This is a genomic window from Streptomyces sp. DSM 110735 (assembly GCF_016482685.1).
Classification (GTDB): Bacteria; Actinomycetota; Actinomycetes; order Streptomycetales; family Streptomycetaceae; genus Streptomyces.
Window position 1 is genome coordinate 113753 of record NZ_JACYHF010000007.1, and the last position, 228281, is coordinate 342033.

A 228281-nucleotide genomic window follows, 5' to 3' on the forward strand; every position below is an offset into this window, starting at 1 on the left:
GGGGCTGTCGCCGCCGCCCGTGACCGCCTCGGCGTCGCCGGATGGCGTCTCCCCCGTGCCCGACTCCCCGCCGAGCAGCCGCTCCAGTTGCGCGCGACCGGGCAGATCCGCCGGACGGACGACGTCGCCGGTGCGCACGTACAGGAACGCGGCGGTGACCGACTCGGGCCGGACGCCCTGCTGCTCGGCCCAGGCGAGCCGGTAGACGGCGAGCTGGAGCGGGTCGGCGCTCTGGCTGCGGCCGGTCTTCCAGTCGAGGATCTCGTACGTCGCCTCCTCGCCCTCGCCGTCCTTGTAGACGGCGTCGATGCGCCCGCGCACGACCCGGCCCCCCAGCGTGAGCTGTACGGGGACCTCGGCGCGGTAGGGCGTGCGGTGGGCGTAATCGGTGCGCTCGAAGGCCGCCTTCAGCTCCTCCAGGTCCGCCTCGTCCGCGATCTCGGCGTCGGCGCCGGGCAGCTCGTCCGGTTCCAGCAGGGGCAGGGTCAGCTCCTCGAAACGCGCCTCGACCCAGGCGTGGAACCGGGTGCCCCGGCGTGCGGCCGGGCGCGGGGGGCGCGGCATGGGGCGCGCGAGTTCCTGCGCGAGCCCGTCGGGGTCCTCCGCGAGCTGGAGCACCTGGGTGGCGGTGAGCGTGGCCGGCAGGGGGACGTCCGTGACGGCGCGCCTGCCGCGCAGCAGTTCGGCGGCGAGCGCGTCGAGGTCGCGGTCCCAGGAGGCGAGGGTGCGGGCCTCCTCGGGGGTCAGCGGGTCCTCGAAGTCCAGGGGTTCCGCGGGGGCGGGGGTCGGCTCGGGCGCCGGGGGTTCCCCGGGGATCTCCACCAGGGGTCCGGTGTCCTCGGGGGCGGGGGTCTGGTGCGGGATCAGGGGACGCTCGGTGCTCAGCCGCTCCCAGTCCTCGGGGTCCTCGGGGTCCGGCCCGTAGGGGCCCTCCTCGTACGGCGGCTCGTCGTAGGGCTCGTCGTACGGCTCCTCGTCCCGCGGTGCCGTCGGCCACTCGGGGTCCTCGTACACCGGCGGCGGTCCGTCCGGCGCGTCCAGGTGGGCGCGGACGACGCGGGCTGCCTCCTGGCGGCGTTCGAAGGCGGCGCGGTCCAGCGGGAGCGGCCAGACCTGGTCGTCGTCCGCCGTGTGCAGGGCGGGGTTCTCCTCGCCCTCGGCGGGCTCCGCCGCCCACGCCTCGATCTCGCCGTACCCGGCGGCGCAGTGGTCGTGCAGCGCCTGGAGGAAGTCGGAGGGTCCGCGCGGCTTCTGCTGGCTGGGTCCCCACCAGTGGCCGGAGCCGAGCAGGAGGGAGCGGGGGCGGGTGAAGGTGACGTAGCCCAGGCGCAGCTCCTCGGTGTGCTGGTGCGCCTTCATGGACTCGTGGAAACTCTTGATGCCCTTGGCGTCCCAGGTCTCCACGTCGGGCAGCGTGTCGGTGTCGCCGCGCAGGGCGTGCGGGAGCACCTTGGCCTGCGCGGTCCACTTGTCGCGTCCCTGCGTACTGGGAAAGGTGCCGGTGACGAGCCCGGGGACGGCGACCACGTCCCACTCCAGGCCCTTGGACTTGTGCGCGGTGAGCACCTTGACGGTGTTCTCGCCGCCGGGCAGCGCGTTGTCGAGCCCCTTCTCGTACTGCGCGGCGGTGCGCAGGAAGGCGAGGAAGGCGAGCAGGGTGGCTTCGCCGTCTCCGGCGGCGAAGGACGCGGCCACGTCGAGGAAGTTGGCCAGGGTCTCGCGGCGGCGGGCGGCGAGCGCGTGCGGGGAGGCCGACAGCTCCACCTCGAGACCGGTGACGGCGAGGACCCGGTGCAGCACGTCCATGAGCGGGTCGGACAGGGAGCGGCGCAGGTCGCGCAGTTCGGCGGCGAGCCGGGCGAAGCGCACGCGCGCGTCCGGGGAGAACGGCAGCCCGTCGTCGTCCTCGGCGCCCGCGTCCAGGAAGGTGTCCAGGGCGTCCGCGAGCGAGGTGACCTCGGCGGGGTCCACGCCCTCCACCGCCTGGGCGAGTCTGCGGTCGGGGTCGTCGCCGCCCGCGTCCGCGTGGGCGACGAGCAGCCGGGCGCGGCGGCCGAGGAGGGCGAGGTCGCGGGGGCCGATGCGCCAGCGGGGTCCGGTCAGCAGGCGGACCAGGGCGGCGTTGGCGCCGGGGTCCTGGAGGACCTCGCAGACGGCGACCAGGTCCGCGATCTCGGGCAGGTGCAGCAGCCCGGACAGCCCGACGACCTCGACCGGCACGTCCCGGGCGACCAGCGCGCCCTGGATCTCCGCGAAGTCGCCCGCCGTACGGCACAGGACGGCGATCTCGCCGGGCGGGGTGCCGGTGCGCACCAGATGGGCGAGGGAGTCCGCGAGCCAGGCGATCTCCTCGGCGTGGGTGGGCAGCAGGGCGCAGCGGACCATGCCGTCGCGTTCGGCGCCCGGTGCCGGGCGCAGGGCTTCCACGCCCTCGTGCATGGCGCGCAGGGGCGCGGCGAGTCCGTTGGCGAGGTCGAGCAGGCGGCCGCCGCTTCGGCGGTTCTCGCTGAGCGCCCGGCGCCCGGCGGGCGTGCCGTCGGCGTGGGCGAAGTGCTCGGGGAAGTCGTCCAGGTTGGCGACGGAGGCGCCGCGCCAGCCGTAGATGGCCTGGCAGGGGTCGCCCACGGCGGTGACGGGGTGCCCGGTGCCCGCGCCGAAGAGTCCGGCGAGCAGCACGCGCTGGGCGACGGAGGTGTCCTGGTACTCGTCCAGGAGGACCACCCGGAACTCCTCGCGCAGCACCCGGCCCACCTCGGGGATACCGGCGAGGCGGGCCGACAGCGCGATCTGGTCGCCGAAGTCGAGCAGGTCGCGTGCGCGTTTGGCGGCGCGGTAGCGCTCGACGAGCCCGGCCAGTTCCCGGCGTGCGGCGAGCGTCTCCGGAACCTTGCGCAGGTCGGCGTTGCTGAGCTTGACGCCCTGGAGCGTCTCCAGGAGCCCGGCGTCCCAGGCGCGCAGCTCCTTGGGGTCCACGAGGTGTTCGGACAGCTCGGAGTCGAGCGCGAGCAGGTCGCCGACCAGGTCCGCGAAGGAGCGGGTGAGGGCGGGATACGGGCCCGGTGCCTCGCGCAGTACGCGTGCGGCGAGCTGGTAGCGGGTGGCGTCCGCGAGCAGGCGGGAGCTGGGCTCCAGACCGAGGCGCAGACCATGGTCGGTGAGCAGCCGTCCGGCGAAGGCGTGGTAGGTCGAGATGACCGGCTCGCCGGGCGGGTTGTCCGGGTCGATGGCGTCGGGGTCGGTGATCCCTGCCTTGACGAGCGCCTTGCGGACGCGCTCCGCGAGTTCGCCCGCCGCCTTGTTGGTGAAGGTCAGCCCGAGCACCTGCTCGGGGGCGACCTGTCCGGTGCCGACCAGCCAGACCACGCGCGCGGCCATCACCGTCGTCTTGCCCGAACCGGCTCCGGCCACGATCACCTGCGGGGCGGGCGGCGCGGTGATGCACGCCGTCTGCTCCGGGGTGAAGGGGATGCCGAGCAGCTCTTTGAGCTGTTCGGGGTCGGTGATGCGCGCGGACATTCGTCAGAGGCTAGCGGCGGGCACCGACAACTGGGCGCGCGGGACGGCGTCCGCGCAGGTCAGGAGGTGCGCCCAGTGCCGTACGTCACTCCGCGCGTCCTCACTCGATCACGTGCCGCCCCTCCGGGCGGGCGCTGCACGAGGCACGGAAGTCGCAGTGGGTGCACTGGCGTCCGGTGGTGGGGGTGAACCGTTCGTCCAGGACCTTTCCGGCGGCGGTGGCCAGCAGGTCCCCGACCCACTCCCCCTCCAGCGGCTCCTGGGTCTGCACCTTGGGCCGGCTCTCGCCGCCGTCCTTCTTGACCGCGCCCTGGCGGAGCTGGACGAGTTCGGCGCCGCCGGGCTCAGGGCGGGTGCCGCCGAAGGCGTCGTCCACGGCGCCCTCCGCCACGGCCAACTGGTACACGGCGAGCTGCGGGTGGCGGGCGACCTCGGCGGAGGTGGGGGCGTTCTTGCCGGTCTTGAAGTCGACGACATAGGCGCGCCCCGCGCCGTCCGCCTCCACGCGGTCCATCTGACCCCGGATGCGGACCTTGTACGCGCCCGCCTCCAGGGTGACGTCGAAGTCCTGCTCGCTGGCGACCGGGGTGCGCGTGGCGCGGTCCAGGACGTGCCAGTTCAGGAAGCGTTCGAGAGCCGCGCGCGCGTTGTCCTTCTCCTGCGCGGACTTCCATGGCGCGTCGAAGGCGAGCGCGTTCCACACCGAGTCCAGGCGCTCCATGAGGACGTCGAGATCGGCGGGCGTACGCCCCGAGGCGACCTCGTCGGCCAGGACGTGCACGACGTTGCCGAAGCCCTGGGCGACGGTCGCGGGCGCCGCCGCCTTGACCTCGCGGCCGAGGAACCACTGGAGCGCGCAGGTGTTGGCGAGCTGGTCGAGGGCGCTGCCGGAGAGCACGACGGGCTGCTCGCGGTCGCGCAGCCGCACCTTGCTCTCGGTCGGCTCGTACATGCCCCACCAGCGGTCGGGATGCGCGGCGGGCACCAGGGGACGCCCCTCGTCGTCGCTGAGCGCCGCAAGGCGGGCCAGACGGCGCGCGGCCGCCTCCCTGAGCGCGGGCGAGGCGTCCGGGTCGACGGTGGTGGCGCGCAGCTCGGCCACGAGCGCGGACACCGACAGCGGGCGGCGCGGGCGCCCGGTGACGTCCCGGGGCTCGACGCCGAGTTCGGTCAGGAAGCGGGAGGGCTGGTCGCCGTCGTCGGAGGCGCCCTTCACCGCGGTGACGACGAGACGGTCACGCGCGCGCGTGGCGGCGACGTAGAACAGCCTGCGCTCCTCCGCGAGCAGCGCGCCCGGGGTCAGCGGCTCGGCCAGTCCGTCCCGGCCGATGCGGTCGGCCTCCAGGAGGGAGCCGCGGCGGCGCAGGTCGGGCCACACGCCCTCCTGGAGCCCGGCGACGACGACCAGGCGCCACTCCAGACCCTTGGAGCGGTGCGCGGTCATCAGACGTACGGCGTCGGGGCGTACGGCGCGGCGGGTGAGGGTGTCGGCGGCGATGTCCTCGGCCGCCAGCTCCTCCAGGAGGTTGAGGGCGCCGCGTCCGCCGACGCGCTCCTCCGCGCGCGCGGCGGTCGCGAACAGCGCGCACACGGCGTCCAGGTCGCGGTCGGCGTTACGGCCCGCCGCGCCGCCGCGCCGGGCGGCGCGCTCCAGCCTGCTGGGCCACGGTGTGCCGTTCCACAGGTCCCACAGCGCCTCCTCGGCCGTACCGCCCTCGGCCAGGCGCGTGCGCGCCTTGCGCAGCAGCGCGCCGAGCCGCTGCGCCCCGCGCGCGTACGCGGGGTCGTGCACGGCCAGCCGCTCCGGCTCCGCGAGCGCGCGCGCCAGCAGCTCGTCGGAGGGCGGCGGCACCGGGTTGCCCCCCGCCCGCTCCTCCTCCCGCAGCGCCCGCCCGAGCCGCCGCAGATCGGCGGCGTCCATCCCGGCGAGGGGGGAGGTGAGGAGGGTGAGCGCGGTCTCGGCGTCCAGCCAGGTCCCGCCGGGGGTTCGCGGGGTCTGGTCGGCCGGGGTCGGGGCGGGGTGGTTCTCGCCCCTGCCCACCCCGGCGCCGGACGCGGTGCCGACCGGTTCCCCGGCGTCCGTGCGCGCCGATGCGCCGGGTTCCGGGCGCGCGTCGGCGGCCGATGCCGCCGGGTCGGCCGACTCCGCCGGGTCGGCTGCGTCCGCCGGGGCAGCCACATCGACCATGTCGGACACGGGCCGCTCGGCCGCGCCCGGAAGCGGCTCCCCGTCGACGACGGCCGCCACGGCTCCGCCCGCCGCTCCCCCGCCGGACGGCGACCCCGTCGCCTCCGCCGTCGCCACCACCTTCAGTGCCGTCAGCAGCGGAGCGACCGACGGTTCGTGGCGGAGCGGGACGTCGTCGCCGTCCGTGTCCAGGGGGACGCCCGCCGCCGTGAGGGCGCGGCGCAGGACCGGGATGCTGGCGCCCGCGCGGACCAGGACGGCCATGTCGCTCCAGGCGACGCCGTCCTCCAGGTGGGCGCGGCGCAGGATGTCCGCGATGTTGTCCAGCTCGGTGCCGGGCGTCGGGTAGGTGTACGCCTCGACGCGACCGCCCTCGCGCACCGCCGTCGGCTCGCGGTGGGCGCGCACCTTGTCGGCGGGCAGGCGGCGCAGCGGCATCCGCTGGGTGATCAGGCGGGTCGCGGCGAGCAGGTCCGCGCCGCTGCGGCGGGAGGTGCCGAGCACCTGGACCGGCGCCGGGGCGCCGCCCGCGCGCGGGAAGACCTCGGGGAAGTCGAGGATGCCGTTCACGTCGGCGCCCCGGAAGGTGTAGATCGACTGGTCGGGGTCGCCGAAGGCGACCAGCGTGCGCCCGCCCCCGGCCAGCGCGCGCAGCAGCCGTACCTGCGCGGGATCGGTGTCCTGGTACTCGTCGACGTACACCGCGTCGTACCGCGCGGCGAGACCGGACGCGTACTCGGGGCGGTGGGCGAGGAGCACCGCGCGGTGGACGAGTTCCGCGTAGTCGATGACGCCCTGGAGGTCGATGACGTCCAGGTACTCGGCGAGGAAGGCGGCGGCGGCGCGCCAGTCGGGACGGCCGATGCCGCGCGCGAAGGCGTCCAGCGCCTCGGGACCGAGCCCCAGCTCGCGGGTGCGCGCGAGGACGGCGCGCACCTCGTCGGCGAAGCCGCGCGTGGTCAGGCAGGCGCGCAGCTCGTCGGGCCAGCGCACGTGCGCGAGACCCAGCCGTTCCAGCTCGGGCTGGCCCGCGAGCAGTCCGCGCACGGTGACGTCCTGCTCGGGTCCGGAGAGCAGCCGCAGCGGCTGGGCGAAGCGGTCGGCGTCCTGGTGGGCGCGGACGAGGGCGTAGCAGTACGAGTGGAAGGTGGTGGCGCGGGGCGCGCGGGCGGCGCCCATGCGCCGGGCCATCCGGTCGCGCAGCTCGACGGCGGCCTTGCGGCTGAAGGTCAGCACCAGGATGCGGTCGGGGTCGCCGCCCCGGGCCACGCGCGCGGCGACGGACTCGACCAGGGTGGTGGTCTTGCCGGTGCCGGGTCCGGCGAGCACGAGCAGCGGTCCCGCCTCGTGCTCAACCACGGCGCGCTGTCCGGCGTCCAGGCGAGGGGGGTCGAACCGCGCGGGCGGGGTACGCACCAGTCGGTAGGCGCCACGGATCGCCTGCCGCCCCTGGGGGTGCGGCAGGCGCCCGGTGGAGGAAGAGGAGCTCAAGTGGTTCGCCGGTCCTGGTGGTCCTGGTGGTCGTACGGGTGGGCGGAGGCACGCGGCACGCGCGGCGCGCAAAGCCCCCGCCCCACGAACGTACGCCATCCCTCGGACGTGCCCGGTGTCTCCCGGACGCGCCGGGTACGTCCCGTAAGGGACCGGGTGCGTGCCGTAGGGGGCGGAGTGCGTGCCGTAGGGGGTGGGGTGCGTGCCGTAGGGGGTGGGGTGCGTGCCGTAGGGGGTGGGGTGCGTCCCCTACGGGTTCCGGTGCGCCGTTCGTGTGTCCCCCGCGGGCCGCGCGTGCCCGTCGGCGGCGTGCGATGCCGGAAGCTGTCAGGTGTGACCTTCCGTGCCCGTTTCGCCGTCCCACCGCGCCCGCCGCATGTCGAGCCGGGGCATCCGGCCGCGCCCGCTGCCGCCCGGCTCCTTCAGCGGGGTGCCCTCGGCCCGGTAGTGGTCGAGGGCGCGCCGCTCGTGGCCCGGCAGCAGCGCGCCGTCGGCCCGCACCACACGCCACCAGGGCACCGCGCCGCCGTAGAGAGCCATCACACGCCCCACCTGGCGCGGTCCGCCCTCGGGGCGCCCGGCACCGGCCGTGCGCTCCCGGCGCTCGTCCTCCAGCCACTCGGCGACGTCGCCGTACGTCATGACCCGGCCGGACGGGATCAGCTCGGCCACCTCAAGGACGCGCTCGGCGTACTCGGGAAGGGCGTCGCCGGACCCTTGGCGGGCGCCGTCGGACCCTTCGTGGGCGTCGGCGGCGGGGCTCTGCTCGCTCATCCGCCCCATCCTGCCGCACGGCGCCGACAACGGGTACGGAGGACCACCGACCCCACCACCGACCCCCTGATTCGCACCCTGATGCCCCCTTGTGCCGGTCGGACGTGCCACCATCGTCCGGGCGGTGACCGGTGATACGAGACCAAGAAGAGACCATGAAGCAGCAGGGTGTGCACCCCGAGGACGCGGAGGGCACCCCTGGCGCGGCCGCGCGTCCAGACACCTCCCGCAAGGGTTCCGACGATTCCCGTACGGGTTCGAACGACTCCCGTAAGGGTCCGGTTGACGACACGGACCGGGGACGCGACCCGGGCGTGCCGGAGGACCGCGAACCCGAAGGGCGCGAGCCGGAGAGCCGCGAGCCGGAGGGGCGCCGCTTCTGGCCGCCGCAGATCCCGGCCCGTCAGCGCCACTCCGGTGGCGACGACGCGCACCCCGGTGAGGTCGAGGGCGACGAACCGCTGCTCCCCGCGCGCGTGCACCGCCCCTCCGACCTCATGCGGCTCGGCATCGGTCTGCTGGCCATCGCGCTGCTGCTCGCGCTCGCCGCGTTCGCGCACGGCACCACCTCGGGTCTCGAACAGGACATCCACAAGGGCACCGGGCAGGCGCCCGACCTGCTGATCAAGATCGCGGGGCTGGCGTCCAGCATCGCGATCCTGCTCGTCCCCGTCGCCTTCGCCATCGAGCGGCTGATCAAACGCGACGGTCTGCGCATCGCCGACGGCGTGCTCGCCGCCGTCCTCGCGCACGGCGTGACGCTCGCGACCGACCTCTGGGTCGCGCGGGCGGCGCCCGCCTCCATCCAGGAGGCGCTGACCCAGCCCGCGCCGGGCGACATCCACGCGCTGACCGACCCGGTGCACGGCTATCTCGCGCCGGTCATCGCGTACATGACCGCCGTCGGCATGTCCCGCAGACCCCGCTGGCGGGCGGTGCTGTGGATCGTGCTGCTGCTCGACGCGTTCTCGATGCTGGTCACCGGCTACACCACCCCGTTCGCGATCATCCTGACCGTGCTGATCGGCTGGACCATCGCCTACGGCACCCTCTACGCGGTCGGCTCGCCCAACGTACGGCCCACCGGGCGCACCCTGATGGCGGGCCTGCGGACCGTCGGCTTCCACCCGGTCAGCGCGGTCCGCGAGGAGGTCCCGGAGTCGGAGAACGGCGACCGGGGGCGGCGCTACTTCGTCACCCTGGAGGACGGTCCCCCGCTGGACGTCACGGTCGTCGACCGCGAGCAGCAGGCGCAGGGCTTCTTCTACCGCGCCTGGCGCAACCTCACCCTGCGCGGCTTCGCCACCCGCTCCAGCCTCCAGTCGCTCAGACAGTCCCTGGAGCAGGAGGCGCTCCTCGCCTACGCGACCGCCGCCGCCGGGGCCAACGCCCCCAAGCTCATCGCCACCTCCGAGCTGGGTCCCGACGCCGTGATGCTGGTCTACGAGCACACCGGCGGCCGCACCCTGGACGCCCTGCCCGACGACGAGATCACCGACGAGCTGCTCCACAAGGTCTGGCACCAGGTGCGGGCGCTGCAGTCCCGGCGGATCGCGCACCGCAGGCTCGCGGGCGACGCCGTACTGGTGGATCGTTCCGGCAAGGTGATCCTCACCGAGCTGCGCGGCGGCGAGATCGCGGCGGGCGACCTGCTGCTGCGCATGGACGTCGCCCAGATGCTCACCACGCTCGGTCTGCGCGTCGGCGCCGAGCGTGCCGTCGCCTCGGCGGTCAAGGTGCTCGGCCCGGACGCGGTGGCCGGCTGTCTGCCGATGCTCCAGCCCATCGCGCTCACCCGCTCCACCCGCGCGACCCTGCGCAAGCTGGCCCGTGAGCGGGCCGAGCGCGAGCGCGAGGCGGTCCTGGAGTCCTCCCGGCTGGCCAAGCAGGCGCGGCTCGAAGCGGCGTCCAAGGAGGGCACGGCTCTTCCCGAGAAGCCCGACAAGAAGACGGTCCGCGCCGAGCAGCGCGCCGAGAAGCGCGCCATCGACGAGGCGATCGACGAGGCTCGCGAGGAGGACCTGCTCACCCAGATCCGGCACCAGGTGCTGCGGATCCGGCCGCAGGCGCCGGTGGAGCCAGCCCGCCTGGAGCGGGTGCGCCCGCGTACCCTGATCAGCTTCATCGCGGGCGCGATCGGCGGGTACTTCCTGCTGACCCAGCTCACCCACATCGAGTTCGGCACGCTGTTCGCGCAGGCGCAGTGGGGCTGGGTGGCGGCGGCGGTGGGCTTCTCCGCGCTCAGCTACGTGGCCGCCGCGATGGCGCTGCTCGGGTTCGTGCCGGAGCGGGTGCCGTTCGTGCGGACGGTGGCGGCGCAGGTCGCCGGGTCCTTCGTGAAGATCGTCGCCCCGGCGGCGGTCGGCGGTGTCGCGCTGAACACGCGTTTCCTCCAGCGGCAGGGCGTACGGCCGGGTCTCGCGGTGGCGAGCGTCGGTGCCTCGCAGTTGTTCGGGCTCGGCTGTCACATCCTGATGCTGCTGTCCTTCGGCTATCTGACCGGTACCGAGAAGACGCCCTCGCTGTCGCCGTCCCGCACGGTCATCGCGGGTCTGCTGACGGTGGCGGTCCTGGTGCTGGTGGTGACCTCGGTGCCGCTGCTGCGGAAGTTCGTGGTCACGCGGGTGCGGTCGCTGTTCGCGGGGGTCGTGCCGCGCATGCTGGACGTGCTCCAGCGGCCACAGAAGCTCGTCACCGGCATCGGCGGCATGCTCCTGCTGACCGGCTGCTTCGTGATGTGCCTGGACGCCTCGATCCGCGCCTTCGGCGACGAGTCGGCGCACCTCAGCATCGCGAGCGTCGCGGTCGTCTTCCTCGCGGGCAACGCGCTGGGCTCCGCCGCGCCGACGCCGGGTGGTGTGGGCGCGGTCGAGGCGACGCTGACCGTGGGTCTGATCGCGGTGGGGCTGCCGAAGGAGGTCGCGGCTCCGGCGGTGCTGCTGTTCCGTCTGCTGACGCTGTGGCTGCCGGTGCTGCCGGGGTGGCTGTCGTTCAACCACCTCACCCGCAAGGGGGCGCTGTAGGGGCTGCGGCGGGGGGCGTCGCGGCGGCTCGGGGCGGGGTCGTACCTCGTACGGCCCGTGCCCCGCGCGCGGTGGCGCGCACGCCGTGAGGATGGGGGCATGGCGATCCCCTCCCGGCCGCGCGCAGCGGCTCTGACCACCGGTGTCCTCCTCCTCGGGACGCTGCTGGGCGGCTGCGACAGTTCGCCGTCGACCGGGGATCTGACGAAGCAGAAGCTGGACTGGAAGGACTGCCCGGCACCCTCCGCGGCGGAGGGCGGCGGTCCGGCGCCCTCCCCGCTGCCCGGCGGCGCCGAGTGGCAGTGCGCGACCATGCGGGCGCCGCTGGACTGGGCGAAGCCCAAGGGCGACACGATCGGCATCGCCCTGATCCGCGCCAAGGCCAGCGGACCGGCGAACGAGCGCATCGGCTCCCTGGTGTTCAACTTCGGCGGTCCCGGCGGCAGCGGCGTCACCACGCTGCCCGCGTTCGGCGAGGACTACGCGGCTCTGCGCACCCGCTACGACCTGGTGAGCTTCGACCCGCGCGGGGTGGGCCGCAGCGATCCGGTGAAGTGCGAGAGCAACGCACAGCTCGACGTGTACTTCCAGCAGGACGCGACGCCGGACACGACGAACGAGGAGAAGCAACTCGTCAGCCGTACGAGGAAGTTCAACGACGCCTGCGAGCGGAACTCCGGGAAGGTCCTGCCGCACGTCCGCACCACCGACGCGGCGCGCGACATGGACCTCATGCGCCAGGTCCTCGGCGACTCCAAGCTGCACTACTTCGGCATCTCCTACGGCACCGAACTGGGCGGCGTCTACGCCCACTTGTTCCCCAAGCGGGTCGGTCGTGCCGTCTTCGACGCGGTCGTGGACCCCACCCAGACACCGGAGGAGGGAGCGCTCGGCCAGGCCCGCGGCTTCCAGCTCGCACTGGACAACTTCGCGGACGACTGCACGTCGCAGATCGAGGACTGCCCGGTGGGCGACACCCCCCAGGACGTGAAGGACCGCATCGCCGGACTCCTCAAGTCCCTGGAGAAGAAGCCCATTCCGGGTCTCCCCCCGCGCAAGCTGACCCAGACCGCCGCGACCAACGGCATCGCCCAGTCCCTGTACTCCAAGGACTTCTGGGAGTACCTGACCGAGGGACTGGAGGACGCCTACGAGGGCGACGGCAGAATCCTCATGCTGCTGTCCGACTCCATGAACGGCCGCGGCGAGAACGGCGAGTACAGCAACATCGCCTCCGCCAACGTCGCCATCAACTGCGCCGACGAGAAACCCCGTTACGACGCCGCCTACGTCCGCGGCAAGCTCCCCGCCTTCCGCTCCGCCTCCCCCGTCTTCGGCGACTACCTCGCCTGGGGCATGGTCGGCTGCACCGACTGGCCCGTCCCCGGCGCCGCCGACCACCCCGACGTCCACGCCCCCGGCTCCGCCCCCATCCTCGTCGTCGGCAACACCGGCGACCCCGCGACCCCGTACGAGGGCGCCCGCGCGATGGCCGACGCGCTCGGCGAGGGCGTAGGCGTCGAACTCACCTACAAGGGCCAGGGCCACGGCGCCTACGACAGCAAGAACCGGTGCGTACAGGGCGCGGTGAACGGCTACTTGCTCGATGGGAAGGTGCCGGAGGCGAACACGGTGTGCTCCTGAGGCGGTTGTCGTACCTTCGAGTGGGCTCCCGAGTCGACAGGAAGACCATGACGCAGGCCGACCGTCGGATCGAGGACCTTCTGCGCAGCGGCGTCCGTCAGCGGGTCCACCCCGGGGCGGTGTGGGCCGTGGGTGACGCGGACGGCACGCGGGACAGTGGTGCCGTCGGCCTGCTGGACCCCGGGCGCCCCGGTGATCCGATGCGGCTGGACACGCCATTCGATCTCGCCAGCCTCACCAAGATCCTCGCCGTGTGGTCCGTCATCGGCACCCTCGTGGAGGCGGGAAAGCTGGAGACGCGGATGCCGCTGGGGAGCTTCTGGCCCGAGGTCGCCGGACATCCCCTCGCGGCGGTCACCGCGCACCAGTTGCTCACCCACACCGCGGGACTGCCGCTGCGCGCCAACCTCCGGAAGCTCTACGGGTCCGACCCCCAGGACGTGCGCGACGGCGTGCTGCACGAGGCGCCGCGCCGTCCCCCGGGCGAAGCCGTCGAGTACACCGACCGTGCCGCCCTCGTCCTCGGCTACCTCGCCGAGCACCTCGCGGACCGGCCACTGGACCGGCTCGCCACCGAGCGCGTCTGGTCACCCCTCGGCATGACCTGTACCCGCTTCGGTCCCCTCCCCGCCGACACCGCCGCCCGGTGCGCCCCGACGGAGTACGACGACACCACCGGCGCCCATCTCCGGGGTACCGTCCACGACTTCTCCGCCCGCCTGCTCGGCGGTGTCTGCGGCATCTCCGGCGTCTTCTCCGTCGCCGACGACCTGGCCCGCTTCCTGCGACACCTCCTCTCCCCGGCGGAGGGCTCCTTCGGTCCCACCTGGGTGAAGGACTCGCTGCGCCTCCACACGGGCGAACTCACCCCGGCACGCGGCCTCTTCTGGCACCCCGCCCCCGGTACCACCCCCGGCGAGGACATCTGGACCCACTACGGCTTCACGGGGACCGGCATGTGGGTCAGCCCGAAGCAGGGACGCTGGGCGGTCCTCCTCACCAACAAGCTCTACTACGGCCGGGATCGAGCCCCGATCACCGTCATCCGCGACGGATTCCGAGCGGCGGCCTTCGCACGGCCGTAGGCTCTGCCCGATGAAGACCGGCAGCTCTCCGGACCGCGCCAAGCAGGCGGTACGCACGCAGATCTGGGACGCCCTGACCTCCGCAAACGCCGTTCACGACACCTCTGTTCACGGGCGCATCCCGAACTTCAAGGGAGCGCAGGCAGCGGCGGCCAGACTCGCGACGCTCCCGGAGTGGCAGCGGGCGGCCATCGTCAAAGCGGTGCCGGACAAGGCGCAACTGCCGGTGCGGGCGCGAGCCTTGGAAGAGGGGAAGACCGTCTACATGGCGGTGCCGAAGCTGGCCTCCGTCAAGCCCTTCTACCTCCTGGACCCCGCCACCCTCACCGTGCCGCCCGTCGAAGCCGCCTCCAGCCGCACCGCGGCGACCATCGCCCCGACGGTCGACGTCGGCTCCCTCCGCCCTCTGGACCTGATCGTGCTGGGGTCCGTCGCCGTCAACCGCGACGGCGCCCGCATCGGCAAGGGCGCCGGGTACGCGGACATCGAGTTCGCCCTGCTGACGGAGGCGGGGCTCGTGACACCGAGGACCCTCGTCGTCACAACCGTTCACCGAGTCCAGGTGACCGGGATTCCGATCCCCACGACACAGCACGACGTGGGCGTCGACTTGATCGTCACGCCGGACGAGACCATCGCGTGCCCGAACCCCCACCGACCGACCGGCATCGACTGGTCCGCCCTCACGGCGGAGCAGATCGCGGCAATACCGTCGCTGGCGGCGCGGTACCCAGCCTGAGTGCGGGCACACCAGCGGTCCTACAGCGCCTCCGGCGGCAAAATGAACAACCCCGCCACCTTTTCGTCGTCGTCGAAGGCGACCCGCGCCTTCATGTCGCCCGCCTCGTAGCGGAGGGGGACGTCGACGGCCGTGTGGTCGCCGATGCGGCGGACGAAGGGGGCTGCCTGAGCACCTGTTCCGCCTGGGAACGGCGGCAGCGGCAACGAGAGAGGCCCACCGCGCCCGCACGAATGCGGCGCCGTGGGCCTCTCTCAAGCAGACAGACTCAGTACACCGGCTTCTCCGGCTCCACCTGGTTCACCCAGCCGATCACGCCGCCGCCCACGTGGACCGCGTCAGCGAACCCCGCCGACTTCAGGACCGCGAGGACCTCCGCGCTGCGGACGCCTGTCTTGCAGTGGAGGACGATGCGCTTGTCGTGGGGGAGGGATTCCAGGGCGGAGCCCATGAGGAACTCGTTCTTGGGGATGAGCTTGGCGCCGGGGATGGAGACGATCTCGTACTCGTTGGGCTCGCGGACGTCGATGATCTCGATGTTCTCGCCGTCGTCGATCCACTCCTTGAGCTGCTTGGGAGTGATCGTGGAGCCGGTGGCGGCCTCCTGGGCCTCCTCGGAGACGACGCCGCAGAACGCCTCGTAGTCGATCAGCTCCGTGACGGTCGGGTTCTCGCCGCACACCGCGCAGTTGGGGTCCTTGCGGACCTTGACCTGGCGGTACTGCATCTCCAGGGCGTCGTAGATCATCAGGCGCCCGACCAGCGGGTCACCGATGCCCGCGAGGAGCTTGATCGCCTCGTTGACCTGGATGGAGCCGATCGACGCGCAGAGGACACCCAGCACGCCGCCCTCGGCGCAGGAGGGGACCATGCCGGGCGGCGGGGGCTCCGGGTAGAGGCAGCGGTAGCAGGGGCCGTACTCGGACCAGAAGACGGACGCCTGGCCGTCGAAGCGGTAGATCGAGCCCCAGACGTACGGCTTGTTCAGCAGCACGCACGCGTCGTTGACCAGGTAGCGCGTGGCGAAGTTGTCCGTGCCGTCCACGATCAGGTCGTACTGACCGAAGATCTCCAGCACGTTCTCGGCTTCGAGCCGCTCCTCGTGCAGGACGACGTTCACGTACGGGTTGATGCCCTTGACCGTGTCCCGGGCGGACTCGGCCTTGGAGCGGCCGATGTCGGCCTGGCTGTGGATGATCTGGCGCTGGAGGTTCGACTCGTCGACCTCGTCGAACTCCACGATGCCGAGCGTGCCGACACCCGCCGCCGCCAGGTACATCAGCGCGGGCGAGCCCAGGCCGCCGGCACCCACACAGAGCACCTTGGCGTTCTTCAGCCGCTTCTGCCCGTCCATCCCGACGTCCGGGATGATCAGGTGGCGGGAGTACCGGCGGACCTCGTCTACGGTGAGCTCTGCGGCGGGCTCGACCAGGGGTGGCAGCGACACGGGGACTCCGTTGGTCGGTCGTTCACTACGGTTGTTCTTCCCGTAACACTGCCACGCGTTTCTTCATTCCGAGACACCCGTTCCGACCCGCGAGACGATTTCGTCCCAGTAGCCGGGCATGGTCTCCCAGGGATTCTCCTGGCCGCCCCGGTCGGTGCGGTCGGTGAGGTAGACGGTGCCCGCGCCCTGCCAGCGGGCGATGCGCAGCGCCTCCTCCAGATGACCGCGCGGCACGCCGTGGACGACGTGACAGAAGCGGTCGGCCGGGTAGTCCGCCGTCCACTCCGCGACCTGGGACCAGCGGTACTCGCTCCAGGAGCCCCGGAAGGTCAGCAGTTGGTCGGCGTTCTCCGCGTACCCCGGGTGCGGATGGCAGCCGTGGCCGAGCACGATGTGGGCGCCCTCGCGCAGCGCGCGCAGGGTGGTGACCAGGCGGCGGACCTCCGGGAGCGCGGCGCGGTCGGCGGGGCAGCGCTCCAGGAGGAAGCCGTCGACCTGGTACCAGTCGAGGTGGCGGTGGGCATCGCCGAGCAGGTCGGCGTGGGAGCGCGTCCCGTGGGCCAGGTCGAGATGACCGAGGACGCGGACCCCGCCGTTGCGCAGCCGCCCCGACGCCTCCAGGCACTGCGAGTCGGGGCGGACACCCGGACCCGCCGCCACGTTGAGCACGACCCAGTCCAGGGGCGTGCCCGGGCGGGTGAGTTCCGCCCACTGGGACGGGGCGACCAGAGGATGGGCGAAGTCGTAGATCCCGAGACCGGTGCGGACAGCGGTCCCGGCGCCTCCCGCCTGCATCAGATCCGGTCCGCCCCGACCCGCCACGCCGGGACCGCCCCCACCCGCCAGGTCCGGCCCGCCGCCGCCCCCCGTCAGATTCGGCACGCCGCCTCCATCCAGATGTCGGCCAGGGACTCCTCCAGGTTGATCCGTGGGCGCCAGCCGAGCCGGTCGCGCGCCGTGCGCACGTCCGCCTGCTGCCAGCTTCCGCAGCCGTCCGGGTAGGGGAAGGCGACCGGCGCCGCGTGGTCGACGTCGCCGCGCGGATGACCGAGCGGACCGCGCAACGGGCCTGGCGGGGCGTCGAGTTCGTGCAGGGAGCCGCCGTATCCGGCGACCCGGGCGAGCACGGCGGCGGCGTCGCGCAGCCGGACCGCGCGGCCCGAGCCGATGTTGATGACGCCCTGCGCGGCGGAGAGCGAGGCGGCGTGCACGGCGCGCGCGACGTCGCGGACGTCCACGAAGTCGCGCTGGACGCCCAGTCCGCCGAGCTTCAGCTCGCCGTCGCCGGACTGCATGGCACGACGCATGGCCTCGGCGAGCCTGCCGAGCGGGGAGCCCGCCGGGGTGCCGGGTCCGGCGGGCGAGAACACCCGCAGGACGACGGCGTCGAGCCCCGAGCCGAGGACCAGTTCGGTCGCGGCGAGCTTGCTGACGCCGTACGGGCCGCCGGGGCGGGGTACGGCGTCCTCGGCGGTGGAGGAGCCGGGCTGGCTGGGACCGTACTCGGAGCCGCAGCCGATCTGCACCAGGCGTGCCCCGCAGCCGCTGCGGCGCAGTGCCTCGCAGACGGTGGCCACGGCGACCGTGTTGTGCCGGGTCAGCTCGCGGGCGCCGCCCCTGGTGGCACCCGCGCAGTTGACGACGACTCCGGGGTGGACCGCGTCCAGGAACCGGGTGAGCGCGCCGGGGCTGCCGGTGGCGAGGTCGAAGCGGACGTCGGCGTCGTCGCCCCGCCCCAGCGCGGTGAGCTGGACGGCGGGGTCGGCGAGCAGCCGGTCGGCGACGAAGCGGCCGATGTATCCGTTGGCTCCGATCAGCAGGACCCTCATCGGGCGGCTCCCGGGGTGCGCGGTGTGGCAGCTCCCACGGACCCGGACGCTCCGGGCGTTCCGTGTCGGGAGGTGGTCATCAGGTGTTCTCCTTCGCGGGGTCTGAGGGGCGGGGTCGGCCCCTGCGCGGGGCCTGGCGCCGTCCGCCGGGTACCGGCGCGCCCCGTACGGGCTGCGGCGGGACCGGTCGGAAAGGGCGGTGGGGGGTTCACTCGGCCGCTCCGGTGGGAGCGTGCGCCGAGGCGCGGGTGAGGGTGCGCAGCGCGTGGACCAGCAGGACCACCGCGGCGGCGCCGCAGACGAGGACGGGTACGGCGCCCGGTCCCCAGGCGTCCGTGAGGCGCTGGACGGGTGCGGCGGCGAAACCGCAGCCCGGCAGCCGTCCCGTCAGCACGAGGGCGGGAGCGGCGAGTTCGGCGGCCGCCGCCGAGCCGAGCACCACGGCGGGCGCGTGCCGGTGGTGGTACGCGGTGAGCAGCCGGGCGAGCAGCAGCAGCGCGCCGAGGGCGAGGGTCCGCGCGGGGGCGGAGGGCTCGCGCAGTACGGCGCCGGTGACGGCGAGCAGGGCGCCGAGCGCGGCCAGGTACAGCGCGAGGGTGCCCAGGAGCAGGGGGCGGGCGGCGGCGGTGAAGTCCTCCAGACCCCGGCTGCCCGCGAGCCTGCGGTGGGCGGTGGCGGCGAGGAGGTGGGCGCACCAGGCGGCCGGGGCGCAGGACAGCAGCAGGGCCAGGGTGGGCGCGAGGGCCACCGGCCAGGGTCCGTCCGGGGCGAGGGTCGGCGCGTCGTCGGGACCGCCGCTGATCACGGCGCCCAGGAAGCCGTCGCCGAGGAGGGCGTAGGCGAGCAGGCAGAGGACCGCCGTGCGGGTGCCGAGCGCGGGCTGCCGTACGGCGGTGCCGGGGCGGGTGGCGAGCGGGCCCCGGCGCAGGGCGGCGGCGACGGCACCGCCGACGAGGAGCAGGGCGCCGAGTCCGACGAGCAGCCGGGTCTGGCCGTGGGTGAGGAGCAGTCCGGCGGCGGCAGCGGCGGCGAGCGCGCCGGGCAGCAGGGTGAGCAGGACCCAGTCGGTGCGGATGCGGGGTCCGGGACCGGGGTCGGCCGGGGGCTGCGGGTCGTCGTCGCGGGGGACGCGGGCGTACAGCTCCTCGGCGAGCGAGAAGACGTCCCGGTGCCGGAAGCGGGCGGCGGTGCGGTCGGTGACGCCGTGCGCCTCCAGTCCGGCGGCGATCTCCAGCGCGTCGACCGCCCGCTCGCACAGGTCCCGGTGCTGGTGCAGCAGGGTCTTCACGGGGTCGGCGGTGCCGCGCCGGGGGGCGGGGCGCGGGGACACCTTCGGTGTCTCGGCGGCGACCGCCTCGACCGGTCCCGTGCCCTCGCCCCCGGCCGGGGCGTCCCCGTCCACGCGCGCGTCCATCGTCGTACCGCCCCGCTCTCCCGCCGTTCTGCCCGCGCCGCCGCTCATCGCGTCCCCTTTCCTGCCGTCGCCGCCACCGGGCGGGACGGGTCGGGGTCGGCCCAGGCAGGAGCCGGACGCGTGGTGGGGGCGGTGAGGCGGCCGGGGGCGTGGATCTCGGCCGGGGTGGCGAAGGGCAGGGGCTCGCCGGTGTCGTCGCGGCTGACCGGGCAGTGCGAGACGATCTCCAGGTAAATGCCGTGAAATGCCGTGATGTTCTGTTCGACGCCGAGCAGTTCGACCGCCCGCGCCCGCGCGGCGGCGCCCAGGCGCGCCCGCCGCTCCGGGTCGCGCAGCAGCGTCACGCACGCCTCCGCGAGCGCGCGGGGGTTGCGCGGCGGTACGACGAGTCCGGTGCCGCCGATGACCTCCACCACCGCGCCCACGTCGGTGGAGACGGTGGCCCGGCCGCAGAACATCGCCTCGGCCAGGCTGACCGGGAAGCCCTCGACCACGCTGGAGAGGACCACGACGGCACCGGAGGCGTACGCCTCGGCGAGGCTCGGCGCCTCGGGACCGCCGATCTCCTCGAAGGAGACGGGGTTGTCCCCGACCTCGTGCACGCCCTCCGCCTCGTCGGGGAAGAGCTGGGCGGCGAGCGCCCGGCAGTGACCGAGGTACGCCTCGCCCTCGGCGTCCACCGGCACGCCCACGATGCGCAGCCGCGCGGCGGGTTCCTCGCGGCGGATCTCGGCGAAGGCGTGCAGCAGCGAGATGAGGTCCTTGGCGGGTTCGATCCGCCCGACCCACACCAGGGTGCCGGGGTCGGAGCGGTCGGGTCCCTCCCCCACCTCGGTGAAGCGGGCGGCGTCCATGCCGGGGTGGACGGTCCTGATCCGGGCCCGGTCGGCGCCGCAGCGCTCCTGCCAGCGGCGGGCGTGGGCGTTGCCCGGGGTGAGGATCTCCGCCCGGCGGTAGACCTCGGCGGCGAGTCTGCCGTGGAAGGCGGCGAGCAGCGCGCGGACGGCGGGGGCGGCGGCGTCGGGTCCGAGGGCGAGGTAGCGCGAGCGCAACTGGACGCCGTACTCGGTGACGAGCAGGGGCACGCCGGAGAAGTACCGGGCGAGCAGTCCGGGGAGGGCGGCGGTACCGCCGGAGGTGGCGTGGCAGAGGTCGGCGGCGGCGAGGGCGTCCTCGCCGTACCAGTCGAGGGAGAGCGGGCGCAGGGCGCGCTCCAGGTGGTCGGTGACGGTGAGCAGGTCGGGCACCCGTGCCTCGCGGGCGGTGCGGGGCGCGCCGGGTGCGCGGCAGGCACGTTCCAGGGCGCGTACGGCGGTCTCGGAGCGGAGCGCCCCGGTCAGCGGTCCTTCCTCGCGGGCGAGTTCGGCGAGTTGGTACAACGCGTTGCCGAAACGGTCCGCCAGCTCTTCGCCGGCGACCGCGGGACCGGCGCCGGGCTCGGCCCAAATGGCCGCGAGGAGTTCGCCGTAGGACTCGGCCAGGCGCCTGCGGGCGCGCCTGCCGAGGGCGGGTCCCTCGTCCTCGGTGGTCCACAGCGGGGCGGTGCGCACCCGGTGGACCTGCGGCGGCAGCGTGACCCAGCCCGCGCGCTCCTGGTCGTGGTCCCGGCTGAGCGCGTAGACGTCGAACTCGTGCTGCCCGAGCCCGCGCACGAGCCGGTCGCACCAGATCCCGGCGTCACCGCTCACATACGGATAGCCACCCTCCGTAAGCAGTCCGATGCGCACGCGTGCACCCCCGATCTCCCGTGTGTGGGAGCCGCCGTCCTCCCGGCGGCTCGCAGCGGGACGAACGTATGCGGACAAGGCGGTGGCGCGACGGACGGTTGTCCATCGCGCCACCAAAAGGGGTGAACGGTCGTAACTTTCGCGTGCGGGTCGCGTTCCGACGCGCTAAGACAGGGGCGAAGCGTCGGTGCTCCGGCCGTGCCCCGGCACGTCCGCGTCAGGCGGCGGGGGCGGGCTCCCGTCGCGCCGCGCGCCGCTCGGCGGCCACCTCCGGGTCCAGCGCCGGTACGGCGGCCAGGAGTTCGCGGGTGTACGGGTCACTCGGGCTGTCGTACACCTCGTCGGCCGGTCCCGCTTCGACGACCCGTCCCCGGCGCATGACCGCGACCCGGTCGCTGACCTGGCGGACCACGGCGAGGTCGTGCGCGACGAACACCAGCGCCAGACCCAGTTCGCGGCGCAACTCGTCGAGCAGTGCCACCACTTGGGCTTGCGTGGTGACGTCGAGCGCGGAGACCGGCTCGTCGCAGACGAGGACGCGCGGGTCGGCGGCGAGCGCGCGGGCGATGCCGACGCGCTGGCGCTGGCCGCCGCTGAACTCGTGCGGGTAGCGGTCGCGTTGGGAGGCGTCGAGACCGACCCGCTCCAGGAGTCCGGTCACGCGTTCGCGGATGCGCGCCTCGTCCTTCTCGCCCTTCGCGCGCAGCGGGTCGGCGATCGACTCGCCCACCGTGCGGCGGGGGTTGAGGGAGGAGGCGGGGTCCTGGAACACCATCTGCACGGACGGGTCGACCCCGGTGTGCGGGCGCCCCCGGTACGTGATCGTCCCCGCGCTCGGCTCCAGGAGTCCGACCAGCATCCGTCCGAGCGTGGTCTTGCCGCTGCCGCTCTCGCCCACGATGCCGAGGGTCTCGCCCCGGCGCAGGGTCAGCGACACGTCGTCCACGGCGGTGAACGCCCGCTTCCCGCGCCCGAATTGGCGCCGCAGCCCGCTCGCCTCCAGGACGACCTCACCGGGCTCCTCGGCGGAAGCCTCGCGACGTACGTCCAACCTCGGTACGGCGGACAGGAGTTCGCGGGTGTACGGCTCGGTCGGGGCGCGCAGCACCTCGGCGACCGGACCGCGTTCGACGGCTCTGCCGTGCCGCATCACGAGCACGTCGTCCACGCTCTCGGCGGCGACGCCCACGTCGTGCGTGACGAGGAGCAGACCCATGCCGGTCTCCTCGCGCAGGGTGTGCAGCAGGTCCAGGATCTGGGCCTGCACGGTGACGTCGAGGGCGGTGGTGGGCTCGTCCGCGATCAGCAGCTCGGGCTCGCAGGCGAGCGCCATGGCGATCAGGGCGCGCTGGCGCATACCGCCGCTGAACTCGTGCGGACGCGAGCGGGAGCGCCGCGGCGCGTCCGGGATGCCGACCCGGTCGAGGACCTCGACGGCCCGCGCGCGGGCAGCCCGCCGGGAGGCGCGGGTGTGCACCCGGTAGACCTCCGCGATCTGGTCACCGACCGCGTAGTACGGGTCGAGCGAGGACAGCGGGTCCTGGAAGACCATGGCCGCCTTCGCACCGCGCAGCCGCCGCAACTCCTCGTCGCCGGCCGCCTGTACGTCGGTCCCGGCGACCCGGACCGCGCCGGTGACCTCGGCGCCGGTACTCCGGTGCAGGCCCAACAGGGCGCCCGCGACGGTGGACTTGCCGGAGCCGGACTCGCCGACGAGGGCCAGCGCGGCCCCGGGTTCCAGGCTGAAGGAGAGTCCGTCCACGGCTCGCAGACCGCCGAAGTCGACGGCGAGGTCGGTCACTTCGACCAGGTTCGTGCGCTGACCACTCATGCGATGACCACCCGTCGGTCGGCCACGGCGTACAGGACGTCCGCGACGGCATTGGCGACGATCACGAAGAAGGCGACCACCAGGACCATGCCCACGACCACCGGCAGGTCCACCACCTTGACCGCCCGCACCAGTTCCTGTCCGATGCCGGGCAGCCCGAACAGCGTCTCGGTGAGGACCGCGCCGCCGATGCCCGAGCCGAGGTTGTTCGCGTTGAGCGCGATGACCGGGGCGAGCGCGCCGCGCAGGGCGTGCCGTCCGACGATGGCCCGCTCGCTGACGCCGTAGGCGCGGAAGGTGCGGATGTGGTCCTCGGCGAGGGTCTCCAGCATCGCCGAGCGGGTGAGCCGGGCGAAGGGCGCCGACTCGATCAGGGCGAAGGACAGCCAGGGCAGCAGCAGCCCCCACGCCCACTGCTCGGGGTCGTCGGTGAGCTTCACGTACTGCGGGAAGGGCAGCAGTTGGAGTTCGCCGCAGACGACGATCACCAGGACCAGTCCGAGCACGAAGACCGGGGTGGCCCAGCCCGCGAGGGTGAGCGCGGTCAGCACCCGCTCGGAGAACCTGCCGCGCCGCCAGGCGGAGAGCACACCGGTGCCGACGCCGATGATCAGCCACAGCACCATGGCCCCGGCGACCAGCGAGAAGCTGACCGGAAGGCGGGTCAGGATGATCGACAGCACCTGCTGGTCGGTCTGGTACGACAGACCGAGGCAGGGCGCGGAGCAGTGCTCGACCGAGGTGCCGGTGGAGTAGTCCTGGCCGACCAGGATGCCCTGGAGGAAGTGCCAGTAGCGCAGATAGAGCGGGTCGCCGAGGTGGAGCTGGGTGGCGACCTGGTGCACCTGTTCCGGGGAGCAGCGCGGACCGCAGGTGATCTGGGCGACGTTGCCGGGGGTGGCGTAGAAGACCACGTAGACGAGGACCGAGACGGCGAGCAGGGTGACGACCATGCCCGCGGCTCGGCGCAGCAGGAATCCGCCGAAGCCGTTCATCGGGTGCCCTCCTTGCTCGTACCCGCCTGCTTCGCGGAAGCCTGTGTCGCGGCAGTCTGCGTCGCGGCAGCCTTCCTCGCGCTCCTGCGCCCCGTGCCGATCCGCAGCCGGGACGCCGCGCGCGGGTCCAGCGCGGTGCGCACGCCGTCGCCGAGGACGGTGAGGGCGAGGACGGTGACGAAGAGGGCACCGGCCGGGAAGAGCAGGTACTGCGGCGCGGACTGGTACCAGATGTCTGCCGAGGTGATCATCTGTCCCCAGGAGGGCGTGGGCGGCTTCACGCCGACGCCGAGGAAGGACAGGGCCGCCTCGGTGGAGATGTTGGTGGGCACGAGCAGCGCGGCGTAGGTGATGACGGGCGCGGCGAGGCCGGGCAGCAGTTCGCGGCGGGCGACGCTGACGGCGCCCCAGCCGCTGAGCCGGGCGGCGGCGACGTAGTCGAGCCCCTTGAGTCCGAGCGCCTGCGCGCGCACGATCTTGGCGAGGTTGCCCCACGCGATCAGACCGATGACGAAGGCGACCAGGATCGGGCGCGGGAAGCTCGTGGGCACGATGGCCAGCAGCGCGAGCGCCATGATCATCAGCGGCAGGGAGACGATGATGTCCGTGACGCGGCTGAGGAGCTGGTCCACCCAGCGGTTGCCCAGGGCGGCGGCGACACCGATGGTGACGCCGATGGTGACCTGGACGACGGTGGCGGCGAGGGCGACGCCGAGCGAGACGCGGGCGCCGTAGACCATGCGCGCGAACAGGTCGCGTCCGGTCTGGGGTTCGACCCCGAACCAGTGCTCGGCGCTGATCCCGCCGAGCGGTCCGACGGGCACGCCCCCGCGCGCGGAGTCGACGAGCGAGGGGTGGTAGGTGGTCGGGTCCTGGCCCTCGAGGGCGGTGAGCAGCGGCGCGGCGAGCGCGATCAGGACGAGCAGGGCGACGACCGCCGCGGCGGCCAGGGCGGCCCGCCGGGTGCGCAGCCGTCGCCAGAACAGACGGGCCCCCGAGGCCGCCGGGACGGAAAGGTCCGTCCCGGCGGCCTCGACGGCGACAAGAGCGTCACTCACGGGGTCACTTCACCGCGACCTGGGAGATGTCGAGCACGCCGGTCCAGTCGCTGATCACGATGTTCTTGACGTCCGAGCCGTACAGGCGCTTGTAGACGGGGTGGAACAGCGGGACGGTCAGAGCCTGCTCGCCGATCTTCTTGTCGAGGGCGCCCCACCGCGCGGCGGCGGCCTTGAGGTCGGTCAGCTTGTTGATGGCGTCGATCTCGTCGTTGACCGACTTGTCGTTCAGCAGACCGGAGTTGAAGTTGGCGCCGTCCTTGACGATCTGGCGGCCGTCGAAGATCGGGGCGAGGAAGGGACCGCCGGAGGGCCAGTCGGCACCCCAGTGCGCGAGGAAGAAACCGGGCTCGGTCTTCACGCCGTGGATCTTGTCCCGGTAGTCGTTGTCCTCCAGACCCTGGAGCTTGACGGTGATGCCCGCCTTCTTCAGCGCGTCCTGGAGCGCGGTGGCGATCTCCGGGCTGGTCTCGAAGTCCTTGCTGTTGGAGTGGGTCAGGGTCACGGTGAGACCCTTCTGGTAACCCGCCTGCTTCAGCAGCTCCTTCGCCTTGGCCGGGTCGCCGGACTTGCCGGCCGGGAAGGGGTCGTACGGTGTGTAGCCGAAGGACTTCTGGTCCGGCAGGAAGGTGGTCGCGGGCTCGGCGAGGGCGGAGCCGCCGGCCGCGTTGATCACCGAGGAGCGGTCCACGGCGTAGGCGATCGCCTCGCGCACCTTCGGGTTGTCGAACGGCTTCACCTTCGGGTTGAAGGCGATGTAGTTCGTGTAGCCGAAGTGACCGGTGCCGACGCGGTCGGCCAGCTTCTTGTCGCCGCTGACGCGGGCGAGTTCGGCCGGACCGAGGTTGGTGTCGGTGGTGACGGCGGCGGCGTCCGCGCCCTGCGAGGAGGCGAGCCGCTGGTTGATGACGGAGGAGTCGAGCCCGGAGCGCACGTCGATGGTGTCCGGGTACGCCTTGCGCTCGTCGTCGCCGCTCCAGTGCGGGTTGCGCTTGAGCAGGACGCGCTCGCCGTCGTTGTCGTTGCGCACGACGCGGTACGGACCGGAGGAGACCGGGTGCTCCTCGTACTTGGTGCCCTTGTCCTTGGCCTTGGGCACCGGCGCGAACTGCGTCTGGGTGGCCAGGTAGGGGAACTCGCCCTCGGGCTTGTTGAGATGGAAGACGATGGTCCGCGCGTCGGGCGTCTCGATCGCCGCGAGACCCTTCTTGTCCTTGTACGGACCCTGGTACTTGGCGGCGCCGGTCAGCCAGTCGCGCAGGTAGGGGGCGCCGCCGGAGAGTTCGGGGGCGAAGGAGCGCTCGATGCCGTACTTGATGTCCGCCGAGGTGATCGGCGTGCCGTCCTCGTACTTCAGCCCCTTCTTCAGGGTGTACGTCCACACGGTCGCGTCCTTGCTGGGACGCCCGGTGTCGGTGGCGAGGTCGGGGACCACCTTGGCGCCCGCGGCGCCGTTCTCGCGGTTGCGCGTGGTCAGGGTGCGGAAGACCAGCGAGGGGACGTTGCCGCCGCCGGAGGTGTAGAGGCGGGCCGGGTCGAAGTCCGACTGGGGCTGGGAGTTCAGCACGGTGAGGGTGCCGCCCTTGTGCGGCGTGGAGTCGCCGCCCGCGCCCTTGGCATCGTTGTCCTTCGGACCGCAGGCGGCGGCGCCCGCTGCCACGACCAGGCCGACGGATGCCGCTGCCACGCGGCGCGCTATGAGGGACGGTTGACGCATCGGATGAGACGACCTCTCGGGGAAACCCCCGGGAATTTCCCGAAGGGTGAGACACAGGGACGAGGAATGAGACATCCGCGAACAGATGTCGGCCCCGGCGTCGATCGTCGAGAGGTCCGCGACCCAACGGGTCGCAAACAGGGAGGAAAAGGGATATCCCGACGCGAACGCCGAAGCGGCGGCGTCAGCGACAGTGGATGTCGGCCACGCAGAGCGCGGTCACGCCGATGAGCGCCAGCTCGATGGCGGCGCTACGGGGTACGGCGGGACGGGACCACATGCGCAGAAATATGAACGAACATGCGACTCATGTCAATGTGACGTAAGGGGCGCCGGTCAACTCGTCGGGTACGGCCAGGGGTTGGGCAGGCAGTGGATTCCGTCGTGGTCGAGGAACTTGGTCTGCTGCTGCATGACCGGCGCGAGCGCGCCGTCCTTCTGGCAGGTGACATGGCCGTGGCCGAGGCGGTGGCCGACCTCGTGGTTGATGAGCATCTGCCGGTAGGCGTGGATCTTCGCGTCGCCGTAGGTCACGCTGCCCTGTGCCCAGCGGTAGGCGTTGATCATCACGCGCTCGGTGGCCGCCGAGTCGCAGGAGACGTTGTCCTCCGTGGTGTCCAGACCCGACTTCGCGCACCAGAAGGCGGTGGTGCCGGGGCTGGCGAGCGTGATCACGAAGTCCGGCTTGCCCTTCGAGACGCGCTCGAAGGTGCGGGCGCCGTCGTGGGACCAACTGCGGTCGTCGTTGAGCGTCTTCTGCACGGCGTCGGCGAAGAGGGCGCCGTCGAGACCGAGCCCCTGCTCCACGTCGACGCGGTAGGTCAGCTTCTGACCGGTGCCGGGCGCCTTGGCGAAACCGGGCACGGCGTCGAACTTCCCCGAGCCCTTGAGCTTCGCGCCCAGCGGATACAGACGGCTCATCTTCTGCTCGTACGTCAGCGGGACGGCGCTCGGCGCCGCCGACGGGGCTGCCTGCGCCGCGGTCCTCGCCTCGCCGGTGCCCTCGGCGGCGGTCCTCGACTGCCCGTCCGCCCGGCCGTCGGCCACCTGCCCGGCGACGACGACCGCGAGCACGGTGGTCACCGCCGCGGCCGCGACTCCGGTGAAGGTGCGCCCCTTGGTGCCGCGCCGCTGCGCGGGCAGCTCGAACGGCTCGGCGCCCATGCCGACCGGCTCGACGGGCGCGGTGACGCGCGGCGCGTCCGCGCCGGACTCCGCCTCGAAGGCGTCCAGATAGTCCTGCCGGGGTCCGCGCCCGGACCCTCCGGCGGGCGGCGCCGCCGGGACCGGCTCCGTGCGCCGCTGCCGGGGGAACGGCCGCCGCCCGCCCGGCGCCGCATCGGCACCGTCGCGCCCGGGCGGCGTGAACACGCCCCAGCCGCCGCCCTCTTCGCGCACCTCGGGGTGACCGCCGCGCGCCTGCCCGTCCCCGAACGGCGGTCCGCTCCGCGCTGCCGGACCCTCGGACCCGCGCCCGGCGCCCCGCCGCGACGCGGCCCTGCCCAGGGGTCCAGTGCCGAAGGGCGGCGCGCCGTCCGGAGTGGGAACCGGGGTGTGCCCGGCACCCATGGGGTCGCCCCCCATGTGCCCCGCACCCATGTGTCCCGCACCCATGTGTCCGGCACCCATGTGCCCCGCGCCCTGCGGCGAGGGATCGCCCGTGCCCGGAGAGCCCGGCGTCTGCGGCGCCGCGACGTCGTTGCGTCCGTTGCGCGCGCCCGGGATCCGTCCGCCGGGACCGGCTCCCGTGTCCTCGGCCCGCTGCGTCCGCGCAGGGGCCGTCGTGTCCTTCGGGGTCGGTCCCCGGCGGCTGTGACGTCCCACGCCTGACCTCAGCTCTCCGTATCCGAACCGGCTCCACTTGCGCCGGAGTTCACTTCCGCCGCGCCCAATCCGCCTCGCTCGTCGAGGAGTTCACGGAAAGCGGTCGCGACGACCTCCGGGTATTCCATCATCGCCACGTGCCCGGCGTCCGGCAGGGACAGCAAACGGGAGTCGCGGAAGGCGCGGGCGGCCTTGGCGGCCATACGGAAGCCTACGAGCTGATCGCGCCCGCCGTAGACCAGCAGGGTGGGCGCGAGGACGCGTTCGGCCTGGCGCCACAGCCCCTGCTGGCCACCGAGCGTGTACGCGTTGACGATGCCGCGCGCGGAGCGGGTCATCGCGTCCCAGAAGTACGGCAGCCGCAGCCGTCGTTCCAGCTCCTCGACCGCGTACTGGAACGCCTCGGGCGACACGCGCGTGGGGTCGCCGTAGCAGAGCGCCATGACCCCGCGCACCCGCTGCTCGGCCGTCCACTCGCGGGTGAGCCGGTTGAAGAGCGTGGCCACGCCCGGCACGCCGAGCAGTCCGGTGGGCGCGGCGCTGCGCTGGATGCGCAGTTCGGGCAGCGCCGGGGAGACCAGGGTGAGGGTGCGCACGAGATCGGGGCGCACGGCGGCGACGCGCGTGGAGACCGCGCCGCCCAGGGAGTTGCCGAAGAGGTGGACCGGACCGCGTCCGGCGGCGTCGAGGTAGCGGATGACGGCGCGCGCGTGCCCGGTGACCGAGTAGTCGCCGTCGTCCGGCGGCGGGGAGTCGCCGAAGCCGGGCAGGTCGACCGCCTCGCCGTCCACGAGACCGTCCAACTCCGCCATGAGCTGCGACCAGTTCTGCGAGGAACCGCCGAGTCCGTGGACGTACAGCGCGGGCGGCAGCCCCTCGCGCGCGCCGGGGCGGGAGCGGACCGAGAGCGTGACGCCCGGCAGTCCGACCGACCGCATCCGCTCGCCCTCGCCGACCCGTACGGGCGCGACCCTCGGCAGGACGCTGGCGGCCGGGAGCGACGGCGACTCGGTCGAAGACATGCGGCAATGTTACGAGACGATCACACCACGCTTCATGTGTTCGCCGTCACAGCCCTCGTCCCGGCGTTCACAGGTGAGGTCCGCCGTGCGGCGGGCAGATGGCATGGCGTCCGGTCGAGGTGTCTCCTAGGCTCGTACAGCGGGAAGCCGCGTGCGGCACCACCCCGCCGCCCTCGGTGCCGCCTCGACCGACGCTCTCAGGAAGCCGACGTCCTCAGGAAGGGAGCCCGCCATGGCTTACGACCCCACCGAGCCGGACGCGATCGAGGAGCTGGAATCCCGGGGCGAGACGGTCGAGGAGATCGGCGTCGAGGAGCCCGAGAACGACGCGGCCGAGCAGCAGACCGACCTCGCGGAGGACCGCGACGCGCCCCTGACCGACGTGGACCCGGCCAAGGGCAACGAGGCCGATCTGATCGAACAGGCGCGCGTGGTCACCCTCGACGAGGACGACTACCGCTGACCTCACCGGATCCTTACCGGACCGCCTCCACGCCCCTACCGGCGCGCACGGCCGTGCTCCGCGCCTTCCGCCCGCCGTCCGGTACGTGAAATTCTGCGCTCGCACCGCGCACACCACGATTACCGAAAAGTACGATGGCCGCGCGGCCCGTACCGCATGAGGACGACCTTGGGAGGCGGCGTGACAGCCATCGAGCAAACAGAGGCGGCACGCCCGCGCGGCACCCGTCTGCCGCGCCGCGCCCGGCGGAACCAGCTCCTGGGCGCCGCCCAGGAGGTGTTCGTGGCGCAGGGCTATCACGCGGCGGCGATGGACGACATCGCCGAGCGCGCCGGAGTCAGCAAGCCGGTGCTGTACCAGCACTTCCCCGGCAAGCTCGACCTGTACCTCGCGCTGCTCGACCAGCACTGCGAGGCACTGATCCACGCCGTGCGCACCGCGCTGGCCTCGACCACGGACAACAAGCAGCGCGTCCGCGCGACCATGGACGCCTACTTCGCCTACATCGAGGACGACGGCGGCGCCTTCCGCCTGGTCTTCGAGTCGGACCTGACGAACGAGCCCGCCGTGCGCGAGCGCGTCGACAAGGTCACCACCGAGTGCGCCGAGGCGATCTGCGAGGTCATCGCCGAGGACACCGGTCTCTCGCGCGCGGAGTCCATGCTGCTCGCCTCCGGGCTCGGCGGACTCGCCCAGGTCGTCGCGCGCTCCTGGCTGCACAGCGACCGCAGCGTGCCGCGCGACCAGGCGGTGCAGTTGCTGGCGTCGCTGGCGTGGCGGGGCATCGCGGGCTTCCCGCTGCACGGCACCGACCACCACTGAGACGGCTCCGCCGCGCCCTGTTCGCTGATGGCGTGCGGGCGCGCGGCGTACTCGTCCCCTCACCGGGCTAATGTGTGCAGCGTACGGCGCGGCAGATCGCGCACATCACTGACCGTCGGAGGGACATAGCCGTGGAGGTCAAGATCGGCGTGCAGCACGCGCCCCGCGAGATCGTTCTGGAGAGCGGTCAGAGCGTGGACGAGGTCGAGCGCCTGGTGGCCGAGGCGCTGGCCGGCAAGTCGCCGCTGCTGAGCCTCGTGGACGAGCGCGGCCGCAAGGTCCTGGTCCCGGCGGACCGCCTCGCGTACGTGGAGATCGGCGAGCCGACCGTCCGCAAGGTGGGCTTCGGCACGCTGTAGGACTCGCGTCGACGAGAAGGGCCCGGTGGCACCCGCCACCGGGCCCTTCGTCGTACGAACCCCCCACAACCGGTGCACAGGGGTGATTGAAATCCGCAGGTCACGGGTAAGACGGGCTACGACCTCAAGAGCACGCCCGACCGTGGAGGTACCTCGCGATGATCCTGGAAGTGCTCGTATCGGCCGCGCTCGGGGCGGGGCTGGCCTGGGCGGCGGCGCGCCGTCTGCCGCACCGGCTGCCCTCACGCGCACTGGTGTTCGCGACGGGTCTCGCGGGAGCCCTCTTCGGTGACTTCGTCACGCACAGCGCGCTCGGCGCGGCGCCCGTTGTGGTGACCCTGCTCGGCGCGGCGGTCGTCTCGGCCGCCTCGCTGTCGCTGCTGTTGCGCCCGGCCGGGCGGTTGCGTCGACGGTCCGCGCCGGCGTAGCCGCCCGTAGGGAAAGAGCGTCAGGCGGCGAGCCCGAGCGCGGCCATCCGCTTGGTGTGCGCCTCGGTGATCCGGGTGAACATCCGGCCGACCTCCGCGAGGTCGAAGCCGTCGGCCACGCCGCCGACCAGCATGGTCGAGAGCGCGTCGCGGTCCGCGACCACCCGCTGCGACTGGGACAGCGCCTCGCCCATCAGCCGCCGCGCCCACAGCGCGAGCCGTCCGCCCACGCGCGGGTCGGCGTCGATGGCGGCGCGCACCTTCTCCACGGCGAAGCCCGCGTGCCCGGTGTCGTCGAGGACGGCGAGGACCAGTTCACGGGTGTCGGAGTCGAGGCGGGCGGCGACCTCGCGGTAGAAGTCGCTCGCGATCGAGTCACCGACGTACGCCTTGACCAGACCCTCCAGCCAGTCCGAGGGCGCGGTCTGCCGGTGGAAGCCGTCCAGGGCGGCGACGAAGGGTTCCATCGCCGCCGTCGGCTCCTGGCCGATCTCGGTCAGCCGGTTCCGCAGCCGCTCGAAGTGGTGGAACTCGGCCGAGGCCATCTTCGCCAGCTCCGCCTTGTCCGCGAGGGTCGGCGCCAGCTTGGCGTCCTCCGCGAGACGTTCGAACGCCGCCAGCTCGCCGTAGGCCAGCGCGCCGAGCAGGTCCACGACCGCCGCGCGGTACTGCGGGTCCGCCGCGGCCGACGCCCAGTCCTTGGCCGCGACACCGGTGGGACCAGCGGTTCCGGCGGGTTCGACGGGAGCCGGGGCCGCGTTCTCAGGCTTGTCAGAGCTAGTCATGACGCGCACAATAGCCCGCTTGTCCTGCGTCTCCACCCCCCGGCAGAGCGGTGTGACGACGACTACGTGACCAAATCGGCCATCGCGAGTGCGGCAATCCGGGGTATGGTGGTAATGCGCCTGCTGGAGCGCGCTGACGTGTTCGGCGTGTCCTGCCAGGCCGCACGCATGAGGATGCCCGGTCGGTGGCCCGATCGGCTCCGACCCGACAGCTCTCCGTGGCCGTACGACCGTGTACGTACGACGACCGGAGGGAACCCTCAGCGGTACGAGCGCTAGAGCGTCGGCAGAGGTCCCCGTGTCATACGGCTCGCCCCAGTGGTGGGCGCGTACGGCGGCCGACGTCCCCGGCACGGTCGACTTGACCCCCGCGCTCGCCTCGCGCCGCGCACACAGAAGAGGCATAACCCTGACTACGACGTTCCGAGATCTCGGAATTCTCCCCGAGACCGCCGAAGCCCTTGAGGCCGTCGGCATCATCAACCCCTTTCCCATCCAGGAGATGACCCTCCCCGTCGCCCTCTCGGGCACGGATGTCATCGGCCAGGCCAAGACCGGTACGGGCAAGACTCTCGGCTTCGGCCTCCCGCTCCTCGAGCGCGTGATCGTCCCCGCCGACGTCGAGGCCGGCCGCGCCGCCCCCGAGGCACTGACCGGCGCGCCGCAGGCGCTCATCGTCGTGCCCACGCGCGAGCTGTGCACCCAGGTCACCAACGACCTGCTGACCGCCGGCAAGGTGCGCAACGTGCGCGTCCTCGCCATCTACGGCGGCCGTGCCTACGAGCCGCAGGTCGAGGCGCTGAACAAGGGCGTCGACGTGGTCGTCGGCACCCCCGGTCGGCTGCTGGACCTCGCGGGCCAGAAGAAGCTGGACCTCTCGCACGTGAAGTGCCTGGTCCTCGACGAGGCCGACGAGATGCTCGACCTGGGCTTCCTGCCCGACGTCGAGAAGATCATCAACCTGCTTCCGGCCACGCGCCAGACCATGCTGTTCTCGGCCACCATGCCGGGCGCGGTCATCGGTCTCGCCCGCCGCTACATGTCCCGCCCCACGCACATCCGCGCCACCGCGCCGGACGACGAGGGCGTCACGGTCGCGAACATCAAGCAGTTCGTCTACCGCGGTCACTCCATGGACAAGCCGGAGATGGTCGCGCGCATACTGCAGGCCGACGGCCGCGGTCTGGCGATGATCTTCTGCCGTACCAAGCGCACCGCCGCCGACATCGCCGAGCAGCTCCAGCGCCGGGGCTTCGCCTCGGGCGCGGTCCACGGCGACCTCGGCCAGGGTGCCCGCGAGCAGGCGCTGCGCGCCTTCCGCAACGGCAAGGTGGACGTGCTGGTCTGCACCGACGTGGCCGCGCGCGGCATCGACGTCGAGGGCGTCACGCACGTCATCAACTACCAGTCCCCCGAGGACGAGAAGACGTACCTGCACCGCGTCGGCCGCACCGGTCGCGCGGGCGCCAAGGGCACGGCGATCACGTTCGTCGACTGGGACGACATCCCGCGCTGGCAGCTCATCAACAAGGCGCTGCAGCTCGACTTCAACGACCCGGTGGAGACGTACTCGACGTCCCCGCACCTGTTCTCCGACCTCGGCATCCCCGAGGGCACGAAGGGCACCCTGCCGCGCTCGGAGCGCACCCGCGCCGGGCTCGACGCGGAGGTCCTGGAGGACCTGGGCGAGCCCGGTGGGCGCGCGCCGCGTGGCCGGGGCGGTCGGGGCGACCGTGATGAGCGCGGTGGTCGTGGTGGCCGTGGCCGTGACGAGCGCGGTGGCCGCGGTGAGTCCGCCGCCGCCGAGCAGGAGCGTCCGGCGCGCACCCCGCGCCGCCGCCGCCGTACGCGCAACGGTGCTCCGCTGGAGTCCGGCGCCGCCGCTCCGGTCGTCGAGACCGCCGCCACCGAGGAGGCGACGGCGACCCGTACGCCGCGCCGCCGTCGCCGCACGCGCAACGGCGCGTCGGGCGGGGGCGAGCAGCCGGTGACGACCGCCGCCGAGACCGCCGTGCAGACGGCGGAGGGTCCGGCTGTCGTGGACACCGCCGTGGAGACCCCGGAGCAGCCGCGCCGCCGCCGTACGCGCAAGCAGGCGGAGACCGTGGAGGCGCCGGTCGCGGTGACCGAGGCGCCCGCCGTCGAGGCTCCCGTGGCCGAGCCGGTCGCGGAGACCAAGCCGCGCCGCCGCACCCGCAAGACCGCCGAGGCGGTCGTGGACGCGGTGGAGACGCCGGTCGAGGCGCCGGTCGCCGAGGCTCCGAAGCGCCGGACCCGCAAGGCAGCCGCCGCCCCGGAGGCCGTCGAGGTCACCGAGACCGCGGCTCCCAAGCGCCGTACGCGCAAGGCAGCCGAGGCCGTCGTCGACACCGTCGAGGGCGCCGAGGCGGAGACCAAGCCGCGCCGCCGCACCCGCAAGACCGCCGAGGCGGTCGTGGACACGGCGGAGACGCCGGTCGAGGCGCCGGTGACCGAGGCGCCCAAGCGCCGGACCCGCAAGACGGCAGCCGCCGTGGAGGCCACCGACGCCCCCGAGGCGGAGGCTCCCAAGCGCCGGACCCGCAAGACCGCCGCCACGGCGCCCGCCGAGACCGCCGAGGTGGTCGCGGAGGCTCCGAAGCGCCGTACGCGCAAGGCTGCCGCCATCGCTCCTGAGGCGGGTGACGTCGCGGAGGTCAAGCCGCGTCGTACCCGCAAGGCGACCGCCGCGGCGGTCGACGGGGACGAGGCGCCCGCGCCCAAGGCGCGCCGCACCCGGAAGGCCGTGGCCGAGGCCGCGGAGATCCCGGCGCAGGCCACCGAGGAGCCGGAGGCCAAGCCGCGCCGCCGCACCCGCAAGGCGACGACGGCCACCGAGGTCTGATCCTCACCGCGATACGCCGACGGCCCGGTCCCTTTTCCTGGGGGCCGGGCCGTCGGCGTATCGGCGGGTCAGTACTGCGTCTGCAGGTGCTCCCAGAAGCCGTCCCGCAGCGCCCGGCGCAGATCCGCCTGGCCGCGCAGGGAGTACTGGAGCAGGTTCTCCGCCTCGACCAGCAGATCCTGGTCGACGGAACCGGGCAGATAGGGGTGGCCGGGGAGGAGTTCGCCGAGGGCGTCGCGCCCCCGGGAGGCGAGCCACTTGGCCGCGATCTGGGCGCCGACGAAGCGCACGTCCTCCCGGGTGGGCCGGTTCCCGGTCGCCTCGTACGCGGCGGCGGTACGGCGCGAGACGTACGGCTTGCAGAACTCCAGGTCGAAGGTGCGCTGGCTGTCGACCTCCCACAGCAGCGGCTCGGCCTGGTTGCGGCCCTCGGGCGCCTCGATGCCCCACAGATGGACGCGGGCGCCGTACCCCTGCGCCGCCTCGACCGCCGAGACCAGGTCCTCGTCGCCGCCGAGCAGCGCCGCGTCGCTGATGGCGCGGTGCCGGGCGAGGGACTCCAGGTCGGTGCGGATGAGGGAGTCGACGCCCTTCTGCTGGTTGTGCGCGTTGAGGTTGCCGAGGCGCACCTTGACGTCGGGCAGCTCCGCGATGGTCTGCTGCTCGGCGGTGTGGATGCGGCGGCGGGCGCCGTCGTACCAGTAGACGCGCAGCAGACGGCTGTCGGCGAAGATCGAGCGGGCCTTGTCGATGAGCGCGTCGATCAGCCCCTCGGCGTCGAGGTCGAAGGCGCGCCGGTCCTCCGTACCGGCCACGAGCCGGCCCGCGGCGGCGTAGAGATAGCCCGCGTCCACGAAGATCGCGTGGGTGGAGGGGGTCTTCGCCACCTCGGCGAGCATCCGCTGGAGCAGCTCGTTGGTGTGGTCGATGCGGGCGCCCAGGTCCGCCAGGTCGTCGTTCATCACGTCCATTGTCCCGGCCGTCACGCTGCGAACACAACCGGTCCCGGTCAGTCCACCCAAGGGCTTCTCCGGACGCGCTCCCTACCGGCGGGTAGTTAGTCGTTCGAAAAATTTCTTTAGCGTAGGGAATGTTTGTAACACGCAGTCCGTTGTCTAGGTATGCAACACCGCGACATCACTCGTCGCACCCAGTAGTTCTCCGCAGGAGGATGACCAGACGAAGGGAGAAGCCATGCGCTTCGAAATCATGCGACTCGACGAGGTGGACGGCACGACCGTGGACACCACCGTCGTGGACGCCGCCTCCGTCAATCGGATCGTGCAGCAGGCAGCCGCCATCGGGCAGCGCCTGTGGATCCGCCCGGCCGACACCACGGCCTCGTAGGGCGTACGCACGACACTCAAGCCTTCCGGGGGAGCCGAGGCTCCGTCTCAGCTCCCCCGGATCACCTGAGTGACACCGTTGATGATCTGCTGCACGGCGATCGCGGCGAGCATCATGCCCGCGAGCCGCGTCACGAGGACCACGCCCCCGTCCTTGATGACCTTGATGATGTGCAGCGAATACCGCATCACCAGCCACAGCACGACATGGATGGCGAGGATCGCCGCCCAGACCGAGACCTGTGTGGCGACACTGTCCGCCTTCTGCACGGCCAGGATCACGGACACGATGGCTCCGGGCCCGGCGAGCAGCGGCATCCCCAGGGGCACCAGTGCGACGTTGACGTCCTTGGTCTGCTGGGGCTCGTCGGTCTTGCCGGTGAGCAGGTCGAGCGCGATGAGCAGGAGCAGCAGACCGCCCGCGATCATCAGCGCCGGGACCGAGACATGCAGATAGTCGAGGATCTGGTGGCCAAGCAGGCCGAAGACCGCGATGACCCCGCCCGCCACGCAGACGGCCTGGAATGCCATCCGCTTCTGCGTCTTGGCCGGGCGTCCGGCGGTCAGGGCGAGGAAGATCGGGGTGATCCCCGGGGGGTCCATGATCACGAAGAGGGTCAGGAACAGGGAGCCGAAGACGGCGAGGTCGAACATGGTGTGCCTTGTGTGCCTTGCATGACGAGCCACCACCGCACGCGCACGTCCGTGACCTGGCCGTGGAAGACCGGGCCACGGCAGCGCGCGCGGTGGACGTGCGGAGTTGCCGGGGGAAATGAGGGGGAAAGCAGGGGGAGGGAAGGGCGCGGGCGCCCGGGGGTCAGATCCCGCCGGTCCCCGGGACGGGGAACGCGCCGGTGGCGCGGCGGATGATCTCCCCGTAGACCTCGGGGTCCGTGGTGTTCGCGCCGAGCGCGACGGTCTTGCGGCTGCCGTGGTAGTCCGAGGAGCCCGTGACCAGCAGCCCCAGGTCGCCCGCGAGGTCCCGCAGCCGGGTCCGGGTCGCGGGATCGTGGTCCATGTGGTCGACCTCGATGCCGTCCAGTCCCGCCTCGGCGAGCTTGGCGATCGTGGTCTCCGGGACCGTGCGTCCGCGCTTCACGGCGGCCGGGTGCGCGAAGACGGTGACCCCGCCCGCGTCCTTGACCAGCCGGATCGCCTCGAACGGGTCCGTCTCGTGCTTGGGCACGTACGCCCGCCCGCCGTCGGCCAGCCACTCGGGCGTGAACGCGTCGCTCACCGTGGGGACGACACCCAGCTCGACCAGCGCGGAGGCGATGTGCGGGCGCCCCACCGAGCCTCCGGCGGCGATCCGCTCGACCTGCTCCCAGGTGACCGGCACGCCCAGCGTGTTCAGTTCGCCGATCATCGCCTGGGCGCGCGGCACCCGGTCGTCGCGGACCAGCTCGCGCTCGGCGAGCAGGGCGGGCTCCTCGGGGTCGAAGAGGTAGGCGAGGAGATGCATCGAGACGCCGTCGGTACGGCAGGACAGCTCGGCGCCGGGGACGAGGGTGAGCCCCTCGGGCAGCGCGGCGCTCGCCTCGGCGTGACCGCGGGTGGTGTCGTGGTCGGTCAGCGCGACCACGTCGAGCCCCGCGCGGGCGGCGTTGCGCACCAGCTCGGCGGGGGTGTCTGTGCCGTCGGAAGCCGTGGAGTGGCAGTGCAGGTCGATGCGCACGGCGACTCCAGACGAGGACGGGGGCGGAGGGAACACCTAAGGATAGCCGCGCGCACCCGATGCCCTGTCACACCCGCACCTGCCCGGCGCCCCCTACAGCGTGCGGGGACCACATGGGCCCGCAGCACATGTGGCGCCGCCCCGTACGGGGTCTCCCTCAGGGGCGCATCAGCCGGGGCGACAGCGCCCCGCACGGCACCAGGTCGATCTCCGCGCCCGCGTCCCTGAGGTCGGTCAGCACCAGCTCCTCGTACATCAGCAGGCTCGACTGCTCGGGCCACATCACCGCCCACAGCCACATCCCGAGCGCCTCGCCCGCGAAGGCGGCGCGGTCGGTGGGGGTGCCGGAGACGTGCCAGAGCGGGGTCGGGCGTCCGGCCGCGAGGACCTTGGTCTGCGGCGGCTTCTCCACGTTCAGGTACGCGCCGGGATCGGGACCGTCCAGACCCGCGTACCGCGCGCCGAGTCCGACGCCCATCTCCTCCGCGACGAGGATCAGCTCGCCGGGTCCGCCGAGCGGTCCGGGACCGGAGCAGGCGACGGCGCTGGCACGACCGCCGCTGCGGTCGTCACCGGCGTGGGCGATGCCGGTGAACAGCCAGCCGACCGGCAGTGGCCACGGCATCCACACCGGGACACGCGTGCGCTGGACGACGGCGGTGAGCGCCTCGACACTGGGCGGGATCACGGGCTGGAGCGGCTGCACCGACCCGTGCGCGGCACACTGCCACGAGTCGGCGAACAGACCGGGAGCCCTGACCCGGCCACCGCACCTCGGGCAACTGGGTTCGCCCCTCATAGAGCCCCACGGTCCTACCCGCACCGGCCCACGTCAAGGACGATCACCCGTCCGGCGGCGACCCGCCGTCACGGGGGCGCCGGTATGCGGCGCAGCCGGAGCCGGAGAGCGGGAGCGGGGAAACCCGGCACTGGGAAACCGCCCCGGGAGCCCGGCACCGTCCGGCGGCGGACCGCCACCGCGGGGGCGCCGGGGGCGCCGGAGCGCGGCGCAGCCGGAACCGGACAGCGGGAGCGGGGAAACCCGGCACTGGGAAACCGCCCCGGGAGCCCGACACCGTCCGACGGCGGACCGCCACCGCGCGGGCACCGGAGCGCGGCGCAGCCGGAACCGGACAACGGGAGCGGAGAGCCCGACACTGGGAAACCGCCCCGGGAGCCCGGCACCGTCCGACGGCGGACCGCCACCGCAGGGGCGCCGAAGCCGCCGGAGCGCGGCGCAGCCGGAACCGGACAGCGGGAGTGGGAAACCCTGCGCCGACCGCGGAGCGTGGATGCACACGGCGCGGGCGAGCGCGTTCAGGTCCGGCGGCGGTCGCGTCGCACGCGACCGCGCTCCGCGCCCCAACTCCCCCGCGCTCCAGGCAGCTTGGTGAGCTTGCTCACCCCGGCGTTCAGTCCAGCGGGACGCCCGCGCGCAGCGGGTCGCGCAGATCGGTGCCGTGGGTCAGCCAGCGCTCCTGGAGAGCCTGCGCGCCGTGCACGCGTTTCCAGGCCGCCTCGTTCGGGGTCATCGGGAGCAGCGGCAGGAACCGTACGGGGTCCAGCGGGTCGTCGAGGTCCAGGTCCTCCACCAGACCGCCCGGCTCGCCGACCAGGACCGAGGTGAAGGAGGCGCCGGGCCACAGCGGCTCGCCGGTGTCCAGGGAGGCGCCGGGGGCGATCACCACGCCCTCGACCTGCGGGGACGCGGCGAGCACGGCGAGCGGTCTGAGCACCTGGTCGGTACCGGCGCGACCCGTGCGGACGGTGAGGACCAGCTCCGCGCGCGGTCCCCGGACGGGGTCGGCGACCATCGTCGTCGGGTCGGTCATGGGGTGCGCGGACATGCCGAGGCTGGCGTAGCGGACGAGGTCTCCCTCCAGGAAGCGGAGCACCTCCACGCGGTCGGCGCCGAGGAAGGTGACCGAGGCGCGCGCGTCCGGTTCGCCCAGGGCGGTGGTCAACCGGGCCTCGACCAGAGGAAGAACATCAACCATGCGGTGAGCATAGAACTCGTCAGTGGCAGGCAAAGCCGCGCCTTGACACCACAGGCGGCTGCTACGCTGAGCCGGTGGTTCGGGGCCGCGTGCAGAAGCACGCTGTCGAGTCCCGACGCCGATGAGACTCCCTTACGAGGGACCGGCCGGAGGAGGTGGGGCTGTCATGGATCGAAGTCGACCGTGCAGTACCACTCGCTCTTCCCGCCGTTGATGCCGTTCCTGGCCGGCTGCCACCTTCACGTTCGCGTTGCCGTTCGGAAGAGCACTTCGTTTCGCTTTGCCTGATCTGCCTGATCTCCATCAGTTCTGCATCAGTAGCGAAGTCGCCACCGCGACGGTGCGGTGCTCCCCGCTTTGTGGACGTGCCAAACCTACGGAGTCAGGACGTCCCCATTCCGGGTAGTTCCAGCCGTCGCGGGCCGCGCCCTTGCTGCCTGCCCGCGAAGGAGCCTGCCCATGTCGATGATCCGCGACCTGCGAGCCGTGGTCCGACCGTCCTCCCGCCCGACCCCGCGCGAGACGACGCCCGCGTACGACACCACGCGTGACCCGGCCACCCCGTCGGCCATCGTCGACTGCGCGGTCTACCGCGACGGCACCCGCGTCGAGAGCGACAAGCCGCTCGGCCCGCAGGAGGCGATGCGTCAGGTGCGGCGCGACGGCGGGTTCGTGTGGATCGGTCTGCACGAGCCGACCGAGGCCGAGTTCGCCGGGATCGCGAACGTCTTCGGGCTCCACCCGCTCGCCGTGGAGGACGCGGTGCAGGCGCACCAGCGCCCGAAGCTGGAGCGCTACGACGACTCCCTGTTCACCGTGTTCAAGACCATCCACTACGTCGAGCACGACCGGCTCACCGCCAACAGCGAGGTCGTCGAGACGGGTGAGGTCATGTGCTTCACCGGACGGGACTTCTTCATCACCGTCCGGCACGGCGGCCAGGGTTCGCTGCGCGCGCTGCGCCACCGCCTCCAGGACGACCCGGAGCTGCTCGCCAAGGGTCCCTCGGCCGTGCTGCACGCCATCGCCGACCATGTGGTGGACGGCTACCTCGCGGTCGCGGACGCCGTGCAGGACGACATCGACGAGGTGGAGACCGAGGTCTTCTCCCCCGGTCGCAACGGCGGTGTCTCGCGCGGTGTGGACTCGGCGCGGATCTACCAGCTCAAGCGCGAGGTACTGGAGTTCAAGCGCGCGGTCGCCCCGCTGCTGCGGCCGATGCAGTTGCTGAGCGAGCGTCCGATGCGGCTGATCGACCCGGACATCCAGAAGTACTTCCGTGACGTCGCGGACCACGTCGCCCGGGTGCACGAGCAGGTGGTCGGCTTCGACGAACTGCTGAACTCCATCCTCCAGGCGAACCTGGCGCAGGCGTCCGTCGCGCAGAACGAGGACATGCGCAAGATCACCGCCTGGGCGGCGATCATCGCCGTCCCCACCATGGTGTGCGGGGTGTACGGCATGAACTTCAAGCACATGCCCGAGCTGCACTGGAAGTACGGCTACCCGGTGATCATGGGCATCACGGTCGCCCTCTGCCTCGGCATCCACCGCACGCTGAAGCGCAACGGCTGGCTGTAGGCGCGCCTCGTTAGTCTGGGCGCATGAGTAGCGAGCTGCCCGGCCAGGACCTCTTCGACCAGGTCCTCATCGAGGAGGCCACCAAGAAGTCCGGTCTGATCTGGGTCCGGGGCACCGGGGTCGCCGCCGCGCGCCCGCTGTGGCACGTGTGGCACGAGGGCGCCGCCTGTCTGATCGGTGACGGTCCCGGTGAGCAGCCGCTGCCCGGTCTCACCGACGGCGGTGGCGCCGAGGTGACGGTGCGGAGCAAGGACAAGGGCGGTCGGCTGGTGAGCTGGCCCGCCACCGTGCACGCGCTGCCGCCCGGGTCGCCCGAGTGGGAGGCGGCGGTGGCCGAGCTGAAGGGCAAGCGGCTCAACGCCTCCGACAGCGAGACGATGACCGAGCGCTGGGCGCGCGAGTGCCGCGTGGTGCGCCTGGTGCCGACCGGCGCCGTGGAACCGCCGCCCACCGGCAGCCTGGCCGCCCCGCCGCTGCCCACCCCGGCGACGACCCGGCAGCCGATCCCGGCGGCGCTGCCGAGGCTGCTGACGCGCCGTCGCAAGAAGGGTTAGGAAGACGAGGGGCTTCGGCTCAGGACGCGGGCAGGCTGCTGCCGTAGTCCACGGTCTCCGAGGCGGGGGGCTCGGCGAGCGAGAAGCTCTTGCCCCAGTCGGAGAAGGTGAGCGTGCCCGCCCGTCCGGCGCGCACCAGGCGCAGCGGATAGGGCTTGCCCTCCAGGGAGACGTCGAGGGTGCCGCCCTGGCCGCCGTCACCGGTCACCCGGATCGTGCGGGTGCCGCCCTGCTCGTGGTGCCCGGCGGTGGCGAGCTTGCCGTGCAGGGTCAGCAGACCCGGCATCAGCACGTCCTTGTCGGTGAAGCCGATGAACTTCTTGTACGCCGCGTCCGCCTGCGGGACCTTCACGTACTTGCCCTGGAGCTTGGAGGCGGCCGAGGCGTCCCCCGCCCGCTTCCAGAAGTCGGCGTCCGCCTTGAGATACAGCTTCTCGCCGACGCGCAGCAGCCGGAACGCCGAGCCCTTGGCGGTGACCGAGCCGCTGGCGCCGCCCGACTTGAGCCGCATGTCGATCCGGTAGGTGTCCTTGCCGGTCACCACCGTTCCCGCCAGGTGCACGTCCTCGGCGCCGGCCGCCGCCGTCCGCGTACGCGACTGGATCTTGTCCGGGGGCAGCTTGCCGACACCGTTCGTGCCCGCGTCCGGGTCGTCGCCGCCGCAGCCCGCCAGCACCGTGGCCGAGAGGGCCAGGACGCACGCGCCGAGCGCGGTGCGACGGCGGGCGGGGATCCGGGGAATCGCAGTCACAGGTGGGGCTGCCTCTCTGTGGTTCCGAACGGCGTACGGCAGCGTACCGGGGGCTCCGGGCGGCCATGGAGCGAGCCCGTCCGGACCGTCCACCAGGGCGTGTCCGATCGGTACGGGCTAGCCTGAAGCGCACGCGAGTCGGCAAAACCGAGCGATCCCGAGCGATCGAGACAGATCGAGGCAAAGGAAGCGAAGCCATGGCAGCCGGTGCTCCCCGGATCTTCGTCTCGCACCTGGCCGGGGCTCCCGTGTTCGACCCGACCGGCGACCAGGTGGGCCGCGTCCGGGACCTCGTCGTCATGCTGCGCGTCGGGCGGCGTCCCCCGCGCGTCCTCGGTCTGGTCGTCGAGCTGTCCAACCGGCGCCGGATCTTCCTGCCGATGACCCGGGTGACCGGACTCGACTCCGGCCAGGTCATCTCCACCGGGGTGGTCAACGTGCGCCGCTTCGAGCAACGGCCCACCGAGCGGCTGGTGTTCGGGGAACTCCTGGACCGGCGCGTCCAACTGGTGGAGACCGGCGAGGAGGTCACCGTCCTCGACCTGTCCGTGCAGCAGCTCCCGGCGCGCCGGGACTGGGAGGTCGACCGCGTCTTCGTGCGCAAGGGCAAGAAGGGCGGCGCGTTCCGGCGGGCCAAGGGGGAGTCGCTGACGGTGCCCTGGTCGGACGTCACAGGGTTCTCGCTTGAGGAGCACGGGCAGGGCGCGGAGAGCCTGCTCGCCACCTTCGAGCAACTGCGCCCGGCGGACCTCGCCAACGTGCTGCACCACCTCTCCCCCAAGCGGCGCGCCGAGGTCGCCGCCGCCCTGGACGACGACCGGCTCGCGGACGTCCTGGAGGAGCTGCCCGAGGACGACCAGATCGAGATCCTCGGCAAGCTCAAGGAGGAGCGCGCCGCCGACGTCCTGGAGGCGATGGACCCCGACGACGCCGCCGACCTGCTCGGCGAGCTGCCCGAGGAGGACAAGGAGCGCCTGCTGAGCCTGATGCAGCCCGACGACGCGGCCGACATGCGGCGCCTGATGTCGTACGAGGAGCACACGGCGGGCGGGCTGATGACGACCGAGCCGATCGTGCTGCGCCCCGACGCCACCGTCGCGGACGCGCTCGCCCGGGTCCGCAACCCCGACCTCTCCCCCGCGCTCGCCGCGCAGGTCTACGTCTGCCGCCCGCCCGACGAGACGCCGACCGGCAAGTACCTGGGCACGGTGCACTTCCAGCGGCTGCTGCGCGACCCGCCGTACACCCTGGTCAGCTCGCTCATCGACGACGACCTCCAGTCCCTCGACCCGGACGCCACGCTGCCCGTCATCGCCGGGTTCTTCGCCACGTACGACATGGTCGCCGCGCCCGTGGTGGACGAGTCCGGCTCGCTGCTCGGCGCGGTCACCGTCGACGACGTGCTCGACCACATGCTGCCCGACGACTGGCGGGAGACGGAGTTCCATCTGGACGGCGCGATGGAACAGGGAGCCGCGAGCCATGGGGGCTGAGCGCGAGGGGAGCCGGGACGGTGGCCGCGAGCGCTCCCCGGCGGGCGCCACGGCCACCGCCCGCCCCCGTATGCCCCGTCTGGACCAGCCGCGCCCGCCGCGCAGGCGGGTGCTGCCGGAGTGGGACGCGGAGGCGTTCGGGCGCCTTTCGGAACGCATCGCCCGGTTCCTGGGAACGGGTCGCTTCCTGGTCTGGATGACGGTCGTCATCATCGTCTGGGTGCTGTGGAACATCGCGGCACCGGCGGTGGTGCGCTTCGACCCCTACCCGTTCATCTTCCTGACCCTGATGCTCTCCCTCCAGGCGTCCTACGCGGCGCCGCTGATCCTGCTCGCGCAGAACCGGCAGGACGACCGCGACCGGGTCAACCTGGAGCAGGACCGCAAGCAGAACGAGCGGTCGATCGCCGACACCGAGTACCTGACCCGGGAGATCGCCGCGCTGCGCATGGGTCTGGGCGAGGTCGCCACCCGCGACTGGATCCGCTCCGAGCTGCAGGACCTGATCCGGGACCTGGAGGAGGAGCGGCGCCGCGACGGTCACCCCTCCCGCATCGCATTCCCGGCGGAACGGGCGGAACGGCCGTCCGGGCGTGACGCAGACGACCGCTGAGGCGCTACACGGCGGCACCGCCTTGCGCCGTACCATCGACCTTATGGCTATGGAAGACGCGGTGCGCGAGGCACTGGCGACGGTGAACGACCCCGAGATCAACCGACCGATCACCGAACTCGGCATGGTCAAATCGGTGGAGATCGGCGCGGACGGCGCGGTCGCGGTCACGGTGTACCTGACGGTCTCCGGCTGCCCGATGCGCGAGACCATCACCGAGCGCGTGACCACGGCGGTCTCCCGCGTCGACGGGGTCTCCCGCGTCGACGTCGCGCTGGACGTGATGAGCGACGAGCAGCGCCGGGAGCTGGCCAACGCGCTGCGCGGCGGCCAGGCCGAGCGCGAGATCCCCTTCGCCAAGCCGGGCAGCCTCACCCGGGTGTACGCGGTCGCCTCCGGCAAGGGCGGCGTCGGCAAGTCCTCCGTGACGGTGAACCTGGCGGCCGCGATGGCCGCCGACGGTCTGAAGGTCGGTGTCGTGGACGCCGACATCTACGGCCACAGCGTGCCGCGCATGCTGGGCGCGGACGGCCGTCCCACCCAGGTCGAGAACATGATCATGCCGCCGTCGGCGAACGGCGTGAAGGTCATCTCGATCGGCATGTTCACCCCGGGCAACGCGCCGGTCGTCTGGCGCGGTCCGATGCTGCACCGCGCGCTCCAGCAGTTCCTGTCGGACGTGTACTGGGGCGACCTGGACGTGCTGCTGCTCGACCTGCCGCCGGGCACTGGTGACATCGCCATCTCGGTGGCCCAGCTCGTCCCGAACGCGGAGATCCTGGTCGTGACGACCCCGCAGCAGGCGGCGGCCGAGGTGGCCGAGCGCGCGGGCTCCATCGCGGTGCAGACCCACCAGAAGATCGTCGGCGTGGTCGAGAACATGTCGGGTCTGCCCTGCCCGCACTGCGGCGAGATGGTCGACGTGTTCGGCACCGGCGGCGGTCAGACGGTCGCCGAGGGCCTGACCCGCACCACCGGCGCGACGGTCCCGGTGCTCGGCAGCATCCCGATCGACGTGCGCCTGCGCGAGGGCGGCGACGACGGCAAGCCGGTCGTGCTGACCGACCCCGAGTCCCCGGCGGGCTCGGCGCTGCGCTCCATCGCGGGCAAGCTGGGCGGGCGCCAGCGCGGTCTGTCGGGGCTGTCGCTTGGGATCACCCCGCGCAACAAGTTCTGAGGCGGTACGGGGAAGGGGGGCACCGGCGGGTCGCGCCGGTGCCCCCCTTTCCGTGTCGTCAGGCGTAGGCGCCGATGTCCTTGACGACGGCGAAGCCGAGCCCGTAGGCGCTCATGCCCCGGCCGTACGCGCCGACGTGGACGCCCGCCTCGGTGGCACCGGCGAGCACCCAGCCGAACTCGGACTCCCGGTAGTGGAAGGGCGTGGCGACGCCGTCCACGGGCAGGGAGAGCGTGGACCACTCCGCGCCCTGGAGGTCGTCGGCGAGCGCCCAGGCGGTCTCGGTCTGCTGGTCCAGCCAGTCGTCGCGCAGGGTGTGGTCCATCTGGCCGGGCCAGGTGACCGACAGCAGCCCCACCCCGGCCAGCCACGCCGCCGAGGAGACCGAGGTGGCCTCCAGGAGCCCGGTGCCGTCCGCGCTGCGCCGCGAGGGGTTCACCGGGACGGTCACGACGACCGCGAACTTCTCCCTCGCCTCGTCGGCCGCCGAGGCGCTGTACTCGCCCAGCACCGAGGGCTCCTCGCCGTGGCCGATCGACCCGTGTTCCACGGCGCCGTCGGCGGCGGTGCCGACCTGCATCAGCCAGCGGGCGCCCGTGAACGCCTCGTCCAGGCCGTACCACGGGAAGGGCGCCCGCAGATAGCCGTCGACCGATCGGTGGCCGGACGGGCCCCGCTGTCCGCCCGCCGCGGCCGGCGTCTTCGCGCCCACCCGACTCGTCGTCTCCATGCCCGGACGCCTCCTCGCTCTCGTCGGACCGGGGCTGCCCGCCCCCCTTCGGGCGTACGCGCCCGGTCCGCACAACAACTCGGCAGCATATCCACACCGCTGAGAGCCGCTGGGAAACCGCCCTGCTCGTGGGTCGCGCGGGAAGCGGGCGGACGCGATGGGCGGCAGGTACGCGCCGTTCAGGGGGTCGTGAGGGACGGATACGGCCGCGTGTCGCGCGGTGGGCCGTACGGGTGAGCCGGGGCTCGGTGCGGGTGGGACGGGCTCAGGTGGCGTCGGCGTCGAAGGGCGGACGCTCGTCCGGGACCGGCGTGTCGGGACGCTTGGTCAGGTCGGGGCGCTTGGTCATGTCGATCCGCCCGCCCGACGGGGTCTGCGGGACGGCGGGTACGGCCGTGTCGTGACCGTTGACCGAGTCCGTGAGGTCGCTCATCTCGCGCTTGAGGTCGAAGCCGCTGCGGATCTCCTGGAGCCCCAGCTCGTCGTTGGCCAACTGCTTGCGCAGGAAGGTCTTGGGGTTCAGGTCCTCGAACTCGAAGTCCTTGAACTCGGGACCCAGCTCGCTGCGGATGTCCTGCTTGGCGCTGTCCGAGAACTCGCGGATCTTGCGGATCGTGCGCGTGACGTCCTGGATGAACTTGGGGAGCTTGTCCGGACCGAAGACGAGCACGGCGAGGACGATGAGCGTGACCAGCTCAAGCGGCCCTATGTCATTGAACACCTGAAGCTCCTTGGGATGTCCTCGGTCGCTCAACGGTACCCGGCGCGGTCGGCGGTCCGGTACCGCGCCCGGGTGAGACTTCCGTCAGTTCCGCCCGGAGGCACCCAGGACCAGCGAGACGGCGTGCTGGGTTCCGGCGCGTTCCACGGTGAGGCGAAGCCGGTCGCCGGGGCGGTGGGCGCGGATCCTGACGATCAGCTCCTCGCCCGAGTGGACCCGGTGGCCGTCGACCGCCGTGATCAGGTCGCCCGCCTTCAGCCCGGCCCGGTCGCCGGGCCCGCCGGGCTGCACGGCGGGACCGCCGGTGCCGCCCTTGGCGGAGACGCGGGCGGCGTCTCCGGTGTAGCCCATGTCGAGGGTGACGCCGATGACGGGGTGCGTGGCGTGTCCCTCGTTGATCAGCTCCTCGGCGACACGCCGCGCCTGGTTGGCCGGGATGGCGAAGCCGAGCCCGATGGAACCCGCCTGGCTCTCGCCGGAGTCCGCGTCGCTTCCGGCGGAACGGATGGCGGAGTTGATGCCGACGACCTGGGCGTGCGAGTCGAGGAGCGGACCGCCGGAGTTGCCGGGGTTGATCGGCGCGTCGGTCTGGAGCGCGTCGACGTAGGAGATGTCGCTGCCGTCGCCCTTCTCGCCCCCCGCGGTGATGGGGCGTTCCTTGGCGCTGATGATGCCGGAGGTGACGGTGTTCGCCAGGTCGAAGGGGGCGCCGATGGCGACGACCGGGTCTCCCACGCGCACGTCGTCGGAGTCCCCGAGCGGCAGCGGGGTGAGCCCGCTGACGCCGCTGACCTGGACGACGGCGAGGTCGTACCCGCTGTCCCGGCCGACGACGCGGGCCCGGGCGGTGTCGCCGCCGCTGAACGTCACCGTGATCTCGCCGCCGGAGGAGGCGGGCGCGACGACGTGGTTGTTGGTGAGGATGTGGCCGCGCGTGTCGAGGACGAACCCGGTGCCGGTCCCCGCCTCGTCGTCGCCGCTGACATGCAGGGTGACGACGCTGGGCAGCGCCCGCGCGGCTATCCCGGCCACACTGTCGGGCGCCCGCCCCGCGGGCACCTTCGCCGCCCGCGGCAGATGCACGTCCCCGATCCCGGCCCGCTCCAGCCACGCCCCGGCGAACCCGCCGACGCCTCCGGCGAGGAGCGCGACGGCGACCCCCCACCCGAGCAGCACCGTCCGCTTCGAGCGCCGTTCCACGGGCACGGCGGCACCGGTCTGCTGAAGGGGGGCGTGCGACACGGCCCAGGGGTCGTAGCGGCCCCAGGGGTCGGCGTGGGGTGCCTGGCGGGTCGCCGGGTCCGGGAGGGCGTCGGCGGCGGGATACGGCGCCTGCGGGGGCACCAGGGGCGTCCCGGGGGCGGGTGCCGCTCCGGGGTCCTGGAGGGGCGGGGCAGGAGATGCCCCCGGTTCCGCCGGGCCGAGCCCAGCCGCAGGCGTCCGCGTCCGCGGTCCCTCCCGCTCGTCGTCCGGGACGTACGGCGGGTTGCCCTCGTTCATGCTCTCCCCACGGCTGGCCGCGGCCGGGTGTGTCGGTGGTGGCCGCGGGACTCGGTCCCCTGGCGGTGCCCGGGGTTCAAGCGGTCCGGGCACGGCTCACAGGATTCAACCAGGTCTGGCGTGAGGAGTGCGGGCGGCGGTCAGGGCGTCTGCCGGAACGGGGACGTGGCGGGGGCGGGCGCGGCGGAGGGTCCGGGGACGGGGGCCCAGGAGGCCGTGGGCGCGGCGGAGTTGACAGAGAACGGGGTGATCTCGTCCAGCGGGCGTATCAGCGGGGTGGCGGCAGCCGAGGGCGTCGACGGCAGCGCGAGGTCGCGCGCGGTGTCCTGGGCGCGACCGTCCGCCGGGGAGGGCACGCCGGGCAGCAGGGGCGCGGAGACGGAGGTGGGGACCACGGGGAACTGGCCGAGCTGTCCGGCGCCCTGGGCGAGCAGCGGGGCGGTGGCGCGGCGGCGCTGGGCTTCCGGCGCGGCTGCCGTACCCGGTGTGCCGGTGCCCGTGCTCATGCCGGTGCCGGTACTGGCCGAGCGGGCCGGGGCCACGTTGCTGCCCGCGCCGGAGCCGCCGCGGGCGTCCGCCGTGACGTCGCCGGGGAGGGCGCCGCCCACGCCGCCGAGGGCGACCGCCGCGAGGGAGACCGCTCCGGCGGCGGCGACCGCGAACCGCAGCCCGCGCGAGGCGGACCGCTCCCCGACGGGGTGGATGCGGAAACCCTGCTCCTCGGGCACGGCCGCGTGGGCGGGGACGGCCGGGACGTAGCCGAAGGCGAAGCGGTCGGGGTCGCGCACGCCGAAGACCCCGGCGTCGGGACCGGGTCCGAAGGGACCGCCGGGCAACGGGTCCCCGCTGTCGGGACCGCCGCCGGGCAGCCCTTGGAGGCGGGCGAGGAAGCTCTCGGAGGGCGGCGGCGGGGCCGCCTGCGCGAACACGTTCTTCAGGCGCCGCTGCGCGTCCGCCTCCGCCTTGCACCGGCCGCAGGTGGCCAGGTGCGCGAGGACGCGCTCGCGCGTCTCGTGACCGAGTTCTCCGTCGACCAGGGCGGAGAGCCGGTCTCCCAGGTGCTGTTCCGCGAGGTGTGCCGTCGCGGGTTCGGGCCGGGATGCGCTCACGCGGGTGTGCCCCCTCCGCCGAGTGCGGGCACCGCCGCCACGAAGGAGCGGCGCTCGGCGCGGCGCGCCTCGGGCGAGCGGTGGGCGAGTGCCTTGCGGAGCTGGGAGCGGCCGCGGTGGATGCGGGAGCGGACGGTGCCGAGCTTCACGCCGAGGGTCGCGGCGATCTCCTCGTACGACAGCCCCTCGATGTCGCACAGCACGACGGCGGCGCGGAACTCGGGCGCGAGGGTGTCCAGCGCCTGCTGCACGTCCGCGTCGAAGTGGGCGTCGTTGAAGACCTGCTGGGGGGTGGGCTCGCGGCTGGGCAGGCGCTCGGCCGCGTCGTCGCCGAGGGCGTCGAAGCGGATGCGCTGCTTGCGCCGGACCATGTCCAGGAACAGGTTGGTGGTGATGCGGTGCAGCCAGCCCTCGAAGGTGCCGGGCGAGTACGTCGACAGCGAGCGGAAGACGCGGACGAAGACCTCCTGGGTGAGGTCCTCCGCGTCGTGCTGATTGCCCGTGAGGCGGTAGGCCAGGCGGTAGACGCGACCGCTGTGCGTGCTGACGATCTCCTCCCAACTGGGCGGAGTCCACGCCTGTGCGTCCGCGTCGGTGGCGAAGGTCGCGGTCTGCGCGGTCTGGGAGTCGCCGGCGGCGATTCCGGCGGGACGGTCAGCAGCGGTGTCGGTCACGGATTTCGGCCTGCCCGACCCGAGAAAGCGCCGCAGCACTCCTCCCCGGTCCCCGGGCGCGGCCGCACCTCCCCTGTCGGCTCTGGTGGTGTCCAGTGGAGCCCCTACCATAGCCACCTCGCCCGTTAGCTCCGGATAAGCGGTTTTACGAGAATTTGACGCGCGGCGCCCCGGGTCGTCCGGCTGCGTGCGCTTGTGTTCCGCACCCTGCGTCACCCTTCGCCCCCGTCGCGTTCCACCCGCCCGGCGATGTGCCGGCTCATCCTGTTGAACGCTCGGTCCCATCTGCGGGTTCCCGTCCCCAACGGATACAGTCACGCCGAGGCAATTACGGGGACAGGAGAGGGCCATTACCGGCAACCGGCAGACGAGCTGGGCGTTCGCCGACGCCTTTGTCGCCGAGGACGAAGCACTGCTCTGGGCCCGCGACCGGGCCCGGGACGCGGGGCTGCGCTCGGTGACGCCCAGCACGGGTGCCGCGCTGCGGCTGCTGGCCGCCTCGGTGGACGCCAAGGCGGTCGCCGAGATCGGCACCGGCTGCGGCGTGTCCGGGATCCACCTGCTGCACGGCATGCGCCCGGACGGGGTCCTCACGACCGTCGATCCGGAGCCGGAGCACCAGCAGTTCGCCCGGCAGGCGTTCCGCGCCTGCGGCTTCGCCAGCAACCGGGCGCGGTTCATCCCGGGTCCCGCCCTCGACGTGCTGCCCCGCCTCGCGGACGCGGGCTACGACCTCGTCTTCTGCGACGGCGACCGCCTGGAGTACTCCAGCTACCTCGCTGAATCGTTGCGGCTGCTGCGCCCCGGCGGTCTGGTGGTCTTCGAGGGCGTCTTCGCGGGCGGCCGTACGGTCGACTCGGGTCCGCAGCCGACCGAGGTGCTGCGGCTGCGCGAACTGCTGCGCACGGTGCGCGAGAGCGAGGAGCTGGTGACCTCGCTGCTGCCCGTGGGCGACGGGCTGCTCTGCGCCGTCAAGCGCTGAGCCGGTTCCGCCGGGCGTCGAGCCGTTCCCCGGCGTGCCGTACCCGCCCCAAAAACGCGATGACCCCGGCACCGCGAGCGGTACCGGGGTCATCAGGAGATCGGGAGCGCGTCAGACGACGACCTTCTTGAGGGCGTCGCCGAGCGCCTCGGCCTCGTCAGGGGTCAGCTCGACGACGAGTCGACCGCCGCCTTCGAGCGGAACGCGCATGACGATGCCCCGCCCCTCCTTGGTCACCTCGAGCGGGCCATCACCCGTCCGCGGCTTCATGGCCGCCATGCTCGTACCCCTTCCTGAAACCAGGCTCATCGTCTGCCGACGACCCCACGGAGGGCACCCGCGGTCCACTGAGGGGACACACGACACCGGCATCGAACACATTGCTTCCCAGCCATTATCCCGCATCGCAGGACCCGATGACCAACATCGGTCGGCATCGCTTGGGCAACGCGCGCGAGCAAAACCACTCAATTCGGGGATGTGCCTGCGATACTTCGCCGCCGCGCACACGGCTCCCGGGGCACTCCGTACCGGTTTTCTTTGACGCAGGTCACACGGACACCGCGGCCCAGGAGCGGCGATCTCCGCCATGCTGTCCTCGGACAAGGGCGTACCGGTCGGTACGTCACAGCCGCGACACCGGAGGGGACGCGCCATGGCCGACACCGTGCTCTACGAGGTGAACGACGGGCTCGCGACGATCGAGCTGAACCGTCCCGAGGCGATGAACGCCCTGGACATCGCCACCAAGAACGCCCTGCGCGAGGCGGCGGAGGCGGCAGGTTCCGATCCGGCGGTGCGGGCGGTGCTGCTGACGGCGGCGGGCGAGCGCGCCTTCTGCGTCGGCCAGGACCTCAAGGAGCACATCGGGCTCCTCGCCGCCGACCGGGAATCCGGCTCGGGGCAGACGATGAGCACGGTCAAGGAGCACTACAACCCGATCGTGCGCGCCCTGGTGGACGCGCCGAAGCCGGTGGTCGCGGCGGTGAACGGGGTCGCTGCCGGGGCGGGCTTCGGCTTCGCGCTCGCGGCGGACTACCGCCTCGTGGCGGACACGGCGTCCTTCAACACCTCGTTCGCCGGGGTCGCGCTGACCGCCGACTCGGGGATCTCCTGGACGCTGCCCCGCGTGGTCGGTCCGGGCCGCGCCACCGATCTGCTGCTCTTCCCGCGCTCCCTGACCGCCCAGGAGGCGCTGGAGCTGGGGATCGCGAACCGGCTGGTGCCCGCCGCCGAACTGCGCGCCGAGGCCGAGCGGGTGGCGCGCAGGCTCGCCGAGGGCCCGACGGTGGCGTACGCGGCGCTGAAGGAGTCGGTGGCCTACGGGCTGTCCCACTCCCTCGCCGAGACCCTGGAGAAGGAGGACGAACTCCAGAGCCGCGCGGGCGCCTCCGAGGACCACGCGATCGCGGTGCGGGCGTTCGTGGAGAAGCGGAAGCCGACGTACCTCGGCCGCTGACCGGCGGACGTCCCGAAAAGCCCGCCCGCGCCCGCTCAGGCGCCCCGGGTGATCCCTCTGCCGACGCAGGTCTCCAGGTGGTCGTCGACCAGCCCGCAGGCCTGCATCAGCGCGTACGCCGTCGTGGGTCCGACGAAGCGCAGACCCCGCTTCTTCAGCGCCTTGGACAGGGCGGTGGACTCGGGCGTCACGGCGGCCACGTCCCCGAGGACCCTGGGCACCGGGCGTCCGGCCGGGTCCGGGGCGTGGGACCAGATCAGCTCGTCCAGCTCGCCCTCGGACCACTCCGCGAGCACGCGCGCGTTGGCGAGCGTGGCGTCGATCTTGGCGCGGTTGCGGATGATCCCGGTGTCGGCCAGCAGCCGCTCGCGGTCCTCGTCGGTGAAGGCGGCGACCTTCTCGATGTGGAAGCCCGCGAACGCGGCACGGAAGCCGGGCCTGCGGCGCAGGATGGTGATCCAGGAAAGCCCGGACTGGAACGCCTCCAGGCTGAGCCGCTCGAAGAGGGCGTCGTCGCCGTGGACCGGGCGCCCCCACTCCTCGTCGTGGTAGGCCACGTACTCCTCGGCGGACAGCGCCCAGGGGCAGCGGAGCCTGCCGTCGGACCCCGCCAGTGCGGTGCCGTCGCTCATCACGCCTCCTCGGGTCCGGGCTTGTCCAGGCGGGTGGGTCCGGCGCCGCGGGCACCGGCGAGCGCGGACTCCAGGTCCGCGATCCGGGCGTCGCGCTCGGCAAGTTCGGCGGCGATCCGGCCGAGCGCGTCGTCCACGTCGGCCATGCGGTAGCCGCGCGGGGCCAGCGGGAAGCGCAGGCTCTCCACGTCGGCGCCGCCGACCGGACGGTCCGCCGGGAGCGGGTCCGTCAGCCGCTCGGGCGCGGCTTCCGGGAGCGGGGTGCTCTCCCCGCCGCCCACCACGGCGAGCGTCACCGCGGCCACCACGACGGCCAGCGCGACGACCAGGAACAAGAACATCAGCATCGCCAGGGTTCCCCAAGCTCGATGTGCCCGGCGCGGTGCCGGTGGCCCAATGTGTCTGGGTCCGATCGTGCCATGCGACGCTGACAGTCAGGGCCCACGGACGGGATCGCCGTGGGCGGGTGAGGAGAGGTCACAGGGGATGCTCAGGCTGGGCACGCGGGAATTCGGGCCGCACGAGCCGGTGGTGATGGCGATCGTCAACCGGACCCCGGACTCCTTCTACGACCGCGGCGCCACGTTCACCGACGACGCCGCGCTGACACGCGTGGAACAGGCGGTGGCCGAGGGGGCGGCGATCATCGACATCGGCGGGGTGAAGGCGGGTCCCGGCGAGGAGGTCACGGCGGAGGAGGAGGCGCGGCGCACGGTCGGTTTCGTGGCCGAGGTGCGGCGCCGGTTCCCGGACGTGGTGATCAGCGTGGACACCTGGCGCGCCGAGGTCGGGGAGGCGGTGTGCGAGGCGGGCGCCGATCTGCTGAACGACGCGTGGGGCGGCGCCGACCCCGGCCTGGCGGAGGTCGCCGCGCGGTACGGCGTGGGTCTGGCGTGCACGCACGCGGGGCGCGCCGAGCCGCGTACGCGCCCGCACCGGGTGGCGTACGACGACGTCATGGCCGACATCCTGGACGTCACCCTGGGGCTCGCGGAGCGGGCGGTGGCGCTCGGTGTGCCGCGCGAGTCGGTGCTGATCGACCCGGGGCACGACTTCGGCAAGAACACCCGGCACAGTCTGGAGGCGACGCGCCGCCTGGGCGAGATGACGGCGACGGGCTGGCCGGTGCTGGTGTCGCTGTCCAACAAGGACTTCGTCGGGGAGACCCTGGACAAGCCGGTCAAGGAGCGGCTGATCGGGACGCTCGCGACCACGGCGGTGTCGGCGTGGCTGGGCGCGCAGGTGTACCGGGTGCACGAGGTCGCGGAGACCCGGCAGGTCCTCGACATGGTGGCGTCGATCGCCGGGCACCGGCCGCCCGCGACGGCGCGGCGGGGTCTGGCCTGAGGAGCCGCCCCAGGACACGCCCCGCGTGCCCCCAGGGACGGCACCTCGCCGTCCCTGGGGCGGGGTTCAGCGGGCCGCCTCCTTGGAGACAAGGGCGACCGCCTCGTCCACGTCGTCCGTGACGTGGAAGAGCATCAGGTCCTTCTCCGACGCCTTGCCCTGGGCGACCAGGGTGCCGCGCAGCCAGTCGACCAGTCCGCCCCAGTACGCGCTGCCGAACAGGACGATCGGGAACCGGGTCACCTTCTGGGTCTGCACCAGGGTGAGCGCCTCGAACAGCTCGTCCAGGGTGCCGAGCCCGCCGGGCAGGACGACGAAACCCTGGGCGTACTTGACAAACATCATCTTTCGGACGAAGAAGTACCGGAAGTTCAGCCCGATGTCGACGTACGGGTTCAGCCCCTGTTCGAAGGGCAGCTCGATGCCGAGGCCGACCGAGACGCCGCCCGCTTCCAGGGCGCCCTTGTTGGCCGCCTCCATGGCGCCGGGACCGCCCCCGGTGATCACCGCCCAGCCGGCCTCCACCAGACCGCGTCCGAGGCGTACACCGGCGTCGTACTCCGGCGAGTCCACCGGGGTGCGCGCCGAGCCGAACACACTGATCGCGGGCGGCAGCTCGGCGAGCGTGCCGAAGCCCTCGATGAACTCCGACTGGATGCGCAGCACCCGCCAGGGGTCGGTGTGCACCCAGTCGGTGGGGGCGCGCTCGTCCAGGAGCCGCTGGTCGGTGGTGCTGGCCTGCACCTGGCCGCGCCGCCTGAGGACCGGACCGAGCCGCTGCTCGTCCGGCGGGCGCTTCTTCCCCTCGGGGTTTCCCGTGGCCATGTGCGCTCCCTCCACTTGCCGGTATTTCGTCCTCAGCCTAGATCCGCATCCGTTACGGCGGGGGGACGTGAGCATGTCCGGGACGAGGCGCCGTGTGGTGCGGGCTCGGGCGGCGGGTTTCAGGCGGTCAGCCAGCCGCGCAGCCGCTCCTCGCCCGCGAGGATCTTCGCGGTCTCCACGCGCTCGTCCCGCTTGTGGGCCAAGTGGGGGTTTCCGGGACCGTAGTTGACGGCCGGGATGCCGAGCGCGGCGAAGCGGGAGACGTCCGTCCAGCCGTACTTGGGCATCGGGACGCCGCCCACCGCGTCGATGAAGGCGGCGGCGGCCGGGTGGGAGAGACCGGGCAGCGCGGCGCCGCTGTGGTCGTCGATCACGAACTCCTCGACGCCGCAGTCCGCGAACACCTCGCGGACGTGCGCGATCGCCTCCTCCTCCGAACGGTCGGGCGCGTAGCGGAAGTTGACCGTGACCACGCACTCGTCGGGGATGACGTTGCCCGCCACTCCCCCGCCGATGCGCACCGCGTTCAGACCCTCGCGGTACTCCAGACCGTCGATCACCGGCCACCGGGGCTCGTACGAGGCGAGGCGGGCGAGGATCGGGGCGGCGGCGTGGATGGCGTTGGAGCCCATCCAGCCGCGCGCGGAGTGCGCCCGCTCGCCCCTGGTCTTCAGCAGGACCCGCAGCGTGCCCTGGCAGCCGCCCTCGACCTGCCCGTCGGAGGGCTCAAGCAGGACCGCGAAGTCCCCTTCCAGCCACTCCGGGTGAGCCTCCGCCAGCTTCTTCAGACCGTTCAGCTCGGCGGCGACCTCCTCGTTGTCGTAGAACACGAAGGTCAGGTCGCGGTTGGGCGCGGGGACGGTGGCGGCGATGCGCAACTGGACCGCGACACCCGCCTTCATGTCGCAGGTGCCGCAGCCCCACAGCACGCCGTCCTCGTCGAGCCGGGAGGGCACGTTGTCCGCGATCGGCACGGTGTCGATGTGCCCGGCGAGGATCACCCGTTCCGCGCGGCCGAGTCCGGTCCGGGCGACCACGTTGTTGCCGAAGCGCTCCACCGTCAGATGCGGCAGACCGCGCAGGGCTGCCTCGATGGCGTCGGCGAGCGGCTTCTCGGTGCCGCTCTCAGAGGGGACGTCCACGAGCCGTGCGGTCAGCTCGGCGGCGTCCAGCGTGAGGTCAAGCGAGGTTTCGGCCATGCTCCCGACCCTAACGCGGGCGCCGTCGCCGTCCCCGTGCGAACGGGGTTGCGTACTCCAGTACCTTGTACGCGTGTCAGAGCCGTCCCCCTCCCGCCCCAGGCGCCGCGGCCGTGTCGTGCGCGTCTGTGCGGCGCTGGTCGTCCTCTCCGCCGTCGCCGCCTACCTCGTGGTGCAGTACGTCACCGGAGGCGGAGCCGCACGCGGCTGCAAGGTGGTCTCGGCGACGGACGCGCGCGTCTCGTACGAGTTCACCCCCGAGCAGGCGGGCAACGCGGCCACCATCGCCGCCGTCGGCACCGGGCGCGGGATGCCGTTGCGGGCGGTGACGATCGCGCTGGCCACCGCGCTCCAGGAGTCCGGGCTGCGCAACATCGAGCACGGCGACCGGGATTCGCTCGGTCTCTTCCAGCAACGTCCCTCGCAGGGCTGGGGTTCCGAGCAGCAGATCATGGACCCGGCGTACGCGGCGGGCATCTTCTACGCCCATCTCGCGCGCGTGCCGGACTACACCGAACTCCCGCTCACCGTCGCGGCGCAGAAGGTCCAGCGCAGCGGTTTCCCCGAGGCGTACGCCAAGCACGAGTCGGACGCCGCGCTGCTCGCCACCGCGCTCACCGGCTACTCGGCGGCGACCCTGACCTGCGACGGACGCTCCATGCAGGCGTCCGGCGCGGTGGGTCCCGACGCCGTACGGACCGCGCTGGTACGGGACTTCGGGCGCGACGCGCTCCAGGAGACCGGCGCGGAGGTGGGCGGTACGAGCGTTCCCTCGCCCTCGCCGTCCCCGAGCGTGACCGCGACCGCGCGCGGGCGGACGGTGACGGTTCCGGTGCCGCAGGGCGACAGGACGGACGCCAGCGGGCGCGACGAGCGGGAGCGGGGGTGGCAGCTCGCGCAGTGGGCGGTCGCCAACTCCTCCGCGCTGCGGATCTCCCGGGTGACGTACGCGGGGCGGGAGTGGACCGCGTCCAACGGCGGGGGCGACTGGCATCCGGCGCCGGGCGGGGGCACGGCGGGCGCGGAGTCCTCTCCGGCGAGCGTACGGATCGTCACCGGGCCGTAGTTATTGTCTTTTTACCTTGGGTGTCCGCAACCTTCGGCGGGTTCGCGCGGTAGTCACGGCAGAGTTCATCGCCGTTGATTGGAGCGACCATGTCTGTGCCTGTGAGCCGTCGGATTGCCCGTGCCCTGCTTCTCACCGCGGTGGGGGCGGTGGCGGGGGTCGGTGTCGCCGGGACCGCGGGAGCGGCGGCCCAGCGCCCGTCCGCGGCGCCGGGTCTCGGGGGGCTCAGCGCGCTGGACGGGGTGTCCCACCTCGCCGGGAACAAGGTCGTGCAGGACGCGGTGCCGGCGGCGGGGGCGGTCAAGAACGCGGCGCCGGCTGCGAGCAAGGCGACGGGGACGGCCGGGGGGCTGCTGGGGAACGTGTCCAAGAGCGGGCTGCCGCTCGGCTGAGGTTTCTTGGCTCGCGGGGTCCAGGGGTGCTGCTCCTGGACCCCGTTCGCCTGTGCGGGGCGCGGTTACGCCTTGAGCCTGAGGATCGCCTCGTCGATCCGCTCGTCCGTCGCCGTCAGCGCCACACGGACGTGCTGCGCGCCCGCCTCGCCGTAGAAGTCCCCGGGCGCGACCAGGATGCCCAGGTCCGCGAGATGCGCCACGGTGTCCCAGCAGGACTCGCCCCGGGTGGACCACAGGTACAGGCTCGCCTCGCTGTGGTCGATGCGGAACCCGTGGGCGAGCAGAGCTTCGCGCAGACGCGTACGACGGGACTCGTAGCGGGCCCGCTGCACGCGCACGTGCTCGTCGTCCGCGAGCGCCGCCGCCATCGCCGCCTGGGTGGGCGCCGGGATCATCATGCCGCCGTGCTTGCGGATCTCCAGGAGCGGCGCCAGGACGGCCGGGTCGCCCGCGAGGAAGGCGGCACGGTAGCCCGCCAGGTTGGACCGCTTGGAGAGGGAGTGGACGGCCACGATGCCGTCGTAGGAGCCGCCGTTGACGTCCGGGTGCAGGACCGAGACGGGGTCCGCCTCCCAGCCCAGCTCCAGGTAGCACTCGTCGGAGACGAGCAGGACGCCGTGGTCGCGGGCCCACGCGACGATCCCCGTGAGGTCGTCCTTGGAGAGGACCGCGCCCGTCGGGTTGGACGGGGAGTTGAGCCAGAGGAGCTTCAGACCCTCGGGGTCCAGATCGCGCGGGTCGTCGTAGACCTCGTACCCGGCGCGGGCGAGGCGGGCGCCGACCTCGTAGGTGGGGTAGGCGAGGCGCGGGTGGGCGACGCGGTCGCCGGGGCCGAGACCCAACTGGGTGGGGAGCCAGGCGACGAGTTCCTTGGAGCCGACCACCGGCAGGACGTGGCGGTGGGTGACGTCGCGGGCGCCGAGGCGGCGCTCCAGCCAGTTGGTGATCGCGTCGCGCAGCGCGGGCGTGCCCCAGACCGTCGGGTAGCCGGGCGAGTCGGCGGCGTCGATCAGCGCCTTCTGGATCTGCTCGGGGACCGGGTCGACCGGGGTGCCGACCGAGAGGTCGACGATGCCGCCGGGGTGCGCGGCGGCGGTCTTCTTGTACGGCTCCAGCTTGTCCCAGGGGAAGGTGGGGAGCCGGTCGGAGACTGCGGACACGGGACTTGCTCGCTTTCGTGGGTAACGGCGAACGCCTCGGTCCCGTACGGCGGTGGTCCGGGGACCGGGGCCGTACGGGACCGAGGCGGTGCTGTCTTCGTGCGGACCGCGCGGGCGCGGCCCCGGCGTCACTCGCCCTGCGGCGGCAGCGCGGCGACGAAGGGGTGGTCGCGCTCGATCAGACCGAGCTTGCTGGCACCGCCGGGCGAGCCGAGCTCGTCGAAGAACTCGACGTTCGCCTTGTAGTAGTCCTTCCACTCGTCCGGGACGTCGTCCTCGTAGAAGATCGCCTCGACCGGGCAGACCGGCTCACAGGCACCACAGTCGACGCATTCGTCCGGGTGGATGTACAAGGACCGCTGGCCCTCGTAGATGCAGTCGACCGGGCACTCCTCGATGCACGCCTTGTCCTTGACGTCTACACAAGGCTGCGCGATGACGTAGGTCACGCTGTCGTTCCTCCTCGATAGGGCGCTGGCGGGCCTCCTCAGGCTCCGCCGCCTGGCGCGCGGGAGCGCGGCGTCGTCGATGCCCGCCCCTAGTATCTCCGTTCCGGGACGTGATCCGAACAGAAGGGGTGGACCGACCAGTGGAAATATCGGCGCCAGGACGCCTCGAGGTCCGAATTGCCCCTGCTGACGTGGGCAAACGGGTCTCGGTGCGACGGTTGACGCAGACCGGGAGGCCGGGTGAGAAGTTCACCGACACGGTAGGTGTTCTCACATCATGGGACAACGGCGTGCTCATGATCACACAACGGGACGGCCGAACGGTACGGATTCAGGAATCCGGGCTCGTCGCGGGCAAGGTCGTTCCGGCTGTTCCCGCACGTCGGCGGGGTCCGGCGGCGGGGCAGGCGGAGCTGGCCCAGGTCGCCGCGCGGGCGTGGCGACCGGTGGAGAGCGAGCGGCTCGGGCAGTGGGAGCTGAGAGCCGCCGGGGGATTCACCCGGCGGGCGAACAGTGTGCTGCCGCTGGGTGAACCGGGTCTTCCGCTCGACGCGGCCCTGCTCGCCGTAAGACGCTGGTACGACGAGCGCGGTCTGCCCGCCTACGTCCAGACCGCGAGCGGCCCCGACGGTGTGCCGGAGCCGCTGTGCGCGGAGCTGGAGCAGCGCGACTGGACCCGGGAGGTCACGGCGGAGCTGTGGACCGGGGGTCTGGCGCCGGTCGCGGACCGGGCGGAGGGCGCCGGTGTGGTCCTCTCCCGCGAGGCGGACGAGGCGTGGCTCGCGCGGTACCAGCGCAAGGGAGTGAGCGACGTGGCCCTGCGGGTGCTCGGATGGGGGTCCCCCCGGTCGAGCGAAGTCGAGAGTGGGGAAGGACCGTCGGTGTGGTTCGCCACGGTGCCCGGCGCGGCGGGTGAGGCGCCCGCGGCGATCGGGCGGTGTGTCGTGGACGGACGCTGGGCGGGTTTCGCGGCGGTCGAGGTCGATCCCGCGCGGCGGCGGCAGGGTCTTGCCACCGAGGTGATGGCCGCGCTGGCACGGCGTGCGCTGGAGGAGGGCGCCTCGGCGGCGTGGCTCCAGGTGGAGGAGTCCAACACGGGCGCGCGGACGCTGTACGACCGTCTGGGCTTCGCCCCGCACCACGCCTACCACCACTACCGGGCACCGGACGGCTCCGGCGCCGGGCGGCCGTAGGAGGCGCCGTGGACGGCCAGGAACCGGCGAAGCGCCCGCCCTACCTCCCGCCTCCGTACCCGCCGCCCGCCGAGCGGTCGGCGGAGCTGCGGCGGAGGTTCGCGGAGGAGGCGCGCTCGTCCCGTCCGGACCTGTCCGCGCTGTGCCTGCTGATCGGCGCGGAGGCGGACGGCTCGCTGGACGAGGCGGGGCTGGACGCGGCACAACTGGCGCTGGACGAGCTGGCGGGGCGGGTGCCGTACCGTCCCGGCGGTCCGCGTGCCTGGGCCGAGGCGCTGGAGCGGCTGCTCGGCGAGGAGTGCGAGTTCCGGGGCACGGCCGGGGACTACGAGCGGCTGGAGTCCTCGCTGCTGCACGAGGTGCTGCGGCGGCGGCGCGGGCTGCCGATCCTGCTGTCGGTGGTGTGGCTGGAGGTGGCCCGGCGGGCGGGCGCGCCGGTGTACGGCGTGTCGCTGCCGGGGCACTTCGTGGTGGGGTTCGGTCCCTCGGGCGAGGAGATGGTCCTGGCGGACCCGTTCGACGGGGGGCGGCTGCTGACCCGGGCGGACGCCGACCTGCTGGTGGTGGGGGCGACGGGGGCGCCGCTGGATCCGGCGGCGCTGGTGCCCGCGACGCCGGTCGAGGTGGTCCAGCGGATCCTGAACAACGTGCGGGCGTGGGCCGCCGCCCGTCCTGAGCGCTCGGACATCGCCCTGCTGGCGGTGGAGTTGGGGCTGCTGCTGCCCGCGCATCCGGCGCGGCTGCGCTACGACCGGGCGCGGCTGCTCGTGCAGCGGGGCGCGTTCACGGAGGGCGCGGCGGAGCTGGAGGCGTACGCGGAGCTGGTCGCGGTGGTCGACCCGGTGGCGGAGGAACGGGCGCGGGCGCAGGCACGGGCGGCACGGGCGCTGCTCAACTGACGGCGGGGGCGGGCGTGGGAGTGGGCGTGGGCGGGGGCTTCACAGCCGGGAGCGCTGAAAGCACGGTTCACAGCCGGACGGGCGGTCGCTACCGGTACAGCCGTTCACAGCCGAGGACGCTGAAAGCGCGGTTCACAGCCGAGCCCCGCACGGCCAGGCGGCCCGCTCACAGCCGAAAGCGCTGAAAGCACCGCTCACAGCCGGAAACCCCGTTTCACAGCCACCCCTTCTCCCGTGCGATCCGCACCGCCTCCGCCCGGTTCCGTACCGCCAGCTTCTGGATCGCGGTGGACAGGTAGTTGCGCACGGTCCCCTGGGACAGGTGGAGGACCTTGGCCAGCTCGGCGTTGGTGGAGCCGTCGGCGGCGGCGCGCAGCACCTCGCGCTCGCGGTCGGTGAGCGGATTGGCGCCCTCGGCCAGCGCGGCGGCGGCGAGCGTGGGGTCGATGACCCGCTCCCCGTCGAGCACGCGCCGTACGGCGGCGGCGAGTTGGGCGGCGGGGGCGTCCTTGACGAGGAACGCGTCGGCGCCCGCCTCCATGGCGCTGCGCAGATAGCCGGGGCGCCCGAAGGTGGTGAGCACGACGAGCTTCACGCCGGGGTGCGCGCGGTGCACCTGGGCTGCCGCCTCGATGCCGGTGCAGCCGGGCATCTCGATGTCGAGCAGGGCCACGTCCACCCCGTGCTCGGCGACGGCGGGCAGGACCGCGTCACCGCGTGCCACCTGGGCCACGACCTCGATGTCGTCCTCCAGTCCGAGCAGGGCGGCAAGCGCCTCGCGGACCATCGACTGGTCCTCGGCGAGGAGGACCTTGATCGTGCGCGTCATGCCCCGGATCCTACGTCCGCCCCGGCGGCCACGGGGACGCGGGCGACCAGCCGGAAGCCGCGCCCGGCCCGCCCCGCCTCCAGGCTCCCGCCCGCCTTCTCCAGCCGCTCGGTGAGCCCGGTGAGCCCGTTGCCCGGCACGGTGGCGGAGCCGCCCGAGCCGTTGTCCTGGACGGTGAGTTCGAGGACCGGACCGTCCAGGGTCTGGCGGCGCAGCAGCTCGACGGCGCAGCGGTCGGCGCCGCTGTGCCGGACCACGTTGGTGACCGCCTCGCGCAGGGTCCAGGCGAGCGCCGCCTCCGCCTCCTCGGGGACGCCGGTGAGGTCGGGTTCGGCGGGGACCTCGCAGACCACTCCGGCGGCGGTCAGGGCGACCTGGGTGCCCGCGAGTTCGGCGGCGAGCCGGGGGCGCCGGTAGCCGGTGACCGCCTCGCGCACGTCCACCAGCGCCTGGCGGCTGACCCGCTCGATGTCCGCGACCTGCTGCGCGGCCTTCTCCGGCTGTTCGGGCAGCATCCGCCCGGCCAGCTCGCTCTTCAGCGTGATCAGCGAGAGGGAGTGGCCGAGCAGGTCGTGCAGGTCGCGGGCGAGGCGCAGGCGCTCCTCGTTGGCGGCGAGCTGGGCGACGGTGGCCCGTGCCTTGCGCAGCTCGACGGTGGTGCGCACGAGCTGTCCGACGCCGACCATCGCGAACCCGATGAGCGCCACCAGGAGCAGCAAGCCGCGGGCCTCGGCTCTGTCGGAATGCAGTCCGACCAGGTACATCAGCCCCGCCGACGCCGGGATCGCCCAGTAGGTGGCCCGGGGCGGCAGGGTCGCCCCGCAGGCAACCGACAGGTAGACGAACAGACCGAGCCAGGCGCCGCCGAGGGTGTAGGCGAGCAGCGGGGCGAGGACGCCGAGGACCAGGAGCAGCACGATCACGACGCGCCCGGAGTACGGCCGTCCCATGTTGCGGAAGACCAGGCTCAGATAGACGCCGACGAAGGCGGTCAGACCGAGTGCTCCGCCCCAGGTGGCCGCGGTGCTGTGGTGGCCGTCGACCAGGTCCTGGACGGGCGAGCTGAGGAAGACCAGCCAGACGCCGATCCACAGCAGCTTCACCCACAGCTCGCGCCGGGTGCGCGGCGGACGCCCCATGGGGGTGTCCAGCGCGTCGGACGTCCGCCGGTCTTCCGTCATGACGCTCACGCCTTCAGCGTGTCCTTCCGGTACAGCCAGGCCGCCCCGCCCGCGAAGAGGACGAAGTAGACGGCGAGGACGGCGACGTCCCGCGCGTGCGGGGCCTGGCTCTGTTCGATCGCGCGTCCCAGGGCAGCGTACGCGTGCGTGGGAAGCCAGTCGGCGATGTCCTGGAGAAGCTTCGGGAACCCGGTGGAGGGCATCCACAGACCGCCGAGCAGTGACAGCGCGAAGTACACGATCATCGTGATGGGGCGCACGGCGTCTCCGGAGGCGAGGTAGCCGATGGCGACGCCGAGCGCGGCGAAGACCAGGCTGCCGGCCCAGATGACCCCGGTGAGGGCGAGCCACTGCCAGGCGTCGAGGCGTACGTCCTTCACGGCGGCGGCGACCACGAACACCATGACGATGGACGGCAGGCTCACCACGGCGGCGCTGGCGGTCTTGGCGAGGACGTAGCCGTGGCCGGGCAGCGAGGTGAGCCGGAGCTGGCGTACCCAGCCGCTCTCGCGCTCCTTGGCGATGCGCTCGCTGTTGCCCATGAGGACGGCGGTCAGGGCGCCGAAGGACGCCATGGAGACCATCAGATAGGTGGCCACGGTCAGACCGCCGCTGCCGTCGACCTTGGCGTTCGGACCGCCGCTGCTGGAGAAGATCAGGAAGATGATCGAGGGGTAGAGCACGGAGAAGAACAGGAACTTGCGGTTGCGCAGGGCGCGGGTGAGTTCGAGCTTGATCAGCGGATTCATGCCTGCTTGGCCTCCTCGGCCGCGGTGAGGGCGACGAACGCCTGCTCAAGGCCGAGTCCGGCCACTTCGAGGTTGCGGGGGTAGACGCCGAGTCCGTACAGGGCGTGCACGGTGGCGTCGGCGTCGGTGGACTGCAGGCGCACGGTCTGCCCGGAGACGTCGGACGAGGTGAGGAACGGCAGTGCGGCGAGCGCGGTCTCGTCGATCTCGCCGTCCAGGTCGAAGGCGATGCGGCGGGCGCCCGCGCGTGCCTTGATCTCGGCGGCGGTGCCGTCGGCCAGCAGGCGTCCGCGGTGCAGCACGAGCACGCGGTCCGCGATGGCGTCCGCCTCTTCGAGGTAGTGGGTGGCGAAGAGGACGGTACGGCCCTGGTCGGCCTGCTCGCGCATGGTGGCCCAGAACGCCTGGCGGGCGGAGACGTCCATGCCGGTAGTGGGCTCGTCCAGGACGATCAGGTCGCTGTCCCCGGCGGTGGCCAGCGCGAAGCGGACGCGCTGGACCTGGCCGCCGGAGAGCTTGTTGACCTTGCGGTCCGCGATCTGGGTGACGCCTGCGCGGGCGAGGACGTCGGCGGGCTTGTGCGGCTTGGGGTGCAGCGCGCAGGCGAGGCGGACCAGTTCGGCGACCGTCACGTCCTCCATCAGCCCGCCGCTCTGCAGCATGGCGCCGACCCGCCCGGCGGTGATCGCCTCGCGCGGGGTGGTGCCGAACAGCCGGACCGTGCCGCTGTCGGGGTGCTTGAGCCCGAGGAGCAGGTCGAGGGTGGTGGACTTGCCCGCGCCGTTGGGACCGAGCAGGGCGACGGTCTCGCCGGGGTGCAGCGTGAGCGTCAGACCGTCGACCGCCCGCACGCTGCCGTAGGTCTTGGTCACCTGGTCGAAACCGGCCACCGCCGCGGGTGTGGTGGTGGCCGGGGGTGCCGCTGTCGTCGTCATGCCGACCATGGTGGCGGGAGGGGGCGGGGGCGGGGCAGTGTCGGGGGTCCATGGTGCGGGATGACATCTGTCATGCGGATGCCGTGACAGCACGTGTGGGGTCTGCACATGTGGGAGCCGCACATGTGGGTGCCACACATGTCGGAGCCGCACATGTGGAAGCCGCACATGTGGAAGCCGCACATGTCGGAGCCGCACATGTGGGTACGGCGAAGGGGCCGCCCGGCGCTGTGCCGGACGGCCCCTTCTTCCGCCGGGACCCGCTAGTTCGGGTTGGTGTCGATGACCGCGGTCCGGTTGGAGGTGCTCAGCAGTGCCTGGCGCAGGGCGCCGTAGACGTCCTGGACCGTGACGGGCGTCTTCTGCCCGGTGGCGCGGGTGATCAGGACGTCGTCGAAGGTCTTGCCGTACAGCTCCTTCAGCGCGGCTTGGTCGGGGGCGTCGACCAGTTTGCCGCCGGAGACCGCCTTGACCCGGAGGAACTTCCACAGGGAGTTCTGCGGGCTGAAGACGACCTGGTGGGCGGCGTCGGTGCGGACGGTCACCAGTCCCGACATCGCGGGCTTGGCGAACTCCTTCATCTCCCGGTCGACCTCGGCCTTGGAGACCGTCGGCTGCTTCTCGGTGGTCGGCACGGTCACCGGGATCGCGTCGCCGGTCTCGACCAGCGTGCGGTACGCCTGCCGGACGGCGTCGGTGGAGCGGGCGGCGTCGATGGCCCGGCCCGCCTTGCCGTACACCGGCACCGCCTTGCCCGCCTCGAACTTGATGCCGCCCTCGACGACCGACCCCGAGCCGCCGCCGGTGTTCTCCAGCGCCGCCTGGAGCTTCTCCTCGTCCACCGGCATGACCGGGTCGACGACGCGCTTCTGGCCGAAGAGGGAGCCGATCACGGAGACCGGGTTGTAGTCGCTCTTGGCGGCGTCACTCACGGTCGCCTGGTAGTCGAACTGGAGCCCCGCCTTGTCGGGGGTGAGGGAGACGGTCTTGCCGCCCACCTCCAGGCGCAGCGGCTTGACGACGCTCCTGCCGAACGCGTCGTCCAGCTTCTTGACCGCGTCGTCGCGGGTGCCGCCGCCGATGTCGACGCCGAGCACGGTGGTACCGCTGGGCACGTCGCTGCGGTTCATCAGCAGACCGGCGCCGTAGGCACCGCCCGCGACGACGACCACGGCGGCGACGAGCAGGACCAGCTTGCTGCGCCCCTTCTTCTTCGGCTTGCCCTTGGACTGCGCGGCGGGGGCGGGCGGCTTGGGCGCCGCCGGACCGTCGGGACGGACGCCGGGGGCGAACGGGGTGCCCACTGTCGCCGGTGCGCCGCTGCTGACGGTGGGTCCGGAGACACCGGGCGGGCGGTGTCCGAGAGCCGCCTGGGGCTGCGGGGTCAGGACCGCGGTGTCCTCGCCGAGGGCACCGGCGGGCGCGAACGGGGCGCCGCCGGAGGCGCCGGGGGCGCGGAAGGCGGGCGGTCCGTCGAAGGGCTCGCCGGGCTCCAGACCACGGGAGCCGGGGGCGCCGGGACGGCTGCCGAGGGGGGCGTCGCCGGTGACCGGACCGCCGGTCGGACCCGCGGGACCCTTCGGACCGGGCGCGCCGGGACCGCCGGGACCGTTGAAACCGCCTGTGCCGCCGGGACCGCGCCCGCTCGCACCGCCGGTGGCGCCGCCACGGGCGGGACCGTCGGAGAAGTACGGCAGGTCGTCACGGGTGGGCTCGCCGCCGGAGGCGCCGGAGGCACCCGGACCGGGCGGGACGCCGGGTCCGCCGGGACCGCCCGAGGAGGCGCCGGGAGCACCGGGACCGCCGGGGCGCGGACCGCCGCCGAGCGGACCGGAGGACAGCGCCTCGGTCACGTCGAAGGAACCGGTGCCGCCGCCGTGCCCGGGGGCGACCGGACCGCCGGTGGCACCGGGCAGCCCGGCACCGTTCGTACCGCCGGGACGACCGGCACCGGCGCCCGGACGGGTCGGCAGCGGAGGCGTGGCGCCGCCCGGACGGGTCGGCAGCGGGGGCGTGCCGGAGGCACCGCCGGACGGACGGGTCGGCAGACCGCCGCCCTGGCCACCGGCAGGGAGCGCGGGCGCGGAACCGGTGGCACCACCGGCACCACCCGCCGCGGCGCCGCCGGGCATCCCGGCACCGTTCGTACCGCCGCCGCCCGGAGCACCGCCCTTGGGACCGGACTTGCGGGGCGCGAACCAGTCGCTGGTCTTCTCCTCGGGCTGCGGGGCGGCGGGCTCGGGAGCGGGTTCGGGGGCGGGCGTCTCCGGCGCGGCGGCTTCGGGCCGTGCCTCGACGGCCGGTTCGTCCCCGGCACCCTCGCCGTCCCCGACGGTCTTGCGCACGACCACCGGCGGGATGGGCCGCGATCCGGGGATGTTGATCCGGATGCGGGTGGTCAGCGTGGTCTCCGTCTTGCGCTCCTCGGAGCGCGCGCCCGAACGGCCCGCGTCCGTACCGCCGTCGGCGGCGGCGGGGGTCCCGTACGGCGGCGTCCCGGAGGGATATGCGGCTCCGCCGCGCCCGTTGCTCCCGGAGGACGGAGTGTCAGTTTCACGACTCAAGGCAGGTTCTCCCGGTTGGCTCCGCCGCCCGTCACGACCTCAGCGGGCTTCTCGGCGGCGCGCACCACCATACTGGCCACTTCTGGCGCGTATCCCACGACCGTCGGGGAAATGCGCACCGGACCCGCACGGTTGTCGCACGAAGTGGTACGTCAGTTGCCAAGTCGACCGGAGCGCGCGGGGGGTTGCCGCCCCGGGGCGAGGGTGGCGCAGATCACAGCGATGGCCATGCCGCCGAGCAGGAAGAAGTAGGAGCCGCCGCCCGCGCCGAAGAGGAAGTCGCCCTCGGGGCGGCTGGCGGTGAGCAGGACGACGGCGAGGACCCAGCCGATGACCGGCGCGACGGCACCGGAGCGGGCGCCGATCGCGTACGCCCCGCCGAGGAACGCCCCGGCGGCGCCCGCGAGGGCGAGCAGCAGCCCGCCCGGGAACCAGGCGTCCTGGATCAGCGATCCGGCGAGCCCGGTGACCGCGCCGAGCAAGAACAGCCCGAACAGTCCGAACGCCCGCCCGGCGGAGGGCGGTCGCAGCGGCTGCGCGAGCATCGACCCGCGTCCGTCCCCGCTCACGACGCCACCTCGATCCCGTCCTCGGTCCCGGCGAACAGGTCGCTCTCCCCGTGCTCGCCCGCGCCGCGCGCCAACTCGTAGTACTCGGTGGTGAACAGCGGCTGCGCGAGGTCGTTGGAGAGCGCGAAGTACGGTCCGGCGACGGTGATCTGGGTGGCGTGGGCGCGCATGGCGGCTGCCTTGGCGGCGGCGTACGCGGTGCCGTCGACGGCGGTCGTGATCCGCGCGTCCTCGACGACACCGGGCAGGTCCTCGACGGCGGCGCTCTTCGGGAAGGGCAGCTCCGGCAGCTCCTCGGCGAGCCGGGCGAAGCCCTCCTCGGCGACCGAGCGCGGGATGCGGTTCCAGTACACCTTGGCGACCTCGTGCCCCCGCCCGGCGGCCAGCTCGACGGCGCGCATGGCGACGCGGTGGGCCTGGATGTGGTCGGGGTGCCCGTACCCGCCGTTGTCGTCGTACGTGACGACGACCTGCGGGCGGACTTCCACGATGACGTCCGCCAGCGCCCCTGCCGCCTCCTCGACGTCCGCCTGCCAGAAGACCCCGGGCTCGTCGTTGTCGGGCAGCCCCATCATCCCGGAGTCGCCGTACCCGAGCAGCCGGACGTCGGTGACGCCCAGCTCGCGCATGGCCGACGCCAGCTCCTCGCGCCGGTACTCCCCCAGCGCGGTCCCGCTCAGATGCGCCAGCTCCGGCGGGATGACCTCCCCCCGCTCCCCGAGCGTGCAGGTGACCAGGGTCACGGCGGCGCCCTCGGCCACGTACTTCGCCATGGTCGCGCCATTGTTGATCGACTCGTCGTCCGGGTGCGCGTGCACCAGGAGCAGCCGCCGGGCGGGGAGATCCGTCATGGGACCAGCGTACGAGCCCGGGCGGCCGGGTTCAGGAGGCGGGTTCGGGGGCATCGCCGTCCGCGTAGCGCGGCAGACCGTCCGTCGGGATGGTCCAGTCGGCGATGGTGACGTCCTCGCCGTAGACGAAGTCCTTGCGGGTGGCGTAGCGGGGGCCGTCGGGGGTGGGGTGGATGTCGGTGAAGACGGCGCCCTCGCCCGTGCGCGGATCGAAGATCGCGAAAACGGGGATGCCCATCAGGGGGTAGTCGCGGGTCTTGCTCACCCAGTCGTTGTCCGGGTTGGAGCGGGAGACGACCTCGACGGCCGCGACCAGCGCACGCGGATCAATGGATCCCTCGGTGTCCATGTCCATCTCGGCGATCACCATGATGTCCGGGCGGCGCATGACGCCCTCGGGCTCGTCCTCCACGTCGGGCTCACCCGTGTGCGCCACGATCTCCTCCGGCATCACCTTTTCCAGGCGCTTGCGGAGCCGCAGCGTCGTCAGCTCGTGCCGACCGATGGGCGACATCATGTCGTGGACGATTCCTTCCTTGGTGACCTCGAACTTGCCGGGCAAGGTGTCGTCCATGGACTGAACGAAGTCCCGCATGGCCTGGTACCGGTGGGAGGGGGCGTGCTGAGCGTTGTCCGCAGCGGTGGTCATGGCGCTCGCTCCTCATGTGTGCCCGGGGGGTCTGTGCCCTGAGGCGGGGATCGTCGCTTTCATGCTAGGCGCCGGCGGGAGAAGCGGTCCGGCAGCCGCGGCACAGCCCCGGATCGGGCGCGCGGAAGACGCGTTCGCAGCCGTCGCAGGTCTGGAGGGGGTGCCGGACGGGTGTCGGGGCGACGGCCGGGCGGAACGGCGGCGGGGGTGGCAGGAGGGCGGTCAGGCGGTGGGCCAGGAGGGCGGCTGGGCGGCGCAGGGGGCCGTCGGGGAGGCCGGTGGTGAGGGCGTGGCGTACGCCTGTGGGGGTGACGTCGCGCTCCAGCCAGGCTGCTACGCCGGGCGTCAGGTGGGCCGTGTCGGCGGTGGAGAGGAGCAGCCGTACGTCGCTTCGACGCAGGTCCGCGAGGAGGCGGGCGGCGGTCTCGAACAGCGCGGGCGCGGTGCAGGAGGGGGCGGGAACGGCGGGGAGGGCCTTACGGCGGGTGGGGGCGCCGCTCGGTGCGCAGCCGGGTGATGCCTCGGAGGGTGGGGCGCTCTGGTGATCGGGGCGGGCGGTCCGGCCCTCGGTGGCTGTCCGGTCCTCGTCTTCGTGGCCGGAGTGGGGGCGGTGGCCCTGGTCGTCGTCCTCCCGGCCGGGGCCGTTCGCCCGGTGAGGGTGACGGGTCGCGGGCTGGTTGCAGGACACCGTACGGGTGATGATGCGCCCGTCGGGGACCCGTTCGCGCTGGCGGCGCAGGTACCCGTGTTTCTCCAGCTCGCGCAGCGCGGCGGCGATGCGGACGGCTCCCTCGGGGAAGCGCGCGGCCAGGCTCTTGATGTCGACGCGGGCGCCCTTGGGCAGCGACTGGATGTGGCAGCCGAGGCCGATCGCCAGCAGGGAGAGGTCCTCGTGCTGGGCGAGGTGGTTGCCGATCACGGTGAAGCGGGCGGTGTGACGGGAGTTGTCGTGAACGAGGCCGCCGCCGGGGCGGTACCCCCGGTTCGGGTGCGTGTTGCCCGCAATGCGGGACCGGGCGCGTGAGGGCGCGTTAGAGTTCTGTGTATCCATCGGGGAAGGTGCATTCTTCCTTGGTGGTCAGGCCCTCGCACTGGGAAGCCACTCCCGGCGGGGGCCGACGTATGTCTGCGGTTGTTTGCGCTGAGCGTAGAGCCGTCGGGGGTGGCAATTGCCAGCGGAATCGGTGATGTTCACCCGCCAGAGTGAGAGCGCCCCGCGGGGTACTGGTGGGGTTGGGTGGGGTGCCTTTCCACCAGGTTCTTTTCAGGTCTGTTGATCGCTGTGGTCACCAGAACCCGGGTGGCCGTGCTCCGGTGCCGAGAGGTCCAGCTCGGCCCACACGATCTTGCGCGGGAAGCTGTCCTCCGCCACACCCCAGCGGTCGGCCAGGGCGGCGACGAGGAGCAGACCCCGCCCCGACTCGGCGTACGGGTCCGGCTCGCGGCACTCCGGGAGGCGGTCACCGCGCGTATCGGTGACCTCGATACGGAGCGTGCCGCCGGAGAGGGCGAGCGCCATCCGGAAGCTGCGACCGGGGAGGCGGCCGTGGGTGGCGGCGTTCGCCGCCAGCTCCGCCACGATCTGACTCGCCTCCCCGCCCGGCACCCCCCAGCTCCGGAGCTGATCGGCGGCGAGCAGCCGGGCGAGCCGGGCGCCTCGCGGCGTGGACGAGAACAGCAGGCTGAAGTCACCCGCAAGGTGGGCTAGTTGGGCCGTGGCCCCGGTGTTTTCCTCATTCACATCACCCAGGGTTGCCGCATCGCCCTACCGTGAAGAGTGAACGCACCGTCGCGTACGGTCACTGTCGGCGCTTGGTCCGGGGGTGTCCATCCTGTCGGCAGCCGGTGCGGGGGCGGTACGACGCACCGGAGGAGTTGCGCATGTCGGTGGACGGCGAGGCGGTACGGATCGCGGCGGAGTCGGACGAGTCCGGCTGGGAGGTCGAGCCGGATGACGAGTGGGGCGCGGCTGTCATCGCCACGGTGGGACGGCAGTTGAAGCTACGACGAGAAGCCGCGGGGATGCGGGCGGCGGAGTTCGGGGCGGCGATCGGGTACGGCGAGGACCTGGTCTACAAGATCGAGAGCGGCAAGCGGATTCCCCGCCGGGAGTATCTGGACAGGGCGGACGAGCTGCTGAAGGCGAACGGGCTGATCTCGGCAGCCTGGGAGGACGTGAAGAAGGTCCGCTATCCCCGGAAGGTGCGGGAGCTGGGGAAGCTGGAGTCGCAGGCGGTGGAGATCGGGGTGTACGAGTGCAACAGCATCAACGGGCTGTTGCAGACGGAGGATCACGCACGAGCACTGTTCCAGGCGGCTCAGCCTCCGTATTCACCGGACGACGTGGAGCGCATGGTGGCGGCGCGCGTGGCCCGGCAAGCGGTCTTCGAGCGTTCGCCCGCACCGGCACTCAGCTTCGTCCTCGAAGAGGCGGCTCTGAAGCGTCCCATCGGAGGCACAATGGTGTGGCGCCGACAGCTCGAACGCGTGCTGGAGGTAGGAGAGTTGCACAATGTGGTCCTTCAGGTGATGCCGAACAACTGCACCACCCATTCGGGGCTGGACGGCCGGATCGAACTGCTGAAGTTCGCGGACGGTTCAGCGGTGGGCCGGTCCGACGGCGCCTTCAACGGCAGGCCGACCTCTGATCCCAAACACCTGCGCATCCTTGAGCTGCGGTATGGCACGATCCGGGCTCAGGCACTCTCACCAGGGGAGTCGCTGGCCTTCATCGAGCAACTGCTGGGAGAGAAATGATCCGCAAGACCGCTGACGGGCGCGCCTCCGAGCTGACGTGGTTCAAGAGCAGCTACAGCAGCGGCAACGACGGCAACTCCTGCGTGGAAATCGCCGTCACCCCCGGCACGATCCACGTACGCGACTCCAAGCACCAGACCGGTCCCCAGCTCGCCCTCACTCAGGCGACATGGACAGCCTTCGTCTCGACTGTGCGCCACTGACACCGATCGGCCCCGGCACGGGCACGCCGGGGCCGACAGAACGGGGAGCCTCATGAGCCAAGACGCCACCGACCTGAAGTGGTTCAAGAGCAGTCACAGCGGCGGCAACGACGGCAACTCCTGCGTGGAAATCGCCGTCACCCCCAGCACGATCCACATCCGCGACTCCAAGCACCAGACCGGTCCCCAGCTCGCCCTCACCCAGGACACGTGGACCACCTTCGTCACCGCCGTACGCAACTGACGCCGAACGGGGAGCTTCATGCGCGAAGTCGCCACAGACCTGGCGTGGTTCAAGAGCAGCTACAGCAGCGGCACGGACGGCAACTCCTGCGTGGAAATCGCCGTCACCCCCGACACGATCCACATCCGCGACTCCAAGCACGAGACCGGTCCCCAGCTCGCCCTCACCCAGGACACGTGGACCGCCTTCGTCACCGGCGTACGCGCCTGACGCCACCGGGCGGTGTTGAATGTCCTTCCGGTGACCGGGAGGGGGCTCGGGTGGCTGTATCCGACGAGGCGAAGCACGCGACGAAATGGGCATTCATCGGAGCCGTGGCAGCGGCGATCATCGGCGCCCTCGCCGTACTCATCCCGGTGTACTTCCCCGGCGACGACGACCCGGCGGACGCCAAGGGCACGAACGTACCCGCGGGAGCACCAGAAGGCGTGGCCCAGCCGACGGGACCGGGACAGGTCGTCTACAAGATCCAGTACGTGAATGACGGCGACGTCCAGCAGGACCACGTCATCGTGCGGCTGAAGCTCCCGGCGGGGGCGGTGTACATGCTCGGCACGACGCAGTTCGCGGCGAGTACGACACACGGCAAGTGGACGTCCCAGACCCTGGACACCGTCGCGAAGCAGGGGATCGACATCGGCTCGTACGCCCCCGGCGGAAACGCCTACCTGAGGTTCGTCGCCCACGTGGACCAGAAGACCGCCGGGCTCTGTTCCTCGTCGGGTCTCACGGCCACCGTGAAGGCATCGGCAAAGGACGGAAAGTCCAGCGGCTCCTCGCTGTCCGTAGAGGTGACCTGCTAGCCGAGGTCGGACCCCTCAGAACTTGATGCTGCCGATCATGCTCGCCACGTTCGTCGTCAGCTCGCTGATCGTCGGGGCGATCGTCGAGGAGGCGAGGTAGAAGCCGAGGAGCATACAGATCGCCGCGTGGCCGCCCTTCAGTCCTGACTTTTTGATCAGGAGGAAGACGATGATCGCCAGCAGCACCACCGCCGAAATCGAGAGTGCCACGGCGGCTCACCTCCAAAGAATCCCGGGGACGCGGGGGGTTCGGACTATGGGGGTTGTCGTTCGGTTCCGCACCGGTGGAACAAGTCCACACGGACGCCGCCTGGTTCATACCCACGCTGCGACAGTGATCATAACTATCCGTGCTCGCGCATCGCTCGGCGCACGGCCGCACAAGGGGGCGCATGGCCAATATGGTCGAGGTATGACAACCGAGGCTGAGTCCTTCCCCCGACGGCACGCCCGTACCCAGCGGTTCACGCTCGGCGCGCCGCGCGCGTTCACCGTGGCGCCGGACGGTTCGCGTGTCGTCTTCCTCCGGTCGGGGTCCGGCACCGACCGGACCAATTCCCTGTGGGTACGGGACACTTCGGACGGCACGGAGCGCCCCGCCGCCGACCCGCGCGCCCTGCTCGCGGGCGGCGACGAGGAGTTGTCGCCCGAGGAGCGCGCCCGGCGCGAGCGCAGCCGTGAGGGCGGCGCGGGCATCGTCGGCTACGCCACCGACACAGCCGTGGAGTTGGCGTCTTTCGCCTTGTCGGGGCGGCTTTTCGCAGCCGAGCTGCGCGCGGGCACGGCACGTGAACTCCCCGTTCCCGGACCGGTGATCGACCCCCGCCCCTCCCCCGACGGCCGGCACATCGCGTACGTCGCGGAGGGGCAGCTCCGCGTGACCGGCACGGAGGACGCCGACGACCGCGCCCTCGCCACCCCCGAGTCCGACCATGTCACCTACGGTCTCGCGGAGTTCATCGCGGCGGAGGAGATGGACCGCTCACGGGGCTTCTGGTGGTCCCCGGAGTCCGACCGGCTGCTGGTCGCGCGCGTGGACGACACGCCGGTACGGCGCTGGTGGATCGCGGACCCCGCCCACCCCGAGCGTGAGCCACACCACGTCGGCTACCCGGCGGCGGGCACGGCGAACGCGGACGTGCGGCTGTTCGTGATCGGGCTCGGCGGCGAGCGCACCGAGGTCGTCTGGGACCGCGAGCGGTACCCCTATCTGGCGCGAGTGCACTGGTCAGCGGCGGGTGCGCCCCTGCTCCTGGTGCAGTCCCGGGACCAGCGCGGGCAGCTCGTCCTGGCGGTCGACCCGGACACCGGGAGCACCCGCACGGTGCACGCCGACGATGATCCAATTTGGCTTGATCTTTTCCCTTCGGTGCCGTGCTGGACCCCCTCAGGACAGCTCGTCCGGATCGCGGACGAGGGCGGCGCGCGGGTCCTGGTCGTGGGCGAACGTCCCCTGACAGGACCGCAGTTGCACATCCGTTCGGTACTCGATGTGACGGACGGCGAGGTGCTCGTCTCGGCGTCCGCGGGCGAAGCCGCCGAGGACCCGGAAATCGGCGAGATCCATGTGTACCGGGTGAACGAACTCGGCGTGGAGCGGGTGTCCCAGGTGCCCGGGGTCCACACGGCGGTGCGCGGCGGCGACACGACCGTACTGGTCTCCGCGACGCTCGACAGTCCGGGTACCCGTGCCCAGGTGCTGCGTGACGGAAAAGCGGCGTCCGTTGTCACGTCGTACGCCGAAGATCCCGGTATGTCCCCCCGCGTGACGCTCACCGAGGGGGGCGCACAGCGAATTCCGTGCGCCGTGCTTATGCCTACGGACTACCCCGGTGACGCACCCCTCCCCGTCCTCCTCGACCCCTACGCCGGACCGCACGGTCAGCGGGTGGTGGCCGCCCACAACGCCCATCTGACCTCGCAGTGGTTCGCCGACCAGGGCTTCGCGGTGATCGTCGCGGACGGCCGGGGCACCCCGGGTCGCTCCCCCGCGTGGGAGAAGGCGATCCACCACGACTTCACGCTTACCCTCGACGACCAGATCGAGGCGCTGCACGACCTCGCCAAGCGCTACCCGCTCGACCTCGACCGGGTCGCCATCCGGGGCTGGTCCTACGGCGGCTACCTCTCCGCGCTCGCCGTGCTGCGCCGCCCGGACGTGTTCCACGCGGGCATCGCGGGCGCCCCGGTGACCGACTGGCGGCTGTACGACACCCACTACACCGAGCGGTACCTGGGCGATCCCACCGAGGACCCGGCGGTCTACGCCCGCAGCTCCCTCGTCACCGACGACGGTCTCTCCGAGCCCGCCGAGCCGCACCGACCCCTGATGATCATCCATGGTCTGGCCGACGACAATGTGGTCGCCGCACACACCCTGCGCCTGTCCTCGGCTCTGCTGGCCGCGGGGCGCCCGCACGAGGTGCTGCCCCTGTCCGGCGTCACCCATATGACCCCGCAGGAACAGGTCGCGGAGAACCTGCTGCTGCTCCAGGTCGACTTCCTCAAGCGCGCCCTGACGCCCGCTCAGCGCGGGTGAACGGGGTTTAACACTCCAGCAACTCCGCGGAAGTGGCACCGATATACGAACGCGCCAGACTGAAGAACGTACGGCCGTGCGGGTGCCGTGTACGGGCCGGGGTGGCCATGTCACCCCGGCCCGTTGCCCTGCGGCACCACCCGCCGCTCCGCCGCGAACAGGCACGCCGAGGGATGCGCCACCGGACCCGCCGCGTCCCGGAACTCCTCCGGCACCGCCAGCTCCGGCACCTCCCGCGCACACCGCTCCCGCGCCTTGAAGCACCGGGTCCGGAAGCGGCAGCCCGAGGGCACGTTCGCCGGTGAGGGCACGTCCCCGCTGAGGATGATCCGCTCACGGCGCGAGCGCGCCTCCGGATCGGGCACCGGCACCGCCGAGAGCAGCGCCTGCGTGTAGGGATGCGTGGGGTGCTCGTAGATCTCGGTGTCCGTGCCGGTCTCCACGATCCGCCCCAGGTACATCACCGCGACCCGGTCCGAGATGTGCCGCACCACCGAGAGATCGTGCGCGATGAACACGTACGACAGCCCGAACTCCGCCTGGAGCCGCTCCAGCAGGTTCACCACCTGCGCCTGGACCGACACGTCGAGCGCGGAGACCGGCTCGTCGGCGACGATCACCTCCGGGCGCAGCGCGAGGGCGCGGGCGATGCCGATCCGCTGGCGCTGACCGCCGGAGAACTGGTGCGGATAGCGGTTCACGAAGTCGGGGTCGAGACCCACCACGTCCAGCAACTCCCGCACCTTGCGCCGCCGTTCGCCCTTCGGCGCCACCTCGGGGTGGATCTCGTACGGCTCCCCCACGATGTCCCCGACCGTCATCCGGGGGTTGAGCGAGGTGTACGGGTCCTGGAACACCATCTGCACCGAGCGCCGCACGGATTTGAGTGCCCGCCCGGACAGCCGGGTCACGTCCTCGCCCTTGAAGCGGATCGTGCCCGCCGTCGGCTTCTCCAGATGGCACAGCAGCCGCGCGACCGTGGACTTCCCGCACCCCGACTCGCCCACCAGACCCAGGGCTTCGCCCCGCCCGAGGGTGAAGTCCACTCCGTCCACCGCGCGTACGGACCCGACCTGCTTGCGCAGGACGATCCCGCGCGTGAGCGGATAGTGCTTGACGAGGTCGCGGACCTCCAGGACCGGCTCACTCACCGAGGTCTCCGAGGTCATCGCGGCACTCCCTCCAGAAGTGGCAGGCGCTGCGCCGGAGTTCGCCCGCCTCGTACAGCGGAGGCGGGTCCGTGCGGCAGACGTCCCGGGCGATCGGGCAGCGCGGGTGGAAGGCGCAGCCGGGCGGGACATGGGCGAGGTTGGGCGGCAGACCCTTGATGGCGTACAGCTCGCGTCCCTTGTGGTCCAGGCGCGGGATGGAGTCGAGCAGACCCCGGGTGTAGGGGTGCGCCGGTGCCTTGTAGAGGTCGTGGACGGGCGCGGACTCCACGATCCTGCCCGCGTACATCACCGCGATCCGGTCCGCCACGTCCGCGACCACGCCGAGATCGTGGGTGATGAGCACGAGCCCCATGCGGTACTCGCGCCGCAACTCCGCCAGCAGATCCATGACCTGCGCCTGCACGGTGACGTCGAGGGCGGTGGTGGGCTCGTCCGCGATGACGAGCGCGGGTTCCAGCGCGATCGCCATGGCGATCATGATGCGCTGGCGCATTCCGCCGGAGAACTGGTGCGGGTAGTCGCGCACCCGCTGGGCGGCGCCCGGGATGCGCACCTGGTCCATCAGCTCGACGGCGCGGGCGCGCGCGTCCCGCTTCGACATGCCCCGGTGGACGACGAACATCTCGCCGAGCTGGTCGCCCACGGTGAGCACGGGGTTGAGGGCGGACAGCGCGTCCTGGAAGATCATCGCCATCCGGGCGCCCCTGATCCGGCGCCGCTCGTCCTCCTTGAGGGTGAGCAGATCGCGCCCCTGGAAGAGGATCTGCCCGCCGGTGATCCGCGCGGGCGGGGTGTCGAGGATGCCCATCACCGCCTGCGCGGTGACCGACTTGCCCGAGCCCGACTCCCCGAGCACCGCCAGCGTCTCCCCCTCGTCCACGGTGTACGACACCCCGTCGACCGCCTTCGCCACCCCGTCCCGTGTGCGGAACTCCACGTGCAGGTCCCGGACGTCGAGCAGCATCGCGCCGTCACCTCAGCTTCGGGTCGAGGGCGTCGCGCACCGCGTCGCCGAGCATGATGAACGCGAGGACGGTGATCGCGAGCGCCCCGGAGGGCCAGAGCAGGGCGTGCGGGGCGTTGCGGATGTACGGCGAGGCGGCGGAGATGTCGATGCCCCAGGAGACGCTGGGCGGCTTCAGTCCGACGCCGAGGTAGGACAGCGTCGCCTCCAGCGAGATGTAGGTGCCGAGCGCGATGGTGGCGACGACGATCACGGGCGCGACGGCGTTGGGCGCGATGTGCCGCAGCAGGATGCGGGTGTCGGAGGCACCGAGCGCGCGGGCAGCCTGCACGTAGTCGTGCTGTTTGGCGGTGATGACCGAGCCGCGCGCGATGCGGGAGATCTGCGGCCAGCCCAGCAGCACCATGAACCCGACGACCGGCCACACCGAGTTGCTGGTGACCACCGAGAGCAGCACGAGCCCGCCGAGCACGACCGGGATCGCGAAAAAAATGTCGGTGATCCGGGAGAGCACCGCGTCCCCCGCGCCGCCGAAGTACCCGGCGATCCCGCCGAGCACCGATCCGAGCAGGGCGACCCCGAGCGTGGCGCAGACGCCGACCGTGACGGACGTACGGGCGCCGTACACGGTCCGCGTGTACACGTCGCAGCCCTGGCCGTCGAAGCCGAAGGGATGTCCGGGCGCGGAGCCCCGCTGGGCGTCGGCGAGGTCGCAGTCGAGCGGGTTGCCCGAGGCGATGGCGGAGGGCCAGAGGGAGATGAAGACCAGGAAGAGGATGACGAGCGCGGAGACGACGAAGACCGGGTTGCGCCTGAGGTCGCGCCAGGCGTCGGACCACAGCGAGCGGGGGCGTCCGCGCGGTCCGGTGCCGCCGGGTCCGCCCGGCGCCCGCTCCAGTGCGCTCGCCTCGCCGGTCGCGAGGTCCATCGCGCCGCCCATGCCGGTCCCGGCGATGGCGCCGCCGTTGTCGTAACCCTGCTCAGGCATAGCGGATCCTCGGGTCGAGTACGGCGTAGAGCAGGTCGACCAGCAGGTTCGCGGCGAGGAACACCAGCACCAGCACGGTGACGAAGCCGACGACCGTCTGGGTGTTCTGCCGCAGGATGCCCTGGTAGAGCTGGAAGCCGACGCCGTGGATGTTGAAGATCCGCTCGGTGACGATGGCGCCGCCCATGAGCGCGCCGATGTCGGTGCCGATGAAGGTGATCACCGGGATCAGCGAGGTGCGCAGCAGATGCCGGACGACGATCCGGCGCCGGGGCAGCCCCTTGGCGACAGCCGTGCGGATGTAGTCGGCGCGGCGGTTCTCGGCGAGCGAGGTGCGGGTGAGCCGGGTGACGTACGCGAGTGAGACGGAGGCGAGGACCAGACCCGGCACGATGAGCTGGTCGAAGGGCGCCTCGGGCGCGACGGAGGGTCTGATCCAGCCCCACTCGACGCCGAGCAGCAGTTGGAGCACCAGTCCGGTGACGAAGGTCGGCACCGAGATGACGACCAGGGTGAGCAGCAGCACGCCGGTGTCCACCGGGCGTCCGCGCCGCATCCCGGTCAGCACGCCGAGGGTGACGCCGACGACGATCTCGAAGACGATCGCCACGAGGGTGAGCCGGATGGTCACCGGGAACGCCGCCGCCATCAGCTCGGTGACGGGCTGTCCGTTGAAGGCGGTGCCGAAATCGCCGGTGAAGACGTTGCCCATGTAGGTCGCGTACTGCTGCCACAGCGGTCGGTCGAGCCCGAACTCCGCCTTCAACTGGGCGGCGGTCGCCGGGTCGCACGCCCGCTCCCCGCACAGTCCGGCGACGGGGTCGCCCATCACGTTGACCATGAGGAAGATGAGCAGGGTGGCACCGAAGAACACCGGGATCATCTGGAGCAGTCGCCGGACGACATAGCGCCCCATGGCGGCTCAGCCGACCTTGATCTCGTTGTAGACGGGGACGCTGAACGGGTTGAGTTCCACACCCGAGAGCCGCTCGGAGTAGCCCGCGCTGCCGTTCTGGTACCAGAGCGGGATGGCGGCCATGTGGTCCCGCACCACCTCCTCTGCCTGCTGGAAGGTGGCGACCGACTTGGCGGTGTCCGTCTCGGCGTTGGCACGGTCCACGAGCTGGTCGAACTGGGCGTTGTCCCACTTGCCGTCGTTGGAGGAGGCGTCGGTGTAGTAGAGCGGCTGGAGGAAGTTCTGGATCAGCGGGTAGTCCATCTGCCAGCCCGCCCGGAAGGGACCGGTCATCTTGTGCTGCCCGAGCTGGTTGCGGAAGTCGGCGAAGGTGCCGACCGGGTTGCCGACGCAGGCGTCGTCCTTGCCGAGCGCCTTGTTGACGGAGTTGCAGACGGCGTCGATCCACTCCTTGTGGGAGCCCGTGTCGGCGTTGTAGGTGATCTTCACCTGACCGCCGGGAATGCCGCCGCCCTCCTTGACCAGCCGCTTCGCCTCCGCGGGGTCGTACTCGCAGGCGTGCCCGCACAGCCCCTCCTTGAAGCCGCCCTCCTTGCCGAGCACCGGTGAGGTCCAGTCGGTGGCGGGGGTGCGGGTCTGCCGGAAGATCGTGTCGGTGATCTGCTTCCGGTTGATCGCCATGGAGAGCCCGGTGCGCACCTTCTCGGCGCCGGGCGTGTTCCAGCGGGCGTCGTAGAACGGGAAGGCGAGCGTCTGGATGATCCCGGCGGGGGTGTTGATGTACCGGTCCCCGAGGTCGGTCTTCACGTTCCTGAGCTGGGCGGCGGGGATGTCGTCGACCAGGTCGAGGTTGCCGGCCATCAGGTCGGTGTAGGCGGTGTTGTTGTCGGTGTAGACCTTGAGGTCCACACCGTCGTTGAGCGCCTTGTCGGGACCGGGATAGGCGTCCCACTTCTTCAGGTTCATCTGGGAGCCCTTGGTGTACGCCTCGATCGTGTAAGGACCGTTGCCGACCGGTCTCTTCAGCCAGGCGGCGTGGTCGGTGAAGAAGGCGCGGGGCAGCGGGGCGAAGGCGGCGTAGCCGAGGGTGTCGGGGAAGCCGGAGAACGTCTGACCGAGGGTGACGGTGAAGGTGTGGTCGTCCACCACCTTCAGCCCGGAAAGGGTGTCGGCGCTCTGCCTGCCGCTCTCGGGGTGGACCTTGTCGTAGCCCTCGATGTAGCCGAAGAAGTACGCGTTCTTCTGGTTGTTCTTGAGGCTCGCGCCGTAGTTCCAGGCGTCCACGAAGGAGCGGGCGGTCACCTTCTCGCCGTTGGAGAAGGTCCAGCCGTCCTTGACCTTGACGGTGAAGTGCCGGGAGTCGCTCGTGTCGATGCTCCGCGCGAGCATGTCGGTGGCGGCGCCGGTCCTCGGGTCGTACTTCTTCAGCCCCCGGAAGACCATGTCGAGCACCTTGCCGCCCTGCACCTCGTTGGTGTTGGCGGGCTCCAGCGGGTTCTGCGGGTCGCCCCAGGACGAACTCAGCACCCCGCCGCTCCCCGCCCCGCTCCCTCCGCCCGCGCAGCCCGTGGCGACGAACGCCAGCACGAGAACACCGGCGGCCAGCCGGGGGCGCGCGGATGGGCCCATGGGTGCCTCCTTGTGAGGGGTGCCGTCCCGGTCGTCCTTGTGAGGGTGCCCTTCCCGGTCGTCCCGGTTCCGGACAGTCGTCCCGCTTCCGAATATCGGCGCGCGCCGGGTCCGTCGCACGCGCAGGCGCCCGTCTGCGGGTGCCGCTTCGCTCGTTCGGGTTGCGTGATTGCTCCGAGCTGTCGCGCACCGGCTCCGACCGGGCGCGCGATGTCGTACGCATGTGCCGTCAGCCCCTCACCAGCAGGTCTTCACCGGTCTGGACCAATGTCCGCGACACCCCCGCTCACCTGGGCTTTTCCGCAGGCCACAGCGGGTCTTGGGACCGTTGACGCGTGCAGATCACCCTGATAGACAAGCTCATCACTTTCGGCCGACGGCATACCGCCGGCCGTGACCGGGCAGTCCAACAAGCGGTTTCCGTGCGAGCGATGACGTGAGGTCACGACCTATGAGCACACACGGCCAGTACGGAGGACGAGAGTTGACGCCAAGACGCCCGTGGTCCCCGGTGCGCCGCCTGACCGCCGCCGCCGCGGCCGCCCTGACGGTCACGGCGGGACTCGTCACGCCGCTCGCTCCGACGCCCCAGCGCGCCGAGGCGGCGCCCGAGGGCAAGACGCTCACCGTGGCGGTCGCGCAGAGCGTCGACTCGCTCAGCCCCTTCCTGGCGGTGCGCCTGGTCAGCACGAGCATCCTGCGGCTGACGTACGAGTACCTGACCGACTACGACCCGGGCGACGGCCACCCGATCCCCGGTCTCGCCACCCAGTGGAAGCCGTCGGCCGACAAGCTCACCTGGACCTACACGATCCGCTCCGACGCCAAGTGGACGGACGGACAGAAGGTCACCGCCCAGGACGCGGCGTGGACCTTCAACAAGATGATGACCGACGAGGCGGCGGCGACCGCCAACGGCGGCTTCGTCACGAACTTCCGCAAGGTGTCGGCGCCCAGCCCCGACAAGCTGGTCATCGAGCTGAAGAAGCCGCAGGCCACGATGACCGCCCTGGACGTCCCGATCGTGCCCGAGCACGTGTGGAAGAACGTCAGCGACATCGCCAAGTTCAACAACGACAAGAAGTTCCCCATCGTCGGTGACGGTCCCTTCACCCTCACCTCCTACCGCCCCGACAGCTACGTCCGGCTGAAGGCGAACAAGAGCTTCTGGCGCGGCGCCCCCAAGTTCGACAACCTGGTCTTCAAGTACTACAAGGACCAGGACGCCGCCGTCGCCGCCCTCCGCAAGGGCGAGGTCTCCTTCGTCGCCGGGTCGCCGTCCCTGACCCCGGCACAAGCCGCCTCCCTCAAGGGCCAGCCGGACATTCACCTGAACGAGGCGCCGGGGCGCCGCTTCTACGCCCTCGCCGTCAACCCGGGCGCCCGCGCCAAGAACGGCGAGAAGTTCGGCGACGGCGACCCCTCGCTGCTCGACCCGCGGGTGCGCCAGGCACTCTTCATGGCGGTCGACCGCAAGACCCTCGTCGACAAGGTCTTCCAGGGCCACGCCGCCCAGGGCGAGGGCTACATCCCGCCCCGCTTCTCCTCGTACTTCTGGAAGCCCTCCGCCGGTCAGGAGCGGGGCTACGACCCCGCCGCGGCGGGGCGCCTGCTCGACAAGGCGGGCTACAAGAAGAACGCCGACGGCAAGCGCACCGGCAAGAACGGCAAGCCGCTGGACTACCGCGTGCTGTGCCACGCCACCGACCCCAACGACAAGGCGGTCGGGCAGTACCTCAAGGAGTGGTGGGGCAAGCTCGGCGTCGGCATGTCGCTCGACTGCCTCGACAACGTCACCGACCCCTGGCTCGCCGGCAAGTACGACCTCGCCTTCGACGGCTGGTCCGTCAACCCCGACCCGGACTACGTCCTGTCCATCCACACCTGCGCCGCCCTGCCCGCCACCCCGAAGGACACCGGGCTCACCGACAACTTCATCTGCGACAAGAAGTTCGACGAGCTGTACGCGAAGCAGTTGGCCGAGTACGACTCCGCCAAGCGGGCTGAACTCGTCAAGCAGGCCGAGTCGCGGCTGTACGACACGGGGTACATGAACGTCATGGCGTACCCGAACGCGGTGGAGGCGTACCGCACCGACCAGATCAAGTCGATCGAGACCATGCCCAAGTCCGCGGGCAACATCTACGGCCAGGACGGCTACTGGAGCTGGTGGTCGGCGGTCCCGGCCGCCTCCCAGAAGTCGGAGGACTCCGGCTCGACCGGTGTCGTGGTCGGCGTCGTCGTCGGCGTGGTGGTCCTCGCCGGTGCCGCGTTCCTGTTCACCCGGCGGCGCCGCGCCTCCGCCGACGACCGCGAGTAGCCCATGGAACCGATGATCCACCCGGCCCGGCGGCGGGCGGTGTCCGATGGCCGCTGAACTCACCCCCGCCGAGGCCGGCGTCCCGGGTACCGCCGCCGTCACACCCGACATCGGCGGACCCCGGGCGCGCACCTGGCCCGGGTACGCCCGCTATGTCGCGGGCAAGCTCGGCGGCGCCGTCGTCTCGCTGTTCGCCGTCCTCGTCACCGGCTTCTTCCTGTTCCGGCTGATCCCCGGCGACCCGGTCAAGGCCATGACCGGCGGGCGCCGGGTCTCGACGGAACAGCTCGCCGTCTACCGGCGGGAGTTCGGACTCGACCTGCCGATGTGGCAGCAGTTCACGCAGTACTGCGGCAAGGCGCTCACCGGCGACCTGGGCACGTCGTACCAGTTCCACACCCCGGTCACCGACAAGATCGCCGAGGCGCTGCCCCACACCCTGCTGCTCACCGGCACGGCGTTCGTCCTCTACACCGCCCTCGGCATGTACCTGGGCACCCGCTCCGCCTGGCGGCACGGCGGTCTCGGGGACCGGCTCAACACCGGTCTGGCGCTGACCCTCTACTCGCTGCCGTCCTTCTGGCTCGGACTGCTGCTCATCATCGTGTTCTCGGTGGGGCTCGGACCGATCCCGGGGCTGTTCCCGACGGGCGGCATGGAGTCGGGCGACACGAGCGGCTTCGCGTACGTCCTCGACGTCGCCCACCACATGGTCCTGCCGGTGCTCACCCTGATCGCGGTCGAGTACGGACAGACGCTGCTGGTCACCCGTTCCGCCCTGCTGGACGAGATGGGCAGCGACTATCTGACGACGGCCCGCGCCAAGGGGCTGCGGGACGACCTGGTCCGCCGTCGGCACGCGGTGCCTAACGCCCTGCTGCCGACCGTCACCCTGGTGTTCGTCAACCTCGGGCGGACCGTCGCGGGCGTGATCCTGGTCGAGACCGTGTTCTCCTGGCCGGGTCTCGGCGGACTCTTCTACCAGGCCCTCAGCGTGCCCGATCTGCCCCTGGTGCAGGGGCTGTTCCTCCTCTTCGCCTCGGCGGTGATCGTCATGAACACCCTGGCCGATCTGGTCTACCCGCTGTTCGACCCCCGGGTGGGCCGATGACCACCACCGTCGCCGAACCGGGGTCAGGACCCGGACCCGGATCGGGACCCGGACCCCGGACGCTCGCCTGGCAGCGCCGCCGCCGCTCGGCGCTGCGGTTCTGGCGGCAGTACCGCACCCACCGCGCCGGAGTGCTCGGACTCGCCGCCCTCGTGCTGTTCGCGCTGATCGCCCTCACCGCGCCGCTCACCGTCGGCGCGGACGTGGCCCGGGTGACCGACGCTCCGGGCAACCCCCTGGAGGCGCCCAGTGGCCACTTCCCGCTCGGCACCGACCGGTTCGGGCGGAACCTGCTGGGGCTGGTGATCTGGGGCGCCCGGGTCTCCCTCCTGGTCGGGCTGCTCGCGGCGGTGCTGTCGGTGGCGATCGGCGCGGTCGTCGGGATCGTCGCCGGGCACTTCCGGGGCGCGTGGGCGACCGTGCTGATGCGGATCACCGACTGGTTCCTGGTGATGCCCACGCTGGTGCTCGCCATCGCGCTGGCCACCGTGATGTCCCGCTCGCTCGGCACGGTGATCCTCGCCATCGGCGTCACGACCTGGCCGACCACCGCCCGCCTGGTGCGGGCGCAGACGCTGGCCGTGGAGTCCCGCCCGTACATCGAGCGCGCCCGGGCGCTCGGCGGCGGTCACTGGCACGTCATGACCCGGCACGTGCTGCCCAACGTCATGCCGCTCGTGCTCGCGCAGACCACGCTGATGGTGTCCTCCTCCATCCTCGCCGAGGCGACGCTCGCCTTCCTCGGGCTCGGCGATCCGTCCGTCGTCTCCTGGGGCGGACTGCTCCAGGACGCGCGCGAGGCGGGCGCGGTGAGCGCGGGCGACTGGTGGTATCTCGTACCGCCCGGCATCGCGATCGCCCTGGTGGCGCTGGCGTTCACGCTGTGCGGGCGCGCCGTGGAGTCCGTCCTCAATCCCCGGCTGGGGGTGGCCCGTTGAGCCTGCTCGAACTGCGGAACCTGACCGTGACGTACCCGGGCGGTGCCGCCGCCGTCCGGGGGGTGGACCTGTCGGTGGCGGCGGGCGAGAAGCTCGGCATCGCCGGGGAGTCCGGCTGCGGCAAGTCCACGCTGGCGCTCGCCGCGCTGCGGCTGCTGCCGCCCGGCACCGAGGTGGGCGGGCAGATCCTGCTGGACGGCGAGGACATCCTGGCGATGCGCTGGGGCCGGGTGCGCGCGGTGCGCTGGGCGGGCGCGTCCATCGTCTTCCAGGGCGCCATGCACTCCCTCAACCCCGTGCACCGGGTGGGCGAGCAGATCGCGGAACCGATCCTGCTGCACAGCCGGGCGACGGCTGCCGCCGCGAAGAAGCGGACCGGTGAGTTGCTGGAGCAGGTCGGTCTGCCCGCCGCCCGCGCGACGGCGTACCCGCACGAACTCTCCGGCGGCCAGCGCCAGCGCGTCATGATCGCCATGGCGCTCGCCTGCGACCCGCACCTGGTCGTCGCGGACGAGCCGACCACCGCGCTCGACGTGATGATCCAGGCGCAGATCCTGCGGCTGATCGAGCGGCTCGTCAGCGAGCAGGACGTCGCCCTGGTCATGATCAGCCACGATCTCGCGGTCCTCGCGGACACCTGCGACCGGCTCGCGGTGATGTACGCGGGCAGGGTCGTGGAGGAGGGTCCCGCCCGCGCCGTCCACGAGAACGCTCAACACCCCTACGCCCAGGCGCTGTCGGGGGCGTTCCCGCGCATCGGGGACCCCGCCTCCCGGTTCGCGCCGCGCGGGCTGCCCGGCGACCCGCCCGACCCGTTCGCGCTCCCCGCCGGGTGCGCCTTCCATCCGCGCTGCCCGGTGTCGCTGCCCGAGTGCGCCACGGAGGACCAGCCGCTGCGCGAGGCGGTGCCCGGGCGGGTGGCGGCGTGCGTCCACGTGGGGGCGCCGAGCGGGACCGCCGGGACGGTACGAGACGACGCGACGGAGCCGGAGAACACCGGGAGCACCCCATGACGACGACCGGTGAGCACTCCACACCGACGACCGAACCGCCCGCGCTGCTCAGCGCGCGCGACCTGCGCGTGGTCTTCCCCGGCCGGTCCGGGGCGGCGCCCGCGCGCGCCGTCGACCAGGTCGAGCTGGAGATCCGTCCGGGCGAGATCGTCGCGCTGGTCGGCGAGTCCGGCTGCGGCAAGTCCACGCTCGCCCGGGCGCTGCTCGGACTCGTGAAGCCGACGGCGGGCGAGGTGTCGTTCGCCGGGCGCCCGCTGGCGTACTCCACCCGCGCCCTGCGCGCCTACCGCCGCCGCGCCCAACTGGTCCTCCAGGACCCCATCGGCTCGCTCAACCCCCGGCACACGGTGTACGACGCGGTGGCCGAGGGGCTGCGCGTCCACGGGCACTCCGGCGACGAGCGGGCGGCGGTCGCCGACGCGCTGTCCCGGGCGGGACTGCGCCCCCCGGAGCGGTTCTTCCTGCGCTACCCGCACGAGCTGTCCGGTGGCCAGCGCCAGCGCGTGGTCATCGCGGGCGCGCTGGTCCTGGAGCCCGAACTCCTCGTCGCCGACGAGCCGGTGGCGTCCCTCGACGCCTCGGTGCGCGGCGAGATCCTGGACCTGCTGCTGCGCCTGCGCACCGAACTCGGTCTGGCCGCCCTGGTGGTGACCCACGACCTGGGACTCGCCTGGAACATCGCGGACCGGGTGGCGGTGATGTACCTCGGCCGGATCGTGGAGACGGGCGGGGTCGAACAGGTCCTCACCGCGCCCCGGCACCCGTACACCCGCGCCCTGTTGTCCGTCCTCCCGGACGCCCCCGGCGACCCCGTGATCCTCACCGGCGAACCCCCGGACCCCTCCCGCATCCCCACCGGCTGCCGCTTCCGCGCCCGCTGCCCGGTCCTGGCGAGCGGCGAGGCGGAACGCGCGGGCGTGGCGGACGCCTGCCGCACGGAGGACCCTGCGGTGCTCGACGCGGGACCCACCGCCCAGGCGGCGTGCCACTGGGTGCACGCGCAGGTGACGGCGTAGGCGGCGGTCAGTCCTTCGGCGAGGCGACCAACTCGGCTTCGAAACCGTCCGAGTTGGCGAGGTAGGCGGCGTAGTGGTCGGGTCCGCCCGCGTGCGGATGGCGGTCGGGGAAGAGCAACTGCCAGCCGTGCTCGGGCGCCTGCGCCGCGAGGACGTCGACCTCGGTGGGCGTCCCCGCGTGGAAGGCGAGGTGGTTGAGCCCGGGGCGCAGCCGGTCGTGCCCGGTGCCGCGCAGCGCCGGTGACCGCTCGACGACGACGTACGTCGGTCCAAGCCGCCAACTGCGCCCGTGCTCCCAGCTCTGGTACGGCTCGTAGCCGAGGCGGCCGAGCAGCCAGCCCCACTCGGTCTCGGCGCGGGGCAGGTCGGGCACCCACAGCTCGACGTGGTGCAGGGTCATCGCGCGACTCCAGCGAAGCTCTCGGGGGAACGGCTCTCAAAGACAGGTTCCCGGAAAACGCCGTGTTCCCGGCGCCCTCTCCGTCGAGGGCACCGGGAACACGACGAGCCGGGGCGGGTCAGGCGTGGACCACGTCCTTCTCCTCGGCGAAGTGGCACGCCGACTCGTGGGCAGCCGGGGTGTCGCTGCCCTGGAAGCGCTCGGGCACGGCCAGCAGCGGCACCTCCTCGGCGCACTTGTCCTGAGCCTTCCAGCAGCGGGTGCGGAAGCGGCAGCCCGAGGGCGGGTTGGCCGGGGAGGGCACGTCACCGGTGAGGATGATCCGCTCGCGGTGCTCACGGGCGTCCGGGTCCGGCACCGGGACCGCCGAGAGCAGCGCCTGGGTGTAGGGGTGCGTCGGGTGGTCGTAGATCTGCTCGTCCGAGCCGATCTCGGCCATCTTGCCGAGGTACATCACGCCCACGCGGTCCGAGATGTGCCGGACGATCGACAGGTCGTGCGCGATGAAGACGTAGGACAGGTTGAACTCGTCCTGCAGGCGCTCCATCAGGTTGATGACCTGCGCCTGGACGGAGACGTCCAGGGCCGAGACCGGCTCGTCGCAGATGATGATCTCGGGGTTGAGCGCGAGACCGCGGGCGATGCCGATGCGCTGGCGCTGACCGCCGGAGAACTGGTGCGGGTACCGGTTGATGTACTCCGGGTTCAGACCGACGACGTCCAGCAGCTCCTGCACCCGCTTGCGCCGGTCGCCCTTCGGAGCCACCTCGGGGTGGATGTCGAAGGGCTCACCGATGATGTCGCCCACCGTCATACGGGGGTTGAGCGAGGTGTACGGGTCCTGGAACACCATCTGGATGTTGCGCCGCACCGCGCGCAGGGCGCGGCCCGACAGCTTGGTGATGTCCTGGCCCTTGTAGAAGATCTCGCCCGCGGTCGCCCGCTCCAGGTTCATCAGCAGCTTGGCGACCGTGGACTTGCCACAGCCGGACTCGCCGACGATGCCGAGGGTCTCGCCCTGGTAGAGGTCGAAGGAGATGCCGTCGACAGCCTTGACGGCGCCGATCTGCCGCTTGAACAGGATGCCCTGGGTGAGCGGGAAGTGCTTCACCAGATCGCGCACCTGGAGGATCGGCTCGCCCCGCTCGACGGGCGCCTCGATGGCGGCGACAGCCTCCGTCTCGGTGGCCGCGTCGACGGTCTCGACCTCGGAGACGTTCGGCGTGGCGTCCTTGGACTCGTCGTCCTTCGCGAGATTCGTGGACTCAGCCATGGATGGTCTCCTTCCAGAAGTGGCAAGCGGAGGAGCGGCCGGGAATCGCCGTGCCGTCCTGCTCGGTCACCTGCACCAGCGGCGGTACATCGGTGCGGCAGATGTCCTGCGCCACACTGCAGCGCGGGTTGAAGGCGCAGCCCGGCGGGATGGCCTGGAGGTTGGGCGGCAGGCCCTTGATGGCGTAGAGCTCCTGGCCCTTCTGGTCCAGGCGCGGGATCGACTCCAGCAGACCCTTGGTGTAGGGGTGGGCCGGGCGCTTGTACAGCTCGTGCACCGGGGCGGTCTCGACGATCCGTCCCGCGTACATCACCGCGATCTTGTCGGCGACGTCCGCGACGACACCGAGGTCGTGGGTGATGAGGATCAGACCCATGTTGTACTCGCGCTGGAGTTCGGCGAGCAGGTCCATGACCTGGGCCTGGACGGTCACGTCGAGGGCCGTGGTCGGCTCGTCGGCGATGATCAGGTCCGGTTCCAGGGCCAGCGCCATGGCGATCATGATGCGCTGGCGCATACCGCCCGAGAACTGGTGCGGGTAGTCGTTGACCCGCTGAGCCGCGGCGGGGATGCGCACGCGGTCCATCAGCTCGATCGCCTTGGCCTTGGACTCCTTGCGGGACAGTCCCTGGTGCGCGCGGAACATCTCGCCGAGCTGGAAGCCCACCGAGAGCACCGGGTTGAGCGAGGACAGCGCATCCTGGAAGATCATCGCCATCTTGGCGCCGCGCAGCTTGCGCCGCTCGGCCTCCGACAGCAGCAGGATGTCCTGCCCCTCGAAGAAGATCTCGCCCTTGGCGATCCGTCCGGGCGGGCTGTCGAGGATGCCCATGATCGCCTGCGCGGTCACCGACTTGCCGGACCCGGACTCACCGAGGACGGCGAGCGTCTCGCCCGCGTTGACGCTGTAGTTGACACCGTTGACCGCCTTGGTCACGGAGTCGCGGACCTCGAACTCCACGTGCAGATCGCGCACCTCCAGGAGCGGAGTGGTCCCGTCCGCCCCGGCTTCACTGGGAGCCGTCTCCAGGCTGGTCATGCCGTCACCTTCATCGTGCTTGGCCAAAGGGGTTGGATTCATGGCGGTCGGTCACCGGAGCTTCGGGTCGAGCGCGTCGCGAAGACCGTTGCCCAGCAGGATGAAGCCGAGAGCGGTGATGACGATCGCGAGGCTCGGGTAGGTCCACATGAAGTCCTTGACGCCCATGAAGTTGCGGCCCGCGGAGATCATGTTGCCCCACTCGGCGACCTCGGGGTCGACGCCGACGCCGAGGTACGACAGCGACGCCTCGGCCACGATCGCGATGCCGACGTTGCTGGTGCCGTACACCAGCACGGAGGTCAGCGAGTTGGGCAGGATGTGCTTGCGGATGATCCGGCTCTGCCCGGCACCGAGCGCCTTGGCGGCGTGGACGTAGTCCATCTCGCGCACCGAGAGCACCTGGCTGCGCAGCAGGCGGGCGAAGGTCGCCCACGAGAAGATGGCCAGCGAGAGCACGACGGGCAGCACACCGCGACCCATCAGCAGGATGATGACGATGGCGCCGATCAGCAGCGGGAAGGCGAAGAAGACGTCGGCGACACGCATGATCACCGTGTCGACCCAGCGGCCGTAGTACCCGGCCAGCGCGCCCAGGATCACACCGATGACGAGGGCGACCAGGATCGAGGCCATACCCACGATCACCGCGATGCGGCTGCCGTAGACGAGGCGGGAGAACTGGTCGCGGCCGAGCGCGTCGGTGCCGAGCCAGTGGCCGGCGCCCGGGGACTGCAGGGTGTTGGTCAGGTCCTGCTTGAGCGGGTCGTGCGGCGCGAGCAGCGGCGCGAATATCGCGACCAGGACCAGCACCACGATGATGGCCAGGCCGACCACGGCGAGCTTGTTGGCGAAGAAGCGGTGCCGGATGTCGGACCACTGGCTGACCCGGGCGACGCTCGGTTCGGCTCCCGGGGGCGCCGGAACGGGACCGGCCGCCGTCGCCTCTTCGGTCTGCGAGACGAGTTCGGTCATTGTGAGACTCCTAGAAGGGGGCGATCCCGCGGGTCAGGCGAGGCGGATGCGCGGGTCGAGGGCGGCGTACAGCAGGTCGACGATCAGGTTCAGCAGGACGAAGACCGCCACACCGATCGTCACGACCCCGACGATGATCGGGTTGTTGTTCTGCTGGATCGCCTGGATGAGCGCGAGACCGATGCCGTTCCAGTTGAAGATCGTCTCGGTGATGATCGCGCCGCCGAGCAGACCGCCGAAGGAGATGCCCAGGTAGGTGATCACCGGGATGACCGAGTTCCGCAGGACGTGCCGGGTCAGGATGGTGCGACGCGGGAGGCCCTTGGCGATCGCCGTCTTGACGTAGTCGGCGCGCAGCACCTCCAGCATCGTGCTGCGGGCGAGCTGGGCGACGAGCGCCGCGTCGATGATGGCGAGCGTGAAGGCGGGCAGGACGATGCCCTTGAAGTCGTCACCGGCGATGAGCGGGAACCAGTCCAGCTCGATCACGAAGACACGCTGCATGATCATGCCGAGCACGATGGACGGTACGCCGATGGCCAGGGTCGTGACGAGGGTCGCCGACACGTCCCAGATCGAGTATCTGCGCATGGCGGCGAGGACACCGACGGAGATACCGATGACGATGTCGATGACGATCGCCGCGACCGCCAGCTTGGCCGTGTTGCCGAGCTTCGGGGCCAGGATCTCCGTGACCGGCCGGCCCTGTGTGTAGTCCGTGCCCAGATCGCCGGTGACGAGCTTGCCGACATAGGTGCCGTACTGGACCACCAGCGGCTTGTCGAGCCCGTACTGCTTGTGCAGCTCGGCGATGACCGCGGGGTCACGCGCCTTGTCGCTGCCCGCGATCTGGCCCACCGGGTCACCGGGGAGCACGAACAGGCAGGCGAACAGGATCATCGTCGCGCCGAGCACGACGACAACCAACTGGCCCAGCCTGCGGACCACATACCTTCCCATGACTGCCTCTCTGCCTCGCTGCCTCTGCCGCAGCGCTCCCTCGCCCCGCTTCACGGGCGTGGGGTGGAGCGGGAGAAGTGGATCAACCTCTCCCGACGGTCGTCGGGGGCCGTGGCGGCCGAGCGGACACTCGGAACACCACGACCCCCGGTTGCCGGATTCCGCTTGCGCGGTGACCCGTTACTTCAGGCTGATCTCAGCCAGGTTCGGGTCCTCGTGGAAGTCCATCTTGATGTTGTCGAACTTCTTGGTGTTCGCGAGGCGGAGCTGGGTGCGGTTCCACAGCGGGATCAGCGCCGTGTCGTCCAGCGCGACCTTCTCGGCCTGCTTGTACAGGTCGTTGCGACCGGCCTGGTCCTGCGTGGCGCGGGCCTTGGCGAGCAGCGCGTCGAACTTCTTGTTGCTGTAGCGGCCGCGGTTGTCACCGGTGACCTTGCCGTTGGCGTCCTTGTTGATGGACGCCGTGTCCAGCAGCGGGTACAGGAAGTTGTCCGGCGTCGGGTAGTCCGCGCCCCAGGCGAAGCGGTACGCACCGGTGGCGTTCGGCTTCTGCTGGTCGGCGAGCAGCTCGGCGAACGGCTTGCCGGTCGCCTTCACCTTGACGCCGAGCACGCTCTCGAGCTGCTGCTTGACGGCCTGGATCCACTCCTCGTGACCGGCACCGGTGTTGTAGCCCAGCTCGATGGTGGTGCCCGGCTTCAGGCCGCCTTCCTTGGCGAGCTGCTTGGCCTTGGCCTTGTCCTGCTTGACGCAGGAGGCGCACAGGTCCTTCTGGTACACGTCCTTGAAGACCGGCGGCAGGATCGTCGTCGACTTCGTCTGCATGTTCTGGAAGACGCCCTTGATGATGGCGTCGCGGTCGATCGCGTAGGAGACCGCCTCGCGGGCCTTCGCGGACTTCAGCGGACCGTTGTCGGTGATCGGGAGGAGGTAGTTCATCCCGTTCGTGTCCTCGTCGATCCACTCACCCTGCGGCTCGTACTTGGCCTTGGCGGCCGGGAGCTGCGGGGTGGGCATACGGGCCCAGTCGTACTGGCCCGACTCGAAGCCCTGGTACTCCAGGGTCACGCCGTTGGCGGAGTTGAGGATGTCGATCTGCACCTTGTCCAGGTGAGCCTTGGTCAGGCCGTAGCTGTCGTTGCGGACCAGCGTGATCGACTTGTTGTGCTCCCAGCGGCCCTGGATCTTGAACGGGCCGTTGCCGATGGGGGCTTCGTTGTACTTCTTGTTCTTCGCGTCACCCGCGACCTTCGGCACCGGGCTGAAGACCGTGTGCGTGGTCTTGATGTAGAACTCGAAGTCCGGGGCGGAGAGCTTGACCTGCAGGGTGTACGGGTCCGGGGCGGACAGACCGGACATGGTCTTCGACTTGCCGGACTGGGCGTCGGCGAAGCCCGCGATACCGGCCATGTGGTACGCGACGTCGGACGCGGCCGACTTCTGCGCCACACGGTTCCAGCCACGGATGAAGGACTCGGCGTCGACCGCCTCGCCGTTGCTGAACTTGGTACCCTTCTTGATGGTGAAGGTCCAGGTCTTGCCGTCGGCGCTGACCTTCTTCGACGTGGCGAGCTCCGGGACGACCTGACCGTCCGCGGAGGGCTCGTAGAGGCCCGTGAAGAGGTTGTCCGTGACGAGGATGCCCTCGGACTCCTGCGCGTTGTAAGGGTCGATGGCCACCGGCTCGGTGATACCCAGCCGGAAGGTTCCGCCCTTCTGACCAGAGCCCTTGTTGCTACCGCCGTCGTCGTCACTGCTGCCGCAGGCAGTCGCGGCCAGGGCTATGACGATCGCGCCCGCGACCCACTTGGCGCTCTTGGCACCGCGCATGGGTTCCTCCTCCTGAGTATTTTGTTCACCGCACGGGGAGTACCGGACATTCCGCAGCCGTGGAGGATTGAGGAAAGCCAAGTGCACCCGCAATGCTCGCGAGTCGGCGCCTCCCACGGCGCGTGACCCGTAGACCCGAGCTCTACGCGCCTAACTATCTGCCATGGCTTCACCGGCCGACCACAGTGATTTGGTCTCGGTTCGATCACACCTGGCGTTAACTTCTTCCGAAATCCGGACAAACAGATTGCCGAAAGATCCCTGCGAAACGGACTTGTTACACGAGTATCGGTCTGTGTCGTCCGAATAGCGGACATGCGATGAGGAATTGAGTTGCGCCCGGCGGTGGAGATCGATCTCGTACACCGCCCGCCCTCAAACGCGGCGGAACGCCGACGGGTTGGGGCCCGCGTCCGGCCAACCCTAGCGTCGCGAACACCCCCGAGCCGTCGGATTCGGGCCATCACGGCAGACCCTAGGGAAAACCCTCTACGACCCCGCCCGGGCGCCCGGAGCCGGAGGAATTCGGAACGCTCCCCTCTATGGACACCCCTCTTATAGGGCGGCGCCACCACTCCCCCCTATAGGGCGGATGACCTCGCCCTGCGACCGTGAGCGTGATCGATCACCCACGAACCTTCTCCGACCGTCTCTTCCAGCCCGATCTTCTTTGCATTCGCGATCTTCATGCCGGATTCAGGAAGATACGCAGCTTACGCCGGAAATCACCGGTCTTCGGAGGTCTTGGGAGGATGGCCCGGCCCACCCGGCGAGCCTCAGCGCGCTCCGGGACGTACGATGGGGTATGGCCGTGGCGTGTCCAGCCCGGCAGGGCCCGCGCAAACACAGACGTCCGCGCAGGGCAATCCTCATACTCCGGGAGTACGCCGCAATATGGCCACGCGCCACGACATCCGTAACGTCGCCATCGTCGCCCACGTCGACCACGGCAAGACCACCATCGTCGACGGCATGCTGAAGCAGGCCGGCGCGTTCGCCGCTCACCAGCTCGACTCCGTCGACGACCGGGTCATGGACTCGAACGACCTGGAGCGTGAGAAGGGCATCACGATCCTCGCCAAGAACACGGCGGTGAAGTACCACCCCAAGGACGGCGGCGAGCCGATCACCATCAACATCATCGACACCCCCGGCCACGCCGACTTCGGTGGCGAGGTCGAGCGCGGTCTGTCGATGGTCGACGGCGTGGTCCTGCTGGTGGACGCCTCCGAGGGCCCGCTGCCGCAGACCCGCTTCGTGCTGCGCAAGGCGCTCCAGCAGCGGCTGCCCGTCATCCTCTGCATCAACAAGACGGACCGCCCGGACTCCCGGATCGACGAGGTCGTCAACGAGACGTACGACCTGTTCCTGGACCTGGACGCGGACGAGGAGCAGATCGAGTTCCCGATCGTCTACGCCTGTGGCCGTGACGGCATCGCCTCGCTGACCAAGCCCGACGACGGCACGGTCCCCGCGGACTCCACCAGCCTGGAGCCGTTCTTCTCCACGATCCTGGAGCACATCCCGGCCCCCACGTATGAGGAGGACGCGCCGCTCCAGGCTCACGTCACCAACCTCGACGCGGACAACTTCCTCGGCCGCATCGCGCTGCTCCGTGTCGAGCAGGGCGAGCTGCGCAAGGGCCAGACCGTGGCCTGGATCAAGCGCGACGGCTCGATCCAGAACGTGCGCATCACCGAGCTGATGATGACCGAGGCGCTCACCCGCAAGCCCGCCGAGGTCGCCGGTCCCGGTGACATCTGCGCGGTCGCCGGTATCCCCGACATCATGATCGGCGAGACCCTGGCCGACACCGAGAACCCGGTCGCGCTGCCGCTGATCACGGTGGACGAGCCCGCGATCTCCATGACCATCGGCACCAACACCTCGCCGCTCGTCGGCCGCGGTGGCACGGGCAAGGGCGCGGACGCCAAGGCCGCGGTCAAGGACCGCAAGGTCACCGCCCGCCAGGTCAAGGACCGCCTCGACCGCGAGCTGATCGGCAACGTCTCGCTGCGCGTCCTGGAGACCGAGCGTCCCGACGCCTGGGAGGTCCAGGGCCGTGGTGAGCTGGCGCTCGCCATCCTGGTCGAGCAGATGCGCCGCGAGGGCTACGAGCTGACCGTCGGCAAGCCGCAGGTCGTCACCCAGATGATCGACGGCAAGGTCCACGAGCCGGTCGAGCGCATGACGATCGACGTGCCCGAGGAGCACATGGGCGCGGTCACGCAGCTCATGGGCGTCCGCAAGGGCCGCATGGACAACATGTCGAACCACGGCTCCGGCTGGGTCCGCCTGGAGTTCGTCGTCCCCTCGCGCGGTCTGATCGGCTTCCGTACCGAGTTCCTGACCCAGACCCGCGGCACGGGCATCGCCCACTCCATCCACGAGGGCCATGAGCCGTGGTTCGGCAACCTGCAGACCCGTAACAACGGCTCGCTGGTCGCCGACCGCTCCGGCGCCGTCACCGCGTTCGCGATGACGAACCTCCAGGAGCGCGGTGTGCTGTTCACCGACCCCGGCACCGAGGTGTACGAGGGCATGATCGTCGGCGAGAACTCGCGCTCCGACGACATGGACGTGAACATCACCAAGGAGAAGAAGCTCACGAACATGCGGTCCTCGTCGGCCGACTCGTTCGAGGCGATCGTCCCGCCGCGCAAGCTCTCCCTGGAGCAGTCCCTGGAGTTCTGCCGCGACGACGAGTGCGTCGAGGTGACCCCGGAGGCCGTGCGCATCCGCAAGGTCGTCCTCGACCAGAAGGAGCGCGGTCGCACCGCGAGCCGCGCCAAGCACGGCTGATCTCCGCGCAGCACGTGACGCCGGCCGCTCCTCGCTCCCTTGCGAGGGGCGGCCGGCGCCGTTTCGGGGGTGGTCAGCTCTTGGACGGGCTGGGCGAGATCGTCGCGCCCTTCTTCAGGAAGCCCATGTCCTCGTAGACCGGGGTGCGGAAGCCGAAGGCGCCCGCGTTGACCAGGTTCTTCCGGGCGCCGACGAGCTGGGGGCGCTGGTAGAGGGGGATGGAGCCCGCGGTCGCCCAGATGCGGGAGTCCGCCTTGCGGATGAGGTCGCGCGCCTGGTCGGTGTCGAGGGTGGCGGCAGCCTGGTCGAAGAGCTGGTCGACCTGGTCGGTGCCGAGGCGGGTGTAGTTCTGCTCGATGTTCACCGAGCCGTCGGCCGCCGCGGCGGGCTTGGCGTAGATCGGGCGGGCGTCGGTCGCCGGGAAGGCGGTGCCGGGCCAGGAGTACAGGGCGAGGTCGAAGTCGCCGGCCGCGATGTGGTCCTTGAAGTAGCTGTCGTCCGGGACCTTGGTGATCGTGGTGCGGATGCCGACCTTCTCCAGCATCGCGGTGATCTTCCGGGCGACGGCGTCCAGGGTCTGCGAGCCCGCGCCCGAGGGGAGCACGAAGCGCAGGTTGAGCGCCTGGCCGTCCTTGGCGAGCGGACCGGTGACGGCGCCCGCCGGGGCAGCGGTGCCCTTCGGGGCGTAGGCACCCGGCGCGCCGCCCTGCCCGGAGTACTGCTTGCCGTCCTGGGCGAGGTCCCGGCCGCCGTCCTCGTGACCGTTCTTGCCGTCGGACCCCTTGCCGTCCGACTTTCCGGGGTGCTTGTTGTCCTCGCCGACGATGTACTCGCCGTCCTTGCCGCCCTCGGACTCGTCCTCGCCCGCCTTGGTCGCCTCGGGTCCGGCCGCCTTGTCCGGCTTCTGCTGCTTGACCGGACCGCCCGGCACCCAGCCCGCCTCCGAGAGCAGCGCCTGCGCCTCCTTGGTGTCCTGGCCGCCGAGGGCGTCGCTGCCGTCGGCGTAGTCCGGCTGCCCGGCGAGCGCGAGGTGGCTGCCGACCGGTACGGCGGGCAGACCGAGCGGGGTGAGGACGAGCTTGGCCAGCTCGGTGCGGTCCAGCGCGCGCGCCACGGCACGGCGGACCCGCTCGTCGGAGAGGAGCCCGCTCGCGCCGTTCATGGCGAGCTGGGTGTAGGCGGGCTCCAGGGACTTGCGGACGTCGTAGGAGCGCAGCGCCTCCTGCTCGTCCAGGTACCGGGTGATCGCCTTGCGCAGCGTCTTCTGTCCCGCGTGGACCTTCTCGGACTCCAGACCGTGGGCGAGCGCCCAGGATCGGAGCTTCTTCGCCGAGGTCTTGCCGCCGCCCTGGAGCGGGCTGCCCGCGCCGTTGCCGCCGCTGGCGGAGCCGATCCGCTGGGCGTCGGAGGCGTCGATGTCCGCGAGGTCCACGGTGCCGTCGGCCAGCGCGGTGGTGCGGTCGGAGCGGGGCACCGCGTGCAGCACGATCTGGTCGAGCTTGGCGGGCTCGCCCCACCAGCGCGGGTTGCGGGTGAGGACGACGTCCTTGGCGGCGGTGTCGACCTTGCCGACCTTGAAGGGACCCGCGGTGGTCTTGAGCTGGCGGCGCGCGCCGTCGTTGAAGGCGTCCGGGGTGCCCATGACGTCCTTCGGGTACAGCGGGGAGAACAGCGACTTCCAGTCCGCGTAGGGACGCGAGAAGGTGACCCGGACCTGGAGGTCGCTGGCACCGCGCTCGATCTTCTCGATGCGGTCGTACCCGGCGTTGCGGGCGGTCCAGAAGGCGGTGTTCTTGCCGGACAGGGCGCGCCACTGGGCGACGAAGTCGGCGGCGCCGATCTCCCGCCCGTCGCTCCAGACCGCCTGCTGGTTCAGCTTGTACAGCACGACCTGGCGGGGCTCGGTCTCGATGACCTTCGCCGACTCCAGGTAGGCGGGGTTCGCCTCCGGGGCGCCGTTGGCGTCGAGGCGGAACATCGACGGCAGGACGGCCTGGGCGACCCGGGTGGTGCCCGTGTCGGCGTCGGCCTGGTAGGCGTTCAGGGTCTCCGGCACCGCGTCCACGGCCCACTTCAGGGTGCCGCCCTCGGCGACCTGGGTGCGGGCGGCGAGGGCGATGTCCTGCGGTGCCAGGGGGCGGTCGGCCTTGTCGTCCGAGCCGCACCCCGACAGGAGGGGTACCGCGAGGGCGCCCGCGGTGAGGAAGGCGGCCGCGCGCATGACCGCGCGCAGACCGACGCCGTCGTGGGACATCTGTGCTACCTCCGGGAAGCCGCGGACGTGAGGATCACTTTTGGCGGTATATGGAGCTGATCAGATCTATGGCCCCACTGAAAACGACCTTGTCGTTTGAACGGCGGCGACACGGCGGGGCGGTACGACAAGCCCACCCGTGCGGCGCAACCAGCACCGGCGCGCGGGCGTGCGCCGCCGGAAATCACCGCCGCCCGCCCACTCGCGGCGCCGCCCGGGCGCCCATACGCTCCGAAATGTGACCAGCACCCTGGGCCGCCCCCGGCATGCCACGGCGCACATACGCCTGCGTGTGGCACACGCCCTGGCGGGCGGGACGGCGGCGGCGGTCTGGCTCCTCCTCCCGGCCACGGCCCACGCCCCAGGACATCCGGTCGCGGTCCCCGCCGCGGTGTCCCCGACCGCGGGGTCCGCGCCCGTGGTGTCCGCGCCCGCTTCCGCCCCTGTGGTCGCCGCGTCCTACGGCACCGCCCGCACCGCCGCCGCTCCCGACAGCGCCGAGCAGGACGGTTCCGCCGTCGACCTCGCCCTGCCGCTCGTCGTGGCCGTCGCCGCCGTGGTGGTCGCCGGATACGGCTATGTACGGCGCACCCGGCGGGTGCGGACCCGGACGACCCCGGCGGTGCCGCCGTCGGCGCCGCCCGCGCCGAGCACCGGCGAGGCGGAGCGGCGGGCGCGGGAGGCGCTGGTGCGCGCCGACGACTGCGTGCGCGCCTCGGCGGAGGAGCTGTCGTACGTCGCGGAGCCGGAGGGCGGACCGGCGCGCGAGGCGCTGCGCGCCGCCGAGGCGGAGCTGGCGTCCGCCTTCGCGATCTTCCGGCGCTGTACTGAGGGCGTCCCCGAGGACGCGCACGCCCGGCGCCAGGCTCTGGTCGGCGTGGTCGGCCGGTGCGAGGAGGCGGGCGGTCGCCTGGACATGGCAGCCGCCGCCCTGGACCAACTGCGGGGGCTGCGGGCGGGGGTGGGTCCGGCGCTCGGGGTCGCGGAGCGCCGCTTCCGCGAGCTGACCGCGCGTGCGGCGGGCGCGCAGGGCACAGTGGCGGCGCTGCGGGAGCGGTACGGCGTACGGGCCGACGAGTACACCGAAGTGGCCCTGGACCGGCTGGTGTTCGCGACCGCCCGGCTCAACGAGACCCGGCGCGCCGCAGATTCGGGCGATGCCCTTAGGGCAGCCCGCCAACTCCGCGCCGCCGAGGGCGCGATAGCCCAGGCGGGCGTCCAGGTCGACGGCGTGGAACGGCTCGCGTCCCAACTGGACGCGGCGGCGGCGCTGATCCCCCTCGCGCTCGCCGCCGCCGAGGAGGACCCGGCGGCGCCCGCCCGCGCGGCGGAGGTGCTGACCGCCGTACGCGAGACCCCGCAGCCGTACGACCCGCTGGACGCGCTGCGCCGGATCACGGCGGCGGTGCGGCGCCCGGGGGAAGAGCGGGCGGAGGTGCTGTACGAGGCGGCGCGCCTGGTGGCCGAGGCAGCCGTCGAGGAGGCGGCGGACTACCTCGCCGCGCGCCGGGGTGCGGTCGGCGCCGACGCCCGCACCCTGCTCGCGGCGGCGCGGCAGGCGCTCGCGGCGACGGACCGGCGCGCCGAGTACGACGCCGAGGCGGACGTCCTGGCCCGGCGCGCGCGGGAGTCCGCCGAGGACGACGTGCGCGCGTACGCCTCCCCCTACGCCGAGGAGCCCGGGCATCCCGCCGGGCTCGCCGGTGCCGTGCTCGGCGGGGTGCTGCTCGGCGAGGAGCCGGACGGCGGACCGCCGGTGAGCTACGGCGGTCCCGGGACCCGGGACCGCCGACGGCTGTCCTGACCGTCCTGTCCGCCCTGGTCCGGTTCCAGGTCCGGGTCCGGGGTCAGAACAGGCTCAGCAGTGCCTCCGCCGGGTCCGTCAGCGTGTGCTCGGCGCCGGGCAGCGGGAGTTCGAACCACACCGTCTTGCCGCGCGGGGTGCGGCGCGAGCCCCAGGCCGCGCTGAGCAGTCCGACCAACTGCAGTCCCCGCCCGCCCTCGTCGGTGTCGCGGGCGCGCCTGCGGCGGGGCTGGACGAGTCCCGCGTCCCACACCTCGCAGACCAGGGTGCGGTCGAGCAGCAGCCGTAGTCTGATCTCGCCCTCGCCGTACCGCAGGGCGTTGGTGACCAGCTCGCTGACCAGCAGTTCCGTGGTGTCGACCAGGGGCTCCAGGTCCCAGGCGAGCAACTGGGTGCGGGCGTACTCGCGGGCGCGGCCCACGCTGCGCGGTTCGCGCGGCAGGGTCCAGTCGCCGACCGAGTCGGCGGGCAGTCCCTGGACGCGGGCCATGAGGAGGGCGATGTCGTCCTCGCCGTGCCGGGTGTGCAGGCTGCTCAGGACGTGGTCGCACACGTCCTCCAGGGGCTGGGCAGGATCGGTGAGCGCGCTCACGAACGCCTGCAGTCCCTCGTCCAGCGGGTGGTCGCGGGACTCGACCAGTCCGTCGGTGTAGAGCGCGAGCAGGGCGCCCTCGGGGAGTTCGACCTCGACCTCCTCGAACGGCTCGCCGCCCACGCCCAGCGGCATCCCGGGCGGCACGTCGAGCATCAGCGCGGACTCGCCGGGTTCCACCAGGACCGGGGGCAGATGGCCGGCGTTGGCGAAGGTGCAGCGCCGGGTGACGGAGTCGTAGACCGCGTAGATACAGGTGGCGAGGTAGACCTCGCACAGGTCGGCGTCGCGCGGCTGGCGGGCGGCGCGGGTGGCCTGCTGGACGTTGCCCGAGGTGCCGAGTCCGCGGGCGATCTCGTCCAACGCCGAGAGGACCTCGGCGGGTTCGAGGTCGAGCAGCGCCAGGGTGCGTACGGCGGTGCGCAGTTCGCCCATCGCGACGGCGGCGCGCAGTCCGCGTCCCATCACGTCGCCGACCACCAACGCGGTGCGGTGGCCGGGCAGTTCGATGACGTCGAACCAGTCGCCGCCGACCTCGGTTGCCGCGTTGCCGGGCAGATAGCGGCAGGCGATGTCCAGCCCGGACGCCTCGGGGTCGTCGGGCGGGAGCAGGGACCGCTGGAGTATCAGGGCGCGTTCGTGCTCGCGGCGGTACAGGCGCGCATTGTCCATGCAGACGGCGGCGCGCGCGGCGAGTTCGACGGCGAGGTCACGGTCGCGGTCCCCGAAGGGTTCGCTGCCCTTGGTGCGGGCGAACTGCACGATGCCCACCACGGTGTCGTGCGCGACCATCGGCACGGCCAGCGTGGACTGCACGAGCCCGCCCTCCTCGGCGGGCACGCGCTGCGGGCGCGCGGTGCGCAGGGCGTCCGCGCAGGCGGAGTTGAACGGGAAGCGGTGGACCGAGCCGACCTCGACCGGTTCGCCGGAGTCGCCGAACGGCACGTCGGAGACGGCGCTGGCGAAGGCGACCCGGCGCAGCTCGGCACTCCCGTCGGCCAGACCCGGCGGGTTCTCGTCGCCGGTGAGCAGCCCCTGGCAGAGGTCGACGGTGGCCAGGTCGCAGAAGCCGGGGACGACCACGTCGAGCAGTTCGCGCGCGGTGGTCTCCAGGTCGAGGCTGTTGCCGATGCGGGCGCCTGCCTCGTTGAGCAGGGCGAGGTTGCGCCGGGCGGCGGCGGCTTCGCGGGCGGCGGCGCGGCGGGCGGTGATGTCGGTGCCGAGCCAGGCGATGCCGATGGGGCGTCCGCTGCCGCTGTAGACGCGGTAGAGGTTGATCGACCAGTGCCGCCGCTCGTCGGAGCCGGGCACGAAGCCGGTGACGTGCATGTCGGTGATGGAGTCGCCCGTCTCCATCACGCGGCGCAGGGTGGCGGCGACCCGGTCCGCCTCGGCGCGCGGGAGGTAGTCGTGCACTCCCTTGCCCCGGTGGTCGTCGGGCGTCCCGCCGAAGATGGACGCGAACCGCATGTTGGCCCGGCGGACCGTCAGATCGTCGTCGATCAGCAGGAAGCCGAAGGGAGATTGGCCGAATATCGCCTGCGAGGCGGCGAGATCGGTCTCGATGCTGCGCAGGGTGCGGATGTCCACGACGATGCAGACGGCGGCGTTCTCTCCGTCGGCGGTCTTCGTGGGCATGACGTAGACCTCGGCCAGCCCCTCCTCGCCGCGCGTGCCGTCGTCCCGGTCCGGCATCCGGAAGGGGACCACGCCGGTCCACTCCCGTCCGTCCAGGATCTCGGCCATCTTGCGGTGCCCGCGCGCGTGCAGGTCGGGGTCGACGAACGCCTCGATGGGGTCCGTGCCGACGGCGCGTTCGGCGGGGACGCCCAGGAGTTGCTCGGCGCGCAGGCTCCACTGCTCGACCAGTCCGCCGGGGCCGATGGAGAAGGACGCCACCTTGATGTACTCGTAGATGGAGCCGGGCGGGCTGCTCTGCCACAGGTCGGCGGACGGTGTCTCACCGCGCGCGGCGGCAGCCGCGACCTCACTCCTGGCGCCGTCCGACGGGTCCTCGGACTCCGTGGCCTTCGCTGGTATCTCGCTCACGCGAACCGTCCCCTCCAGCTCACCGCGTCCGGCACCGGTCACCGGGGGCGGCTGCCCGCAGTATCCAGCACTACGGCGCCGTAGGACACGGTGTTCACGATCACAGCTCGGTGCGGGTGAGTTCCGGACCGCGCCGCGACAACACTTCCACTCTTCTAACCAGGGAACACGTCCTCGAATCACCCACACGGGCAAGCGTCGTCGGCGGGGTGTGCGGCGCCACCGGCGCACGGCGCGACGCGCCCCCGGTTCACCCCGGCACCGTGAGTTCGAACCACACGGTCTTGCCGGTCTCACCAGGACGGGTGCCCCAGCGGTGCGAGGCGCCCGCGACCAGTTGCAGTCCGCGCCCGCTCTCGTCCTCGGGGCGGGCGATCCGCTCGCGCGGCGGGTCGGGCAGCGGGTCGGAGACCTCGACCAGGAGGGAGCCGTCCAGTCCGGAGGGGCGCACCAGGCGGACGCCGATGGGGCCGGTGGCGTGCCGCAGGGAGTTGGTGACCAGCTCGCTGACCAGCAGGGCTGTCAGCTCGGCGAGGCTGTCCAGGTCCCAGTGGCGCAACTGGCCGCGGACGGCGGCGCGGGCGGCGCGCACCGCGCCCGGCTCCGCTGCGAACGTCCACTCGGCGCGGTCGCCTCCGGTGTCGATCACGGATCACTTCCCAGGCCGGCGAGCCCACCCATGCCCGTTTTCATGGGGTTAAGGGCGATATACCCGGATTCCGGGAGGTGGTACCGCAGGAGCGGGCGCACTGTGGCACGAACGGCGTATCCGGTGCGGGGCGCACGCCGGCGCCCCGCTCCCCCTCAGCCTTCGGTGGGCGCCGTGCTTCCGTGCGCGGCCGGAGCGCCGAGGCGGGCGGCGATGTCACGGACCGCCGGGACGTCCTGATCCAGCCAGGGCACCTCCCAGAGACGGTCGGGGGTGAGCCAGCGCAGTTCGTCGTGATCCTGGAGGGGACGCGGCCGCGCCGAGCCGGGACGCAGCCGCGCGGTCCACACCTGCAGGACATAAGGGGGCTTCAGGGGCCATTGCCCCGGGACGCGTTCGACCGCGTCGGCGTCGACGCCGAGTTCCTCGCGCAGCTCGCGTACGAGCGCCTCGTCGGGTCGCTCGCCGGGCTCGACCTTGCCGCCGGGCAGCTCCCAGCGCCCGGCCAGTTCGGGGGGCGCGCTACGGCGCGCGGCGAGCAGCCGCCCCTCGTCGAACAGGGCGGCGCCCACCACGATCCGTGCGTTCATGAGGGGGAGCCTACGGGAGCGCGTCCGGGGTCGATCGCGGGAGCGCGACCGGCGCCCGAGCGCCTCCGCCGCGGGGTCAGTTGCGCGTGGACTCGCCGTTGCGCTCGATGTGCTCGACCCAGTAGAGCTGCCTGTGCCCGTGACCGTCGAGGCTGTCGGCGATCCGCTCCGCCTCGGCCCGTGTGGCGTACCGGCCCACCCGGTAGGTGTTGCCGTTGTCGTCCTGCCGTATCACGATCCAGGGCAGGACGAGCGCACCCTCATTCATCGCCCCCACCGTTCCTCTTCGCACCGCCCCACCCGCTTCCGGTCCCGGGCCGCCGACGCACCCCGCCTAAGGAAACCGCAATACGCATATGCCCGAGCGTACGCCCAACCTTCACCCTGCGAATACGGCTTTTCACGAAGAGGTACGCAACCGGCCAGAACGTAAGGGGGCGCGCACGGACGAACGCGCCCGGTCGACGCGGAGGTGCCGCAACACGGAGGGTAGACGAACAGACCTTCGATCACCTGGGAAAACGGCCGGATCGCGGCGCACGCGAGGAGACGCGACACGGGGCCGGCCGACGGGGACCGGTCCCCGGGGGGCGCATCGAGTGTGCGCTACCTCACGGGGAGGTGGTACGCCACCTGGTACCGATCGGCCGGAATCACCACGTCGGCCGTCTCCACCGGACGACCCGAGGCGTAGTACGTCCGCTGCACGACGAGGACCACATGGCCGGGCACGCCGCCGAGCAGTTGCAGCTCCTCGGCGAGACCGGGGCGGGCGCCGACCTCCTCGGTGACGTTGTCCACGATGACGTCGATGGCGCGCATCCGCTCGACCACGCCCATCCCGCCGAGGGGACCCTCCTCGGGCAGCATCACCGGGGTGCGCCCCGTGACGGCGAGCGGCTCCCAGGAGGTGGAGAGCATCATCGCCTCCCCCGCCTCCCGGAACAGGTACTTGGTGCGCATGACCCGCTCGCCGCACGGGATGCCGAGCCGCTCGGCGACGACCGCGTCGGCCTCGGCCTGCTCGCTGCTCGACTCCCAGGTGCCGCGCGCCGCCGCGTCCGCCTGCTCCTGCCGGAAGGGCGTGGCGCCGCCCGCCGGGCGGTACCCCGAGCGGGACACGCGCCGGGGCACCGGCCGCTCGCGCACATAGGTGCCCGACCCGGAGCGGCCCTCGACGAGCCCCTCGGCCATGAGCACCTTGCGGGCCTCCAGGGCGACCGTGTCGGAGACGCCGTACTCCTCGCGGATGCGGGCCTGTGACGGGAGGCGGGTGTGGGGCGGCAGTGAACCGTCGACGATCTTCTTGCGGAGATCTCCCGCGACGCGCAGGTACGCCGGCTGTTCACCGAAAGTCACTGGCCGCTCCCATCAGGTTGTACAGACAGCAACAGCCTGGCAACCCTGGGTTGTGCCATGCAAGCAAAGGCCAGAGAATCACTCGAAGTGATGACATGGAGCCGGGGAGAGCCACACCCAGGGGCTTTCCCGCCGAGGTCCCCGCTATGACTCCCCGCTCCGGCGACGATCACACCTGCGGAGCGGTGTCCGGCTTCCGCGCGGGGCGGCGTCGGGGTGTGCACGGCGGGTGTCCGGGCGGGCGCAAGCGGACGTACCGGACTCCGGTCCGGGGAACAGACCGGACAGGTACGGTGCTCCTGGGGCGGACCGCCCCGCAACGCGACGGCGAGGACCCTGACCGGCAGGGGCGGAGTGGGGGCACGGCAGTGGGCGGAGCGGCAGTGGGGGGCGCCGGGGTGGGCTCCTGGACCGGGAGCGACACGGTGCGCGCGGTGAACGGGCTGACCGCGAGGTGGGCGTGGCAGACCCCGGCGGACGGCACGGTGTTCTCGGCGGCCGGGGCGTGGCCGCTGCTGGCGTTCCTCGCGGACGGCGCGGACGGCGCGGCGCGGGCGGAGCTGTCCGAGGCTCTCGGGGTGCCCGCCGAGCACGCGGCGTCGGCGGCGCGGGGGCTGCTGGCCGCGCTGGACTCGGTCTCCGGTCTGGACGCGGCGCTCGGTCTGTGGGCGCACCAGAGCCTGCGGTTCCACGAGGAGTGGCGCGGGGGTCTGCCGGTGGGCAGCCACGGGGTGTTCGGGGACGACCTGATCACGGCTCAGGAACGGCTGGACGCCTGGGCGGTCGAGCGGACCGGCGGTCTGGTCGAGCGGATGCCGGTGACGCTGACGCGTGACGCGCGGCTGGTCCTGGCGAGCGCGCTCGCGCTGCGGACGACCTGGCGGCAGCCCTTCGGCGAGACGGCGCTGTTCCCGGAGTCCGGACCCTGGCGGGAGCGCAGGCTGCGCGGGCTGCACCGCAGGAGCGTGCGCCCCGACCGGGTGGGCGTCGCGGGCGCCCCGGAGGGCTTCGTCACCACGCTGACGGTGCCCGGGGACAACGGCGTCGACGTCCATCTGGTGCTCGGCGAGGAGCGCATGACGCCGGGGCAGGTGCTGGCGGCGGGCATCGGGGTGGTGGAGCGTACGGTCGCGGTGACTCCCGGGGGCGCGCTGCCGTTCGGGCACGTCGGACCGGGGCTGCACGTCGAGTCGCAGCCCGCGGTCGAGCCCGAGCCGATCGCGCTTGACGTGCGGACGGTGGCGTTCGAGGTGCGGACCGACCACAACCTCCTCGAACAGCCCGGTCTGTTCGGGCTCGCCTCGGCCACCATGGTGCCGGGCTCCCACTTCCCCGGGATCAGCGCGGCGCCGCTCGCCATCGGCGCGGCACGGCAGTCGGCCGTGGCGCAGTTCGGCGCGCTCGGCTTCCGCGCGGGCGCGGTGACGGCGGTGATGGCGACGCCGGGCGGACTGCCCGACCACCGCTACGAGACGACGGTGGTCCGCGCGACCTTCGACCGCCCCTTCGCCTTCCTCGCCGTCCACCGCGAGAGCCGCCTGATCCTGACGGCGGGGTGGGTGACGGAGCCGGTGCCGTACCAGGGCATGTGAACTCGGCTCACAGGCAGGTTGGTTGTCAACGCCGGTCTGCCGTCGGCGGGGCTGTGGTCAGAGGGCGGTCTTCTGCACCGGTACCGTCTGCCGCTCCCCCGGCGTCTGACGGCCGACGGCGATCGCCAGGGCGGTCGCGAGCGCGGCCAGGGGGAGCCAGATCGCGGGCATGGCCCACAACGGCAGCCCGAACTTGAGGGCGACCAGCGCCGCGATCAGCCCCGCCCCGGCGAGACCAGCGGCCAGGGCTGCCGTCAGCTTCGGTCCGCGCCGCCACCCGCGCTCCTTCGGCGACCGCAGCCGCCAGCCACACGCCACCGCGAGCACCAGACAGGACGGTCCGCAGACGACGAGCAGGGCGACGATGCTCTCGGGCAGCGCGTCCGGGCTGTTCTCGGTGACCTGCACCGCGCCGCCGGCGGATATCCGCACCAGACGACCACGCCAGATCGTGCCCGTGACCCGGTCGCCCTCGTCGAGCCCGGACAGCACCGGACCGTCGTTGCGGAACTCGGTGGGCCACTTGCCGCCGCCGGGCGAGATCAGGGTGGCGTGGATGCCGTCCCCGCGCCTGCCCGACCACAGATGGATGGCGGTGACGGTGAACGGCTGCCGCCACAGGCAGTCGGCGGGCTCACGCGGCACGGAGCGGCAGGGCACCGCCTCCTTGAGCGCACGGTCGCGCTCGACGGTGCGGGGCAGTTGGAGACCCGCGAACGCGAGCAGGCCGACTGCCACGAGGGAGCACAGCAACGCGGTGACGGCGACGTAGACGCTGCCGTATCTTCCGCCCCTGATACGTCCGACCTGACCGACGTCACTCACGGAACCGCCCCCCGTCCGCTGAAGTAGCTTCCGCATTGTGGCAGTCGCCTCGGACAACGTTGCCTTGGGGGCACTGCCGGGCGGGCGGGCTGTTCGCGGCGCGGGCGGGCGGCGGAGGTCCGGCGGGTGTACGGCGAGGGTCCGGCGGGCGTCGGCGGAGGTCCGGCGGGCGTCGGCGGAGGTCCGGCGGGCGTCGGCGGAGGTCCGGCGGGCGTCGGCAAGCCGGACCCGGCCCCACCGGTCGAGGTGAAGCCGGGCCGTGAACCCCGGGCCCTACGGGCTTACGGGCGGATCATCCCCGCCGCGCGGTCACGCCGACCGCCACCGGTCCTGTTGGCCGCGGCACCGGCCGCGAGGGCGAGCAGCAGACCGACGGCGCCGACGACGACGTTGCTGACGATCGTGCGCGTGGTGGCCACGTTCCCCGCGACCACCCACGGCGAGATGATCATCCAGACGCCGATCAGGGCAGCCGCCCACGCGCGGGCGTGGGTGCGCTCGTAGGCGTGGCCGAAGCCGCTCATCAGCAGGGCGTAGGCGACGCCCGCGATCAGGTTGTTCACCGCGAGGGTGCTGAACCCGTTGAACCCCGCGATCCACGGGGACGCCGCCATGTACAGCCCCGTGATCAGCGCCAGCGCCTCGACAGCCTGCCCCTGCCGCGTCGCGGCCGCCCGCTCCGCCAGCACGAAGCGCTCCCGCATCTCCAGGATGTCGGGGTGGGACTCCATCGTGGTGTGCATTCGTTCCGTCATGATCGCGCCTCCTGCGTCAGGACTCCACGTGCATGGATCCGGCGCGAGTCGAGTACCCACCGATTCCCCACGCAATATCTGTGTTCGCGGGATGAGGGTTCGACGTGGGCCGCCCACAGATTTATTGCCCCGGCGAACCGAATGCAATTATCCACCGCACACGAACCGCTACGACGTGCTACTGTCGATCTCGGTTGCAGTTGTGGTTCCCAAAAGCGATTCCGGTCTTTTCCGGGCGGGGTAATCATCGCGGCGACACGGTGTCCGCACGGTGCGGGCACCGGCGATACCCCGAAGGAGAATGACATGGCTACTGGCACCGTGAAGTGGTTCAACGCGGAAAAGGGCTTCGGCTTCATCGCGCAGGACGGTGGCGGCGCGGACGTGTTCGCCCACTACTCGAACATCGCCACCCAGGGCTTCCGTGAGCTGCTCGAAGGCCAGAAGGTGAGCTTCGACATCGCGCAGGGCCAGAAGGGCCCGACGGCCGAGAACATCGTTCCCGCCTGACGCGACTGTCGCGCACGTGCAGATGGGCCCGCATCCTTCGGGGTGCGGGTCCCATCCGTATATCCCGCACGGCAGCTTTATTATTTCGCGTTCCATTCGGCCGTTTCTCGCAATTCTCGGCACCGTTCAGCGCCGCGGGAATTCCTTGATATGCGCCGCATCGAGGAAGGTTCCGCATGAACCGCACACGAATGAACAACCGCGCCGCTCGTCCCCGCGGCGGGACTTCCGGTGGTCACAGCCGTCGCTCCGCCCCGCAGGGTGAGTTCGCGCTTCCCCGGACCATCACTCCCGCGCTTCCGGCCGTGGAAAACTTCGCCGATCTCGACATGCCCGGGGAACTCCTGTCCGCGCTCGGCTCGCAGGGCGTGACCGTCCCGTTCCCGATCCAGGCGGCGACCCTGCCGAACTCCCTGGCGGGCCGCGACGTACTCGGTCGCGGGCGCACCGGTTCCGGCAAGACCCTCGCCTTCGGTCTCGCGCTGCTGGCCCGCACCGCCGGGCGGCGTGCCGAGCCCCGGCAGCCGCTGGGGCTGGTCCTCGTACCGACACGTGAGCTGGCGCAGCAGGTCACCGACGCCCTCGCCCCCTACGCGCGCTCCGTGAGGCTGCGGCTGGCCACGGTCGTGGGCGGGATGCCGATCGGCAGGCAGGTCTCCGCGCTGCGCGGCGGTGCGGAGATCGTCGTCGCCACCCCGGGCCGCCTCAAGGACCTCATCGACCGCGGCGACTGCCGACTGGACCAGGTCGACGTCACCGTCCTGGACGAGGCCGACCAGATGGCCGACATGGGGTTCATGCCCCAGGTCACCGCGCTGCTCGACCTGGTACGCCCCGGCGGTCAGCGGATGCTGTTCTCCGCGACCCTCGACCGCAACGTCGACCTGCTCGTGCGCCGTTACCTCGGCGACCCGGTCGTGCACTCCGTCGACCCGTCGGCCGGTGCGGTCACGACGATGGAGCACCACGTGCTCCACGTCCACGGCGCAGACAAGCACGCGGCCACCACCGAGATCGCGGCGCGTGAGGGCCGTCTGATCATGTTCCTCGACACCAAGCACGCCGTCGACCGGCTCACCGAACACCTCCTGAACAGCGGGGTGCGCGCCGCCGCCCTGCACGGCGGGAAGTCGCAGCCCCAGCGCACCCGCACGCTGGCGCAGTTCAAGTCCGGGCATGTCGGCGTGCTGGTGGCGACCAACGTCGCGGCGCGCGGCATCCACGTCGACGACCTCGACCTCGTCGTCAACGTCGACCCGCCCACCGACCACAAGGACTACCTGCACCGCGGCGGCCGTACGGCCCGTGCCGGGCGGTCCGGCAGCGTGGTCACCCTCGTCACCCCGAACCAGCGGCGCGGCGTGTCCCGCCTCATGGCGGCGGCCGGGATCGTCCCGCAGACGACCCAGGTCCGCTCCGGCGACGAGGCCCTGCGCCGCATCACCGGCGCCCAGACCCCTTCGGGGATCCCGGTCGTCATCACCGCGCCCGTCACCGAACGCCCCAAGCGACGCGGCGCCCCCTCACGCGGCCGTCGCCGCGCCCCCTCGGCGGCTTCGGCCGCTTCGGCGAACCGGCGCGCGCCCGCCCAGCGGTCCGTCACCGACGCGGCGGCCTAGGCGCCCCGCGCCCGGGAAACCCACCCATCCCGCAGGAGGCACCTCTTGACGCCGATCCGGACGCACCCCGGCCCGACAGACGCGAGTCATGCACACAGGACGGCGCTCGACGCCTCGGACGCGGCCGGGCCGCAGGTCTGGGGCGCGATGACCGTGGAGGTGGCGCTGTCCGTCATGGCCGCCGCCCGTACGGGGCGTCTGGTCGTCTGCGACGAGGACGGCCGACGCACCGGCCTGGTCACCCTGGACCTCCTCACCACCGTCCGCGACAGCTCCGGCTACACGGACCACGTCCGTCTGCGTGACATCACCGAGGAACACGGCAACACTACGTGCACCCTCGTCCACCCCCGCTGAACCGCACTCACCCCACCTGGATCCGTTCCCTCCTCTCCCTGTGAGGCATCATGCGCTGTGTCATCGCCCGTTTCCCCTTCGACCTGAGCAAGCAGGGCGTGCTGGACTCCATGAAGGGCGTCAAGCCCGAGGAGGTCACCGCCGAGTTCGTCGTCATCGGGCGACGCCAGTACCCCGCGAAGCAGGTCGGCCAGGTCGTCACCCGGCAGGACCGCCGCGATTTCAGCGCCGGTGAGGTCCTGAAGGCGATGACCCAGCTCGGCTTCACCTGCGGCACCCGCGCCGAAGCCGTACCCGCGCCCGCCCCCGCGCCGACGGCCGACCCCTACGAGCAGGCATCCGCGGCGCTCGGCACCCCTCAGTGGTCGGAGTGACCGCAGCCGCCCGCGTCCTCACGCTCCTCACGCCGACGGGCTCGGCCCGCCGGCGTGCTGGGCGCGGAGCTCCTCGTTGATGCGCTGAGCTTCTTCCAACTGGTCCTCAAGAATGATGATGCGACAGGCGGCCTCTATGGGCGTGCCCTGGTCGACGAGTTCACGCGCGCGGGCGGCGATACGGAGCTGGTAGCGCGAATAGCGGCGATGGCCGCCCTCGGAGCGCAGCGGGGTGATCAGCCGGTGCTCGCCCAGGGCGCGGAGGAAGGCAGGGGTGGCGCCGAGCATCTCGGCAGCCCGGCCCATGGTGTAGGCGGGGTAGTCGTCGTCGTCGAGGGGGACGAGGGGGCGGGTACTGCGAGGGGGCATAGACCTCTTCTTCCGGGGACGCGTCGGGGGGCCCGAGCGCCACATGGCGCCCGGGCCCCGAGCTATCACACCATCTACCGGCTGATTTCGCCGATCTTCTGTGTCCGCAGGTTCCGCCGGATGGGGCAGGACTGCGGGGATCGCGGATGCGTGACCGGGGACCACCTTCCAATCGGGGCCTGCGGTACCCGGGCGATACCCGCCCGGGCGATCCTGATGGCGTTCCGCTCCTTTTCTCGTCGTGCGACTTCTGGGGTACGAGGACGACGCTAGCCCTGCCGCACGGCAATGTCTACTCCCGCCACTACAGATTTACTCCATCTGCAGGCACCGGGATTCTGCCGCGCGTGCACTTGTGTGCGTGAACCGGTCCGGCTGGGCACCCCTAGGCGGAGAGCCAGCCGCGTACGCCCACTTCGTCGCCGCCCGGCTGTTCTGCGTCCGGGTCGACGCGGCCCACGGGCAAAGAGGCAACGGGCAACCCCGCCGAACCCCGGCCCTCGACGTGCACCTCATGTCAAACTCCCTCTCGGATGCGAAGCGAAACGAATCCGTCACGATGTGTGCTTGCCGTCGGGCTTGACGTCGCCAGTGAACGTCGAACGGAAGTTCCCTGCGGGGGTGCACGGCTCTCGCGGTCGCTGTTCGAGGGGGAGGGCAGCAATGAGCACAGCTTCACGTTTCGGGCCGGAACTTCGCCGATTGCGGCAGGTGGCGGGACTGTCCCTGACTCAGTTCTCCATGGCGCTGAATTACGACAAAGGGCACCTCAGCAAGGTCGAGCGCGGGAAGCGTTCCGCATCCTCCGAACTGGCCCGACGGTGCGACGCCTTCCTCGGCGCGAACGGCGAGCTGCAAGGTCTTGTCGACCACCCCGAACCCGGCTCGGACAGCGCCGATACCTCCGTCTGTCCCAGCCTCGGCACCGTCAGGCGCCGGGCGGTTCTCGCAGCGGGTACCGGGGCACTGATCGACCTCCGTCCGAAGGACGACGGTCAGGCGTCCTCCGCCGCCGAATCCCTTCTCCCCTCGTACCGCGCGCAGTTCGACCAGTTACGACAGCTCGGCCAGTCCACCGCGCCGAGGGCCCTGCTTCCCCTGCTGGAGATACAGACGCGCAGGATCGCCGAGCTGGCCGCCGACGTCCCGTCCACCGTCCGGGTCCCCGTGCTCCTGCTCGCGTCGCGGTTCGCGGAATTCACCGGCTGGATGGCCCAGGAGGCAGGGGACAGCGGCGCGGCTCTCGACTGGACCGACGAGGCCGCCGAGCTGGCGCGCGCCGGCGGTGATCCGCACCTCGGTTCCTACGCGCTCGTGCGACGCGCGCTGCTCACCCTCTACGGCGGCGACGCCGCAAGCACCATCGCCCTGGCCCGCAGGGCTCAGAGCGATGAACTCCCGCCGCGCATCAGGGGACTCGCGGCCCAGCGGGAGGCGCAGGGACACGCCCTGGCCGGTGACGAACGTGGCTGCCTCCGCAGTCTCGACAAGGCACGGGAACTGCTGGACAGCGACGACGCCCGCAGCGGCGCCGAGCCCGTGATCGGCACCACTCACGTGAGCGATCCGGCGGCGATGACGACCGGCTGGTGCCTGTACGACCTCGGTCACCCCAAAGCCGCCGCCGAGGTCCTCGACCGGGAATACCGCCGTCTGCCGCCGAACGCGCTGCGCACCCGTACCCGCTACGGCTTTCGCCGGTCCCTGGCCCATGCCGCCTCCGGCGAGGTCGAGCACGCGTGCGCGATCGCCGGGAAGCTCCTGGGGCTGATGCCGGCCGTGCCTTCGGCGACGGTGCACAGCGACATCCGGCGTCTCGCCCAAGAGCTCTCCAGGTTCCGGAGCAGCAGGGCCGTACGCGATCTGCAACCGGCGCTGGCACAGGTGTTCGCCCCCGCGTACGGCTGACCCCGACCCCACGACCGACACCGACTCGCACTGCCCGAGCCGCCGTACGCCCTCCCGTGGACGGGTCATGCCGTCACACGGCCGGGACCTCATGTGTCCGGGTGCCAGGGCCGCGTCCGTAGCCCTTGGCTTCCGCCTTCCGGCTTTCTCTCACAAAGGGGATCTCCATGACCGACGTCTTCGTCAACTACCGCACGGGCGACGAGGAATCCGCAGCAACCATGATCACCCGGGAACTCGTCCGGCGGTTCGGTCAACCGCGGGTCTTCTTCGCCAGCAAGTCGATTGAGGCGGGGCGCCGCTTCCCGGCGGAACTGGTCAGGGCACTGGAGGAGTGCACGGCGCTCCTCGCCGTCATCGGCCCGCGCTGGACGGAGGTGCGCGGACCCGACGGCCGCCCCGCTTTCCAGTCCGAGCAGGACTGGACCCGTCGTGAGATCCGGACCGCGCTCGACCGCGGGATCCTCGTGATCCCCGTACTCGTCGGAAAGCTCACGCGGATCGACCCCGCCGTCCTCCCCGCTGATCTGCGGGAGCTGGCGGACTGCCAGTACAAGCGGTTCGACCACCGCAACGACCAGTCGGACCTGACGGCGATCGGCGACGCCCTCGCGCGGCAGCTACCCGAGCTGGCGGCGGTGGACCGCGACGACCGTGCCGCACAGGAGCACGCGGAGGCGAAGGCGCGCGAGAAGCAGCCGACCGATGGCTCCGGACGGTCCAGGATGCGTACCCGCGATCTCGAACAGCGGGTGCGCGGCGGCATTGGAAACCTCAACGGGGACCTGTCGGGCACCTTCGTCAACGAGCCGCAGGGTCCCGTGAACACCGGTCGCGGGAACCAGTACAACGCTCCTCACTTCGAGGGCGACAACGCGGGGGTCCAGTTCACGGCGGGTGACAACAGCGGGACGGTCCACCAGCGCTTCGAGCGCGAGCGCCGGCGCTCGGACGACGAACGATGACCGAGCGGGAACACGTCACCGTCAACCATCCACGCGGCCCGGTGAACAACGGCGAAGGTCACCAGCACAACTATTACGGCGTCGCCGCGGATTGGCTGATCCGCAAGGGAGTCGAGTCCCTCCGGATCAGCCTTGAGGACCGCGTACGCCTGGCCGACCGGTTCGTCCGCCCGGGGGGCTACCGCAGCGCCGCCGACCGCTTGGAGAAGCCGGGATCGGTCCTGCTGCTGGAGGCTCCGCCCGGCAGCGGCCGCCGTGCCGCAGCGATCATGCTGCTGCACGAGCTCGGCGAGGATGCGGACGCCGACGGGGAGGAGGGCCGATTCGACGAACTCCCCGCCACAGACACGGAGGAGGGCCAGAGCCCTCTCGTTCCCGAGAGGGGGGACCGGTTCCTCCTCGACCTCTCCAGGATCACCGACGGGGCAGAGTACGCCGAAGCCCAGCGCCGCCTGGCCATCCACCGGTCACAGGTCCTGGAGGCTGGAGCCCACATGGTCGTCGTCCTGCCACGGGGCATGGAGCACGCTCTCTCCCCGGACCTCGAACCGCACACGGTGAAGCTGGTGCGCCCCCGCGGCGTCGCCGTCGTCACACGGCACCTCCGCATGAACCAGGTGGCCTTCCGTTCCGCAGACCTGGGCGGCGCCGACCTCCGGCGCCTCTGCGACCACTCCCCCCTGCGGGAACTGGCACGGCTCGCGGGGCTGGTGCGAGCCGCTCAGGTCGACGGCCGGTTCGGCACCGACTTCGCGGGATGGCTCGACCAGGCGGTACACGCGGTGACCGACCGGGCCGATGAGGTGCGCGAGCAGGTGAAGGCGGTCCTCACCGCGCCCGAACGGGCCCTCCTGCTCACGACAGCGGTGTTCGAGGAGGCGCGTGCCGACACCGTCTATGAGGCGTGGAAGGGCCTGATGAGGACGGTGGGGCACGAGGAAGAGGCGACGACCGAGCTGGCGCGGACGGACTTCGGGGCACGGTTGGTGGACCTCGGGGTCGAACGGGGCCCGGACGGCCGGCTCCGCTTCGAGCGGCTTGCCTACGCCGACGCGCTGCGGACGTACTTCTGGACGAACTTTCCCGGGATACGCGACGACCTCAGGGACTGGATCGGCGGTGCCGCCGGACTGCCCGGTCTGACCGGCGACGACCGGGTCAAGGTGGTCGTCCGCTTCGCCGAGCACTCCCTGGCCGTCGGGCGCCCCGACCATCTGATCGACCTGGTGGTCCGCTGGACGGACCGCGCGACCGGGACGTCCCGTGACCCCCGAGCCGTGGCGGTCCTCGAACTCGGACTCGGCCACGAGGGATTCGGGGGATGGTTTCGCAGTTGGATGTACGACTGCGCGACATCCAGGACCTTGCCGGACGGACTCGTCCGCGTCCTGACCACCGTATGTCTCCAGAGCCTCGTCGCGACGCACCCGGATCAGGCGATGGTGCGGCTCCGCCATCTCGCCGTACGGGACGGGGAGGCGGCACGTGAGGCCCGGGAGGCGCTCCTCGGCCTCGTCCGCCGTGATCATCGGCGCTATCGGCTGCTGCTGGAGAGCCTGCGGAACCGTACGCATCGGGAGCCGCGCACGGCGGAGCCGCAGCTCCGGCTGCTGACCGAGTTGTTGAGGAGCGACCGAACGCCGGACCCGCCACCGTGGCCAGACCTGTCCCAGGGCTGGGAGACGGTTTTCGCCCAGTCCCCGACGCGACTCTGGAACCCGTTGGTGAGTAGCTGGCTCGACGCCGCGACGGGCGACGCTTCCCGGGAGGCGGCGCTGGGCGGGATGGTCGCGGCAACGCACGGCCGCGCGATCGCTCTCCACCGTCTCTACGCCATCGCCTGCGACTGGTCGGGGACCGCGCACCGCCCCTCCCGGGCAGCCGTCGCCACGCGCTTCTGGGAGCACATCGACCAGGCACAGTACGCCCGTTCGGAGAGCACGAAGCATTCGGGCGCCGGTCCACGGATCACGGAAGAGGGACAATGAGACACCGCTTCCCCAGCCTGCTGTTCGTCGCTCTCTGCGGCTTCGCACCGGCTGTGCTCGGCAATCTCATGCACTGGTCGGCGTGGCTGTGGGGATTCATGTCCATGGTCACGGTCTCGGGCTCCCTGCTGCTCGTGATGACAGTGCTCAGCGGTGGCCGTACGTCGGCCGCTCCTTACGAGGAGGAACCCGAACAGCCCCCCACACCGACGGCGCCGCCGCACCAGGAGACGCGGGTCCTCGACGCGGCGCTGCCGAGCGCCGTGGACGGCTACGACTTCCTCTTCTCGGCCACCGTGTGGTGGACGCCGCTTCCCGGGCACCCCGTCCGGTCCGACGGCGCCTCCCAGGCCCTCGCCGTGTCCTCGATCGTCAGCCGGGCCCTGGAGGTCGTCCACCGCGAGGAGCCCGGCCGGGCGAGCTTCGCCCGGTACCTCCTGGAGGGAGAGCTGGCTGTCTCGCTCCCGGACCGGAGCGGACGGGTGGAGGCGCTCGCGGCCGATGTGACCCTGACCCTCGCCCACGCCGACCGGGAGCGCCTGAGGAAGCTGAACGACCTTCGCAAGGACGAGGAGGTCTGGGAGTACGAGCGTCAGCACGAGCGCAACAAGCGGCGCTACCTAGGTGACGACGTGCTCAAGAGCGCGGGCAGCGCGGTGGTGTGGTGGCTCGCCCGCCACGAGGACGAGATCGAGAAGGCGGTCGCCATGATCGGCCCGCTCGCCCAGATCTCGGCGGCGGCCAACGACGAGGAGGTGCCGGAGCTCTTCCACCATCTGCTCGTCCCGCCCAGGGGCACGTGGAGCGAGACGACCGCCGGGGATCCGCTGTGGGACGGGGACGACGGAACTGGGGGAACATTCGGCCGCGAGGAGGACGTGGGAGTCGCGGATCGGCTGCTCCTGCTGCTCGACGCACTGGGTCTGAAACCGGACATGGACGAGTACACGGTGTTCGTGCACCGGGTGGTGCGAAGCCTGGAAGCGGAGGGGCTCGTGGACGCCGCCGAGGAGATCAGGCGGACCCTTCTGACGCCGGCCGAGGACGGGGACGACGATCCGGAGGACGAGGACCCGGACGACGTGGCACCGCCGTCCGCCGGGGACACCCCGCAGCGCGATGTCCGCGAGGAGAACGAGCAGGGGCCCGACCCCGAAGAGCCGGACCCCGTCTGACCCGCACGTATGCCGGATCAGCGACGTGGCGATATGTCACCCGTCACACGTTGAACCGAAACTCCACCACATCCCCGTCCCGCATCACATACTCCTTGCCCTCCATGCGCGCCTTGCCCTTGGCGCGGGCTTCTGCGACCGACCCCGTTTCGACCAGGTCCTCGAAGGAGATGACCTCCGCCTTGATGAAGCCCTTCTGGAAGTCGGTGTGGATGACACCGGCGGCCTCGGGGGCGGTGGCGCCCTTCTTGATGGTCCAGGCGCGGGATTCCTTGGGGCCGGCGGTGAGGTAGGTCTGGAGGCCGAGGGTGTTGAAGCCGACGCGGGCGAGGGTGGCGAGGCCGGGCTCCTCGGCGCCGACGGACTCGAGGAGTTCGATGGCGTCCTCCTCGTCCAGCTCGGCGAGGTCCGCCTCCAGCTTGGCGTTGAGGAAGATCGCCTCGGCGGGGGCGACCAGCGCGCGCTGCTCGTTCTTGAAGTCCTCGTCGGTCAGCTCGTCCTCGTCCACGTTGAAGACGTAGAGGAAGGGCTTGGCGGTGAGGAGGTGCAGGTCGTGGAGGAGTTCGGCGCGCTCGCTGCCCTGGACGATGCCCTGGGAGAAGAGGGTGTCGCCCTTCTCCAGGATCTCCTTCGCCTCCTCGACCGCCTTCACCTTCGGCGCGACGTCCTTCTTGATCCGGGACTCCTTCTGGAGGCGCGGCAGGACCTTCTCGATGGTCTGGAGGTCGGCGAGGATCAGCTCGGTGTTGATCGTCTCGATGTCGTCCTTGGGCGAGACCTTGCCGTCGACGTGCACGACGTTCTCGTCCTTGAAGGCGCGGATGACCTGGCAGATCGCGTCCGACTCGCGGATGTTCGCGAGGAACTTGTTGCCCAGTCCCTCGCCCTCGGAGGCGCCGCGCACGATGCCCGCGATGTCGACGAAGTCCACCGTCGCCGGGAGGATGCGCTCCGAGCCGAAGATCGACGCCAGCTTCGCCAGGCGGCCGTCGGGGACGCCGACCACGCCGACGTTGGGCTCGATCGTGGCGAACGGGTAGTTGGCCGCCAGCACGTCGTTCTTGGTCAGGGCGTTGAAAAGGGTCGACTTGCCGACATTGGGCAGGCCGACGATTCCGATCGTGAGCGACACGTTGCGACTTCCCGTAGAGGAGTGGGCCAGGGGCTGCCAGGGCCCAGGGGACACCGGCCGATCCACCAGTTTACGGCGTCCGAGCGGGGCAATGAGCGGGAGCGTCCCCCGTCCGGCGGGACTCGCCCCACGGACACGTCTTCGGCGTGTCTGATGGGCGATTCGGCACATAAACAGACCTAAGTTGGTCCAGTGGAGCAACACAGAACGCGACCTCCCCAGGACGGGCCGCGACGCGGCACACCCACGCCCGCGCACCTTCCGCCCCAGGCCCGGCGCGGCCCGGACGCCGAACGGGGCACGGCCCAGGCGCCCGCCCCGGCCCGCCGCGCCTCCCAGGCCGTACGCGGCTCGCAGGCCGGACGCGCGCCCCAGACCGCCCGCGCCCCCGAGGACGTACGCCGCCCCGCCGCCGAACCGAACCCCGCGCCCACCGGTCGGCGCTTTCCGGACCCCCGGCTCACCGGGCTCGGCGGCGGTCTGTTCTGCGTGGCCGCGATGCTGCTGCTCGGCGCCGCGGACGCGCTGCTGTTCGGCTCGTCCCTGATCGCCTACGGCGTGCTGTTCCTGCCCGTGTGCGTGCTGACCGCGCTCTGGGTACGCCCCGGCGACCTGCTGACCGCCCCCGTGGCCCTGCCGATCGCCTTCGGCGCCGGGCTCTTCGCGGTCGCGGACGGCAGCGCGGGCGTCCTCGGCTCCCTGATGGGCGTCTTCACCGGGCTCGCCACCCAGGCGGGCTGGCTGTACGGCGGGACGCTGATCGCCGGGGTGATCGTCCTCGTACGCCGGGTGCGCTGGATCCGCGGCCGGCGACGCCGCGCCTGAGGACGGGCCATCCGGCCGACTGGCCGGCCGACCGGTTGGTCAACTGGTCCGGCGGAACCCGCCGGACCAGCCCCGTCCCGCTACTGCGCCTCCGCCTCGGCCCGCTGCGCCGCCCGCATCGCCGCGCCCACGATCCCCGCGTTGTTCTGGAGCTGGGCCGGGACGATCTCGGCCTTGATGCCCTTGATGTGCGGGAGGAACTTCTCGGACTTGCGGCTGACGCCGCCGCCGATGATGAAGAGGTCCGGCGAGAAGAGCATCTCCAGGTGCGCGAGGTACTTCTGCACCCGTCGCGCCCAGTGCTCCCAGCTCAGCTCGCCGTCCTCCTTGGCCTTGCTGGACGCCTTCTTCTCGGCGTCGTGGCCGTTCAGCTCCACGTGGCCCAGCTCGGTGTTGGCGACCAGCACACCGTCGGTGAAGACCGCGCTGCCGATGCCGGTGCCGAAGGTGAGGACGATGACCGTGCCCTTGCGACCGCGCCCGGCGCCGAACCGCATCTCCGCGAGACCCGCCGCGTCCGCGTCGTTGACGACGGTCACCGGGAGTCCGCCGAGCCGCTCGCTGAAGAGGGCGCGGGCGTCGGTGTCGATCCAGCTCTTGTCGACGTTGGCCGCCGTCAGGACCGTCGAGCCGTCCGCGATCACTCCGGGGAAGGTCAGTCCGACCGGGCCGGTCCACCCGAAGTGGTCGATCACCTGCTTCACGCCGTCGGCGACGCCCTCGGGGGTCGCCGGGTGCGGGGTGAGCACCTTGCAGCGCTCCTGGGCGAGATCGCCCTTGTCCAGGTCCACCGGGGCACCCTTGATCCCGGAACCGCCGATGTCCACGCCGAAGATCTGCATGGCAACACGTTACGACGTACGACTGACGGTCACGCCCCGGGCATCCCCATCGGTGTACGAGCCGTACGGACCACCCCGCACACCGATGGGCTCACGCCCCGCGTGTCACGCCTCGGACGCCCCGCTGCCCCCGCGCTCCGCCATCAGCGCCGCCGCCTCGTCGCGCAGGTCGCGGCGGAGTTCCTTGGGGAGGGAGAAGGTGATGGACTCCTCGGCCGCCTTGACCAGCTCCACGTCGCCGTAGCCGCGCTCGGACAGCCACTGGAGGACCTCCTCGACGAGGACCTCGGGGACGGAGGCGCCGGAGGTGACGCCGACCGTGGTGACGCCCTCCAGCCAGGACTCGTCGATCTCTCCGGCGAAGTCCACCAGGTACGCCTCGCGGGACCCGGCGAGCTTGGCGACCTCGACGAGCCGTACCGAGTTGGAGGAGTTGCGCGAGCCGACCACGATGACGAGCTCGGCCTCGGCGCCCATCTGCTTCACCGCGAGCTGGCGGTTCTGCGTGGCGTAGCAGATGTCGTCGCTCGGCGGGGAGACGAGACCGGGGAACTTGGTCTTCAGGGCGTCGACGGTCTCCATGGTCTCGTCCACGGAGAGGGTCGTCTGGGAGAGCCACACGACCTTGGACGGGTCGCGGACCTCGACCTTGGCGACGTCCTCGGGACCGTCGACCAACTGGATGTGCTCGGGAGCCTCGCCGGAGGTGCCGATGACCTCCTCGTGGCCCTCGTGCCCGATCAGGAGGATGTCGTAGTCGTCCTTGGCGTAGCGGACGGCTTCCTTGTGGACCTTGGTGACCAGGGGGCAGGTGGCGTCGATGGTGGCCAGGCGCCCGCGCTGGGCCTCCTCGTGCACGGTGGGGGCGACGCCGTGGGCGGAGAACATCACGATGTTGCCCGGCGGCACCTCCTCCGTCTGCTCGACGAAGATCGCGCCCTTCTTCTCCAGGGTCTGGACGACGTACTTGTTGTGGACGATCTCGTGCCGGACGTAGATCGGAGCCCCGTACTGTTCGAGAGCCTTCTCGACGGCGATCACGGCGCGGTCCACACCGGCGCAGTAGCCACGGGGGGCGGCGAGCAGGACACGGCGGCCAGGCGAAGCGGTCATGCGTCCCATCGTAAGGCCGGGTACGGGGGCCCGTAGATCCCCCCAGGGGGGTGTCCGGCGCACAGCTCCTTTGTCGGTGGGGGCCGTTAGTCTCGCGGCATGGCTGTGAACACGTCCCCCGAAGCACCGTTGCCCGTCGGTGACGTCTCCCGGCTGATCGGCGGCTGGATCGACCGGCTCGGCGCGGTGTGGGTCGAGGGGCAGATCACGCAGTTGTCGCGGCGGCCGGGGGCGGGGGTGGTCTTCCTGACCCTGCGCGACCCCTCGCACGACATCTCGGTGAGCGTGACGTGCTACCGCCAGGTGTTCGACGCGGTCGCGGACGTGGTCGGCGAGGGCGCGCGGGTCGTGGTCCTGGCCAAGCCGGAGTGGTACGCCCCGCGCGGTCAGCTCTCGCTGCGCGCCGCCGAGATACGTCCCGTCGGCGTGGGCGAGCTGCTGGCGCGCCTTGAGCGGCTGAAGAAGTCGCTGGCGGCCGAGGGGCTGTTCGCGGCGGACCGGAAGAAGCCGCTGCCGTTCCTGCCGCAGTTGATCGGGCTGGTCTGCGGGCGGGCCTCGGCGGCGGAGCGGGACGTGCTGGAGAACGCCCGGCACCGCTGGCCCGCCGTCCGCTTCGAGGTGCGCAATGTCGCGGTGCAGGGCGTGCACGCGGTGCCGCAGGTCGTCCAGGCGGTCAAGGAGCTGGACGCGATGGACGAGGTGGACGTCATCGTGGTGGCCCGCGGCGGCGGCAGCGTGGAGGATCTGCTGCCGTTCTCCGACGAGGAGCTGGTGCGGGCGGTGTCCGCGTGCCGTACGCCGGTCGTCTCCGCCATCGGGCACGAGCCGGACAGCCCGCTGCTCGACCTGGTGGCCGATCTGCGCGCCTCCACGCCGACCGACGCGGCCAAGAAGGTCGTCCCGGACGTGGGCGAGGAGTTCGAGCGGGTGCGGATGCTGCGCGACCGGGGGCGGCGCTGTGTGCACGCGGTCCTGGAGCGCGAGGAGCGGGGGCTCGCGCACGCGCTGGCCCGGCCCTGCATGGAGCACCCGCACCGGATGCTGGACGAGCGGTCGGCGCAGGTGGACGCCCTGTTGGAACGCGGCAGGCGCACGCTGGGCCATCTCCTGGACCGCGCCGACTCCGAGCTGACCCACACGCACGCGCGCGTGGTCGCCCTCTCCCCCGCCGCGACGCTCCGCCGGGGGTACGCGGTGCTCCAGAGGGCGGACGGACACGTGGTGCGCGCGCCGGAGGAGGTGACCGGCGGCGAGACGCTGCGGGCGCGGGTCGCGGAGGGCGAGTTCGCGGTGCGGGTGGACGCCGGTGGCGAGGGGGATGTCGGTGGCGATGCTTAGGGTGGGCGGATGACCAGCAAGGTGGACGAGGCGCTGTCGTACGAGCAGGCGCGGGACGAGTTGATCGACGTCGTACGACGCCTGGAGGCGGGCGGTACGACGCTGGAGGAGTCGCTGGCGCTGTGGGAGCGCGGCGAGGAGCTGGCCAAGGTGTGCCGCCGCTGGCTGGAGGGGGCGCGGGCGCGGCTGGACGCGGCGCTGGCGGAGGAGGCGGAGGGCGAGGGGGACGAGTAGCGGGGGCGCGCGTCCTTCGTCGGTCTCGCGGGCGCGCACACCCTTCGTTAAAGCTTTAACTTCTCTCGCGTAGGGTCGTCCCGTTCACTCGGCCCGGCACCCCGGGCCGGACGCGTATCCGAGGAAGTCACGCATGTCTCTCGTTCTCGACCCGGCCGCCCAGGACCTGCTGTTCCGCGAGGCCCGCACGGCGAACACCTTCACCGACGAGCCGGTGACCGACGAGCAGGTCCGGGCGATCTACGACCTGGTCAAGTACGGCCCCACCGCCTTCAACCAGACCCCGCTGCGCATCACGCTGGTCCGCTCCCCCGAGGCCCGCGAGCGTCTTGTGGCCCTGATGGCGGACGGCAACAAGCCCAAGACGGCCACCGCGCCGCTGGTCGCGATCCTGTCGGCGGACAACGAGTTCCACGAGGAGCTGCCGACCCTGTTCCCGGCATTCCCGCAGGCCAAGGACCTGTTCTTCGCCGAGCGCCCGGTCCGTGAGCGCTCCGCCGGGATGAACGCCGCGCTCCAGGCCGCGTACTTCCTCGTCGGCGTCCGGGCGGCCGGTCTGGCGGCGGGCCCGATGACCGGCTTCGACTTCGAGGGCGTCCGCAAGGAGTTCCTGGACGACGACCACACCCCGCTGATGGTTGTGAACATCGGCCACCCGGGCCCGGACGCCTGGTACCCGCGCTCGCCGCGCCTGGCGTACGACGACGTCGTCACGACCGTCTGAGCGGCCGTACGGCGACAGCGCAGGACGAACGCAGCGCACGGCGAAGGGGCCCCGGATCGCCGTCCGGGGCCCCTTTCGCGTGCCGTGGGCCGTCGTGTGCCGTCGCGGATCGCCCGGCTACTTCTCGTTCTTCATCCTCAGCGCGCCCGCCATCGTGGTCAGCCGGTCGAAGGACGCGGTGCCCGCGACCACGGTCGTGGAGCCGGGGGTGCCCTCCAGGACCAGACCGTCGTAGCGGCCGCCGGTGTACCGGGTCCAGGTGCGGCCGTCGATCGTCTCGGTCCGCTTGGTCGCCTTGGCGCCCTGGGTCGCCTGGTCGATGACGTCGGCGCGCTTGCCCGTGGACTGCTCGACCTGCACGTACTGCCCGCCCGGTGCCTGGAAGCCGAGGTGCCAGCGGTCGGAATCCTCGGCCTGGAAGCGTACGGAGGTCGCTTTCCAGGTACTCGGCAGTCCCTCGGGGGCGGCCACCGGGTAGCTCGCCGCACGGCGGGCGCCGGCCGTCTCCACCGTGTAGTCGACCCGCTTGAGATCGGGGGCGTGATCGTCGTGCGGGACGAAGACATAGATGACCGCCGCCGCGATACCGATGAGGGCCAGGGAAAGGATCATGTCCCGGACCGTCTTCTGCTTGCCGTTCGTACCTGCCACGCCCCCTATGGTCGCAGGTGCCCCGTGCGCTCATCCGTGGGGCCCCCTGCTCATTTTGTCGGTACGACGATAGAGTCAGGAATCGAACCCTCATCCGGCCGTCGTCGTATCAGAAAGGTGCGCTCCGATGACCGAGCATCATCTGCCGTCCGAACTCGATGTCCCCTCCGAGGCCCCCGACCGCAACCTCGCCCTGGAACTGGTCCGTGTGACCGAAGCCGCCGCGATGGCCGCGGGCCGCTGGGTCGGGCGGGACGACAAGAACGGCGCCGACGGTGCCGCGGTGCGCGCCATGCGGACCCTCGTCTCCACCGTGTCGATGAACGGCATCGTCGTCATCGGCGAGGGCGAGAAGGACGAGGCGCCCATGCTGTTCAACGGGGAGCGGGTGGGTGACGGCACCGGTCCCGAGGTCGACATCGCCGTCGACCCGATCGACGGCACCCGGCTCACCGCCAAGGGCATGCCGAACGCGATCGCCGTGCTGGCCGCCGCCGAGCGCGGTGCCATGTTCGACCCGTCCGCCGTGTTCTACATGGACAAGCTGGTCACCGGTCCCGAGGCTGCCGACTTCGTGGACATCAACGCGCCCGTGGCGGTCAACATCCGCCGGGTCGCCAAGGCCAAGGGCTGCGCGCCCGAGGACGTCACCGTCGTCGTCCTGGACCGGCCCCGGCACGAGGAGCTGGTCAAGGAGATTCGGGAGACCGGCGCGCGCATCAAGCTGATCACCGACGGCGACGTCGCGGGCTCGATCCTGGCGCTGCGCGAGGGCACAGGCATCGACCTGCTGCTCGGCATCGGGGGTACGCCCGAGGGCATCATCTCCGCCTGCGCGGTCAAGTGTCTCGGCGGGACGATCCAGGGCAAGCTGTGGCCCAAGGACGAGGAGGAGCGGCAGCGGGCGATCGCCGCGGGGCACGATCTGGACCGGGTGCTCACCACGGAGGATCTCGTCAACGGGGAGAACGTGTTCTTCGTGGCTACCGGGATCACGGACGGGGAGCTGCTGCGGGGCGTGCGGTATCGGTCGGAGACGGCTACGACCGATTCCATCGTGATGCGGTCCAAGTCGGGGACGGTGCGGAGGATCGACTCCGAGCACCGTTTGAGCAAGCTGCGGGCGTACAGCGCGGTTGATTTCGACCGGGCGAAATAGCGCCTACTGAGGAGGGGGGCGGGGTTCGTTCGCGAGTGCCGGTTGCGTTGTGGCTGGTCGCGCAGTTCCCCGCGCCCCTGAAGACAAAAGACAAAAACCAAAAACCTTCGGGGTTCAGCCCGCTATCCGAGGTGCCGTTGCCTTCTTCAGCTCCACCTCGCGGCGCCTCCGGCGGGCCAGGACCACTCGGCGTTCGGCTGCGGTCAGGCCGCCCCAGACGCCGTAGGGCTCGGGCTGGAGGAGGGCGTGTTCCCGGCATTCGACCATGACCGGGCAGCGGGCGCAGACGCGCTTGGCGGCCTCTTCGCGGGAGAGCCGGGCGGCGGTCGGTTCCTTCGACGGGGCGAAGAACAGAGTGGCCTCGTCACGCCGGCACACCGCCTCGGTGTGCCAGGGCGCGTCCTGGTCCCTGTCCCGCTTCGGTGACCGCTGGGCCGGGACGGCGGCGACCTGCAGGGACGAACGCGGCGGTTGCAGCACGGTCTACTCCTGACGACGGCTTCGCGAGCGAGAGACGATGCAGCAAGCCCTACCCGCTGTGCGCGCGCCTATGCACTGCGTCCCCAACCCCGGGCGCACGGCGGCTTGTTCGCACCCCCTCGCGCCCGGTCGCCCGGGTGCCGCGTCCGCGCGGACCGCGCCGGAATTCGCGACCGTCAACGGTCCAGGTGTTTGCGCAGCTTGTGGTCGACCTTGTCCTGCACCCGGTCGAGGATGTCCGCGACGAAGCGACCGCGCTTGGGCCGCGCCTCCACGTTGCCCAGGACCGCCCACCCGTCCACGTAGATCACGGGTGCCTGGGAGTCGGTCGAGTCGCGGGTGCTGACCTCGAAGTTGCCCATCACGCCGCCGCCGGTGCCGCGCAGCGACACGTTCTCCGGGACGCGGATCTGGACGTCCCCGAAGACCGAGATCGCCTTGATCACCACCTGCTGGTACTCGAAGACGGCTTCGCTGAGGTCGATCTCGACGCTGCCGAAGACCGCGAACGCGTGCAACCGGCGCCCGGCGCGCCAGCGCCCCCGGCGCACGGCGCTGCTGAACACGGCGACCACGCTGGCGTCGGCGTCGACCGGGACCGCGCCGGGGATCGGGCGCGGCGGGGCGGCGGTGACATGACCGGGCCGCTCGTGCCCTGCCGGGAGGTCCTGTATGTAGAGGTCCAGCTCGCCGACCGTCTTGGTGTGCAGCACCCCCTCGACGCGCTCGGCGTGCTCCTCTGCGGTCAGCCGGCCCTCGGCCAGGGCTTCGCGGAGGATGTCGGTGACGCGGTCGCGGTCGGCGTCGGAGGCGCGCAGCTCGGACACGCGCGCCTCCGTGCCCGGGGTCTGGGCGTGCTGGTGAAGGTCCACGACGGCAGCGTACCCAAACGCGATAGATCGCGACTAGGGCCTGTCCGGCGGATCTTCGTGGAGCAGCCCGCGGCGTCTGGTGCGTGCTCTCGGCGTGCGCCCGGATCTCCCTCGTACTGGACGTACTCGGGTGATTCGGGCGTGCGGCGAGAGTGCGTGCCAGGCGTCGCGGGCCCACGAAGATCCGCCGGACAGGCTCTAGGGGGTGTGGATAAGTGGCGCGCCCGACCGCGCGCCCGACCGCGCGCCCCGCCGCGCGCTCCCGGCGTGTCGCAAGTGAGCCTTACCTCACAAGAGCCCTCTTCGAAAGGGGTTCTACGCTGGACAGGCCCGCCAGCGTCGGCGGGACCGTCCGTCGAGTGAGGAATGGGCTGAGATGCCTGAGTTCGCGTACACCGATCTGCTCCCCCAGGGAGAGGACACCACCCCGTACCGGCTGGTGACCTCCGAGGGCGTGTCCACCGTCGAGGGACCGGACGGGCGGACGTTCCTCAAGGTGGAGCCGGAGGCGCTGCGCAAGCTGGCCGAAGAGGCGATCCACGACATCCAGCACTATCTGCGCCCGGCCCACCTCGCCCAGCTCCGCCGGATCATCGACGACCCGGAGGCGTCCGGCAACGACAAGTTCGTCGCCCTCGACCTGCTGAAGAACGCGAACATCGCCGCCGCGGGCGTGCTGCCCATGTGCCAGGACACCGGCACCGCGATCGTCATGGGCAAGCGCGGGCAGAACGTGCTCACCGAGGGCACCGACGAGAAACACCTCTCGCACGGCATCTACGACGCCTACACCAGGCTCAACCTGCGCTACTCGCAGATGGCTCCGCTCACCATGTGGGACGAGAAGAACACCGGCTCCAACCTCCCCGCGCAGATCGAGCTGTACGCGACCGACGACGGCGCCTACAAGTTCCTCTTCATGGCGAAGGGCGGCGGCTCCGCCAACAAGTCCTTCCTCTACCAGGAGACCAAGGCCGTCCTGAACGAGTCCTCCATGATGAAGTTCCTGGAGGAGAAGATCCGTTCGCTCGGTACGGCCGCCTGCCCGCCGTACCACCTGGCGATCGTGGTCGGCGGTACGTCCGCCGAGTTCGCGCTCAAGACCGCGAAGTACGCCTCCGCGCACTATCTGGACGAGATCCCCGCCGAGGGCTCCGAGCTGGGTCACGGGTTCCGGGACAAGGACCTGGAGGAGAAGGTCTTCGAGCTGACGCAGAAGATCGGCATCGGCGCGCAGTTCGGCGGCAAGTACTTCTGCCACGACGTGCGCGTGGTGCGCCTGCCCCGGCACGGCGCGTCCTGCCCGGTCGCCATCGCGGTCTCCTGCTCGGCGGACCGCCAGGCAGTCGCGAAGATCACCGCCGAGGGCGTGTTCCTGGAGCAGTTGGAGACGGACCCGGCGCGGTTCCTGCCGGAGACGACGGACGAGCACCTGGACGAGTCCTCCGACGTCGTGAAGATCGACCTCAACCAGCCGATGGACGAGATCCTCGCCGAGCTGACCAAGTACCCGGTCAAGACCCGGCTCTCGCTGACCGGTCCGCTGGTCGTGGCCCGCGACATCGCGCACGCCAAGATCAAGGAGCGCCTCGACGCGGGTGAGGAGATGCCGCAGTACCTGAAGGACCACCCGGTGTACTACGCGGGTCCGGCGAAGACGCCCGAGGGGTACGCCTCCGGGTCCTTCGGTCCGACCACCGCCGGGCGCATGGACTCCTACGTGGAGCAGTTCCAGGCGGCGGGCGGCTCCAAGGTGATGCTGGCCAAGGGAAACCGGAGCAAGCAGGTCACCGACGCGTGCGGCACGCACGGCGGTTTCTACCTCGGCTCGATCGGCGGTCCCGCCGCCCGGCTCGCCCAGGACTGCATCAAGAAGGTCGAGGTCGTCGAGTACGAGGAGCTCGGCATGGAGGCGGTCTGGAAGATCGAGGTCGAGGACTTCCCGGCGTTCATCGTCGTGGACGACAAGGGGAACGACTTCTTCCAGGACCCGGCGCCCGCGCCGACGTTCACGAGCATTCCGGTGCGGGGTCCCGGGCTCGGCTGAGAAACACCCTGAGCGACAACACCCCGGGGGCCGACGGAGGTTGGCCCCCGGGGTCGTTCTAGGGTGCGGGCATGACTTCCCCCGCGTACCTCTCCGGGCTCTTCTCCCTCGACGACCGTGTCGCCGTCGTGACCGGAGGGAGTTCCGGGATCGGGCGGGGCATCGCGGAGGCGCTGGCGCGGGCCGGGGCGTCCGTCGTGGTCGTGGCGCGGGGCAGGGAGGCGCTGGAGGCGACGGTCGCGCAGCTCACCGGGCTGGGCTGCCGGGCTGCCTGGGTGAGCGCCGATCTCGGGACCCGGGACGGGGTGCGGGCGGCGGGCGACGAGGTCGTGAAGGAGTTCGGGGAGCCGGACATCCTCGTCAACTGCGCCGGGATCAACCTCCGTCCCCCGATGAGCGAACTCACCGAGGAGGAGTGGGACCTCACCCTCGCGGTGAACCTCCAGGCGCCCCATCTGCTGAGCCGGCGGTTCGCGCCGGGCATGGCCGAGCGGGGTTTCGGGCGGATCATCCACGTCAGTTCCCAGCAGGCGCACCGCGCGTTCGCGCGTTCCGGGGCGTACGGCGTCTCCAAGGGCGCGCTGGAGTCGCTCGCGCGCTCGCAGGCGGAGGAGTGGTCGCCGTACGGCGTCACCTGCAACACGCTGGTGCCGGGTTTCGTGATGACGCCGCTCAACGCGCGGCTGTCGTCCGACCCGGAGACCGTACGGGCGCTGGCCGCGCGCACCTTCGTCGGGCGCAACGGGCTGGCCGAGGACTTCGCGGGCGCGGCGGTGTTCCTGGCGAGCCGGTCCTCCGGGTACGTCACCGGGCAGGCGCTGTTCGTGGACGGCGGGTTCTCGGTGCACTGAGACCCGTTCGGGCCGGCGCAGGAACATCCCGCCGCTCCCGTTCGCTGTATCCGACATGAGTCACGACTACCGCATCGAGCACGACTCCATGGGCGAGGTCCGCGTCCCCGCCGACGCCAAGTGGCGCGCGCAGACCCAGCGTGCCGTCGAGAACTTCCCGGTGTCCGGGCAGCGCCTGGAGCGGGCGCACATCGAGGCGCTGGCCCGGATCAAGGGGGCGGCGGCGAAGGTGAACGCCGGTCTCGGGGTGCTGGACCCCGAGGTCGCGAAGGCGATCGAGGGCGCCGCCGAGGAGGTGGCGGAGGGGCGCTGGGACGAGCACTTCCCGGTGGACGTGTTCCAGACCGGCTCGGGCACGTCGTCCAACATGAACGCCAACGAGGTGATCGCGACCCTGGCGAGCGAGCGTCTCGGGCGGGACGTGCACCCGAACGACCACGTCAACGCCTCGCAGTCGTCCAACGACGTCTTCCCGTCCTCGATCCACATCGCCGCCACCGCCGCCGTCACCCGCGATCTGATCCCCGCGCTCGAACATCTGGCCGACGCGCTCACCCGCAAGGCGGAGGAGTTCGCGGACGTGGTGAAGTCGGGGCGCACCCATCTGATGGACGCGACCCCCGTGACCCTGGGTCAGGAGTTCGGCGGATACGCCGCCCAGGTGCGCTACGGCGTCGAGCGCCTGCGTGCGTCCCTGCCCCGGCTCGCGGAGCTGCCGCTCGGCGGAACGGCCGTCGGCACCGGGATCAACACGCCCCCGGGGTTCTCCGCCGCGGTGATCGAGGAGGTCGCGCGCGCCACCGGGCTGCCGCTGACCGAGGCACGCGACCACTTCGAGGCACAGGGGGCGCGCGACGGGATCGTGGAGACCAGCGGGCAGTTGCGGACCATCGCGGTCGGGCTGACGAAGATCGCCAACGATCTGCGCTGGATGTCCTCGGGTCCGCGCACGGGGCTGGCGGAGATCCGGCTGCCCGATCTCCAGCCGGGTTCCTCGATCATGCCGGGCAAGGTCAACCCGGTCGTCCCGGAGGCGGTGCTGATGGTCGCGGCGCAGGTGATCGGCAACGACGCGACCATCGCCACGGCGGGCGCGGCGGGCAACTTCGAGCTGAACGTGATGCTCCCGGTGCTGGCCAAGAACGTGCTGGAGTCGGTGCGGCTGCTCGCCAACGTCTCCCGGCTGCTCGCGGACCGCACGATCGACGGCATCACCGCCGACCGCGAACGCGCCCGCGAGTACGCCGAGTCGTCGCCCTCGGTCGTCACCCCGCTGAACAAGTACCTGGGTTACGAGGAGGCGGCGCGGATCGCCAAGCGCTCGCTCGCGGAGCGCAGGACGATCCGGGAGGTCGTCCTGGAGGGCGGGTACGTGGAGCGCGGACAACTGACGCGGGAACAGCTCGACGAGGCGCTGGATGTCCTGCGGATGACACACCCGTAACGGGCGTCCCCCGTTTTCCGCCACCGGCGCCCGGTCGTGGCGGAGGCCACGGCATCGGGTGCCCATGGCACCTAATATCTGTCCATGGCGGACGACGAAGCGGTGAGACGAGCGGAAACGGACACGACGACGTACTGGACCGCGGGCACCGCGATCCTGTGGCGGTACCGGGAGAACGCCGGTGACGGCTTCCACATCGCCCGGCCCGTCACGGTCGTCCGGGACGACGCCGACCTGCTCGCGGTCTGGCTCGCGCCCGGCACCGAGTGCGTGAAACCCGTGCTCGCCGACGGCACCCCGGTCCACCTGGAGCCGCTGGAGTCCCGCTACACCAAGCCGCGCGGGGTGCGCCGGGACCGCTGGTTCGGCACCGGGGTGCTGAAGCTGGCGCGACCCGGCGAACCCTGGTCGGTGTGGCTGTTCTGGGAGCCGGGCTGGCGGTTCAAGAACTGGTACGTCAACCTGGAGGAGCCGCTGGCCCGCTGGAGCGGCGGCGTCGACTCCGAGGACCACTTCCTGGACATCTCGGTGAACCCGGACCGCAGTTGGCACTGGCGGGACGAGGACGAGTTCGCGCAGGCGCAGCGCGACGGTCTGATGGACCCGGAGACCGCCGCCCGCGTACGGGAGGCGGGCCGGCGGGCGGTCGAGGGAATCCGGGCGTGGAAGGCGCCGTACGCGGACGGCTGGCAGCACTGGCGCCCCGACCCCGCCTGGGCGGTACCGTCACTGCCGGAGGACTGGGACCGTACGCCCGCGCACGTGTCCTCATGAGACCCTTGATGCGCCCCCGGACCACAAACGTAGGATCGTCCTCCGCAAGGGCATCGAGTTGCAACTACCGGAACAGACGCCGGGCTTGACCATACGTCACCGAGGGGCGGCAGGACGTGAGCGAGGGGTACGGGAACGGCGGCACCGGCCGGGCGAGGAGCGCCCGGATCGGCGGAGACACCCCTGACCACGCGGGAAATCCGTTCCCGGGGCACGTATTGCGGGTATCGGCATGTCGGCGGCACCACACGCGCGCCTGGCGCGCGGCCCCGGACGGACGGATTCGACACGCGTGACGGAGCAGCCCACTTCCTCCTACGAACGCCCCCAGTCGGGCGCGGACCCCGCGGAGTCCCGCGGGGCACGCCTGCGTACCCCGACGCCGCTCGGTGCGCCGGGCTTACCGGCACAGTCCCGGGCGGACGGACAGCCGTCCCCCTCGGGCACCGAGCCGCGCGCCAAGCGCGGCGGCGGCAAGGGAAACAAGGGGAAGGAGCCCCCAGTCAACGGCCCCGAGCACTCCCAGCCGGCCACCGCCGAGCAGGGCACCCACCGTCCCCGGCCCGCCCCCGAGGGCATTCCGGCACAGCCGGGTGCCGAGCAGGAGCGGACGCCGGGCGCCCGTGAGCGCCGTACCGGACGCGGTCTGCCGCCGGGGCGCCCGATGCCCATGCGGCGCGACGGGGACCGGCTCCGGTTCGTGGGCGCGGCGACCCGGCGGATCGCGCGCGGCCTCGATCTCGACGAGATCGTGATGGGGCTGTGCCGGGCCACGGTGCCGACGTTCTCGGACGCGATCCTGGTCTATCTGCGCGACCCGCTGCCCGTCGGCGACGAGCGGCCGACCGGTCCTGTGGTGCTGCGGCTGCGGCGCAGCGACCGGGTGCCCGACGAGCGGGACACCGAGGCGCTGCTGCCCGCGCCGTACCCCGACCCGGAGACGGAGTCCCCCGGGCTCGCCGCGTTCTCCGGACCCTCGGCGCTGACCGCCGAGCTGTGCGAGGTGCACCCGGGCGGCGCGCTGAACGAGGTGCTGCGCGGGGTGCGTCCGGTGTTCGCGGACACGCCCGCCGCGCGCGCCGCGCTGCCCGAACTCCTCGGCGAGGACGGCGAGGCGCTCGTCCCCGACGGTCAGCACGCGATCCTCGCCCCGCTGCGCGGACGGCGCCGGGTGATCGGCGCGGCGCTGTTCCTGCGCCGCCCGGAGCGGCTGGCGTTCGAGGCGGAGGACCTGCTGGTCGCGGCGCAGCTCGCCACGCACAGCGCGCTCGGCATCGACAAGGCGGTGCTCTACGGCCGCGAGGCGTACATCGCCGACGAGCTGCAGCGCACCATGCTGCCCGAGACCCTGCCGCGCCCCACCGGGGTGCGCCTGGCCTCGCGCTATCTGCCCGCGGCGGAGACCGCGCGGGTGGGCGGCGACTGGTACGACGCGATCCCGCTGCCGGGCAGCCGGGTGGCGCTGGTGGTCGGTGACGTCATGGGTCACTCCATGACCTCGGCGGCGATCATGGGCCAGCTCCGCACGACCGCGCAGACCCTGGCGGGGCTCGACCTGCCCCCGCAGGAGGTACTGCACCATCTGGACGAGCAGGCGCAGCGCCTGGGCACCGACCGCATGGCGACGTGTCTGTACGCGGTCTACGACCCGATAGCGCAGCGGATCACCATCGCCAACGCCGGTCATCCCCCGCCGGTGCTGCTGCACCTGGGCGGCGAGGCGGAGGTGCTGCGCGTCCCGCCGAACGCGCCGATCGGGGTGGGCGGTGTCGACTTCGAGGCGATCGAGCTGGAGGCGCCCGCCGGGGCGACCCTGCTGCTGTACACCGACGGTCTGGTGGAGTCCCGGCTGCGGGACGTGGCCACGGGCATAGAGCAGTTGCGCGAGAAGCTGACCGCGACCGCGCGCCTGACCGGTCCCGGGCATCCGCCGCCGCTGGAGGCGCTGTGCGACGAGGTGCTCGACATGCTCGGTCCGGGCGACCGGGACGACGACATCGCGCTGCTCGCCGCCCGGTTCGACGGGATCACCTCCAGCGACGTGAAGCACTGGTCGCTGGACGCGGAGGACGCCACCCCGGGCAAGGCCCGCAGGCTGGCCCGCGCCGCGCTGGCCGAGTGGGGTCTTGAGGACCTGTCGGACTCGCTGGAGCTGCTGGTCAGCGAGGTCGTCACCAATGCCGTGCGCTACACCACGCGCCCGGTGTCGGTGCGTCTGCTGCGCACGGACGTGCTGCGCTGTGAGGTCTCCGACGACATCCCGCGCCTGCCCCGGCTCTGCCAGGCCCGCGCCACGGACGAGGGCGGTCGCGGGCTGTACCTGGTCAACAAGCTGGCCCGGCGCTGGGGCGCGACCCGGCTGAGCGCGGGCAAGGTGGTGTGGTTCGAGCTGAGCGGAAGCTGACCCCGGTCAGCCCGCGTGCGGTACGACGAAGGGCGCCCGGCGACTCGCCGGGCGCCCTTCGCGCTGTCTGAGGGTCCGTGACCTCAGTCGTCGTCCCTGCCGTTCTGGAAGTCGAACGGGTTCTGCGGGGTGGACTGGCCCGTGGGCGGTCCCGAGGTCGGCGGCTGCGTCGTCGGCTGGTCCGGCGGCGTCCGCGTCTCGGTCTCCGTGGGCGGCTCGGTGGTCGGCGACTCGGAAGGCGACTCCGACTCGGTCGGCGAGCTGGAGGGCGACTCCGAGGCGGACTCGGACGGGCTGTCGCTGACGGTCGGGGTGTCCGTCGGGGCGACGGCGGCACCCTGCGTGGTGTCGAGGTCGAAGGGGACCTTGTCCGTCACGCCGAAGGTGTACGCCGCCCAGATCTGCGCCGGGTAGCCACCGCCGTTGATACGGCCGGGCGCCGGGAGGAGACCGGTGGCGCCCGCCATCGACACGTGCGCGTTGCCCCGTTCACCGAACAGACCGACCGACGTGACCAGGTCGGGCGTGTAGCCGGTGAACCAGGCGGACTTGTTCTCGTCCGAGGTACCGGTCTTGCCCGCGACCTGCTGGCCGTTGCGCAGCGGGTTGTTGGCGACCGACTGCCGGGCGGTGCCGTCGTCGACCACGCCGGTGAGCACGGAGGACACGGTGTCGGCGGCGGTGCGGCTGATCACCCGTTCGCCGATCGGGTCCGGCATCCGCACGGTACGGCCCTTGCCCTCCGCCGACTTGATGAGGGTCGGGGTGACCTTCTTGCCGTGGTTGTCCAGGGTGGCGTAGATGCCGGCCATCTCCAGCGGGCTGGCGCCCATGGAGCCGAGCGTCTGGGCGGGGACCGCCTGCATGCCCTTGGTGTCCATGCCGAGCCGCTTGGCGGTGTCCATGACCTTGTCCATGCCGACGTCCACGCCCATCTGCGCGAAGACGGAGTTCACGGACTTGTTCATGGCCTGCTGGACGTTGATCTTGCCGTAGCTGGCGTTGTCCTCGTTGGGCGGCGCGAAGCCGACCTCGGTGCCGTGGTCGGTCACCGGGTGACGGCTGGTGCCGTCGTAGACGGTGTTCGCGTTGATGGGACGGCCGTCCTGGGTGGTGGCGTTCTGCTCCAGGGCGGCGGCGAGGATGACCGGCTTGAAGGTCGAGGCGGGCTGGTAGTCGGTCCGCGTCGCGTTGTTGGTCCAGTGCTTGAAGAGGTCCTCGCCGCCGTAGAGCGCGACGACATGGCCCGTCTTGGGGTCCACCGAGACGGCACCGGCCTGGATGTCGCCGTCGACCTTGCGTTTCTTCGGGTCGAGCTTGGAGGTGAGCTGGGCCTTGACCGCCTTCTCCAGCGCCGCCTGCTTCTTGCGGTCGACGTTGAGGGTGATGGTCCAGCCCTTGCCGATGACCGCGTTCTCCGCCTGGGAGGCGGTCAGACCCTGCTGCTTCATGAGCTGCTGCTCGAGCTGCTTGTTGGCGAGGTCGACCAGGTAGCCCGTCTGCCCGTCGAGACCGGGGGCGGCCTTGGGTTCCTTGGGCTTCGGGAACTTCAGGGTGGCGCGCTTGGTCTGGGACAGCCAGCCCTGCTTGACCATGTTGTTCAGGACGTAGTTCCAGCGCTGCTTCACCAGCGTCCGCCCGGTGGGCGTGGCCGCCTGCCAGTCGTACTGGCTGGGCGCCTGGAGCAGGGCGGCGAGGTAGGCGCCCTCCTGGACCGAGAGCTTCTGGGCGTCCTTGTGGTAGTACGCCTGGGCGGCGGCCTGGATGCCGTACGCGTTGCGGCCGTAGTAGCTGGTGTTGATGTAACCCGCGAGGATCTCGTTCTTGGTCTTCTCGCGCTCCACCTTGAGGGAGATCACCAGCTCGTTGAGCTTGCGGGTGACCGTCTGGTCCTGGCTCAGGTAGTAGTTCTTGACGTACTGCTGGGTGATGGTCGAACCACCCTGCTTGCCCCGGCCCGCGAGGGTGTTGAGGATGCCGCGCGCGGTGCCCTTCAGGTCGACGCCGGGGTCCGTGTAGAAGGACTTGTTCTCGGCGGCGACGAAGTCGAGCTGGACCGGCCTCGGCACCTTCGACAGGTCGACGATCTCGCGGTTGACCTTGCCGGAGCGGGCGATGACCTTGCCGTCGCTGTACTTGTAGATGTTGCTCTGCTGCTGGGCGGCGACATTGCCCTCGGGAATGTCCACCGACAGATACAGCGCGACAAAGGCGCCGATGCCCAGCAGACAGACGCCGAGAAACGCGCCGAGGATCTTCTTCCAGGTGAAGAGCCTGCGTATCCAGCTCTTGGCGGGCTTGCCACCGGGCGCCGGGGACGGCGAGCGGCCTCCGGGTGCCGCGCGGCGGCCGCCGCGCTGACGCGCTCGTCTCTCTTCCGCTCGTCCCATAGGTCCCTTCGCTCCGCTTCCGTCTCGGGGTCAGCTCCGAAAGCTAACACCCCTCTATGTGACAAAGAGCGCCTGATCCGCTCCTTCGGGGACGTGAGAATGAGCACCCCGCCCTATCGGAACCGACGGAATCAAGAGGCCGAAGGTTGCCTCATGGGGCGCGATTGGCATCACGTATTTGATTCCGGACCCACTATGAACCCGGTGTATACACCGTGTGTAGAGTGCTCGCCATGTCCATCGGTCACTCACTCCTGGGACTCCTGGAGTCCGGCCCCCGGCACGGTTACGACCTGAAGCGGGCCTTCGACGAGACGTTCGGCCACGACCGGCCACTGCACTACGGCCAGGTCTACTCGACCATGTCCCGGCTGCTCAAACACGGGCTGGTGGAGGTCGACGGCGTCGAGTCCGGCGGCGGACCCGAACGAAAACGGTACGCCATCACCGATGCCGGGATAACCGACGTCGAGCGCTGGCTCGCCACTCCGGAGAAGCCCGCCGAGTACCTCCAGTCGACCCTCTACACCAAGGTCGTCCTCGCGCTGCTGACCCGGCGCGACGCCGCCGGGCTGCTCGACAGCCAGCGCTCCGAGCATCTGCGCGCCATGCGCGCGCTGACCGAGCGCAAGCGCGGCGGCGACCTCGCCGACCAGCTCATCTGTGACCACGCCCTGTTCCATCTTGAGGCCGATCTGCGCTGGCTGGAGCTGACCGCCGCGCGTCTGGACCGGCTCCGCACGGAGGTGACCTCGTGATACCGCCCGACGGCTCCCTGCTCCACGCCCGGGACCTGCGCAAGACCTACGGCCCCACCACCGCCCTGGACGGCGCCGACTTCTCCATCCACCCCGGCGAGGTCGTCGCCGTGATGGGTCCCTCCGGCTCCGGCAAGTCGACCCTGCTGCACTGCCTCGCCGGGATCGTGCTGCCCGACTCGGGCACGATCACCTACGCCGACCGCGAGCTGACCGGGATGAGCGACGCCGGGCGCAGCGCCCTGCGGCGCGGGGAGTTCGGCTTCGTCTTCCAGTTCGGCCAGCTCGTACCGGAGCTGACCTGCGTGGAGAACGTGGCGCTGCCGCTGCGGCTGAACGGCACCGGGCGCAAGGAGGCGGAGAAGGCAGCGCTGGAGTGGATGGAGCGCCTGGAGGTGGACGACCTGCGGCGCAAACGCCCCGGCGAGGTCTCCGGCGGCCAGGGACAGCGGGTCGCGGTGGCGCGGGCACTGGTCACCGGACCCCGGGTGCTGTTCGCGGACGAGCCGACCGGCGCGCTCGACTCGCTCAACGGCGAGCGCGTGATGGAGCTGCTGACCGACGCCGCCCGGACCACGAACGCGGCCGTCGTCCTCGTCACGCACGAGGCTCGGGTCGCCGCCTACTCGGACCGCGAGGTCGTCGTACGCGACGGTCGCAGCCGGGACATGGAGCGGACCGGATGAGCCCGCGGCAGTACGCCCGCGACCTGGGGATGGGGGTCCGGTTCGCCGTGACCGGAGGGCGCGAGGGGTGGGTCCGTACGACACTGACGGCGGTCGGTGTCGGTATCGGAGTGGCGTTGCTGCTGCTGACGACCGCGCTCCCGCGCATGCTGGACGCGCGCGGCGACCGCGAACTGGCGCGTCAGGACATCGTGTTCAGCACGAGGGACCGACCCAAGGCGGACAACACGGTGGTCGTCGCGGCCACCGACACCTGGTGGCGCGACAAGAACATCCGGGGGCGCCTGCTCGATCCGGAGGGTCCGAAGGCGCCGCTGCCGCCGGGCCTGAGCCGCTTCCCGGCCACGGGCGAGATGCTGGTCTCCCCCGCGCTGCGGGACCTGCTCGCCTCCCCGGGCGCCCGACTGCTGCGCGAGCGGCTGCCGTACAAAATCACCGGGACCATCGGCGAGAGCGGTCTGGTCGGTCCGCGCGAACTCTCCTACTACGCCGGTGCCGAGGACCTCAAACCCCGGGCGGGCGGCGCCCGGACGAACCGGCTGACCCACTTCGGGCAGACCCAGCCGTGGCAGGACCGGGACGACCCGGTGCTGCTCCTGCTGATGTCGGTCGTCTTCGTGACGCTGCTGCTGCCGGTCGCCGTGTTCGTCGCGGCCGCCGTGCGCTTCGGCGGCGAGCGGCGCGACCGCAGGCTGGCGGCGCTCCGGTTGGTGGGCGCGGACGGCCGCATGACCCGGCGGATCGCGGCGGGCGAGGCGCTGGCGGGGTCGGTGCTCGGACTCCTCCTCGGCGCGGGACTCTTCCTGGCCGGACGCCAACTGGTGACCCTGGTGGAGATCCGGGGCGAGAGCTTCTTCCCGAGCTATGTCACCCCCTCCCCCGCGCTGGTCCTGCTGGTCGCGGTGGCGGTCCCGGTGTGCGCGGTGCTGGTCACCCTGTTCGCGATGCGCACCGTGGTGGTCGAGCCGCTCGGCGTGGTGCGTTCCGCCGCGAACGCCCGGCGCCGGCTGTGGTGGCGGCTGCTCCTGCCGCTGTCCGGTCTGGCCCTGCTCTGGCCGATGATCGGCAAGGGGCGTACGCACGGCGACTTCAACCAGCTCCTCGTCATCGGCGGCGTCCTGCTGCTCCTGGTCGGCGTGACCGCGCTGCTGCCCTGGATCGTCGAACGGGGCGTCAGCCGCCTCGGCGCGGGTCCGCTCTCCTGGCAACTCGCTGTACGGCGGCTCCAGTTGAGCGGCGGCATGGCGGCACGCACGGTCAACGGCATCGCGGTGGCGGTGGCCGGGGCGGTCGCGCTCCAGATGCTGTTCGCGGGCGTGCAGAGCCAGTACGTGAAGGACACCGGGCAGGACCCCGCCCGCGCGCAGGTCGAGGTCGACCTCACCGACCGCACCGACCGCGCCTCGGCGACCGGGGCGTTCGCGCGGACCGAGGGCGTACGGGGGGCGGTGGGGCTGGCCACCACGACCGTCGGCGACCGGGCGCTGGACCCCGCCGCCTCCGTCGACCTCGTCGTCGGCGACTGCGCCGCCCTGCGCGAGCTGGCCCATCTGGCGTCCTGCCGCGACGGCGACCTGTTCTCGGTGAGCACCTCCCAGCACCCCAGCGCGTTCGACAAGCGGATGCGCGAAGCCGTGCTGCGTCCCGGCCAACGCGCCTGGATCGACCCGCGCTTCACGGGCGGACCGGGTCTCGCGGTCCCGCTCAGGCTTCCGGCGTCGGTTCCGCACGTCGCCTACCGCAAGGACTCCCTGATGCCGAGCGCCAACGGGCTGCTGATCACCCCGTCCGCGCTGCCCGCCGCGGCGGACCCGGCGCTGTCCAGCCGGATCTTCCTGCGCATGGACCCCTCGGTGCCGGACGGATGGGAGTACGTGCGCAACACCGCCGCGCGGGTGGACCCGGTCTCGGAGGTCCTCGCCTGGGCACCGACCACGACCGACAGCGGGTTCGCCTCCCTGCGCACCGGTCTGTTCATCGGCGCCACCTGTGTGCTCGCGCTGATCGGGGCGAGCCTGCTGGTCTCCCAACTGGAGCAACTGCGCGAGCGGCGCAGGCTGTTGTCGGTCCTGGTGGCCTTCGGCACCCGGCGCCGGACCGTGGGTCTGTCGGTGCTGTGGCAGGCGGCGGTGCCGATCGCGCTGGGCGTCGCACTGGCCTCGGTGGTGGGCATCGCCCTGGGCGCCGTACTGCTGCGCATGACGGCGACGCCGGTACGGGTGGACTGGCCGAGCGTGCTGTCCCTGACGGGTGTGGGCGCGGCGGTGGTCGCGGCCATGACCCTGCTCAGCCTGCCGCCGCTGCTGCGGCTGATGCGACCCGACGGGCTGCGTACGGAGTAGCGCTCACGGGCGGGGCTTTCACGAGCCCCGCCCGTCTCACGCGTCCGCGTCCAGCACCCGCACCGGCAGCGGGCGCAGCGACTCCCGCAGGGCGGCGGCCAGTTGCTGGTACTCGCTGCCCCGCGCCGCGCCCGCGCGCATCGCGAGACCGACGCGGCGGCTCGGGGCGGGGTCGGCGAAGCGGGCGGTGCGCAGCCGGTCGCCCCGGGCGGTCTCCAGCTCCATCGCGGTACGCGGCAGCAGGGTGCAGCCGAGTCCGCCCGCGACCAACTGGACCAGGGTGGAGAGCCCGGCGGCCGTGGTGGTGACCGGCGCGGTGGCCGGGCGCCCGCCGCGCCCCGCGCCCCGGAACTCGCGTCCCGCCTCGCGGCAGATCTCCAGCGCCTGGTCGCGCAGACAGTGCCCCTCGTCCAGGAGCAGCAGGTTCAGCTCCTTCAGCGCCTCGCGCGGGATGTTGTCGCCGCCGCCGAGCGGATGGTCCAACGGGGTGACCAGCACGAAATCCTCGTCGAACAGCGGGAGTTCGGCCACCCCGGGCACGGCGAGCGGCACCGCGAGCAGCAGCAGGTCGAGCCTGCCGGAGTGCAGTCCCTCGACCAGGTTCGCGGTCTGCTCCTCGTGCACCTGGAGGTCGAGCTGCGGGTAGCGCTCGTGCACCAGGCGCAGCACGGTGGGCAGCAGATACGGCGCGACGGTGGGGATGACCCCGAGCCGCAGCACCCCGGTGAACGGCGCGCGCACCGCCTCCGCCTCCTCCAGCAGCGCCCCGACCTCGTCCAATACCGCCCTCGCCCGCACCACGAGCCGTTCCCCGGCGGGCGAGAGCAGCACCTTGCGGGTCGTACGCTCGACGAGGGTCACGCCGAGGGTCTCCTCAAGGGCGGAGACCGCGCCGGACAGCGCGGGCTGGCTCATCCCGATGGCCGCCGCCGCGTCCCGGAAGTGCAGATGCTCCGCCACCGCCGCGAAGGCGCGCAACTGCGCCAGGCTCGGCTGCTTCCGGGCGCCGCTACCACTGGTCACCGATAACCGCCTCCAATCAATGGCACTGAGTGTAGCTATTTCCCTAATCAATGCACCCTGTGCCACCATCGGCCCAGTCCAACCCATGGGAAGCACCTCCCGACCAGGGGTGCTTCCTCGCTGCAAGGAGAGCAAGTGCTCACTGTCGGTGACAAGTTCCCCGAGTTCGAACTGACCGCCTGCGTCTCGCTGGAGAAGGGCAAGGAGTTCGAGGAGATCCACCACAAGTCCTACGAGGGCAAGTGGCTCGTCGTGTTCGCGTGGCCGAAGGACTTCACTTTCGTCTGCCCGACCGAGATCGCCGCGTTCGGCAAGCTGAACGACGAGTTCGCCGACCGTGACGCGCAGATCCTCGGCTTCTCGGGCGACTCGGAGTTCGTGCACCACGCCTGGCGCAAGGACCACCCGGACCTGACCGACCTGCCGTTCCCGATGATGGCGGACTCCAAGCACGAGCTCATGCGCGACCTGGGCATCGAGGGCGAGGACGGCTTCGCCCAGCGCGCCGTCTTCATCGTGGACCCCAACCGCGAGATCCAGTTCACCATGGTGACCGCCGGTTCCGTCGGCCGTAACCCCAAGGAGGTCCTGCGGGTCCTCGACGCCCTCCAGACGGACGAGCTGTGCCCGTGCAACTGGACCAAGGGCGAGACCACCCTGGACCCGGTCGCGCTGCTGGCCGGTGAGTGACCCATGTCCCTCGACTCGCTGAAGTCCCGCGTCCCGGACTACGCCAAGGACCTCAAGCTCAACCTGGGCTCGGTCATCGGCAACTCCGACCTTCCCGCGCAGCAGCTCTGGGGCACCGTGCTGGCGACCGCCATCGCCTCGCGCTCCCCCATCGTCCTGCGCGAGCTGGCGCCGGAGGCGAAGGCGAACCTCAGCCCTGAGGCGTACGACGCGGCCAAGTCCGCGGCCGCCATCATGGCGATGAACAACGTCTTCTACCGCACCCGGCACCTGCTGTCGGACCACGAGTACGGCACCCTGCGCGCCGGTCTGCGGATGAACGTCATCGGCAACCCCGGCGTCGACAAGGTCGACTTCGAGCTGTGGTCCTTCGCGGTGTCCGCGATCAACGGCTGCGGTCTGTGCCTGGACTCGCACGAGCAGGTGCTGCGCAAGGCCGGCGTCGAGCGCGACGTGATCCAGGAGGCGTTCAAGATCGCCTCCGTGGTCCAGGCGGTCGGCGTCACGCTGGACGCCGAGGCTGTTCTCGCCGAGTAACCAGTGCTGTTGGCCGTAGGGCCTCGCTCACTCCTTGTGGGCGAGGCCCTCGGTGTTTTCCGGCTCGGCGTCCTCGGGGATCGCGTCCCCGGGACCCGCCTCGGCCACGGCGGTCTCCTCGATCGGGGGACGAACCGGTGGATCCACCCGCGACCTGGAGAGTTGCTCCGCGAGTGAGTACTGCCGCAAGTACCCCACCACCGTGTTCGTCACCGCCACCAGCGGTACCGCCACCACCGCGCCGCCGATGCCCGCGACCATGCCGCCCGCCGCGACCGTCAGCACCACCGCGAGCGGGTGGACGCGTACCGCTCGACCGAGGATGAACGGCTGGAGGACGTGGCCCTCGATCTGCTGGACGGCGAGCACGACCACGAGGGTCATGACGGCGGTGAAGACGCCCTGGGTCACCAGCGCGACGACCACCGCGAGCGCGCCGGAGGCGACCGCGCCGACCAGGGGGATGAAGGAGAACAGGAAGATGAAGACGGCCAGCGGAACGGCCATCGGCACGTTGAGGAAGTAGATGCCGAGACCGATGAAGACGGCGTCGATGAGGGCGACCAGGACGGTGCCCCGGACGTAGGCGGTCAGGGTGCGCCAGGCGCGCGGACCGGCTCCGGCGACACCCGGGCGGGCGGCGGCGGGGACCAGCTTCAGGAACCACTGCCAGATGCGCTGACCGTCGTAGAGCAGGAACAGCGTCGAGAAGAACACCAGCAGGATGCCGGTCAGCGCCTCGACGACGACCTGGACTCCCTCAAGACCGGCGGACGTTATCTGGTCGGTGTTGGCTCCGATGGCCTCGCGCAGGCTCTTGGCGATCTGGTTGATCTGTTTGTCCGTCACATGGAACGGGCTCTTCAGCAGCCAGTTGCGCAGGTCGTCGATGCCGTTCTGGATCTGGTCGGAGAGCGTGTCGATGTTCTCCATGACCTGCCAGGTCACGAACCAGCCCATCAGGCCGATGATGACGAATCCCGATATGGCGCTGAGCGCGGTGGCCGGACCGCGGGGCAGTCCGTAGCGCATCAGCCGGGCGACCGTCGGCTGGAGCAGGGCGGTGACGAGCAGCGCGATGACGAAGGCGAACACCACCAACTGGACCGCGCTGATGACCCGCATGAGCACCCAGACGGTGCCCGCGAGGACCAGCAGCCGCCAGCCCGCCTCGGCGGCGACCCGTACGCCCCACGGCACCGCCTGCGCCGGGTCCGGGCGGCGGTCGGCGCCCGCCTGATGGGGCACCACCGCCTTGACGGTGTCCACGGGTTCGGGCACCGGGTCGGTCGGCGGGGCGTGCTCCTTCTCGACCTCGGCGCGGAGCTCGTCAAGACGCTCGCTCATCTCGGTCAGTCCGGCTCCGAGCCGGCCGAGCCACCCTGGCATTCGCGACATCATCCGTCCCTCTTTCCCCGGATTTCCCAGGGCACTGCGAGCCGTCCGGGTACGACCGTACAACGCGAAAGCCCCTCCCCCTAGGACGGGGAGGGGCTGCGCGGGGTTGAGCGTGCGGCCGCGGGCCTAGTACCAGCTATTGGCCTGCCAGAACGACCACGCCTGGCAGGGGCTGCCGTACCGGCTGTTCATGTAGTTCAGGCCCCACTTGATCTGGGTGGCCGGGTTGGTCTGCCAGTCGGCGCCGACCGAGGACATCTTGGAGCCGGGCAGCGCCTGGAAGAGACCGTAGGCGCCGGAGGAGGCGTTCACGGCGCGGTAGTTCCAGCTCGACTCGTGGTTCACGATGTTGCTGAAGCACTGGAACTGGTCGCCCGCGACCATCTGACGGGCCATCGCCTGGATCTGCGCGACGGAGTAGCTGCTCTGCGGGGCGAAGCTGGAGGCGTCGCGGACGTCGTCGCGGCTGGTCTCGGCGGCGGCCTTGGTCTCGGCGCGCTCCTTGGCCAGCTTGGCCGCCTTCTCGGCGGCCTCCTTCTTGGCGATCGCCGTCTCGGCGGCGGCCTTGCGGGCCGCGGCCTCGGCGTCCTTCTTGGCGCTCGCGTCGGCCGCGATGGCCTGGGCATCGGCCTGCTGCGTCAGGGAAGCGGTCTGCACCTGCGCCTGCTGACCCGCGGGGATGTCCGCGAGGAGCGTGGCGTCCGCTGCCGTCGCCTCGGGGTCGTTCGGCTGCGCGACGCTGCCCGACGCGACTCCGACGACGCTTCCTACGGCGGTGACCGCGGTGGCCGAGACCACTGCGAATCCCCGGACCGAAATCCGGCTCACACGGTTTCCTTCCAGCACCGCCCGCTTCGGTGACCCTGGCGGACGCAATCGTGCCCCTGGCGCTGGCCTCCCAACTGAGGGTCACGGGAGACGCGGGCCCGGTGGGCAACTCCCTTTTCGGGAGCGCCGCGTGGTGCTCGGGCGGCATACGACGGAAGTATGGAGTTGGAATCGTGCTCCCGGTGGTGCCGCACCCTCCCTGCCAGGGGCGAGGGCGGTACCCGGGGGTACAGGTGTGTCGTATGCGGGGCCTGACAGGAATGAGACTCTGCCGTAACCGGACGCCGGGTGGCAATTCCGAGTTGCGTGTGAAAGCTCACACCTCGTTTGGCCCAGGGGTTTTCAGGAAACACCCGCGCACGAAGACGCCGCCCGGCTAAGCTCTTCAGCTTCTCCGGGCGGCGCCTGGGGTTTTCGAGGGGGCGTCAGATGTGGCCGTCCTCCAGCATTTCGGTCACAAGTGCCGCGATCTGGGACCTTTCCGAACGGTTCAGGGTGACATGCGCGAACAGCGGATGCCCCTTCAGCTTCTCCACCACGGCCACCACACCGTCGTACCGGCCGACACGCAGGTTGTCGCGCTGGGCCACGTCATGGGTGAGGACCACCCGTGAGTTGGCGCCGATGCGGGACAGCACGGTCAGCAGGACGTTGCGCTCCAGGGACTGCGCCTCGTCCACGATCACGAAGGCGTCGTGCAGGGAGCGCCCGCGGATGTGGGTGAGCGGGAGGACCTCCAGCATCCCGCGCGCGGTGACCTCCTCGATGACCTCGCGGCTGGTGACCGCCGAGAGCGTGTCGAAGACCGCCTGGGCCCACGGGCCCATCTTCTCCGCCTCGCTGCCCGGGAGATAGCCGAGTTCCTGCCCGCCGACCGCGTACAGCGGCCGGAAGACCATCACCTTCTGGTGCTGACGGCGCTCCAGGACCGCCTCGAGTCCCGCGCACAGCGCCAGCGCCGACTTGCCGGTGCCCGCGCGGCCACCCATGGAGAGGATGCCGATGTCCGGGTCGAGCAGCAGGTCGAGCGCGATGCGCTGCTCGGCGCTGCGGCCCTTGATGCCGAACGCCTCGCGGTCGCCGCGCACCAGGCGGACGTTGCCCTCCGGGGTGATCCGGCCGAGCGCCTTGCCGCGCTCGGACTGGATGGTCAGACCGGTGTGCACGGGGAGGTCGGCCGCCTCCGGGACGTACACATGGCCCTCTTCGAAGAGGACGTCGACCTGGTCGCCCGGCAGGGTCAGCTCGGACATGCCGGTCCAGCCGGAGGCGTCCGTGATCGCCAGCTCCGCGCGGTACTCCTCGGCTTCCAGGCCGACGGAGGACGCCTTGATGCGCAGCGGCAGGTCCTTCGACACCACGGTGACGTCGAATCCCTCGGCCTGGAGGTTCCGGGCCACGGCGAGGATCCGGGAGTCGTTGTCGCCCAGGCGGTAGCCGGTGGGCAGCACGCTGGGGTCCGAGTGGTTGAGCTCGACACGGACGGTCCCGCCCAGTTCGCCGATCGGGATCGGGGCGTCGAGGCGGCCGTGCCGGACCCGGTAGTCGTCCAGCAGGCGCAGCGCCTGGCGGGCGAAGTAACCGAGTTCGGGATGGTGCCGCTTGGCCTCCAGTTCCGTGACCACCACGATCGGGAGCACGACCTCGTGTTCCTCGAAGCGGGTCAGGGCGTTGGGATCGGCCAGCAGGACGCTGGTGTCGAGAACATAGGTGCGCCGGTCGGGCTTGCGGCGCTTTGTGCTGGTCACCACGGAAGGACGTACCCCCTCGGATGAGGTCGGGGAGCGACGAAGAGGAGCTGGACCGGTTTCTGGCCCCCGCGTGCGGCGGGCCGGACACCGGCCCTCCGCGGCTGCTTCCGCGCGAGGACCGCACGGTCGGGCTGGTGCAAAGGGCCTCCCGGGCGGACGGCCCCGAGCCGCCCGCTGAGATACGACACCCGTGGTTCGGGCGTCGACCTGCCTTCGTTATGCCCGGCAACCCCCGCCACCATGCAGAACCCCCCTGCGGCACGCCGGTGAACTCGTTGTTACATCCGGGTGGAGGGGGGTATACGGGGCGCTCGGTCCTCGCGGTCCTGCCGTTTCGCCCTGTGGGCGGTGGGGTCCGTCAGCCGCCGAAGCGGCGGTGGCGGGCGGCGTAGTCGCGCAGGGCCCGCAGGAAGTCGACCTTGCGGAAGGCCGGCCAGAAGACGTCGCAGAAGTAGTACTCGGAGTGGGCGGTCTGCCACAGCATGAAGCCGGACAGGCGCTGCTCGCCGCTGGTGCGGATGACCAGGTCGGGGTCGGGCTGGGCGCCGGTGTAGAGGTGGCGGCCGATCATGTCGATGTCGACGGACTCGGCCAGCTCCTCCATGCGCACGCCCTTGTCCTGGGCGTCCAGGAGCATGGAGCGCACGGCGTCGGCGATCTCCTGGCGGCCGCCGTAGCCGATGGCGACGTTGACCACTATGCCGTCGACCTGGCGGGTCGCCTCCTCGGCCTCCTTCAGGGTGCGCTGCATCCCGGCGGGCAGCAGGTCGAGGGTGCCGACGTGGTGCACGCGCCAGCGGCCGTCGGAGGCGAGGGTGCGTACGACGTCCTCGATGATGCCGAGCAGCGGTCCCAGCTCGTCCTGCGGACGGTCGAAGTTGTCCGTGGACAGCAGCCACAGGGTGACGACGCCGACGTCGGTCTCGGAGCACCAGCCGAGGAATTCCTCGATCTTCTCGGCCCCGGCACGGTGCCCGTGGACGGTGCTGGAGCCCGCCGCCTTCGCCCAGCGACGGTTGCCGTCCATGATGACGCCGATGTGCTTGGGCACCTGAGCGTGGTCCAGGTGACCTTCCACCCGGCGCGCGTAGAGCCTGACGAGCAGGCCGCGCAGCTTGTCGCGCAGGTTCACGTGTGAGCCCCTCCAAAACGGCCGCGGTTGCGGTCCCCGCGGAGGCCGAGCCTACCCCCGCCCAAGGTGCGCCGGTGGCCGGGGGTTTCGGTGCCGGAGCCGTCCCCCAAGAAAAACGGGCCGGTCCGTGGGGGGGGAGACGGACCGGCCCGAGGGGGGGTTTCCACCATAACCCTTCGTAAGGGATGGTGCGTGCATCAGCGCGCCACAACTACTCTGCGGAGTCGCCCGATAGCGCCCTGGTGGGCGCGGAATGCTTGATTCAGCGGGTCCGAGTGGCCGATTCCCGACGGAATCGCAGGAGAAACACTCCGATAGGCAACGAACAACAGGGTTTGAGCCGTCTCGGTGACCGCGTGGCGAGTTGTCCGAGGTCCCCCCTGAGAGCGACCCCGTCAGCGAACGGCGGACTTGACGATTCCGCTCCGGGACGGGGGAGTTCAGGGCGGGTGTGGCGAGGGGTGTGACGGGGTGTTGATTTTGCTGCCGCGAAGGGGGGTGACGGGGGGCGGGGCGGCGGGGTCGGTGGGCGCGGATAACGATGTGGTCACCGGCGGGTCGGGGCGGCCGGGGCGGGTCGGCTATGCCGATTCGTGGGCTGGCTTGCGGGCGTCGAAGAGGTGCCGGGTGCTGTGGGCGACGAACGGTCCCTCCGCGACGATCCGCTCGTGCAGCGCGCGCAACCGCGGCTCGTACGCCTCGACGGTGAACCCCGGGACCATCCAGACGACCTTGCGCAGGAAGTGGACGACGGCGCCGATGTCGTGGAACTCCATCCGCAGCCGCTCGGCGCGCAGGTCGACGACCTCCAGACCCGCCGCCTCCGCCCCGGCGCGCTCCTTCCCGGGGTCGCGACCGGTGCGGGTCTCCTCCGGCTGGGGACCGAGGAAGTACTCGACCAGCTCGAAGGCGCTCGCCGGTCCGACGTGCTGCGCGAAGTAGGTGCCGCCCGGGCGCAGCACGCGGGCGATCTCCGGCCAGTCCGGGGTGACCGGGTGGCGGCTGAGGACGAGGTCGAAGGCGCCGTCGGCGAACGGCAGCGGGGCGCCGTCCGGCACCTCGACCACGACGACACCGCGCGGGCGGAGCAGTGCGGTGGCCTTCGCCGCGTTCGGGCGCCGACCCTCGGTGGCGGCGACCAGCGCGGGGCGCCCCGGTTCGGCCACGCCCAGCGCGAAGTCCAGCACCTCGCCGCCACCGGTCTGCACGTCCAGCGCGGCTCCGGCGCGGGCGAGACGCTCACCGGCGGAGCGGGCGTACCCCCACGAGGGACGCTCCTCACCGGCGCGACCCTCGAACCAGGAGAAGTCCCAGCCGTCGGTGGGGACGGCGACGGCTTCGGCGACGAGGGTGTCGTAGGCGGAGGGGTCGGTGGCGGTCATGGGGGCCATGCTGGCAGCGGGGCGCGGGGATCGTCGTCCCCTTTTTTTCTCTGTGCTGCTTTTCTGTGTGCTGCTTTTCCGTGCCGCTCGGGTGGGTACGGTCGCGGCGGAGGGGGTGCGGGGATGGGGCGACGGTGGCAGGACGGGCCGGGGACGCTGGCGGTGCACGGGGCGGGGGGCGTGGTGGAGGTCCCGGTGGAGGTCGCGGCGTCGTACCGGGCGCGGACCCGGGGGCTGCTCGGGCGCGACACCGTGGACGGCGCGATGCTGCTGACACCGGCCGGGAGCGTGCACACCTTCCGGATGCGGTTCCCCCTCGACGTGGCGTACCTCGACCGGCACCTCACCGTGATCGCGGTCCGCACGATGGTGCCGGGGCGCCTGGGACTGCCCCGACCGCGCTCCCGGCACGTGCTGGAGGCGGCGGCGGGGGCGATGGCGGGGTGGGGGGTGGCGGTGGGCGTACGGGTGTCGGTGTCGGTGTCGCCTGCCGCGCCTGAGGGTTCCGCCTCCTGACCGTTCTGCCGTTCTCCTACTGGCCGTTCTCCCCGGTGCGGGGGAAGCTGACCTCGACCCGGCGGTTCTTCTTCCGTCCCGCTTCGGTGGAGTTGTCGGCGATGGGGTACTGCTCGCCGTAGCCGCGGACCTCGAACGTCACGTCGGGGTCGTTGAGGTCCTGGTCGAGCACGGCTTGTACGGCGTTGGCGCGCCGCTTGGACAGGACGTCGCCGTGGGCGGCGGAGCCGAGGTTGTCGGTGAAGCCGAACACCCTGATCTGCGTGGCGTTCTGCTTCTTGATCTCCTCGGCGATGGTCGCGATGCGGGCCTTCGCGTCCGCCCCGAGCTTGGCGCTGTCCTTCCCGAACAGCACCTCCGCCTGCAGCGCGAACGTCACGTCCGCGTTCGTGTCCTCCCGCCGCTCGTCCCCGCTCTGGTCCTCCACCACCGACTTGATGTCCAACACCTTCGGCTCCGCCAGCGTCCCGCCCTCCGGCAACTTCAGATCCGGATCCGTGGGGTCGACCTTCACGGGCGCGGAGGCGGAGGGTTCCGTCCCCGGGGGGTCGCTGGGACCGGTGTCGTCGGCTCGCGCGGGGGTCTGGGGGGTGGCGAGGAGGAAGGTGGTGAGGAGGGCGAGGGGGAGCGCTAGGCGGGGGGTGGGGGTCACGGGGGGCCTCATCAGGAGATTTTGATGGTGGCCGGAGCGAAGCCGGGCAGTTGGAAGTCGACGTCCGACGTGTCGGCCGGCGGCGCGGGGAACTGCATGAACACCGCGGTCTCGGCCCCGGCCTTGAGCGCCGTCAGTCCGGTGGTGGTGAGCGGCCGTCCGTCCGTGTCGCGCAGGACGTAGTAACGCTTCTTGCCCTTGGGGTCGACCAGGGTGGCTCCGCCCAGGGAGCTGCCGTTCTTGAGGATCTCGGTCTCGTTGCCCCGCACGCTCGACGGAATGACCGCGGTGCTTCCGCCGTCGTTCTTCAAGCTGCCCTGGATGGTGACGAATCCGCCGCTGTCCCGCTGGACGGCGGTGATCCTGAGGAGCAGGCCGCTGGGGCCCTTCATCTCGGCGAGCGGCGCCTCCGACTGCCCTTCCTGGGTGCTCGGAGCGGACCCGGGCCTGGAGGAAGCGGCCGTCGGCTGCTTCTCCTTGTCCTTGCCGTCGTCGCCGCCTCCACAGGCCGACGCCCCCGTCACCAGACCGACGGCGACGGCCAGGGCGACCACTCCCCTGCGGGTCCGCGCAGTGAACCGAATGCTCATCGCTCCGCTTCCTTCATCGTCACTGGTCCGCTTCTCATTCGGCCAGGTGGACATCGAAAAGGTCATCGGGTCCGGGAAGTCCGGTCTCGTCGTCCGCGTGCAGATCCCAGACCTTTGCCCCGCAGGTGAGTTCGGGCAGCGGGGCGTCGTCCGGTTTCTGGTCACCCTTTCCGGGGTCCGGGGGGTCCGTTTGCTGGTCGGGGGGATCGTCGGGGAGATCGAACGTGCAGAGCGGTTCGACGACGGCCGTCGCCGACTCGGTCGACTTGATGTTCTCCGTGCCGGGTACGACGGAATCCCCGACGGGCTTGTTCGTCTTCACCTCGACCCTGTACTTGAGAAGTCCGGGGTCGCAGAGGGTCAACTCGGCGTCGTTCTGGGCGGCGAGCTGTCCGGCGCGCCAGCAGGGGTCCTGGACGCCGTTGCCCTTGAAGATGTCTCCCCACTTCGCCGGATCCGCCAGGTCCCGCAGCCACGTGTCCGTGAGCTGCTTGCGCGCGTTCTGGGCGGCGGCGAGGGCGGCCGCGTCCGCCGCCGTCTGCGCACCGCTGCGGTTCACGGAAGCCTGACCGACCGCGAGATAGGCGAGAGCGAGAAAGAGCAGGCCCGCCACCACCGTGATGTAGATGGGGAAAGCCTGCCCTTGCTCACCGAGGCAGCGTCGACGCGTCAGGTGATTTCCTGGATCTTGGACTGGATCTTGTCCAGGATGGCCTGCCCGATGTCCGTGCCCGTCACCGCCAGCACGATCGCCACCACCACAGCGATGATCCCCAGATACTCCACCGCCGTCTGGCCCTTGTCGTCCACGCGGCGCTGCACCGCGGTCACCAGCTTCAGGATCGGATCGCTCATGACGCTTCCCTCCGGCTCGGCCCTCAATCCGCTCACCGTAGGGCGGGAGGGAGCGTGGGTCCGAGGGTCCGGGGGCCCATAAGCGGGCCCAGTTCGCGGAGTGGGGTCGCATGTCAGTTCACCCCCAGCCATACCGCCACGGCCCGCCCCCGGCTGTCGGCGTGGAGTTTGGCGAAGATGTGGTTGATGTGGTTCTTGACCGTCTTCTCGGTGATGAAGCAGGCGGCGGCGATCTGCCGGTTCGTCAGGCCGGACGCGACGAGGTCCATGATCTCCGCCTCTCGGGTGCTCAGTTGAAAGCGCGACCGATAAGACTGTCCCACAGGGGATTGCAGTCGCGAAAGGCTTTCGGAGGACAACTCCAGGGAAGTAGAAGGATTTTCGCCACCCGTGTGTGCATTCGCATCGCCGTCCAGCCCGGACAGCAACGCCCGCGCCGCCCCCGGCGTCACATGCGGCCGCCCCTCGCTGACATCCCGTACGGCCCGTACCAACTGCTCCGCCGAGAACTCCCCGTGCACCAGATAACCCCCCGCCCCCAGCCGCATCGCCTCCCGCACGGTATCCGTCTCGTGGCTGTAGGTCAGCATCATGACGGGGGCGAGCCGGACCAGGTGCGGTAATGCGGGGATTCCACCGACGCCGGGCATGCGGACGTCGAGGAGGACCACGTCGGGACGGTGCCGCAGCGCCGCCTCGTACGCCTCGCGCCCGTCCGCCGCCTCCGCGACGACCGTGGTGTCGGGGCGGCCGGAGAGCAGCGCGGTGAGTCCGGCGCGGACGACGGGGTTGTCGTCGGCGATCAGCAGCCGGAGGCAGGCGGGCGGGGCGGGGGGCGGGAAGTCCTCGTACGACGGTGACGGTGACGGTGTGCGGGGGCGCATCAGGCGGTCCTCTCCGTCGTCGGCGGCAGGGGTACGTCCACCCGAACCTCCGTGCCGCCGCCGTCCTCACGCCGGCCCATCACGACCCGTCCCCCCGCCGACTCCGCCCGCTCGGTCATGCCGAGAAGCCCGAAGTGACCGGTGCTGCGCAGTCGTTCGAGGGTGGTGTCGGGAGGCAGACCCCTGCCGTCGTCGCGGACGGTCAGGTGGAGGCGATCGTCGTGGACGGTGACCGTCACCTCGACACGGGTCGCGTGGGCGTGGCGGTGGATGTTGTCCAGCGCCTCGGTGGTGATGGCGAGGAGGGTGCGGGTGAGGGAGGGGGGCAGGGGTGGGAGGGCTTCGGGGGTGCGGCAAGTGGCGGGCAGGGTGGTGCGGGTGGTGAAGTCCGTTGCCAGGTGGCCGAGTTCCGTCGTCAGGTCGGGTGGCGGGGACGTCTCCTCGCGCAGGTCCGTCAGCAGTGCCCGGGACTCCGCCGCCGCCCGGCGGGCCGAGCGGGAGACGAGGGACGCCTGGTCGCGCAGGAGCGCCGGGTCGGGGGTGGGGACGGCGGCGGTGGCCGCGAGGGCGTCGGCGGCGAGGGCGACTCCGTGGAGGGTCTTGGTCAGGGAGTCGTGCATCTCGCGGGCGAGGCGGGCTCGTTCGGCGTGGACGGCCTCGGTGGCGGCGAGGCGGGCGCGTACGGCGGTGAGTGCCTGGGTGGCGGTGCCGTAGCGGAGCATCAGGTTGCGCAGGGTGGATCCCATCGCTCCGGTGACGACACACAGTCCGGGCAGGAGCAGCGACTCGGCGGGACCGGTGTGCTGGTCCGCCTTCAGCGTGGCGTGGACCAGGAGGAGGATCAGCGACTGGAGCGACGCGAAGCAGGCGGCGCCGCGCCAGCCGTAGACGAGTCCGGCCAGCAGCGGGGTGCACACGCTGACGTAGGCGAGGGTGGTGTCCGGACCCGCCGAGACGAGCAGCAGCGAGCCGAAGAGCGTGTCGGCGGCGAGCAGCGCGGGGTGCCGCAGCAGCAGCGGTCCGAACCGCTCCCAGTCCCGGAAGAGCACGTACGACCCCATGAACGTGACGACCACCGCCGCCCCCACCAGCCGTGCCCCGAGCCCGGGCGCGGCATTGAGCAGCGCGGCCGGCGCCGCCAGCACGATCATGGCGAGCCGAAACCCGAACACCTGACGGCACAGCGCCTGGAGGGCACGGACCTGGAGGCGCTCGGGGGGCTCGGGGACGGTGCTCTCCGAGGGCTCGCCCCCACCCTGCGGTGTACCGTCACCCGCGCCCTCGCCGGGCACCGTGTCCTCGCCGGGCCCGGTCCACTCGCCGGAGGGCGTGTCCTCGCCCGGAGCCGCGTCCTTACCTGGGGCGGCGGCTTCGCCCGGCGCCGTGTCCCCGCCCCGAGCCGCGTCCTTGCCCAGGGCAGCTCCCTCGCCTGGTGCCATGGCGCCGCCTTGTGCCGTGGCCTTGCCTCGTGCAGCGTCGCCGCCGGGTGCCGTTGCCTCGCTTGGCCCCGCGCCCTCGCCTGGACCCGCGTCCCCGCCTCGTGCCGGATCATCGTCCTTGACCGCACCCTCACCGCCCAAGACCGTCTCGTCACCCGGCGCCGAACCCCTACCGGGGCTTGTGCTCCCGCCCAAGGCCGCGCCCACACCTTGCTTCGGCACCTCCTCCAAGGGCGCTCGCTTGCTCAGCGCCGTGCCCCGACCCGGAGGCGCGTCGTCATGCTGTGCCAGTCGCTCGCCCGGCGTCACGCCGTCGCCCGGCAGCGGGCGACCACCTGAGGCCGTCACCTCATCGACCTCCCCCGCCATGCCCGGGACCGCCGCCCCATGGCCACGGCTCAGCACGCCCGCAGCCGCTTGCTCAGCAGCCCACCCTGCCGTCCCGGAGACCGACGCCTCCCCACCCCCTGTGCCAGCGGTCAGCCCCTCAACTCCCCCGCCGTTCACCGCTCCCACGGACGCCGCACGACGGCGCCCACCCCCCGCATCCATGCCAACCGCCTCACCACCCCAGCTCACCCCACGCGCAGCAACCCCACGCACCGCATCCACACCCGCCGACGCACCACCCCGGCCCACCACGCCCCCGCTCCCCACCCCCCTCACTTCCCCGCCAGTGACCCGAAGTCCACGCCCGAGCCGAGGATGAGCCCTGCGCCGAGGAGGAGCATCGTGGCCGGGACCATGAAGGTGGTGATCATGAGGGTTGCCTTGGGGACCGCGCGGGCGGCTTTGCGGCGGGCGTTCTGGGCGTCGGTGCGGCGCATGTCCTTGGCCAGGGAGACCAGGGTGTCGACGATGGGGGCGCCGAGTTCCTCGCCCTGCTGGAGGGCGGTGACGAACATGGCGACCTGTTCGGAGTCGTTGCGGCGGCGGAGTTCGGCGAACGCCTGTCGGCGGGTCATGCCGAGGTCCATCTGGCGGAGCGTGATGCGGAGTTCGTCGGCCCAGGGACCCTCGTAGCGGGTGGAGACGCGGTCGAGTGCCTGGCGGAAGCCGAGACCGGCGCTGACGACGACGGCGAGGACGTCGAGGAAGTCGGGCAGGGTGCGTTCGATGACGTCCTTGCGGACCCGCATGGCGGACCAGAGCCCGACCTCGGTCCACAGCGCGCCGAAGGCGAGCAGCAGCAGGGCGACGAACCACTGGCCGCGCAGCAGGAAGACCAGGCAGCCGGTGATGCCGAGCGCGCCGTAGACCGCGCGGCGGGCGGCGTAGCGGTCGATGGTGAGACCGCCGGGGTTGCCCGCGAGGTCGATGCGGCGCCGGTAGCGGGCGACCAGGCGGGGTCCCATCAGGCGCAGCACGAAGGGCGCGTACCGCATCCCCATGCGGTCGATCACGGAGTCCACCGCGCCGGTGCGGGTGGCGCCGATCTCCAGGGCGAGGGCGAGGTCGCCGGGGAGTTTGGCGTCGGCGCGGTACATCCGGACGCCGGTGAAGGCGCCCCAGACACCGAGGGCGGCGACGAGTGCGAGGAGGAGTGCCATGCGGTCCGTCACCCCCTCACACGTCGATCCGGCTCATCCGGCGGATGAGGAGGAAGCCGAGGGCGTACAGGGCGAAGGCGATGATCACGCACGCCTGGCCGACCGGTGAGCCGGTCATGCGTTCCAGGGCGCCGTCCTTGACACCGTTCATCAGGAAGAGCGCGCCGATGCCGAGGACGGGGACGGCGTACGAGGTCATGGTCACCTGGGAGAGCTGGGTACGGACCTCGCGCCGGGTCTCCTTGCGCTCCTCCAGGGTCTCGGTGAGGTTGCGCAGCGCCGAGACCACCTGTCCGCCCGCTCGGTTGGCCAGGACCAACGTCGTCACCAGGACGACGAGTTCGCGGGACGGCAGCCGGTCCGCGAGTTCGCCGAGCGCGTCGTCCATGGACTGCCCGATCGCCAACTGGTCGGAGACGCGCCCGAGTTCCTCGCCCGCCGGTGCCTCCAGCTCCTCCGCCGCCATGCCGATGGCGGTGCGCAGGGCGAGTCCCGCCTGGGTGGCGTTGGCCAGGATGCGGGCCAGTTCGGGGAGTTGGCCGATGAACCGTTCGATGCGTTTCTGCCGTTGCCAGTTGAGGAACTGGATCGCCGCCCAGATGCCGAGGAGTCCGGCGATGGGTCCGAAGAAGGGAGCCAGGGTTGCCTCGCCGACGATCCACAGCCCGGCGACCACGGCGAGCATGTAGACGAAGAACTCGCCCGGGGTGATGTCCAACCCGGTGGCGGCGAGCCGTAGTTCGAGTCTGCGACCGAGTCCGGTACGGCGCAGCCGCCGGTCCAGTCCGCGGAAGTGCCGCCTGCGACCGCCGGTGGTGAGCCGGCCGGTGTGCGAGAGGCGGTCGACGAGGGCGGCGCGCCGGGCGCGACCGGCGGCGTAGCTCTGTACGCCGAGCACGGCAAGGACGCAGGTCAGGAGTGTGATGCCGGTGGTGAGCCGGACGAGCGTGGGGAGTTCCATCGTGACCTACCTACCTGGCTTCTCGGGTGGCGAGCTGGGCGTCGGTGTGGGCGACGCCGAACGCCTGCGGGACGGGCTGGCTCGCCATGTGGAGGCGGTCGGCGGTGCGGCGGGGCAGCGGGAAGTACTGGAAGGCGCCGGGCACCCGGCCGTCGGCGGTCATGGGGCGGGCGTCGAAGCGGGCGACGGTGGCCAGGCGGTACGGCTCGCCGCCGTGACTGTCGAGGAGGGCGATCTCGGTGATGCGGCGGGCGCCGTCCGCGAACCGGGTGAGCTGCACCAGCACGTCCACCGCGCTGTTGATCTGGTCGTGCAGCGCGGCGAAGGGCACCTCCACGTCGGACATGGAGGCGAGGGTCTGCAGCCGGGTGAGCGCGTCCTCGGCGCTGTTGGCGTGCACGGTGGCCAGCGAGCCGTCGTGACCGGTGGACATCGCCTGGAGCATGTCCAGGGACTCGCCGCCGCGGACCTCGCCGACCACGATCCGGTCGGGACGCATCCGCAGCGAGTTGCGCACCAGGTCGCGGATGGTGATCTGCCCGCTGCCCTCGACGTTGGGCGGGCGGGACTCCAGGCGGACCACATGGGTCTGCTGGAGCTGGAGTTCGGCGGAGTCCTCGATGGTGATGATCCGCTCGTGCGCCGGGATCATCCCGGACAGGGCGTTGAGCAGGGTGGTCTTCCCGGTGCCGGTGGCGCCGGAGACGATGATGTTGAACTTGGCCTGCACGAGCCCCGCCAGCAGATACACCATCTGCTCGTCCAGCGAACCGAAGCCGATCAGCTCCTGGAGCGTGAAGGAGCGCGGGAAGCGGCGGATGGTGAGGACCGGTCCGGTCAGCGACAGCGGCGGGATGATGACGTTCACGCGCTCGCCGGACGGCAGCCGGGCGTCGACCATCGGATTCGACTCGTCCACGCGGCGGTTGACGGTGGAGACGATCCGCTCGATGGTCTGCATGAGCTGGTCGGCGGAGGCGAAGCGCAGCGGGAGGCGTTCGACGCGACCGCCGCGTTCGACGAAGACCGCGTCGGGTCCGTTGACCATGATCTCGGTGACGGAGGCGTCCTCCAGGAGCGGTTCGAGGATGCCGAGTCCGAGTGCCTCGTCGACCACCCGGCGGATCAACTGGGAGCGCTCGACCGTGGACAGGACCGGTCCCTCGCGGCTGATGATGTGCCCGAGCACCCGCTCCAGGCGTGCGCGGCGCTCGGCGGGGGCGAGCGCGCTCATCTCGGCGAGGTCGATCTCCTCCAGGAGCTTGGCGCGGTAGGAGGTGACGAGATGGCCGTCCTCGCCCCGGCTGCCCTGCTCCTCGGGGGAGTTGATGCGTGCCCGCAGACTCATGGGTCGGCTGCTCCTCGGTCCTGGTCAGTGGTCGAGCGGCATGGTGGCGGTCTTGTGGGCGGCGCCGAAGCTCCACCCGGGCACGAGCTGGGGTATGTCGACGGAGGCGGTGACGGTGACCGAGTCGCCGCCCCCGCCGCCCCCCGTACAGCTCACCTTGAGGCTCCCGCTCACCGCGCCCGCGCACGCCGTCTGCGCGTCCTGCCGCAGGGAGGCGGCGCGGGCTCCGGCGCGGGCTGCCGTGGCCGCCTGCTCGGCGGCGTAGGCGACGGCGCCGATCTGGAGCCCGGCGAGTCCGACGATCAGCAGGACGGGGATGAACCCCAGGTACTCGATGGCCACTTGGCCACGGTCGCGCGCCCGCGCCCGCGCCGACGCCCGCACTCGCACCCGCGTCCGCTCACGTCCGTACCGCATCTCAGTGCTTCACCTCCTCCACGGCACCGGCGTGGCCGTGCACCGTGACCGGGAAGTCGATCGAGCCGGGGAAGAGCACGGGCACCTTGAGGGAGACGTCCGCCGTGACGAACCCGGAGCCGCCGCACGCCACCGTCGCGCCCCCTCTCCAGTCCCCCGACAGGTGCTTGAGGGCAGCCGCGCGGCAGGCGCCCTCGCGCGCGCCGCCGGGCGCCGCCGCCGTGCCCGCCCGTACGCCCTCGTCCGCAGCATTCCCCGCGAGCGTGAAGGCGTACCCCGTGAGCACGCACTGCCACATGAGCACCAGGGTCAGCACGATCAGCGGGGTCATCCCGAGGAGTTCGACGGCGACCTGTCCACGGTCCCCGGCGGCTCTCCTCGGCGCGTCCTTGGCGCCATCCCCCGTCGCGCCCCCTGCCCCAGTCCTCATCGCGCCTCACTCCTTCCGCCGCCGGAAGCCGACCGCGCCCCGGTCGCCGCGCTGCCGCCCGCCCCGGTGCGCGGGGCCCTCCGGGGGCTTGGCGATGCCGAGTTCACCGGCGAGGCTCCACAGCGCCTGCTTGACGGTGCTGCGGTGGTCGAGTTCGTGCAGCCGCCCGGAGTCCACGACGCCCTGGAGTTCCTTGAAGGCGGCGGGGACCGTCGTACGCGCCAGGGCGGTGCCGGTGATGCGCTGGACGAGCGCGGGCTGGATCTCGGTGACCCGGCTGAACCGGTTGATCACGACGGTCGTCTCCTCCGCCTTGCGGATCTGGAGCCGGTCCCACATCCGCACGGTCCGCTTGGCGGCGCGTACGGCGATCACGTCCGGAGTGGCCACCAGGAGCGCGGTGTCGGCGCCCTCCACGGCAGCCGCGGTGGCACCGGTCAACTGGGCACCGCAGTCCAGGACGACGACCTCGTACCGCGAGCGCAGCGCGGCGACCGTGTGCCGTACGGCGCGGTCGGTGACCTCCTCGCCCCGCTCGCCCTCGCCGGGGGCGAGCAGCAGGGCGAGCCCCGAGTCGTGGCGGAAGACGGCGTCGGCGAGGACGCGCGGCGAGATGTCGCTGATGGCGGCGAGGTCGACCACCGAGCGGCGGAACTGCACGTCGAGGTAGGAGGCGATGTCACCGGTCTGGAGGTCGAGGTCCACGAGCGCGGTGCTGCGCCCCGACGCCTGTGCGGCGAGGGCGAGTTGGATGGCGACCAGGCTCGCGCCGACCCCGCCCTTGGCGCCGCTGACCGTGACGACGGTGCCGCCGGGTCCCTCGGTGGCGCCGTGCCCGAGGTGGCGGCGCACCCCGGTGGACCACTGGGCGACCGCCTGGACGCGGTGCGCGAGTTCCTCGTACGACAGCGGCAGCGCGACCAGACCGCGGGCGCCGGAGTCCATCGCGGCGGCGAACAGCGCGGGTCCGGCGTCGGTGGTGACGAGGATGACGCCGACGGCGGGGAAGCGCAGGGCGATCTCGCGGATCAGTTCCAACGCCGGTACGGGACCGATGCGTTCGTGGACGACGACGACCTCGGGCAGTTCGTCCACCGACTCGGCGGCGAGCCGGGCGAGGGTGTCGACCAAGTGGGTCGAGTCAGCGGCGGGGGGCAGCGGTTCGGCGTCGGGGAGCTGGCTGAGCAGGGTGGTGAGCGTGCGGACGGCGTCCGGGTCGGCGCCGGCCGGAAGAATCCTGGTGGGCATCCGGGCGGCCTCTCACTTGTCCGTCGCGAGTTCGTAGGTGCGGTCCCGGTCGGGTATGGCGGGCTCGCCGCCGGGCGCCACCAGGGCGAGCCGGACCCGCTTGGCGAAGGACTCGGCGTAGGTGACGCGCTGGGCGTCGAGGGTGGAGAGGGCGAAGGTGATGGGGACGGCGTCGGTCGGCTGGTTCTTGTCGTCGTCCGGGTCGAGCGCCTTGATCTCGCCGACGTCGATGACGCGCGCGTCCGTGACGATGATCTTCGACTGGTCGGGGTCGCCCTCCTTCTGGCCCTCGAAGGTGGCGTAGACGTTGACGCGGGCGCCGGTCGTGATCTTGCCCGCGACGCCGGTCGCCGCGTCGATCATGATGGCGACCTCCTGCTGCCCGGGGCGCAGCGCGGGACGGTCCACGATCATGTCGTTCTGGAGCAGCGAGCCGGGGCGCAGCGTGGTCACCGCGATCTTGCCGCGCACCTGCGCGAGATCGGTCACGGCGTTCTCCGACAGCCACCGCTTCGGCATCCGGATCTTCTCGAACTGCCCTGCTTTCAGGGCGGTGTACGGCTGTACCACCGACCGCACCCGGTACGCGGTCACCTCGGGACCGACCTTGGACTGCACGTCGTGGACGACGGAGAGCACGCCGGCGAACGCGCCGAGCGCGCACAGGACCGACAGGATCAGGAGTATCACGCCGCGGCGCTGACGGGAGTTCATGAACCGTGCAACCTCATTGGGGGAATCGGTCGTGCGGGATATGAGCGCGGGGGCCGGGCGGCCGGTCAGGCGGGGGCGCGTCGTTCCAGGGCGCGGGGTTCGGGGGGTCGTTCGGTGGGCGGGGTGGCCGAGCAGAAGACGCAGAGGTCGCCGATGACGTCGACGCCGCACCAGTGGCAGACGGACTGCCGTACGGACGTGACGAGTTGGTACAGCACGGAGAGGTCTGCCAGATGGGCGCAGAACTCGATCAGGCGCCCGGTGCCCCACCAGGCGGCGGACTCGGCGGGCAGCGGTGCCTCGCGCATCCCTTGTGTGCCCCAGGAGTTGACGAGTGAGGCGATCCAGTCGGACTGGAGCTGCCCCTTGGCGAGCAGCAGCCAGGTGCCGAACTCCGGTCCCTTCAGGGCGGCTCCGGGCACCGCCTTGACGAGCTGCGGTTCGGGGTGCGCGGCGACCGCGAACTGGGTGCCGGGCACCCAGGACTTGGCGTGCGCCTTGAGTCCCACCGGTACCCGGTCCAGCCGGGCGACCGAGCCGAGGACCGCCCCGGCGTGGACGTAGTGGGTGAGCAGCCGCCCCGCCGAGGCGAGCACCCCGGGGCTCAGGTCGCAGGAGGCGAGCTGGCGTAACTGCCGTGCCAGGACGGCGACTCCGAGCGGGGGCAGCTCTGGCCGGAACAGGGCGACCCGGTCGCTCTCCAGCAGCGCGCGCAGGGTGTACAGACGGCGCAGCACCGGTTGCGGGGTGGCCTGCGAGCAGACGACGACCAGGTGTCCGAACTGCTCGATCAGGGACTGCAGTTCCAGCAGCGTCTGCTCCAGCGGGCGCCGATCGAGATCGCGCAGCACCACGGCGGGCATCGTCCGTTCGTCCTGCGCCGGCAGCGCCAGGTCGGCACTGGTCACGGCAATGGCAGTTGGCACGCGCAGCTCCCCGCTCTTCGCATCACCCACCCCACCGGTGTCACTCCTGTGGGGCGGGACGACTTCATTGCGTGACTACCTGAGCACTGTATCCACGGCTCGATCACGGGAGAACAGCGTTTGTGTAGCTCGTGGGGAACTTGCCGGGCGCAAGTCGCACCAAACCGGGACGGGTTGATCAGCTACGTGAACTCCACTACGTGCGTGACGACTTGACAGTTGGATTGGTCTGGACCAACTTGTAGCCATGGGGTGGATGTTCTTTCCCGCTCCTCTCTCCCCCCCCGCGATCTCCCCCACTGGAGGCTCCAGTTGGACCTCGTATCCGTCATGCCCGGACGCGGCGGACGCGTCCGTGCCCGTACCTGGTCGGCCGCTGCCGCGCTGGCGCTCGCGGTCGCGGGTCTCGCCGCGGCACCGGCCAGCGCGGCTGACGTCAACAACGCGAAGAACGCCGGGTTCGAGTCCGGTCTGAGCGGCTGGACCTGCTCGGCGGGCAGCGGCACGACCGTCTCGTCCCCGGTGCACGGCGGCTCCGCCGCGCTCAGGGCGACCCCGGCCGGGCAGGACAACGCCCAGTGCACGCAGTCGGTCGCGGTGAAGCCGAACTCGACCTACTCGCTGAGCGGTTGGGTGCAGGGCGGCTATGCCTACCTCGGCGTCACCGGCACCGGCACCACCGACGTGTCGACCTGGACCCCGGACTCCCCGTCCTGGAAGCAGCTCACGACCAGCTTCACGACGGGCGCCTCGACGACGTCCGTGACGGTCTACACCCACGGCTGGTACGGCCAGGCGGCTTACTACGCCGACGACATCCAGGTCTTCGGCCCCGACGGCGGGGGTGGCGGCGGCGACAACCCGACGGTCCCGGCGGCGCCGGGCGGGCTCGCCGTCTCCGGTACGACCTCGTCCTCGGTCTCGCTGGCCTGGAACACGGTCTCCGGCGCGAGCGGTTACAACGTCTACCGCAACGGCTCGAAGGTGTCCTCGGCGAGCGGGACGTCGGCCACGGTGTCCGGTCTGTCCGCCTCGACCTCGTACTCCTTCCAGGTCACGGCGGTGAACTCGGCCGGTGAGTCCGCGAAGTCGTCGGCGGTGACCGCGACGACGGCGTCCACCGGTGGCGGGGGCGGCGGTGGGGGCGGCACGCTGCCCAAGCACGCCGTGACCGGCTACTGGCAGAACTTCAACAACGGCGCCCAGGTCCAGAAGCTCTCCGACGTGCCGTCGTCCTACGACATCATCGCGGTCGCCTTCGCGGACGCCACCTCCACGCCGGGCGCGGTGACCTTCAACCTGGACTCCGCGGGCCTGAACGGCTACACGGTCGACCAGTTCAAGGCCGACATCAGGGCCAAGCAGGCGGCAGGCAAGAAGGTGATCGTCTCGGTCGGCGGCGAGACGGGCACGGTGTCCGTCAACGACGCGACCTCGGCGGCGAACTTCGCCAACTCGGTCTACTCCCTGATGCAGACCTACGGGTTCGACGGCGTCGACATCGACCTGGAGAACGGTCTCAACCCGACGTACATGACGCAGGCGCTGCGCTCCCTGTCGTCGAAGGCGGGCTCCTCGCTGATCATCACGATGGCGCCGCAGACGATCGACATGCAGTCGACGTCGGGCTCCTACTTCCAGACGGCCCTGAACATCAAGGACATCCTCACGGTCGTCAACATGCAGTACTACAACAGCGGTTCCATGCTCGGCTGCGACGGCAAGGTCTACAGCCAGGGCTCGGTCGACTTCCTCACCGCCCTCGCCTGCATCCAGCTCGAAGGCGGTCTCTCCCCCGCGCAGGTCGGTCTCGGTCTCCCCGCCTCCACCCGCGCCGCGGGCAGCGGCTACGTCTCCCCGACGGTGGTCAACAACGCCCTCGACTGCCTCACCCAGGGCACGTCCTGCGGCTCCTTCAAGCCCTCCAAGACCTACCCCGCCCTGCGCGGCGCGATGACCTGGTCCACGAACTGGGACGCGACGGCGGGCAACGCGTGGTCCGGCTCGGTGGGCGCGCACGTCCACGCGCTGCCGTAACGCCTGCTGAACACTTGTACATGACGGTGCCCGGACCGGGGGAGGTCCGGGCACCGTCATGTGCGTCACCGGCATGCCGACTGAGGACGGTGGGTCAGGCTTCCTCGAAGTACGCGTCCAGTACCGCGTCCAGTTCTGATTCCCACTGCTTGAAATCGGAGCGGGACTTCGCCTCGATCTCGATGGGGTACCAGCGGTGGTCGGGGGTGTGGACGGTGATGGTGAAGCGTTTGCCGAAGCGGGGGGACTCGGTTTCGACGGCGGCGATCTCGGACCAGGTGAACTCGCAGTTCTCCTCGTCGAGGGTGAGATGGACGCCGGTGCGGTCCGCCAGTATGCGGGCGCGCCGGTCGGCCGCCTCGAAAGCCGGACCGTCGGTGGTTTCCGGGGAACCGTCGTCGGGCTCCCCGGCTTCCGGTTCGGCCGAGGCTTCAGCCTCCGCTTCCGCCTCCGCCTCCGTGTCGGCTTCCGCCTCCGGCTCGCGCTCCGCCTTCGGCTTCCGCTCTTCCTCCGGCCCCGGGCTCCCCGCCTCCGCCGCCGGCTTCGCCGGTGGCGTCAGGCCGGGGATGAAGGCCGGGTCGAATCCGGCGCCCGTGAGGGGCTCGCCCTTCTCGGGCTTGCTGCTCGATCCTATGCGCTGGTCCACGGCGGCAGTATGGACGACTTACCTGTGCCGGAACCACCCGACGCTCCTTTCCCACCGGTAAGTCCCCAACGCGCCCGTCAGACGAACACACTCACCACCGCCGCCACCGCGAACCCCGCGACGGACAGCACCGATTCGAGCACCGTCCACGTCTTCAGGGTGTCCCGCTCGCTGATGCCGAAGTACTTGGCCACCATCCAGAAGCCGCCGTCGTTGACGTGCGAGGCGAAGATCGAGCCCGCCGAGATGGCCATGATGACCAGCGCGGCGAACGCCGCCGAGTGGTGCCCCTCCGACAGCAGCGGCGCCACGATGCCCGCCGTCGTCACGATCGCCACCGTCGCCGAGCCCTGCGCGACCCGCAGCACCAGCGAGATCAGATACGCCAGGACGATCACCGGAAGCCCCACGCCGTGGAACGTGTCCGACAGCGCCTGCGCGACCCCGCTCGCCTTCAGTACGGCGCCGAAGATCCCGCCCGCGCCGACCACGAGCAGGATGTTGCCGACCGGCTTGAGGGAGGCGGTGGAGACGTTCTCCAGGGACTTGCGGGACCAGCCGCGCCGGATGCCGAGCAGGTAGTACGCGAGGAGCAGCGCGATGGTGAGCGCCACGAAGGGGTGACCGAAGAACTCGATCACCGAGCGCCCGGTGGACGGGTCGAGGGCGACCGAGGAGAACGTCGCGGCGAGGATCAGCACCAGCGGGGTGCCGATGATGCCGAGCACCACGCCCAACGGGACGGGCTTCTCCTGGGGTTCGGCAGGAGAGACCAGTACGTCGCCGTCCAGAGCCGGTGCCTCGGCGGCGGGCGCCCCCCGCTGTCCCACGACCGCCACCCGCTCCGCCGCGACCGTCCGCCGCGCCTCCTCCGCCGCTTCCACCATGTCCTGCGGTACCGGTACGAAGATCCGCCGACCGACCCACGCGGAGTACGCCCACGCCGCGAGCACCGCCGGGATGCCGCACACGATGCCCATCAGGACCACCCAGCCGAGCTGCACGTGCAGCAGACCCGCCGCCGCCACCGGACCGGGGTGCGGGGGCAGGAAGGCATGGGTCATGGAGAGACCGGCGAGCAGGGGGAGGCAGTAGAGCAGGATCGACTTGCCGCCGCGCTTGGCGGCCGCGTAGACCAGCGGCGCCAGGACGAAGATGCCGACGTCGAAGAAGACCGGGATGCCGAAGATCAGACCGGTCAGCCCCATGGCGAGCGGTGCCCGGCGTTCGCCGAACAGCCGCAGCAGCCGCGCCGCCAGCACCTCCGCGCCGCCGCTGACCTCAAGGATCGCGCCGAGCATGGTGCCGAGTCCGATGATGATCGCGACGTGACCGAGAATGCCGCCCATGCCGGACTCCAGCGTGGAGACGGCGTCGGAGCGCTGGACGGTGCCGAAGAGTTCGGTGACCGAGAGCCCGGAGAGCAGGCCGACGGTTATGGAGACCGCGAGCAGGGCGACGAACGGCTGCAGTCGCACCTTGATGATCAAAAAGAGCAGCAGGGCGATGCCGATTCCGGCGACGGTGAGCAGACCGGGGGTGCCGTCGAGGAGCAGGAGCAGTCCGCCGGTGTGGGGTGGCGCCGCGGGGGCGGGTGCGGCGAGGGAGAAGGACATGAGAGGGGGTCCTCTGCGTGAGTACCGTACGTGCATCGGGCTTTCGGGCAGGGTGGAGCGCGGCACGGCACCCCGAGGGGATGCCGTGCCGTGTACCTGGTGCGGGTGGTGCGAGAGGGACGTACGCCGGCTAGGGACGCGACGTCACGAGAACGACCTCAGCCGAGTACGGCCAGTGCGTCGATCTCGATGAGGAGCCCCGCCGGAAGCCCGACGTAGACGGTCGTGCGGGCGGCGGGCGGCTGGGTGAGCCCCTGCTCCTCGAAGTAGGTGTTGTAGATGCCGTTCATCTCGGCGAAGTGGTCGACGTCGGTGAGGTAGACGCGGATCATCATCACGTCGTCCCAGCTCGCGCCGCCCTCTTCGAGGATCGCCTTGACGTTGGCGAGGGTCTGGAGGGTCTGCTCGCGCAGGGTGGGTCCGGCGGGGGTGGGCGCCTTGCCCTCCTCGGCGGGGAGGAAGCCGACCTGACCGGCGACCTGGAGGATGTTGCCCTTCCTGACCCCGTGGGAGAACTTCGCGGGCGGGGTCGTGTGGGTCTTGGGGGTGAGCGCGATCTTGTCGGTCATGGGGTGGGGTCCTTCACTGGGGTTCTTCCGGAGTACTCGCCGCTGATCGCGTCCGCGGTACGGCGCACCTGCGGGAGCAGGGCGAGGAGTTCGTCGGCGGTGACGACGACGTTCGGCGCGGAGACCGACATCGCGGCGACCACGCGCCCGTCGGCGCCGCGGATGGGAGCCGCGACGCAGTTGATGGACTCCTCGTGGCCGCCGAGGTCGGTGGCCCAGCCCTGTTCGCGCACCTTCTCCAACTCGCGCAGGAAAGCTGCCGCGTTGGGGGTGGAACGGGCCGTGTAGAGGGGGTAGTCGAGCCGTTCCGCGAGGGCGCGGCGCTCGGGTTCGGGCAGGTCGGCCAGGAGCAGCTTGGCGACGGCGGCGACGGTGATGGCGACGGGTTTGCCGACACGCGAGTACATCCGCACCGGGTAGCGGCTGTCGACCTTGTCGATGTAGAGCACCTCGTTCTCCTCGTGGACGGCGAGGTGCACGGTGTGTCCGACCGCTTCGTTGAGGCGGACGAGGTGGGGGTGGGCGATCTCGCGGACGTCGAGGCTCTCCATCGCTTCCTGGGCGAGGGCGAAGAGGCGGGCGCCGAGCCGGTAGCGCTGGTCGGACTGGCGGTAGACCAGACCGTGTTCGTGCAGGGTGCGCAGCAGGCGCAGCGCGGTGGACTTGTGGACGCCGAGCCGCTCAGCGACCTGGCCGAGGTCGGCGGGACCCTCCGCGAGCAGCGGGAGGATGCTCAGGGCGCGGTCCACGGTCTGGCTCATGCGGTGCTCGTCTCCTCGGTGACCTGGCCGGTTCCGGTCCAGTGGGGGCCGAGTCGCAGTCTCCCCCATGCCTGGTCGTCGAGGGCGGCCAGCCGGTCGGCGTGGTCGCGGGCGGGCGGTGCGGCGAGGTCGCCGGGGACGGTGAGGGCGGCGGCGGCCATGAGGTGACCGTGGCGCAGCCGGTCGCGTGCGGAAAGACCGCGCAGGGTGGCGGAGAGGAACCCGGCGGCGAAGGCGTCCCCCGCGCCGACGGTCGCGACCACGTCGACGGTGAGGGCGGGGACGTGCGCGGTGCGCTCACCGGCGTCGGTGCGCTCGTACACGGTGGCGCCGTGCGGTCCCTCCTTGACGACCAGGACCCGGGGTTCGGGCAGCAGGTGCCGTACGGCGTCGGCGCCGCCCCGGGCGCCCCAGGCGTCCTCCGCCTCGTCCACGCCGACGAAGACGAGGTCGGCGCCCCGGGCCAGCTCCAGCAGCACGCGGGAGCCCCCGTCCCGCCACAGCGCGGGGCGGAAGTTCACGTCGAAGGAGACCAGCGGGCGTCCTGGCCGGGGTGAGGTGAGCGCGCGCATCAGTTCCCGGCAGTCGGCGGAGAGCGCGGGCGTGATCCCGGACAGGTGCAGCACGCGTCCCGCGTCCACCGCCGCGAGGTCCACGGTGTCGACGGACATCGCGGAGGCGGCTGATCCGGCGCGGTAGTAGGCGACTTCGTGGGCGTCGGTGGCGCGGTCGGCGGCGGTGCGGAAGTAGATGCCGGTGGGCCGGTCGGGGTCCACGTGGACGGCGCCGGTGTCGACACCGTGGGCGGCGATCCGCTCCACCAGGTGCCGCCCGAAGCCGTCGGCGCCGACCCTGCCGACCCAGCGGGCGGAGTGCCCGGCGGCGGCGAGGGTGCAGACGACGTTGGACTCGGCGCCGCCGATGCCGCGTGCGAAGGAGGGGACGTCGGCGAGGCGCCCCGGACGGGTGGGGAGGAAGGTGACCATGGACTCGCCGAGGGCGACGACATCCACGGCGTCGGGGTCGGCGCTCGGCTGTCCGTCGGCGGTCACGATGGTCTCGGCTCCTGTCCGTGGGTCCGGGGTCCGGGGGGCGGGGTGACGACTTCGTTGACCCCGTGTTGGCCGAGATGTTAGACAGCAGTCAGCGAAATACGCAATGGACGTTGCGCAGAGCGCAACGACGCAGATCAGGAGGCTCCCATGGCCCGTGAGACCGGCATCGACCCGCTGTCCCGGCTCGCCGGGGAACGGGTCGACCACCGCTTCAAGGGCCTCCCGCCGGACGCCGCCGGACTGACCGTGGGCGAGCTGACGGACCAGCGGCGCAACCTCTTCTCCGACGGGTTCTCCACCCCCGTGCTCGCCCTGTCCGCCGAGCGCCTGGAGCACAACCTCGCACTGATGGAGGCGTACACCGAGCGCCACGGACTCGCCTTCGCCCCGCACGGCAAGACCTCGATGGCCCCGCAGCTCTTCGCGCGCCAACTGGAGTGCGGCGCCTGGGGGATCACGGTCGCGATGCCCCATCAGGTGTGGGTGGCACGGGAGTTCGGCATCGAGCGGATCTTCCTGGCCAACGAGCTGGTGGACCCCGCCGCGCTGCGCCGCGTCGCCGCCGAACTGAGCGCCGACCCCGCCTTCCGCTTCGTCTGTTACGTCGACTCCGTGCGCGGGGTCGAGCTGATGGACGCGGCTCTCGCGGGCGCCGCCCGTCCGGTGGACGTGGTGGTGGAGCTGGCAGCGGGCGAGGGCGCCCGGACCGGTGTGCGCACCGAGGCGGAGTGCGCGGCGGTCGCCGCCGCCGTGGCGGCGACGGACACCCTGCGCCTGGTCGGCGTGGCGGGTTACGAGGGCGAGGTGCCGAAGGCGGACCCGGAGCGCGTGACCGCCTATCTGCGCAGGCTCATCGCACTCGCCGCCGCCCTGGACGCGGAGGACCGCTTCGCCGGGGCGGACGAGATCGTGGTGAGCGCGGGCGGCAGCGCCTGGTTCGACGCGGTGGCGGAGGTGTTCGCGGAGATCCCCGAACTGTCCCGCCCGGTACTGAAGTTGCTCCGCTCGGGCGCCTACCTCTCGCACGACGACGGGCACTACCGCAGGATCACCCCCTTCAACCGGGTGCCCGAGGAGGGCGCCCTGGAGCCCGCGTTCCGGCTGTGGGCGCAGGTGGTCTCGCGCCCCGAGCCCGGGCAGGCGTTCGCCAACGCGGGCAAGCGGGACGCGGCGTACGACCTCGACCTGCCCGAGGCACAGGTGGTGCGCCGGGACGGGGTGGAACGACCCGCCACCGGGGTCGAGGTGAGCGCCCTGTCGGACCAGCACATGTGGCTGCGCACCACACCTGAGGCGGATGTCATGGTGGGCGACTGGATCGGCTTCGGTCTTTCCCACCCCTGCACGTCCTTCGACAAGTGGCCGCTGATCCCCGTGGCGGAGGCGGACGGCACGGTCGTGGAATACATCCGCACGTTCTTCTAGGAGGCCGTCGTGGACCAGCTCGTCATCCGGGACGCCGACGTGGTGGACGGCAGTGGTGCGCCCTCCTACCGCGCCGACGTGGTGATCCATCAGGGGCGGATCGTCCAGATCGTCAAGGAGGCGGCTGCCTCCGGCTGCCAGCGTCCGCGGGCGATGCGCGAGCTGGACGCCGAGGGGCTGGTCCTCTCCCCCGGCTTCATCGACATGCACGCCCACTCCGACCTGGCCCTGCTGCGCGACCCCGACCACAGCGCCAAGGCGGCGCAGGGCGTCACCCTCGAAGTCCTGGGCCAGGACGGGCTGTCGTACGCCCCCGTGGACGACCGCACCCTTGAGGAGGTACGGCGGGCCATCACCGGGTGGAACGGCTACGGCGACGACCTCGACATGGACTGGCGCTCGGTCGGCGAGTACCTGGACCGGCTGGACGGGGGCATCGCGGTCAACGCCGCCTATCTGATCCCGCAGGGCACCGTCCGCGCGCTGGTCGTCGGCTGGGAGGACCGCCCGGCGACCCCGGCGGAGCTGGACCGGATGCGTCAACTCGTCGCGGAGGGGCTGGAACAGGGCGCCGTCGGGCTGTCCTCGGGGCTCACCTACACCCCCGGCATGTACGCCGGGAACGCCGAACTCACCGAACTGTGCCGGGTGGTGGGCTCCTACGGCGGCTACTACTGCCCGCACCACCGCTCCTACGGCGCGGGCGCCCTGGAGGCGTACGCCGAGATGGTGACCCTCACCCGGGAGGCAGGCTGCCCGCTCCATCTCGCCCACGCCACCATGAACTTCGGCGTGAACAAGGGTCGCGCGTCCGAGCTGCTGACCCTGCTGGACGACGCGCTCGACGCGGGCGCCGACATCACCCTGGACACCTATCCGTACACCCCCGGCTCCACCACCCTCGCCGCCCTGCTGCCCAGTTGGGCGAGCGAGGGCGGACCGGCGGGCGCCTTGACCCGCCTCACCGACCCGGCGACCGCCGCGCGTATCCGGCACGACCTGGAGGTCACCGGCGCGGACGGCTGCCACGGGGTGCCGGTGGAGTGGGAGACGATCGAGATCTCGGGCGTGAGCGACCCGGCACTCGCCCACCATGTCGGGCGCACCGTGCGGGAGTTGGCGGACGAGCGCGGCGAGGAACCCTGGACCGTCGCCCACCGCCTGCTGGTCGGGGACCGGCTCGGCACCACGATCCTCCAGCACGTCGGGCACGAGGAGAACGTCCGCGCGATCATGCGGCACCGCGCCCACACCGGCGGCTCGGACGGCATCCTCCAGGGCACCAAGCCCCACCCGCGCGCGTACGGCACCTTCCCGCGCTATCTGGGCCACTACGTACGGGAGTTGGGCGTCCTGACCCTGGAGGAGTGCGTCGCCCGCCTCACCGCGCGACCCGCGGCCCGGCTGCGACTGCCGGACCGGGGGCTGGTGCGCGAGGGCTACCGCGCCGACCTGGTGCTGTTCGACCCGGAGACGGTCGGCGCGGGCTCCACGTTCGCCGAGCCGCGCACGCTGCCGACCGGGATTCCGTACGTCCTGGTCGACGGGCGGTTCGTCATCGAGGACGGCAGGCGCACGGACGAACTGGCGGGCCGGGCGGTACGGCGCACTCCGGTGTGACCGCCCGACCCCAACGCACCGGACATACCTACGGCTTGGGCAGGACGCACCCGGCGGCGCCGAGGTTCAGCTTGTTGCCCGTCGTGAAGCAGGCGGGGATCTGGTAGGTCTCCTCGGCGTAGTTGATGCCCTTGCGGACGGTGACCGTGCCGTTCTCGTCCACCTCGCAGGGGTTGTTCTCGGTGCAGCGCTGGCCGTCCTCGTTGCCGGTGTTGTTGACCGCGACGACCTTGCCGGTGGCGGTGTCGATCACGGGCGAGCCGGAGGTGCCGCCGATGGTGTCGCAGGCGGCGGTGTAGCGCAGCGAGTCCTTCCAGGTCCAGTCGCCCTCCTTGAGCCGGTAGACGAACCCGTCCGTGTTGCAGCTATAGGTCCGCTTCCAGTAGCCGGAGACGACCTTGATGGCGCTGCCCGCCACCGGGTGGGCGTCGTTCAGGGCGAGCGCGTTGATGCCGTACGAGCTCTTGATCGCCGCGTAGGTGGTGGTCAGCCGGTAGAGGGTGACGTCGGTGTCGGTCATCGTCGAGTAGACGACCTGGTTGGCGCGGAGCGTGGCGACCTTGGTCCCGGCGGAGTTGAGCAGTCCGAAGGTGCGGCTGGAGGACTGACCGGTGATGACCTCGCCCGGCTCGGGGAAGCCGGTCTCCAGGCAGTGCCCGTTGGTGAGCACGAGCGCGGGGTCGGTGTCGGCGGAGTTCGGAAGGCGCACGACGGAGCCGGAGCAGTTGCTGAGCGAGACCGTCCCGGCGAAGTCGACGGTCACCGCCTTGGCTTGGGGCGCGCTCTGAGAAGCAGCCGCCGGAGCCGTGCCGAGCCCGGCGAGTGCCAGGGCGGACAGCGCGGCCAGGAGAGGCTTGTTCATGTGGGGGTCCTCTCTGCGGAGCAGACGGCCGGAGATCTTCCGGCCGTCTGTCTTGTCATGCGCATTGTCATGAGGTGGGCAGCAGAGAACAAGAAGGCGTCCGTTCACAGCCGCCCCGGCACGGACCCCCAGGGATTTGGTGAGGACTCCTTCCCAAACCCTTGCGACCCCCCGCCCCCGCTGTTACGTTGACGCGCAATTCTTTGGTTAGGACTCCTTCCTAACCAACAAAACGCCAGGTCGGACAGCAGGGACTACCAACATGATCGAAGCCGTGCCGGACCCGGCAGCGTCGCCGGGCCCCCTCGGACCGCCGCCGGGCGGAGCGACGACCGCGCAGCCGGAAGGAGCGTGCGGTGTACGCATTCGCTGAAGCCGATCTCCGGCTGAACGCGCAGCCCGTCGACTACGCGCTGATCGCGGTGTACTTCACCTTCGTGCTGGGCATCGGCGTCCTCGCCCGCCGGAAGGTCGCGTCCAGCCTGGACTTCTTCCTCTCCGGCCGCTCCATGCCGGCGTGGGTCACCGGACTCGCCTTCATCTCCGCCAACCTGGCGGCGGTCGAGATCCTCGGCATGACGGCGGACGGCGCGCAGTACGGACTGCCCTCGGTGCACTACTACTGGATCGGCGCCATCCCGGCCATGGTGTTCCTCGGTCTGGTGATGATGCCGTTCTACTACGGCTCCAAGGTCCGCAGCGTGCCCGAGTTCCTGCTGCGCCGCTTCGGCCGCTTCGCCCATCTGGTCAACTCGGCGAGTTTCGCGCTCGCCCAGGTGCTGATCGCCGGGGTGAACCTCTACGCCCTGTCCACGGTGGTCAACCTGATGCTCGGCTGGCCGACCTGGCTGTCGATCCTCGCGGCGGGCGTCATCGTCCTCGTCTACACCCTGCTCGGCGGGCTGTCGGCGGCGATCTACAACGAGGTCATGCAGTTCTTCGTCATCCTGGCGCTGCTGCTCCCGCTCACCTTCGTCGGACTGCACCGGGTCGGCGGCTGGAGCGGTCTTGTCGGCAAGATCGAGCACGGCAACGCCGACGCCGGGCTGCAACTGCACTCCTGGCCGGGCACCAACCTCACCGGCATCGGCAGCTCCACGCTCTCCGTGCTCGGCATCGTCCTCGGTCTCGGTTTCGTGCTGTCCTTCGGCTACTGGACGACCAACTTCACCGAGGTGCAGCGCGCACTGTCGGCCAAGAGCATGTCCGCCGCCCGCCGCACCCCGCTGATCGGCGCCTACCCCAAGACCCTCCTGATCCTGCTGATCATGATCCCGGGCATGGTCGCCGCGGTGCTCTCGCCGCAACTCGCCGCGCTCAAGGCGGCCAACGCGGCGGACCCCTCGGTGCAGAGCCTGCACGGCGTGTCCTTCAACAACTCCATCGAGCTGCTGATGCGCGACCTGCTGCCCAACGGCATGCTCGGCGTCGCCATCGCGGGTCTGCTCGCCGCCTTCATGGCGGGCATGGCCGCCAACGTCAGCTCCTTCAACACCGTTGTCACCTACGACATCTGGCAGACGTATGTGAAGAAGGACCGCCCTGACGCGTACTACCTGCGCGCGGGTCGGGTGCTCACCGTGGTCGGCTGTGTGGTGGCGATCGGGACCGCGTTCATCGCCGGGAACTTCGGCAACATCATGGACTACCTCCAGACGCTCTTCGGGTTCTTCAACGCGCCGCTGTTCGCCACGTTCCTCCTCGGCATGTTCTGGAAGCGCATGACCCCGGCGGCGGGCGGCGTCGGGCTCATCGCGGGCACCGCCTCCGCGGTCACGATCGACCTGCTCAACCGCACCGGCGTGCTGCACGTCTCCGGGCAGGGCGCGAGCTTCCTCGGGGCGATCGCCGCCTTCACGGTCGACATCCTGCTGAGCGTCGCCGTCTCCCTGGTGACCAAGCCCAAGAGCGACGCCGAACTGGTCGGCCTGGTCTGGTCGTTGACCCCGCGCGAGAGCCGCGTCCACGAGACGAGCGGTGAGGACGCGGGCTGGTACCGCAGACCCGGCGTGCTCGCCGTCGGGGTGCTCGCCCTCGCCACCGCCCTGAACATCGCCTTCTGGTGAGAGACGGAGACCTCTCGATGCCCGAGAACGAACCCCGGAAGACCCCGCCCCTGAAGGGCGTGCACCTGCTGCTCGACCTGCGCAGCATCATCGCCGCCCTGTTCGGGATCTACGGAACCGTGCTCACCGTGCTGGGCGCGCCCGGCGCGAGCGCGGCGGACCTGCGCAAGACCGGAGGCTGGAACGTCAACCTCTGGTGCGGTCTCGCCATGCTCGCCTTCGCCGCCTCCTTCGCCGCGTGGACGCTGCTGCGCCCCCTGCGCGAGCCCGTGGAGGAAGCTGTACGGGACATCTCCGAGCCCGCTCCCGCCCCCGCCGCCTGACCCCGCGTCACGTCCGTCCGGCGCCCTCCCCCCGGGCGCCGGACGGACGTGTCACCCGCCACCAGACCGAGGATCCCCATGACCACAGTCCCCACCCGCGTCCTCTCCGACGGCGTGTCGATCCCCGTCGTCGGGTTCGGCACCTACCCGCTCCAGGGAGCCGAGGCGGAGGCGGCCGTGCACGACGCCTTCGCGGCGGGCTACCGCCTGCTCGACACCGCCGCCAGCTACGGCAACGAAGCCGCCGTCGGACGGGCGATCGCGACCGGCGGGCTGCCCCGCGAGGAGGTGTTCCTCACCACCAAGGTGCGCGGGAGCGCCCACGGGTACGACGAGACCCGCCGGGCGTTCACCGAGTCCGCCGGGCGGCTCGGCGTGGACCACCTCGACCTCTACCTCATCCACTGGCCGCTGCCCCGCCTGGACAAGTACGTCGACTCCTGGCGCGCGCTGATCGACCTCCGCGCGGAGGGTCTGGTGCGCTCCATCGGGGTCAGCAACTTCACCGCACGGCACCTCGACCGGCTGCACGAGGAGACCGGTGTGCTGCCCTCGGTCAACCAGATCGAGATGCACCCCCGTTTCCCCCAGCACGAACTGCGCGCCGCCCATGCGGCACGGGGTATCGCCACCCAGAGCTGGAGTCCGCTCGGCAGGGGCAGCGAACTCCTCGCCGAGCCCGTCGTCGTGGCGGCGGCCGAGCGGCACGGGGTGACCCCGGCGCAGGTGGTCCTGCGCTGGCATCTGCACCTCGGCGCGCTGCCGATCCCCAAGTCCGGTTCGCCCGAGCGCCGTCGGGCGAACCTGGACCTCTTCGGCTTCGCGCTGACCGAAGAGGAGATCGCCGCGCTCTCCGCCCTGGAGCAGGGCCGTATCGGCGGCGATCCGGAGACGCACGAGGAGTTCTGAGGAGGACCGGGGGCGTCGGCGCCCCCTCACCAGTGGTGCCGGTGCCGCCCTCCGCCGCCGTGCGTGGGCCAGCCGCCGGTGAAGGCCGGGGTCGGCGGGGTCGTCGGAAGAGCGGACGTCGCGGCGGGCGTCGACGGCGCCTTCGTGACGGGCGCGCTGCTCGCGGGGGCGCTCGGGGCAGCGGACGAAGGTGCTGCCGCCTGTGTGGTGGCGCGCAGCGGGACGGCTGAGGACGGCGCGGCGGAGGGCGCGCCGACCGGCGCCGAGGACCGCGGTTCGACTGCGTCCGGCACCCCGGTCGACGCCTCGGACACGCCGGGGGTGACCCGGTCGGAGGTCGCCGGACGCTCGCCCCCGGAGGAGGAGGTCACCAGTCCGGCGATCGCGGCGGCGGCGCCGACCGTCCCGACCACGGCACCGGCCACCGCCACCCGGCGGCGCCCGCCGTTGCGCCGCCGCCGCGCGTCCGCACGCGAGCCCGACACGACAGCCGGGGCGGGCGGCGGCTCCATGAGGGGCGCGATGACCGGGAGTTCACGGGTCGCGTCGTACGCCTTCTGCCAGCCGTGGGCGAGAGCCGGGTCGGCGTACTCGTCGTACGAGGGGGCAGCGGCGGTCCGCGGCTGGTACACGGTGGGCGGGACCGGGGTGGCGCCGTCCGCGTCGTGCGCGCCGTACGCCCCCGCCTCGTACTCGCGTTCGCTAGACATGATCGCGAATTCTAGAGACGTGGCGGGTCCCCGGCACACCCCCGTGACACCTCCGGAACAGCGCGCGGCGAAACCCCCGCAAACCCGACGCGCCCCACGTGGTGCAAAACACGACGCGGCGCCCGTCCATGGGCCGTAAGCTCGCGTCATGCAGGTGATCCAGTCGACCAAGCTCGCCAACGTCTGTTACGAGATCCGGGGACCCGTCCTCGAAGAGGCGATGCGTCTGGAGGCAGCCGGTCACCGCATCCTGAAGCTCAACACCGGCAACCCGGCCGCCTTCGGCTTCGAGTGCCCCCCGGAGATCCTGGAGGACGTCCTCCGCAACGTCTCCACGGCGCACGGGTACGGCGACGCCAAGGGGCTGCTCGCCGCCCGCCGCGCGGTGGTGATGCACAACCAGACCCTGGGCATCGAGACCGACGTCGAGCACGTCTTCATCGGCAACGGCGTCTCCGAGCTGATCGTGATGGCCATGCAGGCGCTGCTCGACGACGGCGACGAGGTCCTGGTCCCCGCCCCGGACTACCCCCTGTGGACGGCGGCGGTCTCCCTGTCCGGCGGCACCGCGGTGCACTACCGCTGCGACGAGCAGTCCGACTGGATGCCCGACCTCACCGACATCGAGCGCAAGATCACCGACCGCACCAAGGCGCTGGTGATCATCAACCCGAACAACCCCACGGGCGCGGTCTACGACCCGGCGATGCTCAAGGGACTCACCGACATCGCCCGGCGGCACAACCTGCTGGTCTGCTCCGACGAGATCTACGACAAGATCCTCTACGACGGCGCGACCCACACCCCGACCGCCAAGGTCGCCCCCGACCTGCTCACCCTCACCTTCAACGGCATGTCGAAGGCGTACCGGGTCGCCGGGTACCGGGTCGGCTGGATGTCCCTGTCCGGGCCGCGCGCGCACGCCGACTCCTACATCGAGGGTCTGACGATCCTGGCCAACATGCGGCTGTGCGCCAACATGCCGGGCCAGCACGGGGTCGCCGCCGCGCTCAGCGGACGCCAGTCGATCAACGACCTGGTGCTGCCGGGCGGGCGACTGAAGGAGCAGATGGACACGGCGTACGAGCTGCTGACGCGGATCCCGGGCGTGAGCTGCGTACGACCCAAGGGTGCCCTCTATCTCTTCCCGCGCCTCGACCCCAAGGTCTTCAAGATCAAGGACGACCGGCAGATGGTCCTGGACCTGCTGCGCGAGGAGAAGATCATGGTCGTCCAGGGCACCGGCTTCAACTGGCCCGAGCCCGACCACTTCCGGGTCGTCACCCTGCCCAACGTCGCGGACCTGACGGACGCGGTGACCCGGATCGGGACCTTCCTGGACGGCTACGGACAGCCGTAGACACACGGAGGCGGCACCAGCCGTGACAGCCGGGCCGCCGTCCGTGACTCGACTCAACTTTAGACTGAATCCAAGCTAGGATGGTTTCCTGTCAGCGCAGAGGAGGCCGTCCCATGTACGAAGCGATCCGCACGAAGTCGGTCCACAGCACCCCGGCGGCCCCGGACTTCCCGCACCGCTCGCGCGAGGAGGAGCTGGACATCCAGCTCGCCGGACACCTCGCCGCGCTGCTCGCCGTCACGGACGAGCTGCGCGGGACGACGCCGGACGCCGATCTGGACACCGCCGCCGACCGCCTAGCCGAGCAGGTGGCCCGGCTGCGCGGCGGGATTCCCCCGGTGCGGGCGGTCCCGGCGGTCTCGGGCGACGCCGCGCGGCTGCACCGCCGGGCGCACACGCTCGCCGGGCGCGCCCTGGTCGTCGCCGCCTCCCGCGCGGACACCGCCGCCGCGATCCTCGCCGCCGAGCGGATGGACGCGCACGCTGCCAGCCTCTCCGAGCAGGGCACGCGCCCGGCCGCGCCGAGGCAGCTCAGCGCGGTCCGCTGACCCCGCTCAGCCCAGGCGCCGCACCAGCGCGCGGTACTGGTCCCACAGCTCCCTCGGAGTGTGGTCCCCGAAGGTGTTCAGGTGGTCGGGGACCAGCGCCGCCTCCTCGCGCCAGATGTCCCGGTCCACGGTGAGCAGCAGATCCAGCTCGGCGTCGGACAGGGCGAGCCCGTCGGTGTCCAGGGAGTCCCGGGTCGGCAGCACGCCGATCGGGGTCTCGACGCCCTCGGCGCGACCGTCGAGCCGGTCCACGATCCACTTCAGGACGCGGCTGTTCTCCCCGAAACCGGGCCACACGAACCGGCCCTCGCCGTCCTTGCGGAACCAGTTGACGTAGTAGATCTTCGGCAGCTTCGCCGGGTCCTTGTCCTTGGCGACGTCGATCCAGTGGGCCATGTAGTCGCCCATGTTGTAGCCGCAGAACGGCAGCATGGCGAAGGGGTCGCGGCGCAGCTCGCCCACCTTGCCCTCGGCGGCGGCGGTCTTCTCGCTGGCCACGTTGGCGCCGAGGAAGACGCCGTGGTCCCAGTCGAAGGACTCGGTCACCAGCGGTACGGCGGTGGCGCGGCGCCCGCCGAAGAGGATCGCGGAGATCGGCACACCGCGCGGGTCCTCCCACTCGGGCGCGATGATCGGGCACTGGTCGGCGGGGACCGTGAAGCGGGCGTTGGGGTGGGCGGCGGGGGTCTCCGACTCCGGCGTCCAGTCGTTGCCCTTCCAGTCGGTGAGGTGCGCGGGCCGCTCCTCGGTCATGCCCTCCCACCACACGTCGCCGTCGTCGGTGAGGGCGACGTTGGTGAAGACCGCGTTGCCCCACAGGGTCTTCATCGCGTTGGCGTTGGTGTGCTCGCCGGTGCCGGGCGCGACGCCGAAGAAACCTGCTTCGGGGTTGATCGCGTAGAGCCTGCCGTCCTCGCCGAAGCGCATCCACGCGATGTCGTCGCCGATGGTCTCCACGCTCCAGCCGGAGACGGTGGGCTCCAGCATGGCGAGGTTGGTCTTGCCGCAGGCGGAGGGGAAGGCGGCGGCGACGTACTTGGGCTCCCCGTGCGGGGGCGTGAGCTTGAGGATCAGCATGTGCTCGGCCAGCCAGCCCTCGTCGCGGGCCATGACGGAGGCGATGCGCAGGGCGTAGCACTTCTTGCCGAGCAGGGCGTTGCCGCCGTAGCCGGAGCCATAGGACCAGATCTCGCGGGTCTCGGGGAAGTGCGAGATGTACTTGGTCCGGTTGCACGGCCAGGGCACGTCCTCCTGGCCCTCCTCCAGCGGGGCGCCCAGGGAGTGGACGGCCCGTACGAAGTCGCCGTCCTCGCCCAGCTCGTCGAGGACGGCGCTGCCCATGCGCGTCATCGTGCGCATCGAGACGACGACGTACGGCGAGTCGGTGATCTCCACGCCGAGCGCGGAGAGCGGGGAGCCGAGGGGTCCCATGCAGAAGGGGACGACGTACATCGTGCGCCCGCGCATCGAGCCGCGGAACAGACCGCCCTCTCCCCCGGCGCCCTGGAAGATCTCCCGCATGTCGGAGGGGGACTTCCAGTGGTTGGTGGGACCGGCGTCCTCCTCCTTCTCGGAGCAGATGAAGGTCCGGTCCTCGACCCGGGCGACGTCGGTCGGGTCGGAGGCGGCGTGGTAGGAGTGCGGGCGCTTCACGGGGTCCAGCTCGGTGAAGGTGCCCTTGTCGACCAGCTCACGACACAGGCGCTCGTACTCGGCCTCGGAGCCGTCACACCAGACCACGTTGTCCGGCTGCGTCAGTTCGGCGATCTCGTTGACCCACGAGATCAGTTCCTGATGGGTGGTGGGGATGACGGTGGGAGCCGCGTTGTCGCGCGCCACGATCGCTCCTAGGTGAGGGTTTCCGTGACCCCGGTGGGGGTCTTCTTCGTCCGCCGGCCCCGGCGGGGGAGCGTCGCGCGCCCCCGGGGGCCGCGGCACGGATGCCGTGCGGCGTCCCGGTCAGGTGGCCGCTCATCCGGTGCCGATCGCACTCATTTGATCATCCGACGGGAGTGCGCATCTGTCCATAGGGCGTCACAGGTGAGCGGAGTGAGCGCCGCCACGCGGTCCGTGTTCCCGCTGGACAACCGGGGCGCGCTTTGCCTTCGCATGACATTTCCCTGGCGCATTCTTTGCGCGCGGTGCCGTCGTCCGGCGTGAGACGATGACCTTGAACCCGTACGGCGGGGGTCTGATCCGTAACTTACGGTTCCGTAGGTACGATGCGGCTCATGACTGCGTCCGCTCCCGCCGCGCTCTCCCTGCCAGAGTCCGTCAAGCCCCGGCTCCGGGGCTGGCTGCACCTCGGGATGTTCCCGGCCGCGCTCATCGCGGGCCTGGTGCTCACCGCCCTCGCCGACTCCACCCGGGGCAGAATCGCCTGCGGCATCTACGCCCTGACGGCATGTCTGCTCTTCGGGGTCAGCGCGCTGTACCACCGGGGCACCTGGAGCCCCCGCATGGACGGCATCCTGCGCCGCCTCGACCACGCCAACATCTTCCTGATCATCGCGGGCACCTACACCCCGCTCACCCTGCTGCTCCTGCCCGGCGCCAAGGGCCAGTGGCTGCTGTGGGGCATCTGGGGAGCGGCGGCGGCCGGGATAATCTTCCGCGTCTTCTGGGTCGGCGCCCCGCGCTGGCTCTACACCCCGTGCTACATCGCCATGGGCTGGGCCGCCGTCTTCTTCCTGCCCGACTTCCTGCGCACCGGCGGCATCGCCGTCCTGGTCCTGGTGATCGTCGGCGGTCTCCTCTACAGCGCCGGGGGCGTGATCTACGGCATCAAGCGCCCGAACCCCTCACCGCGCTGGTTCGGCTTCCACGAGGTCTTCCACTCCCTCACCCTGGCGGCGTTCATCGTCCACTACGTCTGCATCTCGCTGGTGGCTTACCAGCACGCGTAGCGCCTGTCCGGCGGAGGACGGTGCGGGTGGGGGGCGGTGTCGACTCGACCCCGCCCCGCGTCCGCGCCATGATCCGCCGGACAGACTCCAGCCCCGCGAAATCCGCTGCGTACGGCGTGCGGTGCCGTGCCATGCTGGCGGGGTGAGCACTCCCGGGATCCATGTCGAAGTCGCCCCTGACCTGCGCCTGTTCCTCCCCTCGGCACGGCGCGGCGGGGTGGCGTGCGAGGTCGCCGTGGACGGCGTCTCGACCCTCGGTCACCTCGTCGAGTCCCTCGGCATCCCGCTGACCGAGGTCGGCGCCCTGACCGCCGACGGGCGCGAGGTGCCGCCCTCCCACCTCCCCGCACCGGGCGAGACGGTGACCGTCCGCCCGGTCGTACGCCCCCAGCGCGTGCCCGGCGCCCCGCTCCGCTTCCTCCTCGACGTCCACCTCGGCACCCTCGCCCGCCGGATGCGCCTGCTCGGCGTGGACACGGCGTACGAGTCCCTCGACATCGGCGACCCCGCCCTCGCCGCCCGCTCCGCCGCCGAGCAGCGGGTCATGCTCAGCCGCGACCGGGGGCTGCTGCGGCGCCGCGAGCTGTGGGCGGGGGCGTACGTGTACAGCACACGCCCCGAGGAGCAGCTCCGCGAGGTCCTGGACCGCTTCGCGCCCGAGCTGCGGCCGTGGACGCGGTGCACCGCCTGCAACGGTGCGCTGCGCTCGGCTTCGGCGGAGGAGGTGGCGGATCGGCTGGAGGACGGTACGCGGAGGTCGTACGACGTTTTCGCGGTGTGCGGGGAGTGTGGGCGGGCGTATTGGAAGGGGGCGCATCATGCGCAGTTGGAGGCGATCGTGGCGGAGAGCCTTCGGTGGAGTGAGGGCGCCCACTGAGGAGGGGGTTCTGTGGTCTGGCGGGTGCCGGTTCGTTGTGGCTGGTCGCGCAGTTCCCCGCGCCCCTCACGGGTCGGACCACTTTCCGGTGAGATCCAGATCCGTCAGTTGGTGTTCAGGGTGGCTCCCAGAGCTTCCGGGTCTGTCGTGGGGGCGTCGCAGGTGAAGTGGCGGCAGACGTAGGCAGCGGCGGCGCCGTTCACGAGGGGGCGGTCCGCGAGCAGGGGGAACTCGTCGCTGTCTGCCGTACCGGCGGCCACGACCGTGCCGGGGCGGGTGCCCAGGAGCGCCGTGCGGTGCAGCGCGGTCGTGCCCGCGTCGTCCGGTGCGGGACCGACGACGGCGACCTCGCGGGGACCGTCGAGGAGGGCTTCGGCGGCGGCGAGACCCCAGCCGATGAACCTCGGCACGCGGGGACCGAGGGTCGCGACGATGCCCAGCGCCCGCTCGGCGGCGGTGCGGTGGGCATCGGAGCCGGTGTGGGCGGCGTAGCTGAGCAGGGCGGCTGCCGCGGCGGTCCAGCCGGAGGGGGTGGCGTTGTCGGTGGGGTCCTGCGGGCGGCGGATGAGCTGCTCGGCGTCGGAGGCGGTGTCGTAGAGCGCGCCGGTCTCGGGGTCGGTGAAGCGGGCGAGCACCTGATCGAGGAGCAGCCCGGCGAAGTCCAGCCAGACGCCCTCGCCGGTGACGGAGGCGAGCGCGAGGAAGCCCTCGGCGACGTCGGCGTAGTCCTCCAGGACCCCGGCGTTGGCGCCGACCCTGCCGTCCCGGCTGGTGCGGGAGAGGTGGCCGTGCTCGTCGAGGTGCACCCGGACCAGCAGGTCGGCGGCGGCCACGGCGGCATCGATCAGGTCGGGGCGGTCGAAGTAGGCGCCGGTCTCGGCGAGCGCGGCGACGGCGAGACCGTTCCAGGCGGCGACGACCTTGTCGTCCCGGCCGGGTGCGGGGCGCCGCGCACGCTCGGCGAGCAGCCGCTCGCGGACGGCGGCGACCTGGTCCGCGTCGAACACGCCCTCCGTCTGCGGGAGTTGGAGGACGGACCGGCCGTGCTCGAAGGTGCCCTCCTCGGTCACGCCGTAGTAGCGGGCGGCGAGGTCGCCGTCCTTGTCCCCGAGGACCGCGCGCAGTTGCTCGGGCGTCCAGACGTAGTACGCCCCCTCGACGGAGCGGCCGGTGCCGTCGTCGCTGTCGGCGTCCAGCGCGGAGGCGAACCCGCCCTGCTCGGTGCGCAGTTCGCGGACGAGGAAGTCGGCGGTCTCCAGCGCGACGCGGCGGGCGAGGTCGGAGCCGGTGGTACGCCACAGGTGGGCGTAGGCGCGGCAGAGCAGCGCGTTGTCGTAGAGCATCTTCTCGAAGTGCGGGACCACCCAGTCGCGGTCGACGGAGTAGCGGGCGAAGCCGCCCGCGAGCTGGTCGTAGATGCCGCCGCGCGCCATGCGCTCGCTGGTGTCCTGGGCCATCTGCAGGGCGCCCTCGGAGCCGGTGCGGGCGTGGTGGCGGAGCAGGAACTCCAGCACCATGGACGGCGGGAACTTGGGCGCGCCGCCGAATCCGCCGCGCTGCGGGTCGTACTCCCGGGTGAGCCCGAGCAGCGCCTGCGCCTGCTCGGCGTCCCCCGGCGGCTCGGTCCCCTGCTGGACGATCTCGCGCTGCGCGAGGTCCCGCACGATCTTCCCGGCGACCTCCCCGACCTCGTCCCGCCGGTCGTCCCACGCCTGCCGCACGCCCTCCAGCACCTGCCGGAACGACGGCATCCCCTGCCGGGGGCGGGGCGGGAAGTACGTACCGAAGTAGAACGGCTCCGCCTCCGGCGTCAGAAACACGGTCATCGGCCACCCGCCCTGCCCGGTCGCCGCCTGCACCGCCTCCATGTACACCGCGTCGACGTCCGGCCGCTCCTCCCGGTCGACCTTCACACTCACGAAGTTCGCGTTCAGGAAGTCGGCGGTCTCCTGGTCCTCGAAGGACTCGTGTGCCATCACATGACACCAGTGACACGCGGAATACCCGACCGACAGCAGCACCGGCACATCCCGCCGCCGCGCCTCCTCGAACGCCTCCGGCACCCAGGGCCACCAGTCGACCGGGTTCTCAGCGTGCTGCAACAGATACGGCGAGGTCACGTCGGCTAGCCGGTTCATGCGATCCAGCCTCTCACAATGCCGGGGCGCGTCGACGGGACCGACGTAGGGTCGTGTGCGACGCGGCCGGACTTCAGGGGGATGGTTTTGAGCGAGCTCACGCGGCACGATCCGGGGCACTGGCACACGACGACCGGGGGGCCGGACCTGTACGTGGCGTCGCCTGCCGGGAAGCCGGCGCACGGGGTGGTGGTCGTCGGGCACGAGCTGTTCGGGGTGACGCCGTGGGTGCGGCGGATGTGCGGGCGGTTCGCGGAGGCGGGGTGGGCGGCGATCGCGCCGGACTACTACGGGCGTTCGGGGACCCGGCGGGTGAGCCTCGGGGAGGACGAGGCGGGACGGGCGCGTGGCTTCCGGCTCATGGGCGCGCTGACGCGGGAGGGCGTCGAGGAGGACACGCGGGCGGCGCTCGCACTCGCGGCGGCGCTTCCGGCGGACGCGCCGCGGGGCTACGTCGGCTTCTCGCTCGGCGGGCACCTCGGCACCCTCGCCGCGACGCGCATCCCCTTCGACCTCGTCGTCAGTGTGTACGGCGGCTGGACGATCGACGGCGGGATCCCCCTGGCCGCCCCCGAGGCACCGCTGAGCGAATCCGGCGCCGCCGCGATCGCCCGCCACGGCACCCGGATGCTCGGCATCGTCGGCGACCGCGACCACCTGATCGACGCCGACGAGCGCCACCGCATCGCCCAGCGCCTGGCGGCGGCCGGGGTGCCCCACGAACTGTGCGTCTACGAGGGCGCCCAGCACGCGTTCCTCCGCGAGGACCGCCCGGAGACGTACGACGCGGGGGCGGCGGAGGATGCGTTCGGGCGGATCGTGGGGGCGTTGGAGGGGGTGCGGCGGGGCGGGAGTTGAGCCGGAGGCTGCCGTATCGGGCGGGCATCAGCCTCGCGGCGGCGCTGCCGAGTTCGCCCTCCAAGTGCCGCCCCGCACCGCACCGTTCACACCAGTTCCGCCACCCTCCGCCCCGGCCTGTTCCGGCGCCAGCCCACGGTGAGGAAGGTGAGCATGGCCAGGGGCGGTACGGCGCAGACGGTCCAACTGGCGGCCAGGGGCGGGCCCGGCTGGTCGAGTACGTCGATGGCGTGGAGCGTGCCGCGGCCGTGACCGGCGGGGCCGTCGAGGGCGAAGGTGAAGTCCCACTTTCCGGGTTCCGGGAGTGCGGCGACGTCCAGTCCCCAGACGTCCAGCTTGCGGGGGTGACGGGACAGCGGGGAGACGCGGTCGTCCTTGTCGAGTCCGGGTCCGTCGATGGTGAGGGTGCCGGACTTGCCCGCGATGCCGCCTGCGGGGGCGAAGGTGAAGTCGAGGGACTGCATGGCACGCAGCGGCCACTGGGAGAAACCGACCGTGACGCGGTAGGGCCCTGCCTGCACCTGTTCGGTGTGGACGATGCCGACGGGTGCGTAGGCCGACGCCGGTGCGATGGGGACGAGGAGGAACGCGAGGGCGGTGACCACCGCGGTCGCGGCGGCGCGCAGGTGTGGGCGTACGGAGCGCATGGGTCATCGGTCCTTCGTGGCAGGCGGGGTGGACTGCTCGCGCAGCAGGACGGCGAGCCGTGCGGCGAGGAAACCGGCGAGGGCGCCCGTGACCAGTCCCGTCCCGGCCATCGCCGGCAGAGTGACGGGGGTCGGACGGGATTCGCCGAGCAGTGCCTCCTGGACGGGCATGGACACGGCGATCACGGCGCCGCCCAGCGCGCCCATGAGCTGCGGCGCGATACGGCCGGACCAGCCCCGCCTCCGGCACAGCCACAGGACCGCCGTCACCGCGGCCGCGCCGAGGAGCGCGAACATCGGGATGTCGGAGGGCAGGTCGGGCGGGCTGTCGCCGAGGTTGTCGCGCAGCGGGAGTCCGACCGCGGCGGCGTAGACGTGAGCCGCCCACGGGGAGAACCACCACAGGACACCCTGCATGGCACCGAGGACCACCGCCATGACCAGGGCGGAGCCCGGACGGCCGAGGGTGAACTGGCCCAGGATCAGCAGCAGGGTCGCGAAGAAGACGGTGCCGACGACCTCGGGCTCGACGGGCAGCGGAAGGGCGGAGAAGGCGTTCGCCGTGATCGGGCTGAAGACGATGAGCACGGGGATGCCGAGGACGAGTCCCGTCCTGCCCCACCGGGTCTCCCGCGCGGCGGCGAAGACGATGACGCTGCCCGCCATGGTCAGGGAGATGGCCACGAAGAGCCCGATGTGGGGCGGCGAGTCCAGGACGGCGTCGAAGCCGTACAGGGAGTGCCACCACAGGTCCAGGAGCCCGAAGAGCAGGAACAGGGCCGCTCCCGTACCGGTGATCAGGTAGCCCAGCGGGGCGCGGAACATCCCGCCGAAGACGCGGACCGGCCTGCCTCCGACGACCTGGTCCACGGGCTGTCCGGCGCGCTGGGCGGCGGTCGCGAGCAGCACCACGACGAGGCTGGTGACACCGGCGACGGCGCTGCCGGAGTACAGCACGAGGTGGGACAGGGTGAAGAAGGTGTCCGGACCCACGTCGACGTGCCACTGGATGTCCCAGCTCAGACCGAGCAGGGAGGTGAGGGTGCCGAGGAGGACGAGATGGGCGGCGAGCGGCCCGGCCCGCCCGCCGCGGGACAGCCGGGCGGCGGCGGACGACGGAACCGGCTGAGGAGCCGTGATTCCGGTGAGGGGCAGTCCTGTGCTCATGGTCTTGCCTTTCTCATGGGGGGTGAAGTCGGCGCGGGTCAGCCGGAGACCGCCAGCGGGAAGTCGAGCCGGTCGCCGCGCCTGCCGTCGTCGACGCCGACGCGGAGGACCCAGCGCCCGGGCGTCATGAGGTGGAGGGAGGCGGAGTACCGGCCGGTCCCTCGGAACCGCGCGGGTGCCGTCGGCGTCGCGTGTCCGGCGGTGGGCAGTACGGCCTGGAGCGTGACGGTGGGAGGGGGACCGCCCTCGGCTTTCCGGCGCGGGGTCACCCGGATGTCGACCGTCACGGCACCGGCGCGCGGATCGGCAACGGTCACGGTCACTTCCTCGGTGGCGCTGCCTCCGGTCAGGGAGACGGAGTCGTTCACCCAGTACGGCGCGAGGGCGACGGCCACGAGGGCGACGGTCACCGCCAGCAGGACCGCGGCACCCGCGTACAGGAACCGGACCGCGGGGACACGGGCGTTCACCGTGCTCCTCCCGTGGGCGGGGCGACGCGCAGGAGGTACGGGACGGTCAGGACGGCGTTGTCCCGCTCGGCCTGGATCCACACGCGGTAGTAACCGGCGGCGGGGAAGGCGTACACGAAGGAGACGTCCGGTCCGTAGGCGGCGACTGTCTCGTCGGCGGGGCTGTCACCGTTGACCGGCATCAAGCCGCTCATGGAGCCGGACGCCATGGAGTCCATGCCGTGGGTGGGCGTGTCCCCCATGTCATGCGCCGACCCCATGTCCCCCTCCTTTTTCATGGGGGCAGAGCCCATGGAGGTCGCACCCATGGAGGTCGAGCCCATGGACGCGGCGCCCATGGAGGTCGAGCCCATAGGTCCCGAGCCCATAGACGCCGAGCCCATCTCCCCACCCATGGAGTGCGCGTGGGCCCACACATCCGCGCCCTGGGCCGCCTCCCCGAGGCGCGTCCGGCTGGTCGCCGCCGCCCTGTCGAGCGGCCCGACCACGATCATGTGCCCGATCATGCCGAGCCACGGCTGCAGCGAAGATGTGTCACCGACCCGAGCGGTCAGCGTGCTCGCCGCGCCCGCCCGGGGCGAGAGGGCCGACAACCGCACCCGTACGCCGTCCACGGTCCGCGTACCCGGTCCCTGCGGGACGAGCGCGGCGGGCAGCTCCGTGTCCTTGCCGGACGCGGACGCGGACGCGGACAAGGCGGCACCGGTGACCGTCAGACCCGTCCCCGAGCGGAGCTGCTGGACCCCGCCGCCCCGGCGGGCGATCTCGGCGGACACGGCGTAGTGGCCCGCGGCGGTCGGCCGCAGCCGGACCTCGTACGCCCCGGGGGCGGTGCGTACGGGATGCAGATGCCAGAGCTGCCCGGTGGGCCCGATCACCACCAGGTGCATCAGCGCCCCGTCGTGCACGACCAGGTCGTCCGCCGGGAGACCGGTGGAGCCGTCGGTCACGTGCAGCCGGAGCGTGACCGGTCTCCCCGTGGCGGTCGTGGACGGCGCGAGCATGAGCGCGGCGGGCGGGCGGGAGTGGTCGCTCGACACCGGGCGGACGACCGCGTACGGGTCGGCGACGTTGTCCTGTGTGGCGTCCACGTCCCGGCCCGGTGCGGGCGGTGCGGGCAGGGAGGCGGACAGCAGCGCGGCGGTGACGGCCGTCGCCAGCGCGGCCACGACACCGGCGGCGGGCATCAGCACCCAGCCCCCGCGCCGGGCTCTGACGGCGACGAGCAGGGTCACCAGGATGAGCACCCCGGCGGCCACGAAGCCCGCGAACACGGCGAGTTCGGGGGGCGAGGTGCGCTGGGCGGGGACCACGAAGGGGATGCGTGCCGTACGGCTGCCGTCGTGGACGACGAGTTCCCAGGGCCCCGCCCGGTCGATGCGCAGGGCGCCCCCGTACGAGCCGGGTTCGGCGCCGAGCCTGACCGAGGTGCTGCTGGTGGTCGTGCCCGCCGTGGCACCGGCCGCCCGGTCCGCCGAGACGCCCGTCGGGACGGTGCCGAGGCGCAGGGTGCCCGGTGCGGTGCCCCGGTGGGTGAGGACGTCGACATGCAGCGGGCCGGGCAAACCGGTGACGCGGCGCAGGACGAAGGTGAGGTCGCGGTCGCCGAGCGTCTGCGCGATCTGGAGGTCGCCTCCGGTCGAGGAGTCCGCCCGTGCCGGGGCGGACAGGGCGAGACACAGACCCAGGGCGCAGAGCACCGCCACGAGCGCGCCGACCGCGCGGGAGCCGCCCGGTGCGGCCCTGGCTCCGGGCGCACTGCGGGCAGGCGGGGAAGGGGAGTTGACGTTCACGCGGCAGACAGTAGGAAGCGCACCGGCACGGCGTCGTCACGCGGACGGGGCACTCGTGGTCCCCCGCGCGGGGGACCTTCCCTCCTTCGTCGGCGGGAGTTCCGCCCCCGTGCGGCCCATGAGAATGGTGCGGGACATGTGTGCGCCCACCATGGTCCGCCGCCCGGCCGGGGCGGCGCGGGGAGGGAGGGACGGTGAGGGAGGGACGGTGTCCGCTCGGACGGACGGCGTGAGCGGGTCCCTGACCCGTCAGTCGATCATGGTGGCGGGGTTCTGCCTGCTCGCGGACGTGTTCGCGTTCTGCTACGAGGGCCGGGAGGTGTACTCCCCCGTGGCCTTCTGGTGTCTCCTCGCGGGCGTGGTCCTCGCGGACGCTGCCCTGGCGAGTCCGGCGCGGCTGTCGGGAGTCGTGGCCTTCGCGCAGGCGGCGCTGGCGGTCGCCGGGGCGCTGGCGCTGCCCGGCGGCACCCCGCTGCCGGACGTCAACGACGCGGGGCTGCTCATCGCGGCCTACCGGGCAGGTGCGTGGCTGCACGGACTCCCGGCCGTACTGGCCCTGCTGTATCTGCTCACCGGGTCGCTCGCCGCACGCGTGCTCGGCGGCACCGATGTCACCGAGTGGCGGCTCCTCCTGCTGCACGCGGTGAAGGAGGCTCTGCTCGCCTGGCTGGTCGGCCGCTACACCACCGCCCGGGGCGCCCACATCGCCGAGCTGCGGCAGCGGGCCGTACGGGAGCGGGAGCGGGCTCGGCAGGCGCTCGCGGACGCCATCGCCGGGGAGCGCAGCGCCATCGCACGCGACCTGCACGACGTCATCGCCCACCATGTGAGCGCTATCGGCGTCCACGCGGGCGCCGCCCGGCTGGGACTCGGTGCCCGGGAGGCGTCGCCGGTGTCGACGGCGCTCACGGCGGTGGAGACCTCCAGCCGCGCGGCCCTGCTCGACCTGCGCCGCCTGCTCGACTTCCTGCACGACAGCCCGGTGGAGGGCGCGCGGCAGCCGGGGCTGGACAACCTCGACGAGCTGACGGACGCCGTGTCCGCCGCCGGACTCCGGACGACGGTGACCGTCGAGGGTGTTCGCCGCCAACTGGAGGACTCCCTCGACATCGCCGCCTACCGCGTGGTGCAGGAGATGCTGACCAACGCCCTCCGGCACGGCGACGGCGAGGTCGACGTGGCGCTGCGTTTCGAGCCCGCGTCGCTCACGATCGCCGCCGTCAACCCGGTGGCCGCCGCCCGGCGTCACCTCGTGACCGGCTCCCCGCACCGGGGGCTCGAAGGCATCAGCAGCCGCGCCGGGATGTTCGACGGCGTCGCCGCCTACGGCCCTGTCGCGGGCGGCGGCGCCTGGAAGACCACCGTCACCTTTCCCCTGGACGGCACATGAGCCTGCGTATCCTCCTGGCCGACGACCACGCCATGTTCCGCTCGGGACTCAAGGCGGTCCTGAGCACCCAGCCCGACCTGTGCTGCGTCGGTGAGGCGGACGACGGCCAGACCGCCGTCGAGGAGGCGGCACGGCTGGCGCCCGACATCGCCGTCCTGGACATCCGTATGCCACGCCTGGACGGGCTCCGCGCGGCGGAGCGCATCCTCGCCCGGCCGGGGAACACCACCCGGGTCATCGTGCTCACCACGTACGACGACGACAGTTACGTCTACCGCGCCCTGCACATGGGAGCCAGCGGGTTCCTGCTGAAGAGCGCCTCGCCGGAGGAGACCATCGCGGCGGTGCGCGTCGCCGCGCGCGGAGACGCCCTGATCGACCCCTCCGTCACCCGCCGTCTCATCTCCCGGTTCGCCGGAAGCATCGCCCCGCCCGCGTCCTCCGCCGAACTGGACCGGCTGACGGCCCGGGAGCACGACGTCCTGCTCCTGCTGGCCCAGGCGCACAGCAACGGGGAGATCGCCCGCCGTCTCGGCATCGGCGACGAGACGGTCAAGACCCATGTCTCCCGCATTCTGGCCAAGCTCGGCCTGCGCGACCGCACCCAGGCGGTCGTGTACGCCGCCTCCCACCGGCTGACGGCGCCGCCGCCGCGCACGCAGGACACGGCCCGGCGCTGGGGCGGGGGCGGGCGCCGCCCGCGGTGAACGACCTCCCGGTGCCCCCTCCGTCCCGCCCCGCCCCCTCGCGCCAACGCCCCCGCCGAAGGACACTCGTACGCAACGGAGTTGTCGCCGGAGGGGGACGGGACGTGCGGGACGGGCATCGGGTGGAGGCGGAGCGGCTGCTGGTGCGGGCCGTGGAGGAGGAAGTGCGCAGGTCGGGGGGTCGGGCCGACGGGGCGGCGTTGCTGGCGCGGGCGCGGGACGGGCTTGACGGGATGGCGCTCGCGGCGGCGGAGGAGTACGAGGCGTACACGCGGGCGCTGGACGACTCGGAGTCGGGGCTCAGTTTCGGGCAGCGGTATGCGAAGGAGGGCGCCGGAACTCCCCTGGTCGTGGCGTCCGTTGCCGCCGTCGCCGCCGCAGTCGCCGATCTGTCCCTCGGAACCGGCGCGGGTACGGCGCTCGGCGCGGGCGTCGTCGTGGGCGTGGCCGGGGCTGCCACGACCGTCGTGAAGGTGGCCGGCGCGCATCTGCCCGCCGCGCACCACCGCAAGGGCGCGGCCGGACAGCCGGGCGGGCCCGAGCAGTTGCGGCTGCAGTGGCTGACGGCGCTGGAGGTGCGCGGTATCCGCCCCTTCCTGGACCAGCAGCGGATGCTCGGCGCGGCGCAGGGCGCGCGGAAGCAGAAGAAGGGCGCCCCGTCGCTGCGCGGCGCGGACAAGAGCGCGGCGGCCAGGCGGCGTACGGTCCTTGAGCAGTCCTTCGGGCAACTCCCGGAGAAAGAAGGCGTGTTCGCGGGGCGACGGCAGGAGCTGGCGCGGATCGCGCAGTGGGCGCAGGCGGCCCGCGCGGCGACCGAGACCCGGCCGACGGTGGTCGTGCTGCACGGGGAGCCCGGTTCGGGGCGCAGCGCGCTCGCGGTGCGGGCGGCGCACGAGCTGCGCGACCACTTCCGGGGCGCGGTCGTGGTGGACCTGCGCGGCGAGGGTCGCGAGACGCCCCCGCTGTCCACCCGTGACGCCCTGCTGCATCTGCTCAACCGACTCGGCGCGCCCCGCGAGCAGTTGCTGTTCCGCGAGCATGCCTCCACCGAGCAACAGGTCAGACGGCTGGCCGGGTTGTATCACCGGCATCTGACCGGGCTGCCGGTGACGATCGTCCTGGACGACGCCTCCGACCCGGAGCAGGTGACCGCGCTGCTGCCCGAGCGCTCCGACAGCCTGGTCCTGGTCACCTCCCGCGCCCCGCTGGCACTGCCCGACGAACTGCCCGCCTGGGTGCATCAGTTGCCGGTCGACGCCCTGGACTCAGCCGCCTCCGAGGAGTTGCTGAACGCGTCCGCGCAGGACAGCACACAGCCCTACGACGCCGAATCCATCGAAAAGATCCGGGAGTTGTGCGGCGGGCTGCCCCTGGCGCTGCGCTGCGCGGGTTCCGCCCTCGGACCTCGCACCGCGCATCAACTCGCCGCGGATCTGGGGGCGTACGGTCCGGTCGAGCCGGTGGAGCGGGCGCTGTGGCTGCGCTACGCCGACCAGTCCGAGGACGCCCGCAGGCTGCTGCGCCGTCTCGCGCTCGCCGGGCGCGCCTCGCTCGGCGCCGCGGCCGCCGCCGCGCTGCTCGCCACCGACGAGGAGGCGGCCGGACGGCAGCTCGCCGCGCTCACCCGCGCCGGTCTGATCGACCATGTGCGCGGCAGCCGCTACCGGCTGCACGACCTGGTGCGCGCCTTCGCCCAGGCGCGCCTCCTCGACGAGGAGGACCCGGCCGAGCGCACAGCCGCCCAGGAGCGGCTGATCGTGAACTACGGGGAGCTGGCCGACTCGGTGCTGCGCCTGGTCGACGGCAACATGTCGACCCGCTCGGACCGCTTCGGCTCGCACGGCTTCACCTCCCTTGAGGAGGCGCTGCGCTGGCTGGACGACGAGTCGAGCTTCATCACGGCCACGCTGCGCCGCGCCGAGGGCGTCGACCAGGGCGCCGTGCTGAACCTGCTCGGCGCGCTGTGCGACTACTGCCTGCTGCGCGGCGACCTCTACCGCCTCGGTGAGATCAACGACCTCGCGCAGGCTGTCGACGAGGGTCTGCTGGTGCGCTCGGTGCAGTGGCGCACCGGCATCGCGGCCCGTCAGCTCGGCGAGCTGGACAAGGCGCGCACCACGCTGACCTCGGTCGTGGACCTGTACCGGGAGGCGCACCACGACGCGGGCGCCGCCCGTGCCCTGTGCTCGCTCGGCATCACCCTGCACCACCAGGGCAACCTCACCGAGGCGGCGGCGCGGCTCCAGGAGGCGCTGGACCTCCAGGCGGCTCCCCAGTTGGCGACGGACCGCGCCTGGACGATGCACGCGCTCGGCGCCGTCCAGCGCGACCGCGCCCGGCTGCCCGAGGCACTGGACCTGCTGAAGCGCTCCCTGGTGCTGCACCGCGCGGGCGGCTCCCTGCACGGCGAGGCATGGGCCCACTACCAGCTCGGGCAGCTCGCGCTGCGCCTCGGCGACGTACCGCGTGCGGAGCGGGAGCTGCGCGCCGCCCTGGAGCGCTACGGCCGGACCCGTGACGCGCGCGGCGAGGCGTGGGCGCTGACCCAGTTGGGCCGGGTCCGGCTGTTCGACGGCGATGCCTCGGCCGCCGTGGAGGCGCTGCGCCAGGCCGCCGCCCGGCATGTGGAGAACGAGGACGCGCGCGGCGAGGCGTGGACCCTCTTCCACCTCGGGCAGGCGCTGGAGGAGACCGGCGACCTGGACCGGGCGGTACGGGAGCTGGAGCGCTCGCGCACGATGTTCTCCCGGATGCGGGACGTGTACGGACTCGCCTGCGCCCGGCACCACTCGGCGCGGGTCACCCGGGACCAGCGCGCCGCGCAGACCGGTTCGCTGCGCAACTCCGGCTTCGCCCGTCAGTTGCTGATGGACGCCCGCGCCGACTTCCAGCGCATCGGGGTCGCCCACGGCGAGGCGTGGACCTGCCTGGAGCTGGCGGTGGTGGACGCGGGCAACGGGCGCACCCAGCAGGCGCTGACCCTGTGCGACGAGGCGCTGACGCTGTTCACGTCGTACGGCGACCGGCGCGGCGAGGACTGGGCGCGCTTCCTGCGCTGCACCCTGCTGCCGTACGCGGCGCCGGGCGGCGTCGAGGTGGGCACCGCGGTGGCACAGGAGGAGCTGGCCCGCCTGATCGACGCCGCGCACCCGCTGCGCGACAGGAAGCTGACCGAGTGCGCCTCGGCGTACGCGCTGCTGCTGGAGCGCGGCGTCACCCTGGAGACGGGCTGGCAGGCGTGGTCGCTGCGCATGACACCGGACCGCCACGCCCGGGAGGTGATGGGGGTGGCGGTGCCGGAGAAGGGCTAGCCCTGCTGCGGTTCGGTCCGGGCGGCGGCGGTGCCGCCCTTGACGCCGCCGTTGCCGGAGTCCTCCGGCGCGGGGGCTTCCTTGAAGTCGACCTTCCGCATGTGCTTGCTCATGGACTTCATCAGCCCCCACACCGCCAGGGCCATCACCGCGAACACGATGAAGCCGAGGACACCGGGGGTGACCTTGTTCTCGTCGACCTCCTTGGCGAGGGGGACGAGATGCGTCACTGCCAGGCTCACGCTTGCACTCATGTCAGGCATTGTCGCGGATGCCCGCGAAGAGGTCGTCCTCGGGGAGGGAGGTGTCCACGAGCGACTTCGCCAGCTCGTACTCCTCCGTCGGCCAGACCTCCTTCTGGAGCTCCATCGGGACCTTGAACCAGCCGCCGTCGGGGTCGATCTGCGTGGCGTGGGCGATCAGCGCCTTGTCCCGCGTCTCGAAGAAGTCCGCGCACGGAACATGCGTGGTCAGCGTGCGCTCGACCCGCTCGAACTCCTTCCAGCGCTTGAGCCAGTCCCCGTACGGCGACTCCAGTCCGCGGTCCAGCATCGCCTGGTGCAGCGCCTCGGTGCGGGGGCGGTTGAAGCCCTGGTTGTAGTACAGCTTCAGCGGCTGCCACGCCGGACCGAACTCTGCCTCGGGGTACTTCTCGGTGTCCGCCGCGCCCTCGAACGCCACCATGGTGATCTTGTGGGTCATGATGTGGTCGGGGTGCGGGTAGCCGCCGTTCTCGTCGTAGGTGGTGATCACCTGCGGACGGAAGGCGCGGATCTTGCGCACCAGCTCGCCGGCCGCCTTGTCGACGTCCTCCAGGGCGAAGCAGCCCTCCGGCAGCGGGGGCAGCGGGTCGCCCTCGGGCAGACCGGAGTCGACGAAGCCGAGCCACTCCTGGCCGACGCCGAGGATCTCGCGCGCCTCGTCCATCTCCTTCTTGCGGACCTCGTGGATGTGCTCCTCGATGTACGCGTCGCCCTGGAGCTTGGGGTTGAGGATGGAGCCGCGCTCTCCACCGGTGCAGGTCACCACCAGCACGTCCACCCCCTCGGACACGTACTTCGCCATGGTGGCCGCGCCCTTGCTCGACTCGTCGTCGGGGTGCGCGTGGACGGCCATCAGTCGTAGCTGGTCAGTCAAGACTCGTTCCTCGTTAAGTCGGCGCCCCGCGTCATGGGGGCTGTCAACAGGTGCCGTCCCGCGGGACGACGCCCGGGGGCGGCGGTCGGTCGGCGTGCGGGCGGCTTCTATAGTGACCGAATCGGGGGGCGAATAATTCCGCGGAGAGGACGATCATGGGTACGGCGAGCGCGGGGCTCCCCCAGGGCCGCTACGGCCGCTCCTCGGACGAGCGCGCCGACCGCACGCTCAAGGTCGTCGGCGCGGTGCTCGGCGCGCTGGTGCTCGCGCTGGTGGGCTATTTCGCGTACCACTACGTCGCCCAGAACGAGATCAGCGCCCAGGTGATCACCTTCAAGTCCGAGGGCGACGCGGTCAAGGTGCATCTCGAGGTCCACAAGGACGCCGGGGTCGACGGCTACTGCACCGTGCGCTCCCAGTCGGCGGACGGCGCCGAGGTGGGCCGGGCGGACTTCCCCTTCACGGGTCCGGCCACGCGCGTGGACAAGGTCGTCACGCTGCGTACGACGGCGAAGGGCACGACGGCCGAGCTGCTGGGCTGCCACGCCCGCTGACCGGGTCCCGGCTGTCCCATCCGCTCCCCCGTCCGCTCCTTCACCCGGAATGAGTACGGGCTGAGCTGGGACGACGTGATTCTGATGGCTTATGTCCTCCCCCTTTCGCCCCTGAATTGTTAGGCTCGTGGTTTCGCCCATCCAACAGGGAACATTCTTCTGGGTAGGGCGATGCTTTGTATTCCCAGTACCGACGAGGAGCACCCTGTGACCCAGACCAGCGAGAACGTCACCTGGCTGACCCAGGAGGCGTACAACAAGCTCAAGGACGAGCTTGAGTACCTTACTGGTCCTGCGCGCACGGAGATCGCGGCCAAGATCGCAGCCGCGCGCGAGGAGGGCGACCTGCGCGAGAACGGCGGGTACCACGCGGCCAAGGAGGAACAGGGCAAGCAGGAGCTGCGCGTCCGTCAGTTGACCCAGCTCCTGGAGAACGCCCAGGTGGGCGAGGCCCCCGCCTCCGCCGACGGTACCGTCGCGCCGGGCATGGTCGTCACGATCGCCTTCGACGGCGACGAGGACGACACGCTGGACTTCCTGCTCGCCTCGCGCGAGTACGCCAGCTCTGACATCGAGACGTACTCCCCGCAGTCCCCGCTGGGCTCCGCCGTGACCGGACACAAGGTCGGCGAGAACGCGGAGTACGAGCTGCCGAACGGCAAGAAGGCTTCGGTGAAGATCCTCAAGGCCGAGCCGTACTCGGGCTGACCCCCTCCACAGGACCCGACCGAGCCCCCGCCGTCCCCCGGGACGCGGGGGCTTCGTCATGTCTCGGTGATGACTGGTCGTACGGGCGGGTCGTACGAGCGGGTCGTACGACGTTCACACGGACGTGTCCGGCAGCCGCTCCACCACCTGGTAGCCCGCCGTGCTCAGCGCCCGGACGACCTCCGTGCAGTGCTCGGGACCCTTCGTCTCCAGGTGGAGCTCCACCTCGGCCTCGGTCAGACCGAGCCGGGGGTCGGTGCGGATGTGGCTCACGTCGAGCACGTTGGCGTCCGCCTCGGACAGGACGGCGAGCAGGGTGGCCAGCGCGCCGGGGCGGTCGGTGAGACGGAGCCGCACCGCGAGATAGCGGCCCTGCGCGGCCATGCCGTGCCGCAGCACCCGTTGCATCAGCACCGGGTCCACGTTGCCGCCGGAGAGCACCGCGACGACCGGTCCCCGGAAGTCGCCGCGCCCGTCGAGGAGCGCCGCGACCGGGCTGGCACCCGCCGGTTCCACGACCAGCTTGGCCCGCTCCAGGCACAGCAGCAGCGCGGCGGAGAGCTGGTCCTCGCCGACCGTGCGCACCTCGTCCACCAGCTCGCGCACCAGCTCGAACGGCACGTTGCCCGGCGTACCCACCTTGATGCCGTCGGCCATGGTGGCCGGGTGCGGCACGGTCACCGGGCGCCCGGCGCTCAGCGAGGGCGGATAGGCGGCGGCGCCCTCCGCCTGCACGCCGATGATCCTGACGTCGGGACGCAGCGACTTCACCGCGACCGCGATCCCGGCCGCGAGACCCCCGCCGCCCATGCCGACGACGATCGTGCCGACCTCGGGGCACTGTTCCAGGATCTCCAGACCGACCGTGCCCTGACCGGCGATGACGTCCGGGTGGTCGAAGGGGTGGATGAACACCGCGCCGGTCTCGGCCGCGTACTCCTGCGCGGCGGCCAGCGTCTCGTCCACGACCTGGCCGTGCAGCCGCACCTCGGCGCCGTACTCGCGGGTGGCGCTGATCTTGGGCAGCGGGGCGCCCTTGGGCATGAAGACCGTGGAGTGCACGCCGAGCAGCGCGGAGGCCAGTGCGACGCCCTGGGCGTGGTTGCCCGCGCTGGCGGCCACCACTCCGGCGGCGCGCTCCTCGGGGAGGAGTCCCGCGATGCGGACGTAGGCGCCGCGCAGCTTGAACGAGCCGGTGCGCTGGAGGTTCTCGCACTTGAGGTGGACCGGGGCGCCGACCTGGCGGGACAGATGACGGCTGCCCTCCATGGCGGTCACGCGGGCCACGCCCGAGAGCATCTTCTGGGCTCCGCGCACGTCGTCGAGAGTGACGGAGCGCAAGGAGCCGGCCATGCCGTAGCTCATGTCTCCAGTCTCGCAGTTCACACCCGCACACGGTGGCACCGCCCGGCCCCCAAAACCGGTTTCCCCAGGGCCCGTACGGGCCGGGGCCGGGCCGCGTACCCTGTCCCCCAACTCAGCCCGTCCCTCATGAAGCGAGCCTCCGGCCATGCCCACAACACCTGACATGTCGATGGACATGACGACCGTCGGTGACACCGGCCTCCTCGACACGCTCCAGCACGAGGTGGCGGTCTTCGCCCGGCGCGCCGAACAGACCCGGCTCGGTGGTGTCGGTCAGGTCCGCAACTCCATGGACCGCGCCGCGTATCTGCTGCTCAACCGGCTCGACAACGAGGGCCCCATGGGGGTCAAGGCGCTCGCCGCGAGCATGGGGATCGACTCCTCGACGGTGACCCGGCAGGTGGCGCCGCTGGTGGAGGCGGGTCTCGTCAAGCGCACCTCGCACCCGGAGGACGGGCGCGCGGTGGTGCTCCAGCTCTCCCCGCGCGGCGCCAACCGGCTCGCGGAGGTGCGCACCTCGCGGCGGCAGTTGATGGCCGAGCTGACCGAGGACTGGACCGCCGTGGAGCGCGAGGAGTTCTGCGCGCTGCTCACGCGCTTCAACACCGCGCTCTCCGCCCGTATGACGCCTCCCACGCAGCCGCCCGCCGTCTCCTGAGGCGCGCGGTCCGGGCGTGGGGCTGTTGCCGTCCGGGCTCTTGACCCCGGGGCGTGCCGGGCATCGGATGAGACCGGGCCCATGACGGCGGGCCGGACCGGTCCTCGTGCCGGGCCGGTCAGGGGGGAGGCGCGGTGCGCGGTCGGCAGCCGACGCGGGACGCCCGCCGGGACAGCGAGTTCACGGCGTTCGCCCGGGGCGCGGGGGCGCGGCTGCTGCGCGCGGCGACCCTGCTCACCGCCGAGCCGCCGGACGCCAACCCCCGCGCGCGGCGCCTGCTGACGCGGGCGCTCGCCCATGTCTACGCCCACTGGGACCGGCCGCCCGGCGAAGATCCGTACGAACGGGCGCGCGCGCATCTCGCGGTGCGCTTCGCACGCGGGAGCTGGTACCGGCGTGCGCCCCTGGTCCGTCCGCGGGGTCCGCTGGCGGCGCTCACCCCGCGGGAGCGGGTGGTGCTGGTGCTGCGGGTGTGCGAGGGGGTCGGCGAGGAGCAGACGGCGGCGCTGCTGGGGCTGCCCGCCGAGCGGGTGTACCGGATCTGCGAGCGCGCGACGGTCCGTGTGCTGCGTCCGCCGCCGCCCGCCGGGCGTGCGGGGGTGCGCGGGGTGGCGTCGTGGGCGCGGGGTCCGGGGCGTCCGTCGTGAGCCGGGCGGAGCGGGCGGCAGCCGTACGACGGCTCCTGGAGCGCACGCCGGTGGTCGTGCCGCCGGGGCTGTACGCCGACGCGGCGCGGCGGGGTGCCCGGGCGCTGTGGCTCGGGCGGCTGGCGCGGCGGGTCCTTGGGCTGCTGCTGTGCGCGGCGGTGGTGGCGTTCGTGGTGTGGGCGGCGCGGACGCAGCCGTGGGTGGAGCCGCCGTCGCGGACGACTCCACCCGTGCGCGGCTGGTGAGAGCGCGGGTGTGTGAACCCTGGCTGCTGCCCGCTGCCCGCTGCCCGCCGGGGCGCTTACTTGCCGAGGGCCTGCTTCAGGTCCTCCAGCAGGTCGTCGGCGTTCTCGATGCCGACGGAGAGGCGCACGAGGTCGGCGGGGACCTCCAGGGCGGAGCCGGACACCGAGGCGTGCGTCATGCGGCCCGGGTGCTCGATCAGCGACTCGACACCGCCGAGGGACTCGCCGAGGGTGAAGACCTGGGTGCGGTTGCAGACCTCGACCGCCGCCTCCTCGCCGCCCTCGACGCGGAAGGAGATCATGCCGCCGAAGGCACGCATCTGCTTGGCGGCGACCTCGTGGCCGGGGTGCTCGGGCAGCCCCGGGTAGAGCACGCTGGTCACGCGCGGGTGCCGGGAGAGCATGTCGGCGATCTTCGTGGCGTTCTCGCTGTGGCGGTCCATGCGCACGGCGAGGGTCTTGGTGCCGCGCAGCACCAGCCAGGAGTCGAAGGGACCGGCGACGGCGCCCATCGAGTTCTGGTGGAAGCCGATCTCCTCGCCCAGACCCTCGTCGGCGACGATCAGCGCACCGCCGACCACGTCCGAGTGACCGCCCATGTACTTGGTCAGGGAGTGCACGACGACGTCCGCGCCCAGCGACAGCGGCTGCTGGAGGTAGGGCGTGGCGAAGGTGTTGTCGACGACCAGCTTGGCTCCGGCGGCGTGCGCGACCTGCGCCACGGCGGCGATGTCGGTGATGCCGAGCAGCGGGTTGGAGGGGGTCTCCACCCAGACGGCCTTGGTCTTCGGGGTGATCGCGGCGCGTACGGCGGCCGGGTCGCTGGTGTCGGCGACGGACCACTCGATGCCCCAGCGGGAGGCGACCTTGGCGAAGAGGCGGAAGGTGCCGCCGTAGGCGTCGTTCGGGATCACCACGTGGTCGCCCGGGACGAGCAGCGTGCGCAGCAGGGTGTCCTCGGCCGCGAGACCGGAGGCGAACGCGAAGGCGCGCCGGCCGCCCTCCAGCGCGGCGAGGTTCTCCTCCAGTGCCGTCCTGGTGGGGTTGGCGCTGCGGCTGTACTCGTAACCGCCGCGCAGCCCGCCGACGCCGTCCTGCTTGTAGGTCGAGACCTGGTAGATGGGCGGGACGACCGCGCCGGTGAGGGGATCGGCGGTGTTGCCCGCGTGGATCGCCAGAGTCTCGAAGTGCTCGCTGATGTGCCTGTCGCTCATGTGCACCGAGCGTAATGCGCTCGCGGGGGTGATGCCGGACGCGAGCGTCCGTGCCCTGTTACGGGAACCTTTCCACAGGCTGTCGCGGGAGGTTTTCCACAGGCTGTCCGAGGGGGGTTGGCCAAGTGTCGGGCTCGTCTGGTTCGCTTGTGGCATGGCGATTCTCTGGCTGCTGATGGCGCTGCTCATGCTGTGCTTCGTGCTGCTCCCGTTCCGGCGGCGCAGGCGCGGCATCGAGCAGGTGCACCCCGGGCACCCGGACGCCGCCGACCCGGCGCGGTACGGCTTCGTGCGCCAGGAGGAGCTGGACGTGCGGATGCCGGGCCCCGACGCGGACCTGCTGGAGGTCCTGGACCTGGTGCAGCGCACCGGTGACTACCGGGCGGCGGCGCAGTTGCTCGCGGGCACCGAGGCGGAGAGCGAGACGCGCTGGCAGCGGGTGCAGGCGTTCGCGGGCGCGGCGGCGCTCGAGTTGCAGCAGCGCCCCGGCGGGATACACGAGACGCCGGGCGGTCAGTGGCTGAGGGTCTGGCGGACCGAGCAGCCGAAGGACGCGGGCGGCGCGGCGGTGCACGCGGAGTTCCTGGTGCAGCAGGCGTGGCGTACGTCGGTGCCGGGCACGGACGACTTCCGGATCATCATGGAGGAGGCCCGGGACGCCTGCGCGCAGGCGGCGCTGCTGGCTCCCGGCGACCCGGTGCCGTACATCGTGGAGCTGTCGGTGGCGCGCGGGCTCGGCTACCAGCGCGAGGAGTTCGACCAGCTCTGGCTGAAGATCCTGGACCGCGCCCCGCACCACATGGGCGCGCATCTGGCCGCGCTGCACCACTGGTGCGAGAAGTGGCACGGCTCGCGCGAGGAGGCGTACGCCTTCGCGGAGGCGGCGGCAGCCCGCGCGCCCGAGGGTTCGCTGCTGTCCGCGCTGCCGCTCTTCGCGGTCTTCGAGCACCTGCCCGAGGTCAACCTGGTGATGGGCTTCTACCAGAGCGAGGTCGTCACCAAGGCGATGCACGGCGCGCTGCACGCGGTCGCCACCGCCCGCGCGGACGACCCGGTGCTCGCGCACGTCCGGCATCTGCTGACCTTCTTCCTGGTGCGCGCCGAGCGCTGGGCGGAAGCCATGGACCAGTTCGTGCACGTGGACGGGCATGTCGGGGCGCTGCCGTGGACCCTGTCGGCGGACCCGGCGGCGGAGTTCGCGCTGTACCGCGCGGTGGCGGTGGCGGGGTACGAGGCCAACGGCGGCAGCCCGGCGAACCTCCCGGGCTGACACCACCTCGGCGTCAACCTCGCTTGACCTGATCCGGGATCAGGATTGCCCCGCTGACCTGGGGTAAGGCATACTCCGCTTGCCCCGGTCTTTGCTCCCGCTTTGCCGTGGGTCGCTCCGAGTCCCCCCACACTCACCGGCGGCACCGTCACCCGGCACCGCCCTGTCCGCGTATCTCCGGTTTCGTATCTCCGGTTTCCCGATTCACCGGGTCCTGTGGGGGGATCTCTGCCCGATGCTCGCCAGCCTGCGCGCGCTGCGTGCCCTCGTCCTGCTCCTCGGCTTCTATCTGCTGAGCCTTCTCGTGCTCGCCGCGCTGGCCGCCCTCGACGTCTCCCTGCTGGAGTACGTCCACGGCTACGCCGCCTTCAAGCTCGTCGGCCTCTCGGTGCTGCTCGCCGTCCCCGTCGTGCGCGGACTGTTCATGCTGCGCACGCCCAAGGGCGAGGACCCGCCCGGCATCGAGGTCACCGAGACCGACGAGCCCCGATTGTGGGCGCTGGTGCGTGAGCTGGCCGCCGAGGCGGGCACCCGCGCGCCCGACCGCGTACTGCTCACCCCCGACGTCAACGCCTCCGTCCGCGAGGAGCCCCGCCTGCTCGGTCTGCTCCCCGGACCGCGCCGCCTGACCCTCGGCGTACCGCTGCTGACCGGGCTGAGCGAGGCGCAGTTGCGCGCGATCCTCGGTCACGAGTACGGCCACTTCACCGGCGGCGACACCCGGCTGTCCGTGCTGGTGGTGCGCGGACGGATGCAGATCGGGCGGGTCGTCGGACGGTTCCACGAGAGCGCGCGCAAGAAGGCGGCGGAGGAACACGACCGCCAGGAGAAGGCGGCGGCCAAGCGGATCGCCAAGGGCAAGCAGCCCCGCGCGCTCGACACCGCGCACGCCGGGGCGACGTACCGCGCGATGGCGTGGCTCTACACGCAGTACGGCAAGCTCTATCTGCGCGACTCGCTGTCCACGGCGCGTGCCCAGGAGTACGCGGCGGACCGTACGGCAGCCCGTCTCGCCGGGCGTGACGCGACCGCCTCGGCGCTGCGGGAGGTGGCGGTGCTGGCGAACCGGCACGAGTTCTACCTCGCCTCGTACGCGACCATCGGTCTGTCGGCGGGGTCGATGCCGCCGCGCGGCGAGTTCTTCGGCGGCTTCGGTCGGCTGCTGGCGGCGCGTGAGGAGCAACTGGCCGCCATGCGCGCCGAGTTGCCGACCGATGAGGTGTCGCCGTACGACTCCCACCCGCCCATCGCCGAGCGGGTGCGCCGGATCGAGGAACTGCCCGCCGACGGGCGCCCGGCCGGGGCGGGCGGTCCGGCGCTGGCCCTGCTGACCGATCCGGCGCGCACGCTGACCCTGCTGGAGGACGCGGCGCTGGTGGAGTCGGCGCTGGCGCTGCCCCGCGCGGCGGACTGGCCCGCGCTGCTGGACGCGACGATGACCGAGGGGCTGGCGTCGGGGCGGACGCCGTTGCAGCGGGCGCTCGGTGACTACACCGGGCAGCCGCCGACGCTGGAGGCGCTGCTCACGGTCGTCGACGACGGGCGGCTGTGGCAGGTGGCCGAGCGGATGCCGCGGTCCGAGGAGGCGTCGGCGGCGACGGGGCGGGCGTACCGCGAGTTCGCGCGACCCCGGCTGATCCAGTCGCTGCGGACGATGGTGCTGGCCGAGCTGAGCGCGCGGTCGCTGCTGCGGTGGGAGTTCTCCTGGTCGCAGCCCGCGGCGGTACGGCTGCCCGCGCTGACGGCGGACGCGGACGCGGATGCGGACGCGGATGCGGACGCGGATGCGGACGCGGACCCGGCCGCCGTGCTGGACGCGGCGCTGTCGGCGGCGGTCGCGGACCGCCCGGACACGGCGCCGCTGCGGGCGCTGCTGGAGCGGGCGGCGCCCCACCCGGTGTGAGGACCGGGGCACTTTCCCTCACTTGGCAACCAGCCCTTCGCACCTGAACGGACCCCCCTCCCGATGACCGTCCTGCTCTGGATCCTGGCCGTCCTGGCCACCCCGCTCGTGCTGCTCGGCGGGTGGCTGGCCTGGGTGTTCCTGAAGGAGTTCTTCACCACGGACACCGATGCCGCGCTCGCCGACGACGAGGCGGCCGAGGCGGCGGCGGTGGCCGAGCGGCTCGGGCTGCTGCCCGCCGAGCGGCAGAACACCGGACTCGCCGCCCCGCTGCCCGCCGAGTGGACCGCCGCGCTCGCCTCGGTGAGCCATGGCGCGTGGCAGCCCGCCGCGGAGGTGCTGCGCGGCATCGGGCGGGACTGGGAGCGGCGCTCGGCGTTCACGTCCCTGCTCGGGGACAAGGCTGCCGAGGCCGACGAGTGGCTGCTGAGCTGGGAGGACGCGCGTCCCGACGACCCGGACGCGGCGGTGGTCCGGGCGAGTTCCACGGTGACCCTCGCCTGGAAGGTGCGGGGCGCGCAGCGTGCCGGGTCCACCACGCGGGAGCAGTTCGAGGGCTTCCACCGGACGCTGGAGAGCGCCTGCGGGGACGTGGCGCGGGCTGCCGCGCTGAACCCGGACGACCCGACGCCGTACGTCAAGGAGATCTGGATCGCGCTCGGTCTCGGCCGTCCGAACGCCGAGATGGACACGCTGTGGACCAAGCTCACCGAGCGGGCGCCGCACCACTACGAGGCGCACTTCTCGGCGCTCCAGTACTGGTGCGCGAAGTGGCGCGGCTCCGAGCGCCTGGCGGCGGGCTTCGCCGACAAGGCGGCGGCCGGTGCCCCGGCGGGCAGTCTGCTGACGGCGCTGCCGCTGATCGCCCACCTGGAACACGACGAGTCCGACGACACGACCGCCGAGAACACACCGGAGATGATCGCCCGCGTGGACGCCGTCCTCGCGGACGTCGCCGCCGCCGACCCGTCCCACCCGCGCCTGCCCGAGGTACGCCACCTGCTCGGGTACTTCCTCCGCCTCCAGGGTCGCGACCGGGCGGCGCTGGAGCAGTTCCGCCTGGTGGACGGGTACGTCGAGGCGCTTCCCTGGCGCTACCGGGCGGACCCGGCGGCGGAGTACTGCGCCTTCAGGAACGCGACGGCGAAGGCGGCGGAGGGGGTGTAGCGGGCGGAATGCGAGGGGTACCCGGCCCGTTGCACTAATCGGTGGCCCTTCCGCCATCCCCGAACCACCACAGGGAGACGAGACCCCATGCTCTTCGGCCGCACACCGCAGCTCCCCACCCCTGAGCAGGCGCTGGCCGGGCGCACCGCGCCCGCCTTCGACGTCCCCGACCGCCACACCGTCCTCGGCACCCCGCTGCTCGGTCCCTACCCCGAGGGTCTGGAGATCGCGGACTTCGGGCTCGGCTGCTTCTGGGGCGCCGAGCGCAAGTTCTGGCAGCTCCCGGCGGGTGTCTACACCACGCTGGTGGGCTACGAGGGCGGCTACACCGAGAACCCGTCCTACGAGGAGGTCTGCTCGGGTCTGACCGGTCACACGGAGGCCGTCCGCGTGGTCTACGACCCCGCGGTGATCTCCTACGACCGCCTCCTGAAGACCTTCTGGGAGTCCCACGACCCCACCCAGGGCTTCCGCCAGGGCAACGACGTCGGCACCCAGTACCGCTCCGCCATCTACACCCACTCCCCCGCCCAGGCAGCCGCCGCCGAGATGTCCCGCGAGGCGTACCAGAAGGTCCTCACCGCCTCCGGCCTCGGCACGATCACCACGGAGATCCTCCCCGCCGAAGGCCGCCCCTTCTACCCCGCCGAGCCCTACCACCAGCAGTACCTCGACAAGAACCCCGCGGGCTACTGCGGCATCGGCGGCACCGGCGTCTCCTGCCCGATCGGCGTGGCCCCGGCAGAGGGCTGACCGAGCCGTTCGAGACAAGGGGGGACCGTGGCCGTCGAGTTCACGTACCGGAATCTCGGGGCGCGCGACCTGCCCCGGCGGGGGCTCACCCCGCGGAGCGCGCCCGCGCACGTCCTGCTGGTCGACCTGGAGGCCGACTTCACCGTGCGGGACGGGGAGCGGGTCGTGATGGAGGAGGGGCTCTTTCCGGTGGCCGAGCTGGCTCGGGAGCTGGTGGGGTGGCTCCGGGGGGACGAGGCGGAGCGGGGGGACTTCGCGTTCGCGTCGATGTCGTACGACGAGGTCGGGGCGGTGCGGATCGTGCGCGGGGACGGCGGGTGGCGGGTCGGGGGTGTGTACGACCCGGGGGTGTGGAGCGCGCCGGTGGGGTCGGACGTGCTGGACAGGGCGCTGCGGGGGTTCGTGGACGGGGTGCGGGCGGACGTCGGTGTGATGGGGGTCGGCCCCGGGCTGATTCCTCTCGGGTGAGGGGATCGGGCCGGGGCCTCGCCCCTGCTCAAGACGTCAGATCGTGGCGGTGTCGATCACGAAGCGGTAGCGGACGTCGCTGGCGAGGACGCGCTCGTACGCCTCGTTGATCTCCTCGGCGGCGATCAGCTCGATCTCCGCGCCGATCCCGTGCGCCGCACAGAAGTCGAGCATCTCCTGGGTCTCGGCGATGCCGCCGATGCCGGAGCTGGAGAGGCTGCGGCGGTGCCCGAAGAGGGACTGGAGGGTGATCTGGACGGGCTCCTCGGGGAGACCGACGTTGACGAGGGCGCCGTCGGTGCGCAGCAGCGAGGCGTAGGCGGCGAAGTCCAGCGGCGCGGAGACCGTGTTGAGGATCAGGTCGAAGGTGCCGGCCAGCTCCTCGAAGGTCTTGGGGTCGCCGGTGGCGTAGTAGTGGTCGGCGCCGAGACGGAGACCGTCGTCCCGCTTGCGCAGGGACTGCGAGAGGACGGTGACCTCGGCGCCCAGCGCGTGGGCGATCTTGACGGCGACGTGTCCGAGACCGCCGAGGCCCACGACCGCGACCTTCTTGCCCGGACCCGCGCCCCAGTGCCGCAGCGGCGAGTACGTGGTGATGCCCGCGCACAGCAGCGGCGCGGCCACGTCCAGGGACAGCCCGTCGGGGACGCGGACGACGAAGTCCTCGTTCACGACGATGTTCTGCGAGTAGCCGCCGTAGGTGGGCTCGCCGTCCTTGCCGACGGCGTTGTACGTCCAGACGGGGCCGCCGCCGGTGCAGTACTGCTCCAGGCCCGCCTCGCAGTTCTCGCACACGCGGCAGGAGTCGACCATGCAGCCGACGCCGACCCGGTCGCCGACCGCGAACTTGGTCACCTCGGGTCCGACCTCCGCGACGACACCCGCGATCTCGTGGCCGGGCACCATCGGGAAGATGCCCTCGCTCCAGCCGTCGCGTGCCTGGTGGATATCGGAGTGGCAGATGCCGGTGAACTGGATGTCGATCAGTACGTCGTGAGCGCCGACCGGCCGTCGCTCGATGGTGGTCCGCTCCAGCGGTGCCTTGGCGGCGGGCGCGGCGTACGCGGCAACAGTGGTCATGCCGGAACTCTCCTGGTGGGGGTGGTCGTACCTGCCCGGCCGGGGTCCGGCGCGGGCACTCTTCCAGCCTGCCTCGGCTTCCCCCCGCCCGCCCAGTCCACGCCTTTGCGTACGACCGCCGTGCCTACCACTGGCAAGGTCAGGCTCCCGGACCCACGCACACACCCGGGCACGGATACTGGCCGTATGAACGAACAGCCGGAGGCGGGCGGCGGTCCGGCGCTGGACCGGCGGGCCGAGCTGAGCGAGTTCCTGCGCAGCAGACGGGCGCGGCTGAAGCCGGACGACGTGGGTCTGTCCGGCTTCGGCAGGCAGCGACGGGTGCCGGGGCTGCGCCGCGAGGAGCTGGCGCAGTTGGCCGGGGTCTCGGTGGCGTACTACACCCGCCTGGAACAGGGCAACGGGCGCAATGTCTCCGCGGAGGTCCTCGACTCCATCGCCCGCGCGCTGCGGCTGACCGACGCCGAGCACGCCCACCTGATCCACCTGGCCCGCCCGAAGGCGCACAAGAAGCGGCCTGCGGCGCGTCAGCCGCAGGTACGGCCCGCGCTGCGCGAACTCCTCGACGCGATGGACTCGGTGCCCGCGTACGTCGTGGGGCGCCGCTCGGAGATCCTCGCCTGGAACCGGATGGCGGCGGCGCTCTTCGGCGACTGGTCCCGGCTGGCGCCCGCCGACCGCACCTGGGCGCGTCTGGTGTTCCTGCACCCGCCCTACCGCGAGCTGTTCGTGAACTGGGAGCAGAAGGCGATCGACGTGGTGTGCGGGCTGCGCATGGACGCGGGCCGCTTCCCGGACGATGCCCGGCTGTCGGCGCTGGTGGGCGAACTGTCGGTGAAGAGCGAGGAGTTCCGCAGGCTCTGGGCCACGCACGACGTCAAGGAACAGTGCCACGGCGTCAAGCAACTGCACCATCCGCTGGTCGGTCCGCTCGCCCTCAGCTTCGAGAGCTTCCGCGCCACCGGCGACCAGGACCTCTCCCTGGTCACCTATCACGCCGAGCCGGGCTCGCCGTCGGCCGAGTCCCTGCGCCTGCTGTCCAGTTGGGGCACGGACGCGGCGCGCGCCACGTTGTAGGAAACGGGAAGGGCACCCGAGCCGCAGCCCGGGTGCCCCCCTTGTGAAGCGGCGGAATCACTTGCCCCGATAGGCGTCGTGCACCGTGATCCGCGCGGTGTTGCCCTTCTTGTCCGCGATCTTGGCGCGGAACGAAATGCTCTTGTTCTTCGCCGGGTTCTTCACGGTGATCCGCCCGTCGTGCACGGCGACCTTGGTGAAGGTCGTGCCGTCGTAAGAGACGTACACCGCAAGGGACTTGAGGTTGCGGCCCGCCGCCGCGCCCTCGACGGTGACCGGGAAGGTGACCTTCTTGCCCGCCGCGACCCGTCCGTCCAGGTCCACCGAGGCGCCGAAGCGGACCGAGGAGACGGGCAGGACGGTGATGTCGTCGGACTTCTTCTTCGAGCGGAAGGTCCAGGACGCGTCGACCCGCGAGGTGGCTCCCGCGACCTTGGCCGAGCGCTTGACCGAGGTGGTCAGCAGGTAGGCGGCGTCGCCGGAGGGGACCGTGAAGAGCCCGTCGCCGTTCAGCGGGTCCTCGTTGGAGCCGACCTTGCTGCCGTTGCGGTACAGGGTCGTGTGTGCCGAGCTGACGGCGGAGCCGCCGAGGTGGCCCGCGCCGTCGGTGAAGAGGGCGAGACGGCCGTAGAGGGTGTTGCCCTCGCGGAAGACGCCGGAGACGTCGCTGACGCGCGGGGCGAAGACCGCGGTGTTGATCTTCTCGCTGTAGGTCCTGCCCGCCTTGTAGCCGCGCGGGTCACCGACGTAGCCCGCGTCGCTGAGCGGGAAGCCGTCCTCGTCCTTGCCGCCGTACTGCTCGAAGTCCAGCTCCCACTTCGCGCCGCCGGTGGCGGACAGGTGCAGGGTGCGGGTGCCGGGCAGCTTCTGCGTGACGGAGATGGAGGAGGCGCTGGAGACGTCGGGCAGCCAGCCCACCGCGCTCACGGCGCCGGTCTTGTTCGCGGCGCTCGCGCCGAGACCTGCCTTGACGGTGGCCAGTTCGCTCGCCTTGTAGTGCTTGGTGTAGCCGGTGGCGAGGCGGGAGACCGGACCGCCGGTGGTGGTGTCGTACTCCTCGGTCTTGCCCTTGGTCCAGTGGGTGTCCCACTGCTGGGTCAGCGTGCCCGCCGGAGCCTTCGGGCCGAGGTGGGCGACGCGCAGCCCCTTGAAGCTGTCCATGAACCAGCCCGCGCCGAAGCCGTACTCACCGGCCTCGACGTCGTACCCGCTGTACCCCGCCTCCAGCTTGGCGCCCTTGGCGGGCACGGTGATGTCCACCGGCCGTGCGGTGCGCGCGTCGACGGTGACCGTGGCGTTCTTGGTGACGGTCAGGTGCGGCTGGGCGATCCAGTCCATGCCCTTGGCTGCGGAGATGGAGCTGTCCAGGACGTACGAGCCCTTGGGCAGCCGCACCTTCGCGGTGCCGGAGGGGTCGTACGGCGTCACCGTGTCGCCCTTGGCCTCGCCGGTGAGGGCGCTGAGGGAGACCTCGTAGTCGGGCGTCGCCTTACCGTTGCGGCCGAGGAACTTCAGCGTCACGTCGTACGACTCGACCTCGCGCTGGACGGCGGCGGCGGTGCGGACGCTCTGACCGCCGCCGGTCGCCGTGACGTACGCGGAGTAGGCGCCGTCGGTGGTGCCGCCGAGGCGGGTGTCGACGGTGAGACCGACGGCGGTGCTGCCGTGCGCGGGCACGGTGACGTGGTCGTCGGCGAGCCGGAAGAACCCGGCCGGGGCAGCCTTGCCGGTGGGTCCGGTGGCGGTGGTGGAGAGGTCGAGGGTGACGTCCTTGTCGCCGAGGTTGCGGTAGGTCAGCTCCCGGGTCACCGGCTTGTCGTCGGTGTGCGGCCACTGCTGCTCGGGGAAGCTGACCGAGACCGGGTCCGCGATCACGGACTGCCCGATCGCCTTGTCGACCTGCACGCGCCCCGACCCCTGCTCGAACGGCGTGTAGGCGCCGCCCTTGGTGGAGCCGGTGAGCGCGCCCTTCAGCTCGGCGTAGCCCCAGTCGGGGTGCTCCTGCTTGAGGATCGCGGCGGCGCCCGCGACGTGCGGGGTGGCCATGGAGGTGCCGGAGATGGTCAGGTAGCCCGGCGGGTTCTCGCCGACCTCGTCGTCGATGACGCTGCCCTTGGCGGCGGCGGCGGTGATGTCGACGCCGGGCGCGGTGAGGTCGGGCTTGATGGCGCCGTCGCCGTTGCGGGGACCGGTGGAGGAGAAGTCCGCGAGCTTGTCCTTGCCGTCCACGGCGCCGACGGTGAGCGCGGCGTCCGCGCTGCCGGGCGAGCCGACGGAGTGGGGTCCCTCGTTGCCCGCCGCGATGGCGAACAGGATGCCCTTCTCCTTGGACAGCTTGTTGACCTCGGCTTCGAGCGGGTCGATGCCGGGGCTGTCCTCGCCGCCGAGGCTCAGGTTGACGACGTCGGCGCCCTCCTTGGCCGCCCACTCCATGCCCGCGAGGATGCCGGAGTCGTCGCCGAAGCCGTCGTCGTCGAGGACCTTGCCGCTCAGGAGCCGGGCGTCGGGCGCGACGCCCTTGTACTTACCGCCCGACTTGGCGCCGGTGCCCGCGACGATGGAGGCGACGTGGGTGCCGTGCCCGAAGTGGTCGGTGGCATCGCGGGCGGTGGAGAAGTTCTTCGCCGCGATCACCTGGGTCTTCAGGTCCGGGTGACTGGTGTCGACGCCGGTGTCGAGCACGGCGACCTTGACGCCCTTGCCGGTGTATCCGGCGGCCCACGCGGTGGGGGCGCCGATCTGCGGCACGGACTTGTCGAGGGCTGCCTTGCGGACGCCGTCCAGCCAGACGTGGGCGATGCCGGAGGCGGCCCGGTCCCCGTCGGTGACCGCGTGCCACAGGGCGGTGGTGTCCGCCGCCGGGGTGCGTACGGCGTCGGCGTCGAGGGCGCCGAGGCTGTGGCGCAGGGTGCCCGCGTCGCGCACGTCGGTGCGGGCGGCGCCCGCGGCGCCCCGGTAGCCGACGATGACCTTCAGACCGTCGCGCTGGGCTTTGCGGGTGGCGGGCCTGTTCAGCTCGGTGACGTCGAACAGCCGCTGGTCGAGGGTGCCGGAGGCGAGCAGCCGGGCGGCGTCCGCCGGGACGACCAGCGTGTGGGTGCCTGCCTTACGGACCTGGACGGGTATGTGCTCGCGGCCCTTGGCCCGGTCGAGCCCGACGACACGGCCCTTGGCGTCGAGGACGACGCGGTCGCCGGTGATCAGGGTGACGTGGTGGCGCCCGGTGCCGGTCGTGCTGCCGGGCGCGCTCTTGGCGGTCGCCGAGGCGGTCCGCACAGGGTTCGCCGACGCGGGGCTGGTCATTCCCGCTGCGAGGGCGACGGCCGCGGCGGTGGCCACGGTGGCCGCCGCCGCGTTCTTCACTTGTCTGCGCAAGACTCTCCCCCTGGAGATGAGGTGACGGACGAATCCGTGATTCATCCGTTCGGGGGATTGTTCGCACGTATGCTCCACCACCCCCGGATCATGGAGTATGCCGGGGGTGGTCAGGGGGCTCAAGAGGGTTCAGGGGGTCAAGTCGCCCTCTGTGACATGGGTGTGACAGGGAATCAAAGGCTCCGGGACAACGCCGCTCGGGCGTCCGCTCGGGCGCCTGCCCGCGCGTCCGTTCAGGCGTCCGCGTTCTCCCGCACGGTGATCTTCCCCTTGCGGATCGTCGCCAGGCGCGGCGCCTTGCGGGCGATCGCGGAGTCGTGGGTGACCATGACGAAGGTCAACCCCTGTTCCTTCCACAGCCGTTCGAGGACGTCCATGATCTCGTCGCGCATGCTCTCGTCGAGGTTGCCGGTCGGCTCGTCCGCGAGCAGCACCTTGGGCTTCTTCACCAGCGCGCGGGCGATGGCGACCCGCTGCTGCTGACCGCCGGACATCTCCGAGGGGAGGTGTCCGAGCCGCTCACCGAGACCGACCGACTCCAGCGCCTCGGCGGCCAGTTCGCGCCGCTGCTTCGCCTTGATGCCGAGCGGGACGAGGGCGGTCTCGACGTTCTCCTGTGCGGTGAGCGTCGGGATGAGGTTGAAGGACTGGAAGACGAAGCCGATGCTCTCGCTGCGCACCTTCGTCAGCCGCGCCTCCGACAGCTTGGCCAGATCGGTGCCGTCGAGCACGACCTCGCCGGAGGTGGGGCGGTCGAGCGCGCCCAGCATCTGGAGCAGCGTGGACTTGCCGCCGCCGGTCGGACCCTGGATGACCAGGCGGTCACCGGCGCCGATGGTGAGGTCGACGCCGTCGAGGGCGAGCACGGTGTCCTTGCCGCGGGTGTAGCGCTTGGTGACGTTTCTCAGTTCGTACATGGGGGCTCCTGGGAGGGGTTCGGGGTGGGCCGGGGCGCGCTGCCGCTACTCGACGCGGCGCAGGGCGTCCGCCGGGCGCAGGCGGGAGGCACGCCAGCCGCCGAAGGCACCGGCGACCAGACCGCCCGCGACCGCGAGACCCACCGCGAGGGCGATCGTGGTGACGCTGACCGGCGCGGTGAGGGCGACCTCCAGGGTCTTCGCCGCCTGCCGGCCGCGGTCCCCGAAGCCACCGCCACCACCGAAGCCACCGCCGCCGCCCCCGCCGAAACCGCCGCCCGTGCTGCCGAGCTGCGCCTGGAGGGTGGGGCTGATCGCGGTGACCGCGTAGGCACCGGCCAGACCGAGCGCGATGCCGAGGACGCCGCCGACCAGCCCGTTGACCATCGCCTCACCGGCGACCTGGCGCACCACCCGGCCCGACTTCCAACCGAGCGCCTTCAGCGTGCCGAACTCGCGCACCCGGCGGGAGACGGCGGCAGAGGTGAGCAGCCCGGCGACCAGGAACGCGGCGACCAGCACGGCGATGGAGAGCCAGCGCCCGACCTTGGTCGCGAGCGAGGAGGCGGTGGACAGCGAGCCGGAGACCGTCTTGGCGAGGTCGGCGGAGGTGGTGACCGTCGTACCGGAGACGTTCTTCTGGATGGCGCTCTTGACGGCCGCGATCCGCTGGGAGTCGGTCGCCCGGACGTAGACCGTGGTGACCTTGTTCTTCTCGTCCGCGAGGCTCTGGGCGCGCTGGAGCGGGATGTAGAGGTTGGCCGCCGCGTCGCCGCTGTCGGCGGTGGCGATGCCGATCACCTTGAACTTGGTGCCCTTGACCGTGACGGTCGAACCGGCTTTGTACTTCTTCTGCTTGGCGTAGGCGGAGTCGACGACGGCCACCTTGGCGTCGGTCTCGGACGCCTTGAACGTACGCCCGCTGGTCAGCTTGGAGGAGGACAGCGGACCGAGCGCGGTGCGGGTGACGTCGGTGCCGAAGACGGTGTACTGGTTGATGTCGAAGTTGGCGCCGCCGCCCTTGACTTCGCCCTGCGGCTGGCCGTAGCCGCGCGAACGTCCGCCGCCGGAGCCGCCGTTCTGCTGGAACTGACCCCGGGTGAACTGCCCGTCCACCTTGAACACGTTGAGGCTGAGACCGCCGGTGGCCGCCGAAACCCCCTTCTGCGCCGCGACCTTGGCGACGGTCGAGGAGGAGAGGGTGGTGAAGCCCTGGACCATGACGCGGTCGCTGCTCTGCTTGGAGTCGTCGTCGCTGCCGCGCGCGTCGAACTTGAAGCGGGGGCGTCCGGCGCCGCTGGAGTCCGGCGTCGACGCCTTGGTGACGGTCATGTCCGTGCCGAGTCCGTAGAGCGACTGGAGCACCTTGTCCTGGGCGCTGCTCATGCCGCTGGAGACGGAGTTGACGACGATGACCAGGGCTATGCCCAGGGCGAGACCGGAGGCGACGACGAGGGCCGCCTTTCTACGGCGGCGCAGTTCGCGCCTCAGGTAGGTGAAGAACATGGCGGCACGGTAGGAAAGTTGCCTGATGGCTTGCTGAGGCCGCCATAAGAGCGGGATGAGAAGCGCCGGGAAACGCCGATGCCGCCCTCGGGGAGGGCGGCATCGGTGCGCTCGGGGGGTGCCGGGTGGCGGTGGGGTCAGACCGCCGAACCCGCCTTCCACTGCGCCCAGTCCATGTTCCAGCCGTTGAGACCGTTGTCCGGGGCCACCGTCTTGTCGCCGGTGTTCTTCAGGACCACGACGTCACCGACCAGGGAGTGGTTGAACATCCAGGCGGCCGGGGTGTTCGGGTCGCCCGCGCCCTTGGTGTCGGACAGACCGACACAGCCGTGGCTGGTGTTCACGCTGCCGAAGATGGACTTCGCGCCCCAGTAGTTGCCGTGCAGGAAGGTGCCGGAGCTGGTGAGCCGGATGGCGTGCGGCACGTCCTTGATGTCGTACTCGCCCTTGCCGTCGTCGTCCGTGAAGCCGACCGTCGCGCCGTTCATGCGGGTCTGCTGGAACTTCTCGGACATGACCATGATGCCGGCGTAGGTCTTGTTCTCGGGCGAACCGGCGGAGATCGGGATCTGCTTGATCACCTTGCCGTCGTGCGTGACCTTCATCTGCTTGGTCGCCGCGTCGATGTACGAGACCTGGTTGCGGCCGACGTGGAAGGTGACCGTCTTCTGCTGGACGCCGTAGACGCCGTTGGCGCCCTCGACACCGTCGAGCGCCAGCTTCAGCGTGACGGTGGAGTTCTCCTTCCAGTACGTCTCCGGGCGGAAGTCGATGCGGTTGGCGTTGAACCAGTGCCCGACGACCTCCTGACCGCTGCTGGAGGTGACCGTGATCCCCTTCTGCACGGCGGACTTGTTGGTGATCGCCTTGTCGAAGTTGATCGACACGGGCATGCCCACCCCGACGGTGCTGCCGTTGTCCGGGGTGAAGTTGCCTATGAAGCTGTTCGCCGGGGCGACCGTGGTGAAGGACGCGTTCTCGTGGGCGACACGGCCCTTGGAGTCCTTCGCCTCGGCCGAGACCTTGTAGGTGGTCGAGCGCTCGAGCTGGGCGCTCGGCTTCCAGCTCAGCTTGTCGGCGGAGAGGGCACCCGCGACGTCGTGACCGTCCGACGTGGTCATGCGCACATCGGTGAGCTTGCCCTTGGCGACCTTGACGGCCGCCGAGTTGTTGATGGAGGCGTTGTTCGAGCCGTCCTTCGGCGTGATCGTGATCTGCGCCTCGGACGACTTCGCCGCCGCCGCCTCGTCGGCCTTGGCCGCCGAGTTGTCGCCGCCGTCCGCCGCGCTGGCGTCACCGCCACCGGAACAGCCCGTCAGTACGAGCACACCACCGAGCAGTGCGGACGCGACCGTGAGGCCCTTGCGCCGCTTACTGTCCGTCATCACACGCTTCTCCATCGTTGCCGAATCCGAAAACCCCGAGAGTCCCCGCTGGAAGGTTTCAACGTCACGGCCACGCCGTCCCGTTCCCCGTTCCGGGGAGGTGTGGGACACGCCACGCCCCTGCAGGGGGCGGGATCGACCGTGCTCTCCTGTACAGACGAGAGAACCCGGACGGTGGTTGCCGTCCGGGTTCACGGATGCCCCAGGACGCTCAGCCGATGCCGTCTTCCTCGTCGTCGTCCGACCCATCATCCTCGCCCAGGTCCCACTCCGGCGAATCCGGGTCGTAGTCGATCTGCTCGCTCGACCAGGAGGCTTGCTGGAGCTCTACCCCGGCCAACCCGCTGACCAGGCTGAACGGATCGACGAGATACGCCAGCGCCTCTTCGGTGTCTTCCGTCACAGCGGACTCGGCGTGCGCCCGCTCACCCTCCGGGACGTCCGGATCGCCGGCCAGCCGGTTCACCGCGGCCTGCGTCAGCTCGTCCTCGTCGGTCACCTCCAGGATCAGCTCCACCTGAAGTCGTACAAAACGTGATGTCTTTTCAGCGTCCATGACGTGAGCCTAGGGCCGAAACCTGTCGTGACTTTCCTGTGACCCGCGATTTTCACTAACATCGCTCCACACGGCCAATTCGCCAGTGCCACAAGGGGGATCGATATTCCGTGTCATCCGCTCGCCGTCCGCTGCTGACCGCCACCGCCGCGGGCACGCTGCTGTGCGCTCTGTGGTTCGTCCCGTCCGCGAACGCGTCCCAGGACGGTCTTCCGAGAGACGTGGTGGAGCAGTCGGCCGTCGCCGACTCCTCGACGCGGATCACCCAGCAGACCGCCACGGTGTCCGGTGACACCGGGCGGCAGGTGACGGAGGAGACCGAACTCGCCGACACCGGCAGCTTCGACACCACGCCGTACGTCGTCACCGGCACGCTGCTGCTCGCGGTGGGCGCCGGATTCGTGGTGTATTCGGTGCGCCGGGAACGGCTGGGTTTCTGAGACTTCCGGGGTTTCCGGGGTTTCGGGAGCTTCCGAGGTTTCTGGGATTTTCGGGGTTCCTGGGGTTTCTGAGGCTTTCGGGTTCCTTTTTCCGCGGCTTCCGCGGCTTGCCGTAGCTTCCGCAGCTCGCCGTAGCTTCCCGGCGCGGGAATTCCGGCTCCCCGCTTTCCGCCCCGCGGAAATACCCGCGCCCTCAGCCGTGCGCCGACTGCGCGTGCCGGGGCAGCAGCCCGACCAGCAGCAGCGTGACGACGTTCAGCGCGGCGGCGATGCCGAAGACCAGCTCCGCCGCGCCCAGGTACGACGACACCGACCCGCTGCCCGCCCGCGCGAAGAACACCGTGCCGAGGGCGGCGACGCCGAGCGCGCCCGCGAACTGCTGCACGGCGTTGAGCAGACCCGCGCCGGTGCCGACCTCCTCGGGGGTGGCGTCGCCGATGACGAAGTCGACCAGCGGGACGAACACCAGCCCCGAGCCGAAGCCGGTGACCAGCAGCGCGGGCGCGAGCGTCCAGACGGTGACGTCGGCGCCCAGGCGGGCGACGGTCCACCACAGGGACAGCAGCCCCACCACCGCGACGGACAGCCCGAGGCGCAGGCTCGCGCGCCCCAGCTTCTCGGCCAGGACGGCGCCCGCGAGCAGCACGGCGACGGCGGTGCCGAGCGCCCAGGGGATCAGGGTGAGCCCGGTGCGCAGCGGGCTCCAGCCAAGACCCTGCTGGAGCAGCAGGTTCACGACGAGGACGAACGCGCTGAGCGAGGCGTAGAACCCGGCCACGACCACGAGTCCGACGACGAATCCGCGCTTGCGGAACAGCGACGGCGTGATGACCGGGTGGTCGGTGCGCCGCTGGGAGGCGACGAACAGGGCGAGCAGGACGACCGAGCCCGCGAGCATGCCGTAGGTCCAGGCGGGCCATCCGAGGTCGCGCCCCTGGATGAGCGGCACGATCAGCAGGGCGGAGGCGGCGGTGAGCAGTCCGACGCCGGTGAGGTCGAGCCGGGCGGTGCGGTCCTCGCCGCCGCGCCGGGGCAGGACGCGGTGGCCGAGGGCGAGGGCGGCGAGACCGAACGGCACGTTGATCAGGAAGATCGAGCGCCACTGGCTGCCGAACAGGTCCAGGTGCAGCAGCCAGCCCGCCAGGATGGGTCCGCCGACCATCGTCAGCCCCATCAGCGGACCGACCGGGGCGAGCGCCCGGCGCAGATGCTTCGGCGGGAACACCACCTTCACCAGGGCGAGCCCCTGCGGGATCATGACCGACCCGAACAGACCCTGGAGCGTGCGGGCGACGATCAGGAAGACCGCGCCGGGCGCGAGACCGCAGGCCAGCGATGCCAGGGTGAAGCCGGTCATGCCGAGCAGGAACAGCCGCCGCCTGCCGAGCAGGTCCCCGAGCCGCCCCGAGGTGACGAGCCCGAGCGCGAAGGCGGCGGTGTAGGCGCTCAGCACCCACTGGACGGTGACCTGACCGGCGCCGAGATCGGCGCGGATGGCGGGTCCGGCGAGGTTGGCGACGCTGGAGTCGATCAGATCCATGACGTCGGCCAGGACCACGACGACCAGAACGAGCCACGCGGTGCGCAGCGGCGGCGTGGTGACGGGAGGCGCCCCGGAGGCGCGCTGATTGATGGACACGAACAGTGTTCTACTCCGGAACAGTGTTCGTAGCAAAACGAACGGCGCTCACAGTGACGCAGAACACTGTTCGCCCTTCGCTAGACTTGCCCCATGTCACCGACTCCGCAGCAGCGGCGCGCAGCACGGCACGGCGCCGGATCGAGCACTTCAGCGACGCGGCGCGGACCGTCCGGCGGGCGCAAGAAGCCGATCACGGTCGACGCCATCCTGGACACCGCGTTCGGCATCGTGGAGCGGGAGGGCTACGCGGCGCTGACCATGCGGCGCGTGGCCACCGCGCTGGAGACGGGACCGTCCTCGCTCTACGCCCACGTGGTCAACAAGGAGGACCTGGACGAGCTGCTCATCGGGCGACTCTGCGCGGAGATCGAGCTGCCCGAGCCGGACCCCGCCCACTGGCGGCGGCAGATCACCGACGTCTGCGCCCGGTTGCGCGACCAGTATCTGCGCTACCCGGGCATCTCCCAGGCGGCTTTCGCCGCCGCTCCGTCCAACCTGGACACCCTGCGCGTCGGGGAGGGCATGCTCGCCATCCTGCTCGCCGGGGGCGTCGCCCCCCAGGCCGCCGCCTGGGCCATCGACTCCCTGATGCTCTACGTCAGCGCCTACAGCCTCGAAGTCTCCCTGGCCAACAGCCGGCTCGACCGCGACGGGGACACCAGCGGCGGCGGCTGGGTGGTCGGGCGCGACGAACTGCTGCGCCGCTTCGCCGCGTTGCCCGACACCTTCCCGCAGACCAAGCGCTACGCCACCGAGTTGACCGCCGGAACCGTCCACGACCGCTTCGACTTCACCATCGGGCTGATGCTCGACGGGCTGGGCTCTTCGGATCGGTGAATATGACATAACGTCTGTTTGACGATCCTTTGACCGAGCGCGCATAGTCCGCCCCATGAGGAGATCACCGCGCGTGCGCCTGTGCGCCACCGCCGCCGTGAGCACACTGTCCGTCGCGCTCGTCACGGGCTGCTCCGGATCGGGCTCGGGATCGGGCTCCGGCTACGGCACGCGCGGCCGGGCGCTGAACGCCGCCGCGCTGGACCAACTGGTCATCGCCGAGGGCGAGCTGCCCGGTTACGAGATACGCCCCACCGACCCCGGCACCACCGCCGGTGATCCGCCCCGCTCCGCCGAGGTCGCCTGCCGCCCCCTGCTCCCGCTCCTCGCCGGTACCGCGCCGGGCACCCCGGCGGCACAGGTCAGCCGCACGGCGGCGGAGAAGAACGGTCCCGAGACCCATGCGACGGCCCTGGACGGACTGTCCGAGGACGAGGCGGAGGACGCCGTGCGCCGGAGCATGGACCGCGACGTCACCGTGATCACCCTCGCCTCCTACGGCGGCAACGGCGCCCACCGCGCGCTGCGTTCGGTCTCCGGCGCGGTACGGGCGTGCGCGGACGGCTTCGGCGGCACCGGACCCGGCGTCCGGACGTTCACCGCCTTCACCCGCGAGCACGCCTCGGACGCGGGCGAGGAGTCGGTGGCGTTCGCGGCGGAGGGCGGCGGCTCGGCTGCTGGGGCGACCAGGGGTCCGGCGGGCGAGGGCTCGGCGGGCGGCGGCTCGGTGCACTTCCAGGTGGTGCGCCACGGCGGCACCCTCGCGACGTACATGACGGTGAACGTCGGCGCGATGATGGCGCGTCGGACGTACACGGTCCCGGCGCGGGTGATCGGCGCGCAGTCGGCCAAGCTGCGCTGACGGACAGGGGCTCCGCCCGACCGGACGAAGCCCCTGCTGTCCAACTTCCTTACCGCAGCGGTCCGGTGACCGTCTCGGCAGCCGCGACGACCCCGCCCGTGCGGACGAACTCCTCGGCGGCGGCGAGGTCGGGCGCGAGGAAGCGGTCCGGACCCGGACCCCGCACCCCGGCGGCACGCGCCGCGTCGATGACGGCCCGCGAGGCGGGCGCCGCCTCCAGCCCCTCGCGCAGCTCGACGGCGCGCGTGGCGGCGTACAGCTCGACGGCGACGATCCGCGTCAGGTTGTCCACGGCGGTGCGCAGCTTGCGCGCCGCCGACCAGCCCATGGAGACGTGGTCCTCCTGCATCGCGGAGGACGGGATGGAGTCGGCGGACGCCGGTACGGCCAGCCGCTTCATCTCGCTGACCAGCGCGGCCTGCGTGTACTGGGCGATCATCAGCCCGGAGTCCACGCCCGCGTCGTCCGCCAGGAAGGGCGGCAGACCGTGGCTGCGGTTCTTGTCGAGCAGCCGGTCGGTACGCCGCTCGGCGATGGAACCGAGGTCGGCGGCGGCGATGGCGAGGAAGTCGAGGACGTAGGCGACCGGGGCGCCGTGGAAGTTGCCGTTGGACTCCACCCGTCCGTCGGGGAGCACCACCGGGTTGTCGACGGCGGCGGCCAGCTCGCGCTCCGCGACCAGGCGGGCGTGCGCCATGGTGTCGCGCCCGGCACCGGCGACCTGCGGCGCGCAGCGCACCGAGTACGCGTCCTGCACGCGGGGCGCGTCGTCCTGGTGGTGCCCGGTGAGCTGGGAGCCCTTGAGGACGGCGAGCATGTTGGCGGCGGAGTCCGCCTGGCCCGGGTGCGGGCGGATGGCGTGCAGCTCGGGGGCTAGCACCTTGTCCGTGCCGAGCAGCGCCTCCAGGCTGAGGGCGGCGGTGACGTCGGCGGACTTGTAGAGCGTGTCGAGGTCCGCGAGCGCCATGACCAGCATGCCGAGCATGCCGTCGGTGCCGTTGAGGAGGGCGAGCCCCTCCTTCTCGCGCAGCTCGACGGGCTGGATGCCGTGCTCGCGCAGCAGCTCACCTGCGGGACGGACCGTGCCGTCGACGTCCTCCGCGTCACCCTCGCCCATCAGGGTCAGCGCACAGTGGGACAGCGGGGCGAGGTCACCGGAGCAGCCGAGCGAGCCGTACTCGTGCACGACCGGGGTGATCCCGGCGTTCAGCACGTCCGCCATGGTCTGCGCGACCTCCGGGCGGACGCCGGTGTGCCCGGAGCAGACGGTCTTCAGCCGCAGGAACATCAGCGCCCGCACGACCTCGCGCTCCACCTTCGGACCCATGCCCGCGGCGTGCGAGCGGACGATGTTGCGCTGGAGCTGGGCGCGCAGCTCGGGGCTGATGTGCCGGGTCGCCAGGGCGCCGAAGCCGGTGGAGACGCCGTAGACCGGGTCGGGCTTCGCGGCGAGCGCTTCCACGATCTCGCGGGAGGCGGCGAGAGCCGCCACCGCCTCGGCCGACAGCTCGACGCGGGCGCCGCCGCGCGCCACGGCGAGCACGTCGGACGCGGTCACGCCGGAGGTCCCCACCACCACAGTGTGCATATCCATATTCAGGAGCGTACGCATTGAATTCGACGCTGTCACCAGTGGATTGCGGTCTCGCCCCTTACTTCTCCTGTGCTCCCGCTCACGACGGCGAGCCCAGCCCCCACGCCGACGGCTCCGCCGCTCACGGCAGCCGACCCCGGAAGCGACGGCGCTCGGGACGGGCGGGCGACGCCTCGTCGGCCAGCCGGACCACCGGGTCGTCCGGACCCTCCCGCCCCGCCACCACCGGCCGGTCCGCCCGCTCGGCCTTGGCCCGGTACTGTGCCGCGTCCGCCAGCCGGAACAGCCGCCGCGCGTCCCGCACCGGACCGATCGGGTCCTCCGTCGAGGCCACCCCGCACGCCACGCCCTCGCCCAGCTCCAGCTCCCCCGCCCTGCGGCACAGCTCGTCTGCCGCCTTCACCACGTCGTCGGCGGGCGCCCCCACCGCGAGCAGACAGAACTCGTCCCCACCGAGCCGCGCCGCGAGCGCCCCCGGCACCATCGCCCCGCACAGCGACAGCACCGACCCGAACCGCTCCAGCAACCGGTCCCCGACCGCGTGCCCGTGCGTGTCGTTGACCCGCTTGAGCCCGTTCAGATCGCAGACGACGAGACTGACGGGCACACCCTCCGCACGATGCCGCTCGATGGCCTCCTCCAGGCGTACGTCCACAGCCCGCCGGTTGGCGAGCCCGGTCAGCGCGTCGGTGAACGCGAGCCGGTTCGCCTCCTCCAGTCGCTCGGTCTGCGCGATGCCCGCCGCCACGACCGCCGCGAGCACGGTCGCGAAGTCGGCGTCCCCCCGGTCGAACACCGGCGCGTCGGCCGCCCGCGCCACATACAGCTCGCCCCACGCCCTGCCGTGCAGCACGACCGGCGCGACCACGCAGCAGCCCCGGCCCCGGCGGCGCAGCGCGGCGACCCGCTGATGGAAGTAACCGGGCGTACCGGCAGCCGGACCCCGCGCGGTCTCGACCCACGCGTTCGGCTCCCCGCCCCCGGCCCACCTCTCGTGCAGGAACTCGGTGATCTCCGGGAACTGGTGCACCGGATACGCCTCCGCCTCCGGAAACTCCTCCTCGTCCGCCGCCCGCTCCCCCACGTTCACCAGCACCCGCAGCCGCCCCAGCTCCCGCTCCCACACCGACAGCGCCGCAAAACTCCCGTCCAGCGCCCGACACGCCCCGAGCGCCGCCGCCCGCCACGACTCCGGCCCGGTCCGCGCCGCCGCCATCCCCTGAGCCAGCGCCACCACCGCCGCCAGCCGCATGTCCTCACCCATTACTCCAGGTTAGGCATCAATTGCCCCACGGGTGCCTCCGGCAGGGCGATCAGGTGGATTGTGCGAAGTCGCCTCCCCTGTAAAGCACGGGGCAGGACGGGCTTTTGCCTTTGGGGGCGCGGGGAACTGCGCGACCAGCCACAACGAACCCGCGCCCGAACTACTCGCCAGGCCACACAGGCACCCTCTTCTCGTTGAACGCCGCCACCCCCTCCGCCCGATCCCCCGAGAACGCCGTAGCCCGCCACGCCCCGTCCTCCACCTCAAGCCCCGCCCGAAGCTCCAGCCCCACCCCCAACCGCAACGCCCTCTTCGCAGCCCGCAGCCCCACCGGCGAGTTACCGGCGATCCGCGCGGCCAGCGCCAACGCCTCGTCGCGGTCCCGCCCCGCCTCCACCACCTGGTCCACCAGCCCCAGCCGCCCCGCCTCGGCCGCCTCCACGCGCCGCGCCGTGAAGATCAGCTCGGCCGCGCGCGCCGCCCCCACCCGCCGGGGCAGCATCTGCGTACCGCCGCCGCCCGGGATCACGCCCACCGACACCTCCGGCAGCCCCACCACCGCCGTACCGTCGGCGACGATCAGGTCGCAGGCGAGCGCCAGCTCGAAGCCGCCGCCGAGGGCGAAGCCGTGCACCGCCGCGATGGTCGGCATGGGCAGCTCGAGGACCCCGGTGTAGGCGGCGCGCGCCACCGGTCGCTGGCGCATCAGGTCCGCGTCGGTGAAGGAGTTCCGCTCCTTGAGGTCCGCCCCGACGCAGAACGCCCGTTCGTGCGAGGAGGTCAGGACGACCACCCGCGCGTCCCGGTCGGCGGCCAGCGCCGCGCACGCCGCCGTGAGCGAGCGGGCCATCTCCGTGGAGACCGCGTTCATGGCCTTGGGCCGGTCCAGCACCAGCTCCGCCACGTGCCCGTGCCGCCGCACCAGCACGAACTCCCCGAACCGCTCCTCGCTCATGACACCCTCCGGTTAACGCGGGTTAACTGAATCCGCCTCGATCATCGCAGCCCCGCCGGGCCCAGGGGAAGGCCGACCGACCCTGACGTCGCCCTGACTCGACCCTGAGGTAGCCCTACACCCGTTCGAGTGACATCCCGTTCGACTCCTCCCACACCGCCCACAGCAGCGCATAACGTGCGCGGCGGGGAGGGATGACATGACGCCGAGCAATTCGAATGCGAAGACACCGGGCACGACGACACCGGGGACACCGCGCGACGGCCGGTCCGGCACGCCGTCGAACGCCCCCGCCCCCACCCGGCCGATCGCGATCACCCTGGCGGATCTGCCGGAATCGACGAAGGACGTCGTACCCCCGCCGCGCCGGGGTCGGCACCGCCGTCCCCGCCCCCGCAAGGTGCTCCTCGCCGCGGGTGGTCTCGCCCTCGCCGCCGGAGTCCTGAGCCTCGTCCGCGTCGCCCCGGAGTCCGGGCTCGCCGGACCCGCCACCGCCGAGGCAGAGCCGCAGCACGGGTGGGGCGCGCAGGGCACCGGCGACTCGCCCGGCGCGTCCGCGACGCTCGCCGCCGCGCCCACGGCACTGCCGTCCACCGCCACGGCACTGGGCGGTACGCGCCCCGCGCCGACCGGCACGGACGCCGCCGGGCACAAGAAGTCGTCCGCGGGGAAGAACACTGCAGAAACGGTCGACCAGGGCGGCGCCTCAGCGGCGGACACCGCGCCCCACTCGGACACCGGCACGGATACGGGCACCGGCACCCAGTCGCACGGCGCGCCGCACACCACCGACCCCGGACCCGCCCCCGCGCCTCAGCCCGCCACCACCGCCCCCGCGCCCGCGCCGTCCCGCACCGCCGCCCCCGCGCCGGAACCGACCCACAGCGCAGCCCCGCCCCAGCAGAGCGGGGTATGCCTGCTCGGGCTGTGCCTGCGACTGGGCAGCTCGTGAGGCGCCGTACGGTGCGCGCGGTCCGCAAGGACGGACGGGTCCGCAAGGACAGCGGGTCACGTGAAGACAGGCAGGTCCGCAAGGACGGACAGGTCGGTCAGTACGGGCGAGTCGGTCA

At 71.8% G+C, this 228281-nt stretch carries 209 protein-coding genes (1 of these 209 cut by a window edge); 89 read left to right on the top strand and 120 right to left on the bottom strand.

Annotation, left to right across the window (positions count from 1 at the left end):
- The 3 genes from IF655_RS13755 to IF655_RS13765 form a co-directional block, all read right to left on the bottom strand.
- Positions 1–3516 carry the 5' portion of an ATP-dependent DNA helicase gene (locus IF655_RS13755; RefSeq protein ID WP_199585011.1) on the bottom strand. It extends 63 nt beyond the left edge of the window, so only the first 3516 of its 3579 coding nucleotides appear in the window; its start codon is at positions 3514–3516; its stop codon lies off the left edge, out of view.
- 100 nt (positions 3517–3616) lie between these two features.
- Complete coding sequence (locus IF655_RS13760; protein WP_199585012.1) at positions 3617–7195, bottom strand: ATP-dependent DNA helicase; 3579 nt, start codon at positions 7193–7195, stop codon at positions 3617–3619.
- A 327-nt stretch (positions 7196–7522) separates the two neighbouring features.
- Positions 7523–7969: an MGMT family protein gene (locus IF655_RS13765; RefSeq protein ID WP_199585013.1), complete on the bottom strand. Its 447-nt coding sequence runs from the start codon at positions 7967–7969 to the stop codon at positions 7523–7525.
- A 155-nt stretch (positions 7970–8124) separates the two neighbouring features.
- Here IF655_RS13765 and IF655_RS13770 point away from each other — a divergent pair, with 155 nt between their 5' ends.
- The 4 genes from IF655_RS13770 (at position 8125) to IF655_RS13785 (ending at position 14460) form a co-directional block, all read left to right on the top strand.
- Positions 8125–10992: a lysylphosphatidylglycerol synthase transmembrane domain-containing protein gene (locus IF655_RS13770; RefSeq protein WP_199585014.1), complete on the top strand. Its 2868-nt coding sequence runs from the start codon at positions 8125–8127 to the stop codon at positions 10990–10992.
- 99 nt (positions 10993–11091) lie between these two features.
- Positions 11092–12636 (top strand): alpha/beta hydrolase, encoded by a 1545-nt coding sequence (locus tag IF655_RS13775; RefSeq protein WP_199585015.1) that lies wholly within the window; start codon positions 11092–11094, stop codon positions 12634–12636.
- A 47-nt stretch (positions 12637–12683) separates the two neighbouring features.
- Entirely contained in the window at positions 12684–13721 is a 1038-nt protein-coding gene (locus IF655_RS13780) for a serine hydrolase (protein ID WP_199585016.1), read from the top strand.
- Between the two features lie 10 nt (positions 13722–13731).
- Positions 13732–14460, top strand: a complete 729-nt coding sequence (locus IF655_RS13785) for a 5-formyltetrahydrofolate cyclo-ligase (RefSeq protein ID WP_199585017.1) — start codon at positions 13732–13734, stop codon at positions 14458–14460.
- A gap of 20 nt (positions 14461–14480) precedes the next feature.
- Here IF655_RS13785 and IF655_RS13790 read toward each other — a convergent pair whose 3' ends face one another.
- The 13 genes from IF655_RS13790 to IF655_RS13845 form a co-directional block, all read right to left on the bottom strand.
- Entirely contained in the window at positions 14481–14666 is a 186-nt protein-coding gene (locus tag IF655_RS13790) for a hypothetical protein (RefSeq protein ID WP_199585018.1), read from the bottom strand.
- Between the two features lie 62 nt (positions 14667–14728).
- Entirely contained in the window at positions 14729–15907 is a 1179-nt protein-coding gene (gene moeZ / locus IF655_RS13795; RefSeq protein ID WP_199585019.1) for an adenylyltransferase/sulfurtransferase MoeZ, read from the bottom strand.
- A gap of 63 nt (positions 15908–15970) precedes the next feature.
- On the bottom strand, positions 15971–16702 hold the full coding sequence (locus IF655_RS13800; protein ID WP_199585204.1) for a spherulation-specific family 4 protein: 732 nt from the start codon (positions 16700–16702) through the stop codon (positions 15971–15973).
- Positions 16703–16776: 74 nt separating this feature from the next.
- Complete coding sequence (locus IF655_RS13805) at positions 16777–17736, bottom strand: NAD(P)-dependent oxidoreductase (RefSeq protein WP_018544368.1); 960 nt, start codon at positions 17734–17736, stop codon at positions 16777–16779.
- Positions 17737–17944: 208 nt separating this feature from the next.
- A complete protein-coding gene (locus IF655_RS13810) occupies positions 17945–19198 on the bottom strand; it encodes a hypothetical protein (protein ID WP_242488721.1) in 1254 nt (417 codons plus the stop codon).
- Positions 19195–20877: a DUF3492 domain-containing protein gene (locus tag IF655_RS13815; protein WP_199585020.1), complete on the bottom strand. Its 1683-nt coding sequence runs from the start codon at positions 20875–20877 to the stop codon at positions 19195–19197. The genes IF655_RS13810 and IF655_RS13815 overlap by 4 nt, the downstream gene beginning before the upstream one ends.
- A gap of 217 nt (positions 20878–21094) precedes the next feature.
- Positions 21095–22708, bottom strand: a complete 1614-nt coding sequence (locus IF655_RS13820) for an ABC transporter ATP-binding protein (RefSeq protein ID WP_199585021.1) — start codon at positions 22706–22708, stop codon at positions 21095–21097.
- Positions 22705–23703 carry an ABC transporter permease gene (locus IF655_RS13825; protein WP_199585022.1) on the bottom strand — a complete coding sequence of 333 codons (999 nt, stop codon included), beginning with the start codon at positions 23701–23703 and terminating at the stop codon, positions 22705–22707. Before IF655_RS13825 ends, IF655_RS13820 begins: the two co-directional genes overlap by 4 nt.
- Positions 23700–24761: an ABC transporter permease gene (locus IF655_RS13830; protein WP_199585023.1), complete on the bottom strand. Its 1062-nt coding sequence runs from the start codon at positions 24759–24761 to the stop codon at positions 23700–23702. The genes IF655_RS13825 and IF655_RS13830 overlap by 4 nt, the downstream gene beginning before the upstream one ends.
- A 4-nt stretch (positions 24762–24765) precedes the next feature.
- Positions 24766–26478, bottom strand: a complete 1713-nt coding sequence (locus IF655_RS13835) for an ABC transporter substrate-binding protein (protein ID WP_199585024.1) — start codon at positions 26476–26478, stop codon at positions 24766–24768.
- 184 nt (positions 26479–26662) lie between these two features.
- Entirely contained in the window at positions 26663–26758 is a 96-nt protein-coding gene (locus tag IF655_RS31795; protein ID WP_356095853.1) for an Ms4533A family Cys-rich leader peptide, read from the bottom strand.
- A 56-nt stretch (positions 26759–26814) separates the two neighbouring features.
- Positions 26815–28062 (bottom strand): DUF3152 domain-containing protein, encoded by a 1248-nt coding sequence (locus tag IF655_RS13840; RefSeq protein ID WP_242488722.1) that lies wholly within the window; start codon positions 28060–28062, stop codon positions 26815–26817.
- A 248-nt stretch (positions 28063–28310) separates the two neighbouring features.
- Entirely contained in the window at positions 28311–29324 is a 1014-nt protein-coding gene (locus IF655_RS13845) for an alpha/beta fold hydrolase (RefSeq protein ID WP_199585025.1), read from the bottom strand.
- 232 nt (positions 29325–29556) lie between these two features.
- On the opposite strand from IF655_RS13845, the gene IF655_RS13850 reads away from it, so the two are divergent.
- From IF655_RS13850 to IF655_RS13865, 4 genes are all read left to right on the top strand, one after another.
- The gene (locus IF655_RS13850; protein ID WP_199585026.1) at positions 29557–29787 is read left to right on the top strand and encodes a hypothetical protein; all 231 of its coding nucleotides are present in this window, start codon (positions 29557–29559) and stop codon (positions 29785–29787) included.
- 180 nt (positions 29788–29967) lie between these two features.
- Entirely contained in the window at positions 29968–30609 is a 642-nt protein-coding gene (locus tag IF655_RS13855) for a TetR/AcrR family transcriptional regulator (protein WP_161183683.1), read from the top strand.
- Positions 30610–30740: 131 nt separating this feature from the next.
- Positions 30741–30968: a DUF3107 domain-containing protein gene (locus tag IF655_RS13860; protein ID WP_018544356.1), complete on the top strand. Its 228-nt coding sequence runs from the start codon at positions 30741–30743 to the stop codon at positions 30966–30968.
- Between the two features lie 158 nt (positions 30969–31126).
- The gene (locus tag IF655_RS13865) at positions 31127–31396 is read left to right on the top strand and encodes a hypothetical protein (RefSeq protein WP_199585027.1); all 270 of its coding nucleotides are present in this window, start codon (positions 31127–31129) and stop codon (positions 31394–31396) included.
- Positions 31397–31416: 20 nt separating this feature from the next.
- On the opposite strand, the gene IF655_RS13870 is transcribed toward IF655_RS13865, so the two are convergent.
- Entirely contained in the window at positions 31417–32181 is a 765-nt protein-coding gene (locus tag IF655_RS13870) for a ferritin-like fold-containing protein (protein ID WP_199585028.1), read from the bottom strand.
- A gap of 502 nt (positions 32182–32683) precedes the next feature.
- Between IF655_RS13870 and IF655_RS13875 the strand changes: the two genes are divergently transcribed.
- On the top strand, positions 32684–35044 hold the full coding sequence (locus IF655_RS13875; RefSeq protein ID WP_242488723.1) for a DEAD/DEAH box helicase: 2361 nt from the start codon (positions 32684–32686) through the stop codon (positions 35042–35044).
- A gap of 68 nt (positions 35045–35112) precedes the next feature.
- On the opposite strand, the gene IF655_RS13880 is transcribed toward IF655_RS13875, so the two are convergent.
- Entirely contained in the window at positions 35113–36006 is an 894-nt protein-coding gene (locus tag IF655_RS13880; protein WP_199585029.1) for an NYN domain-containing protein, read from the bottom strand.
- A 232-nt stretch (positions 36007–36238) separates the two neighbouring features.
- On the opposite strand from IF655_RS13880, the gene IF655_RS13885 reads away from it, so the two are divergent.
- Positions 36239–36391, top strand: coding sequence for a hypothetical protein (locus IF655_RS13885; RefSeq protein WP_018544351.1), 153 nt, complete (start codon positions 36239–36241; stop codon positions 36389–36391).
- Positions 36392–36438: 47 nt separating this feature from the next.
- On the opposite strand, the gene IF655_RS13890 is transcribed toward IF655_RS13885, so the two are convergent.
- The 4 genes from IF655_RS13890 to IF655_RS13905 all read right to left on the bottom strand — a co-directional run bounded on the left by IF655_RS13890 (position 36439) and on the right by IF655_RS13905 (position 40062).
- Complete coding sequence (locus IF655_RS13890; RefSeq protein ID WP_199585030.1) at positions 36439–37044, bottom strand: MarC family protein; 606 nt, start codon at positions 37042–37044, stop codon at positions 36439–36441.
- A gap of 163 nt (positions 37045–37207) precedes the next feature.
- Positions 37208–38065, bottom strand: a complete 858-nt coding sequence (locus IF655_RS13895) for a PHP domain-containing protein (RefSeq protein WP_199585031.1) — start codon at positions 38063–38065, stop codon at positions 37208–37210.
- Positions 38066–38222: 157 nt separating this feature from the next.
- Positions 38223–38864 (bottom strand): DUF6758 family protein, encoded by a 642-nt coding sequence (locus tag IF655_RS13900; RefSeq protein ID WP_199585032.1) that lies wholly within the window; start codon positions 38862–38864, stop codon positions 38223–38225.
- 613 nt (positions 38865–39477) lie between these two features.
- Complete coding sequence (locus IF655_RS13905) at positions 39478–40062, bottom strand: suppressor of fused domain protein (protein ID WP_199585033.1); 585 nt, start codon at positions 40060–40062, stop codon at positions 39478–39480.
- Between the two features lie 459 nt (positions 40063–40521).
- On the opposite strand from IF655_RS13905, the gene IF655_RS13910 reads away from it, so the two are divergent.
- Both IF655_RS13910 and IF655_RS13915 read left to right on the top strand, forming a co-directional pair.
- Positions 40522–41643, top strand: coding sequence for a magnesium and cobalt transport protein CorA (locus tag IF655_RS13910; protein WP_199585034.1), 1122 nt, complete (start codon positions 40522–40524; stop codon positions 41641–41643).
- Positions 41644–41666: 23 nt separating this feature from the next.
- Positions 41667–42197, top strand: a complete 531-nt coding sequence (locus IF655_RS13915; RefSeq protein ID WP_199585035.1) for a hypothetical protein — start codon at positions 41667–41669, stop codon at positions 42195–42197.
- 19 nt (positions 42198–42216) lie between these two features.
- On the opposite strand, the gene IF655_RS13920 is transcribed toward IF655_RS13915, so the two are convergent.
- The gene (locus IF655_RS13920; RefSeq protein ID WP_199585036.1) at positions 42217–42948 is read right to left on the bottom strand and encodes a hypothetical protein; all 732 of its coding nucleotides are present in this window, start codon (positions 42946–42948) and stop codon (positions 42217–42219) included.
- A 197-nt stretch (positions 42949–43145) separates the two neighbouring features.
- On the opposite strand from IF655_RS13920, the gene IF655_RS13925 reads away from it, so the two are divergent.
- The 3 genes from IF655_RS13925 to IF655_RS13935 are packed head-to-tail and all read left to right on the top strand — an operon-like array spanning position 43146 to position 46231.
- Positions 43146–44441, top strand: a complete 1296-nt coding sequence (locus IF655_RS13925; protein WP_199585037.1) for a magnesium transporter MgtE N-terminal domain-containing protein — start codon at positions 43146–43148, stop codon at positions 44439–44441.
- Complete coding sequence (locus tag IF655_RS13930) at positions 44431–45054, top strand: DUF1003 domain-containing protein (protein WP_199585038.1); 624 nt, start codon at positions 44431–44433, stop codon at positions 45052–45054. Before IF655_RS13925 ends, IF655_RS13930 begins: the two co-directional genes overlap by 11 nt.
- 43 nt (positions 45055–45097) lie before the next feature.
- The gene (locus IF655_RS13935; protein WP_199585039.1) at positions 45098–46231 is read left to right on the top strand and encodes an Mrp/NBP35 family ATP-binding protein; all 1134 of its coding nucleotides are present in this window, start codon (positions 45098–45100) and stop codon (positions 46229–46231) included.
- A 58-nt stretch (positions 46232–46289) separates the two neighbouring features.
- On the opposite strand, the gene IF655_RS13940 is transcribed toward IF655_RS13935, so the two are convergent.
- From IF655_RS13940 to sigE, 5 genes are all read right to left on the bottom strand, one after another.
- Positions 46290–46961, bottom strand: a complete 672-nt coding sequence (locus tag IF655_RS13940; protein WP_199585040.1) for a hypothetical protein — start codon at positions 46959–46961, stop codon at positions 46290–46292.
- 265 nt (positions 46962–47226) lie between these two features.
- Positions 47227–47682: a sec-independent translocase gene (locus IF655_RS13945; RefSeq protein WP_199585041.1), complete on the bottom strand. Its 456-nt coding sequence runs from the start codon at positions 47680–47682 to the stop codon at positions 47227–47229.
- Positions 47683–47766: 84 nt separating this feature from the next.
- Positions 47767–49182 (bottom strand): trypsin-like peptidase domain-containing protein, encoded by a 1416-nt coding sequence (locus tag IF655_RS13950; protein WP_242488724.1) that lies wholly within the window; start codon positions 49180–49182, stop codon positions 47767–47769.
- Between the two features lie 140 nt (positions 49183–49322).
- Positions 49323–50291 carry an anti-sigma factor gene (locus IF655_RS13955; RefSeq protein WP_199585042.1) on the bottom strand — a complete coding sequence of 323 codons (969 nt, stop codon included), beginning with the start codon at positions 50289–50291 and terminating at the stop codon, positions 49323–49325.
- On the bottom strand, positions 50288–51004 hold the full coding sequence (sigE, locus tag IF655_RS13960) for an RNA polymerase sigma factor SigE (protein WP_199585043.1): 717 nt from the start codon (positions 51002–51004) through the stop codon (positions 50288–50290). Before sigE ends, IF655_RS13955 begins: the two co-directional genes overlap by 4 nt.
- Before the next feature lie 244 nt (positions 51005–51248).
- Here sigE and IF655_RS13965 point away from each other — a divergent pair, with 244 nt between their 5' ends.
- Positions 51249–51947: an O-methyltransferase gene (locus IF655_RS13965; RefSeq protein ID WP_307814927.1), complete on the top strand. Its 699-nt coding sequence runs from the start codon at positions 51249–51251 to the stop codon at positions 51945–51947.
- A 111-nt stretch (positions 51948–52058) separates the two neighbouring features.
- Here IF655_RS13965 and IF655_RS13970 read toward each other — a convergent pair whose 3' ends face one another.
- Positions 52059–52226 carry a DUF3117 domain-containing protein gene (locus tag IF655_RS13970; RefSeq protein ID WP_018544333.1) on the bottom strand — a complete coding sequence of 56 codons (168 nt, stop codon included), beginning with the start codon at positions 52224–52226 and terminating at the stop codon, positions 52059–52061.
- A gap of 376 nt (positions 52227–52602) precedes the next feature.
- Here IF655_RS13970 and IF655_RS13975 point away from each other — a divergent pair, with 376 nt between their 5' ends.
- Complete coding sequence (locus tag IF655_RS13975; RefSeq protein ID WP_199585044.1) at positions 52603–53406, top strand: enoyl-CoA hydratase/isomerase family protein; 804 nt, start codon at positions 52603–52605, stop codon at positions 53404–53406.
- A 35-nt stretch (positions 53407–53441) separates the two neighbouring features.
- Here IF655_RS13975 and IF655_RS13980 read toward each other — a convergent pair whose 3' ends face one another.
- Together IF655_RS13980 and IF655_RS13985 are read right to left on the bottom strand one after the other, a co-directional pair.
- Complete coding sequence (locus IF655_RS13980) at positions 53442–54038, bottom strand: DNA-3-methyladenine glycosylase I (RefSeq protein WP_199585045.1); 597 nt, start codon at positions 54036–54038, stop codon at positions 53442–53444.
- On the bottom strand, positions 54038–54385 hold the full coding sequence (locus tag IF655_RS13985) for a DivIVA domain-containing protein (RefSeq protein ID WP_199585046.1): 348 nt from the start codon (positions 54383–54385) through the stop codon (positions 54038–54040). The genes IF655_RS13980 and IF655_RS13985 overlap by 1 nt, the downstream gene beginning before the upstream one ends.
- A 139-nt stretch (positions 54386–54524) precedes the next feature.
- Here IF655_RS13985 and folP point away from each other — a divergent pair, with 139 nt between their 5' ends.
- Positions 54525–55385 (top strand): dihydropteroate synthase, encoded by an 861-nt coding sequence (gene folP / locus IF655_RS13990; protein ID WP_199585047.1) that lies wholly within the window; start codon positions 54525–54527, stop codon positions 55383–55385.
- A 66-nt stretch (positions 55386–55451) separates the two neighbouring features.
- Here the strand turns inward: folP and IF655_RS13995 are convergent, their stop codons facing one another.
- Positions 55452–56210: a TIGR00730 family Rossman fold protein gene (locus IF655_RS13995; protein WP_199585048.1), complete on the bottom strand. Its 759-nt coding sequence runs from the start codon at positions 56208–56210 to the stop codon at positions 55452–55454.
- 119 nt (positions 56211–56329) lie between these two features.
- Entirely contained in the window at positions 56330–57409 is a 1080-nt protein-coding gene (gene dapE, locus IF655_RS14000; RefSeq protein WP_199585049.1) for a succinyl-diaminopimelate desuccinylase, read from the bottom strand.
- 73 nt (positions 57410–57482) lie between these two features.
- Here dapE and IF655_RS14005 point away from each other — a divergent pair, with 73 nt between their 5' ends.
- Both IF655_RS14005 and IF655_RS14010 read left to right on the top strand, forming a co-directional pair.
- Entirely contained in the window at positions 57483–58475 is a 993-nt protein-coding gene (locus tag IF655_RS14005) for a heavy metal transporter (protein ID WP_199585050.1), read from the top strand.
- A gap of 101 nt (positions 58476–58576) precedes the next feature.
- A complete protein-coding gene (locus tag IF655_RS14010) occupies positions 58577–58867 on the top strand; it encodes a hypothetical protein (protein WP_374100287.1) in 291 nt (96 codons plus the stop codon).
- A gap of 65 nt (positions 58868–58932) precedes the next feature.
- On the opposite strand, the gene dapC is transcribed toward IF655_RS14010, so the two are convergent.
- Together dapC and fdxA are read right to left on the bottom strand one after the other, a co-directional pair.
- Positions 58933–60030 carry a succinyldiaminopimelate transaminase gene (gene dapC, locus IF655_RS14015; RefSeq protein ID WP_199585052.1) on the bottom strand — a complete coding sequence of 366 codons (1098 nt, stop codon included), beginning with the start codon at positions 60028–60030 and terminating at the stop codon, positions 58933–58935.
- Between the two features lie 128 nt (positions 60031–60158).
- Positions 60159–60479 carry a ferredoxin gene (fdxA, locus tag IF655_RS14020; RefSeq protein WP_018544323.1) on the bottom strand — a complete coding sequence of 107 codons (321 nt, stop codon included), beginning with the start codon at positions 60477–60479 and terminating at the stop codon, positions 60159–60161.
- A gap of 140 nt (positions 60480–60619) precedes the next feature.
- On the opposite strand from fdxA, the gene IF655_RS14025 reads away from it, so the two are divergent.
- Together IF655_RS14025 and IF655_RS14030 are read left to right on the top strand one after the other, a co-directional pair.
- Positions 60620–61672, top strand: coding sequence for a GNAT family N-acetyltransferase (locus tag IF655_RS14025; RefSeq protein ID WP_199585053.1), 1053 nt, complete (start codon positions 60620–60622; stop codon positions 61670–61672).
- Positions 61673–61680: 8 nt separating this feature from the next.
- A complete protein-coding gene (locus tag IF655_RS14030) occupies positions 61681–62571 on the top strand; it encodes a transglutaminase-like domain-containing protein (protein ID WP_199585054.1) in 891 nt (296 codons plus the stop codon).
- Positions 62572–62785: 214 nt separating this feature from the next.
- Here IF655_RS14030 and IF655_RS14035 read toward each other — a convergent pair whose 3' ends face one another.
- The 10 genes from IF655_RS14035 to IF655_RS14080 all read right to left on the bottom strand — a co-directional run bounded on the left by IF655_RS14035 (position 62786) and on the right by IF655_RS14080 (position 72639).
- Positions 62786–63400, bottom strand: coding sequence for a DNA-binding response regulator (locus IF655_RS14035; protein WP_199585055.1), 615 nt, complete (start codon positions 63398–63400; stop codon positions 62786–62788).
- Positions 63397–64581 (bottom strand): sensor histidine kinase, encoded by a 1185-nt coding sequence (locus tag IF655_RS14040; protein ID WP_242488733.1) that lies wholly within the window; start codon positions 64579–64581, stop codon positions 63397–63399. The genes IF655_RS14035 and IF655_RS14040 overlap by 4 nt, the downstream gene beginning before the upstream one ends.
- A 5-nt stretch (positions 64582–64586) precedes the next feature.
- Entirely contained in the window at positions 64587–65330 is a 744-nt protein-coding gene (locus tag IF655_RS14045) for an ABC transporter permease (protein WP_199585056.1), read from the bottom strand.
- A complete protein-coding gene (locus IF655_RS14050; protein WP_199585057.1) occupies positions 65327–66265 on the bottom strand; it encodes an ABC transporter ATP-binding protein in 939 nt (312 codons plus the stop codon). Before IF655_RS14050 ends, IF655_RS14045 begins: the two co-directional genes overlap by 4 nt.
- Positions 66266–66528: 263 nt before the next feature.
- Positions 66529–68829 carry a hypothetical protein gene (locus tag IF655_RS14055; protein ID WP_199585058.1) on the bottom strand — a complete coding sequence of 767 codons (2301 nt, stop codon included), beginning with the start codon at positions 68827–68829 and terminating at the stop codon, positions 66529–66531.
- A 152-nt stretch (positions 68830–68981) separates the two neighbouring features.
- Positions 68982–69398 (bottom strand): DUF6113 family protein, encoded by a 417-nt coding sequence (locus IF655_RS14060; RefSeq protein ID WP_307814922.1) that lies wholly within the window; start codon positions 69396–69398, stop codon positions 68982–68984.
- A complete protein-coding gene (gene mshB, locus IF655_RS14065; protein ID WP_199585059.1) occupies positions 69395–70249 on the bottom strand; it encodes an N-acetyl-1-D-myo-inositol-2-amino-2-deoxy-alpha-D-glucopyranoside deacetylase in 855 nt (284 codons plus the stop codon). The genes IF655_RS14060 and mshB overlap by 4 nt, the downstream gene beginning before the upstream one ends.
- Before the next feature lie 31 nt (positions 70250–70280).
- Complete coding sequence (locus IF655_RS14070) at positions 70281–70898, bottom strand: Uma2 family endonuclease (RefSeq protein WP_199585060.1); 618 nt, start codon at positions 70896–70898, stop codon at positions 70281–70283.
- 64 nt (positions 70899–70962) lie between these two features.
- Positions 70963–71949, bottom strand: a complete 987-nt coding sequence (locus IF655_RS14075) for a helix-turn-helix domain-containing protein (protein ID WP_199585061.1) — start codon at positions 71947–71949, stop codon at positions 70963–70965.
- Between the two features lie 213 nt (positions 71950–72162).
- Positions 72163–72639 (bottom strand): ATP-binding protein, encoded by a 477-nt coding sequence (locus IF655_RS14080; RefSeq protein ID WP_199585062.1) that lies wholly within the window; start codon positions 72637–72639, stop codon positions 72163–72165.
- A 140-nt stretch (positions 72640–72779) separates the two neighbouring features.
- On the opposite strand from IF655_RS14080, the gene IF655_RS14085 reads away from it, so the two are divergent.
- Genes IF655_RS14085 through IF655_RS14105 form a run of 5 tightly spaced genes read left to right on the top strand, consistent with a single transcriptional unit; the run spans position 72780 to position 74905 of the window.
- Complete coding sequence (locus IF655_RS14085) at positions 72780–73655, top strand: helix-turn-helix transcriptional regulator (protein WP_199585063.1); 876 nt, start codon at positions 72780–72782, stop codon at positions 73653–73655.
- The gene (locus IF655_RS14090) at positions 73652–73858 is read left to right on the top strand and encodes a DUF397 domain-containing protein (RefSeq protein WP_199585064.1); all 207 of its coding nucleotides are present in this window, start codon (positions 73652–73654) and stop codon (positions 73856–73858) included. Before IF655_RS14085 ends, IF655_RS14090 begins: the two co-directional genes overlap by 4 nt.
- Before the next feature lie 52 nt (positions 73859–73910).
- Complete coding sequence (locus IF655_RS14095; RefSeq protein WP_199585065.1) at positions 73911–74102, top strand: DUF397 domain-containing protein; 192 nt, start codon at positions 73911–73913, stop codon at positions 74100–74102.
- Positions 74103–74120: 18 nt separating this feature from the next.
- Positions 74121–74312 carry a DUF397 domain-containing protein gene (locus IF655_RS14100; RefSeq protein WP_199585066.1) on the top strand — a complete coding sequence of 64 codons (192 nt, stop codon included), beginning with the start codon at positions 74121–74123 and terminating at the stop codon, positions 74310–74312.
- 50 nt (positions 74313–74362) lie between these two features.
- Positions 74363–74905 (top strand): DUF11 domain-containing protein, encoded by a 543-nt coding sequence (locus IF655_RS14105; protein ID WP_199585067.1) that lies wholly within the window; start codon positions 74363–74365, stop codon positions 74903–74905.
- A 15-nt stretch (positions 74906–74920) separates the two neighbouring features.
- On the opposite strand, the gene IF655_RS14110 is transcribed toward IF655_RS14105, so the two are convergent.
- Positions 74921–75115, bottom strand: coding sequence for a hypothetical protein (locus IF655_RS14110; protein ID WP_018544306.1), 195 nt, complete (start codon positions 75113–75115; stop codon positions 74921–74923).
- 202 nt (positions 75116–75317) lie between these two features.
- On the opposite strand from IF655_RS14110, the gene IF655_RS14115 reads away from it, so the two are divergent.
- Positions 75318–77444, top strand: coding sequence for a S9 family peptidase (locus tag IF655_RS14115; protein WP_199585068.1), 2127 nt, complete (start codon positions 75318–75320; stop codon positions 77442–77444).
- Between the two features lie 110 nt (positions 77445–77554).
- On the opposite strand, the gene IF655_RS14120 is transcribed toward IF655_RS14115, so the two are convergent.
- The 5 genes from IF655_RS14120 to IF655_RS14140 are packed head-to-tail and all read right to left on the bottom strand — an operon-like array spanning position 77555 to position 83113.
- Positions 77555–78613, bottom strand: a complete 1059-nt coding sequence (locus IF655_RS14120; protein ID WP_199585069.1) for an ABC transporter ATP-binding protein — start codon at positions 78611–78613, stop codon at positions 77555–77557.
- Positions 78588–79580 carry an ABC transporter ATP-binding protein gene (locus IF655_RS14125; RefSeq protein WP_199585070.1) on the bottom strand — a complete coding sequence of 331 codons (993 nt, stop codon included), beginning with the start codon at positions 79578–79580 and terminating at the stop codon, positions 78588–78590. The genes IF655_RS14120 and IF655_RS14125 overlap by 26 nt, the downstream gene beginning before the upstream one ends.
- A 7-nt stretch (positions 79581–79587) precedes the next feature.
- Positions 79588–80568, bottom strand: coding sequence for an ABC transporter permease (locus IF655_RS14130; RefSeq protein ID WP_199585071.1), 981 nt, complete (start codon positions 80566–80568; stop codon positions 79588–79590).
- Positions 80561–81484, bottom strand: a complete 924-nt coding sequence (locus tag IF655_RS14135; RefSeq protein WP_199585072.1) for an ABC transporter permease — start codon at positions 81482–81484, stop codon at positions 80561–80563. The genes IF655_RS14130 and IF655_RS14135 overlap by 8 nt, the downstream gene beginning before the upstream one ends.
- 6 nt (positions 81485–81490) lie before the next feature.
- Positions 81491–83113 (bottom strand): ABC transporter substrate-binding protein, encoded by a 1623-nt coding sequence (locus IF655_RS14140; protein WP_199585073.1) that lies wholly within the window; start codon positions 83111–83113, stop codon positions 81491–81493.
- Positions 83114–83564: 451 nt separating this feature from the next.
- On the opposite strand from IF655_RS14140, the gene IF655_RS14145 reads away from it, so the two are divergent.
- From IF655_RS14145 to IF655_RS14165, 5 genes are read left to right on the top strand one after another with little or no spacing between them, the layout of a single operon-like run.
- Positions 83565–85433 carry an ABC transporter substrate-binding protein gene (locus IF655_RS14145; RefSeq protein ID WP_199585074.1) on the top strand — a complete coding sequence of 623 codons (1869 nt, stop codon included), beginning with the start codon at positions 83565–83567 and terminating at the stop codon, positions 85431–85433.
- Between the two features lie 46 nt (positions 85434–85479).
- A complete protein-coding gene (locus IF655_RS14150) occupies positions 85480–86544 on the top strand; it encodes an ABC transporter permease (RefSeq protein ID WP_199585075.1) in 1065 nt (354 codons plus the stop codon).
- The gene (locus IF655_RS14155) at positions 86541–87482 is read left to right on the top strand and encodes an ABC transporter permease (protein ID WP_199585076.1); all 942 of its coding nucleotides are present in this window, start codon (positions 86541–86543) and stop codon (positions 87480–87482) included. Before IF655_RS14150 ends, IF655_RS14155 begins: the two co-directional genes overlap by 4 nt.
- Positions 87479–88495, top strand: a complete 1017-nt coding sequence (locus tag IF655_RS14160) for an ABC transporter ATP-binding protein (RefSeq protein WP_199585077.1) — start codon at positions 87479–87481, stop codon at positions 88493–88495. Before IF655_RS14155 ends, IF655_RS14160 begins: the two co-directional genes overlap by 4 nt.
- Complete coding sequence (locus IF655_RS14165; RefSeq protein WP_199585078.1) at positions 88492–89511, top strand: ABC transporter ATP-binding protein; 1020 nt, start codon at positions 88492–88494, stop codon at positions 89509–89511. Before IF655_RS14160 ends, IF655_RS14165 begins: the two co-directional genes overlap by 4 nt.
- Positions 89512–89518: 7 nt before the next feature.
- Here the strand turns inward: IF655_RS14165 and IF655_RS14170 are convergent, their stop codons facing one another.
- The 6 genes from IF655_RS14170 to IF655_RS14195 all read right to left on the bottom strand — a co-directional run bounded on the left by IF655_RS14170 (position 89519) and on the right by IF655_RS14195 (position 95988).
- On the bottom strand, positions 89519–89911 hold the full coding sequence (locus IF655_RS14170; protein WP_199585079.1) for a VOC family protein: 393 nt from the start codon (positions 89909–89911) through the stop codon (positions 89519–89521).
- A gap of 118 nt (positions 89912–90029) precedes the next feature.
- A complete protein-coding gene (locus IF655_RS14175) occupies positions 90030–91184 on the bottom strand; it encodes an ABC transporter ATP-binding protein (protein ID WP_199585080.1) in 1155 nt (384 codons plus the stop codon).
- Positions 91177–92223, bottom strand: a complete 1047-nt coding sequence (locus IF655_RS14180; RefSeq protein ID WP_199585081.1) for an ABC transporter ATP-binding protein — start codon at positions 92221–92223, stop codon at positions 91177–91179. Before IF655_RS14180 ends, IF655_RS14175 begins: the two co-directional genes overlap by 8 nt.
- Before the next feature lie 51 nt (positions 92224–92274).
- Positions 92275–93198: an ABC transporter permease gene (locus IF655_RS14185; RefSeq protein WP_199585082.1), complete on the bottom strand. Its 924-nt coding sequence runs from the start codon at positions 93196–93198 to the stop codon at positions 92275–92277.
- Between the two features lie 33 nt (positions 93199–93231).
- On the bottom strand, positions 93232–94158 hold the full coding sequence (locus IF655_RS14190; protein ID WP_242488727.1) for an ABC transporter permease: 927 nt from the start codon (positions 94156–94158) through the stop codon (positions 93232–93234).
- A 180-nt stretch (positions 94159–94338) separates the two neighbouring features.
- Positions 94339–95988, bottom strand: a complete 1650-nt coding sequence (locus IF655_RS14195) for an ABC transporter substrate-binding protein (RefSeq protein WP_199585083.1) — start codon at positions 95986–95988, stop codon at positions 94339–94341.
- A gap of 894 nt (positions 95989–96882) precedes the next feature.
- Between IF655_RS14195 and typA the strand changes: the two genes are divergently transcribed.
- Positions 96883–98790, top strand: coding sequence for a translational GTPase TypA (gene typA / locus IF655_RS14200; protein WP_199585084.1), 1908 nt, complete (start codon positions 96883–96885; stop codon positions 98788–98790).
- Between the two features lie 73 nt (positions 98791–98863).
- Here the strand turns inward: typA and IF655_RS14205 are convergent, their stop codons facing one another.
- On the bottom strand, positions 98864–101044 hold the full coding sequence (locus IF655_RS14205) for an ABC transporter family substrate-binding protein (protein WP_199585085.1): 2181 nt from the start codon (positions 101042–101044) through the stop codon (positions 98864–98866).
- Positions 101045–101282: 238 nt separating this feature from the next.
- On the opposite strand from IF655_RS14205, the gene IF655_RS14210 reads away from it, so the two are divergent.
- Positions 101283–102848, top strand: a complete 1566-nt coding sequence (locus IF655_RS14210; protein ID WP_199585086.1) for a hypothetical protein — start codon at positions 101283–101285, stop codon at positions 102846–102848.
- Between the two features lie 43 nt (positions 102849–102891).
- On the opposite strand, the gene IF655_RS14215 is transcribed toward IF655_RS14210, so the two are convergent.
- From IF655_RS14215 to IF655_RS14235, 5 genes are all read right to left on the bottom strand, one after another.
- A complete protein-coding gene (locus IF655_RS14215; protein ID WP_199585087.1) occupies positions 102892–105489 on the bottom strand; it encodes a SpoIIE family protein phosphatase in 2598 nt (865 codons plus the stop codon).
- Positions 105490–105739: 250 nt separating this feature from the next.
- Complete coding sequence (locus IF655_RS14220) at positions 105740–106138, bottom strand: ATP-binding protein (RefSeq protein ID WP_199585088.1); 399 nt, start codon at positions 106136–106138, stop codon at positions 105740–105742.
- Positions 106139–106293: 155 nt separating this feature from the next.
- Entirely contained in the window at positions 106294–106728 is a 435-nt protein-coding gene (locus tag IF655_RS14225) for a (deoxy)nucleoside triphosphate pyrophosphohydrolase (RefSeq protein ID WP_199585089.1), read from the bottom strand.
- 76 nt (positions 106729–106804) lie between these two features.
- Positions 106805–106996 carry an SPOR domain-containing protein gene (locus tag IF655_RS14230; protein ID WP_199585090.1) on the bottom strand — a complete coding sequence of 64 codons (192 nt, stop codon included), beginning with the start codon at positions 106994–106996 and terminating at the stop codon, positions 106805–106807.
- Between the two features lie 338 nt (positions 106997–107334).
- On the bottom strand, positions 107335–108087 hold the full coding sequence (locus IF655_RS14235; protein WP_199585091.1) for a GntR family transcriptional regulator: 753 nt from the start codon (positions 108085–108087) through the stop codon (positions 107335–107337).
- 434 nt (positions 108088–108521) lie between these two features.
- On the opposite strand from IF655_RS14235, the gene IF655_RS14240 reads away from it, so the two are divergent.
- Positions 108522–109679: a serpin family protein gene (locus IF655_RS14240; protein ID WP_307814923.1), complete on the top strand. Its 1158-nt coding sequence runs from the start codon at positions 108522–108524 to the stop codon at positions 109677–109679.
- A gap of 57 nt (positions 109680–109736) precedes the next feature.
- Here IF655_RS14240 and IF655_RS14245 read toward each other — a convergent pair whose 3' ends face one another.
- Both IF655_RS14245 and IF655_RS14250 read right to left on the bottom strand, forming a co-directional pair.
- Positions 109737–110504: a hypothetical protein gene (locus IF655_RS14245; RefSeq protein ID WP_199585093.1), complete on the bottom strand. Its 768-nt coding sequence runs from the start codon at positions 110502–110504 to the stop codon at positions 109737–109739.
- Positions 110505–110785: 281 nt separating this feature from the next.
- The gene (locus IF655_RS14250) at positions 110786–111259 is read right to left on the bottom strand and encodes an SPW repeat protein (RefSeq protein ID WP_199585094.1); all 474 of its coding nucleotides are present in this window, start codon (positions 111257–111259) and stop codon (positions 110786–110788) included.
- A gap of 306 nt (positions 111260–111565) precedes the next feature.
- Here IF655_RS14250 and IF655_RS14255 point away from each other — a divergent pair, with 306 nt between their 5' ends.
- The 4 genes from IF655_RS14255 (at position 111566) to IF655_RS14270 (ending at position 114119) form a co-directional block, all read left to right on the top strand.
- Positions 111566–111769, top strand: a complete 204-nt coding sequence (locus tag IF655_RS14255; protein WP_199585095.1) for a cold-shock protein — start codon at positions 111566–111568, stop codon at positions 111767–111769.
- A 176-nt stretch (positions 111770–111945) separates the two neighbouring features.
- Complete coding sequence (locus IF655_RS14260; protein WP_199585096.1) at positions 111946–113388, top strand: DEAD/DEAH box helicase; 1443 nt, start codon at positions 111946–111948, stop codon at positions 113386–113388.
- A gap of 45 nt (positions 113389–113433) precedes the next feature.
- Positions 113434–113745: a CBS domain-containing protein gene (locus IF655_RS14265; protein ID WP_199585097.1), complete on the top strand. Its 312-nt coding sequence runs from the start codon at positions 113434–113436 to the stop codon at positions 113743–113745.
- Between the two features lie 50 nt (positions 113746–113795).
- Complete coding sequence (locus IF655_RS14270) at positions 113796–114119, top strand: SCO5918 family protein (protein ID WP_199585098.1); 324 nt, start codon at positions 113796–113798, stop codon at positions 114117–114119.
- 27 nt (positions 114120–114146) lie between these two features.
- Here IF655_RS14270 and IF655_RS14275 read toward each other — a convergent pair whose 3' ends face one another.
- Entirely contained in the window at positions 114147–114488 is a 342-nt protein-coding gene (locus IF655_RS14275) for a MerR family transcriptional regulator (protein ID WP_199585099.1), read from the bottom strand.
- 663 nt (positions 114489–115151) lie between these two features.
- Between IF655_RS14275 and IF655_RS14280 the strand changes: the two genes are divergently transcribed.
- From IF655_RS14280 to IF655_RS14295, 4 genes are all read left to right on the top strand, one after another.
- A complete protein-coding gene (locus IF655_RS14280; protein ID WP_199585100.1) occupies positions 115152–116396 on the top strand; it encodes a helix-turn-helix domain-containing protein in 1245 nt (414 codons plus the stop codon).
- Positions 116397–116563: 167 nt separating this feature from the next.
- Positions 116564–117361 carry a toll/interleukin-1 receptor domain-containing protein gene (locus tag IF655_RS14285; RefSeq protein WP_199585101.1) on the top strand — a complete coding sequence of 266 codons (798 nt, stop codon included), beginning with the start codon at positions 116564–116566 and terminating at the stop codon, positions 117359–117361.
- A complete protein-coding gene (locus IF655_RS14290; protein ID WP_199585102.1) occupies positions 117358–119349 on the top strand; it encodes a hypothetical protein in 1992 nt (663 codons plus the stop codon). Before IF655_RS14285 ends, IF655_RS14290 begins: the two co-directional genes overlap by 4 nt.
- A complete protein-coding gene (locus IF655_RS14295; protein WP_242488728.1) occupies positions 119346–120524 on the top strand; it encodes a hypothetical protein in 1179 nt (392 codons plus the stop codon). Before IF655_RS14290 ends, IF655_RS14295 begins: the two co-directional genes overlap by 4 nt.
- Before the next feature lie 43 nt (positions 120525–120567).
- Here IF655_RS14295 and ychF read toward each other — a convergent pair whose 3' ends face one another.
- Entirely contained in the window at positions 120568–121656 is a 1089-nt protein-coding gene (gene ychF / locus IF655_RS14300; RefSeq protein WP_199585103.1) for a redox-regulated ATPase YchF, read from the bottom strand.
- A gap of 192 nt (positions 121657–121848) precedes the next feature.
- Here ychF and IF655_RS14305 point away from each other — a divergent pair, with 192 nt between their 5' ends.
- Positions 121849–122481: a DUF6542 domain-containing protein gene (locus IF655_RS14305; protein WP_199585104.1), complete on the top strand. Its 633-nt coding sequence runs from the start codon at positions 121849–121851 to the stop codon at positions 122479–122481.
- 80 nt (positions 122482–122561) lie between these two features.
- Here IF655_RS14305 and ppgK read toward each other — a convergent pair whose 3' ends face one another.
- Both ppgK and IF655_RS14315 read right to left on the bottom strand, forming a co-directional pair.
- On the bottom strand, positions 122562–123323 hold the full coding sequence (gene ppgK / locus IF655_RS14310; RefSeq protein WP_199585105.1) for a polyphosphate--glucose phosphotransferase: 762 nt from the start codon (positions 123321–123323) through the stop codon (positions 122562–122564).
- 105 nt (positions 123324–123428) lie between these two features.
- Positions 123429–124445, bottom strand: coding sequence for a 4-hydroxy-3-methylbut-2-enyl diphosphate reductase (locus IF655_RS14315; RefSeq protein ID WP_199585106.1), 1017 nt, complete (start codon positions 124443–124445; stop codon positions 123429–123431).
- 90 nt (positions 124446–124535) lie between these two features.
- Between IF655_RS14315 and xseA the strand changes: the two genes are divergently transcribed.
- The 3 genes from xseA (at position 124536) to IF655_RS14330 (ending at position 126732) form a co-directional block, all read left to right on the top strand.
- Positions 124536–125774: an exodeoxyribonuclease VII large subunit gene (gene xseA, locus IF655_RS14320; protein ID WP_199585107.1), complete on the top strand. Its 1239-nt coding sequence runs from the start codon at positions 124536–124538 to the stop codon at positions 125772–125774.
- 9 nt (positions 125775–125783) lie between these two features.
- Entirely contained in the window at positions 125784–126008 is a 225-nt protein-coding gene (locus tag IF655_RS14325; protein WP_199585108.1) for an exodeoxyribonuclease VII small subunit, read from the top strand.
- 133 nt (positions 126009–126141) lie between these two features.
- A complete protein-coding gene (locus tag IF655_RS14330; protein ID WP_199585109.1) occupies positions 126142–126732 on the top strand; it encodes a malonic semialdehyde reductase in 591 nt (196 codons plus the stop codon).
- A gap of 117 nt (positions 126733–126849) precedes the next feature.
- Here the strand turns inward: IF655_RS14330 and IF655_RS14335 are convergent, their stop codons facing one another.
- A complete protein-coding gene (locus tag IF655_RS14335) occupies positions 126850–127383 on the bottom strand; it encodes a DUF4245 domain-containing protein (protein ID WP_199585110.1) in 534 nt (177 codons plus the stop codon).
- Between the two features lie 127 nt (positions 127384–127510).
- Between IF655_RS14335 and glpX the strand changes: the two genes are divergently transcribed.
- The gene (gene glpX, locus IF655_RS14340; protein WP_199585111.1) at positions 127511–128542 is read left to right on the top strand and encodes a class II fructose-bisphosphatase; all 1032 of its coding nucleotides are present in this window, start codon (positions 127511–127513) and stop codon (positions 128540–128542) included.
- Positions 128543–128656: 114 nt separating this feature from the next.
- Here glpX and IF655_RS14345 read toward each other — a convergent pair whose 3' ends face one another.
- Positions 128657–129022, bottom strand: coding sequence for a WhiB family transcriptional regulator (locus tag IF655_RS14345; protein WP_161178255.1), 366 nt, complete (start codon positions 129020–129022; stop codon positions 128657–128659).
- Between the two features lie 176 nt (positions 129023–129198).
- Entirely contained in the window at positions 129199–129894 is a 696-nt protein-coding gene (locus tag IF655_RS14350) for a DUF1707 domain-containing protein (protein WP_199585112.1), read from the bottom strand.
- Between the two features lie 376 nt (positions 129895–130270).
- Here IF655_RS14350 and IF655_RS14355 point away from each other — a divergent pair, with 376 nt between their 5' ends.
- The 5 genes from IF655_RS14355 (at position 130271) to IF655_RS14375 (ending at position 137414) form a co-directional block, all read left to right on the top strand.
- Positions 130271–131941 carry a fumarate hydratase gene (locus IF655_RS14355; protein ID WP_199585113.1) on the top strand — a complete coding sequence of 557 codons (1671 nt, stop codon included), beginning with the start codon at positions 130271–130273 and terminating at the stop codon, positions 131939–131941.
- Positions 131942–132012: 71 nt separating this feature from the next.
- The gene (locus IF655_RS14360; protein ID WP_199585114.1) at positions 132013–132792 is read left to right on the top strand and encodes an SDR family NAD(P)-dependent oxidoreductase; all 780 of its coding nucleotides are present in this window, start codon (positions 132013–132015) and stop codon (positions 132790–132792) included.
- Positions 132793–132847: 55 nt separating this feature from the next.
- A complete protein-coding gene (locus tag IF655_RS14365) occupies positions 132848–134236 on the top strand; it encodes an aspartate ammonia-lyase (RefSeq protein ID WP_199585115.1) in 1389 nt (462 codons plus the stop codon).
- An 84-nt stretch (positions 134237–134320) separates the two neighbouring features.
- On the top strand, positions 134321–135010 hold the full coding sequence (locus IF655_RS14370; protein WP_199585116.1) for a DUF402 domain-containing protein: 690 nt from the start codon (positions 134321–134323) through the stop codon (positions 135008–135010).
- Positions 135011–135302: 292 nt separating this feature from the next.
- Positions 135303–137414: a SpoIIE family protein phosphatase gene (locus tag IF655_RS14375; protein WP_199585117.1), complete on the top strand. Its 2112-nt coding sequence runs from the start codon at positions 135303–135305 to the stop codon at positions 137412–137414.
- Between the two features lie 83 nt (positions 137415–137497).
- Here the strand turns inward: IF655_RS14375 and IF655_RS14380 are convergent, their stop codons facing one another.
- Complete coding sequence (locus IF655_RS14380; protein ID WP_199585118.1) at positions 137498–139804, bottom strand: transglycosylase domain-containing protein; 2307 nt, start codon at positions 139802–139804, stop codon at positions 137498–137500.
- A gap of 233 nt (positions 139805–140037) precedes the next feature.
- Between IF655_RS14380 and IF655_RS14385 the strand changes: the two genes are divergently transcribed.
- From IF655_RS14385 to IF655_RS14395, 3 genes are read left to right on the top strand one after another with little or no spacing between them, the layout of a single operon-like run.
- A complete protein-coding gene (locus IF655_RS14385) occupies positions 140038–140562 on the top strand; it encodes a PadR family transcriptional regulator (protein WP_199585119.1) in 525 nt (174 codons plus the stop codon).
- Positions 140559–141248 (top strand): ABC transporter ATP-binding protein, encoded by a 690-nt coding sequence (locus IF655_RS14390; RefSeq protein WP_199585120.1) that lies wholly within the window; start codon positions 140559–140561, stop codon positions 141246–141248. Before IF655_RS14385 ends, IF655_RS14390 begins: the two co-directional genes overlap by 4 nt.
- The gene (locus IF655_RS14395; protein WP_199585121.1) at positions 141245–143590 is read left to right on the top strand and encodes an ABC transporter permease; all 2346 of its coding nucleotides are present in this window, start codon (positions 141245–141247) and stop codon (positions 143588–143590) included. The genes IF655_RS14390 and IF655_RS14395 overlap by 4 nt, the downstream gene beginning before the upstream one ends.
- Positions 143591–143626: 36 nt before the next feature.
- Here IF655_RS14395 and IF655_RS14400 read toward each other — a convergent pair whose 3' ends face one another.
- Positions 143627–144613 (bottom strand): LysR substrate-binding domain-containing protein, encoded by a 987-nt coding sequence (locus IF655_RS14400; RefSeq protein ID WP_199585122.1) that lies wholly within the window; start codon positions 144611–144613, stop codon positions 143627–143629.
- Positions 144614–144748: 135 nt separating this feature from the next.
- Here IF655_RS14400 and IF655_RS14405 point away from each other — a divergent pair, with 135 nt between their 5' ends.
- Together IF655_RS14405 and IF655_RS14410 are read left to right on the top strand one after the other, a co-directional pair.
- Positions 144749–145303: a peroxiredoxin gene (locus IF655_RS14405; RefSeq protein ID WP_199585123.1), complete on the top strand. Its 555-nt coding sequence runs from the start codon at positions 144749–144751 to the stop codon at positions 145301–145303.
- Between the two features lie 3 nt (positions 145304–145306).
- On the top strand, positions 145307–145840 hold the full coding sequence (locus IF655_RS14410) for an alkyl hydroperoxide reductase (protein WP_199585124.1): 534 nt from the start codon (positions 145307–145309) through the stop codon (positions 145838–145840).
- A 27-nt stretch (positions 145841–145867) separates the two neighbouring features.
- Here the strand turns inward: IF655_RS14410 and IF655_RS14415 are convergent, their stop codons facing one another.
- From IF655_RS14415 to IF655_RS14435, 5 genes are all read right to left on the bottom strand, one after another.
- Positions 145868–147238 carry an AI-2E family transporter gene (locus IF655_RS14415; protein WP_199585212.1) on the bottom strand — a complete coding sequence of 457 codons (1371 nt, stop codon included), beginning with the start codon at positions 147236–147238 and terminating at the stop codon, positions 145868–145870.
- A gap of 126 nt (positions 147239–147364) precedes the next feature.
- The gene (locus IF655_RS14420) at positions 147365–148066 is read right to left on the bottom strand and encodes a transglycosylase SLT domain-containing protein (RefSeq protein WP_199585125.1); all 702 of its coding nucleotides are present in this window, start codon (positions 148064–148066) and stop codon (positions 147365–147367) included.
- Positions 148067–148491: 425 nt separating this feature from the next.
- Positions 148492–149817: a PhoH family protein gene (locus IF655_RS14425; protein WP_199585126.1), complete on the bottom strand. Its 1326-nt coding sequence runs from the start codon at positions 149815–149817 to the stop codon at positions 148492–148494.
- A gap of 358 nt (positions 149818–150175) precedes the next feature.
- On the bottom strand, positions 150176–150949 hold the full coding sequence (locus IF655_RS14430) for an isoprenyl transferase (RefSeq protein ID WP_199585127.1): 774 nt from the start codon (positions 150947–150949) through the stop codon (positions 150176–150178).
- A gap of 581 nt (positions 150950–151530) precedes the next feature.
- Positions 151531–152331, bottom strand: a complete 801-nt coding sequence (locus IF655_RS14435; RefSeq protein WP_199585128.1) for a methyltransferase domain-containing protein — start codon at positions 152329–152331, stop codon at positions 151531–151533.
- Between the two features lie 123 nt (positions 152332–152454).
- On the opposite strand from IF655_RS14435, the gene IF655_RS14440 reads away from it, so the two are divergent.
- Positions 152455–152847 (top strand): DUF192 domain-containing protein, encoded by a 393-nt coding sequence (locus IF655_RS14440; RefSeq protein ID WP_199585129.1) that lies wholly within the window; start codon positions 152455–152457, stop codon positions 152845–152847.
- 16 nt (positions 152848–152863) lie between these two features.
- Here the strand turns inward: IF655_RS14440 and IF655_RS14445 are convergent, their stop codons facing one another.
- The 14 genes from IF655_RS14445 to IF655_RS14510 form a co-directional block, all read right to left on the bottom strand.
- Complete coding sequence (locus IF655_RS14445; protein ID WP_199585130.1) at positions 152864–153511, bottom strand: OmpA family protein; 648 nt, start codon at positions 153509–153511, stop codon at positions 152864–152866.
- On the bottom strand, positions 153511–154089 hold the full coding sequence (locus IF655_RS14450; RefSeq protein ID WP_199585131.1) for a hypothetical protein: 579 nt from the start codon (positions 154087–154089) through the stop codon (positions 153511–153513). Before IF655_RS14450 ends, IF655_RS14445 begins: the two co-directional genes overlap by 1 nt.
- A 34-nt stretch (positions 154090–154123) precedes the next feature.
- On the bottom strand, positions 154124–154762 hold the full coding sequence (locus IF655_RS14455; protein WP_199585213.1) for a pilus assembly protein TadG-related protein: 639 nt from the start codon (positions 154760–154762) through the stop codon (positions 154124–154126).
- Positions 154759–154944 carry a hypothetical protein gene (locus IF655_RS14460; RefSeq protein WP_199585214.1) on the bottom strand — a complete coding sequence of 62 codons (186 nt, stop codon included), beginning with the start codon at positions 154942–154944 and terminating at the stop codon, positions 154759–154761. The genes IF655_RS14455 and IF655_RS14460 overlap by 4 nt, the downstream gene beginning before the upstream one ends.
- Positions 154945–155057: 113 nt before the next feature.
- A complete protein-coding gene (locus IF655_RS14465; RefSeq protein WP_199585132.1) occupies positions 155058–155828 on the bottom strand; it encodes a response regulator transcription factor in 771 nt (256 codons plus the stop codon).
- Positions 155828–157267, bottom strand: a complete 1440-nt coding sequence (locus IF655_RS14470) for a sensor histidine kinase (RefSeq protein WP_242488729.1) — start codon at positions 157265–157267, stop codon at positions 155828–155830. The genes IF655_RS14465 and IF655_RS14470 overlap by 1 nt, the downstream gene beginning before the upstream one ends.
- Before the next feature lie 662 nt (positions 157268–157929).
- The gene (locus tag IF655_RS14475) at positions 157930–158817 is read right to left on the bottom strand and encodes a DUF5936 domain-containing protein (RefSeq protein WP_199585133.1); all 888 of its coding nucleotides are present in this window, start codon (positions 158815–158817) and stop codon (positions 157930–157932) included.
- Between the two features lie 16 nt (positions 158818–158833).
- The gene (locus IF655_RS14480) at positions 158834–159778 is read right to left on the bottom strand and encodes a type II secretion system F family protein (protein WP_199585134.1); all 945 of its coding nucleotides are present in this window, start codon (positions 159776–159778) and stop codon (positions 158834–158836) included.
- A 10-nt stretch (positions 159779–159788) separates the two neighbouring features.
- Positions 159789–161126, bottom strand: coding sequence for a CpaF family protein (locus IF655_RS14485; protein ID WP_199585135.1), 1338 nt, complete (start codon positions 161124–161126; stop codon positions 159789–159791).
- Between the two features lie 24 nt (positions 161127–161150).
- A complete protein-coding gene (locus tag IF655_RS14490; protein ID WP_199585136.1) occupies positions 161151–161543 on the bottom strand; it encodes a TadE/TadG family type IV pilus assembly protein in 393 nt (130 codons plus the stop codon).
- Between the two features lies 1 nt (position 161544).
- On the bottom strand, positions 161545–161973 hold the full coding sequence (locus tag IF655_RS14495; protein WP_374100290.1) for a pilus assembly protein: 429 nt from the start codon (positions 161971–161973) through the stop codon (positions 161545–161547).
- A 6-nt stretch (positions 161974–161979) separates the two neighbouring features.
- Positions 161980–163221 (bottom strand): P-loop NTPase, encoded by a 1242-nt coding sequence (locus tag IF655_RS14500; protein ID WP_199585137.1) that lies wholly within the window; start codon positions 163219–163221, stop codon positions 161980–161982.
- A gap of 12 nt (positions 163222–163233) precedes the next feature.
- Positions 163234–163935 carry a Flp pilus assembly protein CpaB gene (gene cpaB, locus IF655_RS14505; RefSeq protein WP_199585138.1) on the bottom strand — a complete coding sequence of 234 codons (702 nt, stop codon included), beginning with the start codon at positions 163933–163935 and terminating at the stop codon, positions 163234–163236.
- Positions 163936–164000: 65 nt separating this feature from the next.
- Complete coding sequence (locus IF655_RS14510; RefSeq protein WP_307814924.1) at positions 164001–164861, bottom strand: hypothetical protein; 861 nt, start codon at positions 164859–164861, stop codon at positions 164001–164003.
- Between the two features lie 330 nt (positions 164862–165191).
- Here IF655_RS14510 and IF655_RS14515 point away from each other — a divergent pair, with 330 nt between their 5' ends.
- Complete coding sequence (locus IF655_RS14515; RefSeq protein ID WP_199585217.1) at positions 165192–166898, top strand: chitinase; 1707 nt, start codon at positions 165192–165194, stop codon at positions 166896–166898.
- 94 nt (positions 166899–166992) lie between these two features.
- On the opposite strand, the gene IF655_RS14520 is transcribed toward IF655_RS14515, so the two are convergent.
- The 5 genes from IF655_RS14520 to IF655_RS14540 form a co-directional block, all read right to left on the bottom strand.
- The gene (locus IF655_RS14520) at positions 166993–167544 is read right to left on the bottom strand and encodes a hypothetical protein (RefSeq protein ID WP_199585140.1); all 552 of its coding nucleotides are present in this window, start codon (positions 167542–167544) and stop codon (positions 166993–166995) included.
- 77 nt (positions 167545–167621) lie between these two features.
- A complete protein-coding gene (locus IF655_RS14525; RefSeq protein ID WP_199585141.1) occupies positions 167622–169160 on the bottom strand; it encodes a GntP family permease in 1539 nt (512 codons plus the stop codon).
- 158 nt (positions 169161–169318) lie between these two features.
- Positions 169319–169729 carry a RidA family protein gene (locus IF655_RS14530; protein WP_199585142.1) on the bottom strand — a complete coding sequence of 137 codons (411 nt, stop codon included), beginning with the start codon at positions 169727–169729 and terminating at the stop codon, positions 169319–169321.
- Positions 169726–170490 carry an IclR family transcriptional regulator gene (locus IF655_RS14535; RefSeq protein ID WP_199585143.1) on the bottom strand — a complete coding sequence of 255 codons (765 nt, stop codon included), beginning with the start codon at positions 170488–170490 and terminating at the stop codon, positions 169726–169728. Before IF655_RS14535 ends, IF655_RS14530 begins: the two co-directional genes overlap by 4 nt.
- The gene (locus IF655_RS14540; RefSeq protein ID WP_199585144.1) at positions 170487–171542 is read right to left on the bottom strand and encodes a sugar kinase; all 1056 of its coding nucleotides are present in this window, start codon (positions 171540–171542) and stop codon (positions 170487–170489) included. Before IF655_RS14540 ends, IF655_RS14535 begins: the two co-directional genes overlap by 4 nt.
- A 150-nt stretch (positions 171543–171692) precedes the next feature.
- Between IF655_RS14540 and IF655_RS14545 the strand changes: the two genes are divergently transcribed.
- Complete coding sequence (locus tag IF655_RS14545) at positions 171693–172970, top strand: amino acid deaminase (protein ID WP_199585145.1); 1278 nt, start codon at positions 171693–171695, stop codon at positions 172968–172970.
- A gap of 9 nt (positions 172971–172979) precedes the next feature.
- Positions 172980–174590: an amidohydrolase family protein gene (locus IF655_RS14550; RefSeq protein ID WP_199585146.1), complete on the top strand. Its 1611-nt coding sequence runs from the start codon at positions 172980–172982 to the stop codon at positions 174588–174590.
- A 28-nt stretch (positions 174591–174618) separates the two neighbouring features.
- On the opposite strand, the gene IF655_RS14555 is transcribed toward IF655_RS14550, so the two are convergent.
- Positions 174619–175452, bottom strand: coding sequence for a serine protease (locus tag IF655_RS14555; RefSeq protein ID WP_199585147.1), 834 nt, complete (start codon positions 175450–175452; stop codon positions 174619–174621).
- Positions 175453–175808: 356 nt separating this feature from the next.
- On the opposite strand from IF655_RS14555, the gene IF655_RS14560 reads away from it, so the two are divergent.
- The 3 genes from IF655_RS14560 (at position 175809) to IF655_RS14570 (ending at position 178750) form a co-directional block, all read left to right on the top strand.
- Positions 175809–177518: a sodium:solute symporter family protein gene (locus IF655_RS14560; protein WP_199585148.1), complete on the top strand. Its 1710-nt coding sequence runs from the start codon at positions 175809–175811 to the stop codon at positions 177516–177518.
- A gap of 17 nt (positions 177519–177535) precedes the next feature.
- Positions 177536–177841, top strand: a complete 306-nt coding sequence (locus tag IF655_RS14565) for a hypothetical protein (RefSeq protein ID WP_199585149.1) — start codon at positions 177536–177538, stop codon at positions 177839–177841.
- A gap of 78 nt (positions 177842–177919) precedes the next feature.
- On the top strand, positions 177920–178750 hold the full coding sequence (locus tag IF655_RS14570; RefSeq protein ID WP_199585150.1) for an aldo/keto reductase: 831 nt from the start codon (positions 177920–177922) through the stop codon (positions 178748–178750).
- Positions 178751–178776: 26 nt separating this feature from the next.
- Here IF655_RS14570 and IF655_RS14575 read toward each other — a convergent pair whose 3' ends face one another.
- Positions 178777–179460, bottom strand: coding sequence for a hypothetical protein (locus IF655_RS14575; protein ID WP_199585151.1), 684 nt, complete (start codon positions 179458–179460; stop codon positions 178777–178779).
- A gap of 148 nt (positions 179461–179608) precedes the next feature.
- On the opposite strand from IF655_RS14575, the gene IF655_RS14580 reads away from it, so the two are divergent.
- On the top strand, positions 179609–180820 hold the full coding sequence (locus tag IF655_RS14580) for a pyridoxal phosphate-dependent aminotransferase (protein WP_199585152.1): 1212 nt from the start codon (positions 179609–179611) through the stop codon (positions 180818–180820).
- Positions 180821–180933: 113 nt separating this feature from the next.
- On the top strand, positions 180934–181368 hold the full coding sequence (locus IF655_RS14585) for a hypothetical protein (protein ID WP_199585153.1): 435 nt from the start codon (positions 180934–180936) through the stop codon (positions 181366–181368).
- 6 nt (positions 181369–181374) lie between these two features.
- Here the strand turns inward: IF655_RS14585 and IF655_RS14590 are convergent, their stop codons facing one another.
- Positions 181375–183207 carry a phosphoenolpyruvate carboxykinase (GTP) gene (locus IF655_RS14590; RefSeq protein ID WP_199585154.1) on the bottom strand — a complete coding sequence of 611 codons (1833 nt, stop codon included), beginning with the start codon at positions 183205–183207 and terminating at the stop codon, positions 181375–181377.
- A 383-nt stretch (positions 183208–183590) separates the two neighbouring features.
- Here IF655_RS14590 and IF655_RS14595 point away from each other — a divergent pair, with 383 nt between their 5' ends.
- Both IF655_RS14595 and IF655_RS14600 read left to right on the top strand, forming a co-directional pair.
- Complete coding sequence (locus tag IF655_RS14595; RefSeq protein ID WP_374100292.1) at positions 183591–184274, top strand: hemolysin III family protein; 684 nt, start codon at positions 183591–183593, stop codon at positions 184272–184274.
- Positions 184275–184416: 142 nt separating this feature from the next.
- Entirely contained in the window at positions 184417–185151 is a 735-nt protein-coding gene (locus IF655_RS14600) for a Mut7-C RNAse domain-containing protein (RefSeq protein ID WP_199585156.1), read from the top strand.
- A 104-nt stretch (positions 185152–185255) separates the two neighbouring features.
- On the opposite strand, the gene IF655_RS14605 is transcribed toward IF655_RS14600, so the two are convergent.
- Positions 185256–187289 (bottom strand): thioredoxin domain-containing protein, encoded by a 2034-nt coding sequence (locus tag IF655_RS14605; protein ID WP_199585157.1) that lies wholly within the window; start codon positions 187287–187289, stop codon positions 185256–185258.
- A gap of 87 nt (positions 187290–187376) precedes the next feature.
- Here IF655_RS14605 and IF655_RS14610 point away from each other — a divergent pair, with 87 nt between their 5' ends.
- A complete protein-coding gene (locus tag IF655_RS14610) occupies positions 187377–188147 on the top strand; it encodes a dienelactone hydrolase family protein (RefSeq protein ID WP_199585158.1) in 771 nt (256 codons plus the stop codon).
- An 86-nt stretch (positions 188148–188233) separates the two neighbouring features.
- On the opposite strand, the gene IF655_RS14615 is transcribed toward IF655_RS14610, so the two are convergent.
- Genes IF655_RS14615 through IF655_RS14630 form a run of 4 tightly spaced genes read right to left on the bottom strand, consistent with a single transcriptional unit; the run spans position 188234 to position 192224 of the window.
- Positions 188234–188794, bottom strand: coding sequence for a hypothetical protein (locus tag IF655_RS14615; protein WP_199585159.1), 561 nt, complete (start codon positions 188792–188794; stop codon positions 188234–188236).
- A 3-nt stretch (positions 188795–188797) separates the two neighbouring features.
- On the bottom strand, positions 188798–189961 hold the full coding sequence (locus IF655_RS14620; RefSeq protein ID WP_199585160.1) for a hypothetical protein: 1164 nt from the start codon (positions 189959–189961) through the stop codon (positions 188798–188800).
- A gap of 38 nt (positions 189962–189999) precedes the next feature.
- Positions 190000–190431 carry a hypothetical protein gene (locus tag IF655_RS14625; protein WP_199585161.1) on the bottom strand — a complete coding sequence of 144 codons (432 nt, stop codon included), beginning with the start codon at positions 190429–190431 and terminating at the stop codon, positions 190000–190002.
- Positions 190428–192224, bottom strand: coding sequence for a hypothetical protein (locus IF655_RS14630; protein ID WP_199585162.1), 1797 nt, complete (start codon positions 192222–192224; stop codon positions 190428–190430). The genes IF655_RS14625 and IF655_RS14630 overlap by 4 nt, the downstream gene beginning before the upstream one ends.
- Positions 192225–192432: 208 nt before the next feature.
- Here IF655_RS14630 and IF655_RS14635 point away from each other — a divergent pair, with 208 nt between their 5' ends.
- The 3 genes from IF655_RS14635 (at position 192433) to IF655_RS14645 (ending at position 197632) form a co-directional block, all read left to right on the top strand.
- Positions 192433–193614 (top strand): sensor histidine kinase, encoded by a 1182-nt coding sequence (locus IF655_RS14635; RefSeq protein WP_199585163.1) that lies wholly within the window; start codon positions 192433–192435, stop codon positions 193612–193614.
- Positions 193611–194321 carry a response regulator transcription factor gene (locus IF655_RS14640; protein WP_199585164.1) on the top strand — a complete coding sequence of 237 codons (711 nt, stop codon included), beginning with the start codon at positions 193611–193613 and terminating at the stop codon, positions 194319–194321. Before IF655_RS14635 ends, IF655_RS14640 begins: the two co-directional genes overlap by 4 nt.
- 104 nt (positions 194322–194425) lie before the next feature.
- Positions 194426–197632, top strand: coding sequence for a tetratricopeptide repeat protein (locus IF655_RS14645; protein ID WP_199585165.1), 3207 nt, complete (start codon positions 194426–194428; stop codon positions 197630–197632).
- On the opposite strand, the gene IF655_RS14650 is transcribed toward IF655_RS14645, so the two are convergent.
- Both IF655_RS14650 and mca read right to left on the bottom strand, forming a co-directional pair.
- The gene (locus IF655_RS14650; protein ID WP_199585166.1) at positions 197629–197895 is read right to left on the bottom strand and encodes a hypothetical protein; all 267 of its coding nucleotides are present in this window, start codon (positions 197893–197895) and stop codon (positions 197629–197631) included. The genes IF655_RS14645 and IF655_RS14650 overlap by 4 nt on opposite strands.
- Positions 197888–198769, bottom strand: a complete 882-nt coding sequence (gene mca / locus IF655_RS14655) for a mycothiol conjugate amidase Mca (protein WP_199585167.1) — start codon at positions 198767–198769, stop codon at positions 197888–197890. Before mca ends, IF655_RS14650 begins: the two co-directional genes overlap by 8 nt.
- A gap of 155 nt (positions 198770–198924) precedes the next feature.
- On the opposite strand from mca, the gene IF655_RS14660 reads away from it, so the two are divergent.
- Both IF655_RS14660 and greA read left to right on the top strand, forming a co-directional pair.
- Positions 198925–199323: a DUF4307 domain-containing protein gene (locus tag IF655_RS14660; protein WP_199585168.1), complete on the top strand. Its 399-nt coding sequence runs from the start codon at positions 198925–198927 to the stop codon at positions 199321–199323.
- A 207-nt stretch (positions 199324–199530) separates the two neighbouring features.
- Complete coding sequence (gene greA, locus IF655_RS14665) at positions 199531–200031, top strand: transcription elongation factor GreA (protein ID WP_199585169.1); 501 nt, start codon at positions 199531–199533, stop codon at positions 200029–200031.
- 114 nt (positions 200032–200145) lie between these two features.
- Here the strand turns inward: greA and ilvA are convergent, their stop codons facing one another.
- A complete protein-coding gene (gene ilvA / locus IF655_RS14670) occupies positions 200146–201396 on the bottom strand; it encodes a threonine ammonia-lyase (RefSeq protein ID WP_199585170.1) in 1251 nt (416 codons plus the stop codon).
- A 163-nt stretch (positions 201397–201559) separates the two neighbouring features.
- Here ilvA and IF655_RS14675 point away from each other — a divergent pair, with 163 nt between their 5' ends.
- From IF655_RS14675 to IF655_RS31165, 3 genes are all read left to right on the top strand, one after another.
- A complete protein-coding gene (locus IF655_RS14675) occupies positions 201560–202054 on the top strand; it encodes a MarR family winged helix-turn-helix transcriptional regulator (RefSeq protein WP_199585218.1) in 495 nt (164 codons plus the stop codon).
- A gap of 134 nt (positions 202055–202188) precedes the next feature.
- Positions 202189–202701 carry a sigma factor-like helix-turn-helix DNA-binding protein gene (locus tag IF655_RS31160; protein WP_199585171.1) on the top strand — a complete coding sequence of 171 codons (513 nt, stop codon included), beginning with the start codon at positions 202189–202191 and terminating at the stop codon, positions 202699–202701.
- Positions 202698–202946, top strand: a complete 249-nt coding sequence (locus IF655_RS31165; RefSeq protein WP_199585172.1) for a hypothetical protein — start codon at positions 202698–202700, stop codon at positions 202944–202946. The genes IF655_RS31160 and IF655_RS31165 overlap by 4 nt, the downstream gene beginning before the upstream one ends.
- A gap of 56 nt (positions 202947–203002) precedes the next feature.
- Here the strand turns inward: IF655_RS31165 and IF655_RS14690 are convergent, their stop codons facing one another.
- Positions 203003–204160 carry a cystathionine gamma-synthase gene (locus IF655_RS14690; RefSeq protein ID WP_199585173.1) on the bottom strand — a complete coding sequence of 386 codons (1158 nt, stop codon included), beginning with the start codon at positions 204158–204160 and terminating at the stop codon, positions 203003–203005.
- 154 nt (positions 204161–204314) lie between these two features.
- Here IF655_RS14690 and IF655_RS14695 point away from each other — a divergent pair, with 154 nt between their 5' ends.
- The 5 genes from IF655_RS14695 (at position 204315) to IF655_RS14715 (ending at position 209721) form a co-directional block, all read left to right on the top strand.
- Complete coding sequence (locus IF655_RS14695) at positions 204315–205430, top strand: hypothetical protein (protein WP_199585174.1); 1116 nt, start codon at positions 204315–204317, stop codon at positions 205428–205430.
- A 235-nt stretch (positions 205431–205665) separates the two neighbouring features.
- Positions 205666–207333: a M48 family metalloprotease gene (locus IF655_RS14700; RefSeq protein ID WP_199585175.1), complete on the top strand. Its 1668-nt coding sequence runs from the start codon at positions 205666–205668 to the stop codon at positions 207331–207333.
- Positions 207334–207396: 63 nt separating this feature from the next.
- Positions 207397–208500, top strand: coding sequence for a hypothetical protein (locus IF655_RS14705; protein WP_199585176.1), 1104 nt, complete (start codon positions 207397–207399; stop codon positions 208498–208500).
- A gap of 87 nt (positions 208501–208587) precedes the next feature.
- Positions 208588–209253, top strand: a complete 666-nt coding sequence (gene msrA / locus IF655_RS14710) for a peptide-methionine (S)-S-oxide reductase MsrA (RefSeq protein WP_199585177.1) — start codon at positions 208588–208590, stop codon at positions 209251–209253.
- A 27-nt stretch (positions 209254–209280) separates the two neighbouring features.
- A complete protein-coding gene (locus IF655_RS14715; RefSeq protein ID WP_199585178.1) occupies positions 209281–209721 on the top strand; it encodes a hypothetical protein in 441 nt (146 codons plus the stop codon).
- A 36-nt stretch (positions 209722–209757) separates the two neighbouring features.
- Here the strand turns inward: IF655_RS14715 and IF655_RS14720 are convergent, their stop codons facing one another.
- Positions 209758–210801: an NAD(P)-dependent alcohol dehydrogenase gene (locus IF655_RS14720; protein ID WP_199585179.1), complete on the bottom strand. Its 1044-nt coding sequence runs from the start codon at positions 210799–210801 to the stop codon at positions 209758–209760.
- A 186-nt stretch (positions 210802–210987) separates the two neighbouring features.
- Here IF655_RS14720 and IF655_RS14725 point away from each other — a divergent pair, with 186 nt between their 5' ends.
- Entirely contained in the window at positions 210988–211878 is an 891-nt protein-coding gene (locus tag IF655_RS14725; RefSeq protein WP_199585180.1) for a helix-turn-helix domain-containing protein, read from the top strand.
- A gap of 57 nt (positions 211879–211935) precedes the next feature.
- On the opposite strand, the gene IF655_RS14730 is transcribed toward IF655_RS14725, so the two are convergent.
- The 5 genes from IF655_RS14730 to IF655_RS14750 all read right to left on the bottom strand — a co-directional run bounded on the left by IF655_RS14730 (position 211936) and on the right by IF655_RS14750 (position 219617).
- Complete coding sequence (locus IF655_RS14730; protein WP_199585219.1) at positions 211936–215241, bottom strand: S8 family serine peptidase; 3306 nt, start codon at positions 215239–215241, stop codon at positions 211936–211938.
- A 245-nt stretch (positions 215242–215486) separates the two neighbouring features.
- Positions 215487–216170 carry an ABC transporter ATP-binding protein gene (locus tag IF655_RS14735; RefSeq protein ID WP_199585181.1) on the bottom strand — a complete coding sequence of 228 codons (684 nt, stop codon included), beginning with the start codon at positions 216168–216170 and terminating at the stop codon, positions 215487–215489.
- 45 nt (positions 216171–216215) lie between these two features.
- The gene (locus IF655_RS14740) at positions 216216–217676 is read right to left on the bottom strand and encodes an ABC transporter permease (RefSeq protein ID WP_199585182.1); all 1461 of its coding nucleotides are present in this window, start codon (positions 217674–217676) and stop codon (positions 216216–216218) included.
- A gap of 137 nt (positions 217677–217813) precedes the next feature.
- Positions 217814–219061 carry an Ig-like domain-containing protein gene (locus IF655_RS14745; protein ID WP_199585183.1) on the bottom strand — a complete coding sequence of 416 codons (1248 nt, stop codon included), beginning with the start codon at positions 219059–219061 and terminating at the stop codon, positions 217814–217816.
- A gap of 211 nt (positions 219062–219272) precedes the next feature.
- Positions 219273–219617 (bottom strand): hypothetical protein, encoded by a 345-nt coding sequence (locus tag IF655_RS14750; RefSeq protein ID WP_199585184.1) that lies wholly within the window; start codon positions 219615–219617, stop codon positions 219273–219275.
- Positions 219618–219727: 110 nt separating this feature from the next.
- Here IF655_RS14750 and IF655_RS14755 point away from each other — a divergent pair, with 110 nt between their 5' ends.
- Complete coding sequence (locus tag IF655_RS14755) at positions 219728–220057, top strand: hypothetical protein (RefSeq protein ID WP_199585185.1); 330 nt, start codon at positions 219728–219730, stop codon at positions 220055–220057.
- A gap of 193 nt (positions 220058–220250) precedes the next feature.
- On the opposite strand, the gene IF655_RS14760 is transcribed toward IF655_RS14755, so the two are convergent.
- Positions 220251–221696, bottom strand: a complete 1446-nt coding sequence (locus tag IF655_RS14760; protein WP_307814925.1) for a DHA2 family efflux MFS transporter permease subunit — start codon at positions 221694–221696, stop codon at positions 220251–220253.
- A gap of 93 nt (positions 221697–221789) precedes the next feature.
- Here IF655_RS14760 and IF655_RS14765 point away from each other — a divergent pair, with 93 nt between their 5' ends.
- The gene (locus IF655_RS14765; protein ID WP_199585186.1) at positions 221790–222536 is read left to right on the top strand and encodes a TetR/AcrR family transcriptional regulator; all 747 of its coding nucleotides are present in this window, start codon (positions 221790–221792) and stop codon (positions 222534–222536) included.
- Positions 222537–222591: 55 nt separating this feature from the next.
- A complete protein-coding gene (locus IF655_RS14770) occupies positions 222592–223398 on the top strand; it encodes a hypothetical protein (protein WP_206775825.1) in 807 nt (268 codons plus the stop codon).
- 49 nt (positions 223399–223447) lie between these two features.
- Here IF655_RS14770 and hutH read toward each other — a convergent pair whose 3' ends face one another.
- From hutH to IF655_RS14785, 3 genes are all read right to left on the bottom strand, one after another.
- Entirely contained in the window at positions 223448–224986 is a 1539-nt protein-coding gene (gene hutH / locus IF655_RS14775; protein WP_199585222.1) for a histidine ammonia-lyase, read from the bottom strand.
- 127 nt (positions 224987–225113) lie between these two features.
- The gene (locus IF655_RS14780; RefSeq protein WP_199585187.1) at positions 225114–226256 is read right to left on the bottom strand and encodes a GGDEF domain-containing protein; all 1143 of its coding nucleotides are present in this window, start codon (positions 226254–226256) and stop codon (positions 225114–225116) included.
- Between the two features lie 160 nt (positions 226257–226416).
- A complete protein-coding gene (locus IF655_RS14785; protein ID WP_199585188.1) occupies positions 226417–227211 on the bottom strand; it encodes an enoyl-CoA hydratase/isomerase family protein in 795 nt (264 codons plus the stop codon).
- A 199-nt stretch (positions 227212–227410) separates the two neighbouring features.
- Between IF655_RS14785 and IF655_RS31485 the strand changes: the two genes are divergently transcribed.
- A complete protein-coding gene (locus tag IF655_RS31485) occupies positions 227411–228163 on the top strand; it encodes a hypothetical protein (RefSeq protein WP_277952681.1) in 753 nt (250 codons plus the stop codon).
- Positions 228164–228281: the final 118 nt, after the last annotated feature.

What these genes read in the sequence shown, in the direction of transcription:
- IF655_RS13805 (WP_018544368.1), bottom strand. Translation starts at nt 17,736, where the DNA reads ATGAGGGTCCTGCTGATCGGAGCCAACGGATACATCGGCCGCTTCGTC.
- IF655_RS13845 (WP_199585025.1), bottom strand. Translation starts at nt 29,324, where the DNA reads ATGTCTTCGACCGAGTCGCCGTCGCTCCCGGCCGCCAGCGTCCTGCCG.
- IF655_RS14500 (WP_199585137.1), bottom strand. Translation starts at nt 163,221, where the DNA reads ATGCCCACCAGGATTCTTCCGGCCGGCGCCGACCCGGACGCCGTCCGC.
- IF655_RS13930 (WP_199585038.1), top strand. Translation starts at nt 44,431, where the DNA reads ATGGGGGCTGAGCGCGAGGGGAGCCGGGACGGTGGCCGCGAGCGCTCC.
- IF655_RS14570 (WP_199585150.1), top strand. Translation starts at nt 177,920, where the DNA reads ATGACCACAGTCCCCACCCGCGTCCTCTCCGACGGCGTGTCGATCCCC.
- IF655_RS14450 (WP_199585131.1), bottom strand. Translation starts at nt 154,089, where the DNA reads ATGAGCATTCGGTTCACTGCGCGGACCCGCAGGGGAGTGGTCGCCCTG.
- IF655_RS14205 (WP_199585085.1), bottom strand. Translation starts at nt 101,044, where the DNA reads ATGTCCCACGACGGCGTCGGTCTGCGCGCGGTCATGCGCGCGGCCGCC.
- IF655_RS13975 (WP_199585044.1), top strand. Translation starts at nt 52,603, where the DNA reads ATGGCCGACACCGTGCTCTACGAGGTGAACGACGGGCTCGCGACGATC.
- IF655_RS14365 (WP_199585115.1), top strand. Translation starts at nt 132,848, where the DNA reads ATGAGTCACGACTACCGCATCGAGCACGACTCCATGGGCGAGGTCCGC.
- IF655_RS13890 (WP_199585030.1), bottom strand. Translation starts at nt 37,044, where the DNA reads ATGTTCGACCTCGCCGTCTTCGGCTCCCTGTTCCTGACCCTCTTCGTG.
- IF655_RS14490 (WP_199585136.1), bottom strand. Translation starts at nt 161,543, where the DNA reads ATGCGGTACGGACGTGAGCGGACGCGGGTGCGAGTGCGGGCGTCGGCG.
- IF655_RS13850 (WP_199585026.1), top strand. Translation starts at nt 29,557, where the DNA reads ATGGCTTACGACCCCACCGAGCCGGACGCGATCGAGGAGCTGGAATCC.
- IF655_RS14250 (WP_199585094.1), bottom strand. Translation starts at nt 111,259, where the DNA reads ATGACGGAACGAATGCACACCACGATGGAGTCCCACCCCGACATCCTG.
- IF655_RS14745 (WP_199585183.1), bottom strand. Translation starts at nt 219,061, where the DNA reads ATGACGGACAGTAAGCGGCGCAAGGGCCTCACGGTCGCGTCCGCACTG.
- dapE (WP_199585049.1), bottom strand. Translation starts at nt 57,409, where the DNA reads ATGGCCGAAACCTCGCTTGACCTCACGCTGGACGCCGCCGAGCTGACC.
- IF655_RS14780 (WP_199585187.1), bottom strand. Translation starts at nt 226,256, where the DNA reads ATGGGTGAGGACATGCGGCTGGCGGCGGTGGTGGCGCTGGCTCAGGGG.
- IF655_RS14130 (WP_199585071.1), bottom strand. Translation starts at nt 80,568, where the DNA reads ATGCCTGAGCAGGGTTACGACAACGGCGGCGCCATCGCCGGGACCGGC.
- IF655_RS14075 (WP_199585061.1), bottom strand. Translation starts at nt 71,949, where the DNA reads ATGGATACACAGAACTCTAACGCGCCCTCACGCGCCCGGTCCCGCATT.
- IF655_RS14470 (WP_242488729.1), bottom strand. Translation starts at nt 157,267, where the DNA reads ATGGCACCAGGCGAGGGAGCTGCCCTGGGCAAGGACGCGGCTCGGGGC.
- IF655_RS14050 (WP_199585057.1), bottom strand. Translation starts at nt 66,265, where the DNA reads ATGACGACGACAGCGGCACCCCCGGCCACCACCACACCCGCGGCGGTG.
- hutH (WP_199585222.1), bottom strand. Translation starts at nt 224,986, where the DNA reads ATGCACACTGTGGTGGTGGGGACCTCCGGCGTGACCGCGTCCGACGTG.
- IF655_RS14260 (WP_199585096.1), top strand. Translation starts at nt 111,946, where the DNA reads ATGAACCGCACACGAATGAACAACCGCGCCGCTCGTCCCCGCGGCGGG.
- IF655_RS14465 (WP_199585132.1), bottom strand. Translation starts at nt 155,828, where the DNA reads ATGCGCCCCCGCACACCGTCACCGTCACCGTCGTACGAGGACTTCCCG.
- IF655_RS14690 (WP_199585173.1), bottom strand. Translation starts at nt 204,160, where the DNA reads ATGAGCGACAGGCACATCAGCGAGCACTTCGAGACTCTGGCGATCCAC.
- IF655_RS14585 (WP_199585153.1), top strand. Translation starts at nt 180,934, where the DNA reads ATGTACGAAGCGATCCGCACGAAGTCGGTCCACAGCACCCCGGCGGCC.
- IF655_RS13785 (WP_199585017.1), top strand. Translation starts at nt 13,732, where the DNA reads ATGAAGACCGGCAGCTCTCCGGACCGCGCCAAGCAGGCGGTACGCACG.
- IF655_RS14175 (WP_199585080.1), bottom strand. Translation starts at nt 91,184, where the DNA reads ATGGCTGAGTCCACGAATCTCGCGAAGGACGACGAGTCCAAGGACGCC.
- IF655_RS14280 (WP_199585100.1), top strand. Translation starts at nt 115,152, where the DNA reads ATGAGCACAGCTTCACGTTTCGGGCCGGAACTTCGCCGATTGCGGCAG.
- msrA (WP_199585177.1), top strand. Translation starts at nt 208,588, where the DNA reads ATGCTCTTCGGCCGCACACCGCAGCTCCCCACCCCTGAGCAGGCGCTG.
- IF655_RS14040 (WP_242488733.1), bottom strand. Translation starts at nt 64,581, where the DNA reads ATGACGGAAGACCGGCGGACGTCCGACGCGCTGGACACCCCCATGGGG.
- IF655_RS13780 (WP_199585016.1), top strand. Translation starts at nt 12,684, where the DNA reads ATGACGCAGGCCGACCGTCGGATCGAGGACCTTCTGCGCAGCGGCGTC.
- IF655_RS14515 (WP_199585217.1), top strand. Translation starts at nt 165,192, where the DNA reads ATGCCCGGACGCGGCGGACGCGTCCGTGCCCGTACCTGGTCGGCCGCT.
- IF655_RS13835 (WP_199585024.1), bottom strand. Translation starts at nt 26,478, where the DNA reads ATGCGTCAACCGTCCCTCATAGCGCGCCGCGTGGCAGCGGCATCCGTC.
- IF655_RS14410 (WP_199585124.1), top strand. Translation starts at nt 145,307, where the DNA reads ATGTCCCTCGACTCGCTGAAGTCCCGCGTCCCGGACTACGCCAAGGAC.
- IF655_RS13915 (WP_199585035.1), top strand. Translation starts at nt 41,667, where the DNA reads ATGAGTAGCGAGCTGCCCGGCCAGGACCTCTTCGACCAGGTCCTCATC.
- IF655_RS14360 (WP_199585114.1), top strand. Translation starts at nt 132,013, where the DNA reads ATGACTTCCCCCGCGTACCTCTCCGGGCTCTTCTCCCTCGACGACCGT.
- IF655_RS14325 (WP_199585108.1), top strand. Translation starts at nt 125,784, where the DNA reads ATGACCAGCAAGGTGGACGAGGCGCTGTCGTACGAGCAGGCGCGGGAC.
- IF655_RS14145 (WP_199585074.1), top strand. Translation starts at nt 83,565, where the DNA reads ATGAGCACACACGGCCAGTACGGAGGACGAGAGTTGACGCCAAGACGC.
- IF655_RS13900 (WP_199585032.1), bottom strand. Translation starts at nt 38,864, where the DNA reads ATGAGGGGCGAACCCAGTTGCCCGAGGTGCGGTGGCCGGGTCAGGGCT.
- IF655_RS14380 (WP_199585118.1), bottom strand. Translation starts at nt 139,804, where the DNA reads ATGGGACGAGCGGAAGAGAGACGAGCGCGTCAGCGCGGCGGCCGCCGC.
- IF655_RS14750 (WP_199585184.1), bottom strand. Translation starts at nt 219,617, where the DNA reads ATGGACGCTGAAAAGACATCACGTTTTGTACGACTTCAGGTGGAGCTG.
- IF655_RS13870 (WP_199585028.1), bottom strand. Translation starts at nt 32,181, where the DNA reads ATGACTAGCTCTGACAAGCCTGAGAACGCGGCCCCGGCTCCCGTCGAA.
- IF655_RS14195 (WP_199585083.1), bottom strand. Translation starts at nt 95,988, where the DNA reads ATGCGCGGTGCCAAGAGCGCCAAGTGGGTCGCGGGCGCGATCGTCATA.
- IF655_RS14555 (WP_199585147.1), bottom strand. Translation starts at nt 175,452, where the DNA reads ATGAACAAGCCTCTCCTGGCCGCGCTGTCCGCCCTGGCACTCGCCGGG.
- IF655_RS14255 (WP_199585095.1), top strand. Translation starts at nt 111,566, where the DNA reads ATGGCTACTGGCACCGTGAAGTGGTTCAACGCGGAAAAGGGCTTCGGC.
- IF655_RS14385 (WP_199585119.1), top strand. Translation starts at nt 140,038, where the DNA reads ATGTCCATCGGTCACTCACTCCTGGGACTCCTGGAGTCCGGCCCCCGG.
- IF655_RS14700 (WP_199585175.1), top strand. Translation starts at nt 205,666, where the DNA reads ATGCTCGCCAGCCTGCGCGCGCTGCGTGCCCTCGTCCTGCTCCTCGGC.
- IF655_RS13775 (WP_199585015.1), top strand. Translation starts at nt 11,092, where the DNA reads ATGGCGATCCCCTCCCGGCCGCGCGCAGCGGCTCTGACCACCGGTGTC.
- IF655_RS14085 (WP_199585063.1), top strand. Translation starts at nt 72,780, where the DNA reads ATGTCGGTGGACGGCGAGGCGGTACGGATCGCGGCGGAGTCGGACGAG.
- IF655_RS14765 (WP_199585186.1), top strand. Translation starts at nt 221,790, where the DNA reads ATGTCACCGACTCCGCAGCAGCGGCGCGCAGCACGGCACGGCGCCGGA.
- IF655_RS13910 (WP_199585034.1), top strand. Translation starts at nt 40,522, where the DNA reads ATGTCGATGATCCGCGACCTGCGAGCCGTGGTCCGACCGTCCTCCCGC.
- IF655_RS14740 (WP_199585182.1), bottom strand. Translation starts at nt 217,676, where the DNA reads ATGTTCTTCACCTACCTGAGGCGCGAACTGCGCCGCCGTAGAAAGGCG.
- IF655_RS14640 (WP_199585164.1), top strand. Translation starts at nt 193,611, where the DNA reads ATGAGCCTGCGTATCCTCCTGGCCGACGACCACGCCATGTTCCGCTCG.
- IF655_RS14125 (WP_199585070.1), bottom strand. Translation starts at nt 79,580, where the DNA reads ATGCTGCTCGACGTCCGGGACCTGCACGTGGAGTTCCGCACACGGGAC.
- IF655_RS14735 (WP_199585181.1), bottom strand. Translation starts at nt 216,170, where the DNA reads ATGTACGAACTGAGAAACGTCACCAAGCGCTACACCCGCGGCAAGGAC.
- IF655_RS31485 (WP_277952681.1), top strand. Translation starts at nt 227,411, where the DNA reads ATGACGCCGAGCAATTCGAATGCGAAGACACCGGGCACGACGACACCG.
- IF655_RS13800 (WP_199585204.1), bottom strand. Translation starts at nt 16,702, where the DNA reads ATGCAGGCGGGAGGCGCCGGGACCGCTGTCCGCACCGGTCTCGGGATC.
- IF655_RS14395 (WP_199585121.1), top strand. Translation starts at nt 141,245, where the DNA reads ATGAGCCCGCGGCAGTACGCCCGCGACCTGGGGATGGGGGTCCGGTTC.
- IF655_RS14370 (WP_199585116.1), top strand. Translation starts at nt 134,321, where the DNA reads ATGGCGGACGACGAAGCGGTGAGACGAGCGGAAACGGACACGACGACG.
- IF655_RS14720 (WP_199585179.1), bottom strand. Translation starts at nt 210,801, where the DNA reads ATGACCACTGTTGCCGCGTACGCCGCGCCCGCCGCCAAGGCACCGCTG.
- IF655_RS14415 (WP_199585212.1), bottom strand. Translation starts at nt 147,238, where the DNA reads ATGTCGCGAATGCCAGGGTGGCTCGGCCGGCTCGGAGCCGGACTGACC.
- IF655_RS13820 (WP_199585021.1), bottom strand. Translation starts at nt 22,708, where the DNA reads ATGAGTGGTCAGCGCACGAACCTGGTCGAAGTGACCGACCTCGCCGTC.
- IF655_RS14605 (WP_199585157.1), bottom strand. Translation starts at nt 187,289, where the DNA reads ATGAACCGGCTAGCCGACGTGACCTCGCCGTATCTGTTGCAGCACGCT.
- cpaB (WP_199585138.1), bottom strand. Translation starts at nt 163,935, where the DNA reads ATGAACTCCCGTCAGCGCCGCGGCGTGATACTCCTGATCCTGTCGGTC.
- IF655_RS14180 (WP_199585081.1), bottom strand. Translation starts at nt 92,223, where the DNA reads ATGACCAGCCTGGAGACGGCTCCCAGTGAAGCCGGGGCGGACGGGACC.
- IF655_RS14185 (WP_199585082.1), bottom strand. Translation starts at nt 93,198, where the DNA reads ATGACCGAACTCGTCTCGCAGACCGAAGAGGCGACGGCGGCCGGTCCC.
- typA (WP_199585084.1), top strand. Translation starts at nt 96,883, where the DNA reads ATGGCCACGCGCCACGACATCCGTAACGTCGCCATCGTCGCCCACGTC.
- IF655_RS13995 (WP_199585048.1), bottom strand. Translation starts at nt 56,210, where the DNA reads ATGGCCACGGGAAACCCCGAGGGGAAGAAGCGCCCGCCGGACGAGCAG.
- IF655_RS13985 (WP_199585046.1), bottom strand. Translation starts at nt 54,385, where the DNA reads ATGCTGATGTTCTTGTTCCTGGTCGTCGCGCTGGCCGTCGTGGTGGCC.
- IF655_RS14580 (WP_199585152.1), top strand. Translation starts at nt 179,609, where the DNA reads ATGCAGGTGATCCAGTCGACCAAGCTCGCCAACGTCTGTTACGAGATC.
- IF655_RS13980 (WP_199585045.1), bottom strand. Translation starts at nt 54,038, where the DNA reads ATGAGCGACGGCACCGCACTGGCGGGGTCCGACGGCAGGCTCCGCTGC.
- IF655_RS13825 (WP_199585022.1), bottom strand. Translation starts at nt 23,703, where the DNA reads ATGAACGGCTTCGGCGGATTCCTGCTGCGCCGAGCCGCGGGCATGGTC.
- IF655_RS14445 (WP_199585130.1), bottom strand. Translation starts at nt 153,511, where the DNA reads ATGAGGCCCCCCGTGACCCCCACCCCCCGCCTAGCGCTCCCCCTCGCC.
- IF655_RS14705 (WP_199585176.1), top strand. Translation starts at nt 207,397, where the DNA reads ATGACCGTCCTGCTCTGGATCCTGGCCGTCCTGGCCACCCCGCTCGTG.
- IF655_RS13880 (WP_199585029.1), bottom strand. Translation starts at nt 36,006, where the DNA reads ATGAACGACGACCTGGCGGACCTGGGCGCCCGCATCGACCACACCAAC.
- xseA (WP_199585107.1), top strand. Translation starts at nt 124,536, where the DNA reads ATGGCTGTGAACACGTCCCCCGAAGCACCGTTGCCCGTCGGTGACGTC.
- IF655_RS14190 (WP_242488727.1), bottom strand. Translation starts at nt 94,158, where the DNA reads ATGGGAAGGTATGTGGTCCGCAGGCTGGGCCAGTTGGTTGTCGTCGTG.
- IF655_RS14435 (WP_199585128.1), bottom strand. Translation starts at nt 152,331, where the DNA reads ATGACCGCCACCGACCCCTCCGCCTACGACACCCTCGTCGCCGAAGCC.
- IF655_RS14140 (WP_199585073.1), bottom strand. Translation starts at nt 83,113, where the DNA reads ATGGGCCCATCCGCGCGCCCCCGGCTGGCCGCCGGTGTTCTCGTGCTG.
- IF655_RS14155 (WP_199585076.1), top strand. Translation starts at nt 86,541, where the DNA reads ATGACCACCACCGTCGCCGAACCGGGGTCAGGACCCGGACCCGGATCG.
- IF655_RS13885 (WP_018544351.1), top strand. Translation starts at nt 36,239, where the DNA reads ATGCGCTTCGAAATCATGCGACTCGACGAGGTGGACGGCACGACCGTG.
- IF655_RS13770 (WP_199585014.1), top strand. Translation starts at nt 8,125, where the DNA reads ATGAAGCAGCAGGGTGTGCACCCCGAGGACGCGGAGGGCACCCCTGGC.
- IF655_RS14595 (WP_374100292.1), top strand. Translation starts at nt 183,591, where the DNA reads ATGCGGCTCATGACTGCGTCCGCTCCCGCCGCGCTCTCCCTGCCAGAG.
- IF655_RS14770 (WP_206775825.1), top strand. Translation starts at nt 222,592, where the DNA reads ATGAGGAGATCACCGCGCGTGCGCCTGTGCGCCACCGCCGCCGTGAGC.
- IF655_RS14165 (WP_199585078.1), top strand. Translation starts at nt 88,492, where the DNA reads ATGACGACGACCGGTGAGCACTCCACACCGACGACCGAACCGCCCGCG.
- IF655_RS14565 (WP_199585149.1), top strand. Translation starts at nt 177,536, where the DNA reads ATGCCCGAGAACGAACCCCGGAAGACCCCGCCCCTGAAGGGCGTGCAC.
- IF655_RS13810 (WP_242488721.1), bottom strand. Translation starts at nt 19,198, where the DNA reads ATGAGCGGCGGCGCGGGCAGAACGGCGGGAGAGCGGGGCGGTACGACG.
- IF655_RS14535 (WP_199585143.1), bottom strand. Translation starts at nt 170,490, where the DNA reads ATGAGCCAGACCGTGGACCGCGCCCTGAGCATCCTCCCGCTGCTCGCG.
- IF655_RS14615 (WP_199585159.1), bottom strand. Translation starts at nt 188,794, where the DNA reads ATGCGCTCCGTACGCCCACACCTGCGCGCCGCCGCGACCGCGGTGGTC.
- IF655_RS14355 (WP_199585113.1), top strand. Translation starts at nt 130,271, where the DNA reads ATGCCTGAGTTCGCGTACACCGATCTGCTCCCCCAGGGAGAGGACACC.
- IF655_RS13935 (WP_199585039.1), top strand. Translation starts at nt 45,098, where the DNA reads ATGGCTATGGAAGACGCGGTGCGCGAGGCACTGGCGACGGTGAACGAC.
- IF655_RS31795 (WP_356095853.1), bottom strand. Translation starts at nt 26,758, where the DNA reads ATGTGGTCCCGTCCCGCCGTACCCCGTAGCGCCGCCATCGAGCTGGCG.
- IF655_RS14315 (WP_199585106.1), bottom strand. Translation starts at nt 124,445, where the DNA reads ATGGGACGCATGACCGCTTCGCCTGGCCGCCGTGTCCTGCTCGCCGCC.
- IF655_RS14495 (WP_374100290.1), bottom strand. Translation starts at nt 161,973, where the DNA reads ATGAGGACTGGGGCAGGGGGCGCGACGGGGGATGGCGCCAAGGACGCG.
- IF655_RS14440 (WP_199585129.1), top strand. Translation starts at nt 152,455, where the DNA reads ATGGGGCGACGGTGGCAGGACGGGCCGGGGACGCTGGCGGTGCACGGG.
- IF655_RS14530 (WP_199585142.1), bottom strand. Translation starts at nt 169,729, where the DNA reads ATGACCGACAAGATCGCGCTCACCCCCAAGACCCACACGACCCCGCCC.
- IF655_RS13905 (WP_199585033.1), bottom strand. Translation starts at nt 40,062, where the DNA reads ATGGTTGATGTTCTTCCTCTGGTCGAGGCCCGGTTGACCACCGCCCTG.
- IF655_RS14525 (WP_199585141.1), bottom strand. Translation starts at nt 169,160, where the DNA reads ATGTCCTTCTCCCTCGCCGCACCCGCCCCCGCGGCGCCACCCCACACC.
- IF655_RS14120 (WP_199585069.1), bottom strand. Translation starts at nt 78,613, where the DNA reads ATGACCTCGGAGACCTCGGTGAGTGAGCCGGTCCTGGAGGTCCGCGAC.
- IF655_RS13765 (WP_199585013.1), bottom strand. Translation starts at nt 7,969, where the DNA reads ATGAGCGAGCAGAGCCCCGCCGCCGACGCCCACGAAGGGTCCGACGGC.
- IF655_RS13940 (WP_199585040.1), bottom strand. Translation starts at nt 46,961, where the DNA reads ATGGAGACGACGAGTCGGGTGGGCGCGAAGACGCCGGCCGCGGCGGGC.
- IF655_RS14620 (WP_199585160.1), bottom strand. Translation starts at nt 189,961, where the DNA reads ATGAGCACAGGACTGCCCCTCACCGGAATCACGGCTCCTCAGCCGGTT.
- IF655_RS14100 (WP_199585066.1), top strand. Translation starts at nt 74,121, where the DNA reads ATGCGCGAAGTCGCCACAGACCTGGCGTGGTTCAAGAGCAGCTACAGC.
- mshB (WP_199585059.1), bottom strand. Translation starts at nt 70,249, where the DNA reads ATGACGGATCTCCCCGCCCGGCGGCTGCTCCTGGTGCACGCGCACCCG.
- IF655_RS14485 (WP_199585135.1), bottom strand. Translation starts at nt 161,126, where the DNA reads ATGAGTCTGCGGGCACGCATCAACTCCCCCGAGGAGCAGGGCAGCCGG.
- glpX (WP_199585111.1), top strand. Translation starts at nt 127,511, where the DNA reads ATGACCGAGCATCATCTGCCGTCCGAACTCGATGTCCCCTCCGAGGCC.
- IF655_RS14045 (WP_199585056.1), bottom strand. Translation starts at nt 65,330, where the DNA reads ATGAATCCGCTGATCAAGCTCGAACTCACCCGCGCCCTGCGCAACCGC.
- IF655_RS14480 (WP_199585134.1), bottom strand. Translation starts at nt 159,778, where the DNA reads ATGGAACTCCCCACGCTCGTCCGGCTCACCACCGGCATCACACTCCTG.
- IF655_RS13840 (WP_242488722.1), bottom strand. Translation starts at nt 28,062, where the DNA reads ATGGGGGGCGACCCCATGGGTGCCGGGCACACCCCGGTTCCCACTCCG.
- IF655_RS14650 (WP_199585166.1), bottom strand. Translation starts at nt 197,895, where the DNA reads ATGCCTGACATGAGTGCAAGCGTGAGCCTGGCAGTGACGCATCTCGTC.
- IF655_RS14285 (WP_199585101.1), top strand. Translation starts at nt 116,564, where the DNA reads ATGACCGACGTCTTCGTCAACTACCGCACGGGCGACGAGGAATCCGCA.
- IF655_RS14225 (WP_199585089.1), bottom strand. Translation starts at nt 106,728, where the DNA reads ATGAACGCACGGATCGTGGTGGGCGCCGCCCTGTTCGACGAGGGGCGG.
- IF655_RS14575 (WP_199585151.1), bottom strand. Translation starts at nt 179,460, where the DNA reads ATGTCTAGCGAACGCGAGTACGAGGCGGGGGCGTACGGCGCGCACGAC.
- IF655_RS14330 (WP_199585109.1), top strand. Translation starts at nt 126,142, where the DNA reads ATGTCTCTCGTTCTCGACCCGGCCGCCCAGGACCTGCTGTTCCGCGAG.
- IF655_RS14695 (WP_199585174.1), top strand. Translation starts at nt 204,315, where the DNA reads ATGGCGATTCTCTGGCTGCTGATGGCGCTGCTCATGCTGTGCTTCGTG.
- IF655_RS14725 (WP_199585180.1), top strand. Translation starts at nt 210,988, where the DNA reads ATGAACGAACAGCCGGAGGCGGGCGGCGGTCCGGCGCTGGACCGGCGG.
- IF655_RS13875 (WP_242488723.1), top strand. Translation starts at nt 32,684, where the DNA reads ATGACCCTCCCCGTCGCCCTCTCGGGCACGGATGTCATCGGCCAGGCC.
- IF655_RS14295 (WP_242488728.1), top strand. Translation starts at nt 119,346, where the DNA reads ATGAGACACCGCTTCCCCAGCCTGCTGTTCGTCGCTCTCTGCGGCTTC.
- IF655_RS13865 (WP_199585027.1), top strand. Translation starts at nt 31,127, where the DNA reads ATGATCCTGGAAGTGCTCGTATCGGCCGCGCTCGGGGCGGGGCTGGCC.
- IF655_RS14675 (WP_199585218.1), top strand. Translation starts at nt 201,560, where the DNA reads ATGTCGATGGACATGACGACCGTCGGTGACACCGGCCTCCTCGACACG.
- IF655_RS13950 (WP_242488724.1), bottom strand. Translation starts at nt 49,182, where the DNA reads ATGAACGAGGGCAACCCGCCGTACGTCCCGGACGACGAGCGGGAGGGA.
- IF655_RS13970 (WP_018544333.1), bottom strand. Translation starts at nt 52,226, where the DNA reads ATGGCGGCCATGAAGCCGCGGACGGGTGATGGCCCGCTCGAGGTGACC.
- IF655_RS14660 (WP_199585168.1), top strand. Translation starts at nt 198,925, where the DNA reads ATGGGTACGGCGAGCGCGGGGCTCCCCCAGGGCCGCTACGGCCGCTCC.
- IF655_RS14090 (WP_199585064.1), top strand. Translation starts at nt 73,652, where the DNA reads ATGATCCGCAAGACCGCTGACGGGCGCGCCTCCGAGCTGACGTGGTTC.
- IF655_RS14290 (WP_199585102.1), top strand. Translation starts at nt 117,358, where the DNA reads ATGACCGAGCGGGAACACGTCACCGTCAACCATCCACGCGGCCCGGTG.
- IF655_RS14275 (WP_199585099.1), bottom strand. Translation starts at nt 114,488, where the DNA reads ATGCCCCCTCGCAGTACCCGCCCCCTCGTCCCCCTCGACGACGACGAC.
- folP (WP_199585047.1), top strand. Translation starts at nt 54,525, where the DNA reads ATGCTCAGGCTGGGCACGCGGGAATTCGGGCCGCACGAGCCGGTGGTG.
- IF655_RS14115 (WP_199585068.1), top strand. Translation starts at nt 75,318, where the DNA reads ATGACAACCGAGGCTGAGTCCTTCCCCCGACGGCACGCCCGTACCCAG.
- IF655_RS14035 (WP_199585055.1), bottom strand. Translation starts at nt 63,400, where the DNA reads ATGACGCGCACGATCAAGGTCCTCCTCGCCGAGGACCAGTCGATGGTC.
- IF655_RS14095 (WP_199585065.1), top strand. Translation starts at nt 73,911, where the DNA reads ATGAGCCAAGACGCCACCGACCTGAAGTGGTTCAAGAGCAGTCACAGC.
- IF655_RS14070 (WP_199585060.1), bottom strand. Translation starts at nt 70,898, where the DNA reads ATGACCACCGCTGCGGACAACGCTCAGCACGCCCCCTCCCACCGGTAC.
- IF655_RS14545 (WP_199585145.1), top strand. Translation starts at nt 171,693, where the DNA reads ATGGCCCGTGAGACCGGCATCGACCCGCTGTCCCGGCTCGCCGGGGAA.
- IF655_RS14150 (WP_199585075.1), top strand. Translation starts at nt 85,480, where the DNA reads ATGGCCGCTGAACTCACCCCCGCCGAGGCCGGCGTCCCGGGTACCGCC.
- ilvA (WP_199585170.1), bottom strand. Translation starts at nt 201,396, where the DNA reads ATGAGCTACGGCATGGCCGGCTCCTTGCGCTCCGTCACTCTCGACGAC.
- ppgK (WP_199585105.1), bottom strand. Translation starts at nt 123,323, where the DNA reads ATGCAGATCTTCGGCGTGGACATCGGCGGTTCCGGGATCAAGGGTGCC.
- IF655_RS14460 (WP_199585214.1), bottom strand. Translation starts at nt 154,944, where the DNA reads ATGAGCGATCCGATCCTGAAGCTGGTGACCGCGGTGCAGCGCCGCGTG.
- IF655_RS14230 (WP_199585090.1), bottom strand. Translation starts at nt 106,996, where the DNA reads ATGAATGAGGGTGCGCTCGTCCTGCCCTGGATCGTGATACGGCAGGAC.
- IF655_RS14270 (WP_199585098.1), top strand. Translation starts at nt 113,796, where the DNA reads ATGCGCTGTGTCATCGCCCGTTTCCCCTTCGACCTGAGCAAGCAGGGC.
- IF655_RS14785 (WP_199585188.1), bottom strand. Translation starts at nt 227,211, where the DNA reads ATGAGCGAGGAGCGGTTCGGGGAGTTCGTGCTGGTGCGGCGGCACGGG.
- IF655_RS13925 (WP_199585037.1), top strand. Translation starts at nt 43,146, where the DNA reads ATGGCAGCCGGTGCTCCCCGGATCTTCGTCTCGCACCTGGCCGGGGCT.
- IF655_RS14170 (WP_199585079.1), bottom strand. Translation starts at nt 89,911, where the DNA reads ATGACCCTGCACCACGTCGAGCTGTGGGTGCCCGACCTGCCCCGCGCC.
- IF655_RS14475 (WP_199585133.1), bottom strand. Translation starts at nt 158,817, where the DNA reads ATGGCACTCCTCCTCGCACTCGTCGCCGCCCTCGGTGTCTGGGGCGCC.
- IF655_RS14135 (WP_199585072.1), bottom strand. Translation starts at nt 81,484, where the DNA reads ATGGGGCGCTATGTCGTCCGGCGACTGCTCCAGATGATCCCGGTGTTC.